General features: G+C 57.6%; 218 protein-coding genes, 2 pseudogenes and 1 riboswitch (2 of these 221 running past the window's edge). Of the genes and pseudogenes, 93 read left to right on the forward strand and 127 right to left on the reverse strand.

Annotated features, from left to right (window positions below; all coding sequences use genetic code 11):
• Positions 1-843, forward strand: the 3' portion of a protein-coding gene (locus PGH32_RS06885; RefSeq protein WP_337893568.1) for a Gfo/Idh/MocA family oxidoreductase. It extends 162 nt beyond the left edge of the window; the window shows 843 of its 1005 coding nt (coding positions 163-1005); its start codon lies off the left edge, out of view; it ends in the stop codon at positions 841-843.
• A 166-nt stretch (positions 844-1009) separates the two neighbouring features.
• On the opposite strand, the gene PGH32_RS06890 is transcribed toward PGH32_RS06885, so the two are convergent.
• Together PGH32_RS06890 and PGH32_RS06895 are read right to left on the reverse strand one after the other, a co-directional pair.
• Positions 1010-2044 carry a Gfo/Idh/MocA family protein gene (locus PGH32_RS06890; protein WP_337893569.1) on the reverse strand — a complete coding sequence of 345 codons (1035 nt, stop codon included), beginning with the start codon at positions 2042-2044 and terminating at the stop codon, positions 1010-1012.
• Between the two features lie 207 nt (positions 2045-2251).
• Complete coding sequence (locus PGH32_RS06895; RefSeq protein ID WP_337893570.1) at positions 2252-3166, reverse strand: bestrophin family protein; 915 nt, start codon at positions 3164-3166, stop codon at positions 2252-2254.
• 127 nt (positions 3167-3293) lie between these two features.
• Here PGH32_RS06895 and PGH32_RS06900 point away from each other — a divergent pair, with 127 nt between their 5' ends.
• A complete protein-coding gene (locus PGH32_RS06900; protein WP_337893571.1) occupies positions 3294-4631 on the forward strand; it encodes an LLM class flavin-dependent oxidoreductase in 1338 nt (445 codons plus the stop codon).
• On the opposite strand, the gene PGH32_RS06905 is transcribed toward PGH32_RS06900, so the two are convergent.
• Complete coding sequence (locus PGH32_RS06905; protein ID WP_337893572.1) at positions 4619-5542, reverse strand: LysR family transcriptional regulator; 924 nt, start codon at positions 5540-5542, stop codon at positions 4619-4621. The two genes, PGH32_RS06900 and PGH32_RS06905, sit on opposite strands and share 13 nt — an antisense overlap.
• A 94-nt stretch (positions 5543-5636) precedes the next feature.
• Here PGH32_RS06905 and PGH32_RS06910 point away from each other — a divergent pair, with 94 nt between their 5' ends.
• The 3 genes from PGH32_RS06910 (at position 5637) to PGH32_RS06920 (ending at position 10137) form a co-directional block, all read left to right on the forward strand.
• Positions 5637-6116 carry a GNAT family N-acetyltransferase gene (locus PGH32_RS06910; RefSeq protein WP_337893573.1) on the forward strand — a complete coding sequence of 160 codons (480 nt, stop codon included), beginning with the start codon at positions 5637-5639 and terminating at the stop codon, positions 6114-6116.
• Positions 6117-6608: 492 nt separating this feature from the next.
• Positions 6609-8999 carry a TonB-dependent receptor domain-containing protein gene (locus PGH32_RS06915; RefSeq protein ID WP_337893574.1) on the forward strand — a complete coding sequence of 797 codons (2391 nt, stop codon included), beginning with the start codon at positions 6609-6611 and terminating at the stop codon, positions 8997-8999.
• 238 nt (positions 9000-9237) lie between these two features.
• A complete protein-coding gene (locus PGH32_RS06920) occupies positions 9238-10137 on the forward strand; it encodes a tetratricopeptide repeat protein (protein WP_337893575.1) in 900 nt (299 codons plus the stop codon).
• A gap of 103 nt (positions 10138-10240) precedes the next feature.
• On the opposite strand, the gene PGH32_RS06925 is transcribed toward PGH32_RS06920, so the two are convergent.
• Positions 10241-10537 (reverse strand): SelT/SelW/SelH family protein, encoded by a 297-nt coding sequence (locus tag PGH32_RS06925; protein ID WP_105595663.1) that lies wholly within the window; start codon positions 10535-10537, stop codon positions 10241-10243.
• Positions 10538-10702: 165 nt separating this feature from the next.
• Between PGH32_RS06925 and PGH32_RS06930 the strand changes: the two genes are divergently transcribed.
• Entirely contained in the window at positions 10703-11272 is a 570-nt protein-coding gene (locus tag PGH32_RS06930) for a hypothetical protein (protein ID WP_337893576.1), read from the forward strand.
• 21 nt (positions 11273-11293) lie between these two features.
• On the opposite strand, the gene PGH32_RS06935 is transcribed toward PGH32_RS06930, so the two are convergent.
• The 3 genes from PGH32_RS06935 to map form a co-directional block, all read right to left on the reverse strand.
• Positions 11294-11827 carry a hypothetical protein gene (locus tag PGH32_RS06935; RefSeq protein ID WP_314420150.1) on the reverse strand — a complete coding sequence of 178 codons (534 nt, stop codon included), beginning with the start codon at positions 11825-11827 and terminating at the stop codon, positions 11294-11296.
• A 242-nt stretch (positions 11828-12069) separates the two neighbouring features.
• Positions 12070-12462 carry a (R)-mandelonitrile lyase gene (locus PGH32_RS06940; protein ID WP_314420530.1) on the reverse strand — a complete coding sequence of 131 codons (393 nt, stop codon included), beginning with the start codon at positions 12460-12462 and terminating at the stop codon, positions 12070-12072.
• Between the two features lie 134 nt (positions 12463-12596).
• Complete coding sequence (gene map / locus PGH32_RS06945) at positions 12597-13385, reverse strand: type I methionyl aminopeptidase (protein WP_337893577.1); 789 nt, start codon at positions 13383-13385, stop codon at positions 12597-12599.
• Between the two features lie 205 nt (positions 13386-13590).
• Here map and PGH32_RS06950 point away from each other — a divergent pair, with 205 nt between their 5' ends.
• Positions 13591-14184: a flavin reductase family protein gene (locus PGH32_RS06950; protein ID WP_337893578.1), complete on the forward strand. Its 594-nt coding sequence runs from the start codon at positions 13591-13593 to the stop codon at positions 14182-14184.
• A gap of 82 nt (positions 14185-14266) precedes the next feature.
• Here the strand turns inward: PGH32_RS06950 and PGH32_RS06955 are convergent, their stop codons facing one another.
• The gene (locus PGH32_RS06955; RefSeq protein ID WP_337893579.1) at positions 14267-15037 is read right to left on the reverse strand and encodes a YdcF family protein; all 771 of its coding nucleotides are present in this window, start codon (positions 15035-15037) and stop codon (positions 14267-14269) included.
• A 26-nt stretch (positions 15038-15063) separates the two neighbouring features.
• Positions 15064-16044 (reverse strand): LacI family DNA-binding transcriptional regulator, encoded by a 981-nt coding sequence (locus PGH32_RS06960; protein ID WP_337893580.1) that lies wholly within the window; start codon positions 16042-16044, stop codon positions 15064-15066.
• 380 nt (positions 16045-16424) lie between these two features.
• Here PGH32_RS06960 and oxlT point away from each other — a divergent pair, with 380 nt between their 5' ends.
• Together oxlT and PGH32_RS06970 are read left to right on the forward strand one after the other, a co-directional pair.
• Positions 16425-17696 carry an oxalate/formate MFS antiporter gene (gene oxlT, locus PGH32_RS06965; protein WP_314420159.1) on the forward strand — a complete coding sequence of 424 codons (1272 nt, stop codon included), beginning with the start codon at positions 16425-16427 and terminating at the stop codon, positions 17694-17696.
• A 19-nt stretch (positions 17697-17715) separates the two neighbouring features.
• On the forward strand, positions 17716-18414 hold the full coding sequence (locus PGH32_RS06970; protein WP_337893581.1) for a GntR family transcriptional regulator: 699 nt from the start codon (positions 17716-17718) through the stop codon (positions 18412-18414).
• A 31-nt stretch (positions 18415-18445) separates the two neighbouring features.
• On the opposite strand, the gene PGH32_RS06975 is transcribed toward PGH32_RS06970, so the two are convergent.
• The 12 genes from PGH32_RS06975 to PGH32_RS07030 all read right to left on the reverse strand — a co-directional run bounded on the left by PGH32_RS06975 (position 18446) and on the right by PGH32_RS07030 (position 30180).
• Complete coding sequence (locus tag PGH32_RS06975; protein WP_337893582.1) at positions 18446-19603, reverse strand: Gfo/Idh/MocA family protein; 1158 nt, start codon at positions 19601-19603, stop codon at positions 18446-18448.
• Entirely contained in the window at positions 19596-20669 is a 1074-nt protein-coding gene (locus tag PGH32_RS06980) for a sugar phosphate isomerase/epimerase family protein (RefSeq protein ID WP_337893583.1), read from the reverse strand. Before PGH32_RS06980 ends, PGH32_RS06975 begins: the two co-directional genes overlap by 8 nt.
• Positions 20670-20695: 26 nt before the next feature.
• The gene (locus PGH32_RS06985) at positions 20696-21937 is read right to left on the reverse strand and encodes an MFS transporter (RefSeq protein WP_337893584.1); all 1242 of its coding nucleotides are present in this window, start codon (positions 21935-21937) and stop codon (positions 20696-20698) included.
• 183 nt (positions 21938-22120) lie between these two features.
• Complete coding sequence (locus tag PGH32_RS06990) at positions 22121-22600, reverse strand: Hcp family type VI secretion system effector (protein ID WP_337893585.1); 480 nt, start codon at positions 22598-22600, stop codon at positions 22121-22123.
• Positions 22601-22647: 47 nt separating this feature from the next.
• Complete coding sequence (locus tag PGH32_RS06995; RefSeq protein ID WP_337893586.1) at positions 22648-22836, reverse strand: hypothetical protein; 189 nt, start codon at positions 22834-22836, stop codon at positions 22648-22650.
• A 262-nt stretch (positions 22837-23098) separates the two neighbouring features.
• On the reverse strand, positions 23099-23791 hold the full coding sequence (locus tag PGH32_RS07000) for a hypothetical protein (protein WP_337893587.1): 693 nt from the start codon (positions 23789-23791) through the stop codon (positions 23099-23101).
• Between the two features lie 173 nt (positions 23792-23964).
• Positions 23965-24927, reverse strand: a complete 963-nt coding sequence (locus tag PGH32_RS07005) for a GlxA family transcriptional regulator (RefSeq protein WP_337893588.1) — start codon at positions 24925-24927, stop codon at positions 23965-23967.
• A 42-nt stretch (positions 24928-24969) separates the two neighbouring features.
• Complete coding sequence (locus PGH32_RS07010; RefSeq protein WP_337893589.1) at positions 24970-25746, reverse strand: MBL fold metallo-hydrolase; 777 nt, start codon at positions 25744-25746, stop codon at positions 24970-24972.
• A gap of 157 nt (positions 25747-25903) precedes the next feature.
• Positions 25904-26212: a hypothetical protein gene (locus PGH32_RS07015; RefSeq protein ID WP_314420175.1), complete on the reverse strand. Its 309-nt coding sequence runs from the start codon at positions 26210-26212 to the stop codon at positions 25904-25906.
• 110 nt (positions 26213-26322) lie between these two features.
• Positions 26323-27234, reverse strand: a complete 912-nt coding sequence (gene iolE, locus PGH32_RS07020; RefSeq protein WP_337894273.1) for a myo-inosose-2 dehydratase — start codon at positions 27232-27234, stop codon at positions 26323-26325.
• 29 nt (positions 27235-27263) lie between these two features.
• Positions 27264-29108 carry a 3D-(3,5/4)-trihydroxycyclohexane-1,2-dione acylhydrolase (decyclizing) gene (iolD, locus tag PGH32_RS07025; RefSeq protein WP_337893590.1) on the reverse strand — a complete coding sequence of 615 codons (1845 nt, stop codon included), beginning with the start codon at positions 29106-29108 and terminating at the stop codon, positions 27264-27266.
• A 133-nt stretch (positions 29109-29241) separates the two neighbouring features.
• Positions 29242-30180 carry a MurR/RpiR family transcriptional regulator gene (locus PGH32_RS07030; RefSeq protein ID WP_337893591.1) on the reverse strand — a complete coding sequence of 313 codons (939 nt, stop codon included), beginning with the start codon at positions 30178-30180 and terminating at the stop codon, positions 29242-29244.
• A gap of 377 nt (positions 30181-30557) precedes the next feature.
• Between PGH32_RS07030 and PGH32_RS07035 the strand changes: the two genes are divergently transcribed.
• From PGH32_RS07035 to PGH32_RS07070, 8 genes are all read left to right on the forward strand, one after another.
• The gene (locus PGH32_RS07035; RefSeq protein WP_337893592.1) at positions 30558-31991 is read left to right on the forward strand and encodes an NAD-dependent succinate-semialdehyde dehydrogenase; all 1434 of its coding nucleotides are present in this window, start codon (positions 30558-30560) and stop codon (positions 31989-31991) included.
• 10 nt (positions 31992-32001) lie between these two features.
• Positions 32002-32814, forward strand: a complete 813-nt coding sequence (locus PGH32_RS07040; protein ID WP_337893593.1) for an HpcH/HpaI aldolase family protein — start codon at positions 32002-32004, stop codon at positions 32812-32814.
• A gap of 1 nt (position 32815) precedes the next feature.
• Positions 32816-33796, forward strand: coding sequence for a hydroxyacid dehydrogenase (locus PGH32_RS07045; RefSeq protein WP_337893594.1), 981 nt, complete (start codon positions 32816-32818; stop codon positions 33794-33796).
• 43 nt (positions 33797-33839) lie between these two features.
• On the forward strand, positions 33840-34835 hold the full coding sequence (gene iolG, locus PGH32_RS07050; RefSeq protein ID WP_337893595.1) for an inositol 2-dehydrogenase: 996 nt from the start codon (positions 33840-33842) through the stop codon (positions 34833-34835).
• Positions 34836-34856: 21 nt separating this feature from the next.
• Entirely contained in the window at positions 34857-35975 is a 1119-nt protein-coding gene (locus PGH32_RS07055) for a Gfo/Idh/MocA family protein (protein ID WP_337893596.1), read from the forward strand.
• Positions 35976-37039: 1064 nt separating this feature from the next.
• Positions 37040-37465, forward strand: a complete 426-nt coding sequence (gene nudI / locus PGH32_RS07060; RefSeq protein WP_337893597.1) for a nucleoside triphosphatase NudI — start codon at positions 37040-37042, stop codon at positions 37463-37465.
• 54 nt (positions 37466-37519) lie between these two features.
• Positions 37520-38089, forward strand: coding sequence for a hypothetical protein (locus tag PGH32_RS07065; RefSeq protein WP_314420192.1), 570 nt, complete (start codon positions 37520-37522; stop codon positions 38087-38089).
• Positions 38073-38303, forward strand: a complete 231-nt coding sequence (locus PGH32_RS07070) for a hypothetical protein (RefSeq protein ID WP_314420193.1) — start codon at positions 38073-38075, stop codon at positions 38301-38303. Before PGH32_RS07065 ends, PGH32_RS07070 begins: the two co-directional genes overlap by 17 nt.
• A 69-nt stretch (positions 38304-38372) precedes the next feature.
• Here the strand turns inward: PGH32_RS07070 and PGH32_RS07075 are convergent, their stop codons facing one another.
• Complete coding sequence (locus PGH32_RS07075) at positions 38373-38582, reverse strand: hypothetical protein (RefSeq protein WP_314420194.1); 210 nt, start codon at positions 38580-38582, stop codon at positions 38373-38375.
• A 269-nt stretch (positions 38583-38851) separates the two neighbouring features.
• Between PGH32_RS07075 and PGH32_RS07080 the strand changes: the two genes are divergently transcribed.
• Together PGH32_RS07080 and PGH32_RS07085 are read left to right on the forward strand one after the other, a co-directional pair.
• Positions 38852-40045 (forward strand): CobW family GTP-binding protein, encoded by a 1194-nt coding sequence (locus tag PGH32_RS07080; protein WP_337893598.1) that lies wholly within the window; start codon positions 38852-38854, stop codon positions 40043-40045.
• Positions 40046-40115: 70 nt separating this feature from the next.
• Positions 40116-40493 carry a TraR/DksA family transcriptional regulator gene (locus PGH32_RS07085; RefSeq protein WP_337894274.1) on the forward strand — a complete coding sequence of 126 codons (378 nt, stop codon included), beginning with the start codon at positions 40116-40118 and terminating at the stop codon, positions 40491-40493.
• A gap of 103 nt (positions 40494-40596) precedes the next feature.
• Here the strand turns inward: PGH32_RS07085 and PGH32_RS07090 are convergent, their stop codons facing one another.
• Positions 40597-41283, reverse strand: coding sequence for a FadR/GntR family transcriptional regulator (locus tag PGH32_RS07090; RefSeq protein ID WP_337893599.1), 687 nt, complete (start codon positions 41281-41283; stop codon positions 40597-40599).
• 230 nt (positions 41284-41513) lie between these two features.
• Here PGH32_RS07090 and fhuA point away from each other — a divergent pair, with 230 nt between their 5' ends.
• Positions 41514-43664 carry a ferrichrome porin FhuA gene (gene fhuA, locus PGH32_RS07095; protein WP_337893600.1) on the forward strand — a complete coding sequence of 717 codons (2151 nt, stop codon included), beginning with the start codon at positions 41514-41516 and terminating at the stop codon, positions 43662-43664.
• A 1-nt stretch (position 43665) separates the two neighbouring features.
• Here the strand turns inward: fhuA and PGH32_RS07100 are convergent, their stop codons facing one another.
• On the reverse strand, positions 43666-44049 hold the full coding sequence (locus PGH32_RS07100; RefSeq protein WP_337893601.1) for a hypothetical protein: 384 nt from the start codon (positions 44047-44049) through the stop codon (positions 43666-43668).
• A gap of 13 nt (positions 44050-44062) precedes the next feature.
• Here PGH32_RS07100 and PGH32_RS07105 point away from each other — a divergent pair, with 13 nt between their 5' ends.
• The gene (locus PGH32_RS07105; RefSeq protein ID WP_337893602.1) at positions 44063-44818 is read left to right on the forward strand and encodes a helix-turn-helix domain-containing protein; all 756 of its coding nucleotides are present in this window, start codon (positions 44063-44065) and stop codon (positions 44816-44818) included.
• A gap of 276 nt (positions 44819-45094) precedes the next feature.
• On the forward strand, positions 45095-45307 hold the full coding sequence (locus PGH32_RS07110; protein ID WP_105595629.1) for a glycine zipper 2TM domain-containing protein: 213 nt from the start codon (positions 45095-45097) through the stop codon (positions 45305-45307).
• A gap of 97 nt (positions 45308-45404) precedes the next feature.
• Here PGH32_RS07110 and PGH32_RS07115 read toward each other — a convergent pair whose 3' ends face one another.
• The 12 genes from PGH32_RS07115 to PGH32_RS07170 all read right to left on the reverse strand — a co-directional run bounded on the left by PGH32_RS07115 (position 45405) and on the right by PGH32_RS07170 (position 57570).
• Positions 45405-46904, reverse strand: coding sequence for a helix-hairpin-helix domain-containing protein (locus PGH32_RS07115; RefSeq protein WP_337893603.1), 1500 nt, complete (start codon positions 46902-46904; stop codon positions 45405-45407).
• A gap of 29 nt (positions 46905-46933) precedes the next feature.
• Complete coding sequence (locus PGH32_RS07120) at positions 46934-48676, reverse strand: PP2C family serine/threonine-protein phosphatase (protein WP_337893604.1); 1743 nt, start codon at positions 48674-48676, stop codon at positions 46934-46936.
• The gene (locus tag PGH32_RS07125; protein ID WP_337893605.1) at positions 48673-49719 is read right to left on the reverse strand and encodes a TerY-C metal binding domain-containing protein; all 1047 of its coding nucleotides are present in this window, start codon (positions 49717-49719) and stop codon (positions 48673-48675) included. Before PGH32_RS07125 ends, PGH32_RS07120 begins: the two co-directional genes overlap by 4 nt.
• 91 nt (positions 49720-49810) lie before the next feature.
• Complete coding sequence (locus tag PGH32_RS07130) at positions 49811-50449, reverse strand: vWA domain-containing protein (RefSeq protein ID WP_123330139.1); 639 nt, start codon at positions 50447-50449, stop codon at positions 49811-49813.
• On the reverse strand, positions 50446-51090 hold the full coding sequence (locus PGH32_RS07135; RefSeq protein WP_123330137.1) for a TerD family protein: 645 nt from the start codon (positions 51088-51090) through the stop codon (positions 50446-50448). The genes PGH32_RS07130 and PGH32_RS07135 overlap by 4 nt, the downstream gene beginning before the upstream one ends.
• A 9-nt stretch (positions 51091-51099) precedes the next feature.
• Positions 51100-51738 carry a vWA domain-containing protein gene (locus tag PGH32_RS07140; protein ID WP_337893606.1) on the reverse strand — a complete coding sequence of 213 codons (639 nt, stop codon included), beginning with the start codon at positions 51736-51738 and terminating at the stop codon, positions 51100-51102.
• 261 nt (positions 51739-51999) lie between these two features.
• A complete protein-coding gene (locus tag PGH32_RS07145; protein ID WP_314420215.1) occupies positions 52000-52473 on the reverse strand; it encodes a tellurium resistance protein TerW in 474 nt (157 codons plus the stop codon).
• Positions 52474-52567: 94 nt separating this feature from the next.
• Positions 52568-53524, reverse strand: coding sequence for an HpcH/HpaI aldolase/citrate lyase family protein (locus tag PGH32_RS07150; RefSeq protein ID WP_314420217.1), 957 nt, complete (start codon positions 53522-53524; stop codon positions 52568-52570).
• The gene (locus PGH32_RS07155; protein WP_337893607.1) at positions 53524-54597 is read right to left on the reverse strand and encodes a cysteine protease StiP family protein; all 1074 of its coding nucleotides are present in this window, start codon (positions 54595-54597) and stop codon (positions 53524-53526) included. The genes PGH32_RS07150 and PGH32_RS07155 overlap by 1 nt, the downstream gene beginning before the upstream one ends.
• Positions 54590-55372, reverse strand: a complete 783-nt coding sequence (locus PGH32_RS07160; RefSeq protein ID WP_314420221.1) for a hypothetical protein — start codon at positions 55370-55372, stop codon at positions 54590-54592. The genes PGH32_RS07155 and PGH32_RS07160 overlap by 8 nt, the downstream gene beginning before the upstream one ends.
• A complete protein-coding gene (locus PGH32_RS07165; protein ID WP_337893608.1) occupies positions 55365-56504 on the reverse strand; it encodes a phosphoribosyltransferase domain-containing protein in 1140 nt (379 codons plus the stop codon). Before PGH32_RS07165 ends, PGH32_RS07160 begins: the two co-directional genes overlap by 8 nt.
• 10 nt (positions 56505-56514) lie before the next feature.
• Positions 56515-57570: an ATP-grasp domain-containing protein gene (locus PGH32_RS07170; protein ID WP_337893609.1), complete on the reverse strand. Its 1056-nt coding sequence runs from the start codon at positions 57568-57570 to the stop codon at positions 56515-56517.
• Between the two features lie 327 nt (positions 57571-57897).
• Between PGH32_RS07170 and PGH32_RS07175 the strand changes: the two genes are divergently transcribed.
• The 7 genes from PGH32_RS07175 (at position 57898) to PGH32_RS07205 (ending at position 63917) form a co-directional block, all read left to right on the forward strand.
• Positions 57898-58479, forward strand: a complete 582-nt coding sequence (locus tag PGH32_RS07175) for a TerD family protein (RefSeq protein WP_314420225.1) — start codon at positions 57898-57900, stop codon at positions 58477-58479.
• A complete protein-coding gene (locus tag PGH32_RS07180; protein WP_337893610.1) occupies positions 58479-59675 on the forward strand; it encodes a TerD family protein in 1197 nt (398 codons plus the stop codon). Before PGH32_RS07175 ends, PGH32_RS07180 begins: the two co-directional genes overlap by 1 nt.
• A gap of 22 nt (positions 59676-59697) precedes the next feature.
• The gene (locus tag PGH32_RS07185; RefSeq protein ID WP_314420230.1) at positions 59698-60153 is read left to right on the forward strand and encodes a tellurite resistance TerB family protein; all 456 of its coding nucleotides are present in this window, start codon (positions 59698-59700) and stop codon (positions 60151-60153) included.
• 23 nt (positions 60154-60176) lie between these two features.
• Positions 60177-61214 carry a TerC/Alx family metal homeostasis membrane protein gene (locus PGH32_RS07190; RefSeq protein ID WP_264546593.1) on the forward strand — a complete coding sequence of 346 codons (1038 nt, stop codon included), beginning with the start codon at positions 60177-60179 and terminating at the stop codon, positions 61212-61214.
• A gap of 58 nt (positions 61215-61272) precedes the next feature.
• A complete protein-coding gene (terD, locus tag PGH32_RS07195) occupies positions 61273-61851 on the forward strand; it encodes a tellurium resistance membrane protein TerD (protein ID WP_314420234.1) in 579 nt (192 codons plus the stop codon).
• Positions 61852-61923: 72 nt separating this feature from the next.
• Complete coding sequence (locus tag PGH32_RS07200; RefSeq protein WP_337893611.1) at positions 61924-62499, forward strand: TerD family protein; 576 nt, start codon at positions 61924-61926, stop codon at positions 62497-62499.
• 86 nt (positions 62500-62585) lie between these two features.
• On the forward strand, positions 62586-63917 hold the full coding sequence (locus tag PGH32_RS07205; RefSeq protein ID WP_337893612.1) for a VWA domain-containing protein: 1332 nt from the start codon (positions 62586-62588) through the stop codon (positions 63915-63917).
• 35 nt (positions 63918-63952) lie between these two features.
• Here the strand turns inward: PGH32_RS07205 and PGH32_RS07210 are convergent, their stop codons facing one another.
• Positions 63953-64969, reverse strand: a complete 1017-nt coding sequence (locus PGH32_RS07210) for a lipoate--protein ligase A (protein WP_314420239.1) — start codon at positions 64967-64969, stop codon at positions 63953-63955.
• Between the two features lie 268 nt (positions 64970-65237).
• Positions 65238-65337, forward strand: a riboswitch (guanidine-I (ykkC/yxkD leader).
• A gap of 59 nt (positions 65338-65396) precedes the next feature.
• Between PGH32_RS07210 and PGH32_RS07215 the strand changes: the two genes are divergently transcribed.
• From PGH32_RS07215 to PGH32_RS07250, 8 genes are all read left to right on the forward strand, one after another.
• Positions 65397-66455 (forward strand): putative urea ABC transporter substrate-binding protein, encoded by a 1059-nt coding sequence (locus PGH32_RS07215; protein WP_337893613.1) that lies wholly within the window; start codon positions 65397-65399, stop codon positions 66453-66455.
• Positions 66456-66479: 24 nt separating this feature from the next.
• Positions 66480-67295: an ABC transporter permease gene (locus PGH32_RS07220; RefSeq protein ID WP_337893614.1), complete on the forward strand. Its 816-nt coding sequence runs from the start codon at positions 66480-66482 to the stop codon at positions 67293-67295.
• Positions 67292-68080 carry an ABC transporter ATP-binding protein gene (locus PGH32_RS07225; RefSeq protein WP_314420244.1) on the forward strand — a complete coding sequence of 263 codons (789 nt, stop codon included), beginning with the start codon at positions 67292-67294 and terminating at the stop codon, positions 68078-68080. Before PGH32_RS07220 ends, PGH32_RS07225 begins: the two co-directional genes overlap by 4 nt.
• Entirely contained in the window at positions 68077-68820 is a 744-nt protein-coding gene (locus PGH32_RS07230) for an urea amidolyase associated protein UAAP1 (protein WP_337893615.1), read from the forward strand. Before PGH32_RS07225 ends, PGH32_RS07230 begins: the two co-directional genes overlap by 4 nt.
• Entirely contained in the window at positions 68817-69452 is a 636-nt protein-coding gene (locus PGH32_RS07235) for an urea amidolyase associated protein UAAP2 (RefSeq protein WP_337893616.1), read from the forward strand. Before PGH32_RS07230 ends, PGH32_RS07235 begins: the two co-directional genes overlap by 4 nt.
• The gene (locus PGH32_RS07240; RefSeq protein WP_337893617.1) at positions 69443-69607 is read left to right on the forward strand and encodes a hypothetical protein; all 165 of its coding nucleotides are present in this window, start codon (positions 69443-69445) and stop codon (positions 69605-69607) included. Before PGH32_RS07235 ends, PGH32_RS07240 begins: the two co-directional genes overlap by 10 nt.
• A gap of 77 nt (positions 69608-69684) precedes the next feature.
• Complete coding sequence (gene uca, locus PGH32_RS07245; protein ID WP_337893618.1) at positions 69685-73284, forward strand: urea carboxylase; 3600 nt, start codon at positions 69685-69687, stop codon at positions 73282-73284.
• A 162-nt stretch (positions 73285-73446) separates the two neighbouring features.
• The gene (locus PGH32_RS07250; protein WP_337893619.1) at positions 73447-73677 is read left to right on the forward strand and encodes a DUF1272 domain-containing protein; all 231 of its coding nucleotides are present in this window, start codon (positions 73447-73449) and stop codon (positions 73675-73677) included.
• Between the two features lie 59 nt (positions 73678-73736).
• Here PGH32_RS07250 and PGH32_RS07255 read toward each other — a convergent pair whose 3' ends face one another.
• Complete coding sequence (locus tag PGH32_RS07255) at positions 73737-74648, reverse strand: LysR family transcriptional regulator (RefSeq protein ID WP_337893620.1); 912 nt, start codon at positions 74646-74648, stop codon at positions 73737-73739.
• Positions 74649-74827: 179 nt separating this feature from the next.
• On the opposite strand from PGH32_RS07255, the gene PGH32_RS07260 reads away from it, so the two are divergent.
• Positions 74828-75025, forward strand: a complete 198-nt coding sequence (locus PGH32_RS07260) for a tautomerase family protein (protein WP_337893621.1) — start codon at positions 74828-74830, stop codon at positions 75023-75025.
• A 113-nt stretch (positions 75026-75138) separates the two neighbouring features.
• Positions 75139-76164, forward strand: coding sequence for a quinone oxidoreductase family protein (locus PGH32_RS07265; protein WP_337893622.1), 1026 nt, complete (start codon positions 75139-75141; stop codon positions 76162-76164).
• 79 nt (positions 76165-76243) lie between these two features.
• On the opposite strand, the gene PGH32_RS07270 is transcribed toward PGH32_RS07265, so the two are convergent.
• The 6 genes from PGH32_RS07270 to PGH32_RS07295 all read right to left on the reverse strand — a co-directional run bounded on the left by PGH32_RS07270 (position 76244) and on the right by PGH32_RS07295 (position 82108).
• Positions 76244-76621, reverse strand: a complete 378-nt coding sequence (locus PGH32_RS07270) for an MmcQ/YjbR family DNA-binding protein (RefSeq protein ID WP_337893623.1) — start codon at positions 76619-76621, stop codon at positions 76244-76246.
• Positions 76622-76623: 2 nt separating this feature from the next.
• Positions 76624-77130, reverse strand: coding sequence for a thioredoxin family protein (locus tag PGH32_RS07275; RefSeq protein ID WP_337893624.1), 507 nt, complete (start codon positions 77128-77130; stop codon positions 76624-76626).
• Positions 77131-77204: 74 nt separating this feature from the next.
• Positions 77205-78140 (reverse strand): ketopantoate reductase family protein, encoded by a 936-nt coding sequence (locus PGH32_RS07280; protein ID WP_337893625.1) that lies wholly within the window; start codon positions 78138-78140, stop codon positions 77205-77207.
• 139 nt (positions 78141-78279) lie between these two features.
• On the reverse strand, positions 78280-79749 hold the full coding sequence (locus PGH32_RS07285; protein ID WP_314420258.1) for a pyridoxal phosphate-dependent decarboxylase family protein: 1470 nt from the start codon (positions 79747-79749) through the stop codon (positions 78280-78282).
• Between the two features lie 14 nt (positions 79750-79763).
• A complete protein-coding gene (locus PGH32_RS07290; protein WP_314420260.1) occupies positions 79764-81149 on the reverse strand; it encodes a diaminobutyrate--2-oxoglutarate transaminase in 1386 nt (461 codons plus the stop codon).
• A 359-nt stretch (positions 81150-81508) separates the two neighbouring features.
• Positions 81509-82108: a helix-turn-helix domain-containing protein gene (locus tag PGH32_RS07295; RefSeq protein ID WP_337893626.1), complete on the reverse strand. Its 600-nt coding sequence runs from the start codon at positions 82106-82108 to the stop codon at positions 81509-81511.
• A gap of 287 nt (positions 82109-82395) precedes the next feature.
• On the opposite strand from PGH32_RS07295, the gene PGH32_RS07300 reads away from it, so the two are divergent.
• The 4 genes from PGH32_RS07300 to PGH32_RS07315 all read left to right on the forward strand — a co-directional run bounded on the left by PGH32_RS07300 (position 82396) and on the right by PGH32_RS07315 (position 85955).
• Positions 82396-83046, forward strand: a complete 651-nt coding sequence (locus tag PGH32_RS07300; RefSeq protein WP_314420264.1) for an amino acid ABC transporter permease — start codon at positions 82396-82398, stop codon at positions 83044-83046.
• A gap of 1 nt (position 83047) precedes the next feature.
• Entirely contained in the window at positions 83048-83815 is a 768-nt protein-coding gene (locus tag PGH32_RS07305; protein WP_337893627.1) for an amino acid ABC transporter ATP-binding protein, read from the forward strand.
• Between the two features lie 26 nt (positions 83816-83841).
• On the forward strand, positions 83842-84636 hold the full coding sequence (locus PGH32_RS07310) for an ABC transporter substrate-binding protein (protein ID WP_337893628.1): 795 nt from the start codon (positions 83842-83844) through the stop codon (positions 84634-84636).
• Positions 84637-84803: 167 nt separating this feature from the next.
• Entirely contained in the window at positions 84804-85955 is a 1152-nt protein-coding gene (locus tag PGH32_RS07315; RefSeq protein WP_337893629.1) for a tetratricopeptide repeat protein, read from the forward strand.
• Between the two features lie 4 nt (positions 85956-85959).
• Here PGH32_RS07315 and PGH32_RS07320 read toward each other — a convergent pair whose 3' ends face one another.
• The 5 genes from PGH32_RS07320 to PGH32_RS07340 form a co-directional block, all read right to left on the reverse strand.
• Entirely contained in the window at positions 85960-86415 is a 456-nt protein-coding gene (locus PGH32_RS07320) for an acyltransferase (protein WP_337893630.1), read from the reverse strand.
• A gap of 75 nt (positions 86416-86490) precedes the next feature.
• Positions 86491-88476 (reverse strand): Fe(3+)-hydroxamate ABC transporter permease FhuB, encoded by a 1986-nt coding sequence (fhuB, locus tag PGH32_RS07325; RefSeq protein ID WP_337893631.1) that lies wholly within the window; start codon positions 88474-88476, stop codon positions 86491-86493.
• Entirely contained in the window at positions 88470-89393 is a 924-nt protein-coding gene (gene fhuD, locus PGH32_RS07330) for a Fe(3+)-hydroxamate ABC transporter substrate-binding protein FhuD (protein ID WP_337893632.1), read from the reverse strand. Before fhuD ends, fhuB begins: the two co-directional genes overlap by 7 nt.
• Positions 89383-91569 (reverse strand): ferric-rhodotorulic acid/ferric-coprogen receptor FhuE, encoded by a 2187-nt coding sequence (gene fhuE, locus PGH32_RS07335; RefSeq protein ID WP_337893633.1) that lies wholly within the window; start codon positions 91567-91569, stop codon positions 89383-89385. The genes fhuD and fhuE overlap by 11 nt, the downstream gene beginning before the upstream one ends.
• A gap of 156 nt (positions 91570-91725) precedes the next feature.
• Positions 91726-92913, reverse strand: coding sequence for an MFS transporter (locus tag PGH32_RS07340; RefSeq protein WP_337893634.1), 1188 nt, complete (start codon positions 92911-92913; stop codon positions 91726-91728).
• 101 nt (positions 92914-93014) lie between these two features.
• Here PGH32_RS07340 and PGH32_RS07345 point away from each other — a divergent pair, with 101 nt between their 5' ends.
• Positions 93015-93944 carry a LysR family transcriptional regulator gene (locus PGH32_RS07345; RefSeq protein WP_337893635.1) on the forward strand — a complete coding sequence of 310 codons (930 nt, stop codon included), beginning with the start codon at positions 93015-93017 and terminating at the stop codon, positions 93942-93944.
• Between the two features lie 33 nt (positions 93945-93977).
• Here PGH32_RS07345 and leuE read toward each other — a convergent pair whose 3' ends face one another.
• The 7 genes from leuE to PGH32_RS07380 all read right to left on the reverse strand — a co-directional run bounded on the left by leuE (position 93978) and on the right by PGH32_RS07380 (position 100639).
• Positions 93978-94631 (reverse strand): leucine efflux protein LeuE, encoded by a 654-nt coding sequence (gene leuE / locus PGH32_RS07350; protein ID WP_314420283.1) that lies wholly within the window; start codon positions 94629-94631, stop codon positions 93978-93980.
• A gap of 103 nt (positions 94632-94734) precedes the next feature.
• Positions 94735-95670 carry an Rpn family recombination-promoting nuclease/putative transposase gene (locus PGH32_RS07355; RefSeq protein WP_337893636.1) on the reverse strand — a complete coding sequence of 312 codons (936 nt, stop codon included), beginning with the start codon at positions 95668-95670 and terminating at the stop codon, positions 94735-94737.
• A gap of 130 nt (positions 95671-95800) precedes the next feature.
• The gene (locus tag PGH32_RS07360) at positions 95801-96832 is read right to left on the reverse strand and encodes a tyrosine-type recombinase/integrase (protein WP_337893637.1); all 1032 of its coding nucleotides are present in this window, start codon (positions 96830-96832) and stop codon (positions 95801-95803) included.
• Between the two features lies 1 nt (position 96833).
• Positions 96834-97427, reverse strand: coding sequence for a cytochrome b (locus PGH32_RS07365; RefSeq protein WP_337893638.1), 594 nt, complete (start codon positions 97425-97427; stop codon positions 96834-96836).
• A gap of 421 nt (positions 97428-97848) precedes the next feature.
• The gene (locus PGH32_RS07370; RefSeq protein WP_337893639.1) at positions 97849-98655 is read right to left on the reverse strand and encodes a helix-turn-helix transcriptional regulator; all 807 of its coding nucleotides are present in this window, start codon (positions 98653-98655) and stop codon (positions 97849-97851) included.
• Positions 98656-98773: 118 nt separating this feature from the next.
• Complete coding sequence (locus tag PGH32_RS07375; protein ID WP_337893640.1) at positions 98774-99646, reverse strand: MBL fold metallo-hydrolase; 873 nt, start codon at positions 99644-99646, stop codon at positions 98774-98776.
• A gap of 96 nt (positions 99647-99742) precedes the next feature.
• Positions 99743-100639: a LysR family transcriptional regulator gene (locus PGH32_RS07380; protein WP_337893641.1), complete on the reverse strand. Its 897-nt coding sequence runs from the start codon at positions 100637-100639 to the stop codon at positions 99743-99745.
• A 109-nt stretch (positions 100640-100748) separates the two neighbouring features.
• Here PGH32_RS07380 and PGH32_RS07385 point away from each other — a divergent pair, with 109 nt between their 5' ends.
• Complete coding sequence (locus PGH32_RS07385) at positions 100749-102167, forward strand: aldehyde dehydrogenase family protein (RefSeq protein WP_337893642.1); 1419 nt, start codon at positions 100749-100751, stop codon at positions 102165-102167.
• Between the two features lie 69 nt (positions 102168-102236).
• Here PGH32_RS07385 and PGH32_RS07390 read toward each other — a convergent pair whose 3' ends face one another.
• The 12 genes from PGH32_RS07390 to PGH32_RS07445 all read right to left on the reverse strand — a co-directional run bounded on the left by PGH32_RS07390 (position 102237) and on the right by PGH32_RS07445 (position 114214).
• Positions 102237-103427 (reverse strand): cytochrome c biogenesis protein DipZ, encoded by a 1191-nt coding sequence (locus PGH32_RS07390; protein WP_337893643.1) that lies wholly within the window; start codon positions 103425-103427, stop codon positions 102237-102239.
• Between the two features lie 147 nt (positions 103428-103574).
• Entirely contained in the window at positions 103575-104885 is a 1311-nt protein-coding gene (locus PGH32_RS07395; protein WP_337893644.1) for a sensor histidine kinase, read from the reverse strand.
• Positions 104882-105622, reverse strand: a complete 741-nt coding sequence (locus PGH32_RS07400) for a response regulator (protein WP_337894275.1) — start codon at positions 105620-105622, stop codon at positions 104882-104884. The genes PGH32_RS07395 and PGH32_RS07400 overlap by 4 nt, the downstream gene beginning before the upstream one ends.
• A 14-nt stretch (positions 105623-105636) precedes the next feature.
• Positions 105637-106629, reverse strand: coding sequence for an alpha/beta fold hydrolase (locus tag PGH32_RS07405; protein ID WP_337893645.1), 993 nt, complete (start codon positions 106627-106629; stop codon positions 105637-105639).
• A gap of 276 nt (positions 106630-106905) precedes the next feature.
• Complete coding sequence (locus PGH32_RS07410) at positions 106906-107262, reverse strand: cupin domain-containing protein (protein ID WP_314420304.1); 357 nt, start codon at positions 107260-107262, stop codon at positions 106906-106908.
• A 188-nt stretch (positions 107263-107450) separates the two neighbouring features.
• Positions 107451-108344 (reverse strand): dihydrodipicolinate synthase family protein, encoded by an 894-nt coding sequence (locus PGH32_RS07415; RefSeq protein ID WP_337893646.1) that lies wholly within the window; start codon positions 108342-108344, stop codon positions 107451-107453.
• Between the two features lie 118 nt (positions 108345-108462).
• Positions 108463-109107 (reverse strand): NrsF family protein, encoded by a 645-nt coding sequence (locus PGH32_RS07420; RefSeq protein ID WP_337893647.1) that lies wholly within the window; start codon positions 109105-109107, stop codon positions 108463-108465.
• Positions 109094-109651 carry a sigma-70 family RNA polymerase sigma factor gene (locus PGH32_RS07425; protein ID WP_337893648.1) on the reverse strand — a complete coding sequence of 186 codons (558 nt, stop codon included), beginning with the start codon at positions 109649-109651 and terminating at the stop codon, positions 109094-109096. Before PGH32_RS07425 ends, PGH32_RS07420 begins: the two co-directional genes overlap by 14 nt.
• Positions 109652-109662: 11 nt before the next feature.
• Complete coding sequence (locus tag PGH32_RS07430; RefSeq protein ID WP_337893649.1) at positions 109663-110895, reverse strand: protein-disulfide reductase DsbD family protein; 1233 nt, start codon at positions 110893-110895, stop codon at positions 109663-109665.
• A 15-nt stretch (positions 110896-110910) separates the two neighbouring features.
• Entirely contained in the window at positions 110911-111480 is a 570-nt protein-coding gene (locus PGH32_RS07435) for a peroxiredoxin (RefSeq protein WP_443112743.1), read from the reverse strand.
• A gap of 94 nt (positions 111481-111574) precedes the next feature.
• Positions 111575-112927, reverse strand: coding sequence for a glycoside hydrolase family 10 protein (locus PGH32_RS07440; protein ID WP_337894276.1), 1353 nt, complete (start codon positions 112925-112927; stop codon positions 111575-111577).
• 267 nt (positions 112928-113194) lie between these two features.
• On the reverse strand, positions 113195-114214 hold the full coding sequence (locus tag PGH32_RS07445; RefSeq protein ID WP_337893650.1) for an alpha/beta hydrolase: 1020 nt from the start codon (positions 114212-114214) through the stop codon (positions 113195-113197).
• Positions 114215-114385: 171 nt separating this feature from the next.
• Here PGH32_RS07445 and PGH32_RS07450 point away from each other — a divergent pair, with 171 nt between their 5' ends.
• The 8 genes from PGH32_RS07450 (at position 114386) to PGH32_RS07485 (ending at position 122603) form a co-directional block, all read left to right on the forward strand.
• Complete coding sequence (locus PGH32_RS07450; protein ID WP_337893651.1) at positions 114386-114808, forward strand: MarR family winged helix-turn-helix transcriptional regulator; 423 nt, start codon at positions 114386-114388, stop codon at positions 114806-114808.
• Positions 114809-115212: 404 nt separating this feature from the next.
• Positions 115213-116649 carry an NAD(P)/FAD-dependent oxidoreductase gene (locus PGH32_RS07455; protein ID WP_337893652.1) on the forward strand — a complete coding sequence of 479 codons (1437 nt, stop codon included), beginning with the start codon at positions 115213-115215 and terminating at the stop codon, positions 116647-116649.
• A gap of 230 nt (positions 116650-116879) precedes the next feature.
• Positions 116880-117839: a LysR family transcriptional regulator gene (locus PGH32_RS07460; protein WP_337893653.1), complete on the forward strand. Its 960-nt coding sequence runs from the start codon at positions 116880-116882 to the stop codon at positions 117837-117839.
• 189 nt (positions 117840-118028) lie between these two features.
• Positions 118029-119303 (forward strand): amino acid permease, encoded by a 1275-nt coding sequence (locus tag PGH32_RS07465; protein ID WP_314420320.1) that lies wholly within the window; start codon positions 118029-118031, stop codon positions 119301-119303.
• Positions 119304-119344: 41 nt separating this feature from the next.
• Positions 119345-120523, forward strand: coding sequence for a cystathionine beta-lyase (metC, locus tag PGH32_RS07470; protein WP_337893654.1), 1179 nt, complete (start codon positions 119345-119347; stop codon positions 120521-120523).
• A 178-nt stretch (positions 120524-120701) separates the two neighbouring features.
• Positions 120702-120899, forward strand: a complete 198-nt coding sequence (locus tag PGH32_RS07475; protein ID WP_123330010.1) for a hypothetical protein — start codon at positions 120702-120704, stop codon at positions 120897-120899.
• On the forward strand, positions 120900-121667 hold the full coding sequence (locus PGH32_RS07480; RefSeq protein ID WP_314420327.1) for a hypothetical protein: 768 nt from the start codon (positions 120900-120902) through the stop codon (positions 121665-121667). It begins immediately after the preceding gene.
• A 186-nt stretch (positions 121668-121853) separates the two neighbouring features.
• Positions 121854-122603, forward strand: coding sequence for a YoaK family protein (locus PGH32_RS07485; protein ID WP_337893655.1), 750 nt, complete (start codon positions 121854-121856; stop codon positions 122601-122603).
• Between the two features lies 1 nt (position 122604).
• On the opposite strand, the gene PGH32_RS07490 is transcribed toward PGH32_RS07485, so the two are convergent.
• On the reverse strand, positions 122605-123213 hold the full coding sequence (locus tag PGH32_RS07490) for a TetR/AcrR family transcriptional regulator (RefSeq protein ID WP_314420330.1): 609 nt from the start codon (positions 123211-123213) through the stop codon (positions 122605-122607).
• Between the two features lie 221 nt (positions 123214-123434).
• Between PGH32_RS07490 and PGH32_RS07495 the strand changes: the two genes are divergently transcribed.
• A complete protein-coding gene (locus tag PGH32_RS07495) occupies positions 123435-124664 on the forward strand; it encodes an MFS transporter (RefSeq protein ID WP_337893656.1) in 1230 nt (409 codons plus the stop codon).
• A 54-nt stretch (positions 124665-124718) separates the two neighbouring features.
• Here PGH32_RS07495 and PGH32_RS07500 read toward each other — a convergent pair whose 3' ends face one another.
• A complete protein-coding gene (locus PGH32_RS07500) occupies positions 124719-125813 on the reverse strand; it encodes a Fic family protein (protein ID WP_314420334.1) in 1095 nt (364 codons plus the stop codon).
• Between the two features lie 181 nt (positions 125814-125994).
• A complete protein-coding gene (locus tag PGH32_RS07505) occupies positions 125995-126441 on the reverse strand; it encodes a VOC family protein (RefSeq protein WP_314420336.1) in 447 nt (148 codons plus the stop codon).
• 386 nt (positions 126442-126827) lie between these two features.
• On the opposite strand from PGH32_RS07505, the pseudogene PGH32_RS07510 reads away from it, so the two are divergent.
• The 3 genes and pseudogenes from PGH32_RS07510 to PGH32_RS07520 form a co-directional block, all read left to right on the forward strand.
• Positions 126828-128173 (forward strand): annotated as a pseudogene (locus PGH32_RS07510) (ISNCY family transposase).
• A gap of 252 nt (positions 128174-128425) precedes the next feature.
• Positions 128426-129532 (forward strand): TIR domain-containing protein, encoded by a 1107-nt coding sequence (locus tag PGH32_RS07515; protein WP_337893657.1) that lies wholly within the window; start codon positions 128426-128428, stop codon positions 129530-129532.
• Positions 129533-129731: 199 nt separating this feature from the next.
• Positions 129732-130037: pseudogene (locus PGH32_RS07520) on the forward strand (helix-turn-helix domain-containing protein); the annotation flags it as partial.
• Positions 130038-130039: 2 nt separating this feature from the next.
• Here PGH32_RS07520 and PGH32_RS07525 read toward each other — a convergent pair.
• Entirely contained in the window at positions 130040-130372 is a 333-nt protein-coding gene (locus PGH32_RS07525) for a hypothetical protein (RefSeq protein WP_337893658.1), read from the reverse strand.
• A gap of 93 nt (positions 130373-130465) precedes the next feature.
• Here PGH32_RS07525 and PGH32_RS07530 point away from each other — a divergent pair, with 93 nt between their 5' ends.
• The gene (locus PGH32_RS07530) at positions 130466-131197 is read left to right on the forward strand and encodes an alpha/beta fold hydrolase (protein WP_337893659.1); all 732 of its coding nucleotides are present in this window, start codon (positions 130466-130468) and stop codon (positions 131195-131197) included.
• 14 nt (positions 131198-131211) lie between these two features.
• Here the strand turns inward: PGH32_RS07530 and PGH32_RS07535 are convergent, their stop codons facing one another.
• A complete protein-coding gene (locus PGH32_RS07535) occupies positions 131212-132147 on the reverse strand; it encodes a LysR family transcriptional regulator (protein WP_337893660.1) in 936 nt (311 codons plus the stop codon).
• 98 nt (positions 132148-132245) lie between these two features.
• Here PGH32_RS07535 and PGH32_RS07540 point away from each other — a divergent pair, with 98 nt between their 5' ends.
• Together PGH32_RS07540 and PGH32_RS07545 are read left to right on the forward strand one after the other, a co-directional pair.
• Complete coding sequence (locus PGH32_RS07540) at positions 132246-132680, forward strand: DMT family transporter (protein ID WP_314420343.1); 435 nt, start codon at positions 132246-132248, stop codon at positions 132678-132680.
• A 9-nt stretch (positions 132681-132689) separates the two neighbouring features.
• On the forward strand, positions 132690-133151 hold the full coding sequence (locus PGH32_RS07545) for a DMT family transporter (RefSeq protein ID WP_337894277.1): 462 nt from the start codon (positions 132690-132692) through the stop codon (positions 133149-133151).
• Between the two features lie 74 nt (positions 133152-133225).
• Here the strand turns inward: PGH32_RS07545 and PGH32_RS07550 are convergent, their stop codons facing one another.
• Complete coding sequence (locus PGH32_RS07550) at positions 133226-134371, reverse strand: MFS transporter (protein WP_337893661.1); 1146 nt, start codon at positions 134369-134371, stop codon at positions 133226-133228.
• A 200-nt stretch (positions 134372-134571) separates the two neighbouring features.
• Here PGH32_RS07550 and PGH32_RS07555 point away from each other — a divergent pair, with 200 nt between their 5' ends.
• The 3 genes from PGH32_RS07555 (at position 134572) to PGH32_RS07565 (ending at position 137620) form a co-directional block, all read left to right on the forward strand.
• Positions 134572-135318, forward strand: a complete 747-nt coding sequence (locus PGH32_RS07555; RefSeq protein WP_337893662.1) for an IclR family transcriptional regulator — start codon at positions 134572-134574, stop codon at positions 135316-135318.
• Positions 135319-135427: 109 nt separating this feature from the next.
• The gene (locus tag PGH32_RS07560; RefSeq protein WP_314420349.1) at positions 135428-135781 is read left to right on the forward strand and encodes a hypothetical protein; all 354 of its coding nucleotides are present in this window, start codon (positions 135428-135430) and stop codon (positions 135779-135781) included.
• A 273-nt stretch (positions 135782-136054) separates the two neighbouring features.
• Entirely contained in the window at positions 136055-137620 is a 1566-nt protein-coding gene (locus PGH32_RS07565) for an ATP-binding cassette domain-containing protein (RefSeq protein ID WP_337893663.1), read from the forward strand.
• Here the strand turns inward: PGH32_RS07565 and PGH32_RS07570 are convergent.
• From PGH32_RS07570 to PGH32_RS07580, 3 genes are all read right to left on the reverse strand, one after another.
• Positions 137602-138447, reverse strand: a complete 846-nt coding sequence (locus tag PGH32_RS07570) for a sugar phosphate isomerase/epimerase family protein (RefSeq protein ID WP_337893664.1) — start codon at positions 138445-138447, stop codon at positions 137602-137604. The genes PGH32_RS07565 and PGH32_RS07570 overlap by 19 nt on opposite strands.
• A 263-nt stretch (positions 138448-138710) precedes the next feature.
• Positions 138711-139328: a nitroreductase family protein gene (locus PGH32_RS07575; RefSeq protein ID WP_337893665.1), complete on the reverse strand. Its 618-nt coding sequence runs from the start codon at positions 139326-139328 to the stop codon at positions 138711-138713.
• 34 nt (positions 139329-139362) lie between these two features.
• Complete coding sequence (locus tag PGH32_RS07580; protein WP_314420354.1) at positions 139363-140238, reverse strand: EamA family transporter; 876 nt, start codon at positions 140236-140238, stop codon at positions 139363-139365.
• A gap of 74 nt (positions 140239-140312) precedes the next feature.
• On the opposite strand from PGH32_RS07580, the gene PGH32_RS07585 reads away from it, so the two are divergent.
• Entirely contained in the window at positions 140313-140810 is a 498-nt protein-coding gene (locus tag PGH32_RS07585; protein WP_337893666.1) for a MarR family winged helix-turn-helix transcriptional regulator, read from the forward strand.
• Positions 140811-140970: 160 nt separating this feature from the next.
• Here PGH32_RS07585 and PGH32_RS07590 read toward each other — a convergent pair whose 3' ends face one another.
• Entirely contained in the window at positions 140971-141345 is a 375-nt protein-coding gene (locus tag PGH32_RS07590) for a VOC family protein (RefSeq protein WP_337893667.1), read from the reverse strand.
• Positions 141346-141518: 173 nt separating this feature from the next.
• Entirely contained in the window at positions 141519-142412 is an 894-nt protein-coding gene (locus PGH32_RS07595; protein WP_314420358.1) for a LysR family transcriptional regulator, read from the reverse strand.
• A 305-nt stretch (positions 142413-142717) separates the two neighbouring features.
• Between PGH32_RS07595 and PGH32_RS07600 the strand changes: the two genes are divergently transcribed.
• The 4 genes from PGH32_RS07600 to PGH32_RS07615 all read left to right on the forward strand — a co-directional run bounded on the left by PGH32_RS07600 (position 142718) and on the right by PGH32_RS07615 (position 148672).
• Complete coding sequence (locus tag PGH32_RS07600) at positions 142718-143062, forward strand: helix-turn-helix domain-containing protein (RefSeq protein WP_314420360.1); 345 nt, start codon at positions 142718-142720, stop codon at positions 143060-143062.
• Positions 143063-143104: 42 nt separating this feature from the next.
• Complete coding sequence (locus PGH32_RS07605) at positions 143105-144268, forward strand: efflux RND transporter periplasmic adaptor subunit (RefSeq protein ID WP_337893668.1); 1164 nt, start codon at positions 143105-143107, stop codon at positions 144266-144268.
• Positions 144268-147399: an efflux RND transporter permease subunit gene (locus PGH32_RS07610; protein WP_337893669.1), complete on the forward strand. Its 3132-nt coding sequence runs from the start codon at positions 144268-144270 to the stop codon at positions 147397-147399. The genes PGH32_RS07605 and PGH32_RS07610 overlap by 1 nt, the downstream gene beginning before the upstream one ends.
• Positions 147400-147541: 142 nt before the next feature.
• Positions 147542-148672: a multidrug effflux MFS transporter gene (locus tag PGH32_RS07615; RefSeq protein WP_443112769.1), complete on the forward strand. Its 1131-nt coding sequence runs from the start codon at positions 147542-147544 to the stop codon at positions 148670-148672.
• Between the two features lie 412 nt (positions 148673-149084).
• Here the strand turns inward: PGH32_RS07615 and potE are convergent, their stop codons facing one another.
• Both potE and speC read right to left on the reverse strand, forming a co-directional pair.
• On the reverse strand, positions 149085-150440 hold the full coding sequence (gene potE / locus PGH32_RS07620) for a putrescine-ornithine antiporter (protein WP_337893671.1): 1356 nt from the start codon (positions 150438-150440) through the stop codon (positions 149085-149087).
• A gap of 55 nt (positions 150441-150495) precedes the next feature.
• Positions 150496-152658 (reverse strand): ornithine decarboxylase, encoded by a 2163-nt coding sequence (gene speC / locus PGH32_RS07625; protein WP_337893672.1) that lies wholly within the window; start codon positions 152656-152658, stop codon positions 150496-150498.
• 244 nt (positions 152659-152902) lie between these two features.
• On the opposite strand from speC, the gene PGH32_RS07630 reads away from it, so the two are divergent.
• Together PGH32_RS07630 and PGH32_RS07635 are read left to right on the forward strand one after the other, a co-directional pair.
• Positions 152903-154348, forward strand: a complete 1446-nt coding sequence (locus PGH32_RS07630) for a sigma-54 interaction domain-containing protein (RefSeq protein WP_337893673.1) — start codon at positions 152903-152905, stop codon at positions 154346-154348.
• Positions 154349-154426: 78 nt separating this feature from the next.
• Positions 154427-155062 (forward strand): carbonic anhydrase, encoded by a 636-nt coding sequence (locus tag PGH32_RS07635; RefSeq protein ID WP_337893674.1) that lies wholly within the window; start codon positions 154427-154429, stop codon positions 155060-155062.
• A gap of 86 nt (positions 155063-155148) precedes the next feature.
• Here PGH32_RS07635 and PGH32_RS07640 read toward each other — a convergent pair whose 3' ends face one another.
• Both PGH32_RS07640 and PGH32_RS07645 read right to left on the reverse strand, forming a co-directional pair.
• Positions 155149-156252, reverse strand: coding sequence for a YncE family protein (locus PGH32_RS07640; RefSeq protein WP_337893675.1), 1104 nt, complete (start codon positions 156250-156252; stop codon positions 155149-155151).
• Positions 156253-156386: 134 nt separating this feature from the next.
• Entirely contained in the window at positions 156387-157316 is a 930-nt protein-coding gene (locus PGH32_RS07645) for a nucleoside recognition domain-containing protein (protein ID WP_314420373.1), read from the reverse strand.
• A gap of 233 nt (positions 157317-157549) precedes the next feature.
• Between PGH32_RS07645 and PGH32_RS07650 the strand changes: the two genes are divergently transcribed.
• Complete coding sequence (locus tag PGH32_RS07650) at positions 157550-158299, forward strand: HAD hydrolase family protein (RefSeq protein WP_337893676.1); 750 nt, start codon at positions 157550-157552, stop codon at positions 158297-158299.
• A 120-nt stretch (positions 158300-158419) separates the two neighbouring features.
• Positions 158420-159115, forward strand: coding sequence for a B3/B4 domain-containing protein (locus PGH32_RS07655; protein ID WP_337893677.1), 696 nt, complete (start codon positions 158420-158422; stop codon positions 159113-159115).
• A gap of 68 nt (positions 159116-159183) precedes the next feature.
• On the opposite strand, the gene adhP is transcribed toward PGH32_RS07655, so the two are convergent.
• The gene (gene adhP, locus PGH32_RS07660; protein WP_314420376.1) at positions 159184-160209 is read right to left on the reverse strand and encodes an alcohol dehydrogenase AdhP; all 1026 of its coding nucleotides are present in this window, start codon (positions 160207-160209) and stop codon (positions 159184-159186) included.
• 27 nt (positions 160210-160236) lie between these two features.
• The gene (exaC, locus tag PGH32_RS07665; RefSeq protein WP_314420377.1) at positions 160237-161757 is read right to left on the reverse strand and encodes an acetaldehyde dehydrogenase ExaC; all 1521 of its coding nucleotides are present in this window, start codon (positions 161755-161757) and stop codon (positions 160237-160239) included.
• A 278-nt stretch (positions 161758-162035) separates the two neighbouring features.
• Here exaC and PGH32_RS07670 point away from each other — a divergent pair, with 278 nt between their 5' ends.
• The gene (locus PGH32_RS07670; RefSeq protein ID WP_337893678.1) at positions 162036-163829 is read left to right on the forward strand and encodes a sigma-54-dependent Fis family transcriptional regulator; all 1794 of its coding nucleotides are present in this window, start codon (positions 162036-162038) and stop codon (positions 163827-163829) included.
• A 108-nt stretch (positions 163830-163937) separates the two neighbouring features.
• Here PGH32_RS07670 and PGH32_RS07675 read toward each other — a convergent pair whose 3' ends face one another.
• Both PGH32_RS07675 and parS read right to left on the reverse strand, forming a co-directional pair.
• On the reverse strand, positions 163938-164396 hold the full coding sequence (locus PGH32_RS07675) for an RES family NAD+ phosphorylase (protein WP_314420381.1): 459 nt from the start codon (positions 164394-164396) through the stop codon (positions 163938-163940).
• Positions 164393-164836, reverse strand: coding sequence for a type II RES/Xre toxin-antitoxin system antitoxin (gene parS / locus PGH32_RS07680; RefSeq protein ID WP_314420384.1), 444 nt, complete (start codon positions 164834-164836; stop codon positions 164393-164395). The genes PGH32_RS07675 and parS overlap by 4 nt, the downstream gene beginning before the upstream one ends.
• A gap of 243 nt (positions 164837-165079) precedes the next feature.
• Here parS and mqo point away from each other — a divergent pair, with 243 nt between their 5' ends.
• Complete coding sequence (mqo, locus tag PGH32_RS07685) at positions 165080-166735, forward strand: malate dehydrogenase (quinone) (RefSeq protein WP_314420386.1); 1656 nt, start codon at positions 165080-165082, stop codon at positions 166733-166735.
• A 94-nt stretch (positions 166736-166829) separates the two neighbouring features.
• Here mqo and PGH32_RS07690 read toward each other — a convergent pair whose 3' ends face one another.
• From PGH32_RS07690 to PGH32_RS07720, 7 genes are all read right to left on the reverse strand, one after another.
• A complete protein-coding gene (locus tag PGH32_RS07690) occupies positions 166830-167870 on the reverse strand; it encodes a hypothetical protein (protein WP_314420388.1) in 1041 nt (346 codons plus the stop codon).
• Positions 167871-168040: 170 nt separating this feature from the next.
• Positions 168041-168316, reverse strand: coding sequence for a VF530 family DNA-binding protein (locus tag PGH32_RS07695; protein ID WP_443112744.1), 276 nt, complete (start codon positions 168314-168316; stop codon positions 168041-168043).
• Between the two features lie 68 nt (positions 168317-168384).
• Positions 168385-168651, reverse strand: coding sequence for a barstar family protein (locus PGH32_RS07700; RefSeq protein WP_314420392.1), 267 nt, complete (start codon positions 168649-168651; stop codon positions 168385-168387).
• Between the two features lies 1 nt (position 168652).
• Positions 168653-169159, reverse strand: coding sequence for a ribonuclease domain-containing protein (locus PGH32_RS07705; protein ID WP_337893679.1), 507 nt, complete (start codon positions 169157-169159; stop codon positions 168653-168655).
• Positions 169160-169271: 112 nt separating this feature from the next.
• Complete coding sequence (locus PGH32_RS07710; protein WP_314420396.1) at positions 169272-170189, reverse strand: sugar ABC transporter substrate-binding protein; 918 nt, start codon at positions 170187-170189, stop codon at positions 169272-169274.
• A 127-nt stretch (positions 170190-170316) separates the two neighbouring features.
• Positions 170317-171051 (reverse strand): class I SAM-dependent methyltransferase, encoded by a 735-nt coding sequence (locus PGH32_RS07715; RefSeq protein ID WP_314420397.1) that lies wholly within the window; start codon positions 171049-171051, stop codon positions 170317-170319.
• Positions 171052-171199: 148 nt separating this feature from the next.
• Positions 171200-171337: a hypothetical protein gene (locus tag PGH32_RS07720; RefSeq protein ID WP_314420398.1), complete on the reverse strand. Its 138-nt coding sequence runs from the start codon at positions 171335-171337 to the stop codon at positions 171200-171202.
• A gap of 157 nt (positions 171338-171494) precedes the next feature.
• Here PGH32_RS07720 and PGH32_RS07725 point away from each other — a divergent pair, with 157 nt between their 5' ends.
• From PGH32_RS07725 to PGH32_RS07740, 4 genes are all read left to right on the forward strand, one after another.
• Positions 171495-171818: an antibiotic biosynthesis monooxygenase family protein gene (locus PGH32_RS07725; RefSeq protein ID WP_314420399.1), complete on the forward strand. Its 324-nt coding sequence runs from the start codon at positions 171495-171497 to the stop codon at positions 171816-171818.
• Positions 171811-172203: an amino acid-binding protein gene (locus PGH32_RS07730; protein ID WP_337893680.1), complete on the forward strand. Its 393-nt coding sequence runs from the start codon at positions 171811-171813 to the stop codon at positions 172201-172203. Before PGH32_RS07725 ends, PGH32_RS07730 begins: the two co-directional genes overlap by 8 nt.
• 1 nt (position 172204) lies before the next feature.
• Complete coding sequence (locus PGH32_RS07735; RefSeq protein WP_314420403.1) at positions 172205-172903, forward strand: ArsR/SmtB family transcription factor; 699 nt, start codon at positions 172205-172207, stop codon at positions 172901-172903.
• 469 nt (positions 172904-173372) lie between these two features.
• A complete protein-coding gene (locus PGH32_RS07740; protein WP_314420406.1) occupies positions 173373-173489 on the forward strand; it encodes a small membrane protein in 117 nt (38 codons plus the stop codon).
• 132 nt (positions 173490-173621) lie between these two features.
• On the opposite strand, the gene PGH32_RS07745 is transcribed toward PGH32_RS07740, so the two are convergent.
• Entirely contained in the window at positions 173622-173951 is a 330-nt protein-coding gene (locus PGH32_RS07745) for a TonB family protein (protein ID WP_337893681.1), read from the reverse strand.
• Between the two features lie 253 nt (positions 173952-174204).
• On the opposite strand from PGH32_RS07745, the gene PGH32_RS07750 reads away from it, so the two are divergent.
• Both PGH32_RS07750 and PGH32_RS07755 read left to right on the forward strand, forming a co-directional pair.
• Positions 174205-174705, forward strand: coding sequence for a GNAT family N-acetyltransferase (locus tag PGH32_RS07750; RefSeq protein ID WP_337893682.1), 501 nt, complete (start codon positions 174205-174207; stop codon positions 174703-174705).
• A 220-nt stretch (positions 174706-174925) separates the two neighbouring features.
• The gene (locus PGH32_RS07755; RefSeq protein WP_337893683.1) at positions 174926-176479 is read left to right on the forward strand and encodes a phosphoethanolamine transferase; all 1554 of its coding nucleotides are present in this window, start codon (positions 174926-174928) and stop codon (positions 176477-176479) included.
• Positions 176480-176873: 394 nt separating this feature from the next.
• Here PGH32_RS07755 and PGH32_RS07760 read toward each other — a convergent pair whose 3' ends face one another.
• The 8 genes from PGH32_RS07760 to PGH32_RS07795 form a co-directional block, all read right to left on the reverse strand.
• Positions 176874-177833: an AEC family transporter gene (locus tag PGH32_RS07760; protein WP_337893684.1), complete on the reverse strand. Its 960-nt coding sequence runs from the start codon at positions 177831-177833 to the stop codon at positions 176874-176876.
• An 18-nt stretch (positions 177834-177851) separates the two neighbouring features.
• Positions 177852-178871, reverse strand: coding sequence for an AI-2E family transporter (locus tag PGH32_RS07765; RefSeq protein WP_314420415.1), 1020 nt, complete (start codon positions 178869-178871; stop codon positions 177852-177854).
• A gap of 75 nt (positions 178872-178946) precedes the next feature.
• Positions 178947-179618 (reverse strand): methionine ABC transporter permease, encoded by a 672-nt coding sequence (locus PGH32_RS07770; protein ID WP_337893685.1) that lies wholly within the window; start codon positions 179616-179618, stop codon positions 178947-178949.
• Complete coding sequence (locus PGH32_RS07775; protein WP_337893686.1) at positions 179603-180394, reverse strand: methionine ABC transporter ATP-binding protein; 792 nt, start codon at positions 180392-180394, stop codon at positions 179603-179605. The genes PGH32_RS07770 and PGH32_RS07775 overlap by 16 nt, the downstream gene beginning before the upstream one ends.
• A 1-nt stretch (position 180395) precedes the next feature.
• A complete protein-coding gene (locus PGH32_RS07780; protein WP_443112770.1) occupies positions 180396-181151 on the reverse strand; it encodes a MetQ/NlpA family ABC transporter substrate-binding protein in 756 nt (251 codons plus the stop codon).
• Positions 181152-181219: 68 nt separating this feature from the next.
• Entirely contained in the window at positions 181220-182251 is a 1032-nt protein-coding gene (locus PGH32_RS07785; RefSeq protein WP_337893688.1) for an isopenicillin N synthase family dioxygenase, read from the reverse strand.
• Positions 182252-182270: 19 nt separating this feature from the next.
• On the reverse strand, positions 182271-183320 hold the full coding sequence (locus PGH32_RS07790) for a PLP-dependent cysteine synthase family protein (protein WP_337893689.1): 1050 nt from the start codon (positions 183318-183320) through the stop codon (positions 182271-182273).
• Positions 183310-184125, reverse strand: coding sequence for an ABC transporter ATP-binding protein (locus PGH32_RS07795; protein ID WP_337893690.1), 816 nt, complete (start codon positions 184123-184125; stop codon positions 183310-183312). The genes PGH32_RS07790 and PGH32_RS07795 overlap by 11 nt, the downstream gene beginning before the upstream one ends.
• 193 nt (positions 184126-184318) lie before the next feature.
• Between PGH32_RS07795 and PGH32_RS07800 the strand changes: the two genes are divergently transcribed.
• Positions 184319-185362: an ABC transporter substrate-binding protein gene (locus PGH32_RS07800; protein WP_314420428.1), complete on the forward strand. Its 1044-nt coding sequence runs from the start codon at positions 184319-184321 to the stop codon at positions 185360-185362.
• Positions 185363-185371: 9 nt separating this feature from the next.
• Positions 185372-186385 (forward strand): ABC transporter permease, encoded by a 1014-nt coding sequence (locus PGH32_RS07805; RefSeq protein ID WP_337893691.1) that lies wholly within the window; start codon positions 185372-185374, stop codon positions 186383-186385.
• 56 nt (positions 186386-186441) lie between these two features.
• On the opposite strand, the gene PGH32_RS07810 is transcribed toward PGH32_RS07805, so the two are convergent.
• The 4 genes from PGH32_RS07810 to PGH32_RS07825 form a co-directional block, all read right to left on the reverse strand.
• Positions 186442-186783 (reverse strand): helix-turn-helix domain-containing protein, encoded by a 342-nt coding sequence (locus tag PGH32_RS07810; protein ID WP_105593739.1) that lies wholly within the window; start codon positions 186781-186783, stop codon positions 186442-186444.
• 274 nt (positions 186784-187057) lie between these two features.
• A complete protein-coding gene (locus PGH32_RS07815) occupies positions 187058-187513 on the reverse strand; it encodes an RrF2 family transcriptional regulator (RefSeq protein WP_314420434.1) in 456 nt (151 codons plus the stop codon).
• 211 nt (positions 187514-187724) lie between these two features.
• Entirely contained in the window at positions 187725-188597 is an 873-nt protein-coding gene (locus PGH32_RS07820; protein WP_314420435.1) for an NAD(P)-dependent oxidoreductase, read from the reverse strand.
• 183 nt (positions 188598-188780) lie between these two features.
• Positions 188781-189635, reverse strand: coding sequence for a helix-turn-helix transcriptional regulator (locus tag PGH32_RS07825; RefSeq protein ID WP_337893692.1), 855 nt, complete (start codon positions 189633-189635; stop codon positions 188781-188783).
• 115 nt (positions 189636-189750) lie between these two features.
• Between PGH32_RS07825 and PGH32_RS07830 the strand changes: the two genes are divergently transcribed.
• Positions 189751-191232, forward strand: a complete 1482-nt coding sequence (locus PGH32_RS07830; RefSeq protein WP_337893693.1) for an MFS transporter — start codon at positions 189751-189753, stop codon at positions 191230-191232.
• 163 nt (positions 191233-191395) lie between these two features.
• On the opposite strand, the gene PGH32_RS07835 is transcribed toward PGH32_RS07830, so the two are convergent.
• Entirely contained in the window at positions 191396-191572 is a 177-nt protein-coding gene (locus PGH32_RS07835; RefSeq protein ID WP_314420441.1) for a hypothetical protein, read from the reverse strand.
• Positions 191573-191735: 163 nt separating this feature from the next.
• Complete coding sequence (glsB, locus tag PGH32_RS07840) at positions 191736-192662, reverse strand: glutaminase B (RefSeq protein ID WP_337894278.1); 927 nt, start codon at positions 192660-192662, stop codon at positions 191736-191738.
• A gap of 272 nt (positions 192663-192934) precedes the next feature.
• On the opposite strand from glsB, the gene PGH32_RS07845 reads away from it, so the two are divergent.
• Positions 192935-194119, forward strand: coding sequence for a sugar transporter (locus PGH32_RS07845; protein WP_337893694.1), 1185 nt, complete (start codon positions 192935-192937; stop codon positions 194117-194119).
• Between the two features lie 96 nt (positions 194120-194215).
• Here the strand turns inward: PGH32_RS07845 and rhaM are convergent, their stop codons facing one another.
• Genes rhaM through rhaB form a run of 4 tightly spaced genes read right to left on the reverse strand, consistent with a single transcriptional unit; the run spans position 194216 to position 198098 of the window.
• A complete protein-coding gene (gene rhaM, locus PGH32_RS07850) occupies positions 194216-194530 on the reverse strand; it encodes an L-rhamnose mutarotase (protein ID WP_337893695.1) in 315 nt (104 codons plus the stop codon).
• Positions 194520-195362, reverse strand: a complete 843-nt coding sequence (gene rhaD, locus PGH32_RS07855) for a rhamnulose-1-phosphate aldolase (RefSeq protein WP_337893696.1) — start codon at positions 195360-195362, stop codon at positions 194520-194522. The genes rhaM and rhaD overlap by 11 nt, the downstream gene beginning before the upstream one ends.
• A 10-nt stretch (positions 195363-195372) precedes the next feature.
• On the reverse strand, positions 195373-196629 hold the full coding sequence (locus PGH32_RS07860; protein ID WP_337893697.1) for an L-rhamnose isomerase: 1257 nt from the start codon (positions 196627-196629) through the stop codon (positions 195373-195375).
• The gene (gene rhaB / locus PGH32_RS07865; protein ID WP_337893698.1) at positions 196626-198098 is read right to left on the reverse strand and encodes a rhamnulokinase; all 1473 of its coding nucleotides are present in this window, start codon (positions 198096-198098) and stop codon (positions 196626-196628) included. The genes PGH32_RS07860 and rhaB overlap by 4 nt, the downstream gene beginning before the upstream one ends.
• 301 nt (positions 198099-198399) lie before the next feature.
• Between rhaB and rhaS the strand changes: the two genes are divergently transcribed.
• Both rhaS and rhaR read left to right on the forward strand, forming a co-directional pair.
• Positions 198400-199224: an HTH-type transcriptional activator RhaS gene (gene rhaS, locus PGH32_RS07870; protein ID WP_337893699.1), complete on the forward strand. Its 825-nt coding sequence runs from the start codon at positions 198400-198402 to the stop codon at positions 199222-199224.
• Positions 199225-199235: 11 nt separating this feature from the next.
• Positions 199236-200105 (forward strand): HTH-type transcriptional activator RhaR, encoded by an 870-nt coding sequence (gene rhaR / locus PGH32_RS07875; RefSeq protein ID WP_337893700.1) that lies wholly within the window; start codon positions 199236-199238, stop codon positions 200103-200105.
• A 38-nt stretch (positions 200106-200143) separates the two neighbouring features.
• On the opposite strand, the gene rhaT is transcribed toward rhaR, so the two are convergent.
• A complete protein-coding gene (rhaT, locus tag PGH32_RS07880) occupies positions 200144-201178 on the reverse strand; it encodes an L-rhamnose/proton symporter RhaT (RefSeq protein ID WP_314420460.1) in 1035 nt (344 codons plus the stop codon).
• A 382-nt stretch (positions 201179-201560) separates the two neighbouring features.
• Between rhaT and aldA the strand changes: the two genes are divergently transcribed.
• A complete protein-coding gene (aldA, locus tag PGH32_RS07885; protein WP_337893701.1) occupies positions 201561-203000 on the forward strand; it encodes an aldehyde dehydrogenase in 1440 nt (479 codons plus the stop codon).
• A gap of 310 nt (positions 203001-203310) precedes the next feature.
• Positions 203311-204258, forward strand: coding sequence for a sulfonate ABC transporter substrate-binding protein (locus tag PGH32_RS07890; protein ID WP_337893702.1), 948 nt, complete (start codon positions 203311-203313; stop codon positions 204256-204258).
• 60 nt (positions 204259-204318) lie between these two features.
• Here the strand turns inward: PGH32_RS07890 and PGH32_RS07895 are convergent, their stop codons facing one another.
• Complete coding sequence (locus tag PGH32_RS07895) at positions 204319-204651, reverse strand: TonB family protein (protein ID WP_337893703.1); 333 nt, start codon at positions 204649-204651, stop codon at positions 204319-204321.
• A gap of 272 nt (positions 204652-204923) precedes the next feature.
• Between PGH32_RS07895 and PGH32_RS07900 the strand changes: the two genes are divergently transcribed.
• Both PGH32_RS07900 and malI read left to right on the forward strand, forming a co-directional pair.
• Complete coding sequence (locus PGH32_RS07900) at positions 204924-206423, forward strand: PTS transporter subunit EIIC (protein WP_314420467.1); 1500 nt, start codon at positions 204924-204926, stop codon at positions 206421-206423.
• A gap of 91 nt (positions 206424-206514) precedes the next feature.
• On the forward strand, positions 206515-207531 hold the full coding sequence (gene malI, locus PGH32_RS07905; protein WP_314420468.1) for a Mal regulon transcriptional regulator MalI: 1017 nt from the start codon (positions 206515-206517) through the stop codon (positions 207529-207531).
• A gap of 116 nt (positions 207532-207647) precedes the next feature.
• Here the strand turns inward: malI and rluF are convergent, their stop codons facing one another.
• The 4 genes from rluF to ssuD form a co-directional block, all read right to left on the reverse strand.
• The gene (gene rluF / locus PGH32_RS07910) at positions 207648-208529 is read right to left on the reverse strand and encodes a 23S rRNA pseudouridine(2604) synthase RluF (RefSeq protein ID WP_337893704.1); all 882 of its coding nucleotides are present in this window, start codon (positions 208527-208529) and stop codon (positions 207648-207650) included.
• 154 nt (positions 208530-208683) lie between these two features.
• Positions 208684-210087, reverse strand: coding sequence for an FAD/NAD(P)-binding protein (locus tag PGH32_RS07915; protein WP_337893705.1), 1404 nt, complete (start codon positions 210085-210087; stop codon positions 208684-208686).
• Positions 210080-211171 (reverse strand): dimethylsulfone monooxygenase SfnG, encoded by a 1092-nt coding sequence (gene sfnG / locus PGH32_RS07920; RefSeq protein ID WP_337893706.1) that lies wholly within the window; start codon positions 211169-211171, stop codon positions 210080-210082. Before sfnG ends, PGH32_RS07915 begins: the two co-directional genes overlap by 8 nt.
• 11 nt (positions 211172-211182) lie before the next feature.
• A complete protein-coding gene (ssuD, locus tag PGH32_RS07925) occupies positions 211183-212355 on the reverse strand; it encodes an FMNH2-dependent alkanesulfonate monooxygenase (RefSeq protein WP_337893707.1) in 1173 nt (390 codons plus the stop codon).
• A 276-nt stretch (positions 212356-212631) separates the two neighbouring features.
• Between ssuD and PGH32_RS07930 the strand changes: the two genes are divergently transcribed.
• Entirely contained in the window at positions 212632-214521 is a 1890-nt protein-coding gene (locus PGH32_RS07930; RefSeq protein ID WP_314420478.1) for a sigma-54-dependent Fis family transcriptional regulator, read from the forward strand.
• Between the two features lie 25 nt (positions 214522-214546).
• Here PGH32_RS07930 and PGH32_RS07935 read toward each other — a convergent pair whose 3' ends face one another.
• Together PGH32_RS07935 and PGH32_RS07940 are read right to left on the reverse strand one after the other, a co-directional pair.
• Positions 214547-215815, reverse strand: a complete 1269-nt coding sequence (locus PGH32_RS07935) for an MFS transporter (protein WP_337893708.1) — start codon at positions 215813-215815, stop codon at positions 214547-214549.
• Entirely contained in the window at positions 215812-217233 is a 1422-nt protein-coding gene (locus PGH32_RS07940; RefSeq protein WP_337893709.1) for a M20 family metallopeptidase, read from the reverse strand. Before PGH32_RS07940 ends, PGH32_RS07935 begins: the two co-directional genes overlap by 4 nt.
• Before the next feature lie 185 nt (positions 217234-217418).
• Between PGH32_RS07940 and PGH32_RS07945 the strand changes: the two genes are divergently transcribed.
• Positions 217419-218342 (forward strand): LysR substrate-binding domain-containing protein, encoded by a 924-nt coding sequence (locus PGH32_RS07945; protein WP_314420481.1) that lies wholly within the window; start codon positions 217419-217421, stop codon positions 218340-218342.
• Between the two features lie 26 nt (positions 218343-218368).
• Here PGH32_RS07945 and PGH32_RS07950 read toward each other — a convergent pair whose 3' ends face one another.
• Entirely contained in the window at positions 218369-218701 is a 333-nt protein-coding gene (locus PGH32_RS07950; protein ID WP_337893710.1) for a YegP family protein, read from the reverse strand.
• Positions 218702-218795: 94 nt separating this feature from the next.
• Positions 218796-220388, reverse strand: a complete 1593-nt coding sequence (locus PGH32_RS07955; protein ID WP_337893711.1) for an ABC transporter substrate-binding protein — start codon at positions 220386-220388, stop codon at positions 218796-218798.
• Positions 220389-220506: 118 nt separating this feature from the next.
• On the opposite strand from PGH32_RS07955, the gene pepT reads away from it, so the two are divergent.
• Positions 220507-221751, forward strand: a complete 1245-nt coding sequence (gene pepT / locus PGH32_RS07960) for a peptidase T (RefSeq protein ID WP_337893712.1) — start codon at positions 220507-220509, stop codon at positions 221749-221751.
• An 83-nt stretch (positions 221752-221834) separates the two neighbouring features.
• Here the strand turns inward: pepT and PGH32_RS07965 are convergent, their stop codons facing one another.
• The 4 genes from PGH32_RS07965 to PGH32_RS07980 form a co-directional block, all read right to left on the reverse strand.
• Positions 221835-222200, reverse strand: a complete 366-nt coding sequence (locus tag PGH32_RS07965) for a VOC family protein (RefSeq protein WP_337893713.1) — start codon at positions 222198-222200, stop codon at positions 221835-221837.
• Between the two features lie 1357 nt (positions 222201-223557).
• Entirely contained in the window at positions 223558-223719 is a 162-nt protein-coding gene (locus tag PGH32_RS07970) for a hypothetical protein (RefSeq protein ID WP_337893714.1), read from the reverse strand.
• Between the two features lie 650 nt (positions 223720-224369).
• Positions 224370-225149 (reverse strand): transporter substrate-binding domain-containing protein, encoded by a 780-nt coding sequence (locus tag PGH32_RS07975; RefSeq protein ID WP_314420491.1) that lies wholly within the window; start codon positions 225147-225149, stop codon positions 224370-224372.
• Positions 225150-225172: 23 nt separating this feature from the next.
• Positions 225173-225623 carry the final stretch of a methionine aminotransferase gene (locus tag PGH32_RS07980; protein ID WP_105594640.1) on the reverse strand. It continues 719 nt past the right edge of the window, so only the last 451 of its 1170 coding nucleotides appear in the window; its start codon lies beyond the right edge, outside the window; the stop codon is at positions 225173-225175.

Genomic DNA, 225623 nt, shown 5'->3' on the forward strand with positions numbered 1-225623 from the left:
ACGGTGACCGAGGCGATAAACAGTGACGCCATCGACACCATCCTGATTGCCACCTCCACCCCGTCACACGCCGAGTTCCTGGCCGCCTCGGCGGCGGCAGGCAAGGCGGTGTACTGCGAAAAACCTATCGACCTGTCGCTGGAAAAAGCGCGCCGGGTGGTTGACGAGGTGGCCCGCCATCCGGTGCCGGTGACGGTCGGCTTCAACCGCCGCTTCGACCCCAGCCACAATCAGCTCAAGCAGCACCTGCAGCAGGGGCTGATCGGTCAGGCTGAACTGATCCAGATGGTCTGCCGCGCGTCCGAACTGCCGCCGCTCAGCTATCTGCAAACCTCCGGCGGCCAGATGCGCGACCAGGCGATTCACTTCTTCGACCTGCTGCGCTGGCTGACGGAAGATGAAGTGGACACCATCGGTGCGATGGGATCGGCGCTGGCGATGCCGGAAATCGCCAGCTTTGGCGACGTCGACACCTCGGTGCTGATGATGAAAATGCGCAGCGGGGCGCTGGCGCAGCTGGATAATACCCGTCGTACCGGCTACGGCTACGATGAGCGCATTACCGTGCTGGGGTCAAAAGGGATGTCCGATTCCGCCGCACAAAGCCCGCAGGGGGCCACGCTTTATAGCACCGGTGGCATCAGCCGCCCGCCGCTGTATGCCGACTGGTTCAACCGCGTAAAGGAAACCTACTACCTGCATCTGGATGCGTTTGTCCGCTCGCTGAACGGCGAAGCGGTATCCGTGCCGGGCCTGCACGACGGGCTACAGGCGCAGGCGATTGCCGAAGCGGCGGTGAAATCGCTGGAAACCGGCACCTTCTGCCGGGTTGAGCTGCTGTAAAATATCACCGCAGCCGATCGCCGCTGGCGGTCGGTATCATGCTCAGCGTTTAGCGGAATTATCGTCGCTACTAACAATATCCGTGCGCTGGATCTGCCATGACCGGAATTAAAAAAGCCGCCAGAAAAACAGGCGGCTTTTACTCGTTCTCTTTCAGACGCTGAAACTACTTCTCTTCGTTAAACACCTGACCAATCTGACGACGCACTTCATCCATCGCCGCCAGCGTATCAATCGAGGCGGAAAGCGGGCGAACCGGCGATTCGGTTTTCCCCTGTCCCACGCACCAGGCGAAGTGAACCGCTTCGTGGAACAGCTGATCGTAGCGGTTACGGGGTTCATCAAAGTGCAGTACCTTGCCGCCCTGGCTGGAGGTGAGGGTAAACGGCCCCGGCGCGTAGAACGATGCGCCGCCGATCTCCAGCGTGGCATCGCGACCGGCAATCACCGCCGCGCACGGCGTGTTGCTGAACAGGGTGGTGTTCAGCACCGAGTGCATGCCGTTGCTGTGGGTCAGCAGCATCGAAGCCTGACCGTTGACGCCGCCCGGAACCTGCTGCCCGCTGGCATGAATGGAAACCGGTGCACCGGCTACCTTCACGCTGAAGCCGATCAGATAGCTGCCGAGATCCATCATCGGCCCGCCCGCCAGGTCGGCGTTGAAAATACGGTGATCGGGGGTAAAAAACTCACCGTGGTCGGCCAGCAGGGTGTGCAGATCGCCCAGCGCGCCATCCTCCAGCAGCTGGGAAATAACGTCGTACTTCGGCAGGAAGTCGCACCACATCGCCTCCATACACAGCAGGCCTTTGGCTTTTGCCAGTTCGGCCAGCCCGCGCGCCTGCTGTGCGTTCAGCGCCAGCGGTTTTTCGATCAGAACGTGCTTGCCGGCGTTCAGCGCCTGCAGGCCGTCGGGATAGTGATGGTTGTGCGGGGTGGCGATGTACACCGCATCAATGTCCGGTGAGGCCAGCAGTTCGGCGGCGCTGCCAAAGGCCTGCGGAATGCCCATTTTGCTGGCGAAGGCGCTGGCACGATCCTGCGAGCGTGAGGCAATCGCCACCAGCCGCTGCGAGGTGAACTCTTTCAGCGCGTGGGCAAAGCGTTCGGCAATCCAGCCCGGGCCGATAATTCCCCAGCGCAGGGAAGGAACGGCGTGCGGGTCAAGCGTGCGGGCCTTGGGTAGTGAGGACGGAAACATGGCAGCTCCTGATTATTATGTGTAGGGCATCAAGCGGATGGGTTCGCCACCGACGGCGATATTTCACTATAAACAGCGGATTTCGGTGGTGAAACCGCTTTTATGATGGAAAACCATCAATCTGCTCACTGCGCCAGCAAACACTAATCTTCGAACAAAAACAGCGCATTGCGCGCTGTTTTGACGGGTGAAATCGCTGGGGAGGATTCAAATCAGGTTAAAGCGGGCGTCCGGCTTCAGCGACGGCGGCAGTGCGTCATTGTTCATATCGCACAGGGTACGCTCGATGGTGTTGCAGATGGCGTTCAGCGGCAGGTCGTTAGCGTCCACGCCGAACGGATCTTCCAGCTCTTCCGCCAGCGACTCCAGCGACAGGAAGGTGTAGGAGATAAACATCGATACCACCGGGGTCATATAGTGCAGGTCGGTCACCAGCGCAAACGGCAGCAGGGTGCAGAACAGATAAACGGTGCGCTGCAGGATCAGGCTGTAGGCAAACGGGATCGGGGTGTTGCTGATGCGCTCGCAGCCGCCCAGCACCTGCGACAGGGTGTTCAGATTATGGTCGATGCCGTTATACAGCAGGTCGGAGATCGCGCCGCGATCGCGCTGCTGCGCCAGCCACTCCCCCAGGCAGAGCAGCAACCGGTTGGCGCGAAACGGACTGGCAAGCACCTCCGCCTGCAGACTGGCAGGCAGCAGGCGGCGGATATCCTCGCTGCTGTCGGTGCCACGCAGCTGATGCTTCAATGCCCAGCTGAAGGCCAGCAGCAGGGCGGTGAATTCGGCCACCGCCGCCGGATCGCGGCGCAGTGCGCCTTTGGCCTGCCGCAGCAGCGAACGGGTGGTAATCAGCAGTGAACCCCACAGCGTGCGGGCCTCAACGAAACGCGCATAGCTGGCGCTGTTGCGGAAGCCAAGGAAGATAGCAATCGCCACGCCCAGCAGGCTGAACGGCGCGGTGGTGAGGTGCACGCCCAGCGTTTCGTACCACTGCAGGCTGAACACCGCGATAATCGACATCAGCAGATTCAGGCCAAGGCGAAACATTATTTTGGACAGCACCGCGCCGCGCCAGGAAAACAGACGGCGGAACCAGTGCTGATGAGGACGAACGATCATGGCAATATTTCCAGTGAGTTAGACACAAAGCGGCAATGCAAAGCCAATATTGATATTTAAATCTGCGGCGATTTTATGGAAATCTGAAGGCATAACTTATTACCACGGAATACCACGGAGTTAGCCTATGAGCCAGATTGCACGCCGGATTAAACTCGGTCTGATGTTACAGGGAGCGGGCGGTCATATGAATGCCTGGCGGCATCATAACGTCCCCGCAGACGCCAGCGTCAATGTTAACTGGTATCACCAGTTGGCGCATCAGGCAGAAGAGGCGGGGCTGGATTTTTTATTCGTTGCCGACGGTCTGCACATTAATGAAAAGTCGCTGCCGCACTTCCTTAACCGCTTCGAGCCGATAGCGCTGCTCTCCTCGCTGGCCTCGGTGACGCACCGCATTGGCCTGGCCGGAACCATTTCCACCTCCTACAGCGATCCCTTTACCGTGGCGCGCCAGGTTGCCTCTCTGGATTTACTCAGCGGCGGACGCGCGGGATGGAACGTGGTGACCTCCCCGCTGGAAGGGTCGGGCCGCAACTTTGGCCGCGCGCATCCTCAGCACTCCGAGCGCTACCGCATTGCCGAAGAGTATCTGCAGGTGGTGCAGGGACTGTGGGACTCGTGGGAGGACGACGCCTTTATCCGCGACAAGCAGAGCGGGGTTTTCTTTGACGCCGCAAAACTGCACGCGCTGAACCACAAAGGCGAATACTTCTCGGTGGCCGGGCCGCTGAATATCCAGCGCTCGGCGCAGGGTCAGCCGGTGATCTTCCAGGCCGGCGCCTCGGATACCGGTATCGCGCTGGCGGCCAAAACGGCGGATGCGGTGTTCACCAACGCCCGCACGCTGGAAGAAGCCGAAAGCTACGCGCACAGGTTGAACGCTGAGGCACGGGCGCAGCAGAAACCAACGCCGGGCATTTTCCCCGGCATCACGCCAATCGTCGGCAAAACGGAAGCCGAAGCGGAAGAAAAATATCGCTACCTGCTGTCGCTGCTGTCGCTGGACGATGCCCTCAGCTATCTCGGTCGCTTCTTCGACCACCATGACTTCAGCCAGTACGATCCCGATGGTCCGTTCCCGGATCTCGGCACGCTGGGGGAAAACACCTTCCGCTCAACCACCGATCAAATCAAGCGGCTGGCGAAAGAAGAACAGCTGACGGTGCGCGAAGTGGCCTACCGGACGACGCTGCCGAAAGGCGAGTTCTTCGGCACGGCGGAGCAGGTGGCGGACACCTTTATTCGCTGGGTGGAGCAGGGCGGCGCGAGCGGCTTTATCATCTGCGGCCCGGTTCTGAACGAGGCGCTGGACGACGTGACCCGCTACGTGCTGCCGATCCTTGCCGCACGCGGCTACTGGCATCAGGACGATCGCACCACGCTGCGGGCGCGGCTGGATCTGCCGGCGCGTGAGAACCGCTATGCGGGTAAAACCGAACCGCAGCTGACTCACGCTGGCTGATTTTTCAGCGCGTGCAGCAGTTCAAGCAGCCAGCGGCAGGCATCGCGCTGGCTGTTTTTCTGCCAGCTGTAAATTTTGACCCGGTAGCGCGGGATAGCAAACGGCAGTGGGTGGATACGGAATTCCACGCTGGGCTGCAGGCGTTCGGCGGCATAGCGCGGAATGGTCATCAGCAGCGGGCTTTGGGCGATAATAAAAGGCGCGCCCAGCACCGACGGCATACGCAGGGCAATATCGCGTTCCAGCCCCAGCAGCGCCAGTTCACTGTCGATGTAGCCCGTTTCCTCATTCCACGGCGTGACCACCAGATGCCGCGCGGCGATATACTGCTGGAGGTCAACAGGCCGGTCCCCCGGGAAAAAGCGCGGTGAGGCAATCACCACGTACTCATCTTCCATCCAGTCCATTTCTTCAATGTCCGGCAGCGGGCGATCGTGAACCTCACTGAAACCCAGCGCAAAATCCACCCGACCGGCCATCAGCTCGTGGAGCGCCACCTTTTGCTCGCTGTTGATCAGCTGAAAGCGGATCCCCGGCGCAACCTGCTGAACCTTCGCCATCAGCGCGGGAAACAGGCTGAAGGTGGTGAAATCGGTGACGGCGAAGGTGAATTCGTGCTGGCTGGTGGCCGGGTCGAAGCGCGGCCGCTTCTGCACGCTCTGATTCAGCCGCGACAGGCTGTGGTTCACCGATTCCGCCAGCGCGCTGGCAAACAGGGTGGGCTGCATCTCGTGACCGACGCGGTAAAACAGTTCGTCGCCCATATGGCGACGCAGCCGGCTCAGCGCATGGCTGAGCGCCGAGTTGCTCAGCGCCAGCTCCTCCGCCGCGCGGGCGACCGACCGGTGGCGGTAAACCGCATCAAACACCAGCAGCAGGTTCAGGTCGAGGTTACGTAAGTTAGGATGCATGATATTCACTGTATGCTGTTAAAAATGCACTTCATTCATCGGAGATTAGCGGCTATTCTGCCCGCCATCAACTCAATGCACGACAGGAATTTCCATGACAATTGTTATCCGCAACGCGGAACGCCGGGATGCCGGGCTGATTTTTGCAATGATTGCCGAGCTGGCTGAATACGAAAGAGCACTGCATGAAGTGGTCGCTTCTCAGGCGGATATTGAGCAGACGCTGTTTGCCGCTGACAGTAAATCTGAAGCGTTAATCTGCGAAATTGACGGCGAGCCGGCAGGCTACGCGGTCTTCTTTACCAGTTACTCCACCTGGCTGGGAAAAAACGGAATTTATCTGGAAGATCTGTACATTTCCCCGCGTTTTCGCGGCCAGAAAGCGGGAAAACAGCTGCTGCGGCATATTGCCCAGCTGGCGGTCGCGCGCGGCTGCGGACGCCTGGAGTGGAGCGTGCTGGACTGGAATCAGCCGGCCATCGATTTCTACAAAAGCATCGGTGCCGCGCCGCAGGATGAGTGGGTGCGCTACCGGATGGAAGGGGCGGTGCTGACCGACTTCGCCGCGTCCTGATTATCTGTAAATCCTGCCTGACCGGCTGGTTCGCTGCTTCACCGTTTATAACCAGCAGCCAGCCAACCAGCCAACACGTCCATAAATCAGCCTGTCAGTCACTGGCTTAATCAGCCGTCAGTAACCTTAAGCTCACCGAGGCGTTCAGGCCACAGGAACGCCGTCGGGTGGGTTCTGAACGCGGATTAAAACTTTCCAGCGATAGAGCTACCTTATTTATATCGCTAAATCAATGTTTTACCGATGGTTTTCGTTCCGCGTTAGCGGCTACACTGCACACTTCAATGACAGCGCAACGTTTAACCGGTGAAAAAGTTCCGCCGCAAAGTGTAAATAATTATTAATTTGAGATTGATAATGGTTATCATTTATATATGATGTCGCAAAATATAAAGATTCACCTGCAATACCCTTTTTAGATTCGTTACACACCCGTTAGTACAGGAAGCCGATGCCGGGCAAATACCAATAAAATAGATCAGGGTATTTGACATGCTCAAATTTTCATCCCGCAGGGGATTGCTACAGACGTCTCTCGTCATGGGGACGTTTTTTACCGCTGCCGTGAATGCCGCAGAAGCGCCTGCTGCGCAAAACGACGTTGCTAACACCAGCCAGAAACAGAATCTGGTCAAACCGGTTAAAAACAGCGAACCGGTTATGACCGTGACCGCCCCGGATATTAAGAAAGTTGCCGGGACGAAGACCACTATCACTGCCGATGAGCTGCAAAAACGCGGCAGCAACGACTTCGGATCGGTGATGCGCAACCAGCTGGCGGTCAGCGCCACCGGTTCTAACAGCGGTTCGTCCGACGGTAAAAGCGGCTTCGATCGCGGCGGCTACACCGGGTACAACATTCGCGGGCTGGAAAGCAACCGCGTGGCGCTGGACGTTGACGGCATTCCGCAGCCGGATGCCACCGGCCGCAGCTACGCCAGCCGCGCGGGCGTGAACACCTTCGGTATCGGCCGCGACTACATCGATCCTTACGTCTACGGGCAGATCGATATCGTTGCCGGTGCCACCGAAACGTCCTACGCCAACAACGCCATGGGCGGCTCCGTCTCGTTCCAGCCGAAATCCGCCGACGATTACCTGCAGCCGGGTAAAGATACTTATTTCGGTTATCAGAGCGACTACGACTCCTCCAGCCGCAGCTGGCATAACGGCATCACCGCCGCCGCCGGCGACCAGACCCTGCGCGGCCTGATTGCCTACAGCCGCCGTGACGGTCAGGAAACCCGCAACAACAGCGGCGTGCATGAAACCTATCCGGCGAACTGGCACTCCGATGCGGTGCTAACCTCCGGCATCTGGCAGCCGAACGACGAGCACAAATTTACCGGCGTGCTGGATTTCTACAGCAAGGTTAAGCACACCAACTACGACAGCTGGAATAATGCCGGCAGCGCGATCCTCGGCCCGGCCAACCAGCAGAGCAATACCCGCCGCTGGGGTGCCTCGGTGAAAGATGAGTGGACGCCTTCCAGCCAGTGGGTCGACAGCCTGACCACCAAAGCCTACTGGCAGCAAACGGAAGCCCATGACAACACGCTGATGCCGGATGAAACGACGGGCAATATTCAGCGCGTCTACTCCGACTACAACGTGAAAACCTACGGGCTGGAAACGCAGCTGGCGAAAACGCTGGGTCGCCATAACCTGAGCGCCGGTCTGAACGGCCGCATCAGCGATGCCGAACGCCCGTTCCGCCAGTCTCCGGCACCGGGTCCGTTCAGCGTGGTGATGAAGCCGCAGGGCGACAGCCGTACCTCGGTGCTCGGTGGCTTCGTACAGGATGATATCCAGTTCGATCTCAGCGGCCACAACTTCTCGGTGGTGCCCGGCGTGCGCGTCGCCCATCAGGAAACCAAACCGAAGAACCTGGATAATCTGACCGCCAACAGCACCGCGCTGAACGGCGCGTCGGTTGAAACGCTGTACGGCAAAACCAACAAAGACACCCAGGTGCTGCCGTCCATCAGCTTCAACTACGACCTGACGCCAACGCTGATGACCTATATCCAGTACAAGCGCGGCGCACAGTTCCCGAACGCCAGCCAGCTGTACGGTTCGTGGAACCTCGGCTCAAGCTATGCCGGTCCGGCACAGTATGCGCTGATCGGCAACACCGATCTGGATACCGAAACCAGCAATAACTTCGAGTGGGGCGTGAAGGGTGAAGCCGTTGAGGGCGTCACGCTGAACACCTCGCTGTACTACAACAGCTACAAGAACTTTATTGCCTATTCCCGCTATCGTCGTGCGGCGAACCCGGACAAGTTCGTTAACGTGCCGTCTAACATTTACACCACCTATCAGGCTGAGAACCGCGATAAAGCCTACATCTGGGGCGGTGAAATCAGCACCACGGTTCACTTTGGCACCTGGTTTGAAGAGGTTAACGGCCTGAGCGCTAACTTTGGCGTGGCGTACAGCAAAGGTCAGTCTAAGTCGAGCTATAACGGCGACCGGTATGTCGATCTGGAAAGCGTCGCCCCGATGAAAGCGATCGTGGGTGTGGCGTGGGACGATCCGGCACAGCGCTACGGTGCTGCGGTGACCGCCACCTTCGTGAAGGGCAAGCAGGCTGAAGCCACCAACCGCGAAAGCTACACCAACGTGGGGACGCCAATCACCGACTCTACCGCAGAATATATGCGTATTGCGGGCTACGGGATGGTGGATATGACCGCATGGCTGAAAGTGGCCAAAAACGTCAAGCTGAGCGGTGGGGTTTATAACCTTACCGATCGCAAATACCGCGATTACCTCAGCAGCCGCGAGCTGACGGAGAATACCGCGCAGGACGGCTATGATAACGCGCTGGCCGTGATGCCGGGCCGCAGCTTCCAGCTGGGCGTGAACGTCGACTTCTAATCGCTGTTAAAGCTGAACCTGTACTCAACCCCGCGTTTAATCGCGGGGTTTCTTTTTATGCGGCAAGAACAACATGGAAATAGTTAATTGTGTGGCGTAAATATATAGCCGTGCGGATATTCTTATTTTTTTTATAATCCTGTACAAGATAGTCTTCAGAAGGTAGTTTTCTCGTTTCCCGGAGACGCTGACCTTCAGGGTCAATTCATCATCAGTCTCTGTCAATAAGGACTGAAATATGAAGCCCCGCTCAAAAATCACCCTCGCTATCTCTGCCGTTATTATTATTTCCGCTGCATCAGCCCTTACTTACAAAATCAAAGAAGATAATAAGCATAAATATATCCTTCAACAGGCTGAATCCGGCATGGTGAAATACCAGCTGGCGCTGGGGGAACGCTATTTTAACGACCATGATATGCCGCAGTCAGCGTACTGGCTGGGCAAGGCCGCAGAGCAGGGAAGTCATGAAGCGGTGGACCGCCTGGGCGTGATGGCCTATTACCTGAAGAGCAAGAGCAACCCTTCGGCCGAAGATCAGCAGCTTTTTACTGAAGTGGAGCAGACGCTCAACGCCAGCCGTCGGCCGCAAACCATGCTGGACATTTATCAGCAGCGGGCAGCAGAAGGCGATATGGATGCCGTGCTTTCACTGGGAATTATGTATAAACGCGGCGAAGGCGCGCCGCAGGATTATGCGCAGGCGCGAAACTATTTTGAACGCTACGCGGCCTCAGATAAAACCTCCAGCCCCGGCTCCGGCGAATATTATCTTGCCTCGCTGTATCTGGCAGGTAACGGTGTGGCTGTTGATGGCGTCAAGGCGCTGGCATTACTGCAAAAATCCTGCGATCTGAAATTCAAACTCTCCTGCTATCAGATCGGCGACCTCTATTACCAGGGAGGGGAGTCCTGGGCCAAAGATTATAAAAAAGCGACGGCGCTGCTGGATGTTTATTCAGAGGGGAAATCAGCCGATTCTCGTGCAGTAACCCATATTCAGGATTTATTTACGATGTATCGCGACGGTGGGCATGGTATTCAGCCAAATCCGCAGCGAATTAAAGCGATTAAAACTCAGCTGTGCCGCGCCGACGAACTTTACGGCGAAGACTGCGAGGGGATAGCGCAGCAGTAAAAAAAACAGTAGCAGTAGCAGTAGCAGTAGCAGTAATTGTGATGCAGGGTCGCCTGAACAAGCCGGGTATTTATCCACCCGGCTTGAACGCCTGAACTACGTATTATTCCGCCGGCTTCGCATGCTGATCGATATGGCCAAGATCGCGCTCGGGGAAGCAGATCGCGCGCAGGCGGCGCTTAATTTCGGCGGCATCCGGGAAGCCGTTATCGGTTTTACGGTTCCAGATCACCTCATCGTTGACGGTAATCTCATAGATCCCGCCGGTACCCGGCACCAGGGTCACGGAGGCCAGATCGGTGCTGAAGGTATGCAGCAGCTCCTGGGCCATCCAGCTGGCGCGCAGCATCCAGTTGCACTGGGAACAGTATTGAATTTTAACAGCGGGCAGGGTGCTCATCGTTGTGGGCCTTTCAGTCGGTAAGAGAAAAGGGGAAGTCATCAGCGGCCTGATTTTATCCTGAACCGTTGATGTTGTCCTGCTGATTGTTAATTCAGACAGGTCTGAAATGGCTCATCAGCGCTTTTCATTAAAATAAGTGTACCTCTGTTCAGGGAAAGAAAAATGAAAACGTTTAATCAATCACTGTTATTAATCTCCTGCCTGGCGCTGGCCTCCTGTTCCACCATGCATAAATACGCCACCGGCCGTTATTACGAGATATATCGCGCTAATGACCTGCACGCCTGTGAGTTTAAAACCAAATTTAACGCCTGCGCTGAACCCTACACCTTCGATGTCAAAATTTCGGATGATAATAACCGCATCGCGCTGGCCGAATATTTCAGCCCGTCGCAAAATTCCAGCTATTTCGGTTTTATTCGGGATGACTATGCCCGGCAGACGCAGCCGATCCGTGACTTTGTCACCTGGTCGAAAGCCAATATGGCAGGGGGAAAACGTGTAACCGTGAAGCGTAAAGCGGGCAATGCCGTGGGTTACCTGTTTGAACACAGCGATGTGGTGTACGTATTCGACTATATCCATTCCCGTGAAGATGTGCCGATGCTGCTGCTGAATATTGAAGGCCGGGGGCGCTACTTCGGATTCACCACGCAGGAAGCAGAAAAACTGCTGCAGGTCATGGATGCCTGGTACGCCGGGAGTTTTACCGGCGAGAAGCTCACCGGTTAAGTCCGACGGTGCCGGAGAGGGTTAAAACTTCTGCAACCTGAAGCTGCCGTCGTCGCAGTTCTTCAGCTGTAAATCGGTGACCGGTTTTTTGTCGTAGTATCCTTTTTGGGTTTTATACACCTCATAAACGAACACTTCGCCGGTTTTATACGAGCCGGTAACGTAGTAATACGAACTCAGGTTCGGCTTAAAGGACACCGTATGGAAACTGCCGTTATCGGCGATCATGCGGATAGCGATATTGTCTTTCGCACTCACCCAGAATTCACGCCGCATCACCGACGTTTCCGGGATCTCCGGGAAGCCGAGCAGTTTGTTATTTAGCTTCGTCTGGAAGCCGATTGCATTATTGGTGTAACCGTTATCGGGGGAATCAAGATTAATGCACTCTGCGGTATTGGGATAGACGCGCATATAGTCGAGGTTTCGGTTATCAAAACTGATTCCAACGCGATCGCCGGATTCAACGTCCTCCAGTTTATGGCTGTAGGTTGCCACGGAGCATCCGGTTAATGTGGTGAGAAGCACTCCGGCCAGTAAGGTTATTTTGATCATAACTATTCCGCTGTCATCGTAAGCGTGGTGAGAATAATAACGGTGTCGACGTTGTTAATTTCCGTTATTAATATTTATATAAAAATATGGGGATATTCTGGCAGTGGAAAGGTAAGTCAAAAATAAGATATCTCTGATTAAACGGAGAATGATTGATGGATTATTACAGATTTAAATTTCGTCAGGCGATATGCTAAAGACATTGTGAATAATTGCGCCCGAATCCAGGCGCTCTGCATTAATCAGGGATACTGTTCGTCGCTCACGTGCTCCAGCCAGTCAACCACCTTACCGTTTTCACCCTCGGCGATGGCGATATGGGTCATCGCATTGTCTGCTGATGCACCGTGCCAGTGCTTAACGCCGGGACGGATCCAGACGATATCGCCGGAGGCGATCGGCTGCGCTTCCTTATCCCACTCCTGTACCCAGCCCTGGCCGGAGGTGACGATCAGCGTCTGGCCCAGCGGATGGGTATGCCACGCGGTACGCGCGCCGGCGCTGAACGACACGGTTGCGCCACCCACACGGGCAGGTTCGGTTGCCTGGAAAGGGGCGTTAATGGTGACCGTGCCGGTGAAATAGTCGGCGGGTCCGGCAACCGGAGCTTTGCTGCCGCTTTTGATAATATCAATCATCAGGTTTCCTCTGCGTAAAATGAAAATCGGGCGTCCGTGAACGGATACCCGACAATCATAGGCCATTCAGGCGCAGAGAAAGAGGCGGCAACGATCATAGCTGTAATGAGCCTGATTCATTAATCCGCGGCTCAGATCGCTTCGTATTCTCCCGTGCCGTCGGGCCACGGGGTCAGCAGGTCAAACCCGGTATCGGTCACCGCCACGGTGTGCTCCCACTGCGCCGACAGCGAGCGGTCTTTGGTGACGACCGTCCACTCATCGGCCAGCACGCTGACCACCGCTTTACCGGCGTTTATCATCGGCTCGATGGTGAAAATCATTCCCGCCTTCAGCTCCGGCCCCTGGCCCGCAATGCCGTAGTGCAGGATCTGTGGGTCGTCATGATAAATCTGCCCGATACCGTGACCGCAGTATTCGCGCACCACGCTGAAGCCCGCGCCTTCGGCCACTTTCTGGATCGCCGCGCCGATATCGCCGAGCGTACTGCCGGGGCGCACGGCACGGATGCCGGCTACCATTGACTGATAGGTGACTTCCACCAGGCGTTTAGCGCGAATCGACGGGGTGCCAACGTAGTACATGCGGCTGGTATCGCCGTACCAGCCGTCGCAGATCAGCGCCACGTCAATATTGACGATGTCGCCATCGCGAAGCGCTTTTTTCGAGTTCGGAATGCCGTGGCACACCACGTGATTCACCGAGGTGCAGGTGGTTTTGGTGTAGCCGTGATAGCCAATATTGGCCGGGACGCATTTCAGCGTATTCACGATATAGTCGTGGCAGATATCATCGATTTGCTCGGTGGTAATACCGGGCTTCACATGTTCACCGATCATCGCCAGCACTTTGGCCGCGAGGTTTCCGGCGATCCGCGCCTTCTCAATTCCCTCGGCTGAGTGAATTTTAATATTTCGCATAACGGTTCCTGAATTTAAGTATCTGATAGCTATTCTAGTTTCCGATTAACAATGAAACAATCACTGACGTAATGAATCCCGTTATTAGACTTATTCTTTCCCTGTTATCCCAGCGTGCTGCGCGTTGAACGCCGGCACGACAGGCAGCGGCCTGATGGTTTATCCTGAATTTTACTGCGTAACATGCTGACCGTTGAGAGGATCCATGAACGAATTTATTACCCCCGTCGCGCTGGAAAAAGCGTATCGCCTGATTAATCACGGACCGACGGTGCTGGTTTCCGCACGTCACGAGGGCGTGGAAGATGTCATGGCCGCCGCCTGGGCCACCGGGCTGGATTTTTCACCGGCCAAAATTCTGGTGGTGCTGGATAAAATTGCCAAAACCCGCCAGCTGGTGGAGGGGAGCGAAACCTTCGTCATTCAGGTGCCGACGGTCGCGCAGATTAAGCTGACCCATGCCGTCGGCACCCGCAGCCTGTTTACTGAAGCGGACAAGCTGGCGAACTGCGGCGTTGAACTGTTCTCATTCGAGGGCTTCGACCTGCCGTTTGTGGCGGGCTGCTCGGCGTGGCTGGCCTGCCGGTTGATTAACGAACCGCATAACCAGCAGGCACACGATCTGTTTATTGGTGAAGTGGTCGGCGCCTGGGCTGACAGCCGGGTGTTCAGCGACGGCCACTGGCATTTCGATCGCGCCGATCCCGCGCTGCGCAGCCTGCACTATGTCGCGGGCGGGCAGTTTTACGCTACCGGTGAATCCCTGAACGTGCTGGACGGCGGCGAAAAAATTGACTGAGAGATTATGTCTCGGGTGACTGGCGTGCCGCAGAGCAATTCGGCACACCGGTTTCAGGAAGCCCTCTGCGGAGCATTCGCCCTCAGGCGCGGCTCAGATTGCCCAGCGTCGTCTGCGTCACGCGTTGCCACGCTGCGGTGACGTCCAGCGGGATATCGACGTGGCCGATAAACCCGGCACCTTTCGGCCCGTAGCCGCTGGCATCATCCTGCAGGCGGCGCATCTCGCCCAGCGCCATGGAGATAAAGCGCTCGGTATCCCAGATCCCCGCGCTCTGCGCGCCGGTAATTACCGTGCTGCCCGCAACGGAAACGAGGCGGGGGACAAATACCGGCCAGTTAACAAATTCAGCGGTCATGCTTTTTTGCCGCCAGCTGAATTCAAAGGTTTCCCGGGTGCGGCGCTGCATTAAAGGGTCCTGCGAAAGAATGATTTTCTCGGCTTTCAGTCCCATTCCGGCAATCATCTCGCGGGTAAACTCCGCGTTCTGCCCGCAGTTCGCCGAGCGGTTCTCAACGTAAAGCCGCTCAGCAGGAATACCGAAGAAGTCAGTGGCCAGCGCGAAGAAAATCTCCGCTTCGCTGTGCTGGTCGAAGGTGGCGCTTCGGGTTAACGCGTTTTCAGCCAGCGCCTGCTTGAGTAAGATCGTGGAGTGACCCACGCCGCCGGTCAGCAGCAGCGGAATCCCGGTGGTGGCCGCCAGCTGCATCACGCCCAGGATTGCCGGCACCACCGCATGCCCGGCCAGCACGATCAGATCGGCGTCAAAGCGGCCCGCCGTCGGCAGTTCGTCCCACGCAAGCCATTCGCAGAGAAGGTTGATATCGCTGAGGGTAATGTTATCTGTTTGCATCGTTGATTCCTGCCCGAATTCCCTGATTAACTGGAAAGCCGCTGAACAAAGCGCCACGCCAGCCGCGATCTCTCCGGCGGCCCGGACGGGTCGTTAATCTTATTCAGCAGCAGCGCTACCGCCTGGCGACCAATCTGATGCGAAGGCTGTTCGATGGTCGAAAGCTGCGGGGAAGTCATTTCACCCAGTTCGGTGCCGTCAAAACCGATCACCGCAATATCCTGCGGGATGCGCAGACCGGCTTCATCAATAGCGCGAATCGCCCCGGCGGCCAGCGTATCGGAAATCGCGAATACCGCATCGGGCCTGACCGGCTGCGCCAGCAGGTTTTGCATCGCCGCTTTCCCGGCGTTGAAGCTTAATTCCGCGGCGTATTCCACAGGGAAACCGTCGAGATGATGTTCCTGCAGGCTGTCGAGATAGCCCTGCTCGCGCTGGCGGGCGTATTTGTAGGTCAAATCATGGTTGATCATCGCCACGCTCCGGCGGCCGCCTGCAATAAACTGGCCGACCACAAATCGCGATGCCTGATAGTCGTCGATGCCCACGCTGGATACCGATGACTCTTCATCATATTCCGCGCACTGCACCCAGGGCGCGTCGGCGATCAGCGTGCTGAGCTGCGGCAGGGCGGAGATGGCGTCCATGGTGATCACCCCGTCAACCATTTTGCCCGACAGCAGCTGCAGGCTGGACTGCGAACGCTTGACGTCCGAACCGGAGTTGCACAGCAGAATGCGATAGCCGTTGCTTTCCGCCTCGGCCTCAATGCCTTTCACTACGTCGGCGCAAAACGGGTTGCTGATGTTAGACACCATCACCAGCAGCATATTGCTGCGCGCGGTGCGCAGCTGGCGGGCCAGCAGGTTCGGCTGATAGTTACTCTCTTTAATTGCGTGAAGCACGCGCTCGCGATTCTGCGGTTTGACCGTACCCTGATTATTAAGCACGCGGGAAACGGTGGCTACGGATACACCGGCAAGGCGCGCAATTTTCTGAATCGACATCCCATCACTGTCCACGCTAAACGTTATTCCGCACAGATTAACACAGTTTCAACAGGCTGTGCCGGGGCGGCATAAACCGCAGTGCCGGGTCAATCAGCGGAACCGTTTCCTTCGCACCATCATTGCGCACCAAATTTTTGCACTGCATCACACTTATCCCGCCATGAAATCTCTTTCTTGCTGATTTTAAACGCTTTTTAAAACTGGCACGTTTTCTGCTTTGGTTCTCTGTATACACAGCGGTGTATCCGGGTGAAGACAGTCCGGATCCGACATCAGCAGGTATCGATTGGGATGAGTGCGCAGTAAAACATCAGCGCCCGTGAAAAAAGTGGCACGACCACGACGGGATAACAGAGCGTAATTTTGGAGAAATATCAATGACCTCAATAAGCGAACCGGTGGTAATAGCGAAACACAGTAAGTGGGTACAGCTCCTGTTGGGGTTACTCTGTATGGCGGCCATTTCCAGCCCGCAGTACGTCTGGACGCTGTTGACCAAACCGATGATTGCCAAACTTGGCGTCGGGCTGGCCGAAGTGCAGGTCACGTTCTCGCTGCTGATTATCCTGCAGACCTTTTTCTCACCGTTCCAGGGACGGCTGGTTGAGCGCTTTGGCCCGCGCCTGCTGATCTCCATCGGCACGTTGATGGCCGGTTTCAGCTGGGTGATCGCCGCCCGGGTGGACAGCCTGGCCTCGCTGTATCTGGTGTATGGCTGCCTCGGCGGGCTGGGCACCGGCATCGTTTATATCGGCGTGGTGGGGCTGGTGATGAAGTGGTTCCCGCAGCAGCGCGGCTTTGCCGCCGGCACCGTGGCGGCAGGCTACGGCATGGGGGCGATTTTCACCACCTTCCCGATCTCCATTTCGCTCGGCAGCTACGGGCTGGAACAGACGATGACCCTGTTCGGCCTGATCTTCGCCGCCGTCGGTTTCCTCGCCAGCCAGGGGCTGAGACTGCCTGAAAACAGCACGATGATGCCGGTCAGTAAAACGGCTTCGCCGGTGCAGGGACAGCGCCAGTTTAAATCCGGTGAAATGCTGCGCCAGCCGCTGTTCTGGCTGATGTTTCTGATGATGACCATGATGTCCACCTCCGGGCTGATGGTCACCTCGCAGATGGCGATTTTTGCCGAAGACTTCGGCATCAGCAAGGCGGTGATCTTCGGGATGGCCGCGCTGCCGCTGGCGCTGACCATCGACCGCTTTACCAACGGCCTGACGCGCCCGCTGTTTGGTTTTATCTCCGACCGCTACGGCCGCGAAAACACCATGTTTATTGCCTTCGCGCTGGAAGGCGTGGCGATGACGCTGTGGCTGGCCTGCCGCGAGGATCCGCTGCTGTTCGTGCTGCTTTCCGGCGTAGTGTTCTTTGGCTGGGGTGAAATCTTCTCGCTGTTCCCGTCCACGCTGACCGATACCTTCGGCAGTGAAAACGCCTCCGCTAACTACGGCTGGCTGTATATTTCGCAGGGCATCGGTTCAATCTTTGGCGGGCCGCTGGCGGCGCTGATGTATCAGCATACGCACAACTGGCACCTGGTATTTGGCTGCGCGATTACCTTTGACTTTATTACCGCCGGTCTGGCGTTGTGGGTACTCAAGCCCTGGCGCGCCCGCTTTATGCGCGCACAGAAGTCACCGCACTGATCTAAGGAACATCGGCAAAATGGCATCAGAACTGACCAGGCTTCTTCCGCATTCTGTCCGGGTTTACCGCCAGCTCAGGCAGGAAATTTATGAGTTTGTTCTGATGCCGGGGGACCGCTTCACCGAAGTGGATATCGCCAGCCGCCTGGGGTGCTCCCGCACACCGGTGCGCGAGGCGCTGCTGACCCTGCAGAATGACGATTTAATCCGGCGCTGCTTTCGCAACGGCTGGGAGGTTTGCCCGATTGATTTCGACGTTTACGAAGATCTTTATGCCACCCGTATCCTGATTGAGGTGGATACGGTGGCGCGCCTGTGCGGGCCGGAGTCGTCGAAAGTCGACCGCCGCGTGCTGGCCAGGCTGCGAGAGCTGTGGGTGATACCGCCGGAACAGCAGGAGCAGGCCGGGGAGAAAATCGCCACCATGGACGAGCAGTTCCATATTGCGCTGACCGCAGCCGCGGGCAACCGCGAGCTGACGGCTATCCTGACCAATATCACCGACCGGATACGCATTATGCGGCGGCTGGATTTTGAGTATGACGTGCGCATTGCGCAAACCTACGCCGAGCACGCTGAACTGCTGGAGGCGATAGAAAAGCGGGAGAAGGAGCGGGCGGTGAGCCTGATGCGCGAGCATATTGAGGATGCGCACACCGGCGCCTGCGCCATCACCCTCCGGCGCTTGCAAAAGGTCAGGGCGAGAAACCTGCCCTGACCTGACGTAGAGCGCGGGGCGGGGTGAACATTTAATCCAGCGTGGCCACCTCAACCCAGCGCTGCTGCTGATGGCTTTGCAGCATCGCTTCCACGATCAATAGCACGGCGGCTCCTTCGTGGAAGGTGGCGAAGTGAGCCGCGTCCACGCCCGGCCGTTTACCCTGCCGGATGAAATCATAGTAGTTCAGCATCATATTCTTAAACGCGTCCGGCCAGCCTTCAATGTGACCACCGGGGAAGTGCACGGCGGCGGCCACGTCGCGGTTCACCAGCGAAGGGTCGTCACTCAGCGTCTGATTCGGGCGGTCGCGATGCCCCAGCCACAGCTGCTGCGGCACTTCCTGATCCCACGCGATAGACATTTCGCTGGCATTTACCTCAAACGCCAGCCGGTTTTTGCGCCCGGCGCTGACCTGTGAAACCGTCAGGCTGCCCCGGCTGCCGTCGTCAAAGCGCAGCAGGATCGAGGCGAAGTCTTCGGTGTCCACGGCCACCTCATCGTACTCGCCGTTCTCGTCGGCCGCGGCAAAGGTCGTCGCGGTCCCGCGCGCCACCCGGCGAACCGGATGCACGATAGAAAAGTCAGCCATCACCGCGCTGATGCGCCGCCCGGTTACGAACTGCAGCGTATCGCACCAGTGGGAGCCGATATCGGCCACCGCCCGGGATGCGCCACCCTGCGCTGCGGATACGCGCCAGTTAAAATCGCTGTCGTAGAGCATCCAGTCCTGCAGATAGCTGCCGTGAACGGCAAAAATGCGGCCCGCCTGCTGCCGGCGGATCAGGCTGGCGGCCTGCTGCACCATGGCGAACTGGCGATAGACAAAGCTCACGCCGTGCACCACGCCGGCCGCCTCCGCCAGTTTCACCAGCTCGCGGGCCTCCTCGCCGGTCATGCACAGCGGCTTTTCGGAGAACAGGTGCTTGCCCGCCGCCAGCACCTGGCGATTGATCGCCGCGTGCAGATGGTTGGGGGTGCAGTTATGCACCACCTGCAATCCCTCATGTCGCAGCAGTTCAGCCACGTCGGCATAAGCGTGCGGTACGTTAAGCTGCCGCGCTTTCTCCTGCGCCTTTTCCAGCGAGCTGTCGCAGATGGCCACCACCTCTACGAAGCCCAGGCGGCGGATCGCTTCCAGATGCGCCGGGCCGATAAAGCCCGAGCCGATAATCGCCGCCTTAATCATTTTTTTGCTCCGCATCCAGCCCCAGCATGGTGCGGATGCTGTCGTCTTCGCTGCCGGTGGCGGCAAAGTCATCAAACGCCCGCGCGGATACCGGAATAATATGTTCGGCGATAAACTTCGCGCCTTCCCGCGCGCCGCTTTCCGCCTCCTTCAGGCAGCATTCCCACTCCAGCACCGCCCAGCCGTCGTAGCCGTACTGCGCCAGCCGACTGAAGATGCCTTTAAAATCAATCTGACCATCGCCCGGCGAGCGGAAGCGGCCGGGGCGTTCGCTCCACGGCTGATAGCCGCCGTAAACCCCGCTGCGCCCGGAAGGGGTAAATTCGGCATCCTTGACGTGGAACGCTTTAATACGCGGGTGGTAGAGGTCGATAAAGGTCAGGTAGTCCATCTGCTGCAGCAGCATATGGCTCGGATCGAACAGAATATTGCAGCGCGGATGATGGTCGACCGCCGCCAGGAAGCGGTCGAAGGTCACGCCGTCGTGCAAATCCTCCGACGGATGCAGCTCGTAGCAGACATCCACGCCGTGGCGGTCGAAGGCGTCGAGGATCGGCTTCCAGCGGGCGGCCAGCTCGCTGAAGGCCGCCTCGATCAGCGCCTCCTTGCGCGGCGGCCACGGGTAAAAGTACGGCCAGGCCAGCGCGCCGGAGAAGGTCGCATGCGATTTCAGCCCCAGCTTTTCCGAGGCGGCTGCCGCCTGCAGGAGTTTCTCCGCTGCCCACCGCTGGCGGCCCGGCGCATCCTCGCGCAGCGCCGCCGGGGCGAAGTCGCGAAACGCCAGTTCGTAGGCGGGGTGCACCGCCAGCAGCTGCCCCTCAAGGTGAGTCGACAGCTCGCTAATCACCAGCCCGTAGCGCGCCAGCAGCGCGGTAATGTCATCACAGTAGGCCTGGCTGCCGGCCGCCTTTTCCACATCAAAAATTGTCGGATGATTACAGGGGATCTGCAATGCCCTGAAACCCAGCCCCGACGCCCATCTGGCGAGGTTTTCCAGGGTATTAAACGGTGGCATATCACCGATGAACTGGGACAAAAACAGGCCAGGCCCTTTTAACGTTTTCATTGCTTACTCCTGAAGTTTGTCAAAAACTATTCCTGCTCTTTGTACTTGAAGGTGAAGAGGAATATGACCGCGATAACCGCAGCGGCAACCGCCGGGATCAGCCAGAACGTGGTCCAGTTTTCCGGCTGATGCACGCCGCCGTGGTTGATTAACTGGTTGTACAGCGCGCCGGAGATCTGCGATCCCAGCAGCATGCCGATGCCGTAGGTGAACATGACGATCAGGCTCTGCGCCTGGCCTTTGACCTGGCTGCCGGCGATGCGGTCGGTGTAGATAAAGCCGATAACGAAGAAGAAGTCGTAGCACACGCCGTGCAGGAGGATGCCGATGTACAGCAGCCAGCGCGTCTCTTCATTGACGCCGAAGGCAAACAGCGCGTAGCGCACGAACCAGGCCGCCATACCGATCAGCAGCATGTACTTCACCCCCAGCCGACGGAACAGCAGTGGGATAATCAGCATAAAGAAGATTTCGGACATCTGGCCGAACGACATCGCGGTACTGACGTCCGCAATACCCACGTCGGAGAGGAACGACGCGGTAAAGGCGTAGTAGGTCCCGAGAGGGATCGAGATCAGCGTGGCGCAGATGGCAAAGATCAGGAAGTGGCTTTTCTTCAGCAGCGCGAAGGCGTCGGCGCACAGCAGATCGCGCAGGGCAAACGGCTGGCCCTTAGCCGGGGCAGGGGTGTGCGGCAGCGTCAGGCTGTAGGCGGCCAGCACCGCAGAGAAGACGGCGGCCAGGCGGAAGATATCGGTGCTGGCGGCGATGCCGCTGACGCCGATGCAGATCCCGGCCACGATCCAGCCGATGGTGCCGAACACCCGCACCACCGGGAAGCTTTTTTCGCTGTTGCTCAGGCTGTGGAAGGCGATGTTGTTGGTCAGCGCCAGGGTGGGCATATAGCACAGCGTGTAGGCGAACAGCAGGGCGATCAGCAGCGAGCCGTTCTCCGCCAGCAGGGCCTGCGGGACGAACCACAGAATCACCGCACCGGCCAGATGCAGCAGGGCCACCACCTTCTGTGACGGGAAGAAGCGGTCAACCACCATTCCCAGTACGAACGGCGAGAGAATGGAAGCAATCGGCCCGGCGGAGAAGGCGTCGCCGATGATGCTGCCGAGATTATGCTGGGTCATCACCAGGCCGAGCGTAACCGACCAGGTTCCCCAGATGAAGAACTGTAAAAACATCATTAATGACAGCCGCGGTACCAGCATCACATGCTGCTGCCGCGAACCGTTGCCAGCGGTAAGTGAAGAAACCATCGTCAGACCCCTTCCTGAAAAGTAATCGATTACATTATTGTGTCAGATGAATGTAATCGATTACTTTTGAGGTTTCCTGGATCTTTTATCGATCTGCGAGGTGGCTCACAAGCTTAATTTTTTACTAAAAGATCGTCCGGCCCGGCGCTGGCTTTCGCACCCTGCCTCCTCTTATAACCTTAATCAGGCACAACAACGATCGTTCCATGAATCACGATAAATGATATTACCTTCCGTATACTTCCAGGTGATCGCCTCGTAACGCAACTCGAGCGTTTCAAGGTGAGTGCTACTCACACCGTTAGGAGCCAGATAGGGCGCAACTGTTGTGATTTTGACGTTATCCAGAATGATATTGAAATATTCGGCCTCAACGCCTGATTCAAGAATGCGATACATCTTGATTGTACCTTTCTTCATGGTTCGGCCTTCGCAGACAGCGCGGTACAGAAGTGGTGTTGTCTGATCAAAGTCTTTCACTATCGTGATAGGGCGGTGAACGCACGTACCTGTAAGTTTCCCCCAGCTCGGATCAACGGGAATAGTGACTCCGTGGGAAAATGATTTTAACTCGATAGAACCCAGACGCTGTGGCATTGAACAACTGCCCACAATCGGAGAACCATTTTCATCTTCAAGCCATAAGTGTGCGGGAGTGGACATGTAATTTCCTTATCACTGAGTATTAAATATTGGGGGGGGTTAGCGTTTCACCATTTCACATAACGACCAAAAATAATCATTACTGCTATGAAAAAAACACCTATTGGCCAGACTGGACTACTGGGGAAAAAATGCGCCTGAACCAGGGCGAAAATAATGGTTAATACGGTTGGGCCGTAGACAGAAAAGAAGAAGCGCCCCTGCCACCGTAAAAAACGTTTGATATACATCATCATGGCTATTGAATCATCCTTCCTATGTATCTCCCTTATTACTGATGATTTAAGTAACTGTAATGTCGACGCTATTACCATTTACAGTAACGCGTGAAAACAAAAATCATAATTATGGCGAATACGCCTACAGGCCAGACAGGGCTATCTGGAAAAAAATACCCCTGAAGCAGTGCGAAAACGATCGTAAAAATTACTGGTCCGTACAGTGAAGATAAAAACCTGAGCTGCCACAGTAGGAATTTCTTTAGTGATCGAATCATGGTTATCTGATCATCCGAGTGATGATATTTGCTATACCAGAATCAGACGACCATTGCTTTTCAAGTGCGCCCGCGCGCTCGAAGACCGGTTCAATCAGGAAATACATCATTTCCAGTTGTTGCATGTAAAGTGCAGAGTAATAAGCTGGATATTGGACGTGTAGACGACGAGCACTATCCGCCGCTTTCTGAACCAGGCCATATGTGGCCACAACTCCGGCAGCCGTACCCGCTGCACGTCCCGTAAGGGCACTGAGTTGCATACTTAGATTCAATCCAATACGAACGCTGGTAGCTACCGCTAAAGCGTACCCCACTCCGGAAAGGGAGCTGGCCGCGATATGAACATTCACGGCCATAAGCGCTTTTTTAATATGCTCTAATTGGGCATTGGTTTTGTATTTGAATATTTCTTCAAAGTAGACCCGCAGCATCTCATAGACAACGTCACCATGCTGGATAATGCGAATAACAGCATTCCTGAAGCGCAGATCCTCGGTCTTTTGCTGCTGGCAAACGTCATTATATTCATCAGTGAAACAGGATGTGTAATACAGCAGACGGGTCGCACCTTTCCCTAATGTATCAACTTGTTTTCTGACCTGCTGACCGACGGCAGAAAGAGCACGATCGAGCTTTAATGCAAGAATCTTATTGGCCTGTAAATAACTGATGACTTCACTGTTACCATACATAATCGCTCCTTGCGTATTTTCATTAAACCCAGTTATTCATTCTTTCCACGGGAGGGGACGTTAAAGAGATTGGTACCGTACCAGTTATATGAAATAACGTCAGTAGCGATCTTACTGAGTTTCATCGGTAGCTCTCCCTCTGAGCGACGCGAAATACCGCCGTACCGTGCCCGTTACGGCTCAGCCTTACCGCCCTGGAAGGTACGCCGCCATTCACTGGGGCTTACGGTGTAGCGCTGCTTAAAGCTCTGGCGGAAGGAAATCACCGACTGATAGCCGCTCAACGTGGCGACAGCTTCAATGGAATGCTCGGTCAGTTCCAGCAGTTGCTGGCTGTTCTGCAGGCGCTCGGCGTTGAGCCATTCGCCGACCGACATGCCGGTGGCGCGCAGAAAATGGCGGGTAAAGGTGCGGCGGCTCATCATCACCCGGGCCGCCAGCGAATCGAGATCGTGCTGGCGATCGAGGCTGTCGCGCAGATAGCCGAGCAGGGCGTTGATGCGCTCGTCCTGAGTGGTTTGCGGAATAGGGTGAGAAATATACTGCGCCTGCCCCCCGTCGCGGTGCGGCGGGATCACCATCCGCCGTGCGACCCGATTTGCCACAGCGCTGCCGTAAAACTGGCGCAGCAGGTACAGGCAGCAGTCCATTCCTGCGGCGGTCCCGGCGGAGGTGATCAGCCGCTGCTCGTCAACGTAAAGCGCGTTGGTATCCAGCTGCACATGCGGGAAGCGCGCGCTGAAGTCCTGCTCAAACTCCCAGTGGGTTGAGGCGCGACGCCCGTCAAGCAGGCCGGCATACGCCAGCACGTAGGTGCCGAGGCACAGGCCCACGACTCTGGCGCCGCGCTGCCAGGCGTCGCGCAATGCCTGGCATAATGCAGGGGACGGCTGCTCGCCGGGATGCGGCCACCAGGGCACGACGATCAAATCAGCCAGCGCCAGCACTTCCAGCCCGTGCGGGGTTTCAATGCTCATGCCCATCAGCGATTTCAGCGTGCCGGGCCGTTCGGCGCACAGCGTCAGCTCGAACAGCGGGCTGTCGGCCAGCACCGGGCCGAAAATAGTGCAGGGGACCGAAACGTGAAACGGGCTGAACCCGGGTGTCACCAGCACGGCGACCGACGGTAACGGCATAGTTTTCTCCTGATGACGGCGCAAGGACGGCTATCTTACCACTCAGAACGTCCGGCTTTCGCCATCTTCGGCCACCCACAGGCGATGGGCAAAGCCGTTGCGCTCCGCGTAATCGCGCAGCGGCTGGCGGCCGAGCAGACAGTGGTTAATGGCCTCCATATGGCTGGCAACGATGTGACTTTCCGGCAGCAGGCGGTGAACCCGCAGCGTATCCTCCTCGCCCATGATAATCGCGCCGAAGCAGTCAATCTGCGCACTTCCGGCATTCAGCACCACCACGTCGGGTTTGAACGCTGCCAGCGCCTGCTCAACGGCCGGAACCCAGACGGTGTCCCCGGCTATATACAGCGTCGGCTCAGCGGGGTGCTGAAATACCAGGCCGCAGGCTTCACCCAACCGCTTTGCCAGCGGCGGCAGCGCGTAGGCGGCATTGCTGCCGTGCTGGCCGTCGGTTTTCCACAGGGTAATCCCGTCAATTTCCGTACGATCATCCAGCACCGTCACCGCGGTGAAACCCTGCGCGTGGATTTGTCTGGCATCCTGCTGATTCTGGCTGAACAGGGGGATATCACGAGCAATTAAGCGCTGTGCGGCCTCATCCCAGTGGTCCTCGTGAGTGTGGGTGACGATAACCGCATCGGCATTAATGATCTCGGCAACCGGCAGCGGCAGGTCGACCAGTGGGTTGCGCAGATGGCTGCGGGCGGTACCGGGAAAACCGGGCAGCGCGCCTTTATCTGCCAGCATCGGGTCGATCAGAAAGGTTTTGCCGGCATAGTCCAGCCTGAGCGTGGCGTTGCGGATCTGAGTGAGTTTCATGTGGGCTCTCCATCTGAGCGGCAGCGGAATACCGCCGAACCGCGCCAGTATAGAGAGGAGGGAAAATCGCAATAAGTAGCCTGATGGACAATAAGCGATGGGATTGGGACAACTTTGTTCCGGGCCGCATCGACCCCACTGAAACTCTGCCACTAATTCAGGCGTAGCGGCGAACGGCAGGCGCGCGCAGCCGGGCCAGAATACAGGCGCAGTTCTCGTACAGCGTGCAGATCCGGCGCTCCAGCACCTCCGGCGGATGGGCCTCCACTTCCGCATACATACTGAGAATTTCGCTTTTACAGTGCGAGCGGCAGCTGCGTTTCTTCTGCCGGGCGTCCAGCCAGCGCAGCAGCATCCGCTTTTTCTCCGCATCGCGGTGCAGCATGCTGCTCCTGATGCTGCGAATGGCCTGCAAAAAATCCTGATAGAAGTCGGTGATATCCTGCATTTTGTCGATATTCATCATTTTTGCATCATCCTGCCCGGTTAAGCGGCAGCCGGATAATCCCCGGCTGCCGGGTCGTCAGTCAGCGGCGCTGGCCGCCGGTGACGGGGTCATGATTACACCGCCGCCGTTCAGCGTTTCGCGGCCCGATCGATAGCGTATCCGGCTTTGGTCAGCGAGGATTTCAGGCTGGCATAGCCAATCCGCGCATATTCCAGCGGTGGTGCCAGCGCCGGATCCTGCTCGGCCTCCACCACAAACCAGCCCTGATAGCCAATGCCCGCCAGCCGCGAGATGACCGCATCAAAGTCAATGCTGCCGTCGCCAGGTACGGTATAAACGCCTTTCAGCACTGCATCGAGAAACGAGTCGCGCTGCCAGTCCAGCCCGGCGCGCACGTCCGCACGAACGTCTTTGGTATGTACGTGGTTAATGCGTTTACCGTGCTTGCTCAGGACGCTCAGCGGGTCGACCCCGGCAAACACCAGGTGCCCGGTGTCAAACAGCAGCCCCACCTGCGGACCGGTGGCCGCCATCAGCAGATCGATGTCGCGTTCGTCCTCAATCACCGTGCCCATATGATGATGGAAGGCCAGCGGCACGCCGAAATCGCGGCACCAGCTGGCGAACAGATCCAGCTTCGCGCCGTACTCGCGGATCTGTTCTTCCGTCAGCCTGCGGCGCTGGCTCAGCGGTACCTGCTGCTGGTTCTGAATGGTGCCTGCGGTTTCACCGTAGACCAGGCAGGCCGCACCGCACGCCTTAAACAGCTGCATCTGCGGCGTGGCTTTGGCGATCTCACTCTCCAGATCGTTATCCAGCAGGGTGCCGGAGTACCAGCCGGACACCAGTTGAAGCTGATATTCCGCCAGCTGCGGCTGCAGTTCAGCGGCGGTGCGCGGGAATTTACCGCCGGTTTCCACGCCGGAAAAACCGGCCAGCCGGCTCTCCGCCAGGCAGACGGAGAGTGGGGTGTCGCCGCCGAGCTGCGGCAGGTCATCGTTGGACCAGGCGATAGGGGCAATACCCAGTTTTGCGTGCAACGTCATGTTCTGTTTCCTCTGGCTGAAAGTTAAATACCCAAACGCTGTTTTTTACGGCCCTCAACCTGTTCGGTCCGCGCCTGATTCACGCTTTCGCGCTGGCTGACTTCCGGCACGCCCACGTCCCACCAGGCGTCACCCGGCGTCCACTCGTGCGGATGCGTATCGATACAGATCACCGTGGTGCGGTCGTTGCCCTTTGCCCAGTCCACGGCGGCGGCCAGTTCGTCCAGGCTGCTGACCTTGCGGGCCAGCGCGCCCATCGACTGCGCGTTAGCCACGAAATCAACGTGGAACGGTTCGGTGACCCGGCAGTCCTTCAGCAGATTGTTAAACGACGCGCCACCCTTGGCGTTCTGCAGGCGGTTAATCACCGCGTAGCCGCCGTTGTCGCACACCAGCAGGATCAGCTTGTGGCCGGAAAGCACGCTGGAATAGATATCCGAGTTCATCATCATGTAAGTGCCGTCGCCAATCAGCACGAACACGTCGCGATCCGCATCGATCATTGCCGTGCCCCAGCCCGCAGAGATTTCGTACCCCATGCAGGAGAAGCCGAACTCACAGTCAAAAGTGCCGGGATTTTTCACCTTCCAGCCTTTAACCAGCTCACCCGGCAGGCCGCCCGCCGCGCTGATCACATAGTCTTCGGCAGCGGCGCGTTCATTGACCACGCCAACCACCTGAGCGTAGGTCGGTACGCCGGTGGTCACGGTGCGTTGCTGGCGCTGGTCAATCAGTTGATTCCATGCGGCGAAGGCGGTTTTGCCGCTGTCCAGCCAGCTCGCGTCCACTGCATAACTGCCGAGCGCGGCGTTGAGTTCGCGGATCCCCTCGCGGGCATCGGCGACCAGCGGCAGCGAGAAGTGCTTGTGGGCATCAAAGCGCGCGGCGTTAATGGCAATAAAACGGGCTTCCGGTGAAAACACCGTCCAGGAACCGGTGACAAAATCCATCAGCCGGGTGCCGATGGCGATAATCACATCGGCCTTTGCCGCCAGCGCGTTGGCGGAGGTCGATCCGAGAATGCCTACCGGCCCGATATGCAGTGGATGATCGTGGGTCAGGGTGCCTTTTCCGGCGATGGTTTCCACCACCGGGATACCGCGCTGGCGGGCGAACGCTTCCAGCTCGGCCTCGGCCCTGGAGTAGCGCACGCCGCCCCCGGCAATAATAATTGGATGTCGGGCGGAAGCCAGCAGCTCGGCCGCCTGCTCCAGCAGATCTCGATCGGGGCGCGGACGCGGGATGGTGTGAACGCGGCGGGCAAAAAACGCCTCCGGATAGTCAAAGGCCATTTCCTGCACGTCCTGACACAGGCCAATAAAGGCCGGGCCACAGTCCGCCGGGTCGAGCATCGTCGCCACCGCCTGCGGCAGCGAAGAGAGGATCTGCTCCGGCCAGGTGATACGGTCCCAGTAGCGGGTTACCGCCTTAAAGGCGTCGTTGACCGTCTGGCTGGGATCGCTGAAGTGCTCCACCTGCTGCATGACCGGGTCCGGCACGCGGCGGGCAAACGCATCGCCGCAGATCATCAGCATCGGCAGACGGCTGACATGGGCCACGCCGGCGGCGGTCAGCAGGTTAGTGGTGCCGGGACCGATCGAGGCGGTGACCACCATAATCTGCTGGCGCAGACGCGCTTTGGCGAAACCCACGGCTGCGAAGGCCATTGACTGCTCATTCTGGCCGCGCCAGGTCGGCAGCACGTCCTGCACGCTTTCCAGCGCCTCGCCAATGCAGGTGACGTTGCCGTGGCCGAAGATGCCGAACACACCGGGGAAAAGCGGCACGTCTTCACCGTCAACGTGGATAAACTGATTGCTCAGGTAACGGACCACCGCCTGTGCAGTGGTGCAACGATAGGTCGACATAGTTTCTACCTGCTGTAAGGCCCGTAATCAGGCCGGTTGTGGAATTTAATTTGCTGAAATTTATATAAAGCAATTTTAGTTGCAACTTCGGGCGTAGCTCCCCCCGAAGGGAGAGCGATAAACCGGACTTGCGTTATTTACTGAGGCTTTTTTTCCCGTCTTCACGGCTTTGCGAACGCTCGGTCAGCGTGGCAATTCGCGGCTGTTCCTCTTCCGGGTGCAGCTCGGCGGCCAGCGCCAGCGCAATGCACTGGACCAGGCACACCGGTGCCGCCAGCGAACGGGAAAAACTGTATTCCTCTTCCGGGATGGTAAACAGCACCCGCGCATCTTTTGCCAGAGGCGACAGCACGCTGTCGGTAATGGCAATCAGCGGCACGTTTTTCTGCGCGGCAATCTCGGCGATGCTCACCACCTCCTGCGCGTAATGGCGGAAGGAGACGGCAACCAGCACGTCGCGCGGGGTCATATTCATCGCCATGTGCGGCGCAAGGCCGCCGGACATATCCAGCAGAACCACTTTGCGGTTCAGCATCGTCAGCAGATAGCGCAGCAAAATGGCCACCGGCTCGGAGCGCAGCTGCCCGGCGATAAAAATGGTGTCGGCGCGGCCCATCAGTTGAGCGCTCAGGTCAAGATCGGCGGCGGCTACGCTTTCCAGCATGCCCTGCAGGGTGGCGATATCCCGCACCACCAGATCCTGCAGAAAGCCGAGGTTCCCCTGCTGCTGGTTCTTCTGCAGGTCGTTTTCCAGCGCCACGATGCGTTCGTTATAACCCGGGGCGGTGGTCGCCAGCCGGGTCTGAAACACCGCCTGCATCTGCTTAAAACCGCTGTAGCCAAAGTGCTGGGCAAAGCGCACCAGCGTGGAAGGGTGCAGACCACAGCGGGCGGCAATCGCATTGATTGACTCCAGCGCCACGGCGTTAGGGTTTTGCGTAATAAAACGCGCCACCTGCTGAAAACGATCCGACAGCTGCGAATAGCGGGCGGTAATGTCGTTCACCACCTGCTCATAGTTCTTATGCGGCGGTGGGGGATCTTTCTTGTCTGTCTCTTTGCGGCTGGCCATCGGCGTCTGTCCTTGCGTTTAATTCTGACTGCAGGCTATCGCAACTAAAATTGCATTACAATTTTCATTGCAATTCTAATTTCCAAAAGCGTGATCGACTGCAGAATTTCTGCATTCAGTTTTAACTGGAAATCCCGCTCTGATTAAAATTTTCGCCCCGTGTTGAAATGCGTAACTCATTATAATTATTCAATTTAATAACTTTTTCTGTGCGGCGTTGATTCCCGTACTTGCATTCAAAATCATCCTGCAATTTTTATTGCATAATTTCTTTGTTTGCAATTAAGTTAATAACCGGTGGCGCAGAGGGGGCAGTGAACCTCCGCCGAATTCACATACCGCTCCCGCGTTGGGCGGCAGGAAAACAGGATCAGGCTATGTATAACGACTACGGGCAGTTTATTAACGGCGGCTGGCGTCAGGGCAGCAGTGGCGACACCATCGTGGTTACCGATCCGGGCCGCGACGAGCGGCTTGGCGAAATTGCCGCCGCCTCCCGCCAGGACACGCTGGAAGCGATAGCCAGCGCAGAAGCGGCATTACCGGGTTGGCAGGGGCTGGATGCCTGGCAGCGCGCCAGCACGCTGCACCGCGTGGCGGCGGAAATGGAACTGGCCCGCGAGCAGGCGGCACGCACCATCTCTCTGGAAAGCGGCAAGCCGCTGGCGCAGGCCAGCCGCGAGTGGACGCTGGCCATCGACCAGTTTACCTGGTACGCCGAGGAAGCCCGCCGCGTGTATGGTCGCATCGTCGAAAGCCGCGTACCGGGCGGGCGCTGTGAGGTTTCTCATCAGGCGGTGGGCGTGGTGGCGGCCTTTACCGCGTGGAACTTCCCGGTGGTGCTGATTGCCCGCAAGCTGGCCCCGGCGCTGGCGGCGGGCTGCACCGTGGTACTGCGCCCCTCCAGCGAAGTGCCCGGTTCGGCAATGGTCATCATGACCTGCCTGCAAAAAGCCGGGCTGCCCGCGGGCGTGGTCAACATGGTGGTCGGACCCACGGCGAATACCTATCAGCCGCTGATTGAATCGCCTGTGGTGCGCAAAGTGACGCTCACCGGCTCTACGGCGATTGGTCAGCAGATGATCCGCGATTCGGCCGCCACCCTGAAGCGGGTCAGCATGGAGCTGGGCGGCAACGCGCCGATGATCGTCTTTGACGATGCCGATATCGAAAAAGCGCTGGACCTGGCGGTGCCAACCAAGTTCGCCAACTGCGGTCAGGTGTGCGTCACCGCCGACCGTTTCTATGTCCATGAATCGGTCGCCCCGGCCTTTATTGCAGGATTTGCCCGTCGGGCAGCGGCCATCAGGGTCGGCTACGGGCTGGATGAAGGCAGTGAGATGGGGCCGCTGATTAACCTTCGCCGGCTGAAAGCCATCGAAAATATCGTCGACGACGCGCGGCAAAAGGGCGCGCGCGTGGTGACCGGCGGGCAACGCCTTGCCGATAAGCCGGGCTTTTACTTTGCGCCCACCGTGCTGGCCGATGTGCCGGACGATGCGCTGGCGCTGGCCGAAGAGAATTTTGGCCCGATCGCCGCCATTACCACCTTTACTGACGAAGCCGACGTCATCGCCCGGGTGAACCGCAGCGAACTGGCGCTCTCCGCCTATGCCTTTACCCGCGATGCCGCACGTATTCGCCGCGTCTCGCAGCAGCTGCAAGCGGGCATGGTCGGCATCAACAGCTTTGCCCTGGCCTCGGCCGACGTGCCGTTCGGCGGCATCAAGGCCAGCGGTATGGGCAGCGAAGGCGGTTCGGAAGGTATTTTCGAATATATGAATGTCAAACTGACGCAGGTGGTCCTGTAAGGAAGCCGCAATGATCAACAGCAACGTTAAGCGTTTATGGGCAGAAGGGCACAGCGTGCTGAACGGCTGGCTGTCGGTTGCCAGCCCGTTCACCGCTGAGATTATGGCAGCGCAGGGCTACGATGCGCTGACCATCGATATTCAGCACGGCCTGGTGGGGTTCGAAACGGCCACCACCATGCTGCAGGCGATGCGCGCCAGCGGCGTGACGCCGATGGTGCGCGTTCCCTGGCTGTCACCGGGCGACATTATGAAAGCGCTGGATGCCGGGGCGTATGGCATTATCTGCCCGATGATCAACAACGGAGAAGAGGCCCGGCAGCTGGTGTCCTGCGTGCGTTATCCGCCGCTCGGTTCCCGCAGCTTCGGCCCGACGCGCGTCACCTTCGCCGCCGGGCAGGATTACGGCCAGCACGCGGACAGCGGAGTGGTGTGTTTTGCGATGATTGAAACCGCCGAAGCGGTGGAAAAAATCGAAGAGATCGTGCGCACTCCGGGGCTGGACGGAATTTACATCGGCCCGGCGGACCTGACCCTGGCGCTGACCGGCCGCCGCTACCGTACAGGATTCGATCGCGAAGAGCCGGAAATCATCGACGCCATCCGCCATATTCTCGATCGGGCGCACGCCGCCGGGATCCGCGCCGGTCTGCACAACGGCAGCCCGGAGTATGCCGCACGGGCGGTGGAGTGGGGCTTCGACCTGGTCACCGTTTCTAACGATGTGCAGCTGCTGCGCGGTGCCGCCGCCGCCAGCGCCACGCGTTTTCGCCAACTGACCGGCGCTGCGCCGCAGGCTAAAGTCCAGCAGGGAGGATACTGAAATGCCGCACGTACTGATTGCCGGCAGTATTCATCAGGCCGGCCTGACGATTCTGCAAAACGCGCCCGGCTTTACTTTTGAGCTGGTGAAAGAAGTGAGCACCGCCAGCTATGCGCCTTTTATTGAACACGCCGATGCGCTGCTGCTGCGCACCCAGCCGCTGACTGCCACCGAGATCGCCCAGGCTCCCCGGCTGAAGGTGGTATCCCGCCACGGAGTGGGCTACGACGCAGTCGACGTGGCGGCGCTGAACCAGCGCGGCATTCCGCTGACCATCGTCGGTGACGTTAACTCGCTGTCGGTGGCGGAACATACCTTTGCGCTGCTGATGGGCGTGGCGAAACAGCTGCGGGTTTACGATGAAAACCTGCGCAGCGGTAACTGGAACTGCCGTAACAGCTTCTCGGCGATGGAATTATCCGGCCGCACGCTGTTCGTACTGGGCTTTGGCCGCATCGGGCGGGAAGTGGCGAGAATGGCGCGCTGCTTCAACATGTTCGTGGTGGCCTACGACCCTTACGTCGCAGATGAAATCTTCCATGCCCTCGGCGTGGAGCGCATCACCGAGCTGGATGCTGGATTAAAAATCGCCGATGCGCTGACCGTGCATCTGCCGCTCAGCGACAGCAAGCCGCTGATTGGCCGCCGCGAGCTGGCGTTGCTCAGGCCACAGGCGATTGTGATCAACACCGCACGCGGCGGCATTGTTGATGAACAGGCGCTGATCGAGGCGTTGAAAAACGATCGCCTGGGCGGCGCGGGGTTGGATGTCTTCAGCCAGGAGCCGCCGCCGCGCGACTCGGCGCTGCTGCATGCGTCCTGGCGACTGATCCTCAGCCCGCACTCCGCCGGACTGACCGAGGAAGCGGCGATGCGCATGTCGGTTTCCGCCGTGAATAATATTATTCATTATTTCACCGGCGAGCTGGAAGAAAACTTAATTGTGAATTACCAACAAATAAATAACGCGCACGCCGTTTAACGGCAGGCGAATAATAAATACCCGTCCTCTACAGGAACTGATTATGTTGAAAACAGCCGTGCTCGGTGCTGGCCGCATCGGGAAAATCCACGCCGCGAATATCGCCAGTCACCCGCAGGCAACGCTGGTGGCGGTGGCCGATCCTTTTATTAATAGCGCAAACGCGCTGGCGGATTTATATGGCGCCAGAGCCGTATCCGATCCTCTGGAATTAATTAACGACGCGGATATCGATGCGGTGATTATTGCTACGCCCACCGATACCCACGTTGATTTAATGCTGGCCGCCGCGCGGCAGGGAAAAAAAGTCCTGTGTGAAAAGCCGGTCGACCTGGATTTAAGCCGTGCCGCCGACGCCTGCCGTCAGCTTGATGAATTAAACGCGCCGGTGATGGTGGCCTTTAACCGCCGTTTCGATCCCAGCGCGAGCGAGCTGCAGCGGGCCATTGCCGAAGGTGAAATCGGCGAACTGCATCAGGTGGTGATTACCAGCCGCGATCCGGATTTTGCGCCGCTGGACTACCTGCGTCATTCGGGCGGGATTTTCCGCGATATGGTGATCCACGATTTCGATATGGCCCGCTGGCTGCTGGGCGAGGAGCCGGTGGAGGTATACGCCAGCGCCAGCCGCCTGCTAAAGCCGGAACTGGGGGAGTTTGACGACTACGACACGGTAATGGTGCAGCTGATCACGGCATCGGGCAGGCAGTGCCATATCAACTGCAGTCGCCGCGCGGTTTACGGCTACGATCAGCGGCTGGAAGCGTTCGGCTCCGCCGGAATGCTGCTGAATAATAACCAGCGTGCTAACAGCGTGCGCCGCTATACCGCTGCCGCCACGGAGGTGCAGTCACCGCTTGAGGCGTTCTTCCTTGAGCGCTATGAGCAGGCCTACCGGCTGGAGATGGATGCCTTTATTCAGGCTGCGCTGGGCAACCGCGCCATTCCCGTGACCCCCTTTGATGGCCTGATGGCGCTGAAGCTGGCCGAATGTGCCGCGCGCTCTGCCGCCAGCGGCAGGCCTGTGACTGTTGATTAATCCCTGACGGAGAATGAGAAAATGAAAAAAATGGGCATTGGTATTATCGGTACCGGATTTATGGGGTTATCACATGCGCTGGCCTATCGCGCCGCAGCGGGCATTTTTCCCGCTGATGCGGCTCCGGAACTGATTGCGGTGGCCGACGTGGACGGCGCCGCGGCGGAGCGGGCGGCAAAGCGCTTCGGCTTTCGTCGCCATACCGACGACTGGCACTCGCTGATTAACGATCCGGAGATCGACGTGGTGTCGATTACCACGCCGAACCGCTTCCATCTGGAGCAGGCGCTGGCGGCAATTAAAGCCGGTAAGCACGTGCACTGCGAAAAACCCATCGCGCCGACCAGCGAAGAGGCGCGGATTATGACCGATGCCGCCGAAGCGCAGGGGGTGATCACTCAGGTGGGCTTTAACTACCTGAAGAACCCGCTGATTAAGCTGGCGCGGGAGATGATCGACAGCGGCGAACTCGGTGATATCGTCAGCTTTCGCGGCATTCACGCGGAAGATTTTATGGCCTCCCCGCTGACGCCGTGGTCATGGCGGCTGGATCCGGCCGGGGGCGCGGGGGCAGTGGCCGATCTCGGCAGCCATATTGTCGCCATGGCGCGCTTCCTGCTGGGGCCGGTGGTGGCGGTGCAGGCGGATCTGGAAACGGTGATTAAGCAGCGCCCGGTGGCGGCCGGTGCGCACGAGCAGCGCGCGGTTGAGGTGGATGATATCGCCCGCCTGACCGTGGAGTTTGCGCGCGGCTGCAAGGGCAGTATTGAGGCCAGCTGGGTGGCGATGGGCCGCAATATGCAGCTGGGTTTTGAGGTTTACGGCACGCGGGGGGCGCTGCATTTCACCCAGGAACGCTTCAACGAGCTGCACTATTATCGTCACGATGCCGCCGGTGGGCTGCGCGGTTTCCAGAAGATTGAGGCAGGTCCACAGCAGGCACCCTACGGCGCATTCTGCCCGGCACCGGGCCATCAGCTGGGCTTTAACGATTTGAAGACCATTGAGATTGCGGAGTTTCTGCGGGCGGTAGCCGGTGGCGAGTTCAGCGGGCCGGGGTTCCGTGATGCGATGGAGATCCAGCAGGTGATTGATGCGGCGATTCGGTCTTCGCGGGAGCAGCGGTGGGTGGCGGTTTGATTTTGATTTAGGGCTGAAGGTATGGCGATGGCTGAAGGTATGGCTGGACGATCGGCGACGCTGGACGCTGGACGCTGGACGCTGGACGTCTGGCGATCGGCCTGACCGGCTGTGTCCTCGCTCGGGCGGGTCCTCGCGCCGCTTCGCGGTCCCCTCACTTCGTGCGTCAGCCTTCAGGACCAGTACAGACGGGGCGTCCTGCCCCGGCTGTACTTTTTGTCCGCGTCCCTGCGGCCAAATCCTGGCTTCCTTTCTGCGTTCAGCGCTGCGGATTGCCCGTTCGAGGGCACAGCCGCTCGGCCTGATAGTTCAGCGTTGCCTGCGGGAAGGGCTGGGATGATAGTAGCCTGTCAGCCGAATTCGTATGGGGGAGTCCTGGCTTCCTTTCTGCGTTCAGGGCTGTGGATTGCACTCTCGGGGACACTGCCAGCCTGCTCTGTGACTTTTGGATTGCCGGCAAATAAAGGGTTTGAAGCTATTGCCACTCAGGCAGCGAGGTGACTTCCTCTTTATAGCGAACGTGATTTGATTGTTTGCTCTTTAAAGTGACCGCATGCGGAATCACACTTTGTTAGTAGATTTGGCTTTTGTCCAAATCTGAAAGCGATGAAATTATAAATTGGGACAGCCTCTGCTGCTGCGTAAGGGCATCCGCAGAGCCGAGGTGGAGGCATTGAGCCAGGAGACGACAGCAGGGATGCTGGCGTCAGGCCGGGTTTGAACAGGGACGTTCAATCCTGGCCGATCCGTCGGCGCGATGGCGTAACCGAGGGCACCGCAACGCGGCGCGAGGACCGCCCTGAAGCAGCAGCAGAGGCTGAACCTCAAATACCTATTTCACAGCAACTTCTCATTACCAAACTCAAGAACGATAGCATTATCAAAGGCGGCAGTAACAGCTGAACCCCAGACACTAATTCCCCAGCGCAATCCGCCCAGTGATTCAGCCAGGGTTGTTTCATACCTGTTTCTTCCCATTTGTCGAGGCGCCTTCCATTTTTAGGCTGGCACTCTAGGTGATGAAGATTTAACCTTGTATTTTATGGTGTTAATCAGGAGGAGTCATGCGCCAGAGGACGATCGTTTGCCCCATCATTCAAAATAAAGGTGAGTATCTGTTATGCAAAATGGCTGCGGATCGCGGGGTTTTTCCCGGCCAGTGGGCGCTTTCCGGTGGTGGGATGGAGCCGGGCGAAACCATGGAGGCCGCGCTGAGAAGGGAGATTCAGGAAGAACTGGGGAACGAGCTGGAAATTACGGAAGTCAGACCCTGGGCTTTCCGTGATGACATTCGGACCAAAACCTACGCCGACGGTTCAACCGAAGAGATTTACATGATTTACCTTATCTTCGACTGCATCAGTGCGAACCGGACTATTTCGTTTAATGAAGAGTTTCAGGAAGTACGCTGGGTAGCCGCTGAGAAGATAGGGGAGCTGGATCTGAACGAGGCAACGCGCGTCACCTTCAGCCAGAAAGGACTGATTTAGATCGCGAGTCGGGGAACGGTACGCGCAGCATGGATAATGCATGAGGGAAGTTAATTGCATATCAAGGAAGAGGTCTTTCTCGACGATTATGGTATCAGGCGAAAGAAGTTCGTCTACGATCGTCGGGTTCATTACAGTTACGTTTTTGCTGCCGGTAGCGAAGTTTACACGGTCATTATTGGCAGGCTTGCTGACGAACTTACGTTTACCCGGATCGGGTACGAAATGCCTGCTGACATTCAATTTCCGGTTAAGGGAATGGCTGAGGTCTATTTTGACGTTTTCGACGGAATGGAGGGATTAGCCGATTTTCGCCATGTCAGATTTACCGGGTTAGGCAGTGCTGTCGTTTTGCAGAGGGTTTCACTGGCTTTGGTCGCGCACTATGAACAATTTAACATTGGAGGTTTTGTTTTTCAGGCGGCATCAGGTGGCGTGGTAGATAAAGGGCGGCGCATTTCGCTGGAAGAGTTATACGACTATCTGCTTGGGTTAAAAAGTGTACCGCGCTATAATTTGCGCACGGGGCTGCTGAAAAAAACGCCGCGGCCATTAATACCGAAAGGGTTACATGCATACAAAACGGTGACACGGAGGAGAGCCTGTTATGTCATATTACATTAAGCCAAAAAGGGATGCGCAACATGCCCCGATCGACGGTCAGAAGACCGTGTTTCAGGCTTTAATTTGCGCTGAACTTGAAATGTGCTCTGGCAATGCGCAGGAACGTATTGCTGAGTATAAAGCCAGCCTGACTATGGGCGCGAAACAATCATCTGCGAGTTTATTGCGACAAAAGCTAAAAGGTTGTCTTGTGCGGGAACGGCAAGAAATGTAGCCGTTTTTAGCGGGTACAAAGGCCCATCAGCGGGCCTTTGTTGTTTTCAAATTCGTCTAATCGAACGTTTTATCCCGGCATACGCTCCAGGAAGAAGTCATGACCTTTTTTTACCATCCGCATGCCTTCACGACCGGAAGCGCTGGCAATGCGGAAAAACTCATCGCTGCTGATATCCCAGGCCAGACGAACGCGCTCGCCGCCGGACTTAATGAAATTTTTAGCTTCATCCACGTTTAATGCATTAGTTTCACTGATGAGGGAGGGATTACGACTCATATATCTTCCTTAGTGACGTACGCAATGCCGTTCAGCAGGGCATGAACGACATCTGATTTAGCTTCAGGGTAACGTTTGCGTGGCGAAAACTGTCAAATCCCTGAAACATTTCCTTCATCTTACTCAGAAAAGTTATTGCCTCAACTGACGATAACCTGCTGAAACTAAGATTATTCTTAACTCACCGTGACGAAGCGTTCTGTTGATAAAGATGGCCTGATTATTTGTTATGTTATAACATAATAAAAACCATCATCGCGGACCGATTTATGCAGCGCATCCCCCTGACCATTCTGAACGGTTTTCTGGGCGCCGGAAAAACCACCTTACTGAAAAGCTTACTGATGCAGGCACAGAATCTGCGGCTGAACGTCAGCGTCATTGTCAACGATATGAGCGAACTGGACGTTGACGGCGTGCTGATTGCCAATACCGAACTGGTGGGGCAGCAGCGGCAAAACTTTATCTCCATTGCTGCCGACAGCATCAGCAGCCCGACCGGAGTGAACAAGCTTGCGCAGGCGCTTGAACGGCTGGCGGTTAATCATCCCGATATGATCCTGCTGGAAACCTCCGGCAGCAGTCATCCGCTGCCGCTGATTAAGCTGCTGCGCGATCATCCTCAGGTACAGCTACGGGGCTTTCTGTCGCTGATTGATGCGGTGATGCTGCAAAGCGACTACGAAAGTGGGAAACAGCTGATCCCACGCTGGCAGCGCAATCTGCAACAGCAACGTGGCGGGGTCGAAAACCTGCTGGCAGGGCAGATCCTGTTTTGCAGCCATCTGATGCTGACTAAAGTCGATCGCCTGAACGCCGATAGCGTACTGGATATCGCGCACGCCGTGCATCCCATCAATCCGGCGGTGGCGGTAATGGCGCTGCCGTGGGGAAATTTACCGATAAGTGAACTGCTGGCTTACCCCGAATACGATTTTCATCGCGTGGCGAAGCTGGTTGAGGAGCTGGAGGCTGAGGTAGAGCAGTTCAGCGATACCCGCGCACCTTACGATATCGAATCCCGGGTGATTACGGATGACCGACCGTTTCACCCACAGCGGCTGTGGGACACCTATCAACAGTATCTGGGTGCCGGTATCCACCGCAGCAAGGGGTTTTTCTGGCTGCCGGGACGGGACGACCTGGCGCTGCTGTGGAATCAGGCAGCGGGCAGCATCAGCCTGGAATTTATCAGCTACTGGAAAGCGGGCGTGCTGCGGCACGAGAACAGCCTGCTGAATAGCGAAGAACGGCGCATCCTGCAGCAGCAGCTGGACGCCATGCCGGGGCGTTTTGGCGATCGCCGCTGTAGCCTGACGGTCATCGGACTGGCCGAACAGCTCGATCCCTTTGTCTCGGCACTGCGGCGCTGCTTCCTCAGCGAGGAAGAGATCGACTGGTGGCGGCAGGGCGGGACTTTTGCCGATCCCTGGCCAACAAGCGTGGCCAGACTGAAGTCGTAAACTGACCTGATGATTAATCCTGGAGGCCCGTGTGGCACAGAGCAGTAAAGAAGAGCAGAAGCTGCTGGCGATGTCGCCCGCAGATTACATGAATTCCCAGCAGCTGGCGTTTTTTCAGCAGCGTTTACAGCAGGATAAACAGGTACTGCTGGCGCATATTGACCAGCTGAAAGCCGGTCTGCAGTGGGGGGACAACCAGGGCGATGAGGCCGATAAAGCGCTGCGCGAAGAGGAGCTGCGGCTGCTGCTGCGTCAGATCGATCGTGAAAGCCGTCTGTTGCCGAAAATCGACGCCGCCCTGATCCGCATCAGAAAGGGTGAGTACGGCTACTGCCAGGAGTCCGGCGATCCTATCGGCCTGCCGCGCTTACTGCTGCGGCCAACCGCAGACCTGAGTATCGACGTCAAAATGACTCATGAAATGAAAGAAGCAGCGTGGCGGAAATAGTCTTGCCCGACTCATTCATTTTTCTACGCTATTCGTCTCATCGCCATGTGCGGAGAGGCGGATGAGTGACGGTCGCAGGCTGATTGCTTCCGCTGCACAGGGATCACTTCAGCTGAGCCAGATAATTGATCGTTGGGGTCAGCATTTGCCTGACTGCCAGCTGCGCCAGCTGTGGGTCACGGGCGGCAATCGCATCGTAAACCGCAGTATGCGCCTGTAAATTCGGCTCGGGGAACAGATTCAGTGCCAGAAACTGCTCAATGTGATGCCGTACCGAAACGCTGAAGTAGTGATACAGGGCACGCATCGCTTCGTTATGTGAGGCATCGACCAGCGCCTGATGGAAGCAACTGTCGAGCGTAACGAATTCGGCCATATCTCTGCCCGGTGAATATTCGCCGCGCTGCTTCAGCGCACGCTTCATCGCGATTAAATCTTCGCGCGTTCTCCGCTCGGCGGCATACTTAGCCGCTTCTGATTCGATCATGCACTGCAATTCAAAGTGATCGCGCAGGCTGCTTCTGTCGACCTGGCGCATAATTTCCGCCGGGTCGAGCGCGCTGCGCACCCAGGTTCCGTCGCCCTGGCGGACTTCGAGCATGCCGGAGTGGGAGAGGACACGTACCGCTTCGCGGATCGTATTGCGGCCGACGTTGTACAGCTGTGCCAGCTCGCCTTCGGTAGGAATACGTTCGCCAACCGGCCAGCTGCCGTCGCCAATTGCGGCGCGTAGGGCATCAATAACCGTATTGACCAGCGGCTGGCGCACGATTGCCTGGGGTGATTTCATCGTTTCAGAACCTGATTGTTCATCAAAACATTATCCTATCATCCGATCAATTCCAGCACCATCCCAGCCCAATCGTGACTAAAAATCATTCTCATTGCCAGTTAAAACATAGGATGATAGGATTTTAAACATCCTATGTTTGCAGGATCGATGACGATCGTTTTTGCGGTGTCGTCATAAAACATCTCCTTTATCCGTTATCTAACCTCTGTTCTGAAGAGCTGAAAACCATGAATGATTGCAGGATTGATCCCGTTCGCCGGCCGGTTGCGGTACTGATTGCCGCTGCGCTGGGCAGCACACTATGTTCCCCTGTCGCCAACGCCAACGGTGAGGAGACGCTAACGGTCAGCGCCAGCACGCAGGAAAGCGCCTGGGGACCCGTCGGGAGCCTGGTGGCTAAACGCAGTGCCAGCGCCACCAAAACCGATACGCCGCTGGTGAAAACGCCGCAGTCTGTATCGGTGGTTACCCGCGACGAACTGGATTTACTCGACCCGCCCACGATTAAGGATGCTCTGCGCTTTGCCCCCGGAGTGATGGTGGAAAGTCGTGGCTCGGTGTCCGGATTTAACTCGGTGAATATTCGTGGCTTCTCGCAGATTTCAGACAATATCTGGCTGGATGGCCTCAAGCTGGCTGGCGACGGTTACACCAGTTTTCAGGTTGATCCTTATCTGCTGGAGCGCGTAGAGCTGCTGCGCGGCCCGGCCTCGGTGCTTTATGGTGCCAGCGATCCGGGCGGGGTGATTGCGCTGGTCAGCAAGCGCCCGACGGCGGAAACGCTGCGTGAATTGCAGTTCAAGATGGGCAATCATAATCTTTATCAGACCGGGTTTGATTTCGGCGGCGCGGGGGATGACAACGGCGAATTTCTCTGGCGTCTGACCGGAGTGGCCAGCGATCGTGATGAGCAGCAGGAGGGGGAGAAAGCTAAACGGTATTCTCTGGCTCCGGCTCTGACCTGGCAGCCGAACGATAACACCCGCATCACGTTGCTCAGCCAGTTCAGCGATGAACCGGATATCGGCTGGTTCGGTTATCTGCCTGCCGAAGGTACCGTCACCGCTGGGGCGGCGGGCAAACTGGCGACGAATTTTAACGATGGCGAACCGGGATACAACAAGATCTCCCGTCGGCAAATGATGCTGGGTTATGACGCTGAACATCAGTTCGGCAACGGCTGGAGCCTGCGGCAGAACCTGCGCTATGCCACGGCAGAAATGGATTATCACACGATTTACGGCAGCACGATTTCCGCCAGCGATGCCACACAGTTAACGCGGGGCGCGCTGGAGATGAAAGAACAGCTCAGTACCTTTTCCGTCGACACGCAGCTACAAAACCGCTACAGCACCGGCGAGATCGATCACACCAGCCTGATCGGAGTGGACTACCGCCGCCTGCGCAATGATATCTGGCACGCTTTCGGCAGCGCGTCAAACCTCAGCCTGACCCGCCCGGTTTACGGCAACACCGACGTCTCTTACTACAGCTTAAGCAGCCAGGTGGATCACCAGCAGCAAACCGGCGTCTATTTGCAGGATCAGGCGCAGTGGCAGCGCTGGATGCTGACGCTGGGCGGCCGCTATGACTGGGCGAAAAGTGATTCCGTGAATCGCTATGCCAGCAACGCGCTGACCGAACAGAACGACAGCGAGTTTTCCTGGCGCGGCGGGTTGAACTACCTGTTTGATAACGGTATTGCCCCGTATATCAGCTACAGCGAGTCGTTTTTACCGACCAGCGGCACCGATTATTACGGCCATACGTTCCAGGCTTCCCGCGCTAAACAGTATGAGGCGGGCGTGAAGTATGCCCCTGCCGAGGGACTGATTTCCGCCAGCGCGGCGGTGTATCAGCTGACTAAGGATAAAAACCTCAGCACCGATCTGGACCATGTTTACTACTCAACGCAGAACGGGGAGGTTCGCTCACGCGGCATTGAGCTGGAAGCGAAAGCAGCATTGACCCGTAGCGTCGATGTGATCGCCAGCTACAGCTATACCCAGGCGAAGTTCACCCACGACAGCCTGTACCAGGGCAATCAGCCGTATGAGATCCCGAAAAATATGGCTTCGCTGTGGGGAGATTATACCTTCCACAGCTCGGCGCTCAGCGGCCTGACGCTGGGCATGGGCGCGCGCTACATTGGTTCCACGTGGGGGGATAACGCCAACGCGTTCAAGGTCGGGGCGGTGACGGTGTGGAACACCGCGCTACGCTACGACCTGGCACGGTTCAATCTGCCGGGGTCATCGCTGGGACTTAACGTCAATAACCTCTTTGATAAACAGTACGTTGCCGGATGTTATGCCACCACCGCCTGCTACTACGGCGCTGAACGGCAGATAACCGGCACCGCAACGTTCCGTTTCTGAGTCAGTAAGGGAGCAGGCGATCGGCCGTCGCCTGTGCATCTGCTTCGCTGGCGACAATCAGCATCGGATATCCCCAAAACTTACCGTATCCCACGGCAAAATCCTGCGCCGCTTCGCGCCTGGCGGCGTCCGGTTCGATAAAGATCGCCGCCAGCACCCGCTGGCGCAGCAGGCTGCGGTGCGTTTTACGCCACTGCGCGACGTACTGCATCTCGTCCCTGCTTTGTGGATAAGCGGAAAAATCCAGTCCTTCCGCGTTGAGTAAAACGAAGGATTCACCGCGCTCAAGCAGCTGACGGTAAAAATCGAATCCTTCTTCCGTCGACTGACTGTTATCGATCAGATGCAGCCAGACGCGGGGAAAGTGAGAAGCGTTAATCATCATATGGGCAATCCTTATGGCATCAATTAAGTGCATTAGCGTAAAGCAACGGCTGCTGGCCGACACTGGTCGGCCCGGCCATTCGGTTGTCCGTTTCGGCCAGCTGATTTACAGTCTGAACGGTGAGCTGCGCTGCGACACGGCGCAGGGGAACTGGTGGCTGCCGCCGCGTGGTGCAATCTGGATCCCGCGTGGCGAGCTGCACGCGGCCAGCGGCAGCGGTGAAATAACCTGCTTTCATCTGTACGAGGACGAGCGGATGCCGCCGTTTTGCGCCACGCTTCGGCCGACGGCGCTGCTGGCTGAGCTGCTGCACCGCGCCGCACATTTTTCGCATGATGCGCAGTTAACGCAGCGACAGACGCGCCTGCTGGCCACCCTGCAGGATGAACTGGCGGTGGCCACCACCGAGGCCTGTTCGCTGCCGCTCCCCTCAGATGGCCGCCTTAATAAACTGGTCACCCAGCTGATGGCCGCCCCGGCCGACAAAACCCCTGCGGCAGAGTGGGCGAGGCGCATCGGGATGAGCGAGCGCAATATGTCCCGCCAGCTGCTGCGGGAAACCGGCATGAGCCTGGGTCGCTGGCGACGGCAGCTGCATATCATGCTGGCTTTGCAGCAGCTGCGGCAGGGCGATGCCGTGCAGAATGTGGCGCTGACGCTGGGATACGAAAGCCCCAGCGGATTTATCACCATGTTTCGTAAAATCACCGGGAAATCGCCGGGACGGTATTTAGCGGAAGAACGGTCATCAGAATTCTGTTCCGATTAATCAGGGTGCTTTATAGCCGTGAAGGAGGGCCAACGAGGCTGTTCATCAGGTTAGTCGAATAGCAAATTTCTCCGCTCAGCCAGGTATTCTCCTAAACTGAGAATTGCGGCGTTCAGGCCGCTGAGAAATAGGAATTTTTACCTGTTTCACCGTGAGGACAAGCAGTAGATTTCAGCCATCGGCAGCGCGGGTCAACACCGGGGATGCTGCCGGACAAAAAACAATCATAAACAACATTTCTACCTGCCATTGTTGCTGATGGTAATGAGGTTAATCATGCTTTTAAAACGCAGCTTTTCTGTCGCCGTTGTGGTACTGCTGACGCTCTCTATTACTGCCTGTGGACATATGTCCAACCGTGGCAGAAATACGGCGATTGGTGCAGGTATTGGTGCGATTGGCGGTGCGGTTCTGACCGGAGGAAGTTCTCTGGGCACCGTCGGCGGCGCGGCAGTCGGGGGCATTATTGGCCACCAGATTAGCCGCTGATTGATTGGGTGAAATGCGATGCGCTGCGGGTGCCCACCCGCAGTCATCACGCGGCCGGATCCGCAGGCAAACCCGCGGATCCGGCCGCTGAACGGTGTTAATTCGTCACCAGCTGTACAACTACCAGCCTGCCACCTTCCTCCGTCGACAGCACAAACTGCGTGCCGTCCTCCAGCGCCAGCTTATCGCCGATGGCGATCGCCTTTTTATCCGGCAGCGACATCAGCCCCGTAATGCCTTCATTCACCAGCCACCAGCGATCGTTATGGAACACAAAATAGCCCACGCGCTTTTTCTGCGCGTCGGTGGTGCGTTCGTTGGGGGCGATCAGCCGGTTAACGTGCCAGGCGTAGAGCGACTGGCCGCTCCACACCATCAGCCGGTGGTCATCCGGGCGATAGCTGCCCGCCTTGCGCGAGGAATACAGATTGAGGATCGGCAGTTTGCCTTTGTACGGCGTGCCGCAGTAGGGGCACACCGGTTTGGTTTTACCGGAGAAAACGTACCACTCCTGCTCACAGCCTTTGTTCTGGCAGGGCTGGATCAGGTCCACCGTTTTCACCAGCGCCGTTTCCCACTCGTCGGCGGTGGGTCGCTTAGCCGGGTCGTGCAGTCCGTCGATAAACGCCTTATCGAACAGCGGTGTCAGATACGGCCCCATGATGGTGTAGGGGATCTTTTGCGGATCGGCCCAGGGCAGGGAAGCCGGGCTGACCTGGCTGACTTTCACCGCGTTGCTCCGATCGGCCGGATGCTCGATAAACAGCGCGCGTTCCCCCATCGCCAGCGACTCATCGCGCATTTCATCATCCATATCGTGGATTTTTCCGCCGCGCAGCGGATGGCGATAAAACAGATACATATAGATCAGCACCGCCAGCGCGTGCCTGTCGGTGCTGATGCTGGGGAGAATACGCAGCGGATCCTCTTTCGGCAGATGGCTGGTGCGCACCACCTCCGGGGCGATAAAGTCCGGCGTGCCCACCACGTCCGGCGGGTATTTGCCCGGCACCACCAGGCCATCGATATCAATCACGCAGGCGTGGCCCTGTTCCGGATCGATCAGCACGTTTTTATAGCTCAGGTCGCTGTGGCACAGGCCCGCAGCGTGCATCCGGCGCACCGCGCGCGTCAGCAGCAGGCACACCTTGAGGTAGCTCAGGGTGTTGCCGCGCTCGCGGGGATCGAGGAATTTATTCTGGTTGCTGGCGCTGGCAAACCATTTTCCCTCTTTCTCCCGACCCTTGATGTTGAGGAAATCGTTATTTTTCGAGCCGTACTTAAAGAAGAAGTGCGGCTGATAGCAGGGGACCACAATCCCGGTTTTCCCATCGTGCTCAACCACGCTGGTCGGCCAGCAGAACACGCTGCGCCAGTAGTCGCCGCCGGACTGCTCAAAGATATTTTTCCGGTAGCGCCCGGTGATCATATCGATGCGCTCTTTGGCCTGGGCGTTCTGCGGCTGCTTGTAAAACGCCACCACGTAAGACTTATCCGGCGAGAAATAGACATCTTTCATCGAGCCGGAACCGATGATCTCGTCAACGTACTGGATGGTTTCCCCATCCGTGGTGGTGCAGGTAATAATATTTGCCATAGTCATTTACCCGAAATCAGGTTCGCTGCTTACCAGGATGCGACAATTGTCCGGTCATCGTGGTTGCCGGGGGAGAAGAAGTTCAGCCATTCGGCCAGCCTTTCCGCCGCGTGCGGCTCGTCGGCCAGGCACGGGGCGATCTCTGTTACCAGGGCATCCCATTTATCCGCGTTGCGCAGGCCGTTATCGGTTTCAAACCACGGGTCGGAAACCCCGTCGGTGACCAGCAGCAGGTGCGAAATCTCCGGCCATTTGCCGATGCTGATGCGCTTGCTGAATTCCGGGTCGGCGACGGCTTCGGCATCCAGGAAGCGGGTTTGCCCGGCATATTCGCCGCTGTCCGGCGTGCCGAGGACGCGCACTTTTCCCGCCGGGCCGTAGGCGGCGATTGCGCCGTCGCCCATCCAGAACGCGGCGGCAAACAGCTCATCGCCACAGCGCAGGGATACGGTGGCCAGCAGGGTGGTGGAATAGGATTTTACGCTTTCAGCAAGCTGGCTGGCTTCGCCGGTGATGGCGTTAACCGCGGCAATCGATGCCTGATGGAACTGGCGAATAAAGGTGGCGCCGACCGCCTGCCGATCCTCGCTGCTCCAGTTCTGCACCTGGTGTCCCAACGACTGCCCCCGTTCGCCGCTCAGCAGCGCGACGAGGTGGTCAGCCACGCAGCGGGTGGCAATCTGCGATCCCCGCCGCGAATTTTTTGCACTGCCTGCGCCGTCGGCGACCAGCATGATGCTCCAGCCGCTTTCACTGCAGTGGTGGATGGCAAAATCATCATCGCGAAACGATCCGACGTGTTCATGGGATCGCCCGCGGCGGCTGGCGGCGGCAATGCGAGTTCCCGGCTCCACGATCTGCCGGTGGTCGATATTCGGTTTGAAGTAGCGATCGTCCGCCGGAGGCTCGATGATCTTCCACAGGCTGCGCGGGTCGGGATTGATGATAAACAGCTGTTCCTGCGGGTACGGCGGGCGATCCCGCCAGCGCCAGTGAACCAGCAGCGTGATATCGCCGCTGGTGGTCGGCGTTCCCGACAGCACGCCGCTGGTTTTGTCGAAGCTCAGTCCGAACGCGTCGGGAAAAGTGACGTCTTCCACGCTGACCGGCTCGCCGTTATCCAGCCGTACCTCAACCTGCGCGCTGAACGGCGTGCCGACGCGGGCATTGGGCAGGCTGATTTTTGCGCGCGGCAGCGGCGGAACCGGTGCGGGCGGCGCTGTGACCGCCGCGACGGGCACCTGGCCGGGGCGCAGGGGCAACGGGGCGTTTAGAAGGGGGCTGTCAGAGTGTGCAACAACGCCATTCTGCAACAGTTCAGGCGTTTGCGACTGCGCGGTATTATCAGCGCTAATCGTATTGTCAGCGCCGGTGATGCCGTCATCGTAGGCCGATTTATCCGATGTTTCGATCTCACTCTCCGGTTTTGTCACAGCCTTACCGCTAACCAGCTCCGCGAAATAAAACGCCAGCGGCAGCCAGGTCAGCGCGTGTGGAGCGGGCGGTGGCATGGCCGGGTTGATTGATTGATTCAACACCGGAGCAGACAATACACTCGCCGCCGTATCAACGTTCGCTACCTGGATTTTGTCTGCGCTGGCGGAGTCACCAGGCGTCAGCTTTTGCGCCACCCGCTCAATCAGTCGGTTAAGTAGAAATGCAACAGACGGGTCGGCCAGCAGGGCATCGCGCTCGCCCGCATCGTTCTGCGCCCTGTGCCCGTCCAACAGCACCGCCAGCAGCCGCTGACGAAGTTCCGTATTTTCCATCATCCTCGTCCCCGATTAACGTCGAAATCCTGTTCGCCGCCTTCATCGCTGAAGGACAGCCCTTTGTCACACCACGGGCAGGTAACATCGTCCGGTCCGTTGATGCACAGCAGCCCGCCGCAGGTGCAGAGTGCAAACGCGCTGCCGTTGCCGCAGTGCGGGCAGCCGGGCACGCCGTGCAGCTCGGCGGTATTGACCTGAAGCGCCGACGCGGAGGCATCGCTCCACGCGAAATAGTCTTCATCAATCGGATAGCAGCCCGCCAGATTAAAGCCGTTGATATTCAGTTTGAAATCCAGCGAGGAGAGGTTAACCGCCGGGCGTTCGTACTTCATCAGATATGGACGGCGTGAACGCGAGCAGCGGCCGGTGAGGATCACGCAGGTTTCATCGCTGGCGCGGGCCACCTCGTCTTTTGCCAGTCGGACAATCGAGCCGGTGGTGGGCAGCGGCGTAGCGGCGGTGGCGGATTCGCCAACGCTACGGCTGTGGGCGGAAACCGAGGCGGTGATCCACTTGATGAACTGGGTAAAATCGCTCTCTTTCGCTTCGTTAAACAGCAGCACATTCTCGGTCAGCTGGCGCAGGATATTCAGATCTGCACCGGAGCCGATGCCGATGGCGATCAGATTGACGCGGCTGGCGTAGTGCTCTTTCCAGCGGCGGATTTCGCCCGACACATCGTCGGTGGGGCGGCCATCGGTCAGCAGATAGACCACCGGCCTCCAGTCGCCTTTGCGTTCGGCGGTGGTTTTACGCACCTGCAGATCGATCTGACGGGTCAGCTCGCGCAGCGCCGCACCCAGGCTGGTGCCGCCGCCAATGGGCAGGCGTGGGGGATAAAACGACGCCGACTCGACCAGCGGAACGATAGTTTTCGCCACGCCGGCAAAGGCAATCACCGACACCCAGGCGGTTTCCAGCGCGTGGGGATCTTTCTTCAGGTCGTTAACGATGGTTTGCAGACCCTGGTTCATTTTTTGCAGATTTTCCCCGACCATCGATTCCGAACAGTCGAGGATAAAAAATATGGGCAGTCTTCTCATGATGACATTCCCCAGAAAGGGCAGATACGCCGCAGCGGCAGGCCGGGCGGCAAAAATCGGGCAGCGGTGTAAGAACGCGCTGCCCGAAGAGTTACAGCACCAGCTGAATTTCCGGCGGCGGCGGCGGCAGGCTGTCCTGAGTAGCGTTGATCCCGGCGCTGCTGCTGCCGGACGCAACGCTGGCCGACACCCATTTGAAGAAGCCGGAGAAGGCCGTGGAGTCCAGCGTTTCCAGCGCCACCACCTGGGAGGTGAGCTGCTTGAGCGGTTCGTGCTTCGCTTTGCTGCCCACCGCGCAGGCTATGATCGCCCCAAACGATCGTTTTTTTATCTCGGGGATCGCTTCGCTGTAGGCCAGGCTGTCCGACGGCGTACCGTCGGTCATCAGGAACACCAGCGGACGCCAGTCGCCTTTACGGTCGCCGTCCGAGCGCTGAATATCGCGGTCGACGCAGTGCATCAGGCACTCCAGCGCCGCGCCGGTAAAGGTGCCTCCGGCGCTCGGCACCACGATATCGGTAAACTGAAAGGCTTCCAGCGCGGTCAGCGGAGTATGCTCGCGTGCTTCATTATCGAAGGTGATAATCGAAATATGCACGCTTTCCAGCGCGTAGGGATCCTGGCGCAGCGCGCTGAGCATTGCCTGGATGCCGACGTTAACCGCGTGAATGGATTCACCGCGCATCGACCCGGAGGTATCAATCAGCAGATAGACCGGTAATCTTCTCATCGCATGTAGTTCTTCAGATGTGACACGAAGGTGTCGGACTCAGAAGGCTCACCGATGGCGTTCAGCTTCCAGCCGGTGCTCTCACGCACCAGTTCGGCAAACAGCATTGAACGCTGATTGCTGAAGGCGCTGCCGCCGGAGAGATCGAAGCGGGCCATTTCCACATTGCGGGCATCGACCGCGCGGATAAAGGCGTTCTGTACCTTGCCAAAGTGCTGCTGCAGCTGCACGCCGTTATAAATCTGCACGATAAAGACGATCTTCTCGTAGCGGGCATCCAGCGTATTGAGCTTAACGATGATTTGCTCATCGTCACCGTCGCCTTCGCCGGTGCGGTTGTCACCGGTCAGCCAGATCTGGCCGGATTTATGGCGCAGGCTGTTGAAGAAGATGATGTCGCCGTCGACCAGGGTCGGCTTGCCGTTTTCCGTTTTACCTAAGTCGGCCACTTTGCCTGCGGCATCGCAGAGAAACGCCACCACGTCGAGGTCATACTCCGGTTCTTTTTTGCCGAACAGACCGCCCAGCAGGCCTTTTTTCTCTTCGTTAATGTCCCAGCCCAGCCCGATGGTCACGGATGACAGATCGTGCTCGTTTTTACGCAGGCTGACGCCTTGTCCTTTTTTTAAGCTGACTGACATAATCTCTCCTTATAAAACGACGTTAACTTCCGGCGGCGGCGGCGGCAGATCGTCAAGCCCGATCACCTCTTTTTTACCGGATTCCACCTTCTGGCTGCCGACCGAAATACTGGCGGAAACCCATTTGAAGAAGGCTTTGATCGAAGAGGAATCGGCGGTATCCAGCTGCAGCACGATCTCGGTGATTTCCTGCAGAACTTTGGTTTCGGCCGCGTGGCCTGCGGCGCAGGCCACCACCACACCGGTACGGGCCGCCTTGAATTCGCTGACGCCCTTGCGCCAGTCGTCGGTCGGCGCGCCGTCGGTCATGATAAACACCAGCGGCCGCCAGTCGCCCTTGGTTTCGGCGGTGGTTTTTTGCACTTCCTCGCCGATGCGCGTGGCAACCAGCGACAGCGCATCACCCAGCGCGGTGGTGCCGCTGGCGGTCAGGTCGGGCAGGGTGAAGTTAATCAGATCGGTCAGCGGGACGGCCTGGCGGGCGGTGGAATCGAAGGTAATCACGGAAACCCAGGCGGTTTCCAACGCGTAGGGATCCTGCCTGAGGGTGGAAAGCAGCATCTGCACGCCGTTTTTCACCGCTTCAATCGGCTCTCCGGTCATCGACCCGGACGTATCAAGTAAAAGGTAAACCGGCAGTCTTCTCATTAGGCTTTCCTGCTGTTGAGATGGGGGGGATTTTGCGACTAAAGTTTATCCGGTTGTTATCTCAGTAGAAACGGTAATGTGTCAAGTGCGGTTAACCGGTCGGGGGAAGCGTACTGCGGCGGTCAGGTGGCGGTTTAACGCCGGAAGCAGCGGCGGTCAGGGCTGGCAGGATGCGTTTTAAACGGCAAATGCAGCACGGCTCTCTGAAACACGATGCGGAATTGAAGCGAGGTAGGGCTGAGGGGAAAAGCAGCGTAGGGGTCAGCTGCTCTTTTTCTGCGCCATGGCGGTGCGAATGAGTTCATCAATGCCGTGCGCCACGGCCATTTCCACCGCTTCGCTGCGGGTGATCTCCTGCAGGCGTGACAGGCGGTCGATTTTACGCAGCAGCGACATGCGCAGCGAAAGCGACACCGCTTTTTTCTTATCCTTATCGAGAAAGACCCGGCTGACCGTTTCGGCCGGTTTCAGCTCGGCATTTTCAGCCAGCGCCTCGTTCATCCGGCGCAGCGCTTTCTTATCCAGCTGACCCGCAGCGGTAAGCTGATAGGAATGGCTGGCTTTGCTGTATTTGATTTCCGCGGCGTAAGACTCGCGCAGCTCTTTCAGCGCGCGGGTCAGGGTCGGCTCGGAGCAGTCCAGCGCGGTAATAATGCTCTCGGCGGAAACGGGTTTGCCCGCGCCAAGCAGCGTCGCCAGTTTAAAAATTCGGGCCTGTCGGGTACTGAGATGCATAATAATTCGCTGCCTGCATTAATCATTATCGTTTTATAGCCCGGCAGCATAGCACGGTACGCGCTGTTGCTGGCAGGATCGCCGGAGGGTTCGCTCAGCTTTTGCTCAGCGCCGTCATCAGCCTGAGCGCATCCGGATTTTTCTCGCTGACGATACCGTACACCTGGGCGCGGGCAAGAATGGTCGAAGCCCAGCGTCGGTGGGTCGCCGGTTCGCACATCGCCCCCTGCGACTTAAACACCGCCTGGCTGGAGTTAAGAATGCGCAGCGCATCCGCATGGTCGCTGGCCGACACCATCAGCGCCGCTTCGATAATGCCAATCTGGCTCGGATGAATGGCGGTTTTACCGACCAGGCCGTGCAGCATATCCAGCGCCAGCTCGCGATCCATGATCTGCCTGTCGTCAATATGTTCACAGACCGGGGCGGTGAGGGCGAAATCCCGCGTGGCAAAGACCGACACCAGCATTTTAATCACGTAGCCCATCGGGCCGTCGTACAGGGTGAACTCCCGCGAACGGCGCAGCGATACCACGTTCATCAGGTCGTTGCCGCCGATGCGCAGGGCAATAATACGCTGACGGCAGGGGTGATTGGCCAGTGCCGCGGCCAGTTCGCGCATCTGCACCACGTCAAACACCTCTTCGGTTTCCAGCGTCGGCATCATGCACAGGTGCGAGTCTTTAAGCATCGCCCACCAGACCGGCAGGCAGTGGCGGGTAAACTTGGGCAGCACCAGCCCGTCCACGCCGCTCAGATCCCAGTCGGCGGCCAGCTCCGCGCCCATGCTGATATCGCGCGGACGGACAAATACCAGCGGCCAGCAGGCGTTACCCTGTAACTTTTTCGCTTCCGCCAGGCGCGCCAGAACCTGCTGCAGATTGCGGCGGGCAAGGGGGATATCGGCATCGCTGACCGCATCTTCCAGACAGATGACCAGCGAACGCAGGCCGGCAATCTTATTATCCAGGACGGTTTCAGCGATATCCGTGCGGGTGGCGGGCATATACAGCGTTGCACCGAGACGCCAGGGGGAAAGCCGTTCGTTCATCAGAGTACCTTCTTGATAATGGTGACCGCCCGATACTGGCCGATGGCCTCGCCCACGGCGGTCACCGCGATACCTTTTTCACGCGCCAGATGCAGCAGCAGCGCCACATCGGCATCCTCCGTTGACCGGACCAGTACGTGATCCGGCACGCGGCGCAGTACGGCGCGGGTCGCTTCGGCAATGCCGGGTTTGATGCGGTTAGTGCTGGCGATAGCGTACTGCTGCGCCAGCTGCTTAATCACCGCTTCACTCTGCTGCCGCAGCCCTTCATTCTGCGCCGGATCCCACTCGCAGGCCTTAACCTCTCCCAGCCGGCGACGGTGCGCGGCGACCGTGTCAACCAGGTGACGGCTGCACTCAAAGCGTTCGAGATGAGTACAGATCACGCAGCCGTGGAACCCATCAGTGCGCCAGATGGATCGCGAAATCATGCCGGATACCGGCGCGCCCATAATGCCAAACGGGATCAGCCAGTCGTCGTCGCTGGCCGACAGCCACGACCGCCCGCAGGGATCGGCCAGCACCACGAGGCGCGGGTAGGCCGGATAGCCGGGGCGATCCTTCAGGGAGCGGACCAGCTCGCCGGTGATGGCGCCTTTGCCGGTCCAGCCATCAACGAAAACAAGGCCTTCGGTGCCGTGACGCCGTTCAATCCAGTCCAGCGCGGCGTTGTCAATGCCGCGATCGCGAATAATGCTGATACCGTAATGATAAGACTCTTTGCCACAATCGCGCAGCGCCTGCTGCAGCATCACGCCCAGCGGCACCCCGGCGCGGACCAGGCTTGCCAGCACCACCGGCGTATCGGGGAAGCGCTCAATCAGCGCCTGCGCCAGCATCGCCACCTCTTTTGCCAGCCGCGCTGCGCCCTGATCAAGCGCGCGGGCAAACAGGTCCAGATGCCATTCGGTCGGCTCCGGCTCCTGGCTCAGCATCTCGGAATAGTGCTTCGCGCCCGACTGGATCAGCGCTTCTTTGCGATCGACCGGGGTCATTTCCATTTCAACCGGCGTCAGCAGAAAGTGAACGTCATCCGGGTGATAGGATCCTGAAAACGGCACAAAATCAGTCATGGTCCGGCTCCCTGAACAGCGCCTGGTTAATATGGTCGGCAAACTGGCTCTGGCGCGGCAGGCCGTACCAGCTGCACAGCTTCATAAAGCGGTGATCGCTGAGGCTGTCGCCGAGGCCAATCACCGGAAACACTCCGCGCTCGGCGCGCAGGCGCTCCAGCAGGAAGCTGACCGCCAGCCCTTTTTCCACCACCACCGGCAGCCACGCGACGTTGTTGCTGTTGCGATGGATATACCAGCCCGCGGTGGGGAAGCGCTGCTCGATCTCGTCGGCGATGGCGTAAAGCTCGTCCAGCTTCGTGCTGTCGCGATGCTTCATCACCAGATAAACGGGCGTCCGATCGTATTCATAATTAATGCGCGCCCAGCCGTTGATATTACGTTCCGCCATCAGTTCGGTGATCTGCTGCTGCATGGCAAGCAGCTGCGCCGCATAGGGGGCGAGCTTTGCCAGCATCAGCGCCTGCCATTCGGCATCCGCTTCGCCCTCGGGGTTGAGGATCACCGCGCCGTGGGTGGCCACCGCCCACGAGCGGAAGGGGATTTCCACCCGGGCGATCTCTTCGCTGCCGCGTGCGGTCACCGGGATGAGATCGCCGTGCTCCAGCATCCAGTCAACCAGCATCGCCTGTTCTTCGGTCATAAAGCTGCGCGGCTGCAGGCTGCGGTCCAGCGCGCCGGTGCGGAACGGCTCCAGCGCCAGCTCGTCCACCATCTTGCGGCGGGTCTGGAACAGGGTGTCGTCGAGATCGGAAAAAATTACCGGCTTATTCATAGCTCAGCACCTCAACCTTCGGAGCTACCTTCGACAGCGCCGCAATCAGGATCGGGTCGAGGCTGTCCGCCGGCGTTTCGCTGCACAGCAGGATGCGGTCAAACTGCTGATGGGCCACGTTGTAAACATAGTTCGGAATCCCCAGTCCGTAATTATCGCTGAACGCAATCGCCGACTGGATGGCAAATCCGGTGGCAATCGGGGAACGGGTGGTGGAGCTGTACTTCACCTCGGCTCCCTGCTGCTCAAGGCGCTCCGCCAGCAGGAACGGCTCCCAGATGAATTCGCTGGTGCCGAGCACGAGGATCTTTTCCCCGGGGGCCACGGCGATATCGTTGCCGAGATCGCCGGCCGGCGAGGCCATTCCCAGACGGCCCCAGTTTTGCCGCCCGGTCACCGGAACGCTGCCGCGGGCGGTCACGTTCACCGCCGGCATCACCGGGACCGGCGCGTCCGGGTTTTTCTCCCAGTGCCAGTCGCCGCGCACCAGCGCTACGGTGGTTACCGGCAGCGGGCAGGCTTTGGCGATCGCCTCCCCGCTCCAGTCGGTCAGCGTAACGGCGATCACCCGTTCGATGCCGGTCAGCCCGGCGTCGTTTCGCAGCGCGGCCAGCAGATTGATAAAGGTATTACCGGTGGTGGCTTCATCATCGATCAGCACCAGCGTTCGCGCGTTCTGCACCCGGCGGCGCAGTTCGGCGTCATCGGGCAGATAGAGCAGGTGGTCGGTCGCGTGGCTGTGGTCCTCTTTAAATTCGCACAGCAGTTCGCCGCTGACCGGATGGCGCGTGGAGCTGAGATACACCGCATCCGGCATGCGCTGCCGCATCTCGTCAAACACGCCCGCGCCGAGGCCCACGGCGGTTTCCGCCATGCCGATAAACAGCACCGGGCCATCGGACAGCGTGGGGAACTGAGCTGCCAGCTGGCGGTAAACGCCGCGCATGGTGGTCGGGCTGACCGGAATATGGCGGCCGAGCACTTTACTGACAAACAGGAAGGCACGCTTGGGGTTGCGGCGCTCGGCCACGTCAAACAGGTCGTCCAGCGGGATCGTGTTGCCGACGGGCGTGACGCTCAGCGTGCCGCAGGTCAGGGTTTTGCGCCACTGCGGCGAAGGGATAGCGGTCATACTCGGTTCCTTACGGGATCAGGTTAGTCAGCGGTTGATAGCGCACGACGTCGGTTAGGGAGCGCACGGTGGCGGGAGCAAAATCACGACTGGCGCTTTCACGGACCTGCTCTGCGGTTATCAGACCCAGGCGGCGCAGGGCGAACAGGCCGGGCAGGTTAACGCCGCTGAAGCGGGTATAGCCGATGCCGCCGGAAGGGCGCATGTTGATCTCCAGCAGCAGCGGTTTCCCGTTCGCATCGTGACGGGTCTGCACGTTCACCAGCCCGTCGGCCTCCATCGCTTCGGCACAGGCGCGGCCAAGTTCGTAAGCTTCACCGCTGTTTTCCAGATGCTGCAGCGCACCGTCTTTACGCCGGGCAACGGCTGCCAGCACCGAACCCTTTTCTACCAGCATATCCACGGAATATTCCGGGCCGGGCAGCCAGGGCATCAGCACCAGCGGCTCAGCCGCTTCGGCGGCTTCCAGCGCCTGTAAATAGAAGTGGGGATGAACCCGACGGCTGTCGGGATGGGTAAAGGCGGCCATCGGCGCGGCAGATTCATCAAAACGCCAGAATCCCATGCCATAAATACCGGTAACCGGCTTCACGCACAGGGGCGCATCGCCAAACGGTGAGTCCTGCAACAGCTGGCGCAGCTGGGCCGTGGACTCAACGCGAACGGAGGGCACCACCGGCAAACCGCACTGCGCCATCGCTTCGGCAAAGCTGACCTTATCGTCGGCGAGATCCAGCATTTCAAGGCGAGTGGCACCGGTGGTGAGGCTGGCACCGCTGGCCTCAATCTGCCCGCGATGGGATTCGAACCAGCGCGCGTTGCGCCCGGTGTGAATCGCCCGAATGCGGTGCTGAGCGACCTGCGCCAGAATAAACGGCAGCCGCTGTTCATCATCAGACGGCTCAATCAGCGCGTAGTCGGCCTGGGAAAGGATTTCATTACGCTGATGGCGGTGAGAGGCAAAAACGGTAATCGGCTGCTGCGATGCTTCAGCCCCCGCGGTGATGCCCTGAATAATATCGCGCTGTGAGGACAGACCTTCCATCAGCCAAATGTTCATTGTCATTCTATAGTTATCCGGTAGGGGCGAAGTTGCACAGCAAATAAGCATCGAGTGTAGGGAGCCAGGAGAATGTTGTCAATCATATTATGATTAACGTAAAGACGTACCACTTTCATCTAAAGAAATGTAAATTTCGCGGTGAACTGTTTATTTTTTGCAGAAATAAACTCGGATTTAATTCAATAAAATCATGTAGATAAATCTTTTTCCTTTTGCAAATAAAAAAAGGGTCTTGTGCAGGAACTTCATCATGATATGATTTTCTACCTCAAGGATTGTGACGCAAAAGTCAGTTGCCTTTTTCATTACTCATCTTAAGGAATTATGACCATGGTTTCATTAAGCAAGAACCAGACTGTATCACTCAGCAAGCAGTCTTCCGCGATTAATAAACTGCATTTCGGCCTCGGCTGGGATCCGGTAAAGAAGAAAGGCCTGTTTGGTAAGATCTTTGGCGGCGATGGTGACATCGACCTCGATGCAGGCTGCGTATTGCTGGATAAATCAGGTAGCGAAATCGATACCATCTGGTTCCGTAAGCTCAAATCCGACTGCGGTTCGGTGATTCACAGCGGCGACAACCTGACGGGTGAAGGCGACGGCGATGATGAAATCATCAATGTCGATCTGACGCGTCTGCCTGCCGACGTTGAGTATCTGGCTTTTACCGTTAACAGCTTCCGCGGTCAGTCGTTTAACGATGTGGAAAACGCCTTCTGTCGCGTGGTGGACCAGGCCGGTAAAGAGCTGGCCCGCTATCAGCTGACCGAGCAGGGCGCACATACCGGCATCGTTATCGCCTCTCTGCATCGCAATCTGGGCCTGTGGGACTTCACCGCTCACGGTAAAGCGTGCAGCGGCCGGACAATCGATGCGATGCATACCGACATCGTTGCCACGGTGGTGCGCTGATGAATATGACCCCGGGGGGCAATGCCCCCGTTCCGCTTAAAACGCTGACCGTGCGCGTGCTGTCCGGCGCCTCGGTTGATGCCTCCGCCTTCCGCCTGTTTGAGAACGGCAAGGTGCAGGGCGATGCCGATATGGTGTTCTACGGCCAGCCGCAGAACAACGATGGCACTATCAGCCTGAATGCGCAGGGCAATAACACGGCGTTCACCGTCGATCTCAGCCGGCTGCACGCCGCGGTGCAGAAAGTGGCGTTTACCGTCACCTGCGACGGCGCGCAAACCGTGGCCGGTCTGCAGCGCCTGGCGATTCAGGTGGAATCCGCGGGCGAAGTGCTGCTGAACGGGAACGTTGATATCAGCGGACGCCAGGAAGCCGCGCTCATCCTCGGTGAGCTGTACCGCCGCAACGCGGAGTGGAAATTCCGCTTTATCGCCCAGGGCTTTAACGGCGGGCTGAAGCCGCTGGCCGAACACTTTGGCGTGGATGTGGCGGATACCCCGGCACCGGCACCTGCAGCCGCTCCGGCTCCGGCTCCGGCTCCGGCCCCGACGCCTGCCCCGACGCCAGCACCCGCGCCGGCCAGTAAAATCAGCCTGAGCAAGGTGACGCTGACCAAAGAGAAACCGGCAATCAGCCTGACCAAGCGCGATAACTTCGGTGAGATCCGCATCAACCTCAACTGGCATCGCGCCCCGGCTTCATCGGGCGGGCTGAAAGGGTTCTTCGGCGGCAATAAGGGCATCGATCTGGATATCGGCGCGTTTGTGGAGCTTAACGACGGCAGCAAGGGCGTGATTCAGGCGCTGGGCAACACGTTTGGTTCATTGAACGACAAGCCTTACGTTCATCTGAAGGGCGATGACCGCACCGGCTCGGTCAGCGACGGCGAATGGATGTATATCAACGGCCGCGAGTGGAAACAGATCCGCGAAGTGCTGATCTACGCCTTTATCTACGAAGGCGTGCCGAGCTGGGATAAGACCGACGGCGTCGTCACGCTGCATATCCCGGACCAGCCGTCGATTGAAACGCGCCTGACCGAAGGGCAGGACCGCCGCAATATGTGTGCGATTGCCCGGCTGGTGAACGAAAACGGCAATATCAAAGTCGAACGTATTAACCAGTTCTTTAAAGGCCATTCCGACATGGATGAAGCCTTTGGCTGGGGATTTCGCTGGAAAGCGGGTTCTAAATAATTATTCACAGAGGAAAGTAGATATGGGTTTCTTTGACAAGGTAAAAGGCGCATTCAACACCAGCCGCGACGAGTTGACCAGGCAGGTGAGCCGCTTCAAGAACAAAAAATTCATGCAGGGCACCGTGGCCGTTTGTGCGCGCATTGCGGTTGCCAGCGACGGCGTCAGCGCGGAAGAGAAGCAGAAGATGATTGGCTTCCTGCGCGCGTCCGATGAGCTGAAGGTGTTCGATACCACCGAAGTTATCGAATTCTTTAACAAACTGGTGACCAGCTTCGATTTCGATATTGAAATCGGTAAAGGCGAAACCATGAAGTACATCCTGGCCCTCAAAGACCAGCCGGAAGCGGCTCAGCTGGCCCTGCGCGTTGGTATCGCAGTCGCCAAAAGCGACGGTAACTTTGACCCGGATGAGCAGCGCGCCGTTCGCGAAATTGCTGTCGCGCTCGGCTTTGAACCGGCTGAATTCGGCCTCTGATGTCACACCTTTAAGGGTTAACTATGGTATCCACGCATATCGGCTTTCCGACTGAGACAGTCATTGTTTTTGTAGTACTGGCTGTCGGAGCCATTCTTATTGACCTGTTCATGCATCGCGATGACAAGCCAATATCGTTGAAAAGTGCCGCCCTGTGGTCTCTGTTCTGGGTCGCGGTTGCACTGGGCTTCGCCGGCTTCCTGTACGTTCACCACGGCGCGGAAGTGGCCAGCCTGTTTGTGACCGGTTATGCGCTGGAGAAAGTGCTGTCGGTAGATAACCTGTTCGTGATGATGGCGATTTTCTCGTGGTTTGCCGTACCGGACCGCTACCGTCACCGCGTGCTGTACTGGGGGATCATCGGTGCCATCGTCTTCAGGGGTATCTTTGTGGCGATTGGTACCGGGCTGCTCAGCCTCGGGCCGTACGTGGAGGTGGTCTTCGCGATTATCGTGGCCTGGACCGCGGTGATGATGCTGAAAAGCGGCGACGACAGTGAAGAAATCGAAGACTACTCGCAGCATCTGGCTTACCGCATGGTAAAACGCTTCTTCCCGATTTGGCCGAAAATCAGAGGCAACGCCTTTGTATTAAGCCAGAAAGAAGTGGACGCCGAGCTGGCGAAACCGGAAAACAAAGACGTGACCATTGGTCGCGGCGCGAAGGCCTGGCGCTACGCAACCCCGCTGTTCCTGTGCGTGGCGGTGGTTGAACTGTCTGACGTGATGTTCGCCTTTGACTCGGTACCGGCGATTATCGCCGTCAGCCGTGAGCCGCTGATTGTCTACAGCGCCATGATGTTCGCTATCCTTGGTCTGCGTACTTTGTACTTTGTTCTGGAAGCGTTAAAACAGTATCTGGTACATCTGGAGAAGGCCGTTATCGTTCTGCTGTTCTTCATTGCGGCGAAACTGGGTCTTAATGCCACCGACCACATCTGGCATCATGGTTACAGCATCTCGGCAACGACCAGCCTGTTTGTGGTTCTGGGCGTGCTGGCGGTGGGGATTATCCTCAGCGTGATGTTTCCGGGCAAACCTGATGCTGAGGAAGAAAAGTAAGGGCGGTAGTCCCTGCTTCTGAAAACGAATTCGAAAATCTAATTATGAGGAAAATATAATGAGCGTTTCTTTATCCAAAGGCGGCAACGTATCTCTGAGCAAAGCAGCACCTACCATGAAAAACGTTCTGGTGGGTCTGGGTTGGGATGCACGTTCTACCGATGGTCAGGACTTTGACCTGGATGCGTCAGCGTTTCTGCTGGCCGCCAGCGGCAAGGTTCGTGGCGATGCTGACTTCATTTTCTACAATAATCTGACGTCTTCCGACGGTTCCGTCAGCCACACCGGCGACAACCGCACCGGCGAAGGCGACGGTGATGACGAATCACTGAAAATCAAACTGGACATGATCCCGGGCGACGTCGACAAAATCGTCTTCGTGGTCACCATTCACGATGCGCAGGCGCGCCGTCAGAGCTTTGGTCAGGTTTCCGGTGCGTTTATCCGCCTGGTGAACGACGACAACCAGACCGAAGTGGCCCGCTACGACCTGACGGAAGACGCCTCTACCGAAACCGCCATGCTGTTCGGCGAGCTGTATCGTCACGGCGCCGAGTGGAAATTCCGCGCGGTCGGTCAGGGCTATGCCGGTGGACTGGCATCCGTGTGTGCACAGTACGGCATCAACGCATCCTGATAGCTTCACTCTTTGTTCCAACCGGGCAGTGAGACGCTGCCCGACTCACCCATTATCAGCAGGAGCATTAAAATGGCAGTTTCTCTCGTAAAAGGCGGCAACGTATCCCTCACCAAAGAAGCACCTACCATGAACATCGCCATGGCCGGTCTGGGCTGGGATGCTCGCGTAACCGACGGCCAGGACTTTGACCTGGATGCTTCAGTCTTTATGGTTGGTGAAGATGGCAAAGTGTTGAACGACAGCGGCTTTATCTTCTTCAACAACAAGCTGAGCAGCTGCGGCTCCGTTGAGCACCAGGGCGACAACCGCACCGGTGCGGGTGATGGCGACGATGAGCAGGTGAAAGTTGAACTGAGCAAAATCCCGGCCGATGTGAAAAAACTGGTCTTCGCGGTTACCATCTATGATGCGGAAGCGCGTAAGCAGAACTTCGGCATGGTCAGCAACAGCTTTATGCGTATCTACAACAACGACAACGGCACTGAAATCGCCCGTTTCGACCTGTCTGAAGATGCCTCTACCGAAACCGCGATGGTCTTCGGTGAGCTGTACCGCCACGGCACTGAGTGGAAGTTTAAAGCGGTAGGTCAGGGCTTTGCCGGTGGCCTGTCCGCGCTGGCTTCCCAGCACGGCGTTAACGTCTGATCATCAGATAATACGAAAACCCGGCGAGTCCGGGTTTTTTTTCGTCTTTGCGCCGGGAGGCGCTTCACGTCACACAGGATCTGTCTATGCTGCTTCAGTCGGGCCAGAATCTGGTCGTCAATGCCTCACGGCTTACCCTGAACCTGCACTATCCCACGGTGCCGGGGTTTCGCGGTGAGCCGGATACCTCCGTTTTTCTGCTGAACGCTGCCGGTAAGGTGGGCGGTGACAGCGACTTTATCTTCTACAATCAGCCCGCAACGCCCAATCGCAGCGTGGTGCTTAACGTGGCCGCGCAGGGCAGTACGGTCACGATTGACCTGGCGCTTATCCCGGAGGGGGTCAGTAAAATTGCCGTGACGCTGGTGATTGACGGCGCGGACTCCATCGCCGGACTGACCGGCCTGTCGCTGGATGTGCCGGGCATCGCGCGCTTCGAACCCGAAACCGCTGGCCGCAGCGAAAAAGCGCTGATCGTCGCCGAAATCTATCGGCACGGCGGTAGCTGGAAACTGCGCGCGCTGGGCCAGGGCTTTAACGGCGGGCTGGAGCCGCTGGCGCTGAACTATGGGGTGGATATCGCCAGCCCGCCTGCGGATGCGCCCGCAGCCGCCCCTGCGGCGTCTGCCGGTGCGCAGAATCCGCCTGCCGCCGTTCCGGCTTCCGTGACACCGTCACGCAGCGCTGGACCCTCTGCGGCACCCACCGTCAGCCTGGAGAAAAAGCTGGAGGCGAAAGCGCCGAGGCTGGTCAGCCTGGCGAAAAACGCCACCGTCAGCCTCAGCAAACACCGGCTGAACGACATCCAGGCGCGGGTGGCATTTGTGCTGGATGCCTCCGGTTCGATGACCAAACAGTTTAAGCAGGGCAACGTGCAGGCGGTGCTGGACCGCATTGCGGTACTGGCGGTGCAGTTTGATGACGACGGCTCGATGGATGTCTGGGGCTTTGCCGAACGCCATGCCAAATACCCGGACGTGACGCTGGACAACCTCGACGGCTATATCGATGCCATTCGCACCGGCGGTAAACGCGGCTGGCTGGAGCTGCTGCCGGGACTCGGCGGCACAAATAACGAACCGCCGGTGATGGAAGAGATCGTCGACAGCTTCCGCCACAGCGACCTGCCGGTGTATGTGGTGTTTATCACCGACGGCGGCATCAGTAAAACGCGACAGATCAAAGAGGCGATTCGTCGTTCGGCGAACTACCCGATCTTCTGGAAGTTTGTCGGCCTCGGCGGCAGTAACTACGGCATTCTGGAGAATCTGGATGACTTCAGCGATCGTCGGGTTGATAACAGCCACTTCTTTGCTATCGACGACTTTGCCAAAATGTCATCCGAGCGGCTGTACGATCTGCTGCTGGAGGAGTTCCGCCCGTGGTACGACGCGGCGAAAGCGGACAGGGTGTTCTGATTCATGCCTGCCGTGAAGACGGCAGGCATGCGGATTCAGCGCAGGCTCTCTTCCAGCCAGGCCGCAAGCTGCATCAGCTCTTCCCGCTGCGGCGGAAACGCCGCGATCAGTGCTTCAGTCAGCCGCGAAACGGTCTGCGGCTGATATTTCTCGCCCTGTAGCTTATCCTGCAGCGCCTCCAGCGGCGCCGGGTTCAGGCTGTCGGTATAAATCCGGCAGCGCTGAATCACACCGCGCTCAACGTCCACGTGGATCTCCACGCCGCCCCAGCTGAAACGGGTATCCAGCCGATGGGCGAAATCCGGGGCCTGGCCGAAGTTCCACTCCCAGCTGCTCTGGCGGGCAAAGGTTTCGGCAAAGCCGGGCAGGTCGGGGAACGCCTCAGGTGAAATCAGCTCGGGCTGGCAGCGTTCACCGTAGTGTTCAAAGAAGGATTCGGTGACAGCGTCACAAATGCGCTCGTAGCTGATATCCGGCTGAAGCTCCTGCAGATTCGCCACGCGGGAACGTACCGAAGTGATCCCCTTGGCCTGAAGTTTCTTCTCATCGGGGTTGAGATAGTCGGCCAGCCGGGAAAGATCGGCATTCATCAGCAGGGTGCCGTGATGGAAGCCGCGGTCGCGGGTTTCACGATAGGCCGAGCCGGACACTTTACGCATGCCGTCGGCGGTGCTGACCACCAGGTCGTTGCGGCCGGAGGCTTCCGCCGTCATGCCCAGCGCTTCCAGCGCGTGCAGGATAATGCCGGTGGACACGCTTTTATCATATTCCGGCTTACCGGCCATAAAGGTAAAGCAGCAGTTACCGAGGTCATGAAACACCGCGCCGCCGCCGCTGCTGCGGCGCGCCAGGCGAATGCCGTCCTCTTCCATCCGCCGGGTGTTGCACTCTTTCCACGCATTCTGCGCCCGGCCAATCACCACCGTTTCCGCGTTGCGCCACAGGAACAGCACCCGCTGGGTGGCGGGCATCTGACGGAAAATGCACTCTTCTACCGCAAGGTTAAACCACGGATCCCAGGATTCAGATAACAGTAAACGCAGTGAGGACATCAGTAACTCCATTTCCATATTAAGGCCGCCGGACAGTACGCGGCGGCGGGAGTGCGGCGCAGGGATCATACTCTGGCGACGACCGGCGTGTCACCTTCGTCTGCATGGCGTGGTGCACCGCGGTGATGCAGCCTGCCTGTTAATGAGGCATCGAGAAGCGAAGATTACACGTAGTTCATCTTAACTTATTGTTATTCAATGTCTTTAACTTCTGGCACAGCTTTTGCTTTGATCCTACCAAGCAGCAGCGTTACCCAGAAAACTAATATAAATAGCAGGCTAGGGTTCCGGTCCATTTCGATGGATGTCTGGTCCGAGAGCTGGCGACCTCGGTTGAGGTTACACGGCGGGACAAAAGCCCGGGAGACAGCAACACCGCAGGTGTAGCGCTGCTCCCGTATTTTTTCCGCCGACACCGAGGTCCGATATGAAACTATCCCGTTTGCTGGGCGCCTGTCTCCTTACCGCCACTGCACTTCTCAGCCTGCCCACGCAGGCCGCCGCCAAGAAAGAATTCAATGTCTGCTGGACCATCTACGCCGGCTGGATGCCCTGGGGGCAGATTTCCAGCTCGGGGATCATCGATAAGTGGGCCGCAAAGTACGGCATTAAAATCCACGTCACCCAGCTCAACGACTACATCGAATCGATCAATCAGTACACCGCCGGGCAGTTTGACGGCTGCACCATGACCAATATGGATGCGCTGACCATTCCCGCCGCCGGCGGCGTGGACAGCACCGCGCTGATCCTCGGCAGCTATTCCGAAGGCAACGACGGCGTGGTGCTGAAGGGCAAAGGCAAAACCCTCAGCGATCTGAAAGGGATGAAGGTCTATCTGCCCGAACTGTCCGTTTCCCATTACCTGCTGGTGCGCGGCCTGGAAAAGGCCGGCCTGCAGGAGAAAGACGTCACCGTGGTTAACACCTCCGATGCTGATATCGTCTCCGCCTTCGCCACCTCGGGCGTTCAGGCCGCCGTGGCCTGGAACCCGCAGCTCTCGGTGATTAAAGCCACCCCCGACACCACCGAAGTGTTCGGTTCTCAGCAGGTTCCCGGCGAGCTGATCGACATGATGGTGGTTAACACCGCCGTGCTGAAGGACAACCCGGCGCTGGGCAAGGCGCTGACCGGTGCCTGGTTTGAAATGATGTCGCTGATGAAGGCCGGCGACAGCAAAGCCCTGACCGAAATGGCCACCGCCTCCGGCACCGATCTGGCGGGCTATCAGGCACAGCTGAAAACCACCCATCTGTTTTATACCCCGGCCGATAACCTGCAGTTTATTACCGGCAGCGAGCTGGCAAAAACCATGCAGCGCGTGGCGCAGTTCTCCTTTGATAAGGGGCTGCTGGGCGATGGCGCACAGAGCGCGGACTTTATCGGCATGCAGTTCCCCGGCGGCGTGACGCAGGGCGACAGCGGCAACCTGAAACTGCGCTTCGACGACAGCTATCTGAAGATGGCCGCAGACGGCACGCTGTAACCGATGGCGCAAGGAGTTAACGCGATGCGGCAAATTAACCGTCACCCGACGCCAGGCGCGCGCCTGATGCTGATACTGCTGCCTTTTGTACTGGTGATTGCCGCCTGGCTGATCGGTTCGGCCATCCGCCTGGAGGCCAATCCGCAGGACAAGCTGCTGCCGGGGCTGGGGCAGATGATCGACGCCGTGCACCGGATGGCCTTCGTGGCGGATAAACGCAGCGGCGACTATCTGTTCTGGACGGACACGCTGGTCAGCCTGGCCCGTCTGCTGGCCGGGCTGGGCATTGCCGCGCTGCTGGGACTGTGCTTCGGCATTGCCTCCGGGGTTTTCCCCATGCTGCGTGCGCCGCTGTCGACCTTTATGACGGTGATTTCAATGGTGCCGCCGCTGGCGATACTGCCGGTGCTGTTTATCGTCTTCGGCCTGGACGAGCTGTCGAAGGTGATGCTGATTGTCATTGGCGTCACGCCGATGCTGGCGCGGGATCTGGAGCAGCGGGCGCGGGAGATCCCGGTGGAGATCCTGATCAAGGCGCAAACGCTGGGGGCCAGCAGCTGGACGCTGGTCCTGCGCGTGGTGCTGCCGCAGCTGCTCTCCCGGCTGCTGGTGTCGCTGAGATTGATGCTGGGCGCGGCGTGGTTGTTCCTGATCTCCGCCGAGGCGATTTCCGCCACCGCCGGGCTGGGCTACCGCATCTTTCTGGTGCGTCGCTATATGGCGATGGATGTGATCCTGCCCTACGTGGTGTGGATCACTCTGCTGGCCTGGCTGATGGATCTCGGCCTGCGCTATCTGAATCGCAAATGGTTCCCGTGGTCGACAGGAGCACAGTCATGAGTTTTATCGTCATCGACAACATCTGGCAGGAATACGGGCGCCACGTGGTGCTGGAACGGCTCAATCTGCAGATTGCCGAAGGGGAGTTCTGCACCATGGTGGGCGCTTCCGGCTGCGGGAAATCGACCTTTCTGCGCCTGCTGCTGGGGCAGGAAAAACCGAGCCGTGGGGAAATCCGGCTGGCCGGGGAGGTGCTCAGGCCGGAACCGGACATTTCACGCGGCGTGGTGTTCCAGCGCTATTCCGTCTTTCCTCACCTCAGCGTGCTGGACAACGTCACCATCGGACTGGAGCTGCCGCGTTCGCGCTGGAGCGGCCGTCTGTTCGGTCAGCAAAAGCGGCAGGCGAGGGAGAAGGCCGCCGCGCTGCTGGTGCGGGTGGGGCTTGGCCACGCGCTGAACAAATATCCCGCCCAGCTGTCGGGCGGCATGCAGCAGCGGCTGGCGATTGCTCAGGCGTTCATTATGCAGCCGCGCGTGCTGCTGCTCGACGAGCCTTTTGGCGCACTCGACCCCGGCATCCGAAAAGATATGCACCAGCTGCTGCTGGAACTGTGGCAGGAAACCCGCCTGACGGTGTTTATGGTCACCCACGATCTGAGCGAAGGGTTCCATCTGGGCACCCGGCTGCTGGTGTTTGACAAAGTGCGTATCGATCCCCACGAACCGGAAGCGTACGGCGCCCGGATCACCTATGACATTCCGCTGAACGAACAGCGCCAGTCGCCACGAAGCATCGTGACGACCGCCGCGCCGGGTTCAGCCGTAAAGGAGCTTTCCCTGTGAATACGACTCAAGACCCTCATGCCGATGCCGAGAGCGAAGTGCTGCCCGGCGGCGGGCACACCTCATTTATTCTGCGACGCGGGCAGGTGCTGCGCATCACTGATACCACCGGCGGTGCCAACGTCAGCCTGATGATGCTGAACGCCGCAGAAAAAAGCGACCGCCTGAATCTGCCGGATACCCTGAAGGCGCAGCACACGGCGAAGCTGACCACCGGCCACTGCCTGTATTCCGATATGGGCCGCGTGCTGGCAGCCATCGTGGCGGACACCTGCGGCTGGCACGACAGCTTCGGCGGCGTGCTCAACGCGGCTGAAACAGTGGAAAAATACGGCCAGGGACGCTATCAGGAGCTGAGAAACGGCTTCTACCGCAACGGCACCGACAACCTGCTGGTCGAGATGGGCAAGTGGGATCTGAACCTGCAGGATCTGCTGATGACCCTGAACCTGTTCAGCAAAGTCACGGTGGATGCCCAGGGTCAGTTCCATTTTGAACGCGACTATTCCCCGCCGGGCAGCTACATCGAACTTTACGCGCCGCTCGACGTGCTGGTGATTATGACCGCCCTGCAGCATCCGATGGACCCCGCCACTGAATACGCCCCGCGCCCGGCCAGCCTGAGCTGGCGCGAGGCGGAGGATGCCGCCGCGCTGCTGAACTGTACCGACATCCGCGCCGAGAACGCCCGCGCGCTGATCAATACCGCCCAATTCTGCCGCCATGGAGCCACCCTATGAATCCCGTTGCCAGCACCCGAGACATTCGCGATGCGATTTACCGCCACACCATCCCGGCGGGCGAACCGTTCCTGTTCGAAGTGCGCCAGGGACAGACGGTGCGCCTGCACGACATTGAAGGCAATCAGGCGGTGGATACGCTGTTCTACAACGCCCGTAACCCGCGGGAACGCTACGATGCCCAGCGCACGCTGCGCCGGCAGAATAACGTCTACCTCACCACAGGCAGCGTCCTCTATTCCAACCTCGGCAACCCGCTGCTGACCATCGTCGCCGATACCTGCGGTCGCCACGATACACTTGGCGGAGCCTGCTCGCAGGAGAGCAACACCGTGCGCTATGCGCTGGATAAGCGCCATATGCACAGCTGTCGGGACAATTTCCTCTGCGCCAGCCTGCACGATGGCCGCCTGCAAAAGCGCGATCTTGCCGCCAATATCAACTTCTTTATGAATGTGCCGGTCACCCCGGACGGCGGATTGACCTTCGCCGACGGCATTTCGGCCGCCGGGAAATACGTGGAGCTGCGCGCCGAATGCGATGCGATGGTGCTGATCTCCAACTGCCCGCAGCTGAACAATCCCTGCAACGGCTGGAACCCGACCGCTGCCGAGGTGCTGATATGGGATTAATTCGCCAGCGCCTGCGACTGATGATGCCGCCGCGTTTCTGGCGGCGAGCGGGGCAGCTATGCCTGCGGCTGCTGGAGGCCCGCACCGCAAACTACGCGGTGCTGTCCGACCCGGCGGGCCACCTCAGCGGGCGCGCATCGACCCGCCCGCGCTAAGGCGATTTTTCTCCGGTGGACGACCACGGGAGATCGGATTGATGGCGGGACGGCCCGCCCGAGTGTGAGTTTCAACCATGTTTAAAAAAGTCCTTATAGCCAACCGTGCCACGCTGGCCTGCCGTATTTTACGCACCCTGCGCGCCATGAACGTCAGCGGCGTCTCGGTCTTTTCCGAAGCGGACGCCGGCAGTCTGCATATCAGCCAGGCCGATGAGGCCATCAGCCTCGGCGACGGCCCTGCGGCGCAAACCTACCTGGCGGTGGATAAAATTATCGCCGCCGCGCGGGAAAGCGGTGCGCAGGCCATCCACCCGGGTTACGGCTTCCTGTCTGAAAATGCGGCGTTTGCCGAAGCCTGCGAGGCAGCCGGTATCAGCTTTATCGGCCCGACGGCGGAGCAGCTGCGGCTGTTTGGTCTGAAGCACACCGCCCGCGATCTGGCACGTCGTCAGGGCGTGCCGCTACTCGAGGGCAGCGATCTGCTGGACAGCGTTGAGGATGCGCTGACTACCGCCGAAACCGTTGGCTATCCGGTGATGCTGAAAAGCACCGCGGGCGGCGGCGGCATTGGCATGCGCGTCTGTCGGGACGCCGGCGAGCTGGCCGACGCCTTTGCCACGGTAAAACGGTTGGGCGAAAACAACTTCAGCGACGGCGGCGTATTTATTGAAAAGTACATCACCCGTGCGCGCCATCTGGAAGTGCAGGTCTTCGGTGACGGTGCCGGCGAAGTCATCGCCCTCGGCGTGCGCGACTGCTCCATTCAGCGCCGTAACCAGAAAGTGATAGAGGAAACCCCGGCACCCAATCTGCCGGAAGGCATGGCCGAGGCGCTGTGCGGCGCGGCGATCAAGCTGGCCAAAGCGGTCAGCTACCGCAGCGCCGGCACCGTTGAATTTGTTTACGACAGCGAAGGGCAGCAGTTTTACTTCCTGGAGGTGAACACCCGTCTGCAGGTGGAGCACGGCGTCACCGAGCAGGTGTGGGGCGTGGATCTGGTTCGCTGGATGATCGCACTGGCCGCCGGAGAACTGCCGCCGCTGGCGGAACTGGCGGCAGAATTGCAGCCGCAGGGGCATTCGATTCAGGCGCGGCTGTATGCGGAAGATCCCGCCCGCCAGTTCCAGCCATCGCCCGGGCTGCTGACCGAGGTTCGCTTCCCGGAAGCGGACGGCCGGCGGCTGCGCATTGACAGCTGGGTAGAGGCGGGCTGCGAGATCCCGCCGTTCTTTGACCCGCTGCTGGCAAAAGTCATCACCTGGGCAGAAAGCCGGGAAGAGGCCACAGCCGCACTCAGCAACGCGCTGGGCGACACCCGCCTGTACGGTGTGGAAACCAACCGCCAGTACCTGCAGCAGATCCTGGCCGCCCGGCCTTTCGCCAGCGGCCAGCCGTGGACGCGGTGCCTGGAGCAGCTGGTGTATCAAGCCGAGACCGTCGAGGTGCTGCAGCCCGGCACGCAGACGACGGTGCAGGATTATCCCGGCAGGCAGGGTTACTGGGCGGTCGGCGTGCCGCCATCCGGCCCCATGGATGACCGCGCGCTGCGGCTGGGCAACCGGCTGTTGGACAATGCTGCGAGCGAGGCGGCGCTGGAAATCACCCTCAGCGGCCCGACGCTGCGCTTTAATACCGGGGCCGTTATCGCCATTACCGGTGCCGACATCGCCATCGAACTGGACGATGTGCCGCAGCCGATGAATACCGTGCTGGCGGTGGCCGCCGGTTCGGTACTGCGGCTGGGCGGGATCGCCAGCGCCGGCGCACGCAGCTATCTCTGCCTGCGCGGTGGTATTGCCGTACCGGAGTATCTCGGCAGCAAAAGTACCTTTACCCTCGGTCAGTTTGGCGGCCACGCGGGCCGCGCCTTACGCACCGGCGATGTGCTGCATCTTGCCGCCGGCAATGGCGGGCCGGTGGGCGCGTCGCTGCCGGCGGCGCTGTGCCCGCCGCTGCCAGAAGTGCGTACCCTGCGGGTGATTTACGGCCCGCACGGCGCGCCCGAGTATTTCACCGCCGACTGGATCGGCGTGTTCTTCGCCACCGAGTGGCAGGTTCACTTTAACTCCAGCCGCACCGGCGTGCGGCTGATTGGCCCGAAACCGGAGTGGGTGCGGGAAAGCGGCGGCGAAGCGGGGCTGCATCCGTCGAATATTCACGATAATCCGTACGCGGTGGGCGCGGTCGATTTTACCGGCGATATGCCGGTGATCCTCGGCCCGGACGGCCCGAGCCTGGGGGGATTTGTCTGCCCGGTCACCGTAATTGAAGCGGATCTCTGGCAGCTCGGCCAGCTGAAGGCGGGCGACCGCCTGCGCTTTGTGCCGGTCGATGTGGCGACCGCGCGGCGGCTGGTGGCCGTTCGTCAAAGCGAGGTGGCAACGCTTCAGCCGCAGGTGAGCCGCTGGGAAGCCGCATCCGTGAGTTCACCCGTGGTGCTGGACCGTGGTCACGACGATCGGCGGCTGGTTGCCCGCCTGTCGGGGGATACCCATCTGCTGCTGGAAATCGGCGCGGCGGAGCTGGATCTGGTGCTGCGCTTCCGTGCGCACGCCCTGATGCAGGCGCTGGAAGCGCTGGAGCATCCGGCGATGATTGACCTCACGCCCGGTATTCGTTCACTGCAAATTCACTACCGCCCGGAGGATCTGCCGCTGGAGGCACTGCTGGCGCTGATTGCACCGCTGTGGGATGCGGTTTGCCAGCAGCAGGATCTGCGCGTGCCCTCGCGTGAGGTCTGGCTGCCGCTCTCCTGGGACGATCCGGCGTGCCAGCAGGCGATTGATAAATATATGACCACCGTGCGCCGCGATGCGCCCTGGTGCCCTAGCAACCTGGAGTTTATCCGCCGGATTAACGACCTGCCCGATATCGATGCGGTGTTCCGCACGGTGTTTGAAGCCAGCTATCTGGTCATGGGGCTGGGCGACGTCTATCTGGGCGCTCCGGTGGCGACGCCGCTCGATCCGCGCCATCGTCTGGTAACCACCAAGTACAATCCGGCGCGCACCTGGACCGCCGAGAACTCCGTCGGCATCGGCGGTGCCTACCTGTGCGTTTACGGCATGGAAGGGCCGGGAGGCTATCAGTTCGTTGGCCGCACCCTGCAGATGTGGAACCGCTATCGCAGCGTGGCGGACTTTAACGGCAAGCCCTGGCTGCTGCGCTTCTTCGACCGTATTCGCTTCTTTCCGGTCAGCGCCGACGAGCTGGCAACCATCCGCCGCGACTTCCCGCTGGGGCGCTATCCGCTAAGAATTGAACAGAGCGAGCTGGCGCTGGCCGACTATCAGGATTTTCTGACACAGGAGAGCCAGAGTATTACGGCGTTCCGCGACCATCAGCAGTCAGCCTTTGACGCCGAACGCCAGCGCTGGATAGCCTCTGGCCAGGCGCACTTTGACAGCCAGGAAGAAGCGGCGGTTGAGGACGAATATCAACCGCTGGCGGTGGGGCATTACGCGGTGGATAGCAGCATTGCCGGTAATCTGTGGCAGGTCAGCGTGAATGTGGGTGACAGCGTCACTAAAGGCCAGGCGCTGGTGATCCTGGAGTCGATGAAAATGGAGATCCCGCTGCTGGCCCCCTGCAACGGCATCGTGCGCGAGGTGCGTGCCGTACCCGGCTCCGCCGTCAGGGCCGGGCAGTGCGTGGTGGTCATCGAGCAGGACTGATCGCGCAGACATTCTTGTACAGGTGCCGTTCTGCCTGGCGCGGGTATTCACCCAGGGGCAGCGACCCTGTCCCGTTCTGTCCGTTTGTTGTCCGAAAACGGTATTTCGCCGACGGCAAACGGACGGTATGCTGAGTAAAAAAAGACGACGAGGATGGGGTAAATGCTGGAACTACGACCGGGATGTGAATACTGCGATATCAATCTGCCGCCGGAGTCGCTGGACGCGGTAATCTGTTCGTTTGAGTGCACCTTCTGCCGCGACTGCGCGGAAAAGCATTTACAGGGGAAATGCCCGAACTGCGGCGGCGAGCTGGTGCGCCGGCCGATCCGCCCGGCGATCAAGCTGGAGAAGTTCCCGGCTTCGACGGTGAGGGTGCTGAGGGACGCCTGACGCGCAACGTAAAAATAAACGCCCGGAAAATTCCCGGGCATTTTTTTGCTTAATATCTTTTATTTCTGGTCAGAGGGCGTCATGAACTCAATGAATTTTCTTGTTTTCAGGGGGATATAACGTGCATAGGGATAAATCAGGATGAACGGACGTGTTGTTCCGGCATATTCTTGCAGTACTTCTACCAGTTCCCCTCGTTGTAACTCTTGCTCGACAGTGAATCGATATACCTGCATAAGTCCGGCACCGTTTTTGACTAATGTCAGGGTGGCAAGAAAATCCTGCTGACACAGTAAACGCCCTGACGTTTCCACTTTTACAGTGTCCCCCTGTGTACGAAATGTCCACGGTATTCTTCTGCCACTACTGGGTAAGGAATACTGAATACATTCATGCTCCATTAGTTCGGAAAGATCGCGGGGTGCAGAATGCTGTTGCAGGTATGAGACTGAAGCCACAATGATGAGTTCAGCATCCTCAAGGCGACGGGCAATTAATCCGGAATCCTGTAACTCACTGCCTCTGATCGCAACATCATAGTTATCCTCTGCGAAATTAATATTCTGATTGCTGACCTCCAGATTGATTTTCAACTGGGGATAGAGGGAACAGAACTCATTCAGCCGTGGGAGCAAGCGGTAATGCGCATAGAGAGTCGGGACGCTAATACTGAGTACCCCGACCGGAACCTGATGTTCTCCTGAAATTCTGTTTTCGGCTTCAATGAGCTGATTCAACGCATTTCGACAGTCCAGGTAATAACGTTGCCCCGTCTCGGTTGTTCTCATACTGCGTGTCGTTCTGATGAACAATCGGGTTTGTAATCTCTTTTCGAGTCTGGCAACAGAACGGCTGACTGCTGCCGGAGTGACTCCTGCTGCGTTAGCAGCAGACGTAAAACTACCGGTTTCTACGGTAAGACAGAATAATTCGATGCTACCCGTTTGCATGTCATCAAAATAGCGCTGCATAACAACCTGATAGATTAGTTACATGATGTATAAACTGTAATGACACCCCCTCTATTTTTCAACCTTCAGGAATGAGTTATCTTCGTTTGCAACATGAAATGCACAAACCCAGGTTCTGGAGCCCGACCAGACATTATGGGATTGTGATTTCATGACCACCTGAGGGAGACGAAAATAAAATGCCATATATCAATATTAAAGTGACGGATGAAGGTGTTACTGCCGAACAAAAAAAACGGTTGATTGAAGGAGCTACAAATCTGCTTAATCAGGTTCTCGACAAACCTAAATCGACGATATTTGTCGTCATCGATGAAATCATGACGGATAACTGGGGGGTCGGTGGAGAGACCGTTACAGCACTCCGTAAAAAATAAACAAGCGCTAAAATAGCACTCAATATTATATATTAATTGATATTTGCATCGTATATTTAGCCCACATCATTGTTGAAAATTGTAATCTATCACTATGGACTGGAGATGTTAAAATGAAAGCTGCTGTTATTCATAAGTTTGGTGGACCTGAAGAAATAAAATATGAAGAAATCCAGATGCCACAGCCTGGCCGCGGTGAAGTTCTGATTAAAACACTCGCAGTTGGTACCAACCGACTTGATCATTATGTTCGTTTAGGTCAAATTTCGCCTGAATTAAAATTCCCCCATATATTGGGTTCTGATGCCGTCGGTCAGGTTATAAAACTGGGGGAGGGTGTATCTGGATTTAATATCGGCGATCGTGTTATCTCTATGCCGGGTTATCCGTTGGACCCATCGGAATCAAGTGTTCGTCCGGTTACAGTAGCCAGTAGCTACGCTATTCCGGGTGTTCATATTCAGGGAACGTACTCTGAATATATTGTTGTGCCTGCGCAGTGGTTACTCATTGATAATACAGGTTTACCTGTTGAACAAATTGCCGCACTTCCAGTGCCGCTACTCATCGCGATTCGTTCTGTTGAAATTGTTGGTGAAGTTAAGGCGGGAGAGACTGTCCTGGTACATGCAGGGGCATCAAGTACGGGAATGATGAGTATTCAGGTTTCAAAAGCACTGGGTGCTCGCGTAGTAACGACAGTACAAAGTCCAGGTTCAGCTAAGATAGCGAAAGACAGTGGTGCCGATTTTATTATTAACACCTCTGAACAGGATTTTGTTTCAGCTATCAATGAATGGACAGGAGGTAAAGGCGTTGACGTTGCTATTGACAACTTAGGCGGCGATACCCTTCAAAAAACAATTAATGTAGTGCGCCCGCAGGGTATTATAGTCTCAATGGGTTTTATGGCAGGCACACAGGCGACAATAGATATTCGTAACTTCTTCTTTTCTCAAAAACAGCTGCGAGGCACACTGGTTGGCGATATTGAAGACTTTTCAAGATGGCTTCCGGCTATTAAGAAAGGTTTAATCAAGCCACTGGTTGACAGTACGATGCCGTTGTCCCTGGCCGCTCAGGCTCACGAGCGAATTGCAAACAACCAGACACGAGGATCAATTATACTTATCCCTTGATAGCATTATTTCCCTGCCATAAAGCAACCTGCTTCCATAACAGCAGGTTGCTTGCCAAAACAATGTTATTCCTGCCATATCAACCAATGTTATCCGTTTCCCAAACGGAGCGTTTATATTTCGGCACGCCCTTGAGTACCAGCCGCCAGGAATCATTCACCAACTGTTCAACCAGCCCGGCGCTGATCTTCTCTCCCGGATGCACCGAAATCCAGTGGCGTTTATTCATATGATAGCCGGGGTGGATCGAGTCATAGATCGCCCGGTGCAGCTCACCCTGTTCCTGCTGGCACTTCAGGGTGATAATTTTTTCCCCGCGCAGCTCGGTCAGCAGCAAAAACACTTTATCCGCCACCTTAAACACCTGATGCTCCGGGCCAAAGGGGTAGCTGCATTCGGAGCCGGAAAGCAGTTCGGCGGCGGCGATCGCCGCCGCATGGATCTGGCCGCCGTCCATGATTAAGACTGCCCGTGCTGAATAACCGCCACGATATCCGCCACCGTATCCGCCAGGCGCTCGCCCTGCTTATAAGACATTAGCGTCTGTTCATCACCGTTGAGCACCGACTGCGGGCGTTCAATAAAGGTGCCGATCGGCTTCAAACCGGCATCAAGGATCGCCGCAAACGGGATCTTGACCTTTTCCACGCCAAACTGCTGCTGGAACAGCGCAGTCGCCTGGTCGCGGGTAATGATGCGCATCTTCATATCCGGTGCCAGACGGCACAATGCCTGGAAAGCCGGCACGTTGCGCAGGCAGTCCGGGCACCACATTTCTGCCGCCACCAGCAGCGTGTAGCTGCCGTTCAGGCGTTCTATGTCGGCTTTCAGTTCCGCCGTCAGAAAACCGGCGCGTTCGGTTTTCGCCTGCTCGCGCAGCAGATGCTGGATCTGCTCATCATTGCCCTGGCTGATAAACTGCGGATAGTCGACGCCCGAATCGATCAGTGTGTTGAAATCTGTCACCTGCTGCTCCCAAAGGTTAAGAATGATGCGTTATTAGCCTGCGCGGTGCTGACGTTACCGCACCGCGCAGAGTGTCACTGCGTTGACGATGATGTCTGACGCTGTAGCTGGTAAACCTGCAGGTTGACCCACACCGCATTCAGCAGCGGAATGGCCAGCCGGTGGCGCTCCGCGCGCTCAACCAGATCGCCAATAATCTGTTCCGCCTCAATATCATAGCCCTGCATCAGATCGCGGTACATCGAGGATGTCAGCGGGGTTTCCGGATTGCTGAGCCAGGTTAAAATGCCGTCGGCCTGCGCCTGTCGGTGCGGGTAACCTTCGGCAACCAGCGTAGAAAGCACCTCCTGAAACAGGCCGCTTAACATCGCCTGACCGCCGCCAGAGGCGATCACCTGGCGGGTATCGCCGCGCGCCAGGCAGGTTACCGCACCCAGCGTACTCAGCAGCAGCCATTTTTCCCACAGCTCGCAGGCAATATCCTCGCTGAGGAAGGCGTCGAAGCCGCAGCGGCGCAGGGTAGCGTCAAGCCGCTGTAGCGCCTCGCCGTTATCACCGTTCAGCGCGCCGTAGTAGAGCTGGTGCAGCGGGGAGAGCTGGACAATTTCGCCCTCAGGCCCGAGCGTGGCGTGGATTTTACACAGCCCGCCGATAACGTGACGGTCGCCAAAGCGCTGGCGAAGTAAATCGATATGCCGCATGCCGTTGAGAATGGGCAGGATCAGCGTATCCGGACCGACGGCCGGCGCAATATCCTCCATCGCCTGGTTCAGCCCAAAGCCCTTCACCGTCAGCACGATAAGATCGTAAGGGGTTTTGATGTCCCGGGCGAGAAGGGTGACGGGCCAGAGCGTGTTCCGCCCCTGCGGGGTTTCAAGGATCAATCCGTCTTTTTCTAACTGCTGCCGGCGGCGCTCACGCAGCAGGAAGGTTACATCGCGCCCGGCCTGCGCCAGTCGTGCACCAAAGTAGCCGCCGGTCGCACCGGCCCCGACAATCAAAATACGCATAGCTCACTCCATCGTTGCGAACCAGAATGGTCAGACTCCGTGAACCGGTATGCTATCAATCTCCCGGCGCGATGGGCAACAAAAAAGCCGGTGACATTGCTGTCACCGGCTTTCAGTTAAGTCCCTGAGGGGGGAGAAATTACGCCGCGATCTGCTCGGCGGTTTTTTCTACCAGCGCCAGCAGCACTTTGATGTCTTCCAGCGTGACCGTCGGGTTCAGCAGCGTCAGCTTCAAGCAGGTTACGCCATCTGCTTCGGTTACGCCGACGTTGGCGCGGCCAGATTCCAGCAGCACATCACCGATTTTCTGGTTGAACAGCGCCAAAGCCGTATCGCCCGCGTCGGAAAGCTGCTGCGTGCGGTAGCGGAACAGCACGCTGGCCAGCTGCGGCTGCATCACCAGCTCCAGCGCCGGCTGCTCGCTGACGTACTGAGCCACTTCCTGCGCCAGCGTCACGCCGTGATCGATGATCTCCGCATACTGTTTCTGGCCCAGCGCTTCCAGACCCATCCACAGCTTCAGTGCATCAAAGCGGCGGGTGGTCTGCAGCGATTTAGACACCAGGTTCGGTACGCCCTGAGCTTCATCGAACTCGGAGTTCAGGTAGGCCGCCTGATAGCGCATCAGCTCGTAATGACGCGCTTCCTTCAGCAGGAACGCGCCGCAGCTGATGGTCTGGAAGAACTGCTTGTGGAAGTCCAGGGTAATGGAATCCACCAGCTCCAGGCCGTCCAGGTAGTCGCGATACTTCTCGGACAGCAGCAGCGCGCCGCCCCATGCCGCATCAACGTGAACCCAAATCTGCCGCTCGGCGGCCAGCTCGGCAATCGCCCGCAGCGGGTCGATAGCGCCCGCGTCGGTGGTGCCGGCCGTTGCCACGATAGCCAGAATCTGCTCGCCGTTAGCATCCGCCTGCGCCAGTTTCTCCTGTAGATCGTTAAGATCCATACGCGAGAAGCGGTCGGTTTTAACCAGCGTCACCGACTGATAGCCCAGACCCAGCAGCGCCATGTTCTTCTGTACGGAGAAGTGCGCATGCTCGGAGCAGAGAACACGGATTTTCTTCAGGTTGCCGACCAGGCCATCCTGCTGAACGGAGTGCCCCTGACGGGCAAAGAAGGCATCACGTGCCAGCATCAGGCCCATCAGATTGCTCTGGGTGCCGCCGCTGGTGAATACCCCGGCATCGCCGGGCTGATAGCCAACCTGGGTGCGCAGCCATTCAATCAGCTTCATCTCAATGATGGTCGCTGACGGGCTTTGATCCCATGAGTCCATGCTCTGGTTGGTGGCGTTAATCAGCACTTCCGCCGCCTGGCTGACCACCAGGCTAGGGCAGTGCAGGTGCGCCACGCACTGCGGATGATGGACCGCAAGGCTGTCTTTCAGGAAGTATTCAACCGCACGCTCAATCGCGGCCTGATTACCCAGCCCCTGCGGATTGAAATCAAGCGTAATACGCTCGCGCAGTTCGGCAACGGTTTTACCCTGATACATCTCGGGCTGCTGCAGCCACTGGGCTACCGCTTCGCTACTCTGGGCAATCGCCTGACGATAGGCTTCAGTGCTTTGCGCTGAACCTGCCAGAATCGGGTTTAACCTGGACATCGAATTCACTCCACTCAGACCGGTTTTACGCCGCTGGCAAGCAGGGCGTTTTCAAATTTATCCAGGAAAATTTCCAGTTCGCGATCGGTGATCAGCAGGGAAGGCAGCAGGCGCAGCACGCAGCCATCGCGTCCACCGCGTTCCAGGATCAGACCGTTTTCGAAGCATTTTTTCTGCAGCAGCGCCGACAGCGCGCCGTCAGCCGGGTAGCAACCCATGTGATCCTGCGCTTCGTTTGGCTTCACGATCTCAATACCGATCATCATGCCCAGGCCGCGCACGTGGCCAAGAACCGGGTAACGCTGCTGCATTTCAGCCAGCTTACCTTTCAGCCATTCGCCCTGCGCCGCGACTTTACCGGCCACGTTGTTTTCTTTCAGGTGCTTCAGCGTGGTCAGGCCGGTAGCCATCGCCAGCTGGTTGCCACGGAAAGTACCGGTGTGGTGGCCAGGAGACCAGGCATCGAACTCTTTCTTAATGCCCAGTACGGCCAGCGGCAGACCGCCGCCAACGGCTTTGGACATCACGATGATGTCTGGCTCAATGCCCGCGTGTTCAAAGGCAAACAGCTTACCGGTACGGGCAAAGCCAGCCTGCACTTCATCAATGATCAGCAGGATGCCGTGCTCGCGGGTTACCTTACGGATGCGCTGCAGCCACTCGGCAGGAGCCGGGTTCACGCCGCCTTCGCCCTGAACGGCTTCCAGGATCACCGCAGCAGGCTTACGCACGCCGCTTTCAACGTCGTTGATCAGGTTGTCGAAGTAGTAGGTCAGTGCCTTAACGCCGGCCTCACCGCCGATACCCAGCGGGCAGCGGTATTCGTGCGGATACGGCATAAACTGCACTTCCGGCATCATACCGTTTACCGCTTCTTTTGGTGACAGGTTACCGGTCACCGCCAGCGCACCGTGGGTCATACCGTGGTAGCCACCGGAGAAGCTGATCACGCCGGAACGGCCGGTCACTTTTTTCGCCAGCTTCAGCGCGGCTTCAACGGCATCAGCGCCGGAAGGACCGGTGAACTGCAGGCAGTACTCTTTACCCTGGCCCGGCAGTAAAGAAAGCAGATATTCTGAGAAGCTGTCTTTCAACGGCGTCGTCAGATCGAGTGTATGTAACGGCAAGCCGCTGGTAATGACATTTTGGATGCTTTGCAGGATATCAGGATGGTTGTGGCCCAGAGCCAGCGTTCCCGCACCGGCCAGGCAGTCAAGATATTGATTATTCTCAACATCGGTAATCCACACGCCTTCTGCTTTTGCTATTGCAAACGGCAGCTTGCGCGGATAACTCCTAACATTTGACTCAAATTCAGCCTGGCGCGCCAAATAGGTTTCATTGTTTCCTTTTAATGAATCTGCACCGAAATTATCAATACGGACTTTATCCGTCATCATATCTCTCCTACAACCGTGAGTTTCAGAACGTCACAGTTGAATAAATGAATGAAAAGTTAACTGCTGTGAAAAAACGCGGCCAATATAGGCCATTTTAAGTCGCTACTCAATGATTAATTTTAATTAGTTACGCTTATGATTTTGTTATACTAATCAATACGTTGTTGATTTGCTGAACAATCATCTTTTGGGCGAATTGTTCCAGTCGCTTTATGCATAAATTTTCGATTTATAAATATGAAAGGCAATAGCAGCAGGAAATGAAATGCTGAAAAAAGCCGCAAAAAGAGCAAATAGTGAGCAATATCAAGGTGAATAGCTCAGTTTTTCAGCAAATAAAGCGCGGGGATTACGTGGATTTACAGATGATGATGTTGCTGGATTTGCATAATCCACAGGACTTTCGCTGGTACTGACCCCTGATTAAAGACGCTGTGGGTTAAATGACTTTTAAACTGGAAACTGTCGCCCGCCGCCAGCGTGACGCTGTCACCTGATACCGTGAGTATCAGTTCCCCTTCCACAAGCAGGCCGGCTTTTTCACCGCTTCCCATCAGCATTTCCCGGGGGCCTGATCCGGCAGGAATCGTAATCAGCATAAACTGTAAATCGTGTTCGCCGTTCGGCGACAGCATCTCCTTGGCCACACCGCTTTCACCCACGTGGAAATGGGGGCGGTCTGCCTGACGGCGCACAAAGGGTTCGGCCCCTACGGACTGAGGTTCTTCGCTGTCCAGCAGGGCGGTCAGCGGCACGCGCAGGGCAATCCTCAGCTGTTCCAGCATCCGCACCGTGGGATTGGTCTGATGGCGTTCTATCTGGCTGATGGCACCCGCCGACACGCCGGCCTGGGCGGCCAGTTCATTGATAGTCAGGCCGCGCATCTTGCGGAGTTGTCTGACCCGCAGCCCGATATTGGCTTCAAGCGAAAGCAGGGACGAGGAAGTCTGTTCAGTCATTTCATCACTCTTCGGGTTGATACGCTAAATTCAATATAATGAATTTAAGTTCCTAATTGTCAAGCTGCATCATTTATCGGGCAGCATAGAAAAACCATTAATAATCATCAGTAAAAACAGTGATAAATCATCAGTCTCGTATTGTGACGCTCGGTTTTTAAGCAATAAGTAATCCCTATGTTCTAAACTCTTTCTGACGTTGACATCAATTTTCACTCAGCAGATATTCATTATGTTGAATTTATGTTTGCTTTTTTAACGTTTTTGCCCGGTAAACGGAGAAAAAAATGGACTGGAGTAGCGTACATAATTATCTGCCCTTCCTGCTGAAGGGGGCAGAAATGACCATCACCATTACCGTACTGGCGCTGATTATCAGTACGCCGCTGGGGCTGCTGTGGGCCGCCGGCAAAATGAGCGGATGGCGCATTATCGTCTGGCCGGTGTCGATCATCATCAATATTACCCGCGGGCTGCCGATGATCGTGGTGCTGTTTTATATCTATTTCGTGTTTCCCGATATTGGTATCACGCTGACGGCGTTTCAGGCCAGCGTGATCGGCATTGCCTTCTGCTTTTCTTCCTATATCGCCGAGATTTTCCGTGCCGGAATCGAATCCGTCGATCGCGGCCAGCTGGAGGCCGCGCGTTCAATGGGGATGGGATTTGGCAAAGCCATGGTGCGCGTGGTGCTGCCGCAGGCGTTTCACGTCGCGCTGCCGCCCTACAGCAATACGCTGGTGATGATGCTGAAAGACTCCGCGCTGGCGTCCACCATCGCCGTTACCGAAATGACCCGTCAGGGTCAGCTGATGGCCTCGTCCACCTTTGATAACACCACCATTTATACGCTGGTCGCCATTCTGTATCTGGCGATGTGTCTGCCGCTGATGGCGCTGACCAAACGTCTGGAAACCCGCCGTCTGAAAGGAGCCTGAAATGATTGAAATTAACGATGTTCATAAACGTTTCGGCCCGGTTGAGGTGCTGAAAGGCGTCAGTTTCACCGTCAGCCAGGGGGAAGTGGTGTGCCTGATCGGCCCCTCCGGTTCGGGGAAATCAACCATTCTGCGCTGCATTAACGGGCTGGAAAGCTACCAGGGCGGCGAGATCCGCGTGCTCGGTCAGCGCGTCGACAATCAGCAGCGATCGATTAACGACCTGCGTCGCCAGGTGGGCATGGTGTTTCAGCGCTTCAATCTGTTTCCCCATCGTTCGGTGCTGGAAAACGTGATGGAAGGCCCGGTTCACGTGAATGGCGAATCGCGCGCCGTGGCGGAAAAGCGGGCGAAATCGCTGCTGGAGCTGGTCGGGCTCGGTGAGAAAATTAACGCCTGGCCACAGCAGCTTTCCGGCGGGCAGCAGCAGCGCGTGGCCATCGCCCGCACGCTGGCTCTGCAGCCGAAGGCGATTCTGTTTGACGAACCGACCTCCGCGCTGGATCCGGAGCTGGTGGGCGAGGTGCTGCAGGTCATGCGCAATCTGGCGCAGGAGGGGATGACGATGATCGTCGTCACCCATGAAATGCAGTTCGCCAGCGAAGTGGCCGACCGCGTGTGCTTCCTGCACAGCGGCAACATCGTTGAGCAGGGTCCCACCGATCGGGTACTGGGCAATCCGCAGGAGCCGCGCACCCGCGATTTCCTGCGCCGGGTGCTGCGGGAACCCACGATTCATCACTGTGAGCACTGCCGAAAAACTGCCTGACCTTCACTCTCAATGGGACTATAAAAATGAAAATGATGACCACCGTTAAGCGTACCCGTCTGTCTTCACTGCTGCTGGCCGGGGCGCTGTGTTGCGGAACGTTTGCCTCCGTCGCCCAGGCCGAAACGCTGAAGCTGCTGGCAGGTTCAACGCCTGCCAGTCGCCCGACCTGTTTTATGGATCTGGAAACCGGCAAGTTCCAGGGGTTTATGCCGGAGGTGGCGGAGGAGGTGGCGAAGCGCGCCGGGTTTGAAGTCAGTTTTAACGCCATTCCGTTCTCCGCGCTGCTGCAGTCCCTGCTGTCTGACAAAATCGATATGATCGTCGCCGGGATGTCGCCAACCGACCAGCGTAAAACCAAAGTTGATTTCTCGGTGGGAATTACCGGCGTTGGCGAAGGGATCTATGCGCGTGATGATAATAAAAAGGTTTATCGCACCCCGGCCGACTTTAAAGGCGAAACCATCGGCATCATGGCCGGTACCGACTATGGCCGTCGCATTGCCGAAATGAACGTCGCCAAAGAGGTGAAGTTCTATGAAAACGCCGCGGATCTGGCGCGCGACGTGTCGCTTGGGCGGGTAAGTATTGGTATGAACGACTATCCAATCCTTAAAGGCCAGGCCAGCGTAGGGAACCTTAAGGGAATGCACGTCGTCGAAACCTATCAGTCAACCAAGGTAGCGCCGGTGGCGTTCGCGGTTCGCAAGGGCAACGGCCCGCTGCTGGAGAAAATCAACGCCGCGCTGACCAGTATGAAACAGGACGGCACGCTGGAAAAAATCCTCAACAAGTGGGGCATTCAGTATATCCCAGCCTGACTGGCTGACTGGCTGACTGGCTGACTGGCTGACTGGCTGACTGGCTGAGGCTAGCGAACCAGCGAAGGTTACACAGTGGTTTTCGCAGGCGGCAGGGAATCTCCCTGTCGCCTATGGTCGTTGGCAACGGGCAGGGTTAAGATATAAAGAAAATTTCAGGATCCACCATGTCCCGCCCCGAACTGCCAGACAGCCTTAAATTTGCCGAGCATTACACCCATCCTGATTTCCCCGTTTATAAGGTAACTTCGCTGAGTACCGATGCCGATTACAGCGAGGCAATCGCCTTCTTCGTCAACGGCGTGGAGGACGACCCGCACTGTCAGAACAATCTGGCACTATTTTTCGCCCTCGGCATTCACTACCCGCAGGATCTGGAAAAGGCCCGCGCGCTGCTGGTTTCGGCTATCGCACTCAACCTGCCGGAGGCGTACTTCAATCTGGGCCTGCTGGAGCACTACCGCCTGATACCGCGCAGTCCATCGACGCTACACCGCTTCACCCGTGCGCTGGCGCTGGGAATAAAAGAGGCCAGCTACTATCTCGGCCAGGATGATGAGCGAAATATCAGCCGTGCGGATTTCGACGGTAATGCGATGGACCGATCCGAGGCGTTTGGCGATGCGCGGGTCAGGTCATTGCGCTACTACGCCATCGCTGCAGAGGCCGGGCACGTTCTGGCGCTGACCCGCATGGGGGACATTTATCATAGCGAACCGGAGGTAAGGGACAATGCGCTGGCGATGAAGTATTACTCGCAGGCGGCGCAGCAGGACCATCTTCCCGCCCTGTTTGCGGCGGCAAAACTGTTCGTCAGCGGCTACAGCCCGAGGCTCAGCGCGGCTGAAACGGATACATCCGCGTTTTACATTCCTGACGAATGGAACCGGGAGCGCATCAACGCTCTGGAGGCGATGATTATTGAACAGACCCGCGATCGGAACGCAGCCATCACGCTGCTGAGCCGGGCCTGGAAAATACACCGGGATACAGAAGCACTGGAAATGATGGGCGATATCCGCAAAGAAGAAAAAGACTATCGCGCGGCGGGGTCGTATTACCTGACGGGGATGCACAAAGGCAATATTCCCTGCCTGGCGAAGTGCGGTGAAATGTTTTTACTTTGCGATGAGATACGCAGCAAAACAATGGCGAGGGATCTGTTTAAACAGTTCAAGGCACGCATGGCGGAGTCACGCATTCTCAACACAAAGATGCTGGAGCTGACTGAAATGATCAACAGCTATAAGGAAGAGCTGAAGCCGACCCCGAGGAAGAAAAAAGGGGTCGAGTGTGATAGCGGTAAGCCCCAGGGATAACTTTTTACGCCAGCTTTCTGATCAAGCGCGCCGGGTTGCCGGCGTAAATCCCTTTGACCGTCACCGGACGGATCACCACGCTGCCGGCACCGATCACCGCACCGCTGCAAATCTCGGTGGTCAGCACCGTAGCGCTGCTGCCAATCGTGACATTGTCACCGACAGTAATCGTAATCCAGCTGCTGGCGTCCGGATTCGGCGCGCCGCTGCGAAACAGATCGTTGGCAAAGGTGACGTTATGGCCGATAAAGCAGTTTTCCCCCACGGTGACGTTTTCGCAGAGAAAGCTGTGTGACTGAACGCGGCTGCCGCGCCCGATCACGCAGCCTTTCTGGATTTCAACGAACGGCCCGACAAAAACATCATCACCCAGCCGGCACTGATAAATATTTGACGGGGTGATAATTTTGACATTTTCCCCGGTTTCGACATCACGAATGCTGCACTCAATCGTTTTCATCGGCATTTCATCCTTAAACTGCGTGGATACGGCGGTGGGCAAGAGGCTGATACTAACATCATCAGCCGCCCGCCGTCAGGCTCGGCCTTTAGCCTGCTGGCGCAGCAGATAAATAAACCAGGGCGCGCCAATAAAGGTGGTTAGCAGGCCGGCCGGGATCTGGTTGGGGAACATCACGATGCGGCCGCACCAGTCGGCGATCAGCATCAGCAGCGCGCCGATAATCGCCGCCATGGCCAGCTGCGGCATCGCCCGTCGGAACCCCATAATGCGCGCCATATGCGGCGACATCAGGCCGATAAAGCTGAGCGGCCCGACGGTCAGCGTGGCCCCGGCGGTCAGCACCGACGCCAGCAGCAAAATCGTCATGCGCGAACCCGCCAGCGGTACGCCCAGCGCTCGGGCCGTGTCGTTGCCCAGCGGCAGCACCGCCAGCCAGCGGCGGCAGAGCGGCATCATCGCCAGCAGCAGCAGGGCCAGCAGCAGACTGGATGCCGCCTGCACCGGCTCCACGCCGTAGGTAGATCCGGAGATCCAGTTCAGCAGATTGCCCAGCCGCGGATCGCCGCTGGCCAGCAGCAGGGATATTATCGCCGAAAACAGCGTGCCCAGCCCCACACCCGCCAGCAGCAGGCGCTGCGAGGAGAAATGCTGCCGCCCGGCGACCAGCAGGATCGCCGCCAGGGTCAGCGCCGCACCGCCGCTCCCGGCGTACAGTAGGGTGGCAAAACCGGCTGCGGGCAGGAAAAACATCACCGCAATCACCGCCGAGGCCGCACCGGCGCTGATCCCCAGCACTTCCGGGCTGCCCATCACGTTGGCGGTCAGCTTCTGGATTAACGTACCGGCAACGGCCAGCATAATCCCCGCGCTCAGTGCCGCCACGGTTCGCGGCCAGCGCCACGGCAGCACGCGCCACAGATCTTCGCCCGCCCAGTTCAGCCCGTGACTGTTGCGGCCGACCATCAGCACAATAAACAATGCCAGCAGCAGAACGCCGGTGGCGCTGGCTATCCACGGCCAGGGGCGCGGACGTTCGGCCCGCAGTGTCGGCACTGGCGCAGCCGGCGGTGCAGAATGCCGCAGGCGAGGCAGCAGCCACAGCAGGATCGGCGCCCCGATCAGCGCGGTTGCCGCCCCGGTCGGCACCTCCTGCCAGACCTGCGCCAGCAGCACCATCGCCTGGTCGGACAGCCACAGCAGCAGCGCCCCGACCAGCGGTGCCAGCAGCAGGCGGGGGATCAGGCGGCGCGCGCCCAGCAGCCTGGCCAGCAGCGGGGCAAACAGTCCGATAAAGCCGACCACGCCCACGGCGTTGACCAGCAGGGCGCTGAGCACGATAGCCAGACCGAGCGCCATCAGCCGCGCGAGGTTAAGCCCCAGGCCCAGGTTGCGGGAAACGTCATCATCCACGCCCAGCAGCGTCAGTGGCCGCACCAGCAGCAACGCCATCATCAGCGCGATCAACAGCCGGGGAGCCAGCGAAATCACCTGCTGCCAGTCGGTCTGATTGAGCGCGCCGCTGCTCCACAAAAACAGGCTTTGCAGATCCTGATAGTGAAACAGCGCCAGCAGGCTGTTAATCGCGCTGCAGTACAGGCTGAGCACCAGTCCGGCAAGAATTAAGGTAACCGGTGAAAGCCGTTTTCCCCAGGCCGTGCCGAAAACCGCCGCCCCGATAACCAGCGCACCGAGAAGAGCGGCCACCGGCTGCATCGCCGCGCCGCCGGGCAGCATTCCCAGGCTGCAAAGCGTGATCCCCAGCTGCGCACCGCTGGCCACTCCCAGCGTGGCCGGTTCGGCCAGCGGATTGCGCAGCACCTGCTGGAACAGGACACCGGCCAGCGCCAGCCCGGCCCCGACCAGCAGCGAAACCGCCACGCGTGGCAGGGTGGTGTAATAAAAAATAACCTGGCGGATATTGGCGCGGTCAGGATGAAAGAGGGCGTCAGACCATAATTGCCGGGGCAGTACCTGCTGCGCGTTGTACAGGCTGAGCAGCAGCGCGGCAACGGCGGCCAGGACCAGCAGCATGCCGGAGCGGGACAGAGTTCTTACCATTGTTTTTCCTGTTGCTGCAGCATCCGGCAGAAACGCAAGGCGGAAAGGGTGGCACCGAAGATCCACAGGGCGGGCACGGTTCGCAGCATGTTATCCCTGACGAACGGGATCGCCTGCCACAGCGGCGTGGCGGCGACGCGTGCTCTGGCCTGCTCATCGCGATGGTCCAGGCAGATGGCGCGCAGCGGCGGCAGGGGCGCCAGACGCTCAAGGCCGACCATCGCCGTTCCCCAGCCGTTGTCGTCACCCTGCCAGGCGTTTTCGATGCCCAGGCGGGTCATAACATTGCCAAACAGACTTTTTTTCCCGAGGATCATCACGTGGCGGTCATCAACCAGGGTAAACACCAGCAGCGGCAGTCGGCGGAAGCCCGCAAGCTGACCGCGAGCCTCCTCTAACTGGCGATCGAACCAGGCTAAATGATCCTGCCCGGCCTGCGTTTTACCCAGCCGATCGGCCAGTTTAAGCAGACCGTCACTGACGGTGCGCAGCGGTTCCCCCTGTTCACTGGTAAAGCTGAACTCCATCGACGGTGCGATGGTATTCAGCTGTGACGATCGCGGCCCGTAGCCTTCGGAAAACAGCAGCAGGTCCGGCCGCAGCTCGGCGATATATTCCAGGTTCGGCTCAGAACGCCGGCCAATATCCAGCACCGTCGGCGGAATAACCGGTTCAGCCACCCAGACGCTGTAATCGTGGGTATCGGCGGCCCCCAGCGGCGTTACGCCGAGGGCAAACAGCATCTCCAGCGGCAGCCACTCCAGCGCAATAATACGCTGCGGCACGGCCGCGCTTACTGATGCCAGAGGGAAGAGCGGTAAAAGGGCCAGCGCCGTCAGCAGGCGCCGGCGCGGAAAATCAACACCCGAAGAGGTCTTCCCGGCGAAAAGCCGGGAAGGGTGAACATCAGAAGGCATATGAAACGCTGACCGAGTAGTTGCGTGGCGCGCCGTAGACGGCGTAATCGCTCAGCCAGGAGTAGTAGCTGCGGTCGAACAGGTTATTCACGTTAGCCTGCACGGCCACCTGCTTATTCACCTGGTAACGGGCAAACAGGTTCGCCAGCGGGTAGCTGCTCTGGTAAACGCGGGTGGTTTCGCCGTCCGGTCCGGTGGCATCCTGGAAGGTGCGGCTCTGCCAGTTAACGCCGCCGCCGACGGTCAGCTCGCGCAGCATCGGCAACTGATAACGAGTGAACAGCTTAAAGGAGGTTTGCGGCATATTGCTGTTGAAGCGGCCTTCCGTATCTTTCGCCACGTAGCGGGTGGCACCGAAGGTCATTTGCAGATTATCGGTGACCGCGCCGTTCAGTTCAAACTCGGCACCTTTACTCACCGCGCCTTTGGTCGAGTAGTAAGCCTGCTCGCTGGATCCGTTAACGAAGTTGTCGCCGTCGGCCTGCGCGGCATTTTCCTGCTCGATGCGGAACACGGCGAAGGTGGCGGTCAGACGACCGTTGTACCAGTCGGATTTCAGGCCGGTTTCATAGTTTTTACCGGTGACCGGCGACAGGTACTTACCGTCGCGATCGCGGTAGGTTTGCGGCTGGAAGATCGAGGTATAGCTGGCGTAGGCAGACCAGGCCTCGTTGACGTCATAGACCAGGCCGCCGTAGGGGGTAATGTTGTTTTTACTGACGTTGCCGCTGCTGCCCACGGTGCTCCACTCGGTATAGCGCGCGCCCAGGATCAGCGCCAGCGGGTCGGCCAGCGAGAAACGCGCGGCGGTATAGGCGGATTTCTGCCGCACCACGTCGTCGGCGTTCAGATACCAGTCGCCCCATTCCGGCTCCTGCGCGCTGCCGTCCCAGCTGTTAAAATCGCCCATCTGGTCATAATCCAGCGCGCCGTCGGCACTGTAGGTTGCGTTATGCTGACGGCTGTAGCTGACGCCCGCGACCAGCTCATGCTGGCGGCCGGCCAGTTCAAACGGGCCGCTGGCGTAGGTATCTACCGACTCCAGCTTGCGCTTGCCGCGGTCCTGGCTGCCAAAGCCGGACACGCCCTGGCCGGTGGTGGCGTCCGGGAACTCCATCACATACAGCAGCTTATCGTTGAAGGTTTCTTCCGCGTGGGTGGCATTGACGCGGAACGACCAGCCGTTATCAAAGTTATGGCTGACGTTGGCAAAGATTTTGCGGGAATCCGTGCTGTAGCGCGTCCAGTCCGCCGCCGGGTTGGTGCCGCGGTTAAAGCGGGTGCGTGAACCGTCGCTGTACCAGGTGGGCAGACCGCCCCAGGTCGGGTTGCCGGTATTGCTCTGCTGATAATCGTAGCCCAGGGACAGGGTGGTACTGTCGGTCACGTCGGCGTCAATCACGCCGTAAAGGAACTTTTTGGTTTTGTGGTAGCGATCCAGCCAGCTGTCCTGATCCTGATAGCCCGCAACGATTCTGCCGCGTACCGTGCCCGCCTCGTTAAGCGGGGAGGAGACGTCAGCGACATAGCGCTGCTTGTCCCAGCTGCCGTAGCTGGCGCTGAGATTGCCGGTGACTTCTTTGCTGTCCGCATGCTTACGAACCATATTCACCGACGCGCCCGGGCTGCCCGCGCCGGTCATCAGGCCGGTCGCACCGCGCACGATTTCTATGCGGTCATAGATCGCGGTGTCTTCGGCGGCATCGCCGTAGTTCCAGGTATCGCTCACAGAGGTGGGAATATCGTCATAGGTGTAGCTGTTGATCTGGAATCCGCGGGCGAAGTAGGCGGATCGCTCGCTGTCGATCAGTTCGGTGGCGATACCGGTGGCGTTGTCCAGCACGTCACCGATCGATTGCAGATCCTGGTCCTGAAAACGCTGTTTTGTCACCACGCTCAGCGACTGCGGCAGGTCACGCAGGGCCAGCAGCATTTTCGTTCCGGCATGGGTGGTTTTCACCTGATAGTCCTGCGCCTCGCTGGCATCACCGTCGTCTGCGGTCGCCGTTACCACCAGGTCCTGCTGCGCTTTATCTTGCGACGGGGCCGTTGCCTCTGCTGCCAGCGCCGGGTGGGTCAGCGAATGAATCGCCAGCGCCAGGAGTGAAACGGTAAAAGTATGCTTAACAACGGATGCGCGCTGAGCGGCGCAGTTTTCCCTGCCAACAAAAGACATAAAAGCTATCCTCATGCGGAATAGTGTTTTAAATGATTATGATAATCATTTTTCTTTACAAGCTCATTGTAAAGATTTCATTGTCTTATGTAAAAAAATATAAAATATTAGTTATCAACGCGTTGAGCGTATGCGGAGAGAAGAGAGCCGCTCGTTTTAGTCACGTTCTCGCTGGCGAAGTTTCTTTTGCAAAACAGCAAGGTAAAGCGGAATTACCGCGGCCATCGCACCGGCGATCAGCAGGAGTCTGTTAATACTGCCCGGCGCCATATCATTTTCTCCCAGAAGCAGGGGGCACAGAAAGAACGCCACGGTCGTCAGAAGATGCATTAAAGACGTTTGCAGGGACACAAACCCTGCACGCTGTCGATCGTCGGGGAAGGCCATCGTGACCACGGATGAGACCACCAGACGACTGTAGGATGCCCCCAGAAAAAGGACCATAAACAGCACCGGGCCGGCATAGCCCGTGGCGGGGAAAGCCAGACTGAACATATACAGCAGCGTAGAGGCGATGGCCAGCCGCTGTGCGGAACAGATCCCCAGTAGCCGCCCGGTCATTTTCGTCGCCAGATAGCCTGCAACGCCGCCGACTACAAATACCACTGGAAGCAGCTCTGATGACAAGCCAAGCCGCTGGATCAGCAGCGGCACCAGCACAGGAATGAGCAGCATCGGGCTGAACTGCACCAGCGCATTCGCAGAGGCAAAAAGCAGGGTTTCCACCTTTAACCTCGGGCGCTCCGCAGCCTGTTCAGATGAGCGATCGGCCGGAACGGCGAGCAGTATCAGGGGAACTGAAAGCAGGCACAGCACGGCGATGGCGTAAAGCGCCGGGTGCCAGCCGTAATGCGTACAAAGAAACAGGATGCCCGGCATGCCGGCGATGCTGACCACCGAGAAGGCCGCGATGACCGTGGCGAACATTTTTCCCCGCAGATTTACCGGCGTTTGATTAATCAGCAGACCGATCGCCGCCGCCATTGTCGTACCGCCGATTGCACCAGCGCAGAATCGCAATATCAGCAGCGTGGTAAAGCTGGTTGTTAGCGTCGTGGAACCGGTTAACAATCCCAGCAGCACCATATTGATGATTAAAAAGCGTTTTTTATTTATTCGCCCCAGCCAGTAAAAGGCAGAGAAACCAGAGATCACCGCCCCCATGGTGTACAGGCCAGAAACGTAGCCGGACCAGGATAGGGGTACGGTAAAGTCGGCTGCCATAAAAGCGAAAACCGGATTAAACGCCATATATTCCAGCGCGTTAGCAAACTGAATAAATGAAACGGCCCAGGCCAGACGCTTAACGTGGCGGTAAGGCGCGGGGTGTTGAAAAATCGACATATTTCCACCTCAAAACAGGACAAGGTCATAGCATAGTCGCTATCAATTTTGAGTATTAGCTGTTAAAAATGGGTTTATTGTTATCATTTTCGGGATAATTCATGCGAAGCAATCTGGATTTGACCTCATTGAGGATTTTTGTTGCGGTAACAGAAAAGGGCAGCTTTGTGCGCGCCTCGAAAGCGCTGAATGTGCCCACATCGAATGTCAGCCGCTCCGTCGCTCAACTGGAAGAAAGACTCAACGTTCAGCTCATTGAACGCACCACCCGCCACAGTAAACTGACGCCCTCCGGGCAGTTGCTCTACACGCGGGTAAAACCGCTGCTGGTGTCGCTGGAGCAGACCGAAGCTGAATTAACCTCCGGGCAGCTACAGTTGAAAGGGCCACTGCGCCTTTGTATTCCCAATGAGGCGGGTCCGGTTATATTTGGCACGCTACTTGCCGAATTCGCCTGCCGCTATCCGGATATTGAACTCAGCTGCATCACCAATTTGTCCGGTCTGGAATCGTTAAAAGAGGAGCTGGACCTGGCGATTATTATCACCCGCGGGCACATGACGGACTGCGATTATATCGCCCGTCATCTGCTTGATATTCCCTGCACCGTTGTGGCCTCCCCGGACCTTATTTCACGCCACGGCATGCCAACCGAGATCGAACAGCTTGAGCAGCTACCCTGTATTACCACAGTGACGGCCCTGAACGGGGCGGCCTGGCAGTTTGTTAACCGGAAAGGGGGCTTCGATACCGTGGTGGTTAACGGCCGCTATCGCGTCAACAGCGGTGAGATGGCCGGCAGGGCGGCCGTTGCGGGCGTGGGGTTCGCTATTTTGTCCACTCAGGCATGCCGCCAGGAGATCGCCGCCGGGCGGTTGGTCGAAATCACTTTCGATCGGCCCACCGCGCCGTTACAGCTTTACGCCCTCTATTCCAACCGTCGCTATTTACCGGTCAGAACGCGCACGCTGATTGAATTTATTCAGCAGGCGCTTTCCGATCCGGCCAGACAGGATCAAAGCAGGGGGTAGTCAGGACGGGCGATCGCTCTGGCGCAGGTTAAATCAGGCCGACAGGGTTGCCAGTCGGGCGGCAAACCCCATAAATAATAGCGCAATCATGGCATTTCCGGCGCGGGCGACACTTTTACGCTGGCGGAAAAACGTCGCCATCGCCGCACCGCCAAATATCAGCAGGGAAAGGTAGATGAAGCTGAAGGCTTCCAGGATTGACGCCAGCAGGAAATAGGACAGCCCGGTATGCGCATAGTTGTAGTCAATAAACTGCACGAAAAACGAAATATAAAAAAGAATGGCTTTGGGGTTGGTCAGGCTCAGGGTCAGCGATTTCCTGAAAACATTTTCCTGAGTAATATTGATCTCTTCACCCGGCTTCTTTTTTGCAAAAAAGTTGGCGTGAATGATCCTGATGCCGAGGTAGAGAAGATAAAAAGCCCCCAGTAAACGCACCATTGTAAACAGCAGCGGAGAGGCTTTAATAATCGAAGCTACGCCGATAAATGAAAGGAATATCAGCAGAGCATCACCGGTAAACACGCCCAGCGCAGCCCGATATCCGGCGGCAACGCCTCTGGATGCGGCGGTCTTCAGCACGTAAATCGAGTTCGGGCCCGGGGCGATAATGATTAACAGCAGACCTGCGACATACGTCCAGAGATTGATAACGCCGAATTGTTCCAGTAACACCCTGACCTCCATAAAGTTTACACCTGCGCATACCGTTACGGGCATAGGCAGACAACAGATTGCCTGGCAGCATTTTAGCGTCTGATGACGTCAGGGTTAAACGACTTTCGAAAAATCAGTGGCGCAGTGCATCAAGATCCTCGGCCCTCAGTCCGGTAACGGCAAGAACTGACTCTGCATCCATACCCCTTGCAAGAAGTGACCGGGCAATCGATAAAGCCGCTTCACGCCGGCCTTTAATCATTCCCTGCTCTTCACCAAGGAGAATACCTTCCTTAATACCTTTCTTAACGCCGATCTGTTCAAGCTGTTGGGCAATAGTCATCAGTTCATCCTTATGCTGAGGCATCCGTAGTGCGAGTTTCCGTACAAAAGCAGACGCATCGGGGGCTTCCCCTGCCTGCACCAGATAGTTTATCAGCGAAACTAACTGCTGTCCTGTCAGATAACCGCATATCAAAATTGTACCAAGCCTGTCGAGTAATTCTGTCAGGTCACGCTGGTGGATATGCTTTTGCAGCAGCGTCAACGCCGCCATGCTGCGGTGGTGCATAATGTCATCGTCGGGAATGATGGTGACATCAATCAGGGGAAAATCTTCGCGATACAGCTTTTCCGCCAGGCCGGGATCGTAGAATTCCTGCAGCCAGTTGGTCGAGTACGGATAGGGGCTTCTTCTGCCATTATAAAACAGGAATGGAATAACCAGCGGAAGATGGTTGTGCCCGGCATCAAGATGCCGCTGCATCGCCGCGACGGCATAACGCATCAGCCGGAATGCCATATGCCTGTCGGGTGTAGATTGATGCTCAATCAGGATATGAATATAGCCTTCACCCGAGGTGGTTTTCACGCTGTAAAGCACATCGCTGTAGTAAGCACGAAGGCTTTCCTCAACGAAACTGCCTGACTCTAATTTTAGCGTGCTGAGATCGCAAAGTGCGTAAAATTGCTCAGGCATGTGCAGCGCGATAAAATCTCTCGCCGTATCCGGATGGTTAAGAAATGTTTTAAATACCGCATCATGCGGAACGGATGTCGTCCGTGTCATCGTCCTGCTCGCTGGCTGCTGAAACAGAAATCCTATCTCATCAACGAGTACGATTCCGATTAAGGAACGGATTTCTGAAGGCGTCTTCAGAAATTATTCTGCGCACTCAGACTCTGCCTCAGGCCGGGGTTTAGCTAAAACCCTTCTCCATAAAATCAACCATCGCGCCCTTATGTGCATCAACATTGCGGATGTAGCGCATCAGCGTTTCCGGTTTTTTCCACGTGCCTTCCTGCATAATTTGCGGAACGGAGTAACCCTGTCGGGCCATATCCTGGGCGGCGCCGACGCGGGCGCTGTGTCCGCTCCATCCCTGATAGCGGCCTTTATTTCCTTTCGCCGGAACGGTCGGGCCTACCTCGCGCCACGCCTGTTGAAAAATAGTTTCCAGCGCCGGGAGCGTTAACGGGCTGGCGTTGTTGACTCTGGCCGTATTGGAACGATGAACCGGGCAAAAAAGATACGCGTCCGCCTCGGCGGCCAGGCCGGAAATCATCAGCCATTCAGTGAGGCGCTGGGAGGAGTGGCTGCTCAGCGCTTTGATTAATCCACCGGTCTGCACGATGGTTTTGGTCCACGCAACGTCCAGAATAATTCGTCCATCCTCCGTGCGGCTGATATCACCCACCCGCAGGCGGGCAAGTTCGCTGACGCGCAGCAGCGTATTGTAGGCCAGATGAAGAAAAGCCAGGTCTCGCACCTGCTGCAACCGGTCCGATCCTGCCCAACGTGCATCCAGCCGGGAAAGATCGTTCAGTCGAAACGGCACGGCCTGCCCGGTGCGTTCGCCGCTGACTACCGCGCTGCGGTTGATTTTTTTCAGGGTACGAAACACCAGCGGCGAGGTGCCGGGCGAGACCAGCCCGGCATTGCGATGCAGCGTGGCGATCAGCGCGGCGTGGCTGGCAATGGTTGAAGAAGCGCGGCCACGGGCCTGTAGCCAGGAAAGATAGTCACGCAGATCGGCAGGGGATAACGGGAAAAACGTTCGTCCGTTTTCTTCCGCCCAGCGATAGCAGATGCGCATAACGCTGAGCAGCTGACGCCACGTATTGGGCGAGAAGGCGTCTTTGTCCTCGACGAATTCTTCAAGCGTTGCTCGCAACGCATCGCCGGCGGTTGCAGAAAGAAAGAAGGACTGATTCTGGATGGTTTTGGCCATATTACTCTTTGCCTCCCCGTGACGACTTAAGCCCGGCCATCCGGCCAAGCGTGCCGTCACGCAGGACGAACCGGTGGTAAAACGCCGCCAGAATATGCACGGCCATGATGCCACAGAGCACCCATGCCAGCAGGGCGTGCAGCGCATTGGCGGGTAGGGTCATCCAGCCGACTTCCGTGCCGGTTTCCGGAATGAGCGGCAGTCCCCAGGGGCTCCATCCCTCGCCGCTGCCGTACACGCGCAGAAGAGCAATCGCGGGGATGATAAACATCAGGGCATACAGCATCAGGTGAGCGGCATGGGCGGCGGTGCCCATCCATCCCGCTGAACGGGGCGGGCGGCGGCGGTTGGTGAACCCCCATACGGCACGCACGACGACGAGCGCGATGGTCAGCAGGCCAACCGTGCCATGATCGGGGCCGAAGCGGGCGATGTTTTCGACGGTTGCTGAAGGGCTGAACGCCTTCCAGCTCAACGCCATGATCAACTGCCAGAGGAGCAGGTAAGCCATTCCCCAGTGCAGGATGCGGGTGACCAGGCCGTAGCGTTCGGGCGCGTCCATCCACTGGCGGCCGGTACGGTAAGGGTCGCTCATGCTGCACCTTCAGCTGTCGCGGAGAGAAAAGGGGGCGGGAATTGGGTGAATTTCGTCATATTTGCTGAATATATCGCCTGTTATTACCATCGATCGCGCTACGTGAATTCTGCCAAACTAGCAGGGGGATTATGCTCAATCTTTCACGTAGCGACGCCATTTTACGCTGCAATATTGCCCGCCTGCTGCCCGGGTCAAATACGGGCATCTGGCGGGCGGCAAAGTCCGGATCCGCAGCGGATCCTATGATAGCGGGATTTCGATCCAGGATCCTGACTTTATATAATGCTTATTATATAAAGTTAGAAAATTAACACAACTAACGATCTTCATAATTATCCATATTTATCATTAGATTAGACAAGTCAGGGAGGGGGCAGCTTTATTTTTCCAGGATCGTGAACGAAACAGGATCCCACTATTAACGAAATCCGGAAGGTTCAATACCGTAGCGGTCGCTGAACTGTTTACTGAAACTGGCAACCGAGCTGTAGCCCACGCGGCCCGCCACCGTTTTTACCGGAAGTTCAGAAGTCATCAACAGGCGCAGCGCCTCGGCCACGCGGGCTTCGATGATTATCGTCCGCAGGCTGGTCGATTCAGCGGCCAGTCTGCGGCGCAGCGTGGCACCACTTAAACCCAGCTGCTGTTCGATTTCAGCGGCGTGCCATAAATGGGCAGGATCCTTCGACACCATACGACGGATCCTCATCGCCAGTCCCGGATCGCGTGGGCGCATCAGACCGTGGCAGCCCATAGCGTACAGTTTCAGCACCACCTCAACCATGGCATGCAGCGACAAAGGGCGTATGCCGGCCGTCATCGCCTGGATCCAGCGGTTCAGCGGGGCGAGCAGTTCACCGATGGAAACGGCAACAACCCGGCCAGTGTCGTTTGATGCCGGCGCGGCCAGCAGCAGACGCGCGGCCTCCAGCTGTTCCTCCGCCAGCGACAGGCTGAGCGCGATGAATTCCCCGCTGACTTTGCAGGGCGCATATTCGATATCAAGACTTCTGGCGTTGGGCACCACCAGCATCTCACCGGGATTGACCGTCACCCAGTCATCGTTTTCCCGATAGCTGAAGGTGCCCTGAAGGGGAAAAGAGAAGGTGGCCACTTCAGCCTCGAAACGTTTAACCTGATGAGTTTTCACCGCCCGCAGGCAAACGCAGGGCAAAGGGGATTGGGAATGCGCAAGCTGAAGCAGTTGCTGAAGCAGATGCTGCACCTCAACATCATGTGTTTTAGAAACCGGCATAGGACCATCGGACAGGGAGTCGATTTTTCACTATATGCCGCCTGGGCCTGTTTGCTCAAGCGGCCTGTGCTCTCATCGCGTTTTAACCTCAGACCACCGGTGACCAGAGGTCATAGTCCAGGGCGAAAGTGGCACCGTCACGTTTGACTTTCCCGGTGGTTGGCAGATTAAAATGCATTCCGCTGACCGACAGATTATCACTGGCCGCCCGGTCCAGCAGGCGGTGACGAACCGCTGATGCCGCCGCGGGGTCGCTGTCGAAGGCGATGGTAACGTCCGGCTGAGCAATCTGAATATGGGGGAAATGCACAATATCGCCCCAAATCAGCAGCGATTCTCGTTCATCTCCCAGTAAATAACCACTGTGGCCCGGCGTGTGGCCAAACAGAGGAACCGCCTGAATACCCGGTAAAATCGCCTCCTGACGGAACGGCACCAGGCGATCGTCATAGGCGTTGAAGGCGTTTCTGGCCAGGTTGATAAACGGACGCTGTCTGTCCGGCACGCTGGCGTAACGGTCTTCATCGCGCCAGAAAGCCAGCTCTTTCTCATGCACAAACAGCTGCTGCACATTACGGAACAGTGGGGTTTGCAGCGGACCGGCCAGGCCACCGATATGATCCGGATGGGCGTGGGTCAACAGAACGGTATCAATCTGCAGCGGATCGATGCCCGCGGCGGCCAGCGCAACCTGTAAACGACCACCCCAGCCGTTAACGCCGCCTGCGCCGCTGTCGACCAGGATAGTGCGATCCGCCGTCTGAATGATATAAACGTTGATATTGATACGCGGCACCGCTGGCGCACCGCGCCGCTCAAGCAGTGCTTCCGCCCGCGAGCCGTCAATACCCGAAAGCAGTTCAAACGACACATCCAGATACCCATCGCTGAGCATCGTTACCCGCATATCGCCGATTTTTTTGCGGTTAATTGCCGGTGTCTGCCAGTTAAGCTGTGCCATCACGTTCTCCGTTAGCCGATTTCATTCAGTCAAATCATGATGTTGAGCATAACAAGCGCGGCTAAAGCGTTTCGCTCAGTTTGGCTCGTCTAACGCTCAATCCGCCTGATTCACTTCATGAATGAGATCAATCAACGCCTGCAGGGCGATCGGGATATGGCGCCTTCCGGCATAGTAAAGCGAAAGGCCCGGCAGCGGCAGTAGCCACGGCGTCAGCACGCTCACCAGCGTGCCGTCTCTCAGTTCATTTTCGATATACCAGCGCGGGATCTGCGCGATGCCCGCATCGTGTCGCACGGCGGAAAGCATCAGCTGAGGGGAATCGAGGATCAGCGGGCCGGGGACATGCAGTGTAAATTCTTCTCCCTGCCGGACAAACTGCCAGCCAGAAGGCAGCCCGCCGGGCAGACGCCCGCGAATGCACCGATGATGCATCAGATCCTCCGGCTTTTGCGGCGGGGAGTGGCGATCGAAATACGCCGCAGAAGCCACCACCGCCAGCGGGATCTCCCGGGAAATCGGAACCCGGATCATATCCTGCGGCACGCTGTGGCTGACCCTGATCCCGGCGTCAAACCCCTCGCCGACAATATCCACCATCCGGCCCTCGGTAACGATATCCAGCGTCACGTCCGGAAAACGTTGCAAATAGCGGTGCAGGACTGGGGTAAAGGTCATCAGCGCCGCACCCAGCGCACAGTTAATCCGTAACGTCCCCGACGGCGCAGCGCTCAGGCCGCTGGCTTCATCAATTGCCAGCCGGATCTCGGCCACGGCGGGGCCAATCCGTTCGACAAACTGCCTGCCTGCTTCCGTCAGTGACACGCTGCGGGTGGTACGGTGAAAAAGCCTGATCCCCAGTCGGGCCTCCAGGCCTGCGACCGCATTGCTGACCGCGGTGGTTGACATCGCAAGCTCCAGCGCCGCCGCGCGAAATCCACGCCGTCTGGCCACGGCCAGCACCACGTTCAGTTCCGTTACATCTCTGGACATTGTTTTGATTTCCGGGATTCCACATGTCTGATTAACCATATTATCAAAACAATCCGCCGCCGATACACTCCGTTCATACATTCCAGTCAAACAGAACGGGAGCCATACCATGCGGGTTATCGACCAGGCCTATATCGACGGTAAATTTGTCGCGGTCAGCGGCAGCAGAGAAATTGACAGTATTAATCCGGCCAGCGAAGAGGTGATTGCCCGCGTGCGGCTGGCGGATCGTGATGATGCCCGGTTGGCCATTGCCGCCGCCGTCCGGGCACAAAGCCTGTTACGGGAGACGTCCCGGGAGGATCGCGTTGAGATGCTGATGGCGCTTAAATCCGCCGTGTTACGTCGAACGGCAGAACTTCAGCAGGCGACCATTGAGGAATATGGCGGCCCGGTTGCCCGTTCACGCTGGGTCAGTCAGTATGCGTCGCAGTGTTTTTCCGATGCTGCCAGCATCTTGCAGAGCTACCGCTTCACGCAGAAAATCGGCGCGGCAACGGTGGTGATGGAGCCGGTTGGCGTGTCGGCGCTGATCGCGCCGTGGAACAGCGTGACAGGCTCGGTATGCAGCAAGCTGGCTTTTTCACTGGCTGCGGGCTGTGCCTCGGTGATCAAGCCCAGTGAACTCGGTGCCATCCAGACTCAGGTGCTGGCAGAAGCCCTGCACGAAGCCGGTCTGCCTGCCGGGGTGTTTAATATTTTGCTGGGAAATGGAGATGATGTGGGTGATGAGATTTGCCGGCATCCGCACGTTGCCAGAATCTCGTTTACCGGCTCCACCGCAACGGGAAAAAGCATCGCCCGCACGGCAATGGAAACGCTGAAGCGCACGACGCTTGGGCTGACGGGAAAATCCGCCTCAATTCTGCTGGATGATGCCGATCTCGACGTCGCGATCCCGCTGGCGATAAGCGCCGCATTTCTTAATAACGGACAGGCCTGCGTTGCCGGAACACGGCTTCTGGTAGCGAATTCACGGGTAAATGACGTCATCGCCCGCATCCGGCAGCATGTTTCTACGTTAAAAACGGGGCAGCCCGACAATCCGGTGACGGATATCGGTCCACTGGCTAACCGCAGCCAGTACGAGCGCATTCAGCACTACATTCGCCGGGGCGTTGAGCAGGGGGCGGTGATTATCGCCGGGGGCGAAGGGCGTCCGCAAGGGCTGGAAAAGGGCTACTTCGTCAGGCCAACGGTGTTTGCCAATGTGGACAACGAGATGGATATTGCCCGTGAGGAGATTTTTGGTCCCGTACTGTCCGTCATCGGCTACAGCGATGACGATGACGCTATGCGCATTGCCAACGACTCACCCTACGGGCTGCAGGCCTATCTGTTCACCGCTGATACAGACAGGGCGTTGCGTATGGCCCGCCATCTTCAGGCGGGCAGCGTGCTGATCAACCGCATTACTCCTGAGCTGCTGGCGCCGTTCGGCGGAGTGAAGCAGTCCGGAATGGGCCGCGAGTTTGGTGTTTTCGGCCTTGAATCCTTCCTGGAGCCTAAATCCGTCGTCACCGGATAGCGCCCGCAAAAAGTCACTGCCCGTGCCAGAGACCTCTTACCCCGGGGTCTCTGGCCGGTTCAGACAGTGTTAGCCGCGCGCCTCTTTCAGCAGCTGCTGTATGACGCGTTCCTGCTGCGCGTAATCACCTTCACCAAAGGCGGTATAGCGCAGCTGGCCCCGGGCATCGAAAATATAATGCGCGGGCCAGTACTGATTGCCGAAGCGGTTCCAGATAGCATAGTTGTTATCGGTGACTACGGCGTAAGGCAGTTTCCAGCGGGCAATCGCATCGGCAACAGCTTGCGCATCGCGCTCCCACGGATACTCCGGGGTATGCACGCCCACGACCACCAGCCCCTGGCTCTGATACTTATTTGCCCAGTCGCGCACGTGCGGCAGGGTGTGCTGGCAGTTAATGCAGTCAAAGGTCCAGAAATCAACCAGCACCACTTTCCCTTTCAGCGACTCAGGGCTGAGCGGTTCCCCGTTCAGCCAGCCGGTATCGCCGGCCAGCGACGGCATGGCACTGCTGGTTTGCGGGGCGGCAACCGGCTGCAGTTTTACCGGCGGCTGCGGCAGGGCAAAGCGGTCGCTCAGCCGCTGCTCCAGGCGCTGGGCAAACGCCGGTCCGCTCTGCAGCTGGCTCTGCGCACCGCTGGCGACCAGCGCCACCGACCCGAGCATCAGTCCACCCGCGAGTTGACGAAAGCGGGTGCTCATGGCTAATCCCGGCCGCATCCGCGCCAGCAGTTCACGCCCGGCAAACCACAGCAGTCCCAGCATCACGGCGCATCCGCTGCCGTAGGCGGCCAGCAGCAGCGCCACGGAAGCCGATGATGCGCCGCTGACCGACAGGCTGAGGATCGCACCGAGTATCGGCCCGGCGCAGGGTGACCACAGCAGGCCAATCGCCATCCCGGATAGCAGGGCGGCAGTCAGCCCCCGGCGGCGATAGCTTTCGTCATTGATGCGGTTACCGAGGGCAACAAAAGGCCGGCTCAGCCACTGGGCCACCCGCGAGGAAAGCAGCGCCAGGGCCACGAGGGTGAGAAAACCGAGGGCAATCCAGCGCCCGGCGGCGGTGACGCCGGTGACCCAGTGGCTGGTCACCGACACCAGCAGCGCCACGCCGGTAAACATCAGCACCATACCGCCGAGCAGCGCGATAATTTTGCCTCTGCTGCCGCGCACGCCGGCAAACACAAAGGGGATAACGGGCAGGGTGCAGGGACTGAGCAGCGTCAGCATCCCGGCAATAAATGCAATTAACAGCGTCATAGCGAAACTCCTTCAACGACAATCGGGGGGTAAGGTCTGCCTTCGCGGGCAGTGGGCCTATTTAACCGCTCGATTGTGTTGGAGGTGTTTCCCGATCCGCCCGGTTTTGTCAGCACGCTTATCTGCGGGCGGCGGGGATACACTGTGCTACAAACGCAGCGCAACCAGCACAACGGTCGCCTGCAATCCTCCCTCAGGGCGATTGCTGAGCGTCAGCGTGCCGTTCATTTGCCCCACCAGCTGTGACGCAATCGCCAGCCCCAGCCCCGTGCCACCGGTGTGGCGGCTGCGGGAGTTTTCCAGTCGGTAGAAAGGCTCCAGCACCGCCTGAAGTTCGCGCTCGGGAATGCCCGGCCCGCTGTCGCACACGCTGAACTCCACGCGTTCTGAATCGGTACGGGAGAGCACAATGTCAGCACGATGACCGAACTTCAGCGCATTATCGGTCAGATTGGTGATAACCCGCCGGAGCGCCTGCGGCCGAACGCTGAAACGATCGTCGCCGCCAGACGGCGTAAAGCTCACCGCCAGCCCGATATCCTGATAATCACAGGCGAGGGTGTCGATAAAAGCATTCAGGCTGACGGTCTGCGGTTTCTCTTCCAGCCCCCCGGCGCTGCGGGCGTAGGCAATGCCTTCGCGAACCAGCCGGCTCATCTGATCCAGATCGCTCTGAAGCTTATCGCGCAGTTCCGGCTGTTCCGACATCTCCACGCGCAGCTTCATTCGGGTGATCGGCGTTTGCAGATCGTGTGATATGGCCGCGAGGATCTGCGACTTCTCTTTCAGATGATCCTGTATGCGCTGCTGCAGATCGTTAAACGCCCGCGCCGCCTGACGAACCTCCACCGGCCCACCCTCCGGCACCGGCTGCACGGACGGTGAGGCAGGCTTCAGGGTATCAACGGCACCAATAAACTGGGTGAAAGGGCGTATCACCTGGCGAACCGCCAGCCAGCCGCAGCCGAGCAGCAGCAGGAGCTGGGCAATCAGGACTACCGGTAACCAGGTCGCGATGGCGGGCATGTGCGGCCACAGATTGATGGTCAGAGGGCTGCCGTCATGCAGCGTGAGATGAACCTGAATATGTTCGCGGTCGCCGGGAAGAGAAACAATCCGTAACGGCCAGCTATCACCGAGCGCGGCCCTGAGCGAGTTCACCGCATCGCGCGAGCGCCTGCTGGTGGGGGGCGTGCCGGTTTCACCCGGCGAGAGTTCATAGCTGTAGTTTCCTCTGTCCAGCCGGGTCAGCCACTGTGGGCGTTCGGCGGCAGGGAGCCTGTCGAGGATCGCCACGCTGGTGGCAACATCGTTTTCCAGATTTCCCAGCATCACGGTTCTGGCGCTGCTCATACGTTCAATCAGCAGGCTGGCCAGCGTCATGCCGTTGGCCAACAGCAGGCCCAGCGAAACGATTAACAGCAGCCGGGCCAGCAGCGTTCGCGGCCACAGCCTCATTCGAACGCCTCTTTGATAATGGCGGCTGCGGCCAGAACATAGCCTTCGCTGCGGACCGTTTTGATCAGCAACGGTTCCCGCGCATCTTCCCGCAGCCGCTGGCGCAGTCGACTGACCAGCAGGTCGATGGAGCGTTCAAACAGTTCCGCATCGCGCCCCTGGGTCAGATTAAGCAGCCGATCGCGGGACAGTACCCGCTGAGGGTGATCGAGAAAAACCCGCAGCAGCCGGTATTCCGCGCCGCTCAGCGCCACCACCGTGCCCTGCGTATCCAGCAGATGGCGGGCCGTCGTATCCAGCTGCCAGTCGCCAAAAGCAATGATCCGCCCGGCTTCCGTCACCTGCAGATTCGGCGGCAGGGCGCGCGTGCGGCGGAGGATCGCCTTGATCCTCGCCAGCAGCTCCCGGGCAACAAACGGCTTCACCAGATAATCATCTGCGCCCATTTCCAGCCCGAGGATGCGGTCGGTGTCCTCCCCCCGGGCGGTAAGCATCAGTACCGGCATATTTTTCTGCGGATTGCTGCGCAGCTGGCGGCACAGCGTCAGGCCGTCATCGCCCGGCATCATAATATCCAGTACTACCAGGTCGATATGCCGGTTCCCCAGTACCGACCGCATTTCGCGGCCGTTCGCCGCCCCGGTCGCGGCGTAGCCGGATTTAATCAGGTAGTCGACGATCAGCTCGCGAATATCGCGGTCGTCATCCACCACCAGTATGTGATCGATATGGTCCAGGGGAGGCTCCTTGGTTACATGCCCGCGGCGTCAACGACGGCCTGAACAAAGCGTTCAGGATCTTCCTGCGGGGGATTGTGTCCGATATTACCGTTAAACGTCCGGTGTTCATATTTCCCGCTGAACTTTGCGCGATAGGCCGACGGGGCCGGATGCGGCGCGCCATTGTTGTCGCCTTCGATGGTGATGGTCGGCACGCCGATGGTGGGCAGCGCCGCCAGTTTCTGTTCATACGCCGCATATTTTGCTTCGCTCTTTTCCAGACCCAGCCGCCAGCGATAGTTGCTGAGGGTAATCGCCACGTGATCGGGGTTGTTCAGCGCGCGGGCGCTTTTCTCGAAGGTGGCATCGGTAAATTTCCAGCCGGGTGAAGCCTGCTGCCAGATCAGCCGCGCAAAGTCTTTGGTGTTTTCAGCATAGCCCTTAGCGCCGCGCTCGGTGGCGAAATAAAACTGATACCACCACTGCAGCTCCGCCTGCGGCGGCAGCGGTTTGCGGCCCAGCGCCTGGCTGCCGATCAAATAGCCGCTGACCGAAACCAGAGACTTCACGCGTTCCGGCCACAGGGCCGCCACGATATCTGCGGTACGTGCTCCCCAGTCATAGCCGGCAAAAACCGCCTGTTTGACGTTTAACGCATTCATCAGGTCAACCACATCCTTCGCCATCGCCGCCGGTTCGCCATTGCGCGGGGTTTTGTCCGACAGGAAGCGGGTGGTGCCGTAGCCGCGCAGCCAGGGAACAATCACCCGATAGCCCCTGGCGGCCAGTTCCGGCGCCACCCGCGCGTAGCTCTGAATATCGTAGGGCCAGCCGTGCAGCAGAATAACCGCCTGACCATCGCGCGGGCCGATATCCACATAGCCGACGTTGAGTACGCCGGCATTAATCTGCTTTATCTGTTCAAATCCGGCGCCGTTGTCCTGAAGCGGTTGCGTCGCGGATGCCTGACAGGCGAAAACATTAGCCATGGCGGCCAGCAGTAATGGCGAGATACGAGTTTTCATTTGATGCCTCTGGGATTGTTGGGTAGTGAGGCTATGAAAACACGGTGATGTATGCGGAATATGTTCATCGAACGGGGTTGTGCCTCACTCTGTAACCCAGCCAGAGGCAGATACAGTGTGATACAACGTTCCAGGCAAGCACAGTGCACGGATGACGTGCGGCGCGGTGAAAGCCCTGTGCAGGACAGGGCGTGCGGGGGGCAAAGCGGTAGTTCACGGTCAGCCGCTGTCGCTGACCTTTTCGCCTACGGGATTGGGGATCGGCCGTGGGGCCGATCAGTTGGCGTCAAAAATCACATAAACCTTACGCATCTGCGTTTCCACCACCCAGGTTCCCTGCGTATTGGCTTCAAAAAACAGCGTATCGCCGCCCTTAAAGCTGACCGGCTCTTCGCCGTCGGTGGTGAAGGTGCCGCTGCCGCTGAGAATATGCATGACTTCCGCCTGCTTCACGCCGCGGCGATAGCTGCCCGCCGAACATTCAAAGATACCGGTATCGATATCGTCCTTGCCGGGGATTTTTTTCTCCAGCCCGAACACCTTAATCGGCGGGCTGCCCGGCACGCCGTCCACGCTGCCGCACGGCTCCAGAGATTCAATGGCGGCAGGCTGTTCAATTTTCTGTACTTTCATTTCAGGTGATTCCTTAAGATGGATGCGGAAGCGACGTCGTAAGGTAATGAAAAGACGTAGGTTAATTGCGTGATGACAGCCAGATTAACCGTTTCCTGAAGTAGATGTTTTGAGTTATCGCCCACCATTAAACATTTTTGCACGCTATTTCAGCCGGGTTTGGTAGAAACTGTTGCAGGCAGACGCATCTATGCCAGTTCCAGCGACGTGATGACCTGTTTAATCTCCGCCACGTCGGCGGCCCCCAGCGGTCTGAGTGGGCGCGGCAGGCAGTCGATCTCCGTTAATCCGATAATCCCCGCCGCCGCGGCGATCACGCGGATACTGCCGCCGTGCCTGCGGAACAGATCCCACAGCGGGTTCAGGCGCTCGCTCAGCGCGGAGACCTGCGCCACGTCGCCACGGGCGGCGGCGTTGGTAATCGCTTTTGCGGTGCGCGGGAACAGGCCGCCGCACACCGAATACCAGGCTTCGCAGCCCGCATTCAGCCCCAGGCCGGCAAACGCATCGCCGCTCACGCCGATAGTCACCCCGGCAGGCAGCTGGCGGCGCAGATTAGCCACTCTTTCCCTGGCGGCTTCCGGCTGGCCGGGTACGCCCGGTATTTTAACGGATTTCACCCCCGGCAGCGCGGCGATACGGCCGTGCAGCGCGTCGGAAAATTCAAAGTGGCTGGTGCCGGGGTTGTCGTAAATACAGACAGGCTGTGAAACCCGCTGGCTGACCGTTTCGAACAGGCCAAACACGTCATCGTCGTTAAGCTTCTGGTAGGAAAGCGCCGGAAGCAGCAGGGCGCTGGCACCGGCCTGCTGGGCATCCTCCGCCAGGCGCAGAACTTCATCGGTGCCGACGGCACCAATACAGACCATCATCGGAATTTTACCCAGCGTCTGCTTCGCCAGGGCGGCGATGCGCTTACGCTGCTCGCGGGTCAGATAGGCGTAGCTGCCGGTTGAACCCAGCACGCCCGCCGAATCAGCCTGCGCGGCGACAATCCGCTGGAGAATGTGAACAAATCCTTTTTCATCGATGCCCGCCGCAGTAACGGGGGTCAGGGGGAAAGCGCTGAGACCGGTAAACATGGTGACTCCTGAACGATAAGCGAAACGAATTAGCCATCTGAGGTGAATCGGCACATTGTCATATGACAATGTGCCGCCACACACAATAGAGCTTCTGCATTTCGCTGACAAGCGTCCGTTAGCGGTCCAGCGCCACCCAGCGTTTCCCGACCAGAATCGTCAGGGCCACAATCGCCAGCACCGCCGCCAGGTGCATCACAAAGTCCAGCACGTGAAGATGCACCGGATGGCAGAAAGCCAGCAGGCTGGCAGACAGGCTGGCAATCCCCACGCCCGCCATCGCCAGGCTGCGCACCGGGTGCAGCGAGCGGCTGCGGCGCAGGCTGGCAATCATCAGCAGCATCATCGGCGTACTGACCACCATCAGGAAGGTAAAGCAGCGCGCGCTGTCGTCATCATGCTGGGATAGATGCAGCGGCACGTCGTGGCCCTGCATGTTTATGACGCTCAGCCCGAACCACATCAGCGCGATGGGCAGCAGCGCTTTCCAGCTGACAGAACGACGCCCGGCAATGCTCAGGGTAAAGGCGCTGCGTATCGCCAGCGTGCCGAGTAAAAAGGCCAGCGCCACCTGAATAATCGCCAGCTTCGCGCCCGGCTGCGACCAGTCGGTCAGCCCGCGCGGCACGAGAAAGCTGGCGGCGACGGCGCAAGGCAGGGCCACGGCCAGCCAGGCCAGCACCCGCAGACCGGTGGGCCGGATGCGCCTGACGGGCGCGATTTCCCGTCCGAGTTTTTCAATTAAGGCATTATGATCGGTCATGACTGGCTCCAAAACGGCGCAGGTTTTTCAGCGCCCGGTGCAGCAGCGATTTCACTGCGGCCACCGTCAGATGGTGATGCGCGGCCGCTTCCGTCAGGCTCATTTCGCGCAGGTGGACGTGTTCAACAATTTCCCGCTGCCGGGTCGGCAGCTGATTCAGGTAACCTTCCAGCTCCTGCTGGCTTTCCGCACGCTGCGCGCCTGGCGCGGCGGCCACGTCGGGCAGTGTCTCTTCCGGCACTTCCCACTGCTGGTAGCGGCCGCGCCGCCGCAGCGCATCAATCGCGCGGGCGGAAACGATCGCCATCAGCCAGGGAAGAAAAGGGAAGGCGGGATCGTAGGTATGGCGCACCCGGTGCACCGTCAGCAGCACATCCTGCACCACATCCTCGGTCAGTGCGTGGTCAGCGATCCGTTTGCGCACCTGCGAGCGGATCACCGGCACCAGCGCCTTCAGCAATCGGGTATAGGCAGGGCGATCGCCTGCCTGTGCCTGTTCCATAAGCGCGGGCCAGCTTTCGCGCGCGCTGTCGTTCATTTCCATCTTCCGCCTTGTTACGCTTTTTTACCGGCTGCCTGGTTCAGTGCATTCACCACAATGCCCGGCGTCAGCACCTGCGGCAGCACTTTCGGCGGTCCCCCGTCGGCGGGATACACCACGTACAGCGGCAGGCCGCCCTGACCAAACTCGTTCAGTGCATCGTCCACGTCCGGGTTAAATTTGGTGGAATCCGCCACCATATACCGCGTGCCCGTTTTGGCCAGCGCGTCTTTCACCGCCTGGGTGGAGAGCGAGGTTTTTTCATTAACCTGACAGGTTATACACCAGGAGGCGGTAAAGTTCACAAAGATAGCTTTACCCTGTCCCCGCTCGGCGGCAACGGTCTGCGGCGTCCATTTTTCCTGTGTGACTTCCGCTGCGGCGGCTTCTCCGGGAAATGCCTCTCCCGGCTTAATCAGCCCCGGAAGCGGGGCCAGCACGGCCACGATCAGCACGGCGGTCACCGCATACATCAGCTTATGGCCTTTCCCCTGCAGGTGGCGATGCTGCGCCATACCGTACAGCCAGGCCGCAAAGCTCAGCACCACGGAGGCGGCCAGCAGCGTGGCCAGCGCGGCGCTACCGGCCTGCTGCGCCAGCACCCAGACCAGCCAGGCGTACGCACCGAACATCGGGAAGGCCAGGCCGCGTTTGAGAATATCCATCCATGCGCCGGGTTTGGGCAGCAGCCGGGCCAGCGCCGGGAACAGCGATATCAGGGTAAAGGGCGCGGCAAAGCCCAGCGCCAGCGCAAAGAAGATCGTCAGCGCTACCGCCGGTGGCTGCACCAGCGCATAGCCAATGGCACTGGCCATAAACGGCGCGGCACAGGGGGTGGCGACGATGATTGCCAGCGCGCCGGTCAGCGCGGAGCGAACAAAAGCGCCGCGCCCGACGTCAAGCGCCCCCACGCGCTGCGCCGACAGGCCAACTTCAAACACGCCCAGCAGATTCAGCGCCGCGGCAAGGATCACCAGCGACAGCAGGGCGATCACCAGCGGCGACTGCAGCTGGAATCCCCAGCCCACCGCCGCGCCGCCGGCGCGTGCCGCCAGCAGGATCCCCGCCAGCGCCATCATGGTCACCGTCACGCCCAGCAGAAAGCCCAGCCCCTCGCGGCGGGTGCCGGCGGAATTATCCGCATGGCGCAGCAGCCCGAACGCCTTAAGTGAGATCACCGGAAACACGCAGGGCATAAAGTTCAGAATAATGCCGCCAATAAAGGCGGCCAGCATGGCAGTTAACATCGCTGGCCTCGTTGCTTAGTGGGTACGTGGATGAGCCGCGTCGTACTGCTTCACGGCGGCCAGCGTTTTCTCGATATGGGTTTCCGGGTTTCTGTCAGTGTAGCTCAGCAGAATCTTACCATCCGGGGCGATCACGTAAGAGGTGCGGTCGGAGAGGGTTTTGCCTTTCATCTGCATCTGGGTCTGATATTCGCCCGCGACTTTTGCGCCCGGATCGGCGGCCACCGCAAACTTGTCACGACATTCCAGCTTGGAGAAATCGCTGACCTGCTCGGTGTTCCCGGCGGTCACGCCAATCACCGTTGCGCCCATTTTGGTGAAATCATCGGTCGCTTCGGCAAAGTCGTGGGCTTCGATGGTACAGCCCGCGCTGAAGGCGGCCGGGAAGAAGTACAGGACCACCGGGCCTTTTTGCAGCGCGTTTTGCAATGAGAAGGTAATCGGCTTGCCGGCCAGCGCGCCCTGCAGTTCGAAATCAGGCGCTTTCGCCCCGGCGGGCAGTGCGGCGCCGGCATTAAAGGCGAGGGCGGACAGGCCCAGCGCGGCGGAGAAGGTCAGTGTAGAGGCGATTTTTTTCAGTTTCATTATCTGCTCCTGCGAAGTAAGTGAGTGCCGTTTTGGTTGACTCCTTTATCAGTTCGCAGCAGCAGACAGAAAAGTAGCGGCGGGGAGAAAAAAATTATTCTCCCCAGCGTTTTCTCAGGTAATTGACCGCGTCCTGCGTCTGCGGCTGATTGAGGTAGTTCTCCCTGAAGAGGATGGTGCCACTGATTTGCGGCAGCGACTCATTCAGATCGAGCTGTTTCTTCAGCTCCGGCACGCCGCCGCCGATGGTCCAGTCCGGCTCGTTCTTCGACGGCTCGCCGACTTTATACAGCGCAATGCCGATATAGAGACGGGTTTTGGTCGGTTTCACCACCTCCGCCCACCATTTTGCCAGCACGTCATAGCGGGCGGCATCGCGGGCGAAAGGCCAGTAGATCTGCGGGGCAATGTAGTCCAGCAGTCCCTGCTGCACCCAGCGACGGGTATCCGCATAGGATTCATCATAGGCGGCCGCGCCGCGCGTGTCGGATCCCGCCGCATCGTGGGAGCGGTTGCGCCACACGCCGGCGGGACTGACGCCAAACTCCACATTCGGCTTAAGCTGTTTAATGGTGCGCGAAACCTGTTCAATCAGCAGCTGGGTATTGTGCCGCCGCCAGTCGGCTTTCGAGGCAAAGCCCTGGCCGTACTGCCTGAAGGTCTGACTGTCGTTCAGCGCCGAACCGGGCGACTCGGTATAGAAGTAATCATCAAACTGCACGCCGTCCACCGGATAGCGCGCCACCACCTCGGCCACGATGCTGGTGATCCAGTCGCGGGCGGCGGGAATGCCCGGGTCGAGAACATAACGGTCGCCCGAGGTGCGGATCCAGTCGCGGTGCAGCACAAAAACGCTGGCCGGGTTCTGCGACAGCGTGCGGTTCAGCTCCGCAACGGTGCCGGGTTTGGTGTTGACGGTGACGCGGTAGGGGTTAAACCAGGCGTGAACCCTGATGCCGCGCCGGTGGGCTTCATCGAGCATAAACTGCAGCGGATCGTAGCCCGGATCCCGGCCAATTTTGCCGGTCATCATATCCGACCACGGCAGGATTTTTGACGGCCAGAGCGCGGTTCCGTCGGGTTTTACCTGGAAGAACACCGCATTAATGCCGAGGCTTTTCAGCTTATCCAGCTTGTCGGTCAGCGCCTTTTTCTGCTGGCTGATGCGCTGGGCGTCGTTGCTGATATTCACCGACGAGATGGGCGGCCAGTCCAGGCGGGAAACGGTGGTTAACCACACCCCGCGCATCGGCTGCTGGCTTTGCGGCACGGTCGGCTGCGGCGGATGGGCCTCGGTCGGCAGCGGCGGATGGGCCTCGGTCGGCAGCGGCGTGACGAGGGAAACCGGCGGCTTTCCGGCGCAGCTGGCAAGGAGCAGCCCGGCCGCGATAAGCAGGCCTGACCGGCCTTTAGACCGAGGAGAGAGATGACGGAACCGGACGATGATCGACTTCCTTTTTCATATCAGCACAGTGGGAGGTATTGTCATATTATCTGCAACGTTGTCAATGTAGCATCTTACGCACGATTCAGCGCTTCGCTTCCGGCATAAATTTACACGCTAAATGCCCACGACGATAACGCGTAAAACCGGGGATTACAGGAAAGGTTAAGTGGGAGACAGCGGCGGGGATGTAAAACAGTATCGATCAGGGCAAGCTCAGTCATTATCGCCGTGATAAACAGACCAGAGCTGAACCTGCCCGGGATGACACTATTTCAGATGCTGTTGCAGTTCGGCAGCGGCCTGCGACAGAGCGGTTTTTACCGTAGGCTCTTCGCTTAACGGGTTCAGTAAGCCGTAGTCATGGATCATGCCATTGTAGCGGGTGACGGTCACCGGCACGCCTGCGGCATCCAGTTTACGACCAAAGGCCTCACCCTCGTCACGCAGCACGTCCAGCTCCGCCGTCTGGATCAGCGTTTGCGGGAAGCCTTTCAGCTGCTCCGTGCTGGCACGCAGCGGAGAAGCCAGGATATTATTACGATCCGCCGCGCTGGTGGTGTAGTTATCCCAGAACCACTTCATCATGTTGCGGGTCAGGAAGTGGCCGGTGGCGAACTGGTGATAGGACGCATCGTCGAAATTCGCATCGGTTACCGGCCACAGCATGACGTTATAGCGGATTTTTGGTGCGCCAAACTGTTTCGCCTGCAGGGCAACCGCCGCCACCATATTACCGCCCACGCTGTTACCGACCAGAGCCAGACGGCTGCCGTCGACGCCGATTTCGCTGCCGTGCTCGGCCACCCAGCGTGTCGCCTGATAGGCCTGGTTAATGGCTACCGGGAAGTGCGCCTCCGGGGAAGGGGTGTAATCCACATACACGGCCGCCGCGCCGGAATCGCGCACCAGATCGCGGATCAAACGTTCATGAGTAGGGTAATCGCCCAGCACCCAGCCACCGCCGTGGAAGAACATAAACACGGGGAGGGTACCCGTTGCATGTTCCGGCTTAACGATTTTCAGTCTGATGTTCTGACCGTTCACCTGGATGGTCTTATCCGTTACCTGTGCGGCGGGGAGTTTTGCCCCCTGCTGGGCGCCGATCAGCACCTGGCGGGCTTCCTGCGGGGTCATCTGTTCCATCGGTTTACCTTTGCCCGAATTCAGTACGTCCAGAAAGGCTTTCACGCCAGCGGTGGGAGCGGGCGCATTCAGCGGCTGAGTGGTCGCTGCGGAAGCGGCTGAGGCAAAGACGGCGGATGTTAATAAAATCGATGCAATTTTCATGGGTGTAACCCTCTGTATTTTGTCGAATAAGCTTAGTTTTGGTTTATCCCGATAAGTGATGTCTGACTTCCTGCTCACTTACCTTGTGCGAATAATACTTGCACGCAAGATACTTATGGTCAAACTTTATTTATAATAAAATTCTGACATCTCGTTCAGCTGGTGGTAAAAATGAAAGAAAACAGCATATTAGATGGGCAACTTTGTTTCTCACTCTATTCAGTCACTAACGCACTGATCCGTCAGTACCGCCCGCTACTGAAAGAGTTCGACCTGACCTATCCGCAGTTTGTCGTGCTGCTGGCGCTCTATGACCAGGATGATATTCCGCTGCGTGAACTGAGCGAAAAAACGCTGTTCGACTCGGGGACGTTAACGCCGCTGGTGCAGAAGCTGGAAGCGAAGGGGTTTCTTAACCGGGTATCGATTGCCGAAGACGAACGGGTGAAAAAGGTGATCCTGACGCCGAAGGCGAGGGAGCTTCAGGACAAAATCGTCGCTATCCCCAAGCAGATGCGCTGCTTTATGCGCATGGACGATGAAGAGCTGGAAATGCTGCGAACCTTCTCGAAAAAGCTGCTGCAAGACCTCTGACAGAAGCGATCTGCGCCGTATTCCTGAGAACGCAGATCGCTTCTTTTCACCCCTTCCGCTCTGTTCTTCTGACCTCTGCTTCTCCGCTTCGGCAACGAGATTCAACGTATTATTTCTGACTGATAACCAGCGCACCGACCGCTTTTAATACCCCGTTTTATTCGGGCTGTGCTGCCCATTTCATCCCCGACTTTCGCATCCATAACGTCGTCCTGCTTTCGCGCTAAGCCCCTGATCTTAGTGTTACAACTCTGTTTAAAATGTCATAGCCGGTTGACAGAGTATTTACAAATGTAAATAATAAAAATACTTGGTGTATACATGTAATACACATAACAAATGCATGAAGCCTCGCTCTCGGGTTCTTCAGGGCATATCTGTTCTCATCACGGAGTTAATTCTTAATGGGTATTTCACGAAGAAAATTGCTGGTTGGTACCGGAATTGGGGCGGGTATCGTTGCCGCGGGAGGGGGAGCTTCCCTGCTGACCGACAATTTACCTGCCGCACCGGATTCGCTGCTGAAAATTGATGCGCTGCCTTCAGACGACCCGACGCCGGGCTGGTTCCACACCAGCCGTAAACGTCAGCCGCAGCCTGCGCTGGTGGGCGATGCGAAGGCACCGTGGGTGGTGATTGGCGCCGGCTTTACCGGCCTGGCCGCCGCACGCCAGCTGGCGCTGAACTTCCCGGATGACCAGATTATTCTTGTTGAAGCACAGCAGGTCGGCTTCGGGACTTCCGGCCGTAATGCCGGATTCCTGATCGACGTGCCGCACGATATCAGCGCGCCGGACTATATCGGCGATAAGAAAATTGCCCGTAATATCCTTAACCTGAACCAGACCGGCCAGCGGATCCTGAAAGAGCAGGTGGAAGAGCACAACATCGTTGATGCGCAGATGCGCCACTCAGGTAAATATCAGGCCGCGGTGGAAGAAAGCGGTATCGCGGTGCTGGAAGCCTATCGCGGCGGCCTGGAGTCGCTGGGACAGCCTTGCAAGATTATCGAAGGTAAGGATCTGCCTGACCATCTCGGCACCAAATTCTACCGTAAGGCGCTGTACACCCCGGGCACCATCCTGGTTCAGCCATCCGGGCTGGTGAAAGGCCTGGCGGACAGCCTGCCGGCCAACGTCACGCTGTATGAAGACACGCCGATCACCGCCATTGAATACGAGCCGGAAATCGTGCTGCATCACGCTACCGGTCGTATCTTTGCCGACAAGCTGATCCTCGCCAACAACGCCTTTGGTACGCACTTTGGCTTTGGCGAACGCACCATTTTCCCTATCTTCACCTATGGCAGCCTGACCCGTCCGCTGACCAAAGCGGAGCAGGACAGCATTGGCGGTCAGGAGTTCTGGGGCGTGATCCCGGCCGACCCGTTCGGTACCACTTCGCGCCGTACCCACGATAACCGTATTCTGATCCGTAACAGCTTCAGCTTTAACTCGGACGGACGCTATAAGCCGGGTTACACCCAGAAGTATCGTGAAACCCACCGCCAGTCGTTTGAGCGCCGTTTCCCGACGCTGCAGGACGTGAATTTCGAACACACGTGGGGCGGCGGCCTGGGGATGACCCGTAACGGTTCAAGCCTGTTCGGTGAGCTGAGAAAGAACGTCTACGGCTCGCTGGGCTGTAACGGTCTGGGTACCGTGCGCGGCACCGCGATGGGCACCATGCTGGCCGACTGGCTGGCGGGCAAAAGCAACGACACCATTAAATTCCTGCTGTCGTTGCCAAAACCAGAGTGGAACCCGCCGGAACCGCTGCTGACCATGGGCGTTAACTTCACCCTGCGTAAAGGGATGCACGACGCGGGGCAGGAAGCCTAAGTCAGCCCCCCGGCACGTTATTGATGGCCGTATTCGTTAAGCGGATACGGCCATTTTTTCATCCGTTATAAAATGCATGATCTGCATTGCATGTTGAAAACAAGACACTGCATAAAAGGTGTGAGTTAGATTAGACTCGATTTTTAATATCTGATTATATTGAAAAAAGAGAGAACGATGCACATCAGGGACAAACGCATTTCGCATTTATCAACGCCTGACGGTGATAAATGAACATTCCAAACCTTTCCGGTTATCTGAATCAGTTTCAGATATTTATCAAAATCGCCGAAACGGGCAACCTTTCCCGCGCCGCCCGGGCGCTGGGGTTAACGCCTTCGGCCGTCAGTAAAAGCCTGTCGCAGCTTGAAAGCATCACCGGCCATCTGTTAATCAACCGTGAGAGCCGCCCCTTCCAGCTGACCCTCGATGGGCGCCGCATTCTGCAGCTGGCGCAGCGGGTTATTGCCGATATTGAAAGTATTGCTGACGGCAGCCGCTTACCGGGCATGCAGGGCGAAACGCTGCGCATCAGCTGTTCGCTGGCCTTTGGCTGTACGCATATTCCCAGGCTGTCGGGGGATTTTCAGGCGCTGTATCCGGGCGTCAGTATCGACGTTATGCTGGACGATCGCTTTATCAACCTTGAACGCGAGGATATCGACGTGGCGTTCAGGATTACCTCCGAGGCGGTGACGCAGAACGATGATGCGGAGCCGCTGATGGATATCCGCTGGTTCTACTGCGCTTCCCCCGACTATTTACGCCGCCATCCGCCGATTACCGTTCCTGCCGATTTACGCTTTCACCACTGTCTGGTGTATCCGCAGATGACGCACGAGGGTAAATGGATGTTTCGTCAGCATGCGAAGAGTGAAACGGTGGCGGTGACCCCGCATCTTTCCTGTAATTCGAGCCTGTTGCTTTTGCAGAGGGCGCTGCTGCATGGTGGAGTGGCCTGCCTGCCGGACTATCTGGCGAGTCATTACATTAACGGCGGCAAACTCGTCCGGGTACTGTCTGAGTACGATCCCGGGGTGACTCACCAGCTGCAGGCGAGGATCCGTCATTCGGCCAAAGAGAACAAAACGCTGCGCCTTTTTCTGGCCTTTATTCAGAACCGGCTGACGAAAAACTGTGACCAGACAATCACTCCCCGCGACACCAACTGTGAACCGTATTCACAGTAGACGGGCATAAAGCCGCGCATATCACAAATCATCATGGCCGTGAAAAACACTTCATGGCAAACGATCGCCGTTCACGGAATATAAGCCTGCGGAATGAAGGGGTAAAAACTTCTGACGCGAGTTCTATTTCACTGCGGTTTTCTGTGTTGCAGATAATTCGCAGGCATGTCTCTTGAACCGAGGTTTAAAATGACGATAAATAGTGAAGAGGCGGTAAATAATTTTAAGATCCCATTCACCCGTTACGATCTGGGCTGGGTGGTGTTATGTATTGGCATGGCGATTGGTGCAGGGATTATTTATATGCCCATTCAGGCCGGTGTGAAGGGGATTTGGGTCTTCGTTTTTGCCATTATACTGAGCTATCCGGCGATTTACTGGCTGCAGGATCTGTATCTGAAAACGCTCACGCAGACCAAATCCTGCGACAGCTACGCCGAGATTATTACCCAGTACCTGGGGAAAAACTGGGGAGGCCTGCTGGGCATTACCTATTTTCTGATGCTGCTGATGGGCATTCTCAATTACTCGATGAGCCTGGTCAACGACAGCGCCACGTATTTGCACAGCTACCGGCTTACCGAAACGTTCCTTTCAAAGACCAGCTGGTATCCGTTAATCCTGCTGGCGATTATCGTCGCGATTGCCAATCAGGGGGAAAGGCTGCTGTTTCGTATCTCCGGGCCGATGATTCTGTTCAAGCTGGGGGTGATTGTATTCCTGGGTCTGGTCATGATGCCTTACTGGAGCCTGAGCAACATTTCGGCGTTCCCACCGCTGCTGACATTTTTACGCGATGTCCTGCTGACGCTGCCGTTTACGCTGTTTTCCATCCTGTTTGTGCAGATCCTCAATCCGATGAATATCGCTTTTCGCAAGGTAGAACGCGACCCGCTGGTGGCCTCATATCGGGCGGTCAGGGCAACGCGCATTGCCTATATCGTGCTGGCGGTCAGCGTGCTGTTCTTCGCGTTCTCCTTTAGTTTTGCCATTACCAAAGAGGAAGCGATTTCGGCTTTAGATCAGAATATCTCCGCGCTGGCGCTGGCTTCACAAATTATGCCGGGCGATCTGGTTAATATTCTGTCGGTAACGCTGAATATTTTTGCCATCCTGACCGCATTCTTCAGTATTTATCTGGGGTTTAAAGAGGCCGTTGTCGGCCTGGCGGTAAATCTGATTTCGCGGATTGCCGGCGCGGATAAGGTTAACCGGGCGAAATTATCCTTCACCGTTGCGATCGGCATTGTCATTTTCCTCTGGGTTTGGGTCAGCTTTGATTTTTCCGTCATGCTGCTGATGCAAATTTCCGGTCCGATATTCGGGCTGGTGGCCTGTTTAATTCCCTTTTATCTGGTGGCGAAGGTTCCCGCGCTGGAAAACCTTCGGGCTAAACGGAATTACTATATTGCCTTCTATGGCATCCTCCTGTGCATATCGCCTTTTTTAAAATTCGTCGAATAATTCGCGGGCAGAGGCTGGTGGTACACTGAATGGACGTAACTATGAAAGACATGAAATCCGAAAAATTAACCTTAGCAACCCGACTGACCCAGCTCGGCAGAAACACGCAGGATCAGCGGGGCTTCGTCAACTGCCCGGTCTACCGTGGCTCTACCGTGGTGTTTAACAGCGTGGAAGATCTTGAACACAGCCGGGCAGAGTTCGCCTACGGCACGCTGGGCACGCCAACGATTAAAAATCTGGAGGAGGCCTGGACCGAGCTGGCGGGTGCAGCGGGGACGGTGATGTCACCCTCCGGTCTGGGAGCCGTGGCGCTGGCGCTGATGACTACGCTGAAGGCGGGCGATCATCTGCTGATGCCGGATACGGTTTACCGACCCACGCGCAACTTTTGCGATCTGACGTTGAAAAAATTCGGCGTGGCGACAGAGTATTACGATCCGCTGATCGGTGAGGGCATCGTTAACCTCCTGCGCGCGGAAACTACCACGCTGTTTCTTGAATCACCGGGGTCACAAACCTTCGAGATTCAGGACGTGCCGCTGATGACCCGCATCGCCCGCGAGCGCGGAATTAAAACGATTATCGACAATACCTGGGCCACGCCGGTGTTCTTCCAGGCTCACCGCCACGGCTGCGATCTTTCGGTGGAGGCGGGGACCAAGTACCTGAGCGGCCACTCCGATTTGCTGATGGGGATGGTGAGCGCCAATGCCGAAACCTGGCCCGATCTGCGGGCTACCTATGACAGCATGGCGATGTTACCCGGCGCGGAAGACTGTTTCCTTGCGCTGCGCGGGCTGAGAACGCTGCATATCCGCCTGAAGGAAGCGGAAACGCGTGCGCTGAACATTGCCTCCTGGCTGGCGGAGCAGCCAGAGGTGAAGACCATCTTACATCCCGCCTTCGAGAGCTGCCCCGGGCACCACCTGTGGAAGCGCGACTTTAGCGGCTCAACGGGTCTTTTCTCGATTGTCCTCGACCCGGCGTTCGATAAACCCGCGGTCACCCGACTGCTTGACGGTCTTGAACTGTTCGGTATGGGCTACTCATGGGGCGGATTTGAAAGTCTGATCATCCCGTTCAACTGCCGGGAGTATCGCACCGTCACGCAGTGGAAGGAGCAGGGTGCCACGCTGCGCCTGCAGATTGGCCTGGAGGATCCGCAGGACCTGATGGCGGATTTACGTGCGGGCCTCGACCGCCTTCATGCGAAGTGATGGCGTTTCAGAAGGTGATTAATGCGGTAGATTAACGTTTACCTCCCGGTCCTGAATGACCGCAATCAGGACCGGGAACCTGAGATAAATCTTTAAACAGGTGACAGGCCCGGTGATATCCGTCATCAAGTGCCATACTGTTCTATTCAGTTTTGTCACAAGGATTTGTCCTCTTAATATGAAAAACTTATTTTCCTCACTGTTTGCCAGCCCCGAATCGCTGCTTCAGGTGATGAGCCGCCAGGATATTATGGAATCTATTCAGGAGGGCGATCGCATCATCGTTGATGAAGACGGCAATGTCTCCGTTAATCCAACCAGCCCGGAAGTGCAGGAGAGTTTCTTTCAGCACGTCCACACGTTAAAGGATGTCTGAATGGGTACCGCGATTTTTATGGTGCTGATGGTTTGTGGATACTGGTATACCAGCCGTGACCTCTCTACGCGGATTAAAATTAAACGCTCATTCGGCTGGGACGTATACTTCCTTGTGGCGCTGTACGGCTGCATCTTTGTATTACAGGGCGTACTGGCAACCGCGATTATCTGGTCAGGATTACTGCTTATTTCCACGGTAAATAATCTGCTAAATCCCGCACCCGGCGCGCATCTCAGCCTTCACAGTGAGTTTATGACCTGGAGCTTCCTTGGCATCCAGGCCCCCGTGGTGATCATGCTGGGGCTGGCGATTATCTTTTGCCTTTATCGCTCAAACTGGGCGGGCAGCGCCAGGCTGAATGCCGGTAGCAGGAAGGATCTCTATCAGCGGCTATCACGCTCTAACGGCCTCGAACAGCTGCTTTTTCAATGTATGGAAGAGGGCGAGCTGGCCTGGGTGACGCTCAAGTCTCGCCGGATCTACATCGGGATGATCCATGCGGCCACCTTTGAAAACGAAGGGACGGCCAATATTGTCCTGATCCCGATGCTGAGCGGCTATCGCGATTCGAGAACCTTAAAGCTGGCGATCGAGCATAATTACAGCCACTGGTATGAACAGCATGGGATTAATTTCACCTCGCAGCCGAAAAACGTACTGTCATTCCGCAAGGTTATCCTGGTTTCGCAGATTGAAAGTTTGTCGCTGTTTGACCCCGCACTCGCTAATGCGCTGGCGCCAGAAAGCGGTATTGAAAAGGAGTAATATCCGTCCAGGCAGGCTTATTTGCTGACAGTAATTTAACTAACTTTTTGTTAATTTTCATTGCCCTCGCCAGGCATAGGAATTATCTATTTGTGCCGGCTGGCACCGCATTCATGCCCTATACTCAGCGTTCAAGAGGGTATGCTGTATGCCCTGAATGAAGCAACACCTGTGGAGACGTTAACGATGTTGCAGATGCTGATAAAACGTAAGAAGGGCCGAACGCACAATGAAGACCGTAATTTAGCCTTATTATTAGCGACCACTGCCGGAATTCTCAACGCGATGGCGCTGGGCGCTTTTGGTATATTTCCCTCCCATATGTCTGGAAATACCTCGCAGATTTCTTCTGAAGTCTCTAATTCTGATTTAGGTGATTTATCGTTTCTTGCCGCAATTATTATCGCCTTCGTTGTTGGGTCAATGGCCTCGCGGATGCTGGTAATTAGCGGCATCCGAAATAATATCCGAACGATATTCAGCATTATTCTGCTGCTGGAGGGGATCGCTCTGGCAATGATGTCGCTGTTTGAAAAGTTCTACTACTCCCACGCTAACAACCGTGAAGTGATTGTGTTTCTCGGCTTTCTGATGGGGCTGCATAACTCAACCTCCACGCAGCTCTCGAACGGGCGGGTGCGGTCTACCCATATTACCGGCACGCTGACCGATGCCGGTATCGCGCTGGGGTCGCTGCTGTGCGTCAGCCTGCGCAGGGATCCGTCACGCGACCTCCGGGGGCACAGCAGCCAGCTTTTTACTCATCTGGTAACCATTGTATCTTTCCTGGGCGGCGGCATCTGTGGCCTGCTGTTGTTCCAGCTTTTTGGCTTTAATTCCATGATTGCGATAGGTATTTTCCTGACCCTGGTCGCGGTTCTGTCAATTTCCGCAACGGTTTATCAGGTCAGACGACGTGCGCTGAGTACGTGTTAATTCACGCAGAGGCGTCCCATTGCCGCATTATCAGAGTAATCGCGCTATTGAGCCGATCGAGACTGACGCCATCGCGCACCTGGATCGACACACCAAACAGGAAGGTGGAGAAAAGCGTGGTGAGGGCGCTGATATCCACCTCCTTCTTCAGCTCGCCGCTGGCAGCGGCGCGTTCGAGTACCGACCGGATACCTTCGCAGGTACGCTGACGCGAGCGGGCCAGCGGCTCGGTAACGTCGGCGTGCCCGGCGGAAGTGGCGCTCATGGTGCCCAATGCCACCATACATCCCGGTGGATGCCCGGGGTCACACTGCATTTTTGCTGAGGCTCTCATTGTGGTTTCAAGCGCTTCACGCGGGGGCAGGCTGGCATCCCACAGAAATTCGGTTACCTGTCCGTGGGTGGCGAGATACCTCTGCACGCATTCGCGAAACAGCGCCTCTTTTGACCCAAACGCTGCATAGAAGCTGGGCGCGGAGATGCCGCTGTTAATCGCGGCCTTGAGCTGGGCGAGGGATGTCGACTCGTAACCATGCTGCCAGAATAAGTGCATGGCATCATCAATCGCTTTATCCCTGTCAAACGTTCTTGGTCGTCCCATCGTGGCCATTTCTTCCTCCGTTACCCGCGTGTGCGCATTACTATACTAAACGATACATATCTCGTTGACAAAAAAATTGCCACCCACTAATGTACCGATCGATACTTAAATAGGATGACCTGAGAGTTATCAATAATCAATCAGCTATCGGACGGTTAATTTGAGTGGCTGAGGGATGACTCATCGCCAAATATATACCGATCGATACATATGCTAAATGAGAAGGACATATGGAGAAAGAACTCGCTTTAACTTGTTCCACTGAAAAAGCCGCTTCACGATCGCAAACTGAAGCGCAGGCACTGCCGGTTTCCGCGCTGCTGGCGCTGGCGATGACCGGGTTTATCTGCATCATCACGGAGACCCTGCCTGCGGGATTACTGCCGCAGATGGCGGCAGGGCTGAACATTTCAAACTCACTGGCTGGGCAAACCGTAACGGCCTACGCTCTGGGATCGCTGCTGGCCGCCATTCCGCTGACCATTGCCACCCAGAGCTGGCGCCGCAGGAATGTGCTTTTGCTGGCGATCGCGGGATTTTTTATTTTCAACAGCATTACCGCATGGTCTTCACACTACTGGCTGACCCTGGCTGCGCGGTTCTTTGCGGGCATGGCAGCCGGGCTGTCGTGGAGCCTGCTTGCCGGTTACGCCCGGCGGATGGTGGCCGTTCATCAGCAGGGGAAAGCGATGGCCATCGCGATGGTCGGGACCCCGATAGCCTTATCCGTGGGGTTACCGCTGGGTACCTGGCTTGGCGGCATAACCGGCTGGCGCAGCATTTTTTTCGCCATCTCCGCACTGACCCTTTTACTGGCAGTCTGGGTGGTGGCCAGAGTGCCTGACTATCCGGGGCAGTCGCGCCATGAGCGGATGCCGCTGCGTCAGGTGTTAACTACGAAGGGAGTGCGGCCGGTGCTTGCCGTAGTCATTGTCTGGATGCTGGCGCATAACATTCTTTATACCTATATCGCACCGTTCCTCGCATCCGCAGGGCTGGCGTCCTCCGTAGATAGTGTGCTGCTGATTTTCGGGCTGTCGGCGCTGCTCTCCATCGCCGTCACCGGTAAGTTAGTGGATCGGCATCTGCGCCGCAGCGTACTGGTGAGCCTGGCGGCCTTCGCGTTCGTTTCGCTGATGCTGATGGTTTTTTCTCAGCATCCCGTAGCAATCTACCCTGGCGTGGCGGTCTGGGGATTAAGCTTTGGCGGCGCGGCCACGCTGCTGCAGACCGCGCTGGCGGATACGGCGGGCGAGGGTGCGGACATTGCGCTGTCGATGAACGTGGTGGCATGGAATGGTGCGATTGCGGCGGCGGGTATTACCGGGGGGATCCTGCTGGATAACTGGGGGGCACCGGCGCTGCCGCCGGCACTGATTCTGCTGCTGGCCGGCGCATTTATTATTACCTGCCGGTCACGACAGCATGGATTCCGGCCAGGCGCGCGAACAGGGCACTAATTTCACGCGCGGGCCGCTCATCTCACGCAGCTGAATAAATCACGGCGCAAATCTTCAAAGCCGGCTCAAGCCGTAACGAGTACTGCGGCCCCCGCCGGGGCTGGCTATCAGGTATCCGAGTTCAACCAGCTGCGCCAGATGGCGCGTGGCGGTGGCACGACTGACTTTTGCCACCGCCTTGTACTGGCTGTTGTTAATGCCGTCACTAAAGTCGCCGTCCAGCAGGCGGTTCAGCACCTTTATCTGCTCAGGCCCAATCTGCGCGGCGTTAAAACGCTGCCAGTAGCGGGTTTTAAACACCGTTTGATCGATAACCGCCAGCGTTTCTTCGATCGATGCTCTGAGCATATCGATAAACCAGCTCAGCCAGACGGTGATATCCAGATCGCCGCGTTGGGTATTTTCCAGCACCTGATAGTAGTCCTGCCGATGAATGTTAATCGTGCGGGACATCGCGTAGAGCCTGACCGTGTGGCTTTCCGCCTGCGCCAGCGCCAGGTCCATAATCAGGCGACCGATCCTGCCGTTACCGTCCTCAAAAGGATGGAGCGTTAAAAACCTCAGATGGGCAATCCCGGCGCGCAGCAGCGGATCCAGCCCCGGATCATCGCGGCTGGCGTTAAACCACTGTAAAAACGCATCGACGTCGTCGGCAATGGCGGCACCGTCCGGCCCTTCGAAATGAACGACCGGTTTTTCAAGGCGGCCCGAAACGACCTGCACCGGACCGCTGCGCAGCTGGCCGCCGACGATCGGATACAGCAGCCCGGAGCCGGCGGGAAAGAGCAGGGCGTGCCAGTGCAGCAAACGCGCCAGGGTCAGCGGCTGGTCGAGGTTTTCAATGGCGTCCAGCGCGGATGCCACCAGGCCTTCGGTTTTTTTATCCACCGCATAGGTCATGCCGTCCTCGATGCCGAGGTGATGCGCCAGCGAGGAACGCACCGAATGAGCGTTAACGCGTTCCCCCTCAATATCACTGGAGTAGAGAATGTTGGCCAACACGTTATCCAGCGTGCTGTTTGCTTCATCCAGCAACAGGCTGCTTCCGTAGAGTTTCCCCTGCAAAAAACGCGTGGCGCGCAGCAGCGGTTCGATCCGCTGACGGTCCCAGCTGAACGCCGGCCAGTTTTCCTGCTGCCAAATCCACATGATGCGGCTCCTGAGCTGAATAGAAGCCTTATTCTACTCATGTAGTGAGTCAAATGTCATGGATATTTGCATCACGGAGGAGATGTATATGAAATGATGTCGCTACGCGAATTGTTCCTGGTTATCCCACACGAAAAACTTCAGAATTCGCGTAGCATTGCCCGGAGACCGGGCAATTTATTTACAATTTCTGAGCGATATCCCAGATAAAGCCAAACGGGTCTTTCACGCGGGCTTTTAAATCACCCCAGAACATTTCGGCGGGTTCAGTCAGAATAGTCGCACCAGCTTCAACCATCTCATTTACCAAACTGACCGCATCATCAACGTACAGATAAAATATGAAGGGGACCGGCGCTCCTGAAGTCACTGGACTGCTCAGATCAGAATCCCATCCTTCTTTGTTTAGGGTAAAGTTGGTGCCACGATAGCGGATACGTGCAAACAAAATATCCCCGCCATCTCCCTCAAGTTCCGCAATCGCCACCATCTTCATTGCCCCGGTATAAAAATTGACGGCAGCTTTTACATCAGGGACATTGAGTGCAGTTGTCAACCATGTCAGTCCCATACCTTCCCAGGGATGAGTGCGATCTTCTACGTTATTGAACCAGTCCAGCTTACTCATTTCAATTTTCTCCTGAAAACAGCCAATTTATGTATAAAGGGCGGATGTTCACTTACGGTACATAATTATACATTTGCAGTGCAAATGCACTGTATGAAATCACAGTAAAAGCACGCAATGCACAATGTCAGTCTGGATACTTTGGTTCAGGGATAGGAACGAACTCCTGAAGAGGAGAATTTGGCAAGAGTAGGCCATCATATGAGGGTAGAGGGATGAGTTGGGTGCCGCTTGTGATAGTTAATTTAACATAATATACATTATGCGTACCAAGTGTGTTAGCGCAATTTAGTAATGTCACTTTTTAACCATTTAGAAATGTCCCTTTTTGGCATAAAGGCTCTGAGCTTTATGGCTGCTACAGGGACTGAAAAATGTTGGTGACTATGTCTGAAAAAGAGTTAGTTCGCGCCCAGATTATCCAGGCTGTTTGTGAAAAACGGTTACGTCGGCGTGATGCTGCAAGTCAGCTGGATCTTAGCGAGCGCCAGATTCAACGTCTGATGGATAAGTTCCGCTTGTCTGGCACTTCAGGTCTAGCCAGCTTAAAGCGTGGCAAACCGGGAAACAATAATCTTCCTGAACAACTTAGAATGAAGGTTCTGACGCTGCTACGTGAAAAATACAGCGATTTCGGCCCTACATTAGCCGCCGAGAAACTTCTCCAACGCCATAATCTCAAAGTTTCCGTTGAAACGCTGCGTCACTGGATGATTGCCGCCGGCCTCTGGGTTCCTCATACCCGACGCAAGCCTCAGGTCTACCAACCACGCTATCGCCGCGACTGTCTTGGAGAACTTATTCAAATCGACGGCTCTCACCACGACTGGTTTGAAGGTCGTGCATCAAAATGCTGTCTTTTGGTTTACATGGACGACGCCACTGGCCGACTGATGCACCTGCGCTTTTGTGAAACTGAGTCTGCCTTTGATTACATGCTGGCCACACGTGAATATCTTGATAAACATGGAAAACCTGTTGCGTTCTACAGTGACAAACATGCTGTTTTTCGTGTCAGCCAGGCAGAAACTCGCCGCACTGGCACCACCCAGTTTGGCCGGGTCCTTCATGACCTCAACATTGACCTCATATGCGCCAATAGCTCCCAGGCTAAAGGCCGCGTTGAGCGCGCTAACCAGACACTTCAGGACCGGCTAATAAAGGAAATGCGGCTCGAGAACATTACTGGAATTGAAGAAGCAAATGCCTGGCTGGAAGCCTTTATTCAGGACTTTAACCGACGCTTTGCTAAAGCCCCTCAATACCCGAAAAATCTCCACAGACCAGTCAGTGAATCACAATCTGAGCTGGATGATATCTTTGCCTGGCAGGAACTCCGCACGCTCTCTAAATCACTGACATTTCAGTACGATAAGATGCTCTATCTGGTTGACCCTACTGAAGAAAATACACGTATTGCCGGTGAGAAAATCATGGTTCTCGACTATCCAGACGGCACGCTGGCATTCAAATACGGCCACAGGACGTTGTCGTATCAGGTCTATGACAAGCTGAGCTGTGTTGACCAGGGTGCCATCGTGGACAACAAGCGGCTGGGCGCAGTATTGAAACTCGCGCAGATTCAGCAGGATGAACGGAACGGGACGGTAAAAGAGAACGCAGTAAGAAGATGCCCAAACGACGCGCTCAGGCAAGGATCCAGGAGCAGCTGAAAGCCATCAATCTGGTACTTGCCAACCCTGAAGAATTCAGAGCCAGCCTCAAACGATAACCACCTGCCCACCCTGCTCTTCCAGACTGAATCACAGTAAAGGTGACATTTTAACTTTGGAGCTGAGGGTGACATTTCAACTTCGGGTAGACAAATGGTAAGGATGGCAGAATATGACGGGAATCGTTGACACTGGACTTCAACTGGCTAATATCGACAGTGATTCAAAATCCTGCGTTTCTCCAAACGAATCAGAATCAAGGCACAGAAGAAATTCATATTATTGATCATTCCCTATAAAAGAGCCGAAATATGTCAATTTCATTCGAATTACAAAAAATAGCAGAAAAATTATCGCCCTTCGAAGATGAAGAAAATGAAGGGCTTGATGAATTAACAGGTGTTATTGAAGATGTATCGAAATCATTTTCTGGTTCATGGCTTGGGTACCATTCCTGTGTATATTACAAAGGATTCAATCGCCCTCCTGCCGGTGCTATTTTCAGTCCTGAATGGGGTTTGATGGATGTAATGAGCATGGGGAGTATTGGTGATTGGGTCACATACCAATATGATTATGTCATTGATTATATTTACAAAGAAGCTAACAGCATTGATTTGGATGATTATAGTATATCGTCCCAAAAAGCAGAGTCTGCATTTGAAACCTGCAAAAGTGATGCGCTATCACTTATATACTCCAATAAAGAAAAAATAAAAGAAGATAAGTTTTTCACTGACCTGATTGAAAAAATAGAAAAAACCGTAGTAATTCAAGAGGGCCAATTTTTAAGTTTATGTAGACCTCATGGAAAATTAATAAGTAGAGACATGAATGCTGTTACAAATGGAATAAAAACACCTCCGCACATTGCTATTCTATGTGATGTTATGGCAATAAAATCACCTTACACATCATGTAAAGAGCTAAAAGGTGACTTAGTGAAACTTTCCAACCACCTAAAAAACAAGGAAAAAATAGTGGCAATTGCAGAGCGAAGAGGAGTTAATGTCTTTATTGGCCATGGTCGCTCTCATATGTGGCGAGAGTTAAAAGACTTTGTCCAAGATAAACTTAGATTACCATATGATGAATTCAATAGAGTTCCAGTGGCAGGTGTGACTAATATAACAAGGCTTGCACAAATGTTAGATCAAGCCTGTATTGCATTCTTGGTGATGACTGCTGAAGATGAAATGATGGACGGAAATAAACAAGCCAGGATGAATGTTATTCATGAGGTTGGTTTATTTCAAGGGCGTTTAGGTTTTGAAAGAGCGATAGTGTTATTAGAAGAAGGTTGTGAGGAATTCACTAATATAAATGGACTTGGACAAATAAGGTTCCCTAAAGGAAATATTTCTGCTGTTTTCCAAGACATTAGAGAAGTGCTGGAAAGAGAAAACATTATTCAATAATAAGTCTTGGCTCGCACAATGACGTTATGCTAAAGAGGCCGCTGCGGGAGTAGATTTTCGCAGCGGCCTTTTCAACATAGCGAGTCGTACATTATGCGCACTTTGATTATAGTGGCTAAATTCAGATGTCCGCCTCTGGCTATATTGAGATGTCCACTTTATCGTCCTTTTCATGAGTTCAAGGCTGAGGACGCAACTGGTGACGGCTTACGGTTCGGAGTGCTTTACGATGAATGAAGTTAGCCGCCTCAAGATCCTGCAGGATGTGATTGATGGCAGGCTCACCACTTCGCTGGCATTACAGCGACTTGGTCTTACGGATCGCCACTGCCGGCGATTGCTTGCACGTTATCGCGAGTCCGGGCCGCTGGCTCTGGCGAACCGCCGCCGGGAATTGCGTGGTAATCGCCAGCTTCTGCCGGGCCTTGCTGAACTTGCTCTGGGCATCATCCGCGATAACTATGCCGACTTTGGTCCCACGTTCGCCTGCGAGAAGCTGGCCGAGCATCAATGCTGTTTCTCACCCATGATTTCTCGGCATCGCTGCTGGTCTTCGATGATAGCTGATTGCTCCCGGGTACTAAGCTTCCGCCAGGTGCTGAGCATCTTTTCACCCAGTGCGGGGATATAGTGATTTTTACGCAACGCGTAATCAGAGTTTCCACCTTCGACAAGGTTTTCCATATCACGCAAAAAAAACTGCGGGTCACTGTGATCAATCGAGCAGAATACCGCGCGGTAATAGCTTTCATCTTCATCGGAGTAGTGCGGTGTAAGCCAATAAGCGATAGCGCCGCTCAGAGCAAGCGCAGGGAGAATGAAACGTATTTTTTTTATCATTAGTGCATTTAGCTGAGAGAATTAAGCGCGCAGTGTACCTTATCAGACACCGCGGACTACGTTTTTTTCTGGTACCCACCTATGGAGCTATTTATGACGGTAAATGAAGACCACACTCTCTTGCACTACGGTATTACTGGCGACGGCCCCCTGGTTATCTTGCTGCATGGCCTGTTAATGGATGGCAACAGCTGGGTGTCAAATGGACTGGTCGATGCCTTACGTAATGATTTTACGGTTGTTTATCCTGATTTATTAGCGCATGGAAAAAGCGCAAATTTCATCAACGCCGCATACGATCGGCAGAGTCAGGCAGACGGCATCTGGAAGCTGATTGACGGTCTGGGCGTTAAAAAAGCCCATGTTGTTGGCTATTCTTCTGGTGCATGGCTGGCAATTAGCCTGGCCAAATATCATCCCGAGTGCTTGTCTTCATTAGTTATCGGCGGATGGGATGTGCAGAATGGCCTGCCCAAAGTACCGGATGGTCGCCTTGATTTCGATACGTTTTTCGCCTTCGCGGAGGAAACGGCCCCCGCATTAGCAGCATGGGTTTCCGCTGAAAATAAACCGCCGCTGCGCGCATCCTTTGAGGCTTTAGCTGGGTACGAGGGCTTAGAAGATGCCCCGCTAATCGGTAATATCGACATTCCTAAACTGTTTTGGGCAGGTGCGGAGGATATCTATTATCAGCCGTTGAAGGACTGGTCGGAAAACAATCACCAGGTATTTTTAACCACACAGGGTGACCATGTCAGTGCGATAGAAGAACTTACGCCGGAGACGATTGCGCGAATTCATCACTTCCTGAAAGAAGCGCTATAACGTCCCTGCCCCATCTATCCCCGCTGCCAGTAAGGCGGCGATGCGTAAACCTCAACAAAGTGGTCAATCACCGCCCGCACATTGAGCGGTGGATGGCGGGCGTTGGGATAAATGGCGGCGATATGCTGCGGCTCGGTGTGAATGGCCGCCTCGAAATCCGGCATGATACGCACCAGCCCGCCTTTAATCAGGCTGTCATTGATCAACCAGTCGGGAAACAGCACCAGCCCCATCCCGCCCAGCGCGCTGGTCAGCAACGTTTCTGCATTATTGGAAGTCAGTAATCCCGCCACCGGGTAATGTATCCAGTTCCCGCCTGGCTCGCGAAACAGCCAGCGATTCGGGCCTGAAGAACCGCGATAAACCAGACAATTATGCTGACTGAAATCGGCAGGCGTTACCGGCTGGCCGTATTGTTTTAAATACCCGGGCGAAGCCGCCAGATAATAACGCTGAGTGGCAAGTATACGCGCATGGAAAGAGGAATCGGTCAGCGTGCCGATCCTGAACAGCACGTCGGTGGCATCCCGGTGCGGATCGATAAAATCATCCGTCAGCATCAGCTCCATCTGCAAGCGGGGATATCGCTGGGAAAGTGCCGGCAGCCAGGGCGCTATATGACGCTGGCCGAAGAAAACCGGCGCGTTAATGCGTATCAACCCAGCAGGTTCAAGGGAGCGATCCTGCATCTCCTTACGGGCTTTGTTCAGCTGTTCGGTCATGCTGCGGGCATAGTCAATAAACAGTCGGCCGGCTTCGGTTGGGATAACGGCGCGCGTATTGCGGTAGAACAGCTGCTGGCCGAGCGTATCCTCCAACTGAATGATCACGCGGGATACCATTGATGCCGACACGCCTTCCCGCCTGGCGACGGCGGAAAAATTCTGCTCGTCATACACGCCGATAAAAAAGACCAGCGTGCGGAAATTAATGCTGCCAGCATCAAACATTATCTCGATTCCTGCAAAGGTGTTTCATGAATTATACCGTTTTTCATGATTCAACGCTGCTATACCATCCGTTCCCTTCATTCTCGGGGATTATTTGTATGCAGCTTATTTTTATTTTGCTCGTCGTTGCTGGCGGGATGGGGTTGTCGGTTGAGGCGGGATTGCTGGGGCCGTTAGGAAATGAGGTCGGCGGTTTATGGGCAACGTTCAGCGTTTTCGGGGTGGGTGCCGCGCTGACCTTTCTGCTGATGCTGTTCTTTAGCCCGCGTAACAGCCCTTCCTTCTTCACTCAGCCATCATGGACGCTACTGGGCGGGATTCTTGGCCCGGTATACGTGGTGATCCTGACCGTGGCCGTGCCGGTGATTGGTATTGCGATGACGATGATCGGCATTCTTGCCGGGCAGGTTTTCAAAAGCGTGGTGATTGACCACTACGGCCTTCTTGGTACGGCGCACCGCAAGATTGACCGTAAGCGCTTTATTGCGCTGATCTTTATTATTGCCGCACTGATTCTTGTGGCAAAAGGCTGAGGTGAAATGATGAACGTAGTAATGATTATCCTGGCCGTGATCGGCGGTGCCGTACTGAGCATTCAGGCCGCAATCAACGGCAAACTTGGCAGCCAAGTTGGCGTGTTTCGCAGCGCATTTCTGACCTTCTCGCTCGGCGCGCTGGTCAGTGCCCTGCTCATTTTCTTCTTCGAACCTGCCCATGACTTAACCCTGCTGGGCGCACTGTGTGGCGTGCCTTACATCGTTATTATGGTGCTGGCCGTTCAGCGAATTGGTGCGGCAGTGGCGACGGTGGCGGTCATTTTCGGCCAGCTGGCAATGAGCATGCTGATTGATAACTTTGGCTGGCTGGGGAATGAAGCGATTCACTTTTCCGCAACGCGGCTGGGGGCAGTCGTCTGCCTGGGGATTGCGCTGTACTTCATTTATTCCAGTAATAAAACCGATTCCGTTAAGGAAACCGTCAGCCAGGCTTCACCTGACGCCTGACGCCTGACGCCTGACGCCTGACAATATCCGCCTCCACGTGCCCTGCGGTGACAACGATTTCGTTGCCGCCGGGCTTAATCTTCACGTATTCCACGCCGCAGTATCCACAGCATGACCATTATCGCGATGCCAATCAGAGCGGCTCCCGCAAAAATCACCGATGCATTGCCCGGGATAAACTCCATAAAAGAGGACAAAAACTGCCCGGAAAATATCGCCATCGACAGCCAGGCCAGATTTCGCCCGCGAACGCGGGCATCGCTCTGCTCAACGGTCATATGGTTAACCAGCGGCACCGACAGGCCAAAGCCGGCCCCCATCAGGATCCCCCCGGCAACAAACCACGCCACTCCGGCGGCGGCAGAAAATATCAGGTGCGCGGCGGCATAGCAGGCGAAAGCAACGTACAACGTGCCGAACTCGCCAACGCGGCTTACCATTTTGGGCATGGCTGCGGCGGCAAATACGGCCACCAGAGAAACAAATGACAGGAAGTAGCCCGTTTCCGCCGCGCCGATATGCAGCTGATGAAACTGCTGCGGGATCACGATCACCCCGGTAAAAAAACACAGCATGGACGATATCGCAGCAAAATAAACCGTTTTTAGCTTACCGTTAACGGTCGCAGGCTCCCGAGCCTCTTCCCCGGTATTTTTACTCTCAGGCTGGGCGGGAGGCCTGGGCACAAATAAGATCTGCATCGCCAGCAGCAGCCAGGCGACAAGATACAGCAGGAACGGCCAGCGCCAGCCCAGGCTGGCCAACAGTCCGCCGATAAACAGAAAAATCACACCACCCAACTCGATAGACATCCCCTGAGAGGCGATCATCTTCATTCGCGCCTGCCCGCTGTAGAACAGGGAGATCAGAACGGTACCGGCGGCCATCACCACCGCCGTTGCCCCGCCAAGCAGCAGTCTGTCGATCATCACCGGGATCGTGCCGTGAAGAAGCACGCCGCCGCTTCCCAACAGGCCATAGCCAAACAATCCCCATTTCAGTGCCAGGTAAGCCCCTACCCGATCGATTAAACGGCCAGCCAGCGGGCCAAACACCACCACGCCTAACGACGGAACCGTTACCAGCCAGCTGGCCGCGGAAGGCGTACCCAGATTTTCAGCGACCGCCGTTAATCCGGGTACGATTACGCAGCCCACCATGATGGTCAGGCAGGCCACCGCCAGTAGCGTGAACGCGCCCGCTGTTTTTATTTGATGCATCTTTGCTCCACGCCATCCAAATAGTGGATATAACATCCGATATGCGGACATAGTATTCAATTCTTCTTCCAGACAAGTCAACGGGAAAAAGGTAAACCGAATGTCAGCTGGATTCGTTCGAGGGAGCATGACAGCATTTTATCCACCAGGTGGATAACGCGTGGTATCCTGCGGCGTGATGTTTTATACCGGAGATGAAGATGAACAATGATGCAGACAGCAGTGGTTCACAGGTTATTGCCCGGGCAGCCACGATCCTGCGGGCGCTGGAGCGGCAGCCGCAGGGAATGACCATCTCCAGTCTGTCGCGTGAAACGGGGCTGCCCCGCACCACCGTCCATCGTCTGGTCACCTCGCTGGAATCACAGCAGCTGCTGATATCGGGCAGCGCTGGCGTTCGGCTCGGCCCGGCACTGACGCGTCTGGCCGCCTCCGCGCATACCGATGTGATTGCAATTGCGCAATCCCCAATGGAAACGCTGGGACGCCGCACGCGTGAAACGGTGGATTTGTGCGTTTATCGCGGCAGCCACGCCGTCTCCGTCAGTCAGTTCGTTTCTGACCAGGAGCTGCGTGTGGTATCGGCGGTGGGTACGGCATTTCCCAGCCACTGTACCGCGCACGGCAAAGCCATTCTGGCGAGACTTACCGATGAGAAAATTGCCGATCTGCTCGGTGGTCAGCCGGATGTGAGAACGGATGATACCCTGCGGACGCTGCCTTCGCTGCTGGACGATATCAGGCAAACCCGTGCACGCGGCTATGCCGTCGATCGCGAGGAGCACGCGCGCGGCGTCTGCGGGCTGGGCGTTGACCTGAATACCGGGGCCAGTGAACATTACGCCATCTCGGTTGCCGTTCCGGCCCTGCGCTTTGAAGAAAAGTTCGATCATCTGCTCAGTGCGTTAATGCAGTGCAAAGCGGAGATCGAAGCGCTGACGAGCTGACCCTCAGGGATGTTTCATTTACAGTTTTTTCCTAAAGCCACAGGCTACCTCGCGTGACATTATTGACCACGTTGATAACACTAATGACGTTTTTTATGAGGGAATATTTATGAAAAAGACTATTATCGCTCTGTCAGCTATTTTACTGGCCACTTCCGCATTTGCCGCCACACATGCAACCGATGAAACCGTCGCCAACGCTCAGGCCGGTGCCAATACCGCGAAAGAAAAACTGCACGAAGCGCAGAACCAGGGCGCAGAACAGCAGCTGAAGGCTAAGCATGCCGCAGAAGGTAAAAGCGACAGCCTCGGCAGCAAAGTGAGCGAAGGCTCGCAGAAAACCTGGAATAAAACCAAAGAAGGTTCTGAGAAAGGCTGGAATGCGACCAAAGAAGGCGCACAGAAAGGCTGGAACAGCACCAAAGAAGGTGCCAGCGACCTGAAGAAAAAAGCGACCGAGTAATCACTCACCGCCAATAAATCATTTGATGCCGCAGCCCGTCTGCGGCATTTTCACATTTACAGCCCGGTTTACACCCTGCCCGTTTTTTGCCACTATATCGACTTCACCTTTCCCTGAGGATGTCTGCCGACATGATTTAATGCCTGTATTCCATCGCAATATCTCCCGCATCTTATCCGATGTAATTTTTGATATTGGGCAGGCAGCTATCCTCGTCAGTGTTAATTTCCGTTACGGCATTTCAGCCTGCCCTGTTTATTCAGGAGCACAACCATGCCTGTACACTGCCGTTTTACTGAATTATCTGTAACGTTCAACGACTCGCCATTATTTCAAAACATCAGCGGCACACTCACGCAGCAAAATCAGGGGCTGACCGGCATAAACGGCTGCGGCAAATCGGTGCTGATGTCTCTGCTGGCGCTGCGCCGTCGGCCCTCGGCCGGCACGATTGACTGGCTGACGCCGTTTTATTACGTCCGGCAGCTAACGCGTTTAGCCGGCCTGACCGTGGCGGATGCCATGGGGATTGCCGACGTTCGGGCCGCCTTCCTGAGAGTTGAAAACGGCAGCGCCGACGCCGACGATTACGATCTGCTTGCCGATAAATGGGATTATCCTTACCGCTGGCAGTCACTGCTGGACAGTGCCGCGCTGGGCCATGTTTCGCTGGAAAGCCCTTCTGCACGGCTAAGCGGCGGCGAACAAACCCGCCTGGCGCTGTGCCGGGCATTTTTACAACCGGGCTGTTTTTTACTGCTCGACGAACCGGAAAACCATCTCGACAGCGCAGGTCGGCGCTGGCTGATCGAACAACTACAGCGGCATCCAACGGGTTCACTGACGATCAGCCACGACCGGCGGCTGCTGAATGAAATGCAGCGCATCTGTGAGCTCAGCGCTGCCGGGCTGGTGGAGTATGGCGGCAATTACAGCAACTTCGCGCTGCAAAAAGAGCGCCAGCTCAATGCATTACGCAGTGAGGAAAAACAGCTGCAGTCCGGCCTGCGCAAAGAAAAGGATGAGCTCCAGCGCGCGCTGGAGAAAAAAGCCCAGCGCCGTCGTCAGGGCGATCGCATCCGCTCCTCGGGTTCACAGTCTTTACTGCTGCTGGATATGAAGAAAAACAAAGCGGAAAAGCAGCAGTCAAAACTCACCCAGCGCCACGAACGCGTAATGGACCGGCTGGAACAGCAGCGGCGTTCGGTGAACGATCGCATTGAGCGAGTGACGCCGCAAATGCTGGCATTTCCCTATCGCGATGAACAAAAGCGCGTTCGTGTTAACTGCCAGCGCCTGGTCCTGCCTTTTGGCTCGGCTCAACCGATTTCTCTAACCGTTTCGGGCGGCGAGCACTGGCATATCGCCGGACGTAACGGCAGTGGAAAATCGACTCTGCTTAAGGTGCTGGCCGGCCAGCTATCGGCGGCGTCGGGAAGTTACTCGCTGCATGGTCACTGGCGCTATCTGGACCAGCATCTGAACCTGCTTAATACTGCACTGCCGGTGGTTGATGCCTTATGTGAATTTGAGCCGCTAATCACCGCTGAAAGCTGGCGGACCCGTCTGGGTGCCCTGCGCATCAGGGGGGATAAAAGCCAGATCCCGCTCGGGCAGTTGAGCGGCGGTGAGCAGTTAAAAGTGATGCTGCTGGCGTTAACCTGTTCGTCCCCGCTGCCGGATATCCTGCTGCTTGATGAGCCGGACAATCATCTGGACCTTGATTCCCGGCAGTTGCTGGAGGGCGTATTGAAATCCTATCGGGGTGCACTGCTGTTGGTCAGCCATGACGAGGCGTTTGTGGAACACTGTGGTGTGACTCAGCGCGTGCAGTTATGACAGACCGTGATGTAGCGGCTCATATTATCAATGACGTCTTTCGCCAGCACGGCATGATCCATTTCCCAACGTGCCGGGCTGAACAGCTCGGCCGACCACACGCCGTCAAATCCGGTGGCCAGCACGGCATCGGTCCAGGCCTGAATATCGATATCACCCTCGCCCGGCATGTAAGCTCGCAGCACCGTTTCTTCCCACGCTTCGCCCGCTTGCGGTTTGCGCCCGTCGCAGAAGTGAACGCCAAAAATCAGCGCCGGGTCGAGCTGCCTGATATCCTCTGGCGTGGTAGCGCCTGTCGCAAACAGATGCCAGAAGTCGATGACCAGGCCGATATTGGGTTGACTGACACGACGGATCACTTCAAGTGCCTGATTCAGCGTATTGAACTTCGTGTGGGCGATCACTTCTATCTGATAACGCACGCCGTACTGCTGACCAATGCTGGCGATTTCGGCGATATTCTCCGTCATAATGTCCAGAATCTGTGCCTGCGGCAGGTGATCGATAGCGTGCTGGGCCAGTATCTGAATGGTCGGACATTCCAGATCGGCGGCGATCCGGGTCAGCTGCGTGGCTTCCGCCAGCAGCGTACGTCGTTCTTCTCTCTGATGTCGTTCAATATCAATCAGGGCATTGAGACAGGCGGTCTGCAGGCCGTAACCGTGAACGTGTTTTTTCAGTGCTGCGGTGGTTCCGCCGTTTTCCAAATAACGCAGCAGTTTATAGTGCAAAAACTCCAGCCCGTCATAGCCGGTTTCGGCGGCAATACGCGTTTCGGTGATCACATTGCAGTAATGTGTAGAAATACCGTGCAGGGCTTTGATCATGATCCCTCTCCATGTGAATGACACTGGCGATGACTTTGCATTGCTGTCTCCCCGATTATCAATATTTTGCTATTTTTGCATGACTAAACCGGGGGTGTATTCATCATTCTTGCTTTTAATTTTTATTTATCCCACTGATTTTTAAGCATTCTTATTTTAAGCAGCGGTGGGAATTCGCTATTCTTGTTAATCATCCGGCTGTTCTCATGTTAACCGATGCTGGCACCGAATATATCCGTCGCCGGCATCGGTAATCTGCCCTGTTAAACCAGGGTTAACACTTCCGCCACCGATTTACGCGGCTTCTGTGGCCAGTTGTTTTCCTGAGGATATCCGACGACAACCACCATCAGCGGCAGTTCTGTCGGCAGCAGCGCGAAGTCTTTTGCCACCTGTCCGGCATCAAAACCGATCATTGGGCACGATCCCAGCCCCATTCCCTCGGCGGCCAGCATCAATGTCATTGCCGCCAGCGAAGCAGAACGCACGGCCTCATCACGCTGCAGCACGGCGTCATTTTCATGGGATGCTGAGGCCTGTTTTACCCAGCCGTCCACCGTGCGCTGCTCCATGATCTGCGCATCAACGCTGGGCTGCAGCGCCGCCGCCAGCTGCTGATGTGCCGACAGCGTGCCGCAGATAATAAAGGCCACCGAAGCGTCGACAATCTTCTGCTGTCCCCAGGCGGAGTCTTTCAACTTATTTTTTCCCTCAGCCGATCGAACGGCAATAAACCGCCAGTTCTGCATGTTGAATGCCGTTGGCGCTTTGGTTGCCAGCTCAACCAGGCCGGTAATCGTTTCGTCATCAAGAGGCCGGTCAGCCTGAAAACGGTTGATAGAAACACGGGACTCGATAGCGTTTTGTACGGAAGAATTCATGTTATGACCTTATAAAATAGGTTGTTAAAGAACGTTATTTGCTACGGCGAACCGTTGTCCACTGTACGGCGAAGACGCTGGCGAGCACGACAAGCAGCCCGATAAAAGCGGTACCGGTCATTGACTGGGAAAGCACAATCCAGCCCAGCGCCACGGCGGCCAGCGGGCTGAGCAGGCCGAGCGACGCAACGGCCACGCCGGGAAGCCGGGTGATGCCGCGAAACCACAGGCCATAGGCCAACAGCGCACCGGCAAGGCTGAGATACGCATAGGCAAACCACTGCGGCGGGGTCAGCGCTGGCAGAGGCGCATCGGCCAGCCACGCGATGGGGGCCAGCATCAACCCACCGATTACCAGCTGCCAGCCGGTCAGCGACAGCACCGGCAAATCGAGCTGCCAGCGGCGGGTCAGCCAGACGCCGGTTGCCATACAGGCCGCACCCAGCAGGGCCGCAATCACGCCCGTCGGTTCAAAAACGGTTTGCGGTGACAGCAGCAATACCGCCATCCCGATCACTCCGGCCACCGCCGACCAAAGCGTAATCTGTGCGGGCGCCCGCCGGTCAACCGCCCATGCCAGCACCATGACCAGCAGCGGCTGAATGGCACCCAGCACGGCGGCCAGTCCGCCCGGCAGGCGATAGGCCGCAACGAATAACAGCGCCTGAAAAACCCCGATATTCAGCGCACTCAGCACCACTAAACGCCACCAGTCGCGCCGCAGCGGAATGCGTCGGGTAAACAGCAGCAGCAGTAAACCCGCCGGCAGAACGCGGATTAGCGCGGCGGTGAACGGCCTGTCCGGCGGCAGAACTTCCGTCGTAACGATGTAGGTAGAACCCCAGATTGCGGGGGCCAGCGCCGTGAGGATCACGTCACGCCAGTAATGCAGTGAGGATGTAATGTTCATGACTTTACCTTCAATTCAAGATATCATCAGTCTGTCGATCGATTATCTTGAAGTCAAGACAAATGAGTATACCAATGAAAAATCGTGAACATGATGCCGTGGATGGCATTCTGCAACAGTGGCAGCGCGAGCGCCCCGACCTGGACGCCAGCCCGATGGGGCCAATCGGGCGCATTAAACGCTGTGCCGCCCTGCTTCAGCACAAGCTGGAAGCAACCTTTGCCAGATTCGATCTGAGCATGTGGGAGTTCGATATGCTGGCCGCCCTGCGCCGTTCGGGTGCGCCTAGCCTCAGCCCGACCGAGCTGTTTTCAACGCTGATGGTCACATCGGGGACCATGACCCACCGGCTCAAGCGGCTGGAAACGCGAGGATTTATCGAGCGTGTGCCCAACGCCGAGGATGCGCGCAGCATGATGGTAAAACTGACGGAAGGCGGTCGGGAGCTGATCGATCGGGCGGTGGAAGAGCACATCGAGAACGAGCGACAGATCCTGTCGGCGCTGTCAGCCGAGACGCTGGGCGCGCTGGATAATTCGCTTTCAGCGTTTTTACGTACGCTGGAGAAATAATTTTATCGTCTTATTGGATAACGGCTCACAACTTTAACAGCATGGAGAAGAACTGATGACCATCGCACAACAGTTGGAACAGGTTGGCATCATTCGCTCATTAATATCGCTTCGCAAATTATCAGGCCCGCCGCTAATCGACGGGCCTGTATGGGTGACGCTAAACCTGCAGCCGCTGACCGACATCAATGCGGTTACCGTGGAGATCGGCGAAGACAAAAGCACGTAATCCGTACTCTTTATCCTGCACGCCTTTGATTATTTTTGCGCCGTGCTGTTTGCAAAGCGCAAACATTGCGTTGGCGTCGTCGACCAGCAGATGGGCTATCGGAAACGGGGCGGCTTTATGCCCGGGCTGAAGCGATAAATGCAGTTCACTTTCGTCGCGTTTCAGGATGATAAAACCGACGGGATCGCCATTTTGAAAGGTTTTGGTGAATCCTAATCCATCAATATAAAAACGCTGGGCAATTTCCATATCCTGCACCGGCAAAATGGCAGCGATACGGCCAAAACTTATCGCAGTGAGTGTCATATACACCCTCAATATTTTCAGAGCGATCGCAATATCAGACGGTGCTGTTGCCGGAAGGCTTCGATCGGATGGCTGGACGTTGCCAGAACAGCAATCAGCTTATCCGGCAAGGTCTATTCGTTCAATTACTTTTCACCCGTTTTCACGGCAAATCTCACTGAAAATAGTCTGTTTTACCCCTGGTAGCGAACCGCATCGATCAGCTTTGAAAATGCCGCAGTGTGCTGTTTTCGGCTGGGATAATAAAGATAGTAACCGGTGAAAGGCTCGCACCAGTCCTGCAGGACGCTTTGCAGTTTGCCTTCTTCGATATAGGTTCTGACCGAATCTTCAGGAACGCAGGAAACCCCCATTCCTGACAGCGCCGCATCGATGCGCGCGGACAGCGTATTAAACACTAACTGCCCTTCTACCTTCACCCGAATGGCTTTACCTTCCTTGCTGAACTCCCAGTGGTATAGCCCGCCGAACGTAGGCAGCCGCATGTTAATACAGCGATAATTTTGCAGCTCGTAGGGGGTTTGCGGCACGCCGTGCTGGGCAAAATAGTCCGGCGTGGCGACAATTGCCATTCTCCAGTCCGGGCCAATTCGCACCGCCACCATATCTTTTTCAACCGATTCACCCAGACGGACACCGGCGTCAAAGCGCCCGCTAACAATGTCGGTCAGCGCGTTATCAATCGATAACTCGACGTTGACGTCGGGATAGCGTTGTACAAAAGGCTTTAGCAGCGGCCACAGCGTGCTGGAAAGTGCGTGTTCACCGGCGGTGATACGGATATTTCCCGAGGGATTTTCCTGATTATCCGCCAGATCCTGCAGCGCCTTTTCAATTTCAGTAATCATCGGTGCCACGCTTTCGATCAGCCGTTCACCGGCCTCCGTGGACGCCACGCTACGCGTGGTTCGGGTTAACAGGCGGGTATTCAGGCGCTCTTCCAGTCCGCGGATGGAATGGCTCAGCGCGGACTGCGATACGCCCAGCTTCGCCGCCGCGCGGGTGAAACTGCGTTCGCGTGCCACCATCACCAGATAGATGAGGTCGTTGAAATTTTCTTTGAGCATGGGACGCCTTTGGCAAGTGAGTTTGACACGCGCATACCACTATACACAAAATGAAATACATGTGTGTTTTTCACCAATCTTTAGGAATAAATTCACTTATTGTGAGAAGGGTCGAATTTAGAGAGGGCTGTTTTTGCGAGTCACCCCGCAAACGCTGCGAGATCCAATTTTAATAAATGAGTAGAACTCATAACGCCTATCGATTTTACCCCGCTAATCAAGCGTAATCCACGATGGTAATCTTCTCCCGCATCAGGCCGTTCTGGTCATCTTTTTAACCCTGAAATTATGGCGAAGGTGAAAGAATGGATCGTCAGGAACTCATCATCCATGAGCTGATTAGCTGGATTGACGGCAACATTCGTCAGCCGCTGAAAATTGAAGATGTCGCGCAGCGCGCCGGGTATTCGAAGTGGCACCTGCAGCGTATGTTTCAGCGCATTATGCGCATCAGCCTGGGCAATTACATTCGTGATAAAAAGCTGGCGTTAGCCGCTCAGGATTTAATCGCCGGTGGCGAAAGCGTGATTGATATTTCCACCAAATATGGCTACGACTCTCAACAGTCGTTTAGCCGTTCCTTCAGCAGAAAATATCATGTGCCTCCGGCTACATGGCGTCGTTTAAATTCTCAACAACCCCATTTTTGAGGTTATTCCTCTCTTAATACCGGCTTCCGGGAGAAAATAATAATGCCCAACAAGGTGGCAATTAAGCCTCTGGCTTTGCTATGCGCGCTGTTCGCTTTAAATCTGTCCGGCTGTGATGATTCATCCGTTAACGCCTCCCAGACAAAAGAGGCCCCTGAAGTCCTGGTGGCCACGCTGGCCACGCGGTCGCTTCCGGTGACGTCGGAGCTGCCGGGGCGCATTCTGGCGTATCGCATTGCGGAAGTGCGTCCGCAGGTTTCCGGCATCATTTTGCGGCGTCTTTTTACCGAAGGGAGTGACGTTGTCACAGGTCAGCCGCTTTATCAGATTGATGCCGCTCCCCTGCGCGCCGAATTTGACAGTGCGGTCGCCGCGCTGGCACAGGCCAGGGCCAACGCACAGCTGGCGCAGGTTACCCTGGCACGCTATCGCTCGCTGATCGGTGCGCAGTACGTCAGCCGCCAGGACTTCGACCAGGCGGAGGCAACGGCGGCCCAGACGCGTGCTGCGGTTGATACCGCCAGGGCGGCTCAGGAAACCGCGCGGATCAATCTGGCACGTACCACGGTCACCTCACCACTTGATGGCAGAATCGGGCGTTCTTTCGTCACGGAAGGCGCGCTGGTGCAGGACAGGCAGAGCGATGCGCTGGCCACGGTGCAGCAGATCGACCCGTTGTATCTGGACGTGACGCAGTCGAGTCAGGAATTTCTGCGCCTGCAGCAGGAACTGGCCTCCGGCAGGCTACAGCGTCATCCCGGTAACGTACCTGTCAGCGTGATCCTCAGCGATGGCTCACGGTATCCACACCCCGGAACGTTGGCATTTTCGGACGTGACCGTTGACCAGACCACCGGCGCGATTACCCTGCGCGCGATTGTGCCTAATCCCGATCGTCAGCTGCTGCCGGGCATGTTTGTGCGGGCGCGTATCGAGATGGGCAGCGATCCTCAGGGACTGACCGTTCCGCAGCCGGCGGTCAGCCGCACTCCGCGCGGCGAAGCAACCGCACTGGTGGTGAACCAGGATAATCGCGTTGAAGTCCGTCATATCAGCGTATCAACAGCTTCGGCCGATGGTTGGGTAGTCACCGGTGGCCTTAAACCAGGCGAGCGAGTGATTGTTTCCGGGCTACAGCGCGCTCAACCGGGAATGCAGGTCAATCCGGTTGATAGTGCCGCCACGCCAGCAGAGGGGGCAAACTGATGTCCAGATTCTTTATCGATCGCCCCGTTTTTGCCTGGGTTCTGGCGATTATCGTCATGCTCGCCGGGGGCATCTCCCTGCTTAAGATGCCGGTAGAACAGTACCCCGACGTTGCGCCCACCGCCGTGCAAATCCGTGCCACCTACCCCGGTGCCGATGCCACCACCCTGCAAAACAGCGTGACGCAGGTGATTGAGCAGAATATGAGTGGACTGGACGGGCTGATGTATATGTCCTCGACCAGCGACTCTTCCGGTACGCTGCAGCTGACGCTGTCGTTTGAAAACGGCACCGATGCGGATATTGCCCAGGTGCAGGTGCAGAACAAACTCCAGCTGGCCACGCCGCTGCTGCCGCAGGAGGTACAGCAACAGGGTATTACGGTGCGTAAATCTTCCAGCGTGTTCTTCCTGGTGCCCGGCTTCGTTGATGACACTGGCCGGATGAGCATGGAAGATATCGCCGATTACGTGGCGACTAACCTGAAAGATCCCATCAGCCGCATTAACGGCGTGGGCGACACCACGCTGTTCGGCTCCCAGTACGCCATGCGCATCTGGCTGGATCCCAATAAGCTCAACAACTATCAGCTGACGCCGGTGGATGTCATCTCCAGGATCCGGGCGCAAAACGCCCAGATTGCCGCCGGCCAGCTGGGCGGCGCACCGCCGGTAAAAGGCCAGCAGCTTAACGCCTCAATTATTGCCCAGACGCGGCTGACCTCACCGGAGGCGTTCGGCAATATTCTGATGAAGGTTAACGCCGACGGTTCTCAGGTCAGGCTGCACGACGTGGCGCGTATTGAGCGCGGCGGCGAAAACTACAACTTTGTGGTGAAGATCAACGGGAAACCCGCCTCGGCGCTCGGTATTCAGCTGGCGACCGGCGCGAATGCGCTGGACACGGCGAACGCCATCCGCGCGCGGAACAACACCCTGAAGCCCTTCTTCCCTCAGGGGCTGAAGGTGGTGTATCCGTACGACACCACGCCGTTCATCAGCATTTCGATCAATGAAGTGGTGAAAACCCTGATTGAAGCCATCGTGCTGGTGTTCCTGGTGATGTACCTGTTTTTGCAAAGCTTCCGCGCCACGCTGATCCCCACGATTGCGGTGCCGGTTGTACTGTCGGGGACGTTTGCCATTCTCAGCGCGTTTGGCTATTCGATTAACACGCTGACGATGTTCGGTATGGTGCTGGCGATTGGTCTGCTGGTCGATGACGCCATTGTGGTGGTGGAAAACGTCGAGCGGGTGATGGCGGAAGAAGGCCTGAAGCCGAAGGCCGCCACGCGAAAATCCATGGGGCAGATCCAGGGGGCGCTGGTGGGCATTGCGCTGGTGCTCTCCGCGGTGTTTGTGCCGATGGCGTTCTTTGGCGGCAGCACCGGCGTTATCTACCGCCAGTTCTCAATCACTATTGTGTCGGCCATGGTGCTCTCGGTCCTGGTGGCGTTGATCCTCACTCCGGCCCTGTGCGTCACCCTGCTCAAACCGATGAAGCCAGGCGAACACGGGCAGAAACGCGGCCTGTTTGGCTGGTTTAACCGAAAATTTGAGCAAAGCACACAGCACTACAGTAGCTCGGTGGCCCGCATGCTGCATCGCAGCGGCCGCTATCTGCTGATCTACGGCGTGCTGGTAGCGGGGATGGCGCTGTTGTTTATACGTTTACCGACCTCCTTTCTGCCTTCGGAGGATCAGGGCGTGCTGGCAACGCAGGCGATCCTGCCCGCCGGAGCAACCCAGGAACGTACGCAGGCGGTGCTGGATCGCGTCAGTGATTACTACCTCAGCGAGGAAAAGGGTAACGTTGAAAACGTGCTGACGGTGAACGGCTTCGGCTTTGCCGGTCGCGGGCAGAACGTCGGCATCGCCTTTATCGGCCTGAAGGACTGGTCCGAACGCGCGGGCGATGACAATAAGGTCGATGGCATTGTCAGCCGTGCCGCCGTAGCCTTCAGTCGGATTATGGACGGCAGCGTGGTGGCGTTTAATCTGCCGCCGATTATCGCACTGGGCAACGCCACCGGTTTTGACTTCGAGCTGATCGACCAGGCCGGGCTTGGGCATGAAAAGCTGCTGCAGGCGCGAAATGCCCTGCTCGATCTGGCGCGCCAGCACCCGGATACGCTGACGGCGGTGCGTGCCAACGGCATGGAAGACAGCCCGCAGTTCAAACTGAATATTGATGAAGAAAAAGCCACCGCGCTCGGGGTCGATCTGACGGATATCAACAGCACCTTGAGCACCGCGTGGGGCGGCAACTACGTCAATGACTTCATTGACAGCGGCAGGGTCAAAAAAGTCTATGTGATGGCCGATGCCCGCTGGCGCATGCTGCCGCAGGATCTTGATAACTGGTACGTGCGCGCGGCCAACGGCAAGATGGTTCCTTTTGCCAGCTTCTCTACGGCGGAATGGATTTACGGCTCGCCGCGCCTGGAGCGCTACAACGGTCTGTCGGCGGTGGAGATCCTCGGTCAACCCGCAGCGGGGAAAAGCTCCGGTGAAGCGATGGCGCTGATGGAGCAGCTGGCGCAACAGCTGCCAGAAGGTATTGGCTTCGACTGGACCGGGATGTCTTATCAGGAGCGGATGACCGGGGAACAGGCTCCTGCACTCTACGCCCTTTCACTGATCGTGGTGTTCCTGTGCCTGGCGGCGCTGTATGAAAGCTGGTCGGTACCGTTCTCTGTGATGCTGGTGGTGCCGCTTGGCGTGTTCGGTGCGCTGGTCGCTACCCTGCTGCGCGGTCTAAATAACGACGTTTATTTCGTGGTGGGTTTGTTAACCACTATCGGCCTGTCGGCGAAAAACGCCATTTTAATCGTCGAATTCGCGAAAGAGCTGATCGAAAAAGAGGGCAAAGGCGTTATCGAGGCCACGCTGGAGGCGGCACGTATGCGGCTAAGGCCAATCCTGATGACCTCACTGGCCTTTATCCTCGGCGTACTGCCGCTGGCCATCAGCACCGGAGCAGGAAGCGGCGCGCAGAACGCGGTGGGCACGGGCGTTATTGGCGGTATGGTCGCTGCAACCCTGCTGGCGGTGTACTTCGTTCCGCTGTTCTTTGTCGTGGTGCATAACCGTTTCGGAGGCAAAGCGCACAGCGAAGACGACGACGCCTGATTAACCTGACTGACCGGCATCCACCGGGGATTTACCCGATCGCTGCCGGTCACTTTTTTTACGACTCAACGAGACATTAACTTTGAATAATTCCGCCAGTGCCAAAACCGGCATTGCCTTTATTGCCATCCTCAGCGCGCTGATGGCGTTTACCTCGCTGTCGACGGATATTTACCTGCCCGCAATGCCGGTGATGTCACGCTCGCTACACGGCGATGCCGCACTGACCGTGACCGGTTTTCTGATCGGTTTTACCGTTGCTCAACTGGTCTGGGGGCCGATCAGCGATCGCTACGGCCGCAGGCTGCCGCTGTTTATCGGCATGATCCTGTTTACCGTCGGCTCGGCGGGCTGCGCCCTGTCCACCGAAATGCATCAAATCGTCTTCTGGCGTATATTCCAGGCGGCCGGTGCCTGCACCGGGCCGATGATTGCACGCGCAATGATCCGCGATCTGTTTAGTCGCACCCGCGCGGCGCAGATGCTCTCTACGCTAATCATTGTGATGGCCATCGCGCCGATTGCCGGTCCGCTGCTCGGCGGGCAGATTATCCGCTTTTCACAGTGGCCGGTCATATTCTGGTTTCTTTGTGCCGTGGGCGTGCTGATGTTTATCGCCCTGTTCTGGCTGCCGGAAACACTGCCCGCGGAGAGACGCCATGGTGATTCGTTCGGCAGCGCATTTTCCGGCTATCTGAACCTGATGAAGAACCGCAGCTTTATGCGCTTTACCCTTTGCGTCACCTTTTACTACGTCGCGGTGTATGCCTTTATCGTCGGTTCACCTTCGGTATATATCAGCTGGTTCGGCGTGGATCCGCAGCACTACGGCTGGCTGTTTGCGGTCAATATTGTCGGCGTGGTGGGCATGAGCTTCATCAATAAGCGGCTCGTTCAGCGGTTTCCTCTGGATCGCATGTTGAAAACCGCCGCGACAGTCGCTTCGCTGATGGCGGTACTGATGTGCCTGACGCTGGAAATCTTTCCCGGTGGGATGATGGCGATGGCCGCCTGTATTTTTGTCTTCTTCTCGATGAACGGCATTATTGCCGCCTCGGCCACTGCGGCAGCGCTGGATGCGGTCCCCGGTAATGCCGGTTCGGCTTCGGCACTGATCGGCGCGCTGCAGTACGGCAGCGGCATTATTTCTTCGCTGATGCTGGCCTGGCTGAATGACGGCACGCCGTGGGCAATGGCGGGCATTATGACGGCATTTACCCTGCTGAGCGGTCTGATGGTGGCAGGAAGAAAGCCCCCTCACGCCGTGGCCTGATATTGTTTAGCTTTAAAATCGGTAAGCACCGATCGTCACGTTGCTGACAAAAATGTCAGCAAAAAGTCAGCCGGTGGACGGGTGCACTACTTATAATAGCGGCGGTAAACCGAGCGAGAACTGAGAAACACGCGATCGTGGAAATTAACTTAATGGGTTACTGATAAATAATCGCCGACCCGTTCAGCAGATTATTCCCTCCGGCAGCGATGACTTTATAGTCCTCTTACCCCCTGCCGGAATGATGGCAACGCTGATGCTGCATGGCTCCTTTTTAATAAAAAGTAATTTGTATGTTGTAACTAATTATATTGCTGTCGGAAAACCTTGCAGCGCGGTGCGGTTCTGTCCATGAAAAAGCGGTTAAGTGACCGCGACGGGCGGCATTACCGCCCCGCCGCGTCATTAATGATTATTTATCCTGTTGTTCCCTGTACTGCCGATCTTCAATGCGATTACGCTCCAGCTCAAACTTCGGCGCAATGAAACCGTACAGGTTCCAGCCGAGGAAGGTAGCCAGCGCGCCCCAGGTCAGGGCTTCGAAGCCCGCGCTGTACAGCGCGTAATAGGTATAGAGCGTGGCGATTATCATAATGGTATTGGTCACCCGCATCTCGCTTTTGCTGACGTTCGCCAGGTGCTGCATGGTGACCAGCGCCGCCATCGACAGCAGATACGGAATAAGGTTGGTGATCACCGCCAGGTTCACCAGAATATCAAACTGTTTGCTCAGCGACGGGCTGATGGTCATAAAGGTCACAATAGTCTGCCCTGCCACCAGAATCAGCATGCCTTTTACCGGCGCCCCCATCCTGTTGACGTGGGTGAATACCCGGTGATAGAAACCGGCTTCGGCCCCGGACTTACAGACCTGGGCGAACGTGAACTGCCAGCCCAGCAGCGAACCGATACAGGCCAGACACATCAGCGCCATAATGATTTTTCCCACCAGCGGCGTAAACATATGGCTGAACGCCACGCCAAACGGCGCGGTGGAGTTGACCAGATCCAGATTAGGGACAATCCCGGCGATGACGTTGGTGGAAACAATGTAAATCACCGCCGCCCCCAGCGTGCCGCCCAGCACCGCAATCGGCACGTTGCGTTCGGGATTTTCAACCGCGTCGCTGTTGGCACAGGCGGACTCCAGCCCAAGAAACGCCCACAGCGTAATCGAAATTGAGGCGCTGATGGCCGAGAACAGCGGCTTGTGATGCGGGTTCCATGCCTGCATATACTGCTCGGGGCTGAACCAGAACCAGCCGATAACGCACAGCCCGACAACCGGAATAATCACCCCCCAGATGGTGAGCGAGCCCAGTTTCCCGGTCACGCCCGACCCGCCAAAGTTGGCCAGCGTGGTGACCCAGAGCACGGCCACGGTAGCCAGACAAACCCCCACCGGCGTCAACAGCACATCGAACAGCTCCACCCCGTAGCCAACCGCCGTAATGCCGATCGTCACGTTGGTCACCAGGCAGGAAATTACATAGGTGTAGTTAGAGATAAAATTCCCGCCGGTGCCCAGCGGATACTGCGCGTAGCCAAACATCCCGCCGGGTTTACGGCTGAATCGCCCGCATTTTGCAAAAGAATAAGCCAGCGCCAGCGAGCCCAGCGCGGTCACCAGCCAGGATAAAATTGAGATGGTGCCGACTTCCGCCAGCTTGGTCGGCAGCAGGATAATCCCCGACCCCATCATGTTGATGATGGTCAGGATTATCAGCTGCACGACGCCCATTTTTTTCGTCGGTTTTGAATCAGACATAATTTCTCATCCTTGTGACGGCCGCACGGCTCTGCATACCGTGCGGCCCTGCTTATTATTGTTTAATAACGTATCCGCAGACCTGAACGCTGCCCTGCGCGTTAACCCGCGAATAAACGCCCTGCAGTTCCGGCGCAAAGCCGGGCAGCATGTCGATAACCTTCTCCCAGACTTTGAAATACTTCAGTACCGCACCGCCCCACACCTCACCCGGCACGATGCAAATAATGCCCGGTGGATAAGGGAGCGCGCCCTCTGCGGCAATCCGTCCTTCGATCTCGTTCAGCGCCACCAGCTCCACGTGGTTGCGCACAAACGCCAGATTGGCCTGCTGCGGCAGCATCGCCTGCCGGGGCAGCGTCGCCTTACGGAACAGCGCCTTTTGCAGATCCTTAATGTTGTTAGCCACGTAAATGTCGTGCATTTCCTGGCAAAGGCGACGCAGCGTATAGCCCTGATAGCGTTCGGCGTGGTCGGCATAAATGGACGGCAGCACATCGCACAGCAGCGCATCTTCAGCCACCAGCCGTTCAAAGCGTGAAATCAGCGCCACCAGATACTGAATTTTCGGCAGATCGGACGACGGGGTGATCAGGAACAGAATGGAGTTAAGATCGCTTTTTTCCGGCGTAATGCCGTGTTCGCGCAGGAAATTACACAGAATGGTTGCCGGAATACCGAAATCGGCGTAGCCCCCGGTTTCAATATCAATGCCCGGCGTGGTCAGCAGCAGCTTAAAGGGGTCAACAAAGTACTGATTTTTTTCGAAGCCCTGATAGGCGTGCCACTTCTCGCCCGGCACATAGTCAAAAAACTTCAGATTACAGGCGATCTCGTCGGTGCTGTAATCCTGCCAAGGCCGGCCTTCAATCACCGGCGGGATAAAGGGTTTGATCGTGCTGCAGGTGTTCAGGATCAGCTTACGGGCTTCGATGCCGACCTTAATGGCATCCTGCCAGATTTTGACACCGGCTTTGCCTTCATGCATCTGCGCATTCACATCCAGCGAGGCGAAAATCGGATAGTTAGGACTGGTAGAGGCATGCAGCATAAAGGCATTGTTCATATGCTTGTGGTTGCAGTAATAGGGCTGATGCTTCATATGACGATCTTTTTTATGGATCTGTGAGGCCTGGCTGAATCCCGCCAGTAATTTGTGCACCGACTGCGTTACCAGAATCCCCGGATCGTTTTCTTTCAGCGCCAGCAGCATCGGCGAGCAGTCGCGCATCATCGGAATAAACTGTTCATAGCCGACCCAGGCCGAGTCAAACAGAATGTAGTCACACAGATGACCAATCCGGTCGACAACCTGACGGGCATTATAAATACAGCCGTCATAGGTCCCCAGCTGGATAATCGCCAGCCGGAACGGGCGTGGACTGTCGACCTTATCCGGCGCTACCGCTTTAATCTCCTCCCTCAGATAGCTCTCTTTAAAACAGCGGGCATCTATTCCACCGATAAAGCCAAAGGGGTTACGACAGGTTTCCAGATACACCGGCGTTGCGCCCGCCTGGATCAGCGCGCCGTGATGACAGGATTTATGATTATTACGATCGAAAAGGACCAAATCCCCCGGCGCAAGCAGCGCGTTGGTCACGACCTTATTCGACGCAGAGGTGCCGTTTAACACAAAGTAGGTTTTATCGGCATGAAACACTTTCGCCGCATGCTTCTCGGCCCGGCAGGCCGCGCCCTCATGGATCAGCAGATCGCCCAGACGCACTTCGGAGCTGGCCATATCGGCGCGAAAGGCCGCTTCACCAAAGTAGTCAAAGAAGCGCCGTCCTGTGGGCGTCTGGCGGAAAAACTGACCGCCGTTGTGGCCCGGCGTGGAAAGCGACACGTTGCCCTTTTCGGTATAGCGGGTCATCTCTTTAAAAAACGGTGGCAGCAGGCTCTCTTCATATTCACTCGCGGCAAAATTAATCTGTTTGCCAAAAAACGCCGTGGTGACCCCGTTCATATTTATAACGCCCCGCATTTTATTCAGAATGTCCGGCGGCAATATCTCCCCTTTCTCCAGGACGGCAAAAACGGGGATCGTAAATTCATTCTGCAGTGCGAGTTCCAGCAATCCGCTCTTAATATCGGCGGTGGTTAACACAACGGCTCCCACATCCGTAAAGTCAGTTTCGGTAACCGCCACAATCTCCCTGTCGGTGACAAAACTGTTCAGCGTTTCCCGGGTGGCGGCAATTTTAAGTTTTTTCATTTTTATTCCTTAGGCTCTTTCCTGATCCATTTTCTGGTTACTCATCAACATTCAGCAGAAATATAGCAAGCACCGTGCCAGAACAAACAAATCAATCAAGTCAAGAGCTTAAGCCTTTAAATGCTGTTTAAAATTCAGATTAGGTTCTGAATGTTGTACTTATGTCCGTTTTTCGACACACTCCATCCCCTCCTTCTCAGAGAGAAGAAACTAAAGAAAGTTATTCTTACGGAGCTGTAAACGAATGGAATCGCAAAAAGAACTGGCGCGCCTGGTGTCGCTGTTTTCGCGTTTTTTTGACTTAGTTCATCAACCGATAACCATTATCGACCGTGATGCGAAGTTTATTTATTACAATCAGGAAAGTGCCTGCATAGACGGCTACAGCGTACAGTCAGCGCTGGGTAAGAGCGTGCAGGACGTTTATGGACTGAGCAAAGAAAAAAGCACCATGCTGCAGGCGCTGTACGAAGGAAAGGAGTTCATCGGGCATTATCAGATCTATTACAACCGTAAAGGAAAAGCCGTTGAATTTCAGCACACCACCGTCCCCCTTTTCGATCGCCGGGGAGACGTTCTGGGGGTGATCGAAATCGGCCGTAATATCTCCGCGACCCGAATGCTGCAGGACCAGGTGGTTGAGCTGAACAGCCTGCTGTATAACCACAATCAGAACGAACAGAAGTACGAGATTATTACCGCCGACCCGCAGATGCACAAGCTAATCGGTCAGGCGAAGCGCCTGGCGGGCGGCGACGTGCCGGTGATGATCGTCGGTGAAACGGGAACCGGCAAAGAGCTGTTCGCCCGGCTTATCCATCATCACAGCCGTCGGGCAAAAAAACCGTTTATCGCCCTGAACTGCGGTGCGATCCCCGAAGCGCTGATTGAAAGCACCCTGTTTGGCACTGAGAAAGGCGCATTTACCGGCGCAGAGCATCGACCCGGATATCTGGAGCTGGCAGAGGGCGGAACGCTGTTTCTCGACGAGCTCAACGCCATGCCGTTGGGCATGCAGAGCAAGCTGCTGCGCTTTTGCCAGGATAAAACGTTCTGGAAAGTGGGTGGCTCCCGTCTGCAGGTATCCGACATTCGCATTCTCTCTGCGGTGAATGAGCCGCCGGCCGAACTGCTTAACGCGGGTCATCTGAGAGCGGATCTCTATTATCGCCTGTGCGTCGGGCAACTGCTGCTGCCCCCGCTCGGTGCGCGCCCGGCAGACATTGTGCTACTGGCAAACTATTTTATTGAAAAATATAACAGCACCCTCAGCTATCACATCACGCACCTCAGCGCGGAGGTGGCAGAAAAACTCATCCGCCTGCCCTGGCCCGGTAACGTCAGAATGCTGGAGAATGTGGTGGTGCGCAGCATGCTGCAGCAGGAGCACAGCGGCACACTGGACGAACTGGCCTATGATGATGAAGTCTCTTCGCCCGTCTCTTTCCGTAGGGTGCCGGTCCGAGAGGAAAAGAACGGCAGTCCGTGTATTCCTCATGAAGGGCTGGATGCCGCTATCGATCGGTTTGAACGCCAGCTGATTATCACCGCGCTTAACCGTACTCAGGGCAATATCGCCCGGGCCGCACAGGCGCTGCAGATAGCGCGGACCACGCTATACTACAAAGTGAAAAAACATCATCTTACGCTGTGCGTGGATGATGGCCGGCTGCCAGACGGGCCGCTGTAGATTTTTCTGATAAGTTGCACGCGGCGGTGCTTCAGTGTCAGAATAATATTTCACGATAAAAGAAGGTAGAAATCTGCTATGCAGCACATTGTTGAAGGTTTTCTGAATTTCCAGAAAGATGTTTTCCCTAATCAGAAAGAATTATTCCGCAGCCTTGCTTCCAGCCAGAATCCCAAAGCGTTGTTTATCTCCTGCTCCGACAGTCGTCTGGTGCCTGAACTGGTCACCCAGCAGGAACCCGGACAGCTCTTTGTCATTCGCAATGCCGGCAACATCGTGCCGTCGTTCGGTCCTGAACCGGGCGGTGTTTCTGCAACTATCGAATATGCGGTCGTTGCCCTGGGCGTGACCGATATCGTGATCTGTGGCCACTCCAACTGCGGTGCGATGAAAGCCATCGCCACCTGTCAGTGCCTGGACCCGATGCCTGCCGTTCAGCACTGGCTGCGTTACTCCGATGCGGCGAAAGCGGTGGTTGAGAAAAAAACCTACGCCACTGAAGAAGAGAAAGTGAATGCGATGGTGCAGGAAAACGTCATCGCCCAGCTGAACAACATCAAAACGCACCCGTCCGTGGCGGTTGGCCTGCGTGATAAGACAATACACCTGCACGGCTGGGTCTATGACATTGAAAGCGGCGCTATCCGCGCGCTGGATAAGAATACCCAGGACTTCGTACTGCTGTCCGACAATCCGGGCGTGTGCTACGAGTAAGCGCCACTGGGGCACGGATGCCCTGTTCTCCCCCCCCCTCTAACGGGAGAACGGCCGGGACAAATCCGCCCCGGCAGATTTAAAACTTAGTTCAACGCAATACGCGCCACGCTGTCCGGCCCTTTCGCCGTGTGCGATTTATCCAGCCCCTGCTTCACGCTGACATACAGCGTCTGGCCGTCCGGGGAAAGTTCCAGGCTGTTCGGATGGCTGTCAAACGACCAGCTGTTTTTCACCGCGTAACTGGTCGCATCCAGCTGCAGTACCTTCTTCGACTCGCGCTGGCTGATGTAAATCTCATTGCGTTTGGCGTTAAATTTCACCGCCAGCGCATCGCCCGGCAGGCGTTTGATCACCTTGCCGCTGCGCTCGTCAAACACCAGCGTTTCTTTCGCTTTCGAATTATCGGTGACGAACAGACGTCCGGTCGCCGGATCTTCCGCCAGGTTGAGGAACAGATACGTTTTGTCATCGCCTGCGGTCCAGCGCTGTTCGATTTTGTGACTGCGCGGGTTAATTACCAGGATTTCGCCACCGCCGTTGGCCGCATAGACTTTATTGGTCAGCGGCGACCAGATGATGCCGGTCACCCATTTACCGGCATTTTTGATGGTGGTTTTCAGTTTCAGCGTTTTCGCCTCCACCACCCAAATCACACCCGGATCGCCCACGCCGCCAACGTACAGCAGGCCATCGTGAGCCAGGATTTCGCGGCTGCCCAGTGCATCCCCTTTCTTGCTGCGATCCTTAAACATCAGGCGCTGTAATACTTTACCGCTGTGCGCATCAACCTTAGTGATGCCGCCATCCACCGTGTTGGTGAGGTAAATCGCGCTCCCGTCGGCATCCTGCGCCACGCCGAAGTTTTTCAGATCGGTATGCGTTTCGCTACGGGTTTCCAGCGTTTGCGGATCCAGACGGTAGAGAACCCCGCCGTTAGACGTTTTGAATCCCTGAGCGCTGGCAACGTACAGTCCGCCCGCCGCAGGCGAATAGGCCATCTCATACAGTCCGGCGGCGACTTCACGCTGGGTGAGGCGCGCATCTGCGGTTTGCGGGGCCGTTTCGGCGGCAGCAGGCTGCTGCGCGGTCTGCGCTTGTTTCTGCGGAGCCTGACAGGCCGTCAGGCTGAAAGAGGCAATAATCGCCGCAGCGACAAGGGCTTTACGTGGGGTAAACAACGATCTCATTTCTGGCTCCATCAATGGACAGGCATCCCGCCCGGATGATCCGGCGCGGGTGCACATAAGAGAATGAGAATCATAAGCATTTACAAATCTTATGTAAATGCGTTGTTTACAGGAGGGGGAGCAGAATGAACCATTCAGAACATCGTGCTGTGCAACACCGTTCGCAGCAGGATACCCACCAGCGCCCCCGGCAAAGCAAAGCGGAACAGCCTGACAAAACGGCTGGCAATGCCCAGGTAGATGCCAATGCCGGGCAGATCCAGCGTCTGCACCATAAAGCCGGCGGAGGCATTCACCTGCTGGGCGGTCATCAGCCCGCGATGCAGCAAATCGGACACCACGCCAAAATACGCCGTCCCGCCCGCCAGGCATTTGGTTAACGCCGGCAGAATATACACCTCTGAAACGTGGAAGAAATCCAGCACGGGCGCAATCAGTCGGGTTAACAGCTCAATCGCCCCCGCCTCTTTCAGAATACCCACCACGGTCAGCGAGAGGATCAGCATCGGGACCGACCCCAGCGACAGGCGGATGGCGTCCGACCCGGCACCGTTGATAATGGCGATTAGGCCGGTGGCGGATTTATCTTCCGGCGGCGTGTCATCGCGCTGCAGCGAGGCGACGGAAAGCCGGCGGCCGAAAAAGTACCAGGTGATCGCCGCAGCCCCCAGCCCTCCCGCCACCGAAATCCCCAGCGCGGCCCCCCAGTGCAGGCCAAAGGGGATCAGCGGGTAGAAGACGTTTCCCTGCCCCATCGCGAACAGCATTGCCAGCGTTGCCGCCAGATGGCGGTCCGATGCGCCTCGCTTTTCCATAATCGCCAGCGCCGCCAGCGGTGCGGCAAAGCTGACAAAGTTAAGCTGGATCAGGGCAAAGATGCCCATGCCGGTGATCCCGAACGGCTTCAGCAGCGGGGTCATCACCTGCACGATACGGTCCAGAATCCCTCTCACTTCCAGGTACTTCATAATAATCAGCATCACAACCATAATGGGGATCAGCGTGTAAAGCGCCACATTCACCGAGGCTTTGCCTGCCGACATAATGATCCCGATAATATCCATCAACGACTCCGAAAGGGAAATTTTGCCAGTACGGTAACCCAGCCCATGATGGTCCGCTACGGGCATAAGAATTCTTTTTTAAAAAAGCTGAGTTTTGGCTGAATTTAACAACGCCGCTAAAATATAACTTCAGGGAATCATCTTACCCTGAGCGCTGCCTTTTTCGGTGTATAACCTGACGGGACATGATAGTCTCAGGCTGAAAAAAATATCGTATAAATAAAGGGAACACGGTGACAACCTATATCTTTGACCTGGATGGTACCATTATTACGAACGGCAAACCGCTGTGTCGCAGCCTGGCGGAAACTATTATTCCCCTTACCGACACCGCCCGCGTTATCTTTGCCTCCGCCCGCCCGGTGCGCGACATGCTTCCCCTGCTGCCGACCGAACTGCACGGCTGCCTGATGATTGGCTGTAACGGTGCGATGGCCTGGCAACAGGGCGAATGCCTGTTCAGCAACCGTTTTGACGATCGGGCCGCAGAAAAGATCCTTGCCCTGCTCCAGCAGCATGCGGTGCCTTATGTGCTTGACGGGCACTGGAGTTTTGCCACCTCAGGGGTGGCGCATCCCTTCCACAACTATATGCGCAGCCTGAGCGACTGCGAAATAGCTGAAAGCCAGCTGGTTGCTGAGGGCGTCAGTAAAGTTCTTATTCTTGACGGCGAGTTTCGCTCGCAGGTCGATCGTTTCCTGCTGGAAAATCGTTTCGAATTTTCTCTGCATCACCACCGGCACGATAATATATTCGACCTGACGCCTCGCCGGGAGAATAAATATCTGGCGCTGAAGATGCTGGGCGTGGATTTCAACCGCAGTATTGCCTTTGGCAATGACAGCAATGATTTTGAAATGCTGAATAATGCCGGGATTTCCATCTTTACCGGCGAGCCGCATTATTACGTTGGGGCCAGTCACTATTGCAAAACCGACCAGCTTCCGGCGCTGCTGCGCGAGTTTTCCACCGCGCAGGTGTGACCCCCTGCCCGGAGCCGCAGACGGCCGGCTCCGGGTTGATCAACTGTGCCGTTCGCTGACCGACATGGTAAAATCCAGACGACAATCGCCGTGATTAGCATAACCGTGGGGGAATATGGAATGTTTACCGTTTTACCGTCAGTCAGCAATCAAATCAGTGAAATCGCGCCGGGTTTCAGAGCGTTAAGCATCAGCGTGGAGGCCGCGCCGCTTACCCGGCCTGACGTTGCCGCAGAGGCGCTGGAAGAGGCCTGCCGGTTTGTCAGCGCACAGCAACCCGAGTGGGCTGCGGCGCACCTTAGCGCCTGGGCGGACGTTTTCCAGAAGTTTGGCGCAAAACCCAAACGCACACCCTGCTCTGCTGAAGCGCTGCGCAAGCGCGTATTGCGTGACGGCTCCCTCCCCGCTATCGATCCGGTAGTCGATCTGTATAACGCGATCAGTCTTCGCTATGCCATTCCGGTCGGCGGTGAAAACATTGCCGCCTATACTGGCCAGCCGCGTATTTGCGTGGCGGAGGGCAATGAACCGTTTGATACGGTGAAGGATGGCGTAACGGTGATGGAAACGGTGGACGCAGGAGAAGTCATCTGGCGCGATGACCAGGGCGTGACCTGCCGCCGCTGGAACTGGCGTCAGGGTATCCGAACCCGGCTGGATGCCCGCGCCAGCCGCATGTGGTTTATTCTCGAAAGTCTGCCCGCCATGCCGGTTTCCGCAGTTGAGGAAGCCGGAGATGCGCTGATTGCCGGGCTGGAAGCGATGATGCCGGGAGCCGTCTGCCACTCACAGTGGCTGGGCAACACGCAGAACTGATTCACTGGCGTAAAACGGGCGCAGCAAACAGCACTGCGCCCGTGGCGTCGGCTTACTACACTCAGGAATTACAGCGCCAGGTCGACGACGATTCGTCCTTCAATCTTACCGGCGTGCATACGGGCGAAGATATCGTTGATGTTGCTCAATGGCTCAACGGCAATGTTCGCGGCCACTTTATGGCGTCCGGCAAAGTCCAGCGCTTCCTGCAGGTCCTTACGGGTACCCACGATGGAGCCGCGAACGGTAATCCCGTCCAGCACCATATTAAAGATCGACAGGTCGAAGGTGCCCGGCGGCAGCCCGTTCAGGACCATAGTCCCGCCGCGGCGCATGGTGCCGATAGCCTGTTCAAACGCTTTAGGTGATACCGCCGTCACCAGCACGCCGTGCGCGCCGCCAAACTCCTCGTGGAAGACTTTCGCCGGGTCAACGTTGCGGGCGTTAGCCGTTACGGTTGCACCCAGACGTTTGGCGAAGGCCAGCTTGTCGTCATCGATGTCCACCGCCGCAACGTTCAGGCCCATCGCCACCGCATACTGCACCGCCATATGTCCCAGACCGCCGATACCGGACACCACCACCCAGTCGCCCGGCTTGGTGTCGGTCATTTTCAGGCCTTTATACACGGTCACACCGGCACAGAGGATTGGCGCAATTTCATTGTATTCGACGTTATCCGGCAGGATACCGACATAGTTAGCGTCGGCCAGACAGTATTCTGCAAAGCTGCCGTTAACGGAATAGCCGGCGTTTTGCTGCGAATGGCACAGGGTTTCCCAGCTGTCCAGACAGTGTTCGCAGTGGCCACAGGCGGAATACAGCCAGGGCACGCCCACGCGATCGCCTTCCTTGATGTGCTTTACGCCTTCACCTACCGCAACCACGTAGCCCACACCTTCATGACCAGGAATGAACGGCGGCTGCGGTTTCACCGGCCAGTCACCTTCGGCAGCGTGCAGGTCGGTATGGCACACGCCGGTCGCCACCACTTTCACCAGCAGCTGGCCGGGGCCAACTTCCGGGATCGGCACCTGCTCAATAACCAGCGGCTCACCAAATGCCTTCACTACTGCGGCTTTCATCGTTTTCATCTTGTCACTCCGTAAAAGATAACAGGCTCAGAACAGCCCTAAAGGTGCCGTGTCGTAGCTGACCAGCAGATTTTTGGTTTGTTGATAGGCAGACAGCGCCATCTTGTGCGTTTCGCGCCCGACGCCGGACTGCTTGTAGCCGCCGAATGCCGCGTGTGCCGGGTAGATGTGGTAGCAGTTGGTCCAGACGCGCCCGGCCTTGATGCTGCGCCCCATGCGGTACGCCAGATTGGTGTCGCGGGTCCAGATCCCCGCTCCCAGACCAAACTGGGTCTCGTTGGCAATCGCCAGCGCTTCGGCTTCATCCTTAAAGGTGGTGACGCCGATGACCGGCCCGAAGATCTCCTCCTGGAAGCAGCGCATCTGGTTATTGCCTTTAATCAGCGTCGGCTGAATGTAATAACCGCTATCCAGCGCCGGGGTAATCGACGCGCGATCGCCGCCGGTGAGGATCTGGCCGCCTTCCTGGCGGGCGATATCGATATAGGAGAGAATTTTGTCGAACTGCTGGCGGGAAGCCTGTGCGCCGATCATCGTATCGGTATCCAGCGGGTCGCCACGGCGAATAGTGGCGACTTTTGCCATCACGCGTTCCATAAACGGCGCGTAGATCGATTCATGGATCAGCGCGCGTGACGGACAGGTACAGACTTCGCCCTGATTAAAGAAGCCCAGCACCAGCCCTTCCACCGCTTTGTCGATAAACTCCGGCTCGGCATTCATGATGTCGGCGAAGTAGATGTTCGGCGACTTACCGCCCAGCTCAACGGTGCAGGGAATAATATTCTCCGCCGCACAGGCCATAATATGGCGGCCAACCGGCGTGGAGCCGGTAAAGGCGATTTTCGCGATGCGCTTGCTGGTGGCCAGCGCTTCTCCGGCCTCGCGGCCAAAGCCCTGCACCACGTTCAGTACGCCAGCCGGGAAGATGTCGCCGATCAGCTCCAGCAGCAGCGTGATGCCCAGCGGGGTCTGCTCTGCCGGCTTCAGCACCACGCAGTTGCCCGCCGCCAGCGCCGGGGCCAGCTTCCACGCGGCCATCAGCAGCGGGAAGTTCCACGGGATAATCTGCCCGACCACGCCCAGCGGCTCGTGGAAGTGATAGGCCGCGGTGTGCTGATCAATCTCTGCCGCGCTGCCTTCCTGGGCGCGCAGGCAGCCAGCGAAGTAGCGGAAGTGATCCACCGCCAGCGGCAGATCCGCGTTCAGCGTCTCGCGCACCGCCTTACCGTTGTCCCAGCTCTCGGCAACCGCCAGGTATTCCAGATTCGCTTCCATCCGGTCCGCCACCTGCAGCAGCAGGTTAGCGCGATGCTGTACGCTGGTTTTTCCCCAGGCGTCGGCCGCACGGTGCGCGGCGTCCAGCGCAAAATCAATATCGCGGGCATCGGAACGTGGGAACTGGGCGATGTCGCTGCCGTTCACCGGCGAGGTGTTCATAAAATACTGACCGCTGAGCGGTTCGACGAATTTGCCATCAATAAAGTTACCGTAGGCCGCCTTGAAAGAGACTAAAGCGCCGGGTGTTCCGGGATGTGCATAACGCATCGCAAACTCCTTAATGTAGGGTAAACAGGCAGCCGTGAATGAATCCTCGTAGCGGGTGTTTTTTTGGCTGCATTCAGATATTGCAGTTAGCGTGCCAGTTTTTTTAGCTTGCGATAATTCCAGAAATGATGATACTTATCATTATGTTACAACGTTAATAACCTTTTATTCGGCATGGACTATCGGATAATTTCTCTATCTGTGTCGCAAATCGCAACACTAAAAAAACCAGATAGCTACAATGCCGCAACACATTCGCTACAGGCATGGGGTTACCAATGCAGGGAAACACGTCAGCTGCCAGCTCATCGAACGTCGCCACTACGCCGCTACTGAACGACTCCTGGTTTCGCAGCCAGCTCTACGGCCTGGACCGTACCGCTGATGACTTTCCCCGTATCCGCCCCGGTGAACTGGCCGATGTGCTGGCCAGCAATGCCGGTCTGCAAAATTTTGCCCAGCACGCGGTGAAGCGGCTGGCCGAAAAAGTCTCCGGCAAACAGTCGGTGGTGATCCTCTCCGATGCCAGCGGGCTGGTGCTGAATACCTTTGGCGATATGCACGCCCTGCAGAAGGCCCAGCGTTTTGCCCTTGCCCCCGGCAACTTATGGAGCGAGTGCGGCCGCGGTACCAACGCGATCGGCACCGCCCTGGCGATTGATGACGGCTGTGAAATTTTTGGCGACCAGCACTACCTCACCAGCAATCAGGGTCTGTACTGCGCGGCGATGCCGCTACAGGCACCGAACGGCCAGATCGCCGGCGTGTTGGATATCTCCGGCCCGGCGCAGTACCCCCATCCCACCACGCTGGCCTGGGTGAAGGAAGCGGCGAAGCAGATTGAATATCTGTGGGTGAAGCAGAGCCTGCATCCCGACCAGTGGCTGATGAGCCTGCATCCGCAGGTGCAGGGCATCGATCACGTTGAAGAGCTGCTGCTGGTGTTTTCCGACAACGTGCTGATGGCGGCAAACCGGCTGGCGATGCGCGAGCTGGAACTGAGCGCCGATCTGTTTGGCATCCTCACCTTCGCCGACCTGTTCCCGCAGGGCGAACAGGCCGCAAACTGCGTGCCGCAGCCGGTGCAGACCCGCAGCCAGCAGCGCTACTTCTATCGCCTGCGCGCTCCGGCGCGGGTCAACTTCCCGGTTGCTCCTGCCGCCGCGCCGGTGCTGCCGTTCTCGCTGGGCGCTGCCGGGGATAAGATGGTGCGCCTGCTCAATGCCGGTGTATCGCTGTGCATCCACGGGGAAACCGGCAGCGGCAAAGAGTACGTCAGCCGCGCGCTGCACCAGCAGAGCCGCTGGCGCGAAGGGAAGTTTGTTGCCATTAACTGCGCCGCCATCCCTGAGTCGCTGATTGAGTCCGAGCTGTTCGGCTATCAGCCCGGTGCGTTTACCGGTGCCAGCAAAAATGGCTATATCGGTAAAATCCGCGAAGCCGACGGCGGCGTGCTGTTCCTCGATGAGATTGGCGATATGCCGCTGGCCATGCAGACGCGGCTGCTGCGCGTGCTGCAGGAGAAAGAGGTGGCGCCGCTGGGATCGAGCCGCAGCTGGCCGGTGAACTTCGCAGTGATCTGCGCCACGCACCGCAATCTGCCGCAGCGGGTGGCGGACGGTGAATTCCGCGAGGATCTGCTCTACCGCCTGCAGGAGTTCTCCCATACCATTCCCCCTTTGCGCGAATGGCCCGCGCTGCCGGAGTTTATCTCGCAGCTCTGGCAGGAGCTGGGCGGCGGCGAACGCGGTATTGTCATGACGGAGGAACTGCTGGATACCCTGGCCCAGCACCCGTGGCCGGGCAACGTGCGGCAGCTGCGCAGCCTGATGAAGGTGCTGCTGGCGCTGGCGGATGATAACGAAGTGCTGGACGGCGACAGCCTGCCGGACGAGTACCGACTGGCGCGCAGCGAGCCGCTGCCGGCGCTGCAGGAACATGACGAAAGATTAATTGCGGCGACCCTGGAACGCTTCAGCGGCAATATCAGCAAAGCCGCCCAGGCGCTTGGCGTGGCGCGCAGTACCCTCTATCGCCGTGCGGCAAGGCGTGAGACAGGCGAGAACAGTTAATCCCTTTAGCTGAATGGCCCGCTCTCTGAACCGTTGAACCAGCAAGTAGCCGAGCAGCCGAGCAGCCGAGCAGCCGAGCAGCCGAGCAGCCGAGCAGCCGAGCAGCGATTATTTCAGCCGGCTGTCGAACTGGAAGTCAATTTTCACCGCCCTGCTGACGACGGATAAAAACTGCGGGTGCCGCGGATTGAGCAGAAAGTTAAATTCCACCGGCGACAGCGCGCTCGGCACCCTGAGCGCCACCGCATCGCCGCTCTCCACCCAGCGGTCGCCAATCTCCGCCAGTTCCAGCGGGGCTTCCGCCGCCGCCCAGTTGGCCGGGAGGATCTGGTTATCGATCATCTGAATTAACTCATCGTCGACGTCAATCGACAGCAGGGTAAAGCTGTCCAGCAGATTCGCCGCGTGCAGGTGCACCAGCGTTTCCAGCATGGTCAGCGAGGCGGCTTCGGCAGCGTAAACCATCGCCGTGCCCACGCTGTTCCAGCGGCCGCCCGCTTCCTTGGCTCCCTGCCCGCTCCAGGCTCCGGCCGCGAAGCGGGTTTTCGTCAGGCGATAGAGGATCAAGACCAGACCCCGTGCTCCAGGCGGGTGATCAGCTGCATCACTTCCCAGGCACCGGACTCAGAGGCCAGCAGGTCGGCCGGCGCTTTCCATCCCAGCGCGCGGCTTGGCTCATTCAGCCACTTCTGCGCGGCAAGCTTATCGCCTTCAAACAGATCGACGGCGCGATCCAGCACGCGAATAAACCGCACCAGACGTTCGCTCTGATCCGGGCTGAAGCGTTTTTTGATGTTACGGCTGAAGGTGGTGCTGGGGATACCGGTGATCCGCCGCAGTTCGGCCTGGGTGATGTGCGCCCAGCTGGCAATGCGGTTGGCGACCTCACCCTCCAGCCCTTTATCGATTTCGTCCACCAGCAAAACACCATCGGCAAGATTCAGGCCGACATGCTGCCACAGCGTTTCAACACGCGTTGCGGATGCCGCAGGGGTAAACATTCTCATCGCATATCCTCCATATGGTCATTTCAGTATAACCAAATGGGCACAACAGGTGCAAATTTAAGCTGATGAAGGGAGCATCGGACGGTAGACGTCGATAATTTGTACACTTGCCGATAAAAATCACGCTATATCAACAAAATATGACCATATGTGAAAAAAAGTGAATAAAATTTTTATCTGGATCACAAATTACGTTAAAATATTCATCCAGTTTTTAAACTTTTATTGATGTGTGTTAAAGAAATGTCTAATTCCAGAAGATTTATTCCCGTTCTTTCCCTGTCAGCGCTGCTTGTCTGTTCTGCCAGTTATGCTGAAACGCCGGTCAATCAGAAAACCGACGTGCTGCTGATCGGCGGCGGCATCATGAGTGCTTCACTCGGCACCTGGTTACAGGAACTGCAGCCAGACTGGAAACAGCTGATGGTTGAGAAGCTGGACGGTGTCGCCCTCGAATCTTCCAACGGATGGAACAACGCCGGTACCGGCCACTCGGCCAATATGGAGCTGAACTACACGCCGGAGCGCGCGGATGGTTCCATTGACGTCAGCAAGGCGCTGGATATCAACGAACAGTTTATGATCTCCCGTCAGTTCTGGACGGCGCAGGTTAAGCGCGGCATCCTCAACGATCCGCACTCCTTTATTAACTCCACGCCGCATATGAGCTTTGTCTGGGGTGACGCCAACGTTAACTACCTGACCAAACGCTACCAGGCGCTGCAGCAGACCACCCTGTTCCAGGGCATGAAGTTCTCCACCGATCAGAACCAGATCAAGCAGTGGGCACCGCTGGTGATTGAAGGCCGCGATCCGCAGCAGAAAGTCGCCGCAACCTGGACCCCGGTCGGCACCGACGTTAACTACGGCGAGATCACCCGCCAGCTGATCGGCAGCCTGAAGAAAGATAAAAACTTCACGCTGGAAACCTCTGCGGAAGCCACCGAGTTCGCACGCAATGCCGACAACAGCTGGCATGTGACCATCACCGACGTGAAAAGCGGTGAGAAGCACAGCGTTGATGCGAAATACGTGTTTATCGGTGCCGGCGGCGGCGCGCTGAAGCTGCTGCAGAAAACCGGCATTCCGGAAGCGGACAACTATGCCGGCTTCCCGGTGGGCGGTTCCTTCCTGGTGTCTGAAAACCCGGAAATTACCAAACAGCATCAGGAAAAAGTTTACGGCCAGGCTTCCGTGGGTGCGCCACCGATGTCCGTTCCTCACCTGGACGCCCGCTTCCTTGACGGCAAGCGCGTGGTGCTGTTCGGACCGTTCGCGACCTTCTCTACCAAGTTCCTGAAAAACGGCTCGCTGTTCGATCTGCTGAGCACCACCACCACCAGCAACTTTATGCCAATGACCCACGTGGGCATGGACAACTTTGACCTGGTGAAATACCTGGTCGGCCAGGTGATGCTGAACGACGATGACCGCTTTGCCGCGCTGAAAGAGTACTATCCGAACGCGCGTAAAGAAGACTGGAAGCTGATTCAGGCCGGTCAGCGCGTGCAGATCATCAAGAAGGATGCGGATAAAGGCGGCGTGCTGAAACTGGGTACGGAAATCGTAACCGATCAGCAGAAAACCGTGGCGGCCCTGCTGGGTGCATCCCCGGGTGCCTCTACCGCTGCGCCAATCGCCCTGAACGTGGTGAAAAAGCTGTTCCCTGAGCAGTTCAACAGCCCGGAATGGCAGAGCAAAATCCGCGCAATCGTGCCGAGCTACGGCCAGCAGCTGAACGGTAACGTTGCGCTGACTCAGCAGGTGTGGGATGACACCGCAGCAACCCTGCAGCTGACCACGCCGCCGGTGATTCAGATGGATCACTCAACCGACGCGGCCCCACAGGCTCAGCCGGAAAAACGCGCGGAAAGCGCAAAACAGGATATGGCGCTGTAAGTTAACGCCCCTGCAGCCCCGGCATTCGCCGGGGCTTTTTTTTATCCCGCTGCCAACATCCGTGTTTCTGCATTCAGCTTTGGGCTTCCTGCTTTCAGCTATTCCCTTTCTTTGTCAGCGTAAAGCCCGGTTTATCTTTGGTGACCGCATAGGAAATTTTGGTTTCGGCCCAGGATGATGTGGTGATATCCAGCGCCGGGATCGTCACGCGGCCCATACCAAAAAGCGTGCGAACGTAGCCGCCCAGCTTATGCTTGCCCGGCGCCACGCTCAGTGACGTTACTTCACCGCGCTTAAGCACGCCCGCTTCCTTGCCGTCCACCGTCACAATAATTGCCGAACCATCATCGGTTTTGGTTAACGCGTGATAGACGTGAATGACCGACTGCGCGGGGGGTTTATTCACCGGATCGGTTTGCATTTGAGATGCAGTAGTGACCGCCGGAATAACCGGGGTTTTGATGCTGGGGGTTTCTGCCGGGGCGGCATCCGCTGTCGCAGCGGGAGCAGTCGCTGCCGCAGTGGTCTGAGCCTGCGCGTTGGCGGTGTTCGCCGATGCAGCCTGAGCCTGAGCCGTTGAGTTATCAGCCGAGGCAGCCGCAGCAGTCGTTGCCGCTGCCGCAGTGGTCTGAGTCTGCGCGTTGGCGGCGTCCGCCGACGCAGCCGGAGCCTGTGCCGTTGAGCTATCGGTCGAGGCCGCAGCAGCCGGATCTTTCGAGGCTGCAACCGTAGTGGTCTGAGTCTGTGCGTTGGCCGCGTCCGCCGACGCAGCCGAAGCCTGAGCCGTTGAGCTATCGGTCGAGGCCGACGCAGCCGGGGCTGTCGATGCTGCAGCCACAGTGGTCTGAGCCTGCGCGCCAGATGCTTCTGTCTGACCCGAAGCTTTCACCGCCTCAGCGGAGGCGCTCTGAGCCGGAGCCGCTGCGGTATCGGTTTGCGTCGCCGAAGCCGGGGCAGCAGGTGCAGTAGTTTGCTCCTGAATATGCGTGGTGTTGACATAAACACTCGAAGTCTGAGCGCGGGCGGGCGCCCCCTCGTCAACGGAGCTGACCGAGGCGGTGCCGGAGGATGGGGTCGCGCAGCCAGTCAGAATTCCTGCGGCGACAATAACGGTCAGGGTAGAACGGGTAAACATCCGGCAATTTCTCCAGCCAATAATGAACGGTCAATTATAGCGTCCCTCACTGGCCGGGGTAAGCGGAACCGGGTTAAGTCTGTTCCGAAACTGCATCGTTCGGGCAAAAAAAAGCCGCTATCCGTGCAGGATACCGGCTTTTACCCTGAGGCGTTCAGGGTCACAGGGAATTAGTCGTCACGCCGGCGATGATTTGCCCACGGGTTATCGGCCGGGGCCGCCTGCGGTTCGTCAAGTGAGGCAATATAGAGCGCCTCAACCTCGGATCGCGCCCAGGGGGTACGGCGAAGAAACTTAAGGCTGGACTTGATACTGGGATCGCTTTTAAAGCAGTTGATGTTGATGCGCTCAGCGAGACCGCTCCAGCTGTAGCGTTCCACCAGCCGGGTGAGCAGCGCTTCCAGGGTCACGCCGTGTAGCGGGTCTTTTGATTGATTCACAGTCATTTTCTGTCCGGGTCGGTAACGATGCGCACACCATACTGGCGGCACACCGGTTATGCAAGGCGCAGGCGTTAACAGACTCTGACACTGAACGCCCCTGCCGTTTCGGTTTCCGCCTCCTGCATCACCGCCAGAATACGCTGCAGCGCCACCCCGGCAGAATGCCGGGTAAGATGCCGCAGCACAATGCGCAGCGGCAGCGGCACGCCGCCGGTCAGCACATCCCACAGCGCATCCAGGTTGTCGCCAAAGTCATCCAGCCCGAATTTCTCGGCAAACAGCCGGTAGAAATCCTGCTCATCGTTCACGTCCTGCAAATCGAAGCTGACCAGCTGCATTTCAGTTCACCTGCTCAAAGTGGCGATAGTGATCGCGGGTGACGTAAATCAGGCCGTCGCTCGACCAGAGCATCCGGTCGCTGCCGCGTCGCCCGCACTGATAGTTCACATCCGCCTCAAACCATTTGCGCCCCGCTTTTTCCGGCAGACCGCCCTCGCGGTTGCTGAAGCGATCGCCACCGATGGCCCTGCCCGGCAGAACCTGGCAAAGATTCCCGCGCGCGGGATCCCAGCCCTGGCGGCGCGCTTCATTTTTACGGATATAGTAGTCCGGCAGGCGCTGATGCTGCTGCAGATAGCCCGCCACGCGGCGCTGCTGCGTCAGAGCGCTGATATCCTCGTTTTGCACTGCGTCTGCAGAATGAGCGGTCTGGCCGGGCTGCCCGCTCTGATGCTGCTTCGGCTGTTGCTGTTGCTGCGACTGTGGACTGTGCTCGGCCGATGGCCTCAGCCCGGCATAGCTGGCGATCAGGGCAAGGACCCCGGCGATAATCAGTTTTTTATTCATCGTCCATTCAATAGCTGGCGTTCTCAGGCAGAGAATCAGGTGGCTCATTACCGAATTATAAGTAAAAAAAGGGACCGCCTGGGTCCCTTTTCTGCCGAAAACTGCCGGAAAGTTACTTATTCTCGTACTGTTTCATATTGGCCTGGGTCACCAGCTCAAACGGGATCCAGTGGTAGGAATCCAGTTTTTCGCCTTTGACCATCCGCAGCGCCACGTCAACCGAGGCTTTGCCCTGGCCGACGGCGTCCTGGAATACGGTGACCTGCATTTTACCGCTGGCCAGCGCTTTCAGGCCGTCCGGCGTGGCATCAATCCCGCCCACCAGCACCTTATTGTCTTTTTTACCGGCCTGCTGCAGCGCCATAATCGCGCCAATCGCCATCTCGTCATTATTCGCCGCAACGATATCAATCTCTTCGCCGTTGGTCAGCCAGTTCAGCATCAGATCCATCCCCTCATTGCGGGAGTAGTTGGCGGTTTGTTTCTGCACCACCTTCATCTTCGGATACTTAGCCACAACCTGCTCCACGTCTTTGGTGCGCTGCAGCGCCCCGGCGTCGGTCAGGTTGCCGATCATCACGGCAACTTTACCTTCGTAGTTTGCCTGGCGCGCCAGCTCTTCCATTTGCAGCGTGCCCGACTGCTTCTCATCGGAGCCGACAAACACCACACCCGGCGGCAGTTTAGGATCGCCCGGCGTGCGGTTAACGTATACCAGCGGGATTTTCGCCGCGGTCACCAGTTTGGTCATCGCAGGCGTTCCGGCGGAGTTCACCGGGTCGACAATAATGGCATCCACCCCGGCGCTGATAAAGCTCTGGACCTGGTCCGTCTGCCGGCCCACGTCGCCGCGTGCGTCTTCAAACTGAACCTTAACACCGCGTTCTTTGGCTTCTTTATCAATCGCATGGCGGATGATGGTCAGAAAGTTCTGGTCAAAATAGGCCATCGACACGCCGATGGTTTCTGCCAGCGCAGAGGTGGAACAGCTCAGGGCGGCGACCAGCAAAATCTTCTTCAGATGTTTCATTATTCTTCTCCAGAGGCACAGCGGGATGATGTCTGTGGTGTAAAAATGAAATACACAAACCGTAATCAGAGAATAATGAAATAAATGATTTTCCCGCAATCGATATCTAACAAAATCTTAACATCCGTCACGCTTTGCGTTGGGCGGAGACGATCAGCAGCATCGGCCGCTCCGCTTCTTCCGCAAGATCGGGCTGTTCGGCAATCTGCTGCGCGGTCGGCCCCCACTCCCTGACTTCTCTGAGCGTAAAACCGGCGGCCATCAGGAGGTTGAGCAGCGTTCCAAGCGTTCGGTGATATTTAATCACCCCCTCAGCAAGCCAGTTGCTGCTGCGCTGGCCTTCATTTTGGTAATTATTGACCGCCCATGAACGCTGCCCGCGATCGTCCACCACCCAGCCCTGCTGCTCAGGACAGGTAAAAATCGGATGCTCGGTACTGAAAACCAGCCATCCACCGGGTTTTAACGCCGCCCGGACGGTGGCGAACAGCGGTTGCAGATCGGGTAGGTAGTGCAGCGCGAGTGAGCTGTAGGCCAGATCGTAGCGGTCATTTTCCAGCGTCAAGTGCGCAAGATCGGCGCGCTGCCAGGCGATCCCCGGATCCCGGGTCAGCTGCCGCGCGCGCGCCAGCATTTTTTCGGACAGGTCGATTCCGGTCACCGCTGAGGCCCCGGCCTCCCGCGCGCTGCGGCAAAACCAGCCATATCCGCAGCCGAGGTCAATGACGTTCCTGCCCGCCAGGTCCGGCAACATTTCCTGTATTGCACTCCATTCGGGGGCGCCCTCCAGCCCGAACCTGGAACGCGGAAGCTGGGCGTAACCGTCAAAAAATGCCTGATTGTCGTAGATATTTTGCGTCATCAATAACGTCCTTTCGGCCTGAGAAGAGGAAACCGATGATATACAGGTGGGAGGGTTATCAGGAAAAAATCGCCTTAAACAATGACCCTTCGTGGCAAAAGGGTCATTTATACTTCGCTACTTCGCCGATGCGGCACGGATACGAGGGTTATTTATCCAGCGGATCCCGCTCGTCGTCATCGCTGTTGTCCGGGGTGCGGGGTATTTCCCCATGTTCGCGCGGGTCGTCTTTCGCCGGATGGTCTTGCTCTTTTTTGCGTTTCTGCTCTGGATCACGGTTCGACATAGCTCGCTCCTTATGTTTTGAACGTTAAGTCTAGTCGATGATATCGCCTGACTCTGAAATCCCGTCTCCGTAACATCCATATTTCGCTGACTGCCGAAGCATGAATTTCTGCCGCCGTTAAAGTGACATCTGAACTCCATCACCACAGGGCTGAAAAATGATTGCCGTACTTTTTGAAGCAGATGTGCACCCTTCCCTGCAACCCCGTTACCTGCAGCTGGCCGCAGAACTCAAACCGCTGCTGGGGGATATCGACGGGTTTATTTCCATTGAACGTTTTCAGAGCCTGGCCACACCCGGCAAAATCCTCTCGCTGTCCTGGTGGCGGGATGAGGACGCGGTGCGGCAGTGGAAAAGCAACGTGCTGCACAGGACGGCGCAGGAAGAAGGCAGAACGTCGATATTTGCCTTCTATCGCATCAGGATTGTTCAGCTGACGCGGGAATACTCATCGGAAAACAGGGAGCAGGCCAGTGCATGATATCCATATTCTTTTGAACGATGCGCCCGGAGAGCTGGCTGCCATGGGCAGGCTGCTGGGGAAAAACGGCGTCGGGCTGGAGGGCGGCGGCGTATTTACCGCCGGGGCGCAGGGGCACGCCCACTTTCTGGTCGAGGACGGGGAGCGCGCCAGAGCCGTGCTGGAAAAGGCGGGATTTCGGGTGGCTGCCGTGCGCACGCCGCTGATCCGCAAACTTAAACAGGAGCGGCCCGGCGAACTGGGTGAGATCGCCGCGGTGCTGGCCGGTAACGGCATCAGTATTCTGGTGCAGTACAGCGATCATGCAAACCAACTGATCCTGCTGACCGATAATGATAAAGTTGCCGCTGAGATAACCGGAAAATGGGCGGTCAGCCCGGATTAATATGCTAAAACCCGTCGAGGCAGTGGATAACAGTCATGCAGTTGAATATGCCATAGCGGCCGTTGCGGCGGCGATGGCCGATCCCTCGCGGGTGAAGATCCTCTGCGCACTGATGGATGGTCGGGCATGGACGGCAACCGAACTGAGCGTTGTTGCCGACGTGGCCTCTTCCACCACCAGCGCCCATCTGTCTCGCCTGGTGAGCGCTAAGCTCATCACCTGCCTCTCGCAGGGTCGGCACCGCTATTATCGTCTTGCCGGCCAGGAGATTGCCGCATTGCTGGAGAACATGATGGGCATCTCCTGGCGCCCGGCCTCGTCCGCCAGAGTCACCACTCCGCCTTCACTGCGCCTTGCGCGCACCTGCTATGACCACCTTGCCGGTGAAGTGGCCGTTGAAATCTTCGACGCGATGGTCAACGAGGGATGGCTGCCCCGCGACGGCGCAATGCTGACGGAGAAAGGCCATCAGCAGTTCACCAGGCTGGGGATAGCGTTAAACCCAAAAACCCGGCGGAAACTCTGCTGCGGCTGCCTGGACTGGAGCGAGCGGCGATTCCATCTCGGCGGAGAAGCCGGTGCGGCATTTTTCCTGCACTGTGAACATCAGGGCTGGCTGAACCGCGTGCCGGGATTTCGCGAAGTGATCCTCACGACGTCCGGCAGGCAGAATTTTAAAAAATGGTTTAACGTCGGGTAACCCCGGATCGCATTGCTCAGGGTAAACAGCGTCATTATTTATCTGAAAACGCTACCGGATAACGAAGCGTATTGGAAAAATCTGAGCGGTGGAATTCGGATGTCAGAACAGGCGCCGGGTTCGACTTCGTCCCCCTGGTGCGGGTGGATGGCCCGCGCGTTTTGCGGGATATTCGCCCCAACATTGACGCAGCCCCTCGCTGTATCTGTCAGCATATTATGCTGGTCAGAAAACTACAGCCCCGGGGGAATACGGAGACACCCTGAACTGAAAACAGCGCAACCGTGCTACCGGCAGCGTATTTCTCAGCCAACCGACAGACGATCGTACTGTTGCGTATCGCCCGCCATCGGCCGGCCTGCAGAGGGAACGGCCTGAACCTGCATTGCAAGAATTATCTTATGTTTAGCCAGCACTTTAAAGCATAAACTGCTCCCCTTGTATTTCATACTAACGCAAGAGGTATTAGATGAAAGACTGGCTGCTTCTTCTTTTCGCGATTATTTTACTGGTCATTACAGTCTACAGCTTTGTCTCTTATTACCGTCAAAGACGAGCTATTAAACTCCAGTTTAAGCGTAAGTAATTTTTCAGGTTTAATTCCACCAGGCGTTAAAAATTCTTATCTTTTCTGTTTGAGCACCCAACCCGGTTCAGATCTGGCAGCGTCGCTGCTTAATCTGCCGGGTTTTCTGCCACCGATAAAAAACCGGCGTTTTTAGTGAGGTTTATTGATTTTAAGCTGAACGGTCATATGCAGGTTTTTAGCGGGTTTTCCTTTCTCATAGCGCCATTGCGAAACGGCCCGTATCACCGTATCGTCAAATAAATGGTCCGGTACCGATTCGGTGATGCGCATCTCGCTGACTTTTCCTTCAGCATCCACATCAAAATCAAACGACACCTTGCCTTCAATAGAATGCGTAAAGGCATAAACAGGGTAATCTGGTCTGGCCTGGCTCAGGGGCTTGGGCAGGTCAGGATTATGGGGCGGTGCTGCACACGAGGTCAGTGCCAGGGTGAAAACCAGAGTGAGTAAGCGAGACATAAAAACCCCTTCCATTGAGAATGATTATCATTTTATAGTAATTAATACGATTTCAAACCTTTTTTGCTCGAAACTCACGGAAATGGGCGGACTCAATAACATCAGCAACGGTATCATTATGCTCCGATGTTTCTTATCGTCCTGCTGTCTCTCATCGCCCTGCCGGTTTTGACAGGGCCGGCGATTTCATCCTGTACGGGCCCGGTTTTCAAAAAATTATCAGCCTGGTCGTTTCATAAATCAGAGGTGCGCAATGGAATTAAGACGGTTCAGAAAGGGAGATGAAGCGGCGTTATTCCACGTCTATTTTTCAGCCATTCATGAGATTGCATCACGCGATTATACCCGCGAACAAACCGAAGCGTGGGCGCCCGCGGATATGGATCAAAACCGCTGGGCCAGCCATATCCGGTCAATCAGGCCATTTGTCGTTGAGATGGCGGGTGAAATAGCGGGATACGCCGATGTCCAGGCGAACGGGTATATCGATCATTTTTATGTTTCCGCCGCCTTTGCAAAACAGGGGGTCGGCACGCGGCTGATGCTGGCCATTCATGAAGAGGCCCGCAGCCTTGGGCTGAGTGAACTCACGTCAAATGTGAGTAAAACGGCAGAGGCGTTCTTTAAGCGGCACGGTTTTTATGTGGTCCGGCGGGGCTACCCTGTCCGTCGTGGCGTCATCCTGCAAAACGCCCTGATGCGCAAAGAGCGGGTAAATACTGTTGACCGCTCTGACGATACGCAGGAGACGTGAGCCGCTTCCGATAAGGTTACCCTCGACACCCGCACTTTTTGCACTTTTCGCACTTTTCATCAGTCAGAAAAATGCTGCAGCTGATATTTTACGTCCCGGTCAACACGGGGTGTTAAGAAAATCTCATAAAACATCACCCGATTTTGAAATATCCGCTTTTATGTAATCGGCACATTGATGTGCATTCAGAAATACTCTCCAGGGAAAGGGGTGGTTAAAAATGAAGCAAGCCTTCTGTCGCGGCATGATGTTTTTGAAAAAAAACGCATCCCAGCTTTCGGTCATTCTGTGGTCATGGCTGGTCAATTCCGCATTCGGCGCGCCTTTCAAGCCGGTGTATATTGCGATAAACGTTTTTTTGGTTCTTATTTTAGCCAACGCCTCAAAAAAGATTACCGTCGCATTTTTATTATCGCTGTCTTTTTCAGCGCTGATACTGTTTCCGGTCACCGCCACATTTGGCAAACCGAGTATCAACATGGTCACGGCCATCCTCTATGCCAACGGTGAGGAAGCCCACACCACGCTGAAAAATCTGGAGTTATTGTGGCTGATACCCGGGGTTATCACGATATTTCTGGCTTTCTCAATCATTAAAAATATTAATAAACAATTGAAACCCGGAAGGAAGACCACGGCTTTTTTCCTTATATTCCTGGTCGCAGTTCTGTTTATACGCCCACTTTTTGTTTATAACGGTCAGGGGTATATTCATGAGATACGATACCCGCCGTTTATTTCCCTGTTGAAAATATATGATTCCTTCAGGCTGATCAAAGAAACCGATATGATGGTATCTGAACGGAAAACGAAAAAGACAGATTTCACCAACGCTACGGTCACACCTCAGAAGTATGACACCTATATTATGGTTATCGGTGAAAGCGTCAGGCGGGATTATATGAATGCGTACGGGTTTCCTTTTAACAACACCCCTTTCCTCTCGTCATCGCCCGGCATTTTCTTTGACAACTACGTTTCTGCATCCTTTGCTACCGTTCCATCACTTATGCACACGTTGATCAGAAACCGGGGAAATAAACCCGAGTATAACAATACCGTTATTCGTCTGGCGAAAGAGGCCGGTCTGAAAACCTACTGGCTTTCTAACCAGGGCTTTTATGGCTTTTACGATTCCCCTGTCGCGATTATCGGCATGCAGGCTGACCATTATTTCTTCACCAAGAAAGGGGATGGTCATTTTGGCGAATACTCGCCCGACACGCTTCTTTTACCAGAAATAAAAAAATCACTGGCCTCGTCAGGGAGAAAGCTGATTGTTATTCATCTCGCGGGTTCGCACGTGGATTTCTGCAAACGAGTCACGGGTAAACTTGAATTTACACTCTACGATCGGCAGCACTCCTGCTATGTACAGAGCATAAAAAACACAGATCGGCTGTTGCAGACCATCGCCAGCGTGGCCACAGCCAGCAAGGATAAATGGACGATGTTATACTTCGGCGACCATGGCCTGTCGCATATGCCGGTCATTGGTCATCTTTCCTACCGGGATAACAAGAAACAGAACTATGCGCCCCCTTTCACCCTCATTAATTATGACAGCACCAGAAAAGAACACATTACCGCCCTCAGAAGCGGCCTGGATTTCATGAAGATGTTTGCTCAGTGGACGGGCATCAACGTGCCGCTGCTTGCGGCCGACTGCGACTACTTTACGCAAAGTGAATGTATTACCCGGCCAATGGTGTATGACGAAAATATGAAACTACAGTCCTGGTTATCCTTGACTGACGACTCGCCGCGTTACTAAAAAAAAAAACCGCAGCCACCCAGGAACATTCCAACGCCGGATTACGTATTTATATAGAGAAACATTTAAAAAATAGAGATCAGAAGTAAAATTACAGTTAAAAAAGCACGCACAAATCAAACATAATCTTAAATTATAAAGATTATTTAATTAGTTCTTGCGCCGCTTAATTTTCAGTGAGTAATATTGGTTAAAGGAACTTATGAACAGAATTGTTGAGGGAATAACAATGGGTGATTTAATGCTGCTGTGCATAGCATTTGTGCTACTTATTATATCCATATTAAGCCTCAGATCCTATATTAAGCAAATAAGATTGAGTTCATTCCCAAAAAGGTCAAAACACCGACGTAAAGGCTTAATGGCCATAATAAAATTATAAATGGCCGGTGAATCACCCATAAACCCAGTCCATCGTAAGTATCAGAAATGGCGTGGAAATTGCCGAAAACAACGTGGTCAAAAGCATGCTTGTCGCAGCCGGTCCGGTGAGAGCGTTAAACTGCTGCGACATAAGATAAACATTGACGCCAACCGCCATTGAGGCCAGCAGCACCACCACTTTACTCTCCAGCGGCGGCAGGCCCAGCAGCCAGGCCAGTCCCCAGACCACCAGCGGATGAACAACCAGCTTGATCACGCTGAGTGCGCCGCCGATGGCCAGGCCGTCCTTGATGCGGTAACAGGCCAGGCTCATGCCGAGCGCCACCAGCGCCAGCGGCACGGCAATCTGCCCGAGCATGGACACCGGCTGGTCAATCATCTGCGGCAGCGGCAAACCGGTGAGGCTGAACAGCGTACCGCTGAGGATGCCAATTATCAGCGGGTTGCGCAGCACGCTGGCTGCCGTTTTGCCAAAGCCTTTGACGCTCAGCGAGCCGTGCTTAAACCACTCCACCGAAACCGTTGCCAGCGTCCACAGTAGCAGGCCGTTAAAAACCAGCACCAGCGCCACCGCGGGGATGGCCTCATCGCCGAGCATCACGCGTGCAATCGGCAGGCCAAGCAGGACGTTATTGGAAAAGATGCCGCCCAGCGCAAAGACCGAACCGGAAACGCCATCAAGCCGGAACACCCGGCTGGCGGTCACTCGGCCGAGAATAAACACCAGCAGGCAGCCGCCAAAGAACGCCAGCAGCAGGCGGGCATCCACCGGTGGGCCGCTGCTGAAGTCGCACATCAGGCGGAACAGCATCGACGGCAGCGCCACGCGGAACACCAGCCGGTTTATCGCTTCGGTAATACTTTCCGGCCAGCGACGCCAGCGTACCAGCAGCCAGCCGAGGCCGATCAGCACAAACAGCGGTATCGCAATAATGAACTGGTGCCACAGCGAGCTGACAAACGCTAACATAACGATCCTTGATGGGGGTCAGATCAACCTGGCTGCCCGCAGTTCACTTTTCAAATAGGCGTAATACACCGGTGCGGCCACCACGCCCGCCAGCCCGAAGGCGGATTCAAACACCAGCATCGCCAGCAGGATCTCCCAGGTTTTGGCGCTGATGCGGGTGCCGAAAATGCGCGCGTTGATAAAATACTCCAGCTTGTGGATGAGGATCAGATAGACCAGCGCAATCAGCGCCGCCTCCAGCGAGATGGACAGGCCAATCAGCACGATCACCGTATTGGAAATCAGGTTACCGATAATCGGCAGCAGCCCGGCGATAAAGGTCAGCACCACCACGGTTTTGGCGAACGGCAGATGCAGGCCGAACAGCGGCAGGATGCCAAACAGGAAGCCGCAGGTCAGCACGGTATTTACCAGTGAGACTTTGATCTGCGCAAACACCACATTATGGAAGGAGTCGGCCAGGGTACGCAGGCGGTCGAGCATCGCCTCTTTCAGCGGTGCATCGGCGCTGCGGACCTTGCTGTTGCGCAGGGAGATAATCGCCCCGAGCAGCATGCCGATCAGCATGGTGGCGAAGGTGTGGGCCGCGCTGCGGCCAAAGGTCTGCACCACCACCAGATGCTCACGCAGCCAGGTAATGACCTTATGCTGCAGTTCATCGATATCCGCAGGCAGGTAGCGGGTGACGACCGGCGACAGGGTATGCTGGGCATCTTCAAGGATTTTGGTCGCGGTGGCGTGGAACATCGCCGGGTTCTGGAAATCATGCAGCAGGAAGCTAATCAGCTTGGTAATGCCGGTGACCAGCCCGAGGATAATCACCATGCTGAGAAACAGGATGCTGATCCAGCGGGCAATCGGCCCTTTGACCAGCCGTTCAATATACGGGGTCATCGCCAGAATGATTTCATAGACGATGAACCCGGCGAGGAAACACGGCAACAGCCGCAGTGGGAAAATGGCAAACAATGCGATAAAAATCAGCCCATAGCTGGCGGTCTGGCACCACTGCGTCTTGATGGCGTTACGAATTTCCATGACGTACCCTGTCTGAAAGAAGAAAAGTAATGCGAATTCAGACAGTATACTATGCCATCACGCCAGGGTGCTGAATTAACGACGATGCGCCAGACTTCTCACCAGCCGATCGCCGGTCATTTGCACGACCTGTACCAGCGCAATCAGCACCACCACGGTCGCGATCATCACCGGCTGATTAAACCGCTGATAGCCGTAGCGGATCGCCAGATCGCCCAGCCCGCCGCCGCCGATCACCCCGGCCAGCGAAGAAAAACCAATCAGCATCACCACCGTCAGCGTCATGCCGGCCAGCAGAGCGGGAAGCGCCTCCGGCAGCAGCACCTTGCTGACCACGTGCCAGTCGCTGCCGCCCATTGAAAGCATCGCCTCGATGCGCCCTTTCGCCACCTCATCCAGCGCGCTTTCCACCACGCGGGCAAAGAACGGCACCGCACCGATGGTGATCGGCACGATGGCCGCGCTGCTGCCGAGCGTGGTGCCGACAATAAACCGGGTTGTCGGGATCAGCGCAATCAGCAGCACCAGAAACGGCAGCGAACGGCCCACGTTAACCACCGCCCCAACGACGGTATTGATGCGCGGCAGCGGCAGGATGCCGTCGCGGCGGCTGATAAACAGCAGCACGCCCAGCGGCAGGCCAATCGCCAGCGTAAACAGCCCCGAAAAGCCGACCATATACAGCGTTTCCAGCGTGGCCTGCAGCACCAGCTGCCACAGATCTTCAAGGCTCAGGCTACCGCGCACAGTGGACCTCCTTCAATGCCGTGGCGCTGCAGGAAGCGGCGTTCGCCGTCCGCATCGTGCAGCAGCGCGTTGCGTAACCGGGAATCCTTCTGGCGCAGCAGCGCACTCAGCGCCCCGCTCTCCTGCAGCCGTCCCCGCTCCAGCAGCGCGGCGTGATCGCAGATCGATTTCACCACCTCCAGCTGGTGGGTGATCATCACCACCGTCAGGCCGAACTGCCGGTTAATCTGCTGCAGCAGCGCCAGCACCGAGGCGGTGGTTTCCGAATCCAGCGCGCTGGTGGCCTCATCGCACAGCAGGTAATCTGGGCGGGCCGCCAGCGCGCGGGCAATCCCCACGCGCTGCTGCTGGCCGCCGGAAAGCTGTGACGGCCAGGCGGCCGCCTTATCGCTTAATCCCACCAATTCAAGCAGTTCGTTCACCCGCTGCTGACGCTGCGGGCGTTTCACCCCGGCTATCTCCAGCGGCACCGCCACGTTATCGGCCACGTTGCGCGAATGCAGCAGGTTGAAATGCTGGAAGATCATCCCGCTGCGCTGACGCTGCTGCCGGAGCGCGCGCGGCGTCAGCGCGGTGATATCCTGGTCGTCGATCAGCACGCGTCCGGACGTTGGCCTTTCCAGTAAATTCAGACAGCGGATCAGGGTACTTTTCCCCGCGCCGCTGCGGCCAAGAATGCCGTAGATGGCCCCGTCCGGGATGGTCAGCGACACCTCATCCAGTGCCGGAGGCTGCCCCCCGGCGTATAGTTTACTGACCTGCTCCAGGCGGATCATTTTATTTACCCGCTACCGGGATCACCGATCCGCGATAGTTCTGCTGAATAAAGTCGGCAACCTGTTTTGACTCCAGATCCTTCGCCAGCTGGCGAATACGCGGGTCATCGGCCAGTTTTGGCGTGGTTGCCAGGATGTTGGCATACGGGTTGTTGGTGGCGCTTTCCAGCCCCAGCGCATCTTTCGACGGCGTCAGGCCCGCTTCCAGCGCGTAGTTACCGTTAATCACCGCCAGGTCAACGTCATCCAGCGCGCGCGGGATCTGCGGTGACTCCACTTCCAGAATCTTCAGCTTTTTCGGGTTGTCGGCGATATCTTTCGGCGTTGCCTGATCCTTCGACGGATCGTTGTAGCCCGCTTTCAGCTTGATCAGCCCCTGCGCCTGCAGCAGATACAGCGCACGGCTCAGGTTGGTGGTGTTGTTCGGTACGGCGATGGTTGCCCCTTCTTTCACATCCTGCAGGCTTTTTACCTTGCGGGAATAGATGCCCAGCGGCTCGATATGCACCGTCGCGGCCACGGTGAACTTCTGGCCCAGCGCTTTTTCCTGGTCACGCAGATACGGCACGTGCTGGAAGTAGTTGGCATCCACATCGCCGTGCGCCAGCAGTTCATTGGCGTTCACGCCGCTGCTCAGCTCGATAATTTTAAGATCCAGCGACGGGTCAATTTTTTTCACAAAGTTGAGGATCTCGGCGTGCGGCACCGGATCGGCAGCCACGCGCAGCGGTTCGGCAGCGTTAACGCTGAAGGCCATCGCCACGGATAAGGCAATCCCTGAGAATGATAAAGCGGCAAAGCGTTTGTTCATTGTTATTCCTTAAATCAGGCTGTGTGTTGAGGTTGTTGTTGTAATAATTCGTCGTACCAGCGCTGCGCCACATCGGGATGGGAGCGCAGGCGGCCTTTCAGGTAGTTCCAGCCCACGTCGCGCAGCAGCGGATTGAGCGGGTCGCTGGCCGGGCCGAGCGCCAGGCGGGCAAGCGCTTCAGGCAGATTAAACACCGGCACCACCGCATCAAGCTGCGCGCCGAGGAAGAAGGCGATCGACAGGCGATCCTGATCCGCCGGCGGCGCGACCACGCGATGCACCGTCGCACGCAGGTAGCCGTTGCTGGCCAGCTCCAGCAGTTCGCCGATGTTCACCACAAAAGCCCCGCTCAGCGGCAGCGCGTCCACCCACTGGTCAGGGGCCACTTCCACCTGCAATCCGCGCTGCTGGTCCTGCAGCAGGAAGCTGAGGAAGCCGGAATCCTTGTGCGCCCCCACGCCCTGGCTGGAGGTTGCCGCCGTCTGGCCCGGGTAGCGGATCAGTTTGATATGTTCATTCGGCTTATCGCCGTACAGCGAGTCAAAGGCATCGGGGGCCAGCTCCAGCGCGCGGGCAAACGCCCGCAGCAGGCGCAGCGACATGGTGGTCATCGCTTTCTGCCACGCCAACAGCACCGGCTTCAGCTCCGGCAGCGCTTCCGGCCACAGGTTCGGCCCCTGCAGACGCTTCCAGCCCGCGTCACCGGAACCCAGCGGCAGCGGCGCACGTTCCGCCCCCACATCGAACTGCTCGCGCCAGTCCGGCTGGCTGCGCGTCAGCTCGGAACCGGCGCGGTTGTAGCCGCGAAAATGCGGCGAGTGGATCATCGCCACCTGCTGTTTATCCGCCTCCGACAGCGCGAAGAACTGGCGGGATAGCTGCTGCACCTGCTCCGACAACCCGGAATCAATGCCGTGGTTGATCAGATAGAAGAAGCCGACGTCGCGGGCGGAGCGGCCCAGCTTGTCGAGGAAGGCCTGCTGCTGTTCGGCGGTGCCATCCAGCTGCGACAGGTCAAGGATGGGTAACGATGTAATCTGGCTCATGAAAATTCTCTGCGTCGGGTTATGAGACGTTTTTTATGTGTTGATGGCTGACCAGCGCGGCAACCTGCAGCTGGCCGGGGGTAATATTGTGGTTAAACAGGCCGGTGGACAGATAGCTCAGGCCGCTGTCGGCCAGCACCACCACGATGCGCTTGCCATGGTTTTCCGGGCGCAGCGCCACCTCGCGAGCGGCGTACAGCACGCCACCGGCGGATTCGCCGATCAGAATGCCGTCGCTGACCGCCACTTCACGGGCGGCGGCGGTCGCCTGCCAGTGCTCCACCGGGAACGCTTCATCGACGATGCTGCGGTCAAGCGTGGGCGGTACGCGTTCCGGCAGGACATCGCTGAACGCGTGCACGCCGGTTAATTCCCGTTGTTCAGGGCGCTCCGCACTCGGAATCGAATGCGGGCCAGGCTCTACAGCAATCACCTGAATCGCCGGATTGTGCTGCTTGAGATAGCGACCAATGCCGGACACCGTTCCGCCGGTACCCACCGCCGCGATAACGATGTCTACCCGCCCCTCGGTCTGCTGCCAGATTTCCGGACCGGTGGTGCGATAGTGCGCCCCCGGGTTGGCCGGGTTTTCCAGCTGGGCGGTATGAAAGACGTTGGGCTGACGGTTGATGACGTTCTCCGCCAGCCAGCGCGAGGCGGCAACGAAATCGCCGTCGCTCTGCTCCAGCACCTCGGTAAAGCCTTCCACCTGACTGAAAGGGATCACTTCAGCCCCCAGCGCGCGCAGGATCTGGAAGCGCTCTTCGCTGAGTTTGTCATGCAGGTAGACCCGAAACGGGTAGCCTTTTGCCGCCGCGATGGCCGCCAGGCCGATGCCGGTATTGCCGCTGGTCGAATCGGCGATGGTATCGCCCGGTTTGAGCCTGCCGCTGCGCTCGGCCTCTTCGATCATCGACAGCGCAATGCGGTCTTTCACGCTGTGATTGGGGTTGAAATACTCCAGCTTGGCGAGGATCTCCGCAGGCAGTTCAAACTGCTGACGAAAACGCGCCAGCCGCAGCAGCGGCGTGTTGCCCACCAGTTCGGTAATGGAATTATTAATAGTCATTATCAGCATCCTCGGTCACGTCAGTGGCTTCAGCACCCAGCAGCGCCAGCGCTTTCGACCGCAGCGCGATCAGGCGCGGATCGTTACGGCGGCGGGGATACGGCAGATCGATATGAATCGTTTCGATAATTCGCGCCGGACGCGGGCTGAACACCACCACCCGGTTCGCCATCAGCAGCGCTTCTTCAACGTCGTGGGTGACCATCAGGGCGGTAAAGCGCTGTTCACGCCACAGCGCCACCAGCTCGTGCTGCATACGAATGCGGGTCAGCGAGTCCAGCTTGCCCAGCGGTTCATCCAGGATCAGCAGCCGGGGATGATTCACCAGCGCCCGGGCCAGCGCGGCTCGCTGCGCCATGCCCCCTGAAAGCTGATGCGGCCATGCATTGGCAAACTGGCTCAGCCCGACTTTTTCCAGCGTCTGGTCGATGCGATCGCGCCCTTCCGGCGTCAGTCGCCCCTGGGTTTGCAGACCAATGGCGACATTGCGCCACACCCGACGCCACGGATAGAGCGTTGGATCCTGAAACACCACCACCCGGCTGGGATGCGGCGCGGTCAGCGGCTGGCGATCTTCCAGGATCTCGCCTTTGCTTGGATGATCCAGCCCGGCCACCAGCCGCAGCAGCGTCGACTTGCCGCAGCCGGACGGCCCCAGCAGCGCAACGAACTCTCCCGCATCAACGTTCAGCGACACGTTGTCCAGCACCGCCAGGCTCTGCCCGTCGAGATGAAAAGCGTGACTGACCTGATTGATGGTTATCTCCAGCCCGGTCGTCGTATCCAGTTGTTCTGCCAGTGACATCGGTTCACCTCATTAATGCGTAATAAGATGACTATTCCGTTTTTTTCGTCGTGCGTGAAATATCAATAGTGGCAAAGGTTTACAGCCCGGCGGATAACGCTTATTCGCAATTGGAAATGAGGGATTGTTATTTTGGTGATGTAAAAAAAATTGCCATAGTGCGGACATAATTCAGTCAACAGGGATAACAGGCATGACAATTTCACGTGGGATTTCACGGCGCAGTTTTATTCAGACTCTGGGTGTGGTGGGTGCAGGACTGGTGGCGGTTCCGGCGTTGCCGGTATGGGCGGCGGGCGACGATACCGGCAGGCTGAAGACCGTTAAGCTGGCCTGGGGCCAGACGGCGGTGTGTCAGTCGCCCATCTCCGTCGCACTGAAGCAGGGATTCTTTAAAAAGTACGGCCTCAACGTGGAGCCGGTCAACTTTAGCGGCCCGACGGATGCGCTGCTGCAGGCGATTGCCACCGGCCAGGCGGACGGCGGCATTGGCATGGCGCTGCGCTGGCTGAAGCCGCTGGAACAGGGCTTTGATGTCGATCTGACCGTGGGTACGCACGGCGGCTGTATGCGCCTGCTGACCAGTAAAGACAGCGGCATTAAAAGCGTGCGCGACCTGGTGGGGAAAAACGTGGCGGTAACCGATCAGGCCAGCCCGCTGCGCAACTTCTTTGCCATTCAGCTGGCGAAGCTCGGCATCGATCCCGACACGCAGGTGAACTGGGTGCAGTATCCGGCCGACCTGTTTGGCGAAGCGCTGCGTAAAGGTGAAGTGCAGGCGCTGGCCGCCGACGACCCGCAGGGCTGGCTGATTAAAAAGCACGACGGCCTGATCGAGGTTGATAACAACCTGAACGGGGAATATCACAACCTCGCCTGCTGCGTGCTGGGGCTGCGCGGCTCGCTGGTGCGCGAACAGCCGGAGGTGGCGCGGGCCATTACTCAGGCGATTATCGACGCCCAGCAGTGGACGGCGGATCATCCGGAAGAAACCGCGAAGATCTTCGCGCCGTTCGTGCCCGGCAACGTTTCGCCGGACGATATCGCCGCCATGCTGCGCGAACACACGCACAACCACCACTCCACCGGCGAGCAGCTGCGTAAGGAAGTGGTGACCTATCTTAACGAGCTGAAAACCATCAAGGTGATCCGCGAAGATACCGACGTGCAGCGTTTTGCCGCGCACTATGTGCCTGACGTGCTGCCTGCCGCTGCAGCGCACCAGCATTCCGCCTAAGGAGAAAGTATGTCCAGTGAAACCCTGAATCCGCCGCGGGCAGCCGGCCGTTACGAGGCGGCCCGGCTTAACCCCGCGCTGATCCTGGCGGTTTTTGCCTGGTGGGGGCTGGTGGCGCTGATGATTTACTGGCCGGATAAGCCGGTGGGGTTCGCCCCGCCGCGTTTCGTTGCTGAAACGCACCGGGTGTTTTTCATCCTTGCCGCTGCGCTGACCCTGGTCGTCCTGCTGGGTCGCCTGCTGGCGATCCCTAAACTGCTGGCACCGTTTCAACGCGGTGGGCGCTGGCTGGTGGCGCTGGCGATCCTGATCGGTATCTGGGAAACGGCCACCGCTAAACTTGCGCTGCTCCCTGCCCCGTTCTTCGCGCCGCCGCGCGCGCTGGTTGAGGCCTGGGCGACGGACTGGTTCCGTCTGGGTGACAGCGTGCTGAATTCGCTGCGCCTGCTGGCGCTCGGATTTGTCTTTGGCAGCATCACCGGCTTTATAACCGGCGTGGCGATCGGCTGGTCGCGTGGCCTGGGCTACTGGGTGCATCCGCTGCTGCGCTTCCTCGGGCCGGTGCCGTCAACCGCGCTGCTGCCGCTTTCGCTCTATTTCTTCCCGTCGAGTTTTTCCGCCGCCGTATTCCTGATCGCCCTCGCCACCTGGTTCCCGGTCACGGTGCTGACCTGGTCGGGCGTCGCCAGCGTCGATCAGCGTTACTACGACGTAGCGCGCACGCTGGGGGCCAGTACGCTGTTTCTGGTGCTGCGCGTGGCGGTGCCGGCATCGCTGCCGCAGGTGTTTGTCGGGCTGTTTATGGGGCTGGGGGCATCGTTCTCGGTGCTGGTCGCGGCCGAAATGATGGGGGTAAAATCGGGGCTGGGCTGGTATTTACAGTGGGCTCAGGGCTGGGCGGCCTATGCCAATATGTACGGGGCGCTGATTGTAATGGCCCTGCTGTTCTCGTCGCTGATTAGCCTGCTGTTTGCCATTCGCGATCGTTCGCTGGCGTGGCAGCGCGGAACGGTGAAGTGGTAACGATGGCACTGCCGGCGGTGGAGCGAAATCCCGCTCCGCTGCCAGCATTAACACGATCAGGCGTGAGCGGCAATCTGAACCTGGCGGCGCCATGCGCCCGGCGACTGACCAAACTGACGTTTGAAGCTGCGGTTAAACGACTGCTGCGAATCAAAACCAAAGCTGATGGCGACATCCAGAATCGGCTCACCGCCCCTGGCGAGGCGTTCAGCGGATTTTTTCAGGCGACGTTCACGAATATACTCACCCAGCGCATAGCCGGTGTGCTGCTTAAACATCCGCTGTAAGTGCCACTTCGAATAGCCCGCACGGTCGGCAACGGTGTCTAAATCCATCTTCCCTTCAATGTGGGTATCGATCCACTTTACAAGATCGTTAATAAAGTCATCATGGCTCATCGGTCTTCCCCTGATGTTGTTAAATTTGATGTTGTTATCAACCTGAAAGTGCCGCGACCCGATCCTCGCCTGGAGTAAAAGGTAACTTTGATAAGTGCACTTAACAACGGTAAGACAACGCCGTTTTTAATGCAAGTTTTATTGTTGCATTAAATGCTGTTTGAATCGTACTTCGTCCATAACAGGCGACAGCAAACGGGGAGAACTTAAATCAGCGGACGTGATTAACCCGCAGCGATAAAGGCCTGCGGGAGAAAATGTCTGAGAGGGTCAATCAGGATGCGCAGCGCGCTTCGTCGTCGGGCCAGTTACGCTGCATAATTTCACGCAGCGCATCGGCAACGGTCCGTCGGGCCAGCACGTCAAGGGACGCCTGCTCGGCCTCTTTCGCCAGCTCTTTGAAGAAGCGGCAGGCGTTGGCGCTGATGACGCAGCTGGGCGGCACTTCCGGCCGGCAGGCCATCAGCGGTTTATCATCGGTCACCGAGGTGTAAATCTCACACAGGGTGATCTGCTCTGCCGGGCGGCCCAGTCTAATGGTGCCACAGCGGCCCAGCGTGGAAACAATAATACCGTCGCGGGTCAGCGGCACCATCAGTTTACGCACGAAACTCGGGTTGGCGTCGAGGCCATCGGCGAGAATCTTGCTGGTGCAGCGCTTATCCTCGCTATCCGCCTTGGCAATACACAGCACCATTTGCAGGGCGGTAGGAAAACGATTATCAAGCATGATGTGATCCTGGCTTTTTGCCGTCCATCTGCGGATGAAACACTGAATTAAAAAGCATTAAAAATCAGTTAACTATAAAATACATCAGGCTAATAATATAACAAACATAGTTACACTTTTGAAGCCACGCACTAAGCAGTACGGGCTATTGATTCTATCATAATGATTTGACGGGGAATATTGTCGGGGCGCCGAACAGCACCCCGTTATATCAGGCCTTGTTTTCCTGTAAATACCGATAAATTACCGAGAGATCTTTTTCACCGTAGCCCGCATCCACCGCTTTCTGCCACAGGGCCGCGATCGTTTCCAGTCCCGGCATGGCGGTATCACCGGCGGCCTCAAGCGCCAGCCGCGCATCCTTCAGCGCCCAGGTCAGGTGCATCTGAGGGGGATACTCGCCCCCGGAAATCATCGCCAGTTTGCCTTTCACATAGGGTGCCGCCAGCGGACCGCCGTCCAGCACCTGCCAGAAATCCTCCGGCGAAAAGCCCAGCCGTTCGGCCAGACGGGTACTCTCCGCCAGGCCTTCGACCATCGAGACCAGCCACGCGTTGGCTACCAGCTTCATTTTTGAACCGGCACCGGCCTCGCCCAGCCATTTCGCCCCTTTGGAGATCGCGGCAAACACCGGTTCAATCGCCGCCGCTCGCTGGCGATCGCCGCTGGCGAGGATCAGGATTTGCGCATTTTCCGCCGGCGCTTTGGTACCGGAAACCGGCGCGTCAATAAACACCGCATCCGGCCGCTGCTGATTAAAGGTGGCGATCAGCTGCTCCGTAGCCGCAATGCCAATGGTCCCCATCTGGCAGACCACCGCGCCCTGCTTCAGCTGCGGTAACACATCGTTAAGCACGGCCAGGGTCGTTTCGCCGTCGGACAGCATGGCAATCACCACGTCGGCGGAGGCTACCGCCTGCCCGGCGCTGTCGCTAAGCGTTAATCCCGCCGCCAGCAAATCCTCGCCGCGCGCCCGGGTTCTGTTCCAGCCAGAAACGGTAAAATCATTTTTGAGCAGGTTGGCGGCAAAAGCGTGCCCCATTGCGCCAAGACCCAGCACGGCAACCGTTGGACGTTGATTCATCAGTGTGACTCCCTGTTAAATGAAAACGGCGACATGAAGCATGTCGCCTGACCCGTCCAGGGTAACGCAAAATAACGGGGAATGGGGACTTTTCTGCGGAATATGGCGACCCGATCTTCAGGTATTTTCTGCTAACCCGGGTAACTCAGTCGTTATCCGTCTTTTTCTGCTGAAGCGGGCGAGTCAGTCAGTAATGCTGCGCAGCGCCTCGGCGCTCTCCTCATCGTTCGGAATATAGACCAGCAGGCGATCGCCGTTGCGCGGTGCCGACCACCAGTTGTTTTGCCTGAGCGTCATCATGCCCACTTTCGGATGATAAAAACGCTTAACCTGATTATCAATCGCGCGAATTTCATAGCGCGGCCAGAGGTCGCGAAACTCCTCAGACTCCGCCATCAGCCGGTCCAGCAGCGCCTGCCAGCGGGGATCGTCAAGATGATCCGCCATCTGGGTACGAAACAGCGCCACCATATGCGGCATCAGAATATCCTGATCGGCGATCGCCGCACGCCACTGGGGATGGGTAAACGCCAGCAGAATACAGTTGCGATCGCCCTGCGGAATGGTTTCCAGTTCCACATTCATCAGACGGCACCACGCCGGGTTATAGCCGATGATATCGAAGTGCGCCGACTGGATTATCGCCGGTAAGGGATTCAGGCTGTCCAGCAGGATCTGCCCGTGGCTGGAAACGGTGGCGCAGGTTTTCGCCGCGACCGAGGCGGGTGACGCGTGCCCGGCCAGCTGAAACAGGTGCTGCGTTTCCGTTTCGTTACACTGTAACGCGGTAGCGATCGCCGACAGCGTTCTGGCCGAGACGTTGATCTCCCGCCCCTGCTCCAGCCAGGTATACCAGGTGACGCCGACGTCGGCCAGCTGGGCCACCTCTTCCCGCCGCAGGCCCGGCGTTCTGCGCGGGCGATGGTGCGGCATGCCCAGACGCACCGGGTCGAGATTTTCGCGACGGCTGCGCAGGAAAGTGGCCAGCAGCTGGCGGTTTTTGTGTGTCGTGCTGGCGGGAAGCGGGATCTCACTCACGGGCTTTCTCCTCGTTGACGGGTAGCGCCAGTACTATGATAAGCAGGATCTGGTACCCGTTTAAATTTTCCCTGATGCTATGCCCGGTCACTGATTAACACAAGGGTTATGCAAGATGAAAAGCGGGATTGATGCCACCACGCTGGGGCAAAGCGGCCTGATCGTACTGCTGGCGGGTCAGCTGTTGCCGATGATTGATTTTTCCATAGTAAACGTGGCGCTGGATGCGATGTCCGCCACCCTGCATGCCAGCCCCATCCAGCTTGAACTGATCGTCGCGGTTTACGGCATCGCCTTTGCCGTCAGCCTGGCGATGGGCGGCCGTCTGGGGGATAACCTGGGACGTCGCCGGGTGTTCAGCTACGGCGTGCTGCTGTTCGGCATCGCCTCGCTGGTTTGCGGCATGGCCCCCAACGTCTGGACGCTGCTGCTGGCGCGCGCCCTGCAGGGGATCGGTGCTGCGCTGATCGTGCCGCAAATCCTCGCCACGCTGCACGTTACCCTGCACGGGCGCGAGCATTCACGAGCGCTGGGCCTGTACGGCGGGATTGGGGGCATGGCCTTTATTATCGGCCAGGTTCTGGGGGGATTTCTGATCAATGCCAATCCCGGCGGATACGGCTGGCGCAGCGTTTTTCTGATCAACATCCCGCTGTGCCTGGCGATCCTGCTGCTGGCGCCGCGCACTATTCCTGAAACGCAGAACGACCGCCGCGTGGCCATTGACTGGCCCGGTACGCTGTATCTGGTCGGTGCGATTGGCTGTCTGTTGACCGCCCTTGCGCTGGGTCCACTGCTGCACTGGCGCTGGCCGTGCCTGGTACTGCTGGCCGCGTTTCCGCTGCTGCTGTGCCGTTTATGGCAGGTGGAACAGGTACTGGAACGGCGCGGCGGAACCCCGCTGCTGCCTCCGGCGCTGATGCGCCTGCACGGGGTTCGCTTTGGCCTGACGATTGCCGTGCTGTTTTTCTGCTGCTGGAGCGGATTTATGTTCGTTGTCGCACTGACATTGCAGTCCGGCCTCGGGCTGAGCGCCTTCCAGTCCGGCAACGCCTTTATCGCACTCGGCGTGGCCTACTTTATCAGCTCACTGCTCTCTACCCGTGTTGTGGAACGGTTGGGTAAAGTTCCCACGCTGATCGCCGGCTGCCTGATCCAGATGACCGGCCTGCTGGGCCTTGGCTGGACCTTCAACCACGGCTGGGCACACATGAGCATTGCGCAACTGATCCCGGCGACGGCACTGATTGGTTTTGGCCAGGCGTTTATCGTCAGCTGTTTCTTTCGTATCGGGCTGGCGGAAGTGCCGAAAAGTCATGCCGGTGCCGGAAGCGCGATGCTCTCCACGGTGCAGCAGGCGGCATTTGGCCTGGGGCCGATGGTGCTGGGCGCGATCTACAGCCACGCACTTTTACCCGCCGGGGACTATCAACATGCCGTGCTGCTCGCGCTGGGTGCCGAATGGCTTATTATGCTGGCCCTGGTCTTTAGTGCGGTTATTTTGCGACGCGGTGGAACTCAGGGGCACACCAGCGTTCAGGGAAATAAACCGACGCTGGATCCAGCCATATGTACTGTCAGGGATAAAGCGGAGTGATACCGGAAAGTCAAAATACAAGCCATAGTTTGCAGGCTGAGTGCATGACCAGGCGGAATACACCGGGCGTTCCGCCTGGCTTAACGCCGGATATTGTAGGGAGACAGACCGACCGACGCTTCGAAAGATTTCAGGCTTTCAGGCATGCAGTTTCATCGTGCGTTTACTGAACCACCCACTTCGCCTCAACCTGCTGGGCGGGGTGGAAGCGCAGACGGCTGCCGCTCATGGTCCAGACTTCAATAATCTGCGGCGTGGTGCGGATCATCGCCAGCTTAACCAGATTGCCGTACTGGCGCAGCTGGTGGTTCAGCGTCAGCTGCCGGGCAGGGATGCTCATCTCATTGTTCACTTTGCCGAAGCCTCGCGCGTTAAAGGTTAATTCACTTCGCGAAATATTAGCAAATTGTGCTGGCAAAGGCTTTGAGCTGGATCAACAATTGGCAACAAGCGCTATCCGGATAACTTAGAACCAAAAAACGCCTGTCATCACGTCAATGCCGTCAGAAAATTGAACGACCAATGCGTTCGGCGAGCAGCTCGAGCGCGGCGGTTCCCGCCAGCGAATTACCGGATGCATCCAGCTCCGGCGACCAGACGGCGATGCTCATTTCACCCGGAACGATAGCAATAATCCCCCCGCCCACGCCTGATTTACCCGGCATCCCCACCCGCCAGGCAAATTCCCCGGCGCCGTCGTACATCCCGCTGGTCACCATCAGCGCATTAATCTGCCGCGCCTGCTTCGGCGTCAGCAGCGGCTCACCCTGCCCCAGTCCACGCCCCTGGTTGGCCAGATATAAAAAACAGCGCGCCAGTTCGCCGCAGCTCAGGGTCATCGCGCAGTAGTGAAAATAGGTTTGCAGCACCGTCTGCACATCATTGGAGAAGTTACCAAACGACTTCATCAGCCAGGCGATGGCCGCATTGCGTGCGGAGTGCTCAAACTCAGAGCGGGCAACGTGGCGATCGTACTGGATATCCGCCTGCTGCGTCAGAACGCGCACCAGTTCCAGCATCCTCTGGCGCGGCGCGGTCAGGCGGGTTTCCAGCATGTCGCACACCACCAGCGCACCGGCGTTGATAAACGGGTTTCGCGGTTTTCCCTGCTCCAGCTCCAGCTGTAGCAGCGAATTAAACGGCTGACCGGACGGCTCTTTCCCCACCCGCTGCCAGAGCTCGCTATCCTGATAGCGGGTCAGGGCCAGGGTCAGAGAAAGCACTTTGGAGATCGACTGAATAGAGAAGCGCTCCTGCGCATCGCCCGCCTGGTACAGGGTGCCGTCCAGCATACATACCGCAATCCCCAGCCGGTCGGCGGGTACCTCGGCCAGCGCGGGAATATAGCTGGCCACTTTACCTTGACCAATTAGCGGCCGTACCTGCTGCAGGATCTCCTCCAGCAGGACATTATTCAGAACGCTCACGATTTCGCTTCCTCGACGGGTGCCTTTCCGGCCTGATTTTCATCGCGATTCTGCCGCCTGACCGGCAAAAGGTCAAACGTCTACTTTCACATCCGGGATGACAGGCGGTAATAGTAAAAGAACAATTGATTCGTTCAGGTTATATATAAATTCTGATTTACAAATTTATTGAATTTTCTGTTTCATCTGTCACATAAATAAAAGACAATATCCCTACTAAATTTATGATCCTTAATTTGGATTAACACTTCATCAACACATCGTTAACTTCAATAATGCATCCAAACACTGTTTCTCGTAAGACCGCATGGCTACGCGTGGTTATGCTGGCTATTGCTGCGTTTATTTTTAACACCACCGAATTTGTGCCGGTCGGCCTGCTGTCTGACATCGGTCAGAGCTTCTCGATGCAGACGGCACAGGTTGGCCTGATGCTGACTATTTATGCCTGGGTGGTGGCGCTGATGTCCCTGCCAATGATGCTGCTGACGCGTAACGTTGAGCGCCGTTTCCTGTTGATGGTGATTTTTACCCTGTTTGTTGCCAGCCATGCCCTCTCTTCCGTGGCGTGGGACTTCACCACGCTGGTCGCGTCGCGCATCGGTATCGCCTTCTCGCATGCCATCTTCTGGTCGATTACCGCCTCGCTGGCCATCCGCGTTGCGCCGTCCGGTAAAAAAACCCAGGCGCTGAGCATGCTGGCGACCGGTACGGCGCTGGCGATGGTGCTGGGGCTGCCGATCGGCCGCATGATCGGGCAGCTGCTGGGCTGGCGCATGACCTTTGCGGTGATCGGCGTGGCGGCGATGATCACCATGGCCCTGCTGTTCAAGCTGTTGCCAAAACTGCCGAGTGAGCATACCGGTTCGTTAAAAAGCGTGCCGATGCTGTTCCGCCGCCCGGCGCTGGTGTCGCTTTATTTGCTGATTGCCGTCACGGTGACCGCACACTACACCGCCTACAGCTATATTGAGCCGTTTATTCAGAGCGTCGCCGGATTAAGCGGAGGCTTCACCACCTTCCTGCTGTTAATTTTCGGTGCCGCCGGCATCGTCGGCAGTATTCTGTTCAGCATGTTCGGCAATAAATATCCGGCCAGTTTTTTACTCGGTGCCATCCTGTTAATCAGCGTTTGCATGCTGTCGCTCTACCTGGCCGCCACGCACGATCTGGCTATTTCCACCCTGTGCATCATCTGGGGTATGGCGATGATGGTGATTGGACTCGCGGTGCAGGTGCGCGTACTGGCGCTGGCTCCGGATGCGACCGATGTGGCGATGTCGCTGCTGTCGGGCATTTATAATATTGGTATCGGCGGCGGCGCGCTGTTGGGCAGCCAGGTCAGCGTGCACATGAATATGGCCAGCGTGGGCTATGTGGGCGGCGGCATCGGCGTACTGTCGCTGTGCTGGTGTGCATGGAGCATGAAGCGTTACCCGCAGCTGAGAATTAACGGCTAAAGCAACACCCTCAGTTAACGATAAAAACGACAAAGCCCCTGACCGGCATAAAAACGGTCAGGGGCTTTTGTTTTTCATCACGTTGAGAAAAATGACCTACGGCAAATGAAACACCGACGGCAGCTCGCTGCTGACCGGGCTGTGGTCCGCATTCGACGGCATCAGCTCGCTCATCGACCGCCACCAGCGCTGGCACACTTCCGTTTCTGCCACCGCATTCCAGCGCGCCTCGGATTCGATCTCCACATAGGCAAACAGCAGATTGCGCGACGCATCAAGGAAAATGCTGTAATTCTGCGCCCCGTGATCCTTCAGCGTTTCCGCCAGCTCCGGCCAGATTGGGCTGTGCCGCTGCTGATACTCCCGATGCTTATCGGGATGGACCTGCATGACAAACGCCTTACGCAACATGAGAATGCTTCGCTTCCAGCGCTGCCGCCCACGGTTTAACCCCGAAGCGTTCACCCAGCGCGATCAGCTCCTCGGTGGTAATGCTCTGCCTCATGCCGCCCATCGACAGCACTTTAACCACTACCTCAGACGATTTTTCGGCGGTGTCGATCAGACCAAAGGTTTCATCCAGCGTCGGGCCGGTGCCGAAAATACCGTGGAAAGGCCACATCACCAGCGTGTGTGAAGCCATCTGCTCGGCGGTTTTGGTGCCGATGCCGTCGGTGCCCGGCACCATCCACGGAACGATACCCACGCCGTCCGGGAACACCACCAGGCACTCGGTGCTGCCTTCCCACAGCAGGCGGGTAAAGCTGGCGGCGTTAAGCTCGGCCACGTAGCTCAGCGCCATAAAGTGCGTGGCGTGGCAGTGCATAATCACCCGGTCCACCCCGTTGGAGACTTTTTTTCGCACGCTGTGCGACTGGAAGTGCGAAGCCAGTTCGGAGGTCGGCACGCCACCGTTGCTCAGCCCCCAGTGAATGGTGTAGGCCTGGCCGTCGGCGCTGACGCGCAGCAGCACCAGGCTGTCGGCCGGATCGAGCTGCACGTTGCGGAAAAACTTGCCCGAACCGGTGACCAGGAACCAGCAGTTCGCCAGTTCCGGCGCGGGCTGGCTGAGTTCCAGCGTGCGCGGTTCGGCATAAAAATCAGCGGCGAACGGCTGGACTTCTTCATCCAGCAGGCGCAGGGAAACGTTCCCGCCGTTGCGCTCGTCCCAGCCCTTCAGCCACATATCGCTGGTTGCTTTGACCATGTCCCGGACAAACCAGGAATTGAGAATCTGATGCATGTGTTTACCCTTAACGTTGGCTGAGAATCTGTTGTTCATAATGACGGACGTCGCCTAACCAGCCGGCTCCCGCCGGGACGTCATGGCGCAGGCACCAGGCTTCCCAGACCGCCTGCCACGGCAGGGATTTCTGCTCTTCCAGCAGCGCCAGGCGCGCGGTGTAGTCGCCCTCCAGTTCCAGCTTTTTCAACCGATCGACCGGCTCCAGCAGCGCGCGCAGCAGCGCTTTCTTGGCGTTGCGCGTGCCGATAACCCAGGCCGCGATGCGGTTGATCGAGGCATCGAAGAAGTCCAGCCCGATGTGCACCTTGTCAAACAGCTTCTGGCGGACAATTTCACTGGCGATCGCCTGGGTTTCATCATCCAGCAGCACCACGTGATCGCTGTCCCAGCGCACCGGGCGGCTGACGTGCAGCAGCAGGCGCGGTACGTAAAGCATGGCGGTAGAGATTTTGTCGGAAATCACTTCGGTCGGATGGAAATGCCCGGCGTCCAGGGTCAGCGCGGTCTGGCGGCTGGCGGCATAGCCGAGGCAGAATTCGTTGGAGCCGACGGTGTAGCTCTCCGCACCGATGCCGAACAGCTTGCTTTCCACCGCGTCAATATGGTACGCCGGGTTCAGTTTTTCGCTGATGATGTCATCCAGCGAATTCATCAGGCGCTGACGCGGTGCCAGACGGTCCACCGTCAGATCCTTCATGCCGTCCGGCACCCAGATATTCATCACCGACGGCGTGCCCAGCTGCTCGCCGAACCAGGCGGAGATTTTGCGGCTGGCCTTACAGTGGTCGATCCAGAACTGGCGGATTTCAGCATTGGCATGCGCCAGGGTAAAACCGTCGGCGCTTAATTCATGCGAGAAGCAGGTCGGGTTAAAATCCAGCCCGATGTTCTGCTGCTTTGCCCACGCCACCCAGCCGGCAAAATGCTCGGGTTTGATTTCGTGGCGGTCCACCGCCTGCTCGCTTTCCAGATAGATGGCATGCAGATTGAGGCGTTTCGGTCCGGGGATTAGCGCCATGGCCTGTTCCAGATCGGCACGCAGTTCGTCGGCGCTGCGGGCGCGGCCCGGGTAGTTACCGGTGGCCTGAATGCCGCCGGTCAGCGCGCCCTGCGGGTTTTCAAAACCGCGCACGTCGTCGCCCTGCCAGCAGTGCATGGACACCGGCAGGCGATCGAGCTGCGCCAGCGCGGCCTCCACATCAATGCCGATATCGGCAAAACGCTGCTTCGCCAGCGCGTAAGCCTGTTCAATAGCCTGAGTCATATACATAGCTCCTTATCTGAGTGAGTCAGTGACTGAAAGCGTTCCCGACTGCGGCGAAACGCCTCACTGCCCTGGAAATCAAAACGAATGAGAGGAAAATTACGTGCGATCAGCTGGCGAAAAGCGCTGACGTCCGCCACATCGCCGTGGGCGATCAGCTGGCTGCCGATATTGCCGAGCGTGGAGGCTTCCACCGGCCCGGCATACACCGGAATGCCGCAGGCGTTGGCGCACAGCTGGTTAAGAAACTGGTTCTGGCAGCCGCCGCCGACGATATGCAGCTGGCTGAATGCTCTGCCGCGCAGGCGTTCAAGCTGCAGCAGCACTTCCCGGTAGTAGAGCGCCAGGCTGTCGAAAATACAGCGCGCCAGCTCGGCGGGCGTGGCCGGCACCCGCATCGCCTGCTCGGCGCAGGCATCCTGGATCTCCCGCACCATGCTGGCCGGATTTAGAAAGCGATCGTCGTTGGGATTGATCAGCCACTGGCAGACCGGCTGCCGTTCGGCATCGGCAATCAGCTGGCAGAGATCGTTAATCGCCAGCTCGTCGCATACGCGCTGCAGCAGCCACAAACCCATGATATTTTTCAGCACCCGGTAGCGGCCTTCGGCACCGCCTTCATTGGTGATGTTGGCCGCCAGCGCCGCCTTTGAGGTAAACGGTTCCCGGCTCTCGAAGCCCATCAGCGACCAGGTACCCGAACTGAGGTACGCCGCCTGTGAATCAGCCAGCGGGGCCGCCAGAACCGCACTGGCGGTATCATGGGTGGCCACGGCGATCACCGGAACGGCCTGCCCTGACGGGCTGTGCCAGCGTCCCACCTCGCGACCCGGCTGGGACGGTTTGCCGAACCAGGCCGGATTTGCCCCGGTCCAGTTCAGCAGATCCCGGTCCCATTCTCCGCTGCGAATGTTCAGTAGCTGGGTGGTGGTGGCGTTGGTGTATTCCCAGTTGAGCTTGCCGGTCAGGCGGAAATGCAGATAGTCGGGGATCAGCAGCGCATGCGCGACACGGGCCAGGTCAGGGGCGTTATCGCGGCACAGCGCGCGCAGCTGATACAGCGTGTTAAACGGCAGGAACTGAATGCCGGTGCGCTGATAGATATCCTCGTGGCCCAGCTCGCGGGCCGCCTCCGCCATCACCCCGTGGGTGCGTTCATCGCGGTAGGCAATCGGCAGCCCCACGCGTTCGCCCTGCTCGTCCAGCAGCACATAGTCCACGCCCCAGGTATCAATACCGATGCTGTCCACCCGGATCCCCTGACGGTCCAGCTTCTCCAGCGCGGCAACGATAAAGGCTTCCAGCGCATCCAGATCCCAGCACTGATGATTATCGACGGTGACCAGATGATTGACGCAGCGGCCAACCTCTTCCAGGGTGATATTTTCACTGTGCAGATCGTGGCGGGCCAGGATAACGCGACCGCTGGATGCGCCAAGGTCGACGGCCACAAGGTGACGAACAGTCATATGATTTACTTCCTGATGATTCGATGTCACCAGTGTAAAAACAGGGCGCTTTTGTCACCTTTTCACTACTGCCAGCGCGTTTGCCCAGCTGGCAGGATGGCAAAGATGAACGTGAAGCAGTTCACATTTTTGCATCCCGGCCGCTTTGCAATGCGGGATGTGATGCCTGCCGCATTTCTCAATGTTTCCGGCCATTTCTTTAAAAATTAGCGCCCTGGCAGAGATTTACCGTCAAAAATTCAAGGTGGGCGTGCTCGCGGCTCCGTACACTCTGTTGCAGGCATGTTACGAGGAAACCATCATGACCGTGTTACACAGTGCAGATTTCTTCCCTTCCGGTCACAGCCCGGTGGCTATCGAACCCCGCGCGCCGCAGGGGGCATTTCCTGAGCATCATCACGATGATTTTCACGAAATTGTGATTGTGGAACAGGGTGCCGGGATCCACGTGTTCAACGGCCAGTCGCAGCCGCTGTGCAGCGGCTGCGTGTGCTTTGTACGTAATCATGACCGCCATATGTATGAACAAACGGAGAATCTCACCCTGACCAACGTGCTGTATCGCGGCCCCGAGGCGTTCCGTTTTCTCACCGGCCTACAGCATCTGCTGCCCGCCGAGCATGACGGGGTTTACCCGTCGCACTGGCGCATCGGCAACAAAGTGCTGGTGCAGGCCCGCCAGCTGATCGACGGGCTGGTCAGCCCCCCGACGCCTGCGGGCATCGCGGGCCAGGCCGCGCAGGAAATGCGCTTTATGCAGCTGCTGGTGCTGCTGCATCAGGGCCGCAGTGCAGCGCAGCCCGACGACCAGGAGGGTCGCCTGCGCGCGCTGCTTGACTGGCTTGCCGAACACTTCAGTGAAGAAGTGGACTGGGAGCACCTGGCGGACAGCTTTTCGCTGTCGCTGCGTACCCTGCATCGCCAGCTGAAACAGCAGACCGGCAGTACGCCGCAGCGCTACCTCAATCGCCTGCGTCTGCTGGAGGCGCGCCATCTGCTGCGCCACAGTGAGATGCGGGTGACGGATATTGCCTTTCACTGCGGTTTTGGTGACAGCAATCACTTTTCTACGCTGTTTAAACGGGAGTTTGGCTGCTCTCCGCGTACACTGCGGCAAAATGACTGAAAAGGATATGCATGGTGACTGCCCCCCTGCGGCTGGCCAGAGCCGACTATATTCCCGCTGAACAGATGCCGGTTGCGGTGGCCGAACGCACGCCGCAGCCCTCCTTTCCGCCCCACGTTCACGAATTCAATGAGATCGTGCTGGTCTGGCGCGGTAACGGCCTGCACGTGATGAACGATCGCCCGTGGCCGGTCACCTGCGGCGATATCTTTTATCTGCATGCCGATGACTGCCACAGCTACGAGTCGGTGCAGGATCTGGTGCTGGATAATATTATCTACTGCCCGGAACGCTTCCAGCTGGCGCTGGACTGGCAGCAGCTGCTGCCTGCCCGCAACGAGGGATGCTGGCGGCTGACCACCCGCGGGATGGCGCTGGCGCGCGGGGTGATTAAGCAGCTGGAAGTGGAAAGCCGCAAAAGCGACCTGCTTTCAAGACAGCTGACCGAAGCGCTGTTCCTGCAGCTGGCGCTCATTTTACAGCGCCATCGCTACGCCTCCGATCTGCCGTGGCAGCTGCCGGAGGGTGAACAGCTGGATCTGCTGATGGCGGCGCTTCAGGGCCATATCGCCAGCCCCTTCGATCTCGCCACGTTTTGCCAGCAGCATCGCCTGTCCGAGCGGGCGCTTAAGCAGCTGTTTCGCCAGCAAACCGGCATGACCATCGGCCACTATCTCCGCCAGCTGCAGCTCTGCCAGGCAAAATACCTGCTGCGTAGCGGCGATTTGCTGATTGGCGAGGTGGCCTCGCGCTGCGGGTTTGATGACAGTAACTACTTCTCGGTGGTCTTTACCCGCGAAACCGGCTTCACCCCCAGTGCCTGGCGTCAGCGCTTTATCAGCAGCGGCGAGGCGCATCGCCTGCATAATGCAAAAGGCTGACCCGAAGGCCAGCCTTTTGTGACAACGTCACGATAACGCTATGACACCATTCCCATCCCCACGATGTTAGCCGCAAGGATGATCACCACGCAGCCCACGCTCAGCACGCGTACCGGCCTGCGCCCAACGTTGCTCCACTCTTTCAGCAGCAGGCCCACCAGGCCACCGCACAGTACGTAGAAGCTCATATGCAGCATCCAGCTGACGAAATCATACTGCGCCGGTATGCGGGCGTGGCCCCAGGCATAGAAGAAGAACTGCAGATACCACATCGTGCCGCCAAGCAGCGACAGGCCGATGTTAGCGAACAGCAGCGGTTTTGCCACCGAGAAGTCGGCTTTAACCGACAGGTTAGATTTGGTGGCCAGGCGAATGAAGCAGTAGCCGAGGTTAATCAGCGCCCCGCCGCCCATAATCACCACGTAGCTCGGCAGCGCCACGTACAGTGGGTCAATACCCGCTGCTGCTGCGGCTTCGTGCATCGGTTTCGCCGCGTCCATCGCGAATGACATACCGGCGGAGAAAATACCGCACAGCACCGCCAGCACCAGACCTTTCTTGAGGTTAAAGTCTTCCGCCGCAATGCCCATCGCCCGCTCTTTCAGCAGCCCGGCGCGGGAAACAATCGCCACGCCAACCAGCGCCACCAGCACGCCGAGCAGCGTCAGCCGACCGCCGGTAGAGCTGAACAGCTCAACGAAGCGCCCCTGCAGCAGCGGCGTCATCAGCGTACCGACCACCAGCGTAATACCGATGGCAATGCCGATGCCCATCGACATGCCGAGGTAGCGCATGGTTAAACCGTAGTTAATGTTACCGATGCCCCACATCGCGCCAAACAGAAACACCGGCATCAGCTGGGAGAGAGAGAACGAACTGTAGTAGCCCCAGAAGCTGGGCAGCAGCATGGCGCTGATCGCCCACGGCAGGATAATCCACGACATCACCCCGCCCACTGACCACATGGTTTCCCACGACCAGCTGCGGACCTTCTTTAGCGGAGCATAAAAGCAGGCGGCGCTGGCCGCACCGACCAGATGCCACAGAATACCCGAGAGAATGGCTTCACTCATTTTGTTTTCCTTCGTTGTTGTTTGCCCTGTATGACGAAGGAGTCTACGGATAAGCGCCACCGGGCAACCTTACGCTGGCTGCCCCACCGGCGGCAGATCTGGCAAAATTCAGCGCCTTCAGCCGACTTCGATCACAATTCGCTCATCTGATGCCCGGCCGCGGCATCCCCTCGGGTTTTTCGTTAAGTGGCTCATAATTATCACTAAATAGTAAAAATGCCAGATCGGACAGCCGCTTCTTTTCGTTTTTGCCAGCTGGCTCTCATTGCTGGCAGCCAGATCAAGGTGATTACCCCACGGCTGTAGCACTTTCTAAGACCTGTAACAGTTATTCCGCTGTTAATTAACACACCGATAAAAAATGCGTCACGGAGAATCCGCCATGAACCCAGTTCAGCAACAAATGTATATCAACGGTCAGTTCGTCGAGAATCGTTCCGACCGCTGGATAGAGGTGATTAACCCGGCCACCGAAGCGCTGCTGTCGCGCATCCCGGAGGGCAGCGCTGAGGATGCGCAGCGCGCCATTGACGCCGCGGCGGTGGCCCAGCCGGGCTGGGAAGCGCTGCCGGCCATCGAGCGCGGTAACTGGCTGCGTAAAATCGCCGCGGGCGTGCGCCACCGCGCGGCGGAACTGACCGCAACGATCGTTGCCGAAGGCGGTAAAACCCAGGAGCTGGCCGAAACGGAAGTGTTCTTCACCGCCGACTACCTCGACTATATGGCCGAGTGGGCGCGCCGCTACGAAGGCGAGATCGTGCAGAGCGATCGCCCGCAGGAAAACATCCTGGTGTTCAAAAAGGCGATTGGCGTCACCACCGGGATCCTGCCGTGGAACTTCCCGTTCTTCCTGATTGCCCGCAAGGCGGCCCCGGCGCTGCTGACCGGCAACACCATTGTGATCAAGCCCAGCGAGCTGACGCCGAACAACGCCATTATCTTCGCCGAAATCGTCGATGAGATCGGCCTGCCCGCCGGGGTGTTTAACCTCGTGACCGGCTACGGTCCGGTGATTGGCCAGGAGCTGGCGGCCAATCCGAAGGTGGGGCTGGTCAGCCTGACCGGCAGCGTCAACGCCGGGATCGCCACCATGAAAGCGGCGGCGCAGAACGTCACCAAAGTCTCGCTGGAGCTGGGCGGCAAAGCCCCGGCTATCGTGATGAACGATGCGGATTTAGACCTGGCGGTGAAGGCCATCGTTGCCTCGCGCATGATTAACACCGGGCAGGTGTGCAACTGCGCCGAGCGGCTCTACGTGCAGGAAGGGGTTTATGATGAGGTGGTGAAACGCCTGACCGCCGCGTTTAAACAGGTGACCTTTGGCGACCCCGCCACGCAAAAAGGGCTGGATATGGGGCCGCTGATCACCGCCGCTGCCCTGCAGCGCGTGGAGCAGAAAGTGGCCGATGCGGTCGCGGCGGGCGCCACCGTGGTCACCGGCGGTCGGCGTGCGGGCAGCACCGGCTTCTTCTTTGAGCCCACCCTGCTGACCAACGTCAGCCAGAAGATGAACATCATGCAGGAAGAAACCTTCGGCCCGGTGCTGCCGGTGATGAAGTTCAGCACCTTAGATGAAGCGATCGCGCTGGCTAACGACAGCGAGTACGGTCTGACCTCATCGATCTTCACACAGAATCTGAATACCGCCATGCAGGCGCTGAAGCAGCTGAAGTTTGGCGAAACCTATATCAACCGGGAAAACTTTGAGGCAATGCAGGGCTTCCACGCCGGATGGCGTAAATCGGGCATCGGCGGTGCCGACGGGCGTCACGGCCTGGAGGAGTACCTGCAAACCCACGTTGCCTATCTGCAATATCAGTAACCGATCTGCCGCGCGGCGTCTTCACAGGCGAGACGCCGCCGCTCTGTTGTGCATCGATCATCGCGTGTTTGTTATGCAGCGCGATGCCCTTCCATCTTCATAATCCTGACACACCGCTGTCGTGTTTCAGCTCCTGGCCGTCATTTTCGCATCGCCGTATTCTTTCTCCTCCGGGCGGTTTCTGTGGCACCGCGATGCTTTTCCGCGTCGTTATGTTCCTGCCGCATATCGTTATCAGATCAACTCGCTAAGCCGCCTTCATGCATTTTGATATGTTTTTCTGACAGCGCTTATCACTTCGGGAAATAACATGAACAAAGCACTTCTTAGCGGCCTGATTAGCGGCCTGGTGATTGCCACCAGCGTTTCGGCTACCGCAGCAGAAAAACTGCCGGAAACGGTCAATATCGGCTATCAGAAAGCCAACATCTTCGCCCTGCTGAAATATCGCGGCACGCTGGACGAACAGTTTAAAAAGCAGGGGATCGCGGTGAAATGGGTGGAATTCCCTGCCGGTCCGCAAATGCTGGAAGGCCTGAACGTCGGCAGTATCGATCTGGCCGCCACGGGCGATGCCCCGCCAACCTTTGCCCAGGCCGCCAAAGCCGACCTGGTGTACCTCGGCCACTCCCCGGCGAACCCGAAAACGGAAGCGATCGTCGTGCCTGAAAATTCGCCGGTGAAGACCGTGGCCGACCTCAAGGGCAAGCGCGTGGCGCTGAACAAAGGTTCGGACGTTAACTATCTGCTGGTCCGCGCCCTGGAAGAGGCCGGGCTGAATTACAAGGACATCACTCCGGTTTATCTGCCTCCGGCGGATGCCCGCGCGGCCTTCCAGCGCGGCGCGGTGGATGCGTGGGTGATCTGGGATCCGTTCCTGGCCGAGGTGGAAACCAACGCGAAGGCGCGTCTGGTGAAGAATGCCGAAGGGCTGGTGCCGCACTACACCTTCTATCTTGCCAGCCGTAAATTTGCCGATAGCTGGCCGCAAACGGCAAAGCAGGTGGTGGACGAGTTAGGCACGCTCAGCGAGTGGGCAAACGGTCATCCGCAGGAGGCGGCGAAGATCCTCTCAACGTCGACCGGCCTGCCGGAACCGATCTGGCAGCGGGCGCTGACGAGAATGCCTTACGGCGCGGAGCGCATGACCCCGCAGGTGTTTGCCGAACAGCAGGCGCTGGCGGATAAATTTACCCAGATCGGCCTGCTGCCGGTGAAGGTGGACGTCAGCAGCGCAACCTGGTCGCTGGATAAGTAATTTGTATTGCAGATATCGCGGCAGAATGCCGGGCAGCGATGCCCGGCAAATGAGCGGTGGCTAACGTCTGTTTATCATAAACTTAATATTCCTGGTCATGCCTTCATACGGCTTGTTGGGTTCATATTTCCATCTGGAAATGGCCCTCAATGCTTCTGTATTAAACACCCCATTGGCCGTATCAGACACCACCACCGGATTAACCACATTGCCGCTGGCGTCAACATCGTATGACAGCATGACATCGCCCGTAAGCCCCTGACGAAAGGCGTCAGCCGGATACGCGGGCCGTTTTATCGCAATCGGCGACGGCTTCTCTCCCTGACGGATTTTGTTGCCCGGCGTGCAGGCGGCTAACAGCGCGCAGAAAAGCACTAGCGTGACTTTATGCATTGAATAATCCCTTATCGTTTAGCAATCAATAGCCTGAACCAGTTCCGTAATCAGCATACCAGATAAACCCGCTCTGGCGTGCTGCCAGTTACGCTTTGCGGATGTTGATCCCCTTCAAAAAATCACAAATTCCTATGCCTGAAAATCTGAATTCTCTTGCAGAACGAAATCCCTTCTTACACGATAGGTATAACGTTCTACTAAAACGTTCTACTCACAATAATAGTGCACAATGTGCGCAGAATAATGGTCGGTAATCGGGGGAAATCGGGATGGGACTGTTATCAGGGTTTATTAAATCGCTATCAAAGCTGTCGATGATTGGCCGGGCGCTAATGCTGCCAATCTCACTGTTGCCTGCCGCCGGTCTGCTGCTGGCGTTCGGTGATAAGTTCCATCTGCCGCTGATGATGAACGCGGGCGGGGTGATCTTCGACAACCTGCCGCTGCTGTTCGCTATCGGTTCGGCGGTCGGCCTGGCCTCGGAATCGGGTATCGCTGCCCTGTCCGCCGCCGTGTCGGTGTTTATTACCAATATCACCATCGGCACCGTCCTGTCGATTACGCCAGAAATGGCGGCGCAGGGCGGGAAATATGCCATGGTGGTCGGTATCCCCACCCTGCAGATGGGCGTTTTCGGCGGGCTGATCTGCGGCATTCTCGCCGCCTGGTGCTATAACCGCTTCCACACGCTTCAGCTGCCGGAGTTCCTCGGCTTCTTCTCCGGCAAGCGTTTTGTGGCGATTGCCACGGCGTTTATGTCGTTTATCCTTGGCCTGCTGCTTCCCTACGTCTGGCAGCATATCCAGGCGGGGATTGATGCCCTGTCGGTGATCGTCAACGGCGATAATCAGGCGGCCTCGACCTTTATCTTCGGTCTGGTGGAACGCGCGCTGATCCCGCTGGGCCTGCACCATATCTGGTATCCGTCCTTCTGGTACTCGTTTGGTGATTACACCACCCAGGCCGGTCAGGTTATCCACGGCGACCAGACTATCTGGTTCAAAATGCTGGAAGAAGGCACCAAATCCTTCAGCAGCAGCACCTATCAAAATGCCGGTAAGTTTATGCAGGGCGAGTTCCCGCTGATGCTGTTTGCGCTGCCTGCGGCCTGCCTGGCGATGTATCACGAGGCGCACACCAAAAATAAAAAAATCGCCGCCGGTATTCTGTTCTCCGCCGCGCTGACCTGCTTCCTGACCGGGATCACCGAACCGGTTGAGTTCACCTTTATTTTTGTTGCGCCAATTCTGTATGTCTTCAACGCCATCATGGCCGGGCTGGCCTATATGTGCATGTATCTGCTGCATGCGCATATCGCCAAGTCCTTCTCCGCCGGGCTGATCGACTACATCTCGTTCGGTATTCTGCCGTCGTTTAACGGTTATCAGACCAACTTCCTCAGCGCGGTGATGATCGGCGTGCCGATGGCGCTGATTTACTACTTCACTTTCCGCTTCGTGATCCGCCGCTTTGACGTAAAAACGCCGGGCCGTACCGAAGTCTCAGCCAGCGCCAGCGATAAGACCGATGACGAGCTGGTCAGCGAAATCATTGGCCTGCTCGGCGGGGCAAAAAATATCGATTCCGTTGGCTCATGCATCACCCGTCTGCGTATTGAGGTACTGAACGGCGACAGCGTGGATAAGGAGGGGCTGAACGGCATCGGCGCGCGCGGCGTGGTGTTCGTCGGCGACAAAGGCGTGCAGGTTATTTTCGGCGCCCGCGCACAGTTTATTGCCCAGGCCATGTCGACAACGCTTGGCAAATAGTCCGGTGCTGTTAAGGTAGCTAAGCCTCCCGTATTTTTACGGGAGGCTTTATTGTTTCCGACTGATTATTCGGGTGTTTCGGGGAGTGCGTTTGAAAAAGGTCAGCATTATTGATGTCGCTAAACTGGCGGGCGTTTCCGTCTCAACCGTGTCTCTGGTGCTGCGCCAGAAGGGGAAAATTTCCGAAGCGACCATCCAGCGCGTTCACTCGGCGATAACCGAACTGGGCTACGTGCATAATGTCGCCGCGGCAAACCTGCGTTCCAGTACCTCAAATCTGATTGGGCTGATCCTGCGGGATTTCAGCGACAGCTTCTCCATCAAGGTGATGGCCAGCATCGTTCAGGCGCTGGAGCGCGAGGGTTTTATGGTGTTCCTCGGCCAGCCGCAGGATGACGAGCAGCACCTGGAGCGCTGCCTGCTCTCTTTCAAACAGCAGGGCGTGGCCGGGGTGATTTATCTCGCCAGCGATGCCACCACCGATCGTCTGCCGGAAAAAATCATCCAGTGTCCGCTGCCGCTGGTGGTGGTTTCGCAGACGCTGCCGGCGCAGCCCTGCGATCTGGTGATGCGCGACAATCGCCAGGCGGCCAGCCTGGCAACCCGCTATCTTATTGAGCGCGGGCATCGCAACATCGCCTATATCGGCGGGATGGAAAATGACCGGGTGCGCCATCAGCGCCTGCTCGGCATGCACGGTGCGCTGAAGCAGAACGGGCTGGCGCTGCGCGATGAGTTTGCCCCCGTCTGCCGGGAAAGTACCGATTCGGTCAGTCAGGCAACCCGTCAGCTGCTGGAGAAGAACAACACCATAACGGCGCTGCTTTGCCATTCACCCACGGCGATTATTGGCGCGTTGGGGGGGATTCATCAGGTGGGGCGTACCATCGGTAAGGACGTGTTCCTTACCCAGCAGGTGGCGCTGATCGGCTTTGAGGATATGCTGCACGTCAATCTCACCTCGCCGTCGTTTACCTATGTCTCCTCTGGCAGTGAGGAGACCGGTCGCCAGGCGGCGGGGCTGATGATGCGCAGGCTGAAAGAGCCGGAGCTGCAAAGCCAGCGCATCACCCTTTCCGGCCAGCTGGTAATACAGCACTCGGCGTAAAGCCCCACCGGCCAGCTTCAGGGCAGATTTTCATCTGCCGGGCGTAGCATTCGCTTCTGCCGCCCCGGTTACCACAGACCGCAGCCGCCAGCGTGAACCCCTGGCGGCAGTCTGTCCTAGCGCCCTTTCTTCTTGCGTCCCGGCTGCGCAAAACGCTTGCGTCCGGCAGCGGCTCCGGCCCCGGCAGCTTTCTCGCCCGGCTTCGCCCCCGGCTTTGCGGCCGGCTTTTTCTGCGGAGAGGATTTCGGCGGAGATTTTTTCGCCGTGGCGTCTTCCGAGCTGGAATCTTCAATCAGTTTAAACAGGTCGATCAGCTCATCATCGGTCAAATCACGCCATTCGCCCGGCGGCACGCCCTTCAGGCTGACGTTCATGATGCGCGTACGTTCCAGCTTCGTCACTTCATAACCGAAGTGCTCGGCCATGCGGCGGATCTGGCGGTTAAGCCCCTGAACCAGAATAATGCGGAAGACGAAGGTCGACTCCTTCTTCACCTTGCACTTTTTGGTGACCGTTCCCAGCATCGGCACCCCGGCACCTAAACCACGAATAAACTCTTCGGTAACCGGCTTATTCACGGTGACCAGATACTCTTTCTCGTGGTTGTTGCCGGCACGCAGAATTTTATTCACCAGGTCGCCTTGGTTGGTCAGGAAGATCAGCCCCTGCGAGTCCTTATCCAGCCGCCCGATGGGGAAGATGCGCTTGCTGTGGTTAACGAAATCAACGATGTTGTCCTTCTCGCCGTCTTCGGTGGTGCTGACGATACCCACCGGTTTGTTCAGCGCAATCAGCACCAGATCTTCGGCATCACGGGGTTCAATCAGCTGACCGTTCACTTTAACGACATCACCGTCCGACACCCGATCGCCCACCGTGGCGCGCTTGCCGTTGATGAAAACATTTCCCTGTTCGATATAGCGGTCGGCATCGCGGCGAGAGCAGATACCGCTTTCGCTAATGTATTTATTCAGACGTGTGGATGAGTTGGTCAGCATGTTACCCCCGTGCAAAAAAGCGGACTATACCTTACCGCTGAGCAAGCCTGGAGTAAAAATTGCAGAATTTGTGCAAAGCGCGGCTTTCCACCGCCGACGGGCTATTTTTCCAGCCGCTGGGGGCGAAAGGCCGCGCTCCGCGTTTGACTAAAAATCAGGCATCACCGCCGGGCGCGTCAACCGCAGGGCACGCCGCCAGCAGCTGGCGGGCGACGCTTTCAGCATGCTCGGCCACCTGCGGCAGGCCCATCAGCTCACCGAAGCGGCCACGCGCGGCGGGGCCAGCCACGTAAAGATGCAGATTCGGTGCGCCGAAGCGGTTAATGGCCTGCGAACGCCCGTTAACCTTAATGCCCAGCGCCAGCTCGTCCGGCTGGATCACCCCGTCCCGCGCCAGCTGGTGCAGCAGCGCATCGCTTTGCAGCAGCCCGCCGTGCGCCGGGCCGGTGGTGACAATCAGCCGGTCAACCTTCAGGCTGCGGGCTTCGCCGCGCCGGGAGCGTAAATCCAGCCGGATCGTGGTTCCTTCCGCCGTAATCGACTGCAAACGCGCGGCCAGCACCGACAGCTGTCCGCTCGCCTGCCACTGCGCCAGCACCGCATTCACCTGCGGGGCGATGCGGTAGCGGTGAACGTCCCACCACGGGCGCAGATGGCGCAGAAAACGCCGCTGTTCGGCCAGTGAGAGCTGCTGCCAGATAGCCTGCCCGTTCTGGCGGATATCATCCAGCACCAGCTGCCACGGCAGCCCCTGTGCGGCGGCCTGCTTCACTTCATGACGGATGCGCCGCAGCCAGCCCAGCGCGCTGCCCGGCTGCCCGCTGCGGTAGTCCAGCTCCCACGGCTCGAAGCTGCCGCTGAGATTGGCGCGCGGCAGCAGACCCCGACGGGAAAAGGCGACGATCGGGCCGCGATGCCCGTGACGGTGTAACGTCGCCACGGTATCGGCCATGGTCAGGCCGCTGCCGATAATCGCAATGGACTCGTGCGGCGCGATATCCGCCAGCGCGTTGTGACGCCACGGATCGGCAATCAGCCCCGGATGCCCCTCCAGCGCCAGCGCTATACTGCGCGGCAGCGCGGGCGGCGGATGGCTGATCGCCAGCACCAGCTCGTCTGCCCGCAGGCGTTCGCCACCGGCGGTAACCACCTCACCGTTTTCCAGCGCCACGGCGCGGTCGCGCAGATGGCGTAACACGACCGGCGACTGCCTTTGCGCATCGGCAAACAGCCCGGAGATATACGCAGCAAACTGCCCGCGCTGCGGATAAACCCGCCCGTCGTGCCAGCGTGCCGCCGGGTCATTCACAAAGGCCGCCGAGGCGCGGAACCAGCGATCGAAATCGCCCTGTTCCGCAGCGGTCAGCTGCATGCGGTCGGCGGGCACGTTGATACGGTGCGCCGGATCGCGGCTGCCGTAGGCCACGCCCTGCGCCACGCCGTCGCGCGGTTCAATCACCGTAACCCTCAGCCCTGCATGGCCCCCGCGCGCCAGATGAACAGCCAGCGCGGTACCGCTAAAGCCGCCGCCGACGATCACGATATGGCGATCAGCCATGCGCCAGTTCCCGCTCTCTCTGCCGCTCCAGCTCGCGCACCAGCGGGATCACTTCGCGGCCAAAGAACTCCACTTCCTCCTGGAAGTGCAGGAAGCCCAGCAGCATCAGGCTCACTCCCGCGTCTTTCAGCGAGATAATGCGTTCGGCAATCTGCTGCGGCGTGCCGATCAGATTGGTTTTAAAACCGTCATTGTACTGCACCAGATCCTCCAGGGTCGATTTTGCCCAGTTACCTTCGCCCTCCGGTGAGGCGCTGCCGGCGTTTTTCACTTCGTGCTGGAAGCCTTTGACCGCATCCGGGTTGGCGTGGTCGAGGATCTCCTGCAGCACCTGCTGTGCTTCCTCCTCGCTGTCGCGGGCGATAACAAAGCCGTTGACGCCGACTTTGACCTGGTGCTGATTATAGGCCGCCTTGCGCTGGATATCCTCCACCTGCTGGCGGATCCCCTCAACCGTGTTGCCGTTGGTAAAGTACCAGTCCGACACGCGGGAGGCCATATCGCGGGCGGCACGGGAGCTGCCGCCCTGGAAGATTTCCGGGCGCGGCGACAGCGGTTTGGGCTTCAGCGAATAGTCGCGGTAGCGGTAGAAATCGCCGGCGAAGGTAAAGCTCTCCTCCTGCCAGATGCCCTTCAGGCAGCGGATAAACTCTTCCGAACGCAGGTAGCGCTCTTCGTGATCCAGCCACGGCTCGCCGATGGCTTTGAACTCGCCGCGGAACCAGCCGCTGACGACGTTGACCGCAATGCGCGCGTTGCTCAGATGGCTGATGGTGGCAATCTGTTTGGCGGCCAGCGTCGGGTTCCACGGGCCGGGCAGCAGTGCGGCAATTACCTTGAGTTTTTCCGTCGCGCCCAGCAGCCCCTGTGAGAAGCTGACCGACTCATGCTGATTGTCCGCGCCGTAGCCGGCGGTAAAGCGGATCTGGGTCAGCGCATAATCAAACCCGGCGCGCTCGGCAATCTGCGCCAGCTTGCGGTTGTAGTCGAAATCCCAGCTGGTGCGCTGCGGAATATTGCTGATCACCAGACCGCCGGAAACGTTCGGTACCCAGTAGGCGAATTGAATAGGTTGTTGGCTCATTGTTGTGCTCCTCAGCTGACGCTGGTCTGTTTTTGTGGCCGGCGGTCGCCGCCAATCGTTTCACCAAATGGCCCGGTATTGACCGTTCCCTGACGTTTTTCACCGTTGGTGGCCAGCGGCAGCAGCGGCATGACCAGTTCGGCAAAGCGGTGCGCTTCTTCAAGATGTGGATAACCGGAGAAAATGAAATTGGTGATCCCCAGCGCCTGATATTCACGAATGCGCGCCGCCACCTGCTGCGGGTTGCCCACCAGCGCGGTGCCCGCGCCGCCGCGCACCAGGCCGACCCCCGCCCACAGGTTCGGCGCAATGCGCAGCCCGTCGCGCGACCCGCTGTGCAGCGCGCTCATCCGCGCCTGGCCGGTGGAATCCATGCGGGCAAAGATCTTCTGCGCGCTGGCGATGGTTTCATCATCGAGATGGGCAATCAGCCTGTCGGCCGCGGCCCAGGCCTCCTCTTCGGTTTCACGCACGATAACGTGCAGGCGGATGCCGTAATCCAGCTGGCGCCCACGCTGTTCCGCGCGCTGACGCACCACCGCCAGCTTCTCGGCCACCTGCTCCAGCGGCTCCCCCCACGTCAGGTAGGTATCCACCTGATTCGCCGCCACGTCGATCGCCTCGTCCGACGAGCCGCCGAAATAGAGCGGCGGGCCGTTTTCCTGCACCGGCGGGAAGAGAATCTCTGCGCCCTCCACGCGGATATGCTCGCCGTGATAGTCGACCTTCTCGCCCTTCAGCAGTCGGGTGTAGACGTCGAGAAATTCCCGGGTGACCTGATAGCGATCGGCGTGGCTGAGGAAGATGCCGTCACCACGGTTCTCGACCGGATCGCCCCCGGTCACCACGTTAATGAGCAGGCGTCCTTCCGACAGGCGGTCGAGGGTGGCCGCCATGCGTGCAGCCAGGCTGGGCGGCTGTAAACCGGGGCGCACCGCCACCAGATAGCGCAGGCGGCGGGTCATCGGGGCCAGCGCCGAGGCCACCAGCCACGAATCCTCACAGCTTTTCCCCGTGGGGATCAGCACGCCGTAATAGCCAAGGTTATCCGCCGCCAGTGCAACCTGCTGTAAATAGGGAAGATCTACCGCTCGTCCGCCTTCCGCCGTCCCCAGGTAACGCCCGTCGCCGTGGGTGGGCAGAAACCAGAATACGTTGATATTTTCCTGTACCGACTCGCTCATTTGCCATTTCCTATATAACTACATCTGAATTTATTCATTAGAAAGTTACGCTTTGGTTATAAAACACCAAGCAGGAAGCATGCCAGTTTTTAGTCTTGCTTTAATGCTTATTAATCAGCAGGTTAATCGCCACCGTCACGCCGATAACGTGCTGCATTTGCAGCAGAAGATGGCCGACATTTGCTGCAATTGCAGCAGCCGCGCCACCTGCCCCTCTCGTCGCCGTGAATAAGTCAGGATACTCTGGCGGCAGACGTCATCTTGCAGGAGTGAACCATGCAGAACCCCGCCCCCATACTGATCGACCCGGCCTCCATCGCCTTTCAGAGCGTGCTGGACAGGCTGGCCCCGACCGATGCCACGGTGCTGATCGTCGGTGAAACCGGCACGGGTAAAGAGGTGGTGGCGCGCTACCTGCATCATCACAGCGCGCGGCGCGGCCAGCCGTTTCTGGCGGTGAACTGCGGAGCGCTGACCGAGACCCTGGCGGAGTCGGAGCTGTTCGGCCACGAGAAAGGCGCGTTTACCGGCGCGGCCGAGCGCCATCAGGGCTGGTTCGAGGCCGCCGAGGGGGGAACCCTGCTGCTGGATGAAATCGGTGAACTGAGCCTGCCGCTGCAGGTCAAGCTTCTGCGGGTGTTGCAGGAGCGGGAAGTGACCCGGGTTGGCTCCCGCCGCCCGGTTAAGGTTAACGTGCGGGTGATTGCCGCCACCCACGTTGACCTGGCGCTGGCGATACGCGAGCGCCGCTTCAGGGAAGATCTCTACTACCGGCTCAACGTGGCGGCCGTGACCCTGCCGCCGCTGCGTCAGCGCCGCGAAGACATTCCGCTGCTGGCGGACCATTTTCTGAAAGTGTATGGCAACCGGCTCGGGCGGCCGCAGCTGCGGCTGGCCGCCGATACGGTGGCGACGCTGATGGATTATCCGTGGCCGGGCAATATCCGCGAGCTGGAAAACACCCTGCACAATGCGGTACTGCTCAGCCGGGAGCCGGTGATCGCCCCGGAGCAGCTGCGGCTCAATCCGGTTGCGATCGACCCCCAGCCCGCCAGCGAACTGGCGCTGGACCGCTTTCTCCGCCAGCAGCTCAACGTCGACAGCGGGCAAATTTACCAGCGGGTGCTGGATTCACTGGTACGCAATGCGTTTGAGCTGAGCGACGGCAACCAGCTGCAAACCGCTGCGCTGTTGGGCGTCAGCCGCAACACGCTGCGCACCCACCTCGGCCATCTGGGCCTGATTAAAGCGCGGCGCAGCACCGCACGCGGCCAGCGCTTTGATGCCGCTCCGGCTACCCCGCAGGAGCGTGAACTGCGCATCGGCTATCAGAAATTTGGCAATCTCGGCATTCTCAAGGCGCGGCAAAGCCTGGAAGCGGAGTTTGCCAGCCGGGGCATCAGCGTGCTGTGGAGCGAATTTCCCGCCGGGCCGCAGCTGCTGCACGCGCTGACCCATCACGAGATCGACTTCGGAACCACCGGCGAGGTTCCCCCGGTGTTCGCCCAGGCCAGCGGCAGCCCGCTGCTGTACGTGGCGTGGGAACCGGCCGCGCCGCAGAGCGTGGCGCTGATGGTGGCTAACGACAGCCCGATCCGCAGCATTGCCGATCTGCGCGGTAAGCGGATCGCGGTCAATAAAGGCTCTAACGTGCACTATCTGCTGGTGCAGATGCTGGATGAGGCGGACATGAGCCTGGCGGACGTGCGGGTGGTGTATGCCCCGCCGAAATACCCGCTGACGCCGAGCGACCATCACGCGGTGGACGCCTGGATGATGTGGGATCCGCTGCTGAGCGCGGCGGAGTATGACGGACAGCTCCGGGTGGTGGGCGACGGTCGCGGGCGGGTGAATAATCATCAGTTTTACCTGACCCACCGCGAGTTCGCGGCGCATTCTGCCGACCTGCTGCATACGCTGCTGGCGGCACTGGAGCAGACCGGGCGCTACATAGACGGCAATCGCCAGGAGGCCAGCACCCTGCTGGCATCGGAGCTGGGGCTGGACCCGCAGGCGCTGTCGGACGCGCTGGTGCGCCGCAGCCATCAGACGAAAAGGATGGATCTGGCGGTGATCCGTGAACAGCAGACCATCGCCGACCGCTTTTATGCTCTTGGGTTACTGCCCCGCGCGGTGAAGGTGCGCGAGGCGCTGTGGCACGATTAGTGACAACGTCACCTTCTCGCCTGCGTTACCTCACCCGGCGCTGGCTGTGGAACAGCGCCACCGCACTGAACAGGGCCAGCAGCATCAGATAGTAGCTTGGGGCCAGGCTGCTGCCCGTCATGCTAATCAGCAGGGTACAGATCAGCGGCGCAAAGCCGCCAAACACCGTCACCGCCACGTTGTAGCTGATGGCCATTCCGCTGGCGCGGGTGGTCATCGGGAACAGATCGGCCATCATCGACGGCACCGTGGAGAAATAGACCGATTTCAGCAGCGCCATCCAGCCGACCAGCAGGATCAGCGTGGTTGGGCTGGTGTGATTGACCACCAGCAGGAACGCCGGATAAATGGTCGCGGCCAGCATGATCAGCGAGCCCCACATCAGCGGCAGACGCCCGACTTTTTCCGCCAGCAGCCCCATCAGCGGGGTCACCACGGTAAGAATAATCCCGGCCACCAGCGTGGCGGTAAACGCCGCCGATCCCGGCAGGTGCAGGTTTTTGGTGGCGTAGGTCGGCACGTAGTTGAGCATGTAGTTCACGCCGGTGGAGATCACCATCAGCCCCATGGCCAGCAGCAGCAGATTTTTCTGCTGGCCCATCAGCGCTTTCAGCGGCGCGGCGTGTTTTTCCTGGCTGACAAAGCTGGCCGGTTCATGCACGTGGCGGCGGATATACAGCCCTACCGGGCCGATCAGCAGTCCGAAGGCGAACGGGATGCGCCAGCCCCACTCCTGGATCTGCGCTTCGGTCAGCCAGGCCGTCAGCCCCAGGCCAAACGCCGACGCCATCAGCGTACTGGCTCCCTGGGTGGCAAACTGCCAGCTGGCAATAAAGGCGCGGCGCTCCGGAAAATGTTCCACCAGAAACGCCGTGGAGCTGCCGAACTCGCCCCCGGCGGAGAAGCCCTGAATCAGCCTCGCCAGCAGGATCATGATCGGCGCCATTACCCCGATGCTCGCGTAGGTCGGCATCACGGTAATGATCAGCCCGCCGACCATCATCAGCATAATCGACAGCAGCAGCGCTTTTTTACGCCCGACGCGGTCGGCGTAGGCACCCAGCACGATTGCGCCGAGTGGGCGGATCAGGAACGACACGCCGAAGCTGCCGAAGGTCAGCAGCAGCGACACCGACGGGTCTTCGGTCGGGAAAAACGCATGGGCGATATAGCTGGCGAAGAAACCGTAAACCGCGATATCGAACCACTCCAGCGCATTGCCGACGCAGGTGGCAAACAGGGTTTTATACAGGTTCGGCTTCACCGCCGTGGGGGTGTGAACAGTCGTGCTCATTTTGCACCTCCCTGCGCGCAGTGGGCCTGATGACGGGCCAGCAGTGCGGTTCCCTGCTCACCCAGATCCCAGAACAGGCGGGTCATCATCTGCAGTCCTTCGCGTGCGATGGACTTAAGCATGTGTTCATCCACCGCGTGCTGGCCACAGGCCGGATAGGAGTGCGGCACCCACAGGGTGGGCAGGCCGAGGATATCGGCAAAGACATCATTCGGCAGCGAACCGCCCAGGTTCGGCAGCAGCGCCGGTTTTTTGCCGCTGGTTTCCGCCATCAGCCCCAGCGCCCAGCCGACCAGCGGGTCGGTCGGGTCAAGCCGCGTGGCCGGAGAGCCGCGCAGCACCTCCACCTCCACCTGCGGGAAGCCGTGGCGATCGAGGTGTTCACGCAGGTGCTCGCCGATATGTTGCCAGTCGGTCTCCACCACAAAGCGCAGCTGGCATACCGCCGTGGCGCTGCCGGGAATGGCGTTCATCGGCCGCGCCGGGTTGCCGGCCAGCAAGCTCAGCACCTCCAGCGTATTCCAGCCGTACAGCCGCTCGGTCGGCGTCAGCCCCGCTTCACCCCAGCTGGGATCGATCGCCGGGCCGTCACCTTCACCGACGTGAATATCATCAAGAATGGCTTTAACCGCTGCGCTGATGGCCGGCGGCTTCAGTGCGGCAACCTGCAGCTGGCCGTGCTGATTGACCAGGCAGGCCAGCGCGTTAGCCAGCTGGGTGCCGGGATTGGTCAGCAGGCCGCCCCAGTTGCCCGAGTGGTAGTCGCGATCGCGGGCGTGAATGCTGAGGCGGAAGTTGACCGCCCCGCGCGACCCCAGAAACAGCGTTGGCCGCTCGGCGCTGAGGCGCGGGCCGTCGGAGGCGATAAAGATATCGGCGGCCAGTTCGGACTGGCGATCGCGGCACAGCTGGGCCAGGCCGGGGGAGCTGACCTCTTCACCCATTTCAAACAGGAACTTGCAGTTAAAGCCGAGCGAACCGCGCGCGGCAATCACCTGCTCCAGCGCGGCGATATTTACCGAGTGCTGGCCCTTGTTATCGGCGCTGCCGCGCCCGTACCAGCGGTCGCCCTCTTCCACCAGTTGCCAGGGCGTCAGCCCGCTGCGCCAGTTTTCATCGTCGCCGAATACCACGTCGCCGTGGCCGTAGCACAGCACGGTGGGCAGCGCGGGGTCTTCAATACGCGTCGCCAGCAGGAACGGGCGCGCCGGCGCCTGCGGATTCGGCAGCTGCTGGCAGATAAAGCCCAGCCCCTGCATCGCTGGGATCATCTCTTCGTCATAATAGCGCTGGATAATCTCATCACGATCGTCGCGCTGGCTTTCGCTGCGAATCGCCACGCGCCTCGCCAGCACGCGTTTAAACTCCCCGCTGTCAAAATACGCCGTCGCGCGGGCTACTGCCTGTTCAGCTGTCATAGACTTTTTCCGTAGTTATGTGTTGGTTTGCGTTTTAACGATCTCTTTCGCGGATCGATGTTGTTATCACTCCATCTAAGCTAATATTCAGCTTTGCCACAATTATCAAAATAACAAACGAGCCTTACAATAAAAGCAACGCCGGACTGCACCATTCCCGTCCGCGCACCGTTGGAGAGCACCCCGTGCACAGCACTGAAATTCGCTATTTTTTAGCCGTGGCCAGCAGCGGTTCGCTGAGCGCCGCCAGCCAGCAGCTGTTCGTTGCCGTTTCCGCCATCAGCCGTCAGATCCAGCGGCTGGAGGCCCGGGTCGGCGCGCCGCTGTTTGAACGCCACGCGCGCGGCATGGTGCTGAACGATGCCGGGCAGATTTTTGAGAATCACGTGCGAAAAAGCATGATGGATATGGAGCACGCCGTTGCGGAGATTAAGGGGCTGAAAGCGGTGCGGCGCATTGCGCTGCGCGTGGCCTGTACCGACGGCATGGCGTTCAGCCTGCTGCCGGTGCTGTTTACCGAATTTCGGCTGCTGCATCCGGGGGTGAGTTTTCATCTGACGGTGGGTAGCGCGCTGGAGGTGGCGGAAATCATGCGGCGCGGCGAGTGTGACGTTGCCTTTCAGTTCAGCCTGCACCCGGAGCGGGGCGTGGAGGTGGTGGCAGCGTGGCCCGCCCCGGTGCTGCTGGTGATGCGGCGGGAGCATCCGCTGGCGCAGAGCACGGTCCAGCTTGCCGATCTGCTGGCTTACCCGCTGGCGCTGCCGGATGCGGGCACCACGGTGCGTCAGCTTTTCGATCTCTCATGCCGGATGAGCGGCACGTTTGTTGAACCGACGCTGACCTGTAACAACTTCAGCACGCTCTATTCGTTCCTGCTGAACACGCCGCAGGCCATCACCATCTGCAGCCAGTTTACGGTGATGTACCAGGCCGAAGAACAGGGCCTGGTGCTGAAATCGCTGGGCAGCGAGCAGCTCAGCCAGCGATCGCTACAGGTGCAAACCGCCATCGGCCGCCCGCCTTCCGCCGCGCTGTCGCTGTTCCTGGCCTTCGCCCAGCAGGAGCTGAAACGACAGGATGCGCGCATAAGAACGCGTTACGGTTTTTGATGGCTCGTCCCTGAGCCTGGGAATAATCAGGTTAGAGCGACGGTTACCGCTGAGGGCGCATTAACTTTGACTGATTCAATGCCTTTATCACGAGCCTGCGTGGAACTGTACATTTCACTGTTTCCAATGACCTGATGATTGGCAGCGCTCAGGGTGAAATAAGGAGAGCCGTTTTTTGCTACCAGCCTCTGATAATTGGCATCTGCCGGTGCATGTTTCTTAACTGACGCAACGCCATTTTCACAGCTGGCTTTCGTGGTATACCCTTCACTGCTCAGTATGACTTCACCATTTCCTGCCTTCAGGCGGAAATAATACTGCCCGTTTTTACCGCTGAAAATCTCGAATTTACCGCTCATTTTCATGCTCCTTTGGGTGATTGTGTTGGATAACGTGTTGGAGAAAAAGGCAGGACGTCAAAGCGTTAGGTAAGCAGTCCTGCCGTGACGGGGCTTACCTGATATCCACCGGATAGAAAATATGTTTGCCGAACGGATCAACCTCATAACCGCTGATCTCTTTGCGCACCGGCTCAAAGATCGTCGAGTGGGCAATCATCACCGCCGGGGCCTGGTCATGCATGATCTGCTGCGCCTCGTGGTACATCGCCACACGTTTTTCATGGTTCTGCTCGGCGCGAGCCTGAGTGATCAGCTGGTCAAACGGCTTGTAGCACCATTTCGATGAGTTCGAACCGCCGTTGGCCGAGGTGCAGCTGAACAGCGGGCCGAAGAAGTTATCCGGGTCACCGGTGGCCGTGGTCCAGCCCATCAGCGCCGCCTGATGTTCGCCGTTTTTCACCCGCTTGAGGTATTCCCCCCACTCAAAGGTGACGACATTGGCCTTGATACCGACCTTCTGCCAGTCCGCCTGAATCATCTCCGCCATGCGTTTGGCGTTGGGATTATACGGGCGCTGTACCGGCATCGCCCACAGGTCGACGCTGGTACCCGGCGCAATTCCCGCTTCCTTCAGCAGCGCTTTGGCCTTTTCCGGGTCCCAAGCGTAGTCCTGAATATCTTCTGCCGCGCTCCAGACGCCCGGCGGCAGCAGGTTTTTCGCTGCGGTACCGGTCCCCTGGAATACCGCCTCGATTATCGCCGGTTTGTTGATCGCCATCGTTAAGGCCTGGCGCACTTTGACGTTATCCATCGGTGCTTTCTGGGTGTTAAAGGCCAGGAAACCGGTGTTCAGCCCGGCCTTCTGCGCCAGGGTGATATTTTTATTTTCGCCCAGACGCTTGAGGTCCGCAGGATTCGGGAACGGCATCACCTGGCATTCGTTTTTCTCCAGCTTGGCGGCGCGCACCGAGGCATCCGGCACGATGCTGAATACCAGCCGGTCGAGCTTCGCCTTGCCCTGCCAGTATTCCGGGAAGGCGCGATAGAGAATGCGCGAATCCTTCTGATACTGCAGCAGCTCGAACGGACCGGTGCCGATCGGCACGCTGTCGACTTTTTCCGGCGTACCGGCTTTCAGCATCGCGTCGGCGTATTCCGCTGAGAGGATCGAGGCAAAGTACCAGGCCAGATCGGCCAGGAACGGGGCTTCCGCATGGGCGAGCGTAAAGCGCACGGTGTGGTCGTCCACCTTCTCAATATTTTTCAGCAGCGAACCGAACTCCAGGCTTTCGAAGTTGGCGTAGGTGCCGTTAGAGACGTTGTGATAAGGGTTAGCCGGATCTTTCTGGCGCATAAACGAGAAGATCACGTCGTCGGCGTTAAAATCGCGTGTGGGCTTGAACGCTTTGTTGCTCTGGAACTTGACGCCCTTGCGCAGGTGGAAGGTGTAGACCGTGCCGTCTTCCGAGATATCCCAGCTTTCCGCCAGGCTTGGGATCAGGTCCGTGGTGCCCGGCGTGAAGTCCACCAGCCGGTTGTAGACCGGCACCGCGCTGGCATCCACGCTGGTGCCGGAAGTATAAAGCTGCGGGTTAAAGTTTTCCGGCGATCCTTCAGAACAATACACCAGTGTTTTTGCCGATGCTCCGCTGGCAATCGAAATCGCCAGCGCCGTTAACAGCGTGCCCAGTACCGCTTTCTTCATCTCCATCCTCGCTTTTTATTTGACATTGTCAGGGGGTGGTGCGTAAAACCAGAGAGTATCCGAGTAATAAATATTACATAAATACAGCGATATGCTGAGCAACGATTAAGGAATTCTGATGACTGACTCCCTCGCGCAGAAGCTGACCGACCGTTTTTACCGTTATCTGGCGGTCACCAGCCAGAGCGATGCCGCCGCCACTATCCTGCCCAGTACGCCCGAACAGCACGACATGGCGCGCCTGCTGGCGGAAGAGCTGACCGAGCTCGGCTTACAGGACGTGGTAATTGATGAGTTCGCCACCGTGACCGCCGTCCGGCCGGGGAATACCCCCGGTGCGCCGAAAATCGGCTTCATTACCCATATCGATACCGTCGACGTCGGCCTGTCGCCGCATATTCATCCGCAGACGCTGCGCTTTGAAGGCAAAGACCTGTGCCTGAATGCGGAGCAGGACATCTGGCTGCGCACCGCCGAGCACCCGGAAATCAACGCCTATATCGGCCAGGATATTATTTTCAGCGATGGCACCTCGGTGCTGGGGGCAGATAACAAAGCCGCGGTGACCGTGGCGATGACGCTGCTGGAGCGGCTGCCTGCCGACGCGCCGGTTGGCGATATCGTGATGGCTTTTGTGCCCGATGAAGAGATCGGCCTGCGCGGCGCAAAGGCGCTGGATCTGGACAGCCGTTTTAACGTGGATTTTGCCTACACCATCGACTGCTGCGAGCTGGGTGAAGTGGTGTATGAGAACTTTAACGCCGCAGCGGCGGAGATCCGCCTGACCGGGGTGACCGCTCACCCGATGTCCGGCAAGGGCGTGCTGGTCAACCCGCTGCTGATGGCGTGGGATTTTATCGGCCACTTCGATCGCCAGCAGACGCCGGAGCATACTGAAGGCCGCGAAGGCTACACCTGGTTCAACGATATGCATGCCAATGCCAGCGAGGCGGTGCTGAAGGCGTCAATTCGCGATTTTGACCTTGAGAGCTTCGCAGGACGCAAACGGCAGATCGAGGATGTGGCGGAGGTTATTCGTAAACAGTATCCGACCGGGCGCGTTGAGGTGAGCATCAGCGATACCTACAGTAATATCAGCAACGCCATCGGCGAAGATCGTCTGCCTGTCGATCTTATTTTTGCGGCGCTGAAGGAGATTGACGTGGAGCCGAAGGTGATCCCGATGCGCGGCGGCACCGACGGTGCGGCGCTGTCGGCGAAAGGCCTGCTGACGCCGAATTTCTTTACCGGTGCGCATAACTTCCATTCGAAGTTTGAGTTTTTGCCGGTGCCGTCGTTTGTGAAGTCCTATGAGCTGGCGGAGAAAATCTGCCTGCTGGCGGCGCGTCCTTTCATCAAGTAAGCCGGTGAGCGGGCAGACCCTGCCCGCTCCTGTATCAATGACCCGCCGCACGGCGCGGCTGCCGGTCACCGGTTTCCACGCCGTTATTCCTCGTAAACGTATACGCGCAGGCGGTGACCGTCCGGGTCGCTGCAGGTAAAGGTGTAGCCGAAGTCCATTTCGCTCGGCTGCTGGAGGATTTCCGCGCCGTGCTGCTGCCACAGGCGGCAGCAGGCATCCACTTCTGCGCGGCTTCCCAGGGTGAAGACCAGTTCGGACTGGCTCGGGCCTTTGGTTGCCGGTGGCTGGGTGTCGTCTATCGCCCACAGCCCCAGGCGGCCGGTTTGCAGGACGAACATGTAGTAGATGTCCTCCGTTACCACCGGGTCAATCTGGAACAGGCGCTGATAGAATTCGGCGCTTTTTTTCGGGCTTTCGACGTAGAGGATGGTGTAGTTGAGTGCGTTCATGGTGATTTCCTTTCATTTCATGGGTGGGTTTGATGGCGGGAAGGATAGCGTTGGGGAGTGACAGTTTCTGTCAGTAGGGGTGGCGCGGCTTTGCCAGTGACTCTGGTCGCTGATTGGTTGGGTTCGTTACCTGCGGGTTGGGTGCTGACGCTGGTGGGCAGGTGTCTTCCTGCCGGGCGGTCCTCGCGCCGCTTTGCGGTCCCTTCTCTCCGTTTGTCAGCCTTACGGACCGCCGCAGACGCGCGTCCTGCGCGGCCGCGCCTTTTGCCCACGTCCCTGTGGGCAAATCCGGGCTTCCTCTCTGCGTTCAGCGCTGCGGATTGCCCTTCAGGAAGACACCTGTCCACCGGCTTTGCTGCACATGCGATGGCTTTTACAGTAAATGACCGGCTCATTGCTGCATAAGCGATGGCTTTCACAGTAAATGGCCGGTTCGTTGCAGCAATTCAGGCGTAGACAGCGGCAATAAAGAACATATTTCTGTGGGTGAAGTTTGTGTGCGCGGGGATCATTTTGTGGGTTATGTCCCTGACTGGCGGGCTGTGTATGTTGCCTTTGGATGGGGCCTGTCGCTGATGGGCAGCGTATGTTGCCTGTGGATTGGGTGCCGACGCTGGTGGCTGGGTTCGTTACCTGCGGGTTGGGTGCTGACGCTGGTGGGCAGCGTATGTTGCCTGTGGATTGGGTGCCGACGCTGGTGGCTGGGTTCGTTACCTGCGGGTTGGGTGCTGACGCTGGTGGGCAGGTGTCTTCCTGCCGGGCGGTCCTCGCGCCGCTTTGCGGTCCCTTCTCTCCGTTCGTCAGCCTCACGGACCGCCGCAGACGCGCGTCCTGCGCGGCCGCGCCTTTTGCCCACGTCCCTGTGGGCAAATCCGGGCTTCCTCTCTGCGTTCAGCGCTGCGGATTGCCCTTCAGGAAGACCCCAGCCCACCCGCTTTGCTGCATATGCGATGGCTTTTACAGTAAATGACCGGCTCATTGCCGCATAGGCGATGGCTTTCACAGTAAATGACCAGTTCGTTGCCGCATAAGCGGTGGTTTTCACGGTAAATGGCCGGTTCGTTGCTGCAATTCAGGCGTAGACAGCGGCAATAAAGAACATATTTCTGTGGGTGAAGTTTGTGTGCATGGGGATCATTTTGTGGGTTATGTGCCTGACTGGCGGGCTGCGGATGTTGCCTGTGGATTGGGTGCTGACGCTGGTAGGCTGGGGTCTTCCTGCCGGGCGGGTCCTCGCGCCGCTTTGCGGTCCCTTCTCTTCGTTCGTCAGCCTGACGGACCGCCGCAGACGCGCGTCCTGCGCGACTGCGCCTTTTGCCCACGTCCCTGTGGACAAATCCGGGCTTCCTCTCTGCGTTCAGCGCTGCGGATTGCCCTTCAGGAAGACCCCAGCCACCCGCTTTGCTGCATATGCGATGGCTTTCACAGTAAATGACCGGTTCATTACAGAATTGATGTGCCCAAAACCTGGGAATTTATCGACGATCACGATGTTTAAAGCAGCGAGCAGATTGTCCACAGGCGCGCAGCCTCCGCGACTGACGGGTAATCCGCAGCGCTGAGGTGAAAGCGGTGGGCCAGGAGATGGCAGCAGGGATGCTGACATCAGGCATGGCGCGGGCAGGACGCCCGCTCCAGGCCGGTCCGGCAGGCACACTGCTGTAACCGAAGGCACCGCAAAGCGGCGCGAGGACCGCCCGGCTGGCGCGGAGACTGCACGCCGATCGCCAGTATCTCCGCAACAAAATCGCGGATACTGTGCCTCTGTTCCCTTTTTCCCAGCGAAAAAAATACATCATTCATTCAGTAATGATTTGTTGTACACCGGGAATTTAAAACAGCGAGCAGATTACCCACAGGCGCGCAGCCTCCGCGACTGACGGGTAATCCGCAGCGCTGAGGTGAATGCGGTGAGCCAGGAGATGGCAGCAGGGATGCTGACATCAGGCATGGCGCGGGCAGGACGCCCGCTCCAGGCCGGTCCGGCAGGCGCACTGCTGTAACCGAAGGCACCGCAAAGCGGCGCGAGGACCGCCCGGCTGTCGCGGAGACTGCACGCCGATCGCCAGTATCACCGCAAAAAAAAACCGCCATCCCAAAGGATAACGGCCTGACGAATGCGTACTCCCGGACACCACGTAAAACGGCCTGTCCGGGGTTTCGATCGAATTACTTCACCGAAACATCAATTCCCGGGAAGAACTTCGCCGCCAGCTTAGTCAGCGTACCGTCGGTCTGCACCTTGGTAATCGCCGCATCCAGCTCGCTTTTCCGCTTGGTATCGTCCTTGCGAAGACCGAAACCAATACCGGTGCCGAGGATCGTATCGTCCTCTACCGCCTTACCGATAAAGCCGTAGCCCTTGCCCTGCGGCTTATCAAGGAAGCCAGACTGGCCCGCGGCAGACATCACCAGCGTTCCGTCCAGACGACCGGCAACCATATCGTTATAAACCTGGTTCTGATCCTGATAGGACGTCACGGTTACGCCCTTCGGCTCCCAGTGCTGCTTGGCGTAGGTTTCCTGAATGGAGCCCTGAAGAACGCCGATGCTCTTACCCTTCAGCGCTTCCGGAGTCGCATCCTTCAGGCCCGAGTCGGTTTTGCCGACCAGCATGCTTGGAATGCGGTAGATAGGCTTGGTAAAACCGATGCTCTTCGCGCGCGCTTCGGTGATATTCATCGCCGAGTTGATCGCATCAAACTTCTTCGCCGACAGCGCCGGGATCAGCGCATCAAAACTGCTTTCCACCCAGCTGCACTTGAAATTACCGGCCTGGCAAATCGCGTTGCCCAGCTCAATATCGAAACCTTCCAGCTCGCCGGATGCGTTGCGGCTTTCAAACGGTGGATACTGAGATTCCAGACCGTAACGCAGCGTCTCCTGTGCCAGCGCCGAAACCGACGTCAGCAGGCCAATTGCCACAAACAGCGCATTCAACTTCTTCATTCACTTCCCCTCATGATGACTGATTAGCGAGGCTTGACCTGGCAGAGCGCGCGAGCGCCGGCCTGCAAGGTGGCTTCGTCTTTTGCGAAAGAGAGACGGATCAATTTATTGTCGGTTCCATCGGTATAAAACGCCGACAGCGGAATGGTGGCCACGCCGTAATCAACGATGAGACGTTGTACCATTTCACTGTCCGTTTCGTCACTGAAATCCGCATAGCTGGCCAGCATAAAGAACGATCCGGCAGACGGCAGCAGCGTAAACGGCGAATCCTTGAGCAGTGAGGCCATCAGGTCACGTTTTTGCTGATAGAAAGCGCCCAGTCCCAGGTAGTTTTCCGGCTGCTGCAGGTAGTCGGCAAAGGCCACCTGCATCGGCGTATCGGCGGAGAACATCATAAACTGATGCACCTTGACCACTTCTTCCATCAGCTCGGCCGGGGCCAGCAGGTAGCCGACGCGCCAGCCGGTAACG

Origin of the sequence: Erwinia sp. SLM-02 (assembly GCF_037450285.1) — a bacterium.
Classification (GTDB): Bacteria; Pseudomonadota; Gammaproteobacteria; order Enterobacterales; family Enterobacteriaceae; genus Erwinia.

What these genes read in the sequence shown, in the direction of transcription:
- PGH32_RS07115 (WP_337893603.1), bottom strand. Translation starts at nt 46,904, where the DNA reads ATGGCAAATATTATTACCTGCACCACCACGGATGGGGAAACCATCCAG.
- nudI (WP_337893597.1), top strand. Translation starts at nt 37,040, where the DNA reads ATGCGCCAGAGGACGATCGTTTGCCCCATCATTCAAAATAAAGGTGAG.
- PGH32_RS07000 (WP_337893587.1), bottom strand. Translation starts at nt 23,791, where the DNA reads ATGTATGGTAACAGTGAAGTCATCAGTTATTTACAGGCCAATAAGATT.
- PGH32_RS07390 (WP_337893643.1), bottom strand. Translation starts at nt 103,427, where the DNA reads ATGACGCTGTTAATTGCATTTATTGCCGGGATGCTGACGCTGCTCAGT.
- terD (WP_314420234.1), top strand. Translation starts at nt 61,273, where the DNA reads ATGAGCGTTTCTTTATCCAAAGGCGGCAACGTATCTCTGAGCAAAGCA.
- PGH32_RS07610 (WP_337893669.1), top strand. Translation starts at nt 144,268, where the DNA reads ATGTCCAGATTCTTTATCGATCGCCCCGTTTTTGCCTGGGTTCTGGCG.
- PGH32_RS06935 (WP_314420150.1), bottom strand. Translation starts at nt 11,827, where the DNA reads ATGATCAAAATAACCTTACTGGCCGGAGTGCTTCTCACCACATTAACC.
- PGH32_RS07430 (WP_337893649.1), bottom strand. Translation starts at nt 110,895, where the DNA reads ATGTTAACTGCCATGCTGGCCGCCTTTATTGGCGGCATTATTCTGAAC.
- PGH32_RS07485 (WP_337893655.1), top strand. Translation starts at nt 121,854, where the DNA reads ATGTTGCAGATGCTGATAAAACGTAAGAAGGGCCGAACGCACAATGAA.
- PGH32_RS07125 (WP_337893605.1), bottom strand. Translation starts at nt 49,719, where the DNA reads ATGAGAAGACTGCCCATATTTTTTATCCTCGACTGTTCGGAATCGATG.
- aldA (WP_337893701.1), top strand. Translation starts at nt 201,561, where the DNA reads ATGAACCCAGTTCAGCAACAAATGTATATCAACGGTCAGTTCGTCGAG.
- PGH32_RS07700 (WP_314420392.1), bottom strand. Translation starts at nt 168,651, where the DNA reads ATGCAGCTGGTCAGCTTCGATTTGCAGGACGTGAACGATGAGCAGGAT.
- PGH32_RS06960 (WP_337893580.1), bottom strand. Translation starts at nt 16,044, where the DNA reads ATGTCGATTCAGAAAATTGCGCGCCTTGCCGGTGTATCCGTAGCCACC.
- PGH32_RS07915 (WP_337893705.1), bottom strand. Translation starts at nt 210,087, where the DNA reads ATGGCTGATCGCCATATCGTGATCGTCGGCGGCGGCTTTAGCGGTACC.
- PGH32_RS07250 (WP_337893619.1), top strand. Translation starts at nt 73,447, where the DNA reads ATGCTGGAACTACGACCGGGATGTGAATACTGCGATATCAATCTGCCG.
- PGH32_RS07795 (WP_337893690.1), bottom strand. Translation starts at nt 184,125, where the DNA reads ATGTCACTGGCAGAACAACTGGATACGACGACCGGGCTGGAGATAACC.
- PGH32_RS07155 (WP_337893607.1), bottom strand. Translation starts at nt 54,597, where the DNA reads ATGACTGATTTTGTGCCGTTTTCAGGATCCTATCACCCGGATGACGTT.
- PGH32_RS07175 (WP_314420225.1), top strand. Translation starts at nt 57,898, where the DNA reads ATGGTTTCATTAAGCAAGAACCAGACTGTATCACTCAGCAAGCAGTCT.
- pepT (WP_337893712.1), top strand. Translation starts at nt 220,507, where the DNA reads ATGACTGACTCCCTCGCGCAGAAGCTGACCGACCGTTTTTACCGTTAT.
- PGH32_RS06905 (WP_337893572.1), bottom strand. Translation starts at nt 5,542, where the DNA reads ATGCATCCTAACTTACGTAACCTCGACCTGAACCTGCTGCTGGTGTTT.
- PGH32_RS07005 (WP_337893588.1), bottom strand. Translation starts at nt 24,927, where the DNA reads ATGCCGTTACCGTCGGTCGCCGTGCTGGTGACACCCGGGTTCAGCCCG.
- PGH32_RS07445 (WP_337893650.1), bottom strand. Translation starts at nt 114,214, where the DNA reads ATGAAAATTGCATCGATTTTATTAACATCCGCCGTCTTTGCCTCAGCC.
- PGH32_RS07295 (WP_337893626.1), bottom strand. Translation starts at nt 82,108, where the DNA reads ATGACTGAACAGACTTCCTCGTCCCTGCTTTCGCTTGAAGCCAATATC.
- PGH32_RS07930 (WP_314420478.1), top strand. Translation starts at nt 212,632, where the DNA reads ATGCAGAACCCCGCCCCCATACTGATCGACCCGGCCTCCATCGCCTTT.
- PGH32_RS07135 (WP_123330137.1), bottom strand. Translation starts at nt 51,090, where the DNA reads ATGTCAGTCAGCTTAAAAAAAGGACAAGGCGTCAGCCTGCGTAAAAAC.
- PGH32_RS07200 (WP_337893611.1), top strand. Translation starts at nt 61,924, where the DNA reads ATGGCAGTTTCTCTCGTAAAAGGCGGCAACGTATCCCTCACCAAAGAA.
- PGH32_RS07545 (WP_337894277.1), top strand. Translation starts at nt 132,690, where the DNA reads ATGAACGTAGTAATGATTATCCTGGCCGTGATCGGCGGTGCCGTACTG.
- PGH32_RS07070 (WP_314420193.1), top strand. Translation starts at nt 38,073, where the DNA reads ATGTCATATTACATTAAGCCAAAAAGGGATGCGCAACATGCCCCGATC.
- PGH32_RS07895 (WP_337893703.1), bottom strand. Translation starts at nt 204,651, where the DNA reads ATGCATAAAGTCACGCTAGTGCTTTTCTGCGCGCTGTTAGCCGCCTGC.
- PGH32_RS07635 (WP_337893674.1), top strand. Translation starts at nt 154,427, where the DNA reads ATGCAGCACATTGTTGAAGGTTTTCTGAATTTCCAGAAAGATGTTTTC.
- PGH32_RS07105 (WP_337893602.1), top strand. Translation starts at nt 44,063, where the DNA reads ATGGCATCAATTAAGTGCATTAGCGTAAAGCAACGGCTGCTGGCCGAC.
- PGH32_RS07570 (WP_337893664.1), bottom strand. Translation starts at nt 138,447, where the DNA reads ATGATCAAAGCCCTGCACGGTATTTCTACACATTACTGCAATGTGATC.
- rhaM (WP_337893695.1), bottom strand. Translation starts at nt 194,530, where the DNA reads ATGTTGCGTAAGGCGTTTGTCATGCAGGTCCATCCCGATAAGCATCGG.
- PGH32_RS07500 (WP_314420334.1), bottom strand. Translation starts at nt 125,813, where the DNA reads ATGTGGATTTGGCAGCAGGAAAACTGGCCGGCGTTCAGCTGGGACCGT.
- speC (WP_337893672.1), bottom strand. Translation starts at nt 152,658, where the DNA reads ATGAAAAAACTTAAAATTGCCGCCACCCGGGAAACGCTGAACAGTTTT.
- metC (WP_337893654.1), top strand. Translation starts at nt 119,345, where the DNA reads ATGAAAGACATGAAATCCGAAAAATTAACCTTAGCAACCCGACTGACC.
- PGH32_RS06970 (WP_337893581.1), top strand. Translation starts at nt 17,716, where the DNA reads ATGGCATCAGAACTGACCAGGCTTCTTCCGCATTCTGTCCGGGTTTAC.
- PGH32_RS07035 (WP_337893592.1), top strand. Translation starts at nt 30,558, where the DNA reads ATGTATAACGACTACGGGCAGTTTATTAACGGCGGCTGGCGTCAGGGC.
- PGH32_RS07455 (WP_337893652.1), top strand. Translation starts at nt 115,213, where the DNA reads ATGGGTATTTCACGAAGAAAATTGCTGGTTGGTACCGGAATTGGGGCG.
- PGH32_RS07420 (WP_337893647.1), bottom strand. Translation starts at nt 109,107, where the DNA reads ATGACCGATCATAATGCCTTAATTGAAAAACTCGGACGGGAAATCGCG.
- PGH32_RS07360 (WP_337893637.1), bottom strand. Translation starts at nt 96,832, where the DNA reads ATGGCCAAAACCATCCAGAATCAGTCCTTCTTTCTTTCTGCAACCGCC.
- PGH32_RS07480 (WP_314420327.1), top strand. Translation starts at nt 120,900, where the DNA reads ATGGGTACCGCGATTTTTATGGTGCTGATGGTTTGTGGATACTGGTAT.
- PGH32_RS07515 (WP_337893657.1), top strand. Translation starts at nt 128,426, where the DNA reads ATGTCAATTTCATTCGAATTACAAAAAATAGCAGAAAAATTATCGCCC.
- mqo (WP_314420386.1), top strand. Translation starts at nt 165,080, where the DNA reads ATGTCTAATTCCAGAAGATTTATTCCCGTTCTTTCCCTGTCAGCGCTG.
- PGH32_RS07465 (WP_314420320.1), top strand. Translation starts at nt 118,029, where the DNA reads ATGACGATAAATAGTGAAGAGGCGGTAAATAATTTTAAGATCCCATTC.
- fhuB (WP_337893631.1), bottom strand. Translation starts at nt 88,476, where the DNA reads ATGGTAAGAACTCTGTCCCGCTCCGGCATGCTGCTGGTCCTGGCCGCC.
- PGH32_RS07260 (WP_337893621.1), top strand. Translation starts at nt 74,828, where the DNA reads ATGCCATATATCAATATTAAAGTGACGGATGAAGGTGTTACTGCCGAA.
- PGH32_RS06950 (WP_337893578.1), top strand. Translation starts at nt 13,591, where the DNA reads ATGAACGAATTTATTACCCCCGTCGCGCTGGAAAAAGCGTATCGCCTG.
- PGH32_RS07750 (WP_337893682.1), top strand. Translation starts at nt 174,205, where the DNA reads ATGGAATTAAGACGGTTCAGAAAGGGAGATGAAGCGGCGTTATTCCAC.
- PGH32_RS07040 (WP_337893593.1), top strand. Translation starts at nt 32,002, where the DNA reads ATGATCAACAGCAACGTTAAGCGTTTATGGGCAGAAGGGCACAGCGTG.
- map (WP_337893577.1), bottom strand. Translation starts at nt 13,385, where the DNA reads ATGCGAAATATTAAAATTCACTCAGCCGAGGGAATTGAGAAGGCGCGG.
- PGH32_RS07755 (WP_337893683.1), top strand. Translation starts at nt 174,926, where the DNA reads ATGAAGCAAGCCTTCTGTCGCGGCATGATGTTTTTGAAAAAAAACGCA.
- PGH32_RS07450 (WP_337893651.1), top strand. Translation starts at nt 114,386, where the DNA reads ATGAAAGAAAACAGCATATTAGATGGGCAACTTTGTTTCTCACTCTAT.
- PGH32_RS07385 (WP_337893642.1), top strand. Translation starts at nt 100,749, where the DNA reads ATGCGGGTTATCGACCAGGCCTATATCGACGGTAAATTTGTCGCGGTC.
- fhuA (WP_337893600.1), top strand. Translation starts at nt 41,514, where the DNA reads ATGAATGATTGCAGGATTGATCCCGTTCGCCGGCCGGTTGCGGTACTG.
- PGH32_RS07280 (WP_337893625.1), bottom strand. Translation starts at nt 78,140, where the DNA reads ATGCGTATTTTGATTGTCGGGGCCGGTGCGACCGGCGGCTACTTTGGT.
- PGH32_RS07820 (WP_314420435.1), bottom strand. Translation starts at nt 188,597, where the DNA reads ATGAATCAACGTCCAACGGTTGCCGTGCTGGGTCTTGGCGCAATGGGG.
- PGH32_RS07165 (WP_337893608.1), bottom strand. Translation starts at nt 56,504, where the DNA reads ATGACCGCTATCCCTTCGCCGCAGTGGCGCAAAACCCTGACCTGCGGC.
- PGH32_RS07180 (WP_337893610.1), top strand. Translation starts at nt 58,479, where the DNA reads ATGAATATGACCCCGGGGGGCAATGCCCCCGTTCCGCTTAAAACGCTG.
- PGH32_RS07585 (WP_337893666.1), top strand. Translation starts at nt 140,313, where the DNA reads ATGAAAAATCGTGAACATGATGCCGTGGATGGCATTCTGCAACAGTGG.
- PGH32_RS07405 (WP_337893645.1), bottom strand. Translation starts at nt 106,629, where the DNA reads ATGAAAACTCGTATCTCGCCATTACTGCTGGCCGCCATGGCTAATGTT.
- PGH32_RS07745 (WP_337893681.1), bottom strand. Translation starts at nt 173,951, where the DNA reads ATGTCTCGCTTACTCACTCTGGTTTTCACCCTGGCACTGACCTCGTGT.
- PGH32_RS06990 (WP_337893585.1), bottom strand. Translation starts at nt 22,600, where the DNA reads ATGTCCACTCCCGCACACTTATGGCTTGAAGATGAAAATGGTTCTCCG.
- parS (WP_314420384.1), bottom strand. Translation starts at nt 164,836, where the DNA reads ATGAGAATGTTTACCCCTGCGGCATCCGCAACGCGTGTTGAAACGCTG.
- PGH32_RS07495 (WP_337893656.1), top strand. Translation starts at nt 123,435, where the DNA reads ATGGAGAAAGAACTCGCTTTAACTTGTTCCACTGAAAAAGCCGCTTCA.
- PGH32_RS07235 (WP_337893616.1), top strand. Translation starts at nt 68,817, where the DNA reads ATGAATCCCGTTGCCAGCACCCGAGACATTCGCGATGCGATTTACCGC.
- PGH32_RS07595 (WP_314420358.1), bottom strand. Translation starts at nt 142,412, where the DNA reads ATGCTCAAAGAAAATTTCAACGACCTCATCTATCTGGTGATGGTGGCA.
- PGH32_RS07705 (WP_337893679.1), bottom strand. Translation starts at nt 169,159, where the DNA reads ATGAATAAAAAACTGATTATCGCCGGGGTCCTTGCCCTGATCGCCAGC.
- PGH32_RS06900 (WP_337893571.1), top strand. Translation starts at nt 3,294, where the DNA reads ATGAGCCAGATTGCACGCCGGATTAAACTCGGTCTGATGTTACAGGGA.
- PGH32_RS07075 (WP_314420194.1), bottom strand. Translation starts at nt 38,582, where the DNA reads ATGAGTCGTAATCCCTCCCTCATCAGTGAAACTAATGCATTAAACGTG.
- PGH32_RS07535 (WP_337893660.1), bottom strand. Translation starts at nt 132,147, where the DNA reads ATGTTTGATGCTGGCAGCATTAATTTCCGCACGCTGGTCTTTTTTATC.
- sfnG (WP_337893706.1), bottom strand. Translation starts at nt 211,171, where the DNA reads ATGAGCCAACAACCTATTCAATTCGCCTACTGGGTACCGAACGTTTCC.
- PGH32_RS07055 (WP_337893596.1), top strand. Translation starts at nt 34,857, where the DNA reads ATGAAAAAAATGGGCATTGGTATTATCGGTACCGGATTTATGGGGTTA.
- adhP (WP_314420376.1), bottom strand. Translation starts at nt 160,209, where the DNA reads ATGAAAACGATGAAAGCCGCAGTAGTGAAGGCATTTGGTGAGCCGCTG.
- PGH32_RS07560 (WP_314420349.1), top strand. Translation starts at nt 135,428, where the DNA reads ATGAAAAAGACTATTATCGCTCTGTCAGCTATTTTACTGGCCACTTCC.
- PGH32_RS07775 (WP_337893686.1), bottom strand. Translation starts at nt 180,394, where the DNA reads ATGATCCGCCTGGAGCAGGTCAGTAAACTATACGCCGGGGGGCAGCCT.
- PGH32_RS06920 (WP_337893575.1), top strand. Translation starts at nt 9,238, where the DNA reads ATGAAGCCCCGCTCAAAAATCACCCTCGCTATCTCTGCCGTTATTATT.
- PGH32_RS07645 (WP_314420373.1), bottom strand. Translation starts at nt 157,316, where the DNA reads ATGGATATTATCGGGATCATTATGTCGGCAGGCAAAGCCTCGGTGAAT.
- PGH32_RS07935 (WP_337893708.1), bottom strand. Translation starts at nt 215,815, where the DNA reads ATGAGCACGACTGTTCACACCCCCACGGCGGTGAAGCCGAACCTGTAT.
- PGH32_RS07835 (WP_314420441.1), bottom strand. Translation starts at nt 191,572, where the DNA reads ATGAGCATCCCTGCCCGGCAGCTGACGCTGAACCACCAGCTGCGCCAG.
- PGH32_RS07145 (WP_314420215.1), bottom strand. Translation starts at nt 52,473, where the DNA reads ATGCATCTCAGTACCCGACAGGCCCGAATTTTTAAACTGGCGACGCTG.
- PGH32_RS07225 (WP_314420244.1), top strand. Translation starts at nt 67,292, where the DNA reads ATGAGTTTTATCGTCATCGACAACATCTGGCAGGAATACGGGCGCCAC.
- PGH32_RS07425 (WP_337893648.1), bottom strand. Translation starts at nt 109,651, where the DNA reads ATGGAAATGAACGACAGCGCGCGCGAAAGCTGGCCCGCGCTTATGGAA.
- PGH32_RS07630 (WP_337893673.1), top strand. Translation starts at nt 152,903, where the DNA reads ATGGAATCGCAAAAAGAACTGGCGCGCCTGGTGTCGCTGTTTTCGCGT.
- PGH32_RS07640 (WP_337893675.1), bottom strand. Translation starts at nt 156,252, where the DNA reads ATGAGATCGTTGTTTACCCCACGTAAAGCCCTTGTCGCTGCGGCGATT.
- PGH32_RS07975 (WP_314420491.1), bottom strand. Translation starts at nt 225,149, where the DNA reads ATGAAGAAGTTGAATGCGCTGTTTGTGGCAATTGGCCTGCTGACGTCG.
- PGH32_RS07615 (WP_443112769.1), top strand. Translation starts at nt 147,542, where the DNA reads ATGGCGTTTACCTCGCTGTCGACGGATATTTACCTGCCCGCAATGCCG.
- PGH32_RS06925 (WP_105595663.1), bottom strand. Translation starts at nt 10,537, where the DNA reads ATGAGCACCCTGCCCGCTGTTAAAATTCAATACTGTTCCCAGTGCAAC.
- PGH32_RS07010 (WP_337893589.1), bottom strand. Translation starts at nt 25,746, where the DNA reads ATGAAACTCACTCAGATCCGCAACGCCACGCTCAGGCTGGACTATGCC.
- PGH32_RS07215 (WP_337893613.1), top strand. Translation starts at nt 65,397, where the DNA reads ATGAAACTATCCCGTTTGCTGGGCGCCTGTCTCCTTACCGCCACTGCA.
- PGH32_RS07670 (WP_337893678.1), top strand. Translation starts at nt 162,036, where the DNA reads ATGCAGGGAAACACGTCAGCTGCCAGCTCATCGAACGTCGCCACTACG.
- rhaB (WP_337893698.1), bottom strand. Translation starts at nt 198,098, where the DNA reads ATGACTGTTCGTCACCTTGTGGCCGTCGACCTTGGCGCATCCAGCGGT.
- PGH32_RS07695 (WP_443112744.1), bottom strand. Translation starts at nt 168,316, where the DNA reads ATGACTGTGAATCAATCAAAAGACCCGCTACACGGCGTGACCCTGGAA.
- leuE (WP_314420283.1), bottom strand. Translation starts at nt 94,631, where the DNA reads ATGGAGGTCAGGGTGTTACTGGAACAATTCGGCGTTATCAATCTCTGG.
- PGH32_RS06985 (WP_337893584.1), bottom strand. Translation starts at nt 21,937, where the DNA reads ATGGTTTCTTCACTTACCGCTGGCAACGGTTCGCGGCAGCAGCATGTG.
- PGH32_RS07530 (WP_337893659.1), top strand. Translation starts at nt 130,466, where the DNA reads ATGACGGTAAATGAAGACCACACTCTCTTGCACTACGGTATTACTGGC.
- PGH32_RS07845 (WP_337893694.1), top strand. Translation starts at nt 192,935, where the DNA reads ATGCATCCAAACACTGTTTCTCGTAAGACCGCATGGCTACGCGTGGTT.
- PGH32_RS07190 (WP_264546593.1), top strand. Translation starts at nt 60,177, where the DNA reads ATGGTATCCACGCATATCGGCTTTCCGACTGAGACAGTCATTGTTTTT.
- PGH32_RS07315 (WP_337893629.1), top strand. Translation starts at nt 84,804, where the DNA reads ATGTCCCGCCCCGAACTGCCAGACAGCCTTAAATTTGCCGAGCATTAC.
- PGH32_RS07580 (WP_314420354.1), bottom strand. Translation starts at nt 140,238, where the DNA reads ATGAACATTACATCCTCACTGCATTACTGGCGTGACGTGATCCTCACG.
- PGH32_RS07765 (WP_314420415.1), bottom strand. Translation starts at nt 178,871, where the DNA reads ATGGAAATTCGTAACGCCATCAAGACGCAGTGGTGCCAGACCGCCAGC.
- PGH32_RS07710 (WP_314420396.1), bottom strand. Translation starts at nt 170,189, where the DNA reads ATGAAACATCTGAAGAAGATTTTGCTGGTCGCCGCCCTGAGCTGTTCC.
- PGH32_RS07460 (WP_337893653.1), top strand. Translation starts at nt 116,880, where the DNA reads ATGAACATTCCAAACCTTTCCGGTTATCTGAATCAGTTTCAGATATTT.
- PGH32_RS07860 (WP_337893697.1), bottom strand. Translation starts at nt 196,629, where the DNA reads ATGACTCAGGCTATTGAACAGGCTTACGCGCTGGCGAAGCAGCGTTTT.
- PGH32_RS07410 (WP_314420304.1), bottom strand. Translation starts at nt 107,262, where the DNA reads ATGAAAGTACAGAAAATTGAACAGCCTGCCGCCATTGAATCTCTGGAG.
- PGH32_RS07950 (WP_337893710.1), bottom strand. Translation starts at nt 218,701, where the DNA reads ATGAGCGGTAAATTCGAGATTTTCAGCGGTAAAAACGGGCAGTATTAT.
- PGH32_RS07110 (WP_105595629.1), top strand. Translation starts at nt 45,095, where the DNA reads ATGCTTTTAAAACGCAGCTTTTCTGTCGCCGTTGTGGTACTGCTGACG.
- PGH32_RS07015 (WP_314420175.1), bottom strand. Translation starts at nt 26,212, where the DNA reads ATGATGAATATCGACAAAATGCAGGATATCACCGACTTCTATCAGGAT.
- PGH32_RS07590 (WP_337893667.1), bottom strand. Translation starts at nt 141,345, where the DNA reads ATGACACTCACTGCGATAAGTTTTGGCCGTATCGCTGCCATTTTGCCG.
- PGH32_RS07310 (WP_337893628.1), top strand. Translation starts at nt 83,842, where the DNA reads ATGAAAATGATGACCACCGTTAAGCGTACCCGTCTGTCTTCACTGCTG.
- PGH32_RS07735 (WP_314420403.1), top strand. Translation starts at nt 172,205, where the DNA reads ATGCTAAAACCCGTCGAGGCAGTGGATAACAGTCATGCAGTTGAATAT.
- PGH32_RS07690 (WP_314420388.1), bottom strand. Translation starts at nt 167,870, where the DNA reads ATGTTTACCCGTTCTACCCTGACCGTTATTGTCGCCGCAGGAATTCTG.
- PGH32_RS07030 (WP_337893591.1), bottom strand. Translation starts at nt 30,180, where the DNA reads ATGGCCAGCCGCAAAGAGACAGACAAGAAAGATCCCCCACCGCCGCAT.
- PGH32_RS07725 (WP_314420399.1), top strand. Translation starts at nt 171,495, where the DNA reads ATGATTGCCGTACTTTTTGAAGCAGATGTGCACCCTTCCCTGCAACCC.
- PGH32_RS07505 (WP_314420336.1), bottom strand. Translation starts at nt 126,441, where the DNA reads ATGAGTAAGCTGGACTGGTTCAATAACGTAGAAGATCGCACTCATCCC.
- PGH32_RS07575 (WP_337893665.1), bottom strand. Translation starts at nt 139,328, where the DNA reads ATGAATTCTTCCGTACAAAACGCTATCGAGTCCCGTGTTTCTATCAAC.
- uca (WP_337893618.1), top strand. Translation starts at nt 69,685, where the DNA reads ATGTTTAAAAAAGTCCTTATAGCCAACCGTGCCACGCTGGCCTGCCGT.
- PGH32_RS07345 (WP_337893635.1), top strand. Translation starts at nt 93,015, where the DNA reads ATGCGAAGCAATCTGGATTTGACCTCATTGAGGATTTTTGTTGCGGTA.
- PGH32_RS07305 (WP_337893627.1), top strand. Translation starts at nt 83,048, where the DNA reads ATGATTGAAATTAACGATGTTCATAAACGTTTCGGCCCGGTTGAGGTG.
- PGH32_RS07320 (WP_337893630.1), bottom strand. Translation starts at nt 86,415, where the DNA reads ATGAAAACGATTGAGTGCAGCATTCGTGATGTCGAAACCGGGGAAAAT.
- PGH32_RS07130 (WP_123330139.1), bottom strand. Translation starts at nt 50,449, where the DNA reads ATGAGAAGATTACCGGTCTATCTGCTGATTGATACCTCCGGGTCGATG.
- PGH32_RS06995 (WP_337893586.1), bottom strand. Translation starts at nt 22,836, where the DNA reads ATGATGATGTATATCAAACGTTTTTTACGGTGGCAGGGGCGCTTCTTC.
- potE (WP_337893671.1), bottom strand. Translation starts at nt 150,440, where the DNA reads ATGTCTGATTCAAAACCGACGAAAAAAATGGGCGTCGTGCAGCTGATA.
- PGH32_RS07720 (WP_314420398.1), bottom strand. Translation starts at nt 171,337, where the DNA reads ATGTCGAACCGTGATCCAGAGCAGAAACGCAAAAAAGAGCAAGACCAT.
- PGH32_RS06980 (WP_337893583.1), bottom strand. Translation starts at nt 20,669, where the DNA reads ATGAAAACGTTAAAAGGGCCTGGCCTGTTTTTGTCCCAGTTCATCGGT.
- PGH32_RS07185 (WP_314420230.1), top strand. Translation starts at nt 59,698, where the DNA reads ATGGGTTTCTTTGACAAGGTAAAAGGCGCATTCAACACCAGCCGCGAC.
- PGH32_RS07285 (WP_314420258.1), bottom strand. Translation starts at nt 79,749, where the DNA reads ATGTCCAGGTTAAACCCGATTCTGGCAGGTTCAGCGCAAAGCACTGAA.
- PGH32_RS07085 (WP_337894274.1), top strand. Translation starts at nt 40,116, where the DNA reads ATGTCGCCCGCAGATTACATGAATTCCCAGCAGCTGGCGTTTTTTCAG.
- PGH32_RS07790 (WP_337893689.1), bottom strand. Translation starts at nt 183,320, where the DNA reads ATGACTATTAATAATTCCATTACCGAACTGGTGGGCAACACGCCGCTG.
- PGH32_RS07210 (WP_314420239.1), bottom strand. Translation starts at nt 64,969, where the DNA reads ATGTCCTCACTGCGTTTACTGTTATCTGAATCCTGGGATCCGTGGTTT.
- PGH32_RS07940 (WP_337893709.1), bottom strand. Translation starts at nt 217,233, where the DNA reads ATGACAGCTGAACAGGCAGTAGCCCGCGCGACGGCGTATTTTGACAGC.
- PGH32_RS07800 (WP_314420428.1), top strand. Translation starts at nt 184,319, where the DNA reads ATGACAATTTCACGTGGGATTTCACGGCGCAGTTTTATTCAGACTCTG.
- PGH32_RS07415 (WP_337893646.1), bottom strand. Translation starts at nt 108,344, where the DNA reads ATGTTTACCGGTCTCAGCGCTTTCCCCCTGACCCCCGTTACTGCGGCG.
- fhuD (WP_337893632.1), bottom strand. Translation starts at nt 89,393, where the DNA reads ATGCCTTCTGATGTTCACCCTTCCCGGCTTTTCGCCGGGAAGACCTCT.
- PGH32_RS07270 (WP_337893623.1), bottom strand. Translation starts at nt 76,621, where the DNA reads ATGGACGGCGGCCAGATCCATGCGGCGGCGATCGCCGCCGCCGAACTG.
- fhuE (WP_337893633.1), bottom strand. Translation starts at nt 91,569, where the DNA reads ATGTCTTTTGTTGGCAGGGAAAACTGCGCCGCTCAGCGCGCATCCGTT.
- PGH32_RS07240 (WP_337893617.1), top strand. Translation starts at nt 69,443, where the DNA reads ATGGGATTAATTCGCCAGCGCCTGCGACTGATGATGCCGCCGCGTTTC.
- PGH32_RS07475 (WP_123330010.1), top strand. Translation starts at nt 120,702, where the DNA reads ATGAAAAACTTATTTTCCTCACTGTTTGCCAGCCCCGAATCGCTGCTT.
- PGH32_RS07540 (WP_314420343.1), top strand. Translation starts at nt 132,246, where the DNA reads ATGCAGCTTATTTTTATTTTGCTCGTCGTTGCTGGCGGGATGGGGTTG.
- oxlT (WP_314420159.1), top strand. Translation starts at nt 16,425, where the DNA reads ATGACCTCAATAAGCGAACCGGTGGTAATAGCGAAACACAGTAAGTGG.
- PGH32_RS07380 (WP_337893641.1), bottom strand. Translation starts at nt 100,639, where the DNA reads ATGTCCAGAGATGTAACGGAACTGAACGTGGTGCTGGCCGTGGCCAGA.
- PGH32_RS07160 (WP_314420221.1), bottom strand. Translation starts at nt 55,372, where the DNA reads ATGAATAAGCCGGTAATTTTTTCCGATCTCGACGACACCCTGTTCCAG.
- PGH32_RS07355 (WP_337893636.1), bottom strand. Translation starts at nt 95,670, where the DNA reads ATGACACGGACGACATCCGTTCCGCATGATGCGGTATTTAAAACATTT.
- iolG (WP_337893595.1), top strand. Translation starts at nt 33,840, where the DNA reads ATGTTGAAAACAGCCGTGCTCGGTGCTGGCCGCATCGGGAAAATCCAC.
- PGH32_RS07140 (WP_337893606.1), bottom strand. Translation starts at nt 51,738, where the DNA reads ATGAGAAGACTGCCGGTTTACCTTTTACTTGATACGTCCGGGTCGATG.
- PGH32_RS07955 (WP_337893711.1), bottom strand. Translation starts at nt 220,388, where the DNA reads ATGAAGAAAGCGGTACTGGGCACGCTGTTAACGGCGCTGGCGATTTCG.
- PGH32_RS07365 (WP_337893638.1), bottom strand. Translation starts at nt 97,427, where the DNA reads ATGAGCGACCCTTACCGTACCGGCCGCCAGTGGATGGACGCGCCCGAA.
- PGH32_RS07550 (WP_337893661.1), bottom strand. Translation starts at nt 134,371, where the DNA reads ATGCATCAAATAAAAACAGCGGGCGCGTTCACGCTACTGGCGGTGGCC.
- exaC (WP_314420377.1), bottom strand. Translation starts at nt 161,757, where the DNA reads ATGCGTTATGCACATCCCGGAACACCCGGCGCTTTAGTCTCTTTCAAG.
- PGH32_RS07760 (WP_337893684.1), bottom strand. Translation starts at nt 177,833, where the DNA reads ATGTTAGCGTTTGTCAGCTCGCTGTGGCACCAGTTCATTATTGCGATA.
- PGH32_RS07890 (WP_337893702.1), top strand. Translation starts at nt 203,311, where the DNA reads ATGAACAAAGCACTTCTTAGCGGCCTGATTAGCGGCCTGGTGATTGCC.
- PGH32_RS06975 (WP_337893582.1), bottom strand. Translation starts at nt 19,603, where the DNA reads ATGATTAAGGCGGCGATTATCGGCTCGGGCTTTATCGGCCCGGCGCAT.
- PGH32_RS07805 (WP_337893691.1), top strand. Translation starts at nt 185,372, where the DNA reads ATGTCCAGTGAAACCCTGAATCCGCCGCGGGCAGCCGGCCGTTACGAG.
- PGH32_RS07205 (WP_337893612.1), top strand. Translation starts at nt 62,586, where the DNA reads ATGCTGCTTCAGTCGGGCCAGAATCTGGTCGTCAATGCCTCACGGCTT.
- PGH32_RS07715 (WP_314420397.1), bottom strand. Translation starts at nt 171,051, where the DNA reads ATGACGCAAAATATCTACGACAATCAGGCATTTTTTGACGGTTACGCC.
- PGH32_RS07900 (WP_314420467.1), top strand. Translation starts at nt 204,924, where the DNA reads ATGGGACTGTTATCAGGGTTTATTAAATCGCTATCAAAGCTGTCGATG.
- PGH32_RS07605 (WP_337893668.1), top strand. Translation starts at nt 143,105, where the DNA reads ATGCCCAACAAGGTGGCAATTAAGCCTCTGGCTTTGCTATGCGCGCTG.
- PGH32_RS07045 (WP_337893594.1), top strand. Translation starts at nt 32,816, where the DNA reads ATGCCGCACGTACTGATTGCCGGCAGTATTCATCAGGCCGGCCTGACG.
- PGH32_RS06910 (WP_337893573.1), top strand. Translation starts at nt 5,637, where the DNA reads ATGACAATTGTTATCCGCAACGCGGAACGCCGGGATGCCGGGCTGATT.
- PGH32_RS06915 (WP_337893574.1), top strand. Translation starts at nt 6,609, where the DNA reads ATGCTCAAATTTTCATCCCGCAGGGGATTGCTACAGACGTCTCTCGTC.
- PGH32_RS07100 (WP_337893601.1), bottom strand. Translation starts at nt 44,049, where the DNA reads ATGATGATTAACGCTTCTCACTTTCCCCGCGTCTGGCTGCATCTGATC.
- PGH32_RS06955 (WP_337893579.1), bottom strand. Translation starts at nt 15,037, where the DNA reads ATGCAAACAGATAACATTACCCTCAGCGATATCAACCTTCTCTGCGAA.
- rhaT (WP_314420460.1), bottom strand. Translation starts at nt 201,178, where the DNA reads ATGAGTGAAGCCATTCTCTCGGGTATTCTGTGGCATCTGGTCGGTGCG.
- PGH32_RS07265 (WP_337893622.1), top strand. Translation starts at nt 75,139, where the DNA reads ATGAAAGCTGCTGTTATTCATAAGTTTGGTGGACCTGAAGAAATAAAA.
- iolD (WP_337893590.1), bottom strand. Translation starts at nt 29,108, where the DNA reads ATGTCGACCTATCGTTGCACCACTGCACAGGCGGTGGTCCGTTACCTG.
- PGH32_RS07395 (WP_337893644.1), bottom strand. Translation starts at nt 104,885, where the DNA reads ATGAGGCTGTGGCCGCGAACGCTGCTGGCCCGGCTGCTGTTAATCGTT.
- PGH32_RS07555 (WP_337893662.1), top strand. Translation starts at nt 134,572, where the DNA reads ATGAACAATGATGCAGACAGCAGTGGTTCACAGGTTATTGCCCGGGCA.
- PGH32_RS06930 (WP_337893576.1), top strand. Translation starts at nt 10,703, where the DNA reads ATGAAAACGTTTAATCAATCACTGTTATTAATCTCCTGCCTGGCGCTG.
- PGH32_RS07785 (WP_337893688.1), bottom strand. Translation starts at nt 182,251, where the DNA reads ATGAGCCAGATTACATCGTTACCCATCCTTGACCTGTCGCAGCTGGAT.
- PGH32_RS07810 (WP_105593739.1), bottom strand. Translation starts at nt 186,783, where the DNA reads ATGAGCCATGATGACTTTATTAACGATCTTGTAAAGTGGATCGATACC.
- PGH32_RS07740 (WP_314420406.1), top strand. Translation starts at nt 173,373, where the DNA reads ATGAAAGACTGGCTGCTTCTTCTTTTCGCGATTATTTTACTGGTCATT.
- PGH32_RS07120 (WP_337893604.1), bottom strand. Translation starts at nt 48,676, where the DNA reads ATGATGGAAAATACGGAACTTCGTCAGCGGCTGCTGGCGGTGCTGTTG.
- PGH32_RS07220 (WP_337893614.1), top strand. Translation starts at nt 66,480, where the DNA reads ATGCGGCAAATTAACCGTCACCCGACGCCAGGCGCGCGCCTGATGCTG.
- PGH32_RS06895 (WP_337893570.1), bottom strand. Translation starts at nt 3,166, where the DNA reads ATGATCGTTCGTCCTCATCAGCACTGGTTCCGCCGTCTGTTTTCCTGG.
- PGH32_RS07255 (WP_337893620.1), bottom strand. Translation starts at nt 74,648, where the DNA reads ATGCAGCGCTATTTTGATGACATGCAAACGGGTAGCATCGAATTATTC.
- PGH32_RS07525 (WP_337893658.1), bottom strand. Translation starts at nt 130,372, where the DNA reads ATGATAAAAAAAATACGTTTCATTCTCCCTGCGCTTGCTCTGAGCGGC.
- PGH32_RS06890 (WP_337893569.1), bottom strand. Translation starts at nt 2,044, where the DNA reads ATGTTTCCGTCCTCACTACCCAAGGCCCGCACGCTTGACCCGCACGCC.
- rhaS (WP_337893699.1), top strand. Translation starts at nt 198,400, where the DNA reads ATGACCGTGTTACACAGTGCAGATTTCTTCCCTTCCGGTCACAGCCCG.
- PGH32_RS07815 (WP_314420434.1), bottom strand. Translation starts at nt 187,513, where the DNA reads ATGCTTGATAATCGTTTTCCTACCGCCCTGCAAATGGTGCTGTGTATT.
- PGH32_RS07300 (WP_314420264.1), top strand. Translation starts at nt 82,396, where the DNA reads ATGGACTGGAGTAGCGTACATAATTATCTGCCCTTCCTGCTGAAGGGG.
- rhaD (WP_337893696.1), bottom strand. Translation starts at nt 195,362, where the DNA reads ATGCATCAGATTCTCAATTCCTGGTTTGTCCGGGACATGGTCAAAGCA.
- PGH32_RS07435 (WP_443112743.1), bottom strand. Translation starts at nt 111,480, where the DNA reads ATGAAACTGAAAAAAATCGCCTCTACACTGACCTTCTCCGCCGCGCTG.
- PGH32_RS07080 (WP_337893598.1), top strand. Translation starts at nt 38,852, where the DNA reads ATGCAGCGCATCCCCCTGACCATTCTGAACGGTTTTCTGGGCGCCGGA.
- rluF (WP_337893704.1), bottom strand. Translation starts at nt 208,529, where the DNA reads ATGCTGACCAACTCATCCACACGTCTGAATAAATACATTAGCGAAAGC.
- PGH32_RS07290 (WP_314420260.1), bottom strand. Translation starts at nt 81,149, where the DNA reads ATGATGACGGATAAAGTCCGTATTGATAATTTCGGTGCAGATTCATTA.
- PGH32_RS07375 (WP_337893640.1), bottom strand. Translation starts at nt 99,646, where the DNA reads ATGGCACAGCTTAACTGGCAGACACCGGCAATTAACCGCAAAAAAATC.
- PGH32_RS07600 (WP_314420360.1), top strand. Translation starts at nt 142,718, where the DNA reads ATGGATCGTCAGGAACTCATCATCCATGAGCTGATTAGCTGGATTGAC.
- PGH32_RS07170 (WP_337893609.1), bottom strand. Translation starts at nt 57,570, where the DNA reads ATGACAATGAACATTTGGCTGATGGAAGGTCTGTCCTCACAGCGCGAT.
- ssuD (WP_337893707.1), bottom strand. Translation starts at nt 212,355, where the DNA reads ATGAGCGAGTCGGTACAGGAAAATATCAACGTATTCTGGTTTCTGCCC.
- PGH32_RS07150 (WP_314420217.1), bottom strand. Translation starts at nt 53,524, where the DNA reads ATGAACGAACGGCTTTCCCCCTGGCGTCTCGGTGCAACGCTGTATATG.
- PGH32_RS07340 (WP_337893634.1), bottom strand. Translation starts at nt 92,913, where the DNA reads ATGTCGATTTTTCAACACCCCGCGCCTTACCGCCACGTTAAGCGTCTG.
- PGH32_RS07965 (WP_337893713.1), bottom strand. Translation starts at nt 222,200, where the DNA reads ATGAACGCACTCAACTACACCATCCTCTACGTCGAAAGCCCGAAAAAA.
- PGH32_RS07780 (WP_443112770.1), bottom strand. Translation starts at nt 181,151, where the DNA reads ATGGCCTTCAGCGTTAACGCTGCCGAACCGCTGCGCGTGGCTGCCGAT.
- rhaR (WP_337893700.1), top strand. Translation starts at nt 199,236, where the DNA reads ATGGTGACTGCCCCCCTGCGGCTGGCCAGAGCCGACTATATTCCCGCT.
- PGH32_RS07090 (WP_337893599.1), bottom strand. Translation starts at nt 41,283, where the DNA reads ATGAAATCACCCCAGGCAATCGTGCGCCAGCCGCTGGTCAATACGGTT.
- PGH32_RS07565 (WP_337893663.1), top strand. Translation starts at nt 136,055, where the DNA reads ATGCCTGTACACTGCCGTTTTACTGAATTATCTGTAACGTTCAACGAC.
- PGH32_RS07655 (WP_337893677.1), top strand. Translation starts at nt 158,420, where the DNA reads ATGTTTACCGTTTTACCGTCAGTCAGCAATCAAATCAGTGAAATCGCG.
- PGH32_RS07830 (WP_337893693.1), top strand. Translation starts at nt 189,751, where the DNA reads ATGAAAAGCGGGATTGATGCCACCACGCTGGGGCAAAGCGGCCTGATC.
- PGH32_RS07490 (WP_314420330.1), bottom strand. Translation starts at nt 123,213, where the DNA reads ATGGCCACGATGGGACGACCAAGAACGTTTGACAGGGATAAAGCGATT.